Raw genomic sequence first — 230,686 nt, 5'->3', positions numbered from 1 at the left:
CGAATCAAGACGAGACGCGGACGCGGTAAGGATGCGATTATCGATGGAATTCTGTTTGACAATATCCAGATGGACCAGGTGATGACTCCGTTTGTGATCAACTGCTTCTATTACTGTGACCCGGATGGTCATACCGAGTACGTTCGCTGTAAGGACGCACTTCCGGTCGATGAGCGCACACCGGAGATCCGCACCCTTGTCTTCCATCGCATTGAGGCGAAGAACTGCCACGTCGCAGGAGCCTTCTTCTACGGTCTTCCGGAGAAAAAGATCCGCCGTGTGATCATGGAGCACGTTCATGTCACCTATGATGAGAATCCGAAGGCGGGAGTTCCGGCAATGCTCGACGGCATCGATCCGTGCACAAAGATGGGAATTTTTGCGGACAACATCGAGGAGCTGGTTCTGCGCGATGTGAAGATTGAAGGTCAGGATGGAGAGGCATTTACACTGAGAAACATTGACAAACTGAGTGACTAGAAGAGTCTTGGAAGACTGACCAAAACAGATGGGAGAGCGGGTGGGATGCATCTGCAAATGCATTCCGCTCGAATCTGTGGAGGACGGGACGGCGAAGACAGGGGAACCGCTTTGACGGAGGCGGTTTCCTTCAGCCTGCCATAGTGAGACGGAGGGACAGACATGGGGGTAACAATCAAAGATATTGCACAGAGAGCGGGGGTCTCTTATTCTACGGTTTCGAGAGCTTTGAATGGAATCGGAAGTGAAAATGGGGAGCGAAGAAAGAGAATTCTAAAGATTGCCAAGGAGATGGGCTATGTCCCGAATCAGGCGGCGATCCACTTAAAACTTTCCAGATCGTATGTGATCGGGCTGTACTTTTCGACGATCAGCAAGATGACCTCTCCGTTTGTGCTTCACGATGTTCTGACAGGGGTTTACAGCATTGTTGGAAGCAAGTACAACATTGTGGTCAAAGGTATTGATATGCATGAACCGGGAACGCTCAATCCGAGTTATTACGATGGAATCATTGTTTTGAGCCAGAGAACGGAGGACCGTGCCTTTATGGATGAGGTTCTCGAGAAGAAAATTCCGATGGTCGTGATCTGCCGAAAAGTCGATATCGATGCGCCGAATGTGACGACGGATGAGACGAAGGCGATGGAGAAGGCGATGGATTATCTGATTGAGAACGGTCATCGAAATATCTGTGTGATTGAGGGAGCCCCGAATCTGGACTCCACGAGACTGCGTCACATCGGCTGGCAGAACTCTGCAAGGAAACATGGGCTTGATCCGTCCGCGATTCCGACTGTCAGTGGAACTTACCGCTATGCGAGCGGATACCAGGGCGCAAAACTTCTTCTCGAGTATCATCCGACCGCGCTTCTGTGCTTCAACGATGAGATGGCATTTGGCGCGCGGGAGGCGATTGCGGAGGAGGGACTCAAAGTGCCGGAGGATGTCTCTCTGATCGGGTTTGACAACTGGGATATGTCCGGATACAACAGCATGAGGCTGACAACCGTCGAGAGAAGCATGAGCGAGATCGCGAAAGAGGGAACGCGCGTGCTCCTGCGAAGAATCGAAGATGGTGTCGAGGACAACAGCAGAACAGTTCTCGAAAACCGCCTGATTGTCCGCGATACGGTTAGGCGGATGGAATAACACAAAGTTTTTAGAAAAAATTCATTTTTGCGAAATTGCTTTGCGATTCAAAAATGCCTATAATATTATAAAATAAATAGGATAGAAATTAGGCAGAAATCGAAAGGTGTGTTGGCAAATGAGAAATCAAATCAAAAATCAAATTAAAAATAGAAGAGTTGGAAAAAATTTCTGGAAGATGGCGACCGTAGTTGGAATGACGGTGGGAATGCTCGCCGGTTCTGCACTGACTGCATGGGCGGGCGAGTGGAAGGAGATTCCGGATGAGGGTTGGAAGTACGAGGAGAATGGGACGGATGTGACCGGCTGGGTGAAGACGAACGATACCTGGTACTACATCGATCCGGAGACCGCTCTCTGGGTCGAGACGCCGGTTCTGAATGAGGATTCGGTTTGCTACCTTCTCGAGAATGCAGTGAACAAGGCAGGCTGGTACAAGAAAGAAGTGACCGAGATGGTCTACCACATCGACAGTGTGTCGAAGGATACGATCACGGTTTCTCTGCTTTTGGAAGGTCAGCCGTCCTACACGACCGGAACCCTCAACACGTTTGAGGTCAAGTTAAAAGACCGCACGGCAAAGTCCACCTCCACAAAGATTGTTCTGGATCTGTAAGTTTGTAAGTTGTGGGAAAACCGGAGTAGAAAGGATCTACCGTTGCGTTCGTTTTTGTTATAGCCTTCTATTAGGAGAAAAGTAAGATAAAAGAAAGCACAGGCGAGAGTCAGATTGGACGGATTCTCTGTTCTGTGCTTTTTTAGTTTTTATTGTCCTGTTTTTCAGCTAGATGAAAGAGCAAAAGAAGCCCCCCGTAGCAGATTGAAAAGCCGAAGATCTGCAAAGCAGTGGAGAAAAAGAGAGGGATCTTGCTGATCGCCCACGTTTGTCTCGAAAAATGAGACAAAAAGGCGGGCAATCCATAGGAGGTGAAGCGGTGAATCCCCACACAGAGAAACAGGACGAAGACCGGTTTGACGATCATAGAGATCGCATCCCAGTAAAACGGAACAATATGGTGCAGGGCGTGAAGGTGAAGGAGGGCGAGCAAAAGTTCGCAGACTAACATGGCGCAGAGATAGGCGTAGATTCCAAAGCGCGGAATTCCGACGAGCACAAAGATCAGGCGCAGAGTCAGGATCAGACTGCTCTGCAAAAACGTGATGTGCGTTTTTCCGAGACCGTTTAGGATGCTTCCGATCGTCGTCGCGAGGTAGAGAAACGGGCAGAGCCATGCGAGGATCTGGATGCAGGTGCCGGCATCCAGATTGTGAAAGACACTCATCCCGAGCGCGTTTCCGAATAGAACAAAAACCCCGATGCAGAAAATTCCCATGTACAGGCTGTAACGCAGGGACATCGACACGGTTGTGTCGATCAGGTCGTTTCGTCCCTCTGCCTGCGCGCGTGCGACGCTCGGGAGCAGGAGGACAGCCATTGAGTTGGTGATTGCAGACGGGAAGAGGATGAACGGAAGTGCCATACCGGTCAGCACGCCGTAGACTGAGAAGGCTTCCGAGGCAGAGAGTCCAAATTGTTTTAAACTGGCGGGAATCCACACCGCCTCGGCGCTTGCGAGCACGTTGAGGACGAGGCGGTTTCCCATCAACGGAAGTGCGAGGGCGATCAGCGCGAGGGTGCACGAGGAGGTCGAAGTGGTGTCCACTGAAAGATCCGAATGATTAGAAAAATCGGAGCGATCAGCTGGAGCGTTGGCATTTTTGAGATTTTTAGAGCCGGATGGCATTGGGGATGGCGGACAAATCAGGAGGCAGAGCAGGGTAAAGAGTGCCGAGGCGACCTCCCCGGCGACATGGCCGAGGACGGCAAGTTGAACCGTGAGCGCGATTCCCTGAGAAGTCCAGAATGACGCGAGAGCGAAGACAAAAATCATTCGCAGAATCTGCTCGGCGATCTGGGAGAAGGCGGGGACTCTGGCTTTCTGCATCCCGTAATAATAGCCGTTGATGCAGGCATGAGCGGACGCAAACGGCACGGAGAGTCCCATCAGGGGCAGATAGGGAGCACATGAAGGTTCCATCAGCACGGTGCGGGCAATCCAGTCGGCGTGACGGCAGATCAGAAACGCAAAGAAAAGAGAGAGCGAGAGGGAGAGGAGAAGTCCCGTGTGAAAGACGGCTTTTCCTTTTTTTTCATTTGAGGCGATGTACTGGGAGAGCGCAGTCTGGATCGACCCGGCGCAGAGCGCAAAACAGATGCCGTATACCGGGTGAACCATGTTGTAGATGCCAAGCCCCTCCGCTCCGATTGTGCGGGAGAGGAAGATTCGATAAAAAAAGCCGAGAATCCGGCAGGAAAATCCGGCGATCGTCAAAAGCAAAGTTCCGCTCAAAAAGGCGCGTTTGCGCGGGGAGAGGGAGGAAAGAAAGACAGACATAGGAACTCCGGTCAAAGGCGAGGCGATTGGTATAGAATATGGAAAAGAGCGACAAAACATGACTGTGAAAAATCAGGTTGTTCTTTGGGGCGTGTTTTGCTATACTGAAGGGTGTTTGGAAAAAGAAAAAGGGATAACTGCGAGAAGACGAGCAGTGAAAAAAGGATGAGGATTGCCTGCCGATTGGAGGAATGAAAGATGCAAGGCAAGACATACAAAAGACAAAATATCTTCGTTCGTCTGGGTGCAATGCTGATGACATGTGCGCTCTTGGCGATGACGGCGGTGAGACCTGCGTATGCGATGGGACCGGGTGAGGGAGCCGTCAGAAGTGGGGATGAACTTCGAGGCGTGTGGATTTCCTATCTGGACTGGGAGACGCTTCCGTCTGACCAGGCGGGATTTCAGAAGGCTGTCGATGCGATGATGGACCGCTGTGTACAGCTGAAGATGAATGCGGTGTTCGTCCATGTTCGGGCGGACTCGGATGCGATGTATCCGTCTTCTTATTTTCCGTGGTCTCGTTTTGTGACGGGAACGCAGGGACAGAATCCGGGTTATGATCCGCTCGCATATTTTGTGAAATCCGCGCATAATCATGGGCTTCAGTTTCATGCATGGATCAATCCGTTCCGCGTGACAGGATACCACAACACCTGGGATCAGGTTTCTGACCAGAGCATTGTAAAAAAATGGCTGTCCGACGCAGACACGACGAATGACCGCTGGGTATTAAAGCAGAACGGGGCTTACTATCTGAATCCGTCTGTGCCTCAGGTGCGCGAGCTGATTGTGAACGGAGTGCGCGAGGTCGTTCAGAATTACGATGTGGATGGCATTCATTTTGACGATTATTTTTATCCGGAGGTCAATGACAAGGACTCAAAGCGCTGGTTTGATAAGCCGGAGTATGACGCATCGGGAAGTTCGCTTGCGATTGCAGACTGGAGAAGAGAGAACGTCAACCAGCTGATCCGCAGTGTCTATCAGACTGTGAAGTCGGTAAAACCGGCAGTTCAGTTTGGAATCAGTCCGGCGGGCAATCTCGAGCATCTGCGGAGCAACGAACAGCTCTTTACGGACATTGACACCTGGATGAGCCAGAGCGGATATGTGGACTATATCATGCCTCAGCTGTACTGGGGATTCGAGCAGAAGCTCAAGAATGGTTCTCTTGCTCCTTATGCCTACACGGAGAACTTAAACAGCTGGATTGCGCTGAAAAAGAAGGGAATTGTGAGACTCTATCTCGGTCTTGCAATGTACCGCACCGGCACGGATTCGAAGGACAACAATTCCGTCTCCGAGTGGTTGCGCTCCGATGACATCATTGCGCGTCAGGTACAGGCGGGACGAGCAAGCGGTCAGGTATCCGGCTACTGTTTCTATTCGTATGCATCGTTTCAGGAGAGCACTTCCCAGAAGGAAGTCCAGAACCTGTTGAAGATTTTGCAGTGATTTTGCAAACCACATGGGAAGAATTAAGAAAGAGCGAAAAGAAATAAAGAGATAGAAAGAAAAAATAGAAACAGGCAAAAACAAAAAGAAACATAAAAGAGAAAAAGAACCAAAAAACAAAGAAAAAATTATAAAAAGAAATAGAAAATAATAGAAAAGAGAAAAAAGAGAAAAGAGGAACGATAATGGCAAAGAAACTGGAAGAGTATGTAGTGAGTATCCCGGATTTTCCGGAGCCGGGGATTATTTTCCGTGATGTGACCTCGATCCTTCAGGACCCGGAGGGACTTCATCTGGCAATCGACAAGATTCTGTGCATGCTCGATGGTGTGGATTTCGATGTAGTGGTGGGACCGGAGTCCCGCGGATTCATCTTTGGTGTGCCGGTTGCCTATGCAAAGAATAAGGCGTTCGTGCCGATCCGCAAGAAGGGCAAACTGCCGAGAGAGACCGTGAGCGCAAGCTATGACCTCGAGTACGGCTCTGCGACGATCGAGATGCACAAGGATGCGATCAAGCCGGGTCAGAAGGTCGTGATTGTGGATGATCTGATTGCGACTGGTGGCACGACTGAGGCGATGGTCGGCATGATCGAACAGCTCGGCGGAGAGGTAGTCAAGATCTGTTTCGTGATGGAGCTTGCCGGACTCAAGGGAAGAGAGAAGCTCAAAAATTATGAGGTGGAGTCCGCAATCGTCTACGAGGGAAAGTAGGAGAATTTGAGTTATTGTTTCCAGTAGGCACTTTTGGAACCGAAAGTGCCGTAAGATAACGTGGTGGTAGCAGATTTTGCCGATTTGGAATGCGAAGTATCGGCAAAATCCGTTGCTGTTTGCGCAATGCGTGAACAGCAACTCGAAATAAATCGTGGAAATGATTGACAAATCATTTAGAAAGTGCTAAGATTGCACCAACAATTAAATGAAAAAACCGATGAGAAAGAGTAAGTAGTCTGGATATTGGGAGACACAGAGAGTTGCCGGTGGTGGGAAGGCGATGCTTGCAGACCAGATGAATGGACTTTTGAGGGCGCTCCGGAACAAAGAAATAGAGTATGGAGCGACGATAGCCGTAATCGTAACAGGACGGCGCATATGTTTGTATGCGGAGCGAGAGAGCCGTGAGGCTAAGGCGGGTGGTACCGCGGATATTGTGAATGATATTCGTCCCGGATAGAGAGTGATTTCTGTCCGGGGCGTTTTTTATTTCTTCAATTTTTTATCGCTTCGCATGACGGCGTACCTGGTGCAAAACGATTTTGATTTTTTTCATTTGAATAAGCATTTATAAGCAGTTAAGCATTTTGATCAGGCAGAAAGAGGAGGCAGACAGATGAAAGGATACAGCATTTATCTTCCAAGTTATACGATTGGAGAGGGTGTCTATGAGAATATCGGATCAATCTGTACCCCGTATGGAAAGACGGCGGTTGTGATTGGTGGGCATCGTGCAGTGGAATCGGCACGGAAGGCAATCTGCGAGGGCGCAGAGAGCGGAAAGATTGAGATTCTTGATTTTGTCTGGTACGGCGGAGAGTGCAGTTACGAAAATCTTGAAATTCTCAAGGCAAATGAGACCGTTCAGAAAGCGGACATGATTTTTGCAGTCGGTGGCGGAAAGGCGACTGACACCGCAAAGGCACTTGCAGAGCAGACGGAGAAGCCGGTCTTCACATTTCCGACGATTGCTTCGAACTGTTCCGCGTGCACGAGCGTTTCGATCATGTACCACACAGACGGAAGTTTCTTAAAACCGTATTTCTTAAAGAAACCGCCGGTACATGCCTTCATTGATCTTGGAATCATCGCAAAGTCTCCGGAGCGCTACATGTGGGCGGGAATGGGTGACACCTACGCCAAGTATTTTGAGAGCACGGTCTCCTCGAGAGGCGAGCACTTGAACCACTATGTCGGACTTGGCGTGACGATCAGCCAGATGTGCTTGAATCCGATTCTCGAGTACGGCGCGAAGGCGATGGAGGACAACCGCGCGGGACGGGTTTCCGAGGAGCTTGCGCAGACCGTTCTTGCGATTGTTGTGAGCACGGCACTGACCTCGATTCTCGTGACGCAGGACCGGATCATCGATTACAATACGGGTCTTGCCCACGCAATCTTCTACGCTCTGACTTCTTTCCCACAGATCGAGGAGGGACACCTTCACGGTGAGGTGGTTGGATTTGGCGTTCTGATCCTTCTTCTCGTGGATGGTCAGAAGGAGATGTTCGAGAAGATGTACGAGTTTAACAAGAGTGTTGGTCTCCCGACTTCCCTTGCAGATGTGGAGATCACCGAGGAGGCACTTCCTCAGGTCATCGAGAAGACGATGCAGATGAAGGACATCGACCACAACCCATATCCGGTTACCGCTGATCTGCTTGAGAAGGCATTTGCACAGCTGGCAGAGCGAAACAGGGAAGACGGGGAAGCGAAATGATAAATAAGCATCTGCCAAAAAGAGAGAAATAAAAATCCGTAAACATACAAAAAACGGAAATAAAAAAGACGGATAAGATAACAATGTAAGATTCAAATCAATGAAATATTTAAAATATTTCAAGTTTATATGAGGAGGAAACAATTATGAGAAAGGCATTTATGAAACGTTCTTTGGCAATGGCAGTGACCGCAATGATGATGGGAGCACTTGCAGGTTGTGCTTCCGGAAGTTCTTCTCAGACGGAGAGCGCACAGACAACGGCTCAGGCTTCTGAGGCAGAGAGCAAGGCAGAGGGAGAGACAACGGCCGAGGCTGGTCAGGCAGAAGGACAGGCAGAGGGCGCTGTCGCACCGAAGGATGGCAAGGCTTACAAGGTCGGTGTGATCCAGATGGTAGAGAATGGCGCATTCAACGATATGAGAGAGGGCTTCATCGAGGAGCTTCGCGCAAAGGGTTATTCCGAGTCGGATCTTGTGATCGATTACAAGTGTGCGCAGGGCGATGCGACGAACCTTCAGACGATCGCTCAGGGCATGGCTGGCGGAGATTATGATCTCGTTGCAACCGTTGCAACTCCGCCGACTCAGGCGATGGTAAACTTAAAGACCGAGACTCCGGTAATCTTCGTTGCCGTATCTGCTCCGCAGGCAGCGGGCGTGATCACAGAGATGGAGAAGCCGGATAAGAACGCAACCGGTACCTCCAATGCGATTCCGGTCGGTGATATCTTCGCTCTGAGCGAGAAGCTGACTCCGGATGCAAAGACCTTTGGTCTTCTCTATTGCACGAGCGAGGTCAACTCCGTGAACACAGCAGAGTCCGCAAAGAAGTACTGTGAGGAGAATGGTCTTGAGTATAAGGAAGCGGTTGTGACAAACTCTTCTGAGGTTCAGCAGGCAGCTCAGTCTCTCGCAGACAGCGTGGATGCAATCTTCATCCCGAACGACAGTGTGATCCAGTCTGCAATGCCTCTCGTGACTGAGGTTGCAAGAAGCGCGAAGATCCCGGTTTACGGAAGCTCTGCTACGATGGTTGACTCCGGCGCATTTGCAACGATCGCGATCAGCGATAAGGAGATCGGTGCACAGTCCGCAGACATGGCAATCGAGTACTTAAATGGAACTGCAATCGCAGACATCCCGGCAATCGTTGTTCCGGCAAGCGAGACCGTAGTCAACAAGACGACGATGGAGGCTCTCGGAATCGAGGTTGCAGAGGAAGACGGAATTCGTTTTGTGGAGGATAAAAACTAATGACATTACTGATTGGCTCTCTTCAGCTCGGACTGATTTACGGGGTCATGGTACTCGGAATCTACATCAGTTTCCGAATCCTGAACATCCCGGATCTGACCGCAGAGGGAAGTTTTACCTTTGGACTGGCGACGGCAGCGATCTTCACGACTGCCGGCCATCCGTTTCTGGGAATCTTTGCGTCGCTCATAGCAGGCGCACTCGCAGGCTGTGTGACCGGACTGCTTCAGACGAAGTTGAACATTCATCCGGTTCTGACAGGAATCCTGACGATGAGTGGTCTCTACTCGATCAACACGGTCGTGCTTGGTGGAACGCCGAACCTGACGCTGATCGGAAAGGAGACGATCTTTACGCTCGCGCAGAGTGCACTTCCGATGTTTGAGAGAGAGGCAGTTAAGCTGATCATGGCGATTGTGGTGTCTGTTGTCTGTACCGTGGCGCTGTCGGCATTCTTCCGCACCCGCCTTGGTCTGTGCATCCGCGCGACCGGTGACAACACCGACATGGTGAAGGCATCCTCAATCAACGTGGATCGCATGAAATGCATCGCACTTGCACTGAGCAACGGACTGATCGCGCTGTGTGGCGGACTGATCGCCCAGTATCAGAGCTTTGCGGACATCAATTCCGGTGTCGGCATCCTCGTTGTCGGACTCGCATCGGTAATCATCGGAGAGGCATTCTTTGGAAAACGCTCCGTGACGATCGGATTTGTCTCTGCAGTTTTCGGTTCGGTGGTGTATCGCTACATCATAGCAATCGCGACGAAGGCAGACTGGTTTCCGGCATACATGCTCAAGCTTGTGTCGGCAGTCATCGTGACGCTCGCCCTTGCAATCCCGGCAATCAAGTCGATGATGGAAGTACAGAAGATCCGGAAAGGAGGAAAATAAAATCATGACATCCATGACACCAATGCTTGAAATTCAGTCCGCATGCAAGAAGTTCAGCAAGGGAACGCCGAATGAGCACACGGCGCTCAATCAGCTGAACCTGACGCTTGCACAGGGCGATTTTGTCACGGTTCTCGGCTCAAACGGAGCCGGAAAGTCCACGATGTTCAATGCCGTCTGTGGAAATTTCCTCCTCGATTCCGGAAAAATCCTTCTCGATGGAAAGGACATCACGTTTGAGCCGGAGTACCGCAGGGCACTGAGAATCGGAAGATTGTTTCAGGACCCGATGAAGGGTACCGCGCCAAGCCTCACAATCGAGGAAAATTTGGCGCTCGCCTACTCCAAGCAGAAAAAGCGCAGTCTCGCGTTTGCGCTGACGAGAAAAGATCGGGATTATTTCCGGACCGAGCTTGAAAAATTTTCGATGGATTTGGAGAACCGCATGAAGACGAAGGTTGGACTGCTCTCAGGCGGTCAGCGTCAGGTTGTGACGCTTCTGATGAGCACGCTCGTTCCTCCGAAACTTCTGCTTCTCGATGAGCACACCGCAGCGCTTGACCCGGCGACCGCCGAGAAAGTGATGAAGATCACGAACCGGATTGTGAAGGAACACCAGATCACGACGATGATGATCACCCACAACATGAAGCAGGCACTTGAGACCGGAAACCGCACGATCATGCTCGACGCAGGTTCGGTGATGTTTGACATCGACGCAAAGCAGAGGGAAGCGTTGACGGTGGAGCGTCTCGTTGAGATGTACTCAGAAAAGAAGAAAGAGGAGTTTGCGACAGATCGCGTGCTTCTCTCTGTGTAACTCAGAGTGGATGTTCCCCTCCTCTATAGGTGGGAGTATCGCAAACTTTCTCAGGAGGGGAGATAATCCCCTTTTGAGTTCCCTTCTGAGTTCAAGTCTTCAAGTCTTATCTTTGCAGGCATCGACTTGAATTCAAAAAAAGTTAGAGAAAAAATAGTCCGGCAGTTGCTCTTAGAAGGTTTTTTGCGTTCTGGGAGCGATTGCCGGATTTTTCATTTTTTGGAGGAAAATTCGTGCGTACTTAGAAAAATACGAGAATTTTCGGAAACTTTGTCGAATGAGTGATTTACACCGGGCGGAAATTGTGGTACATTATTGAACGGTAGTGGCAAGAGGTGAAGTCTGTCTGCCGATCGAAGAGGGTACAGACAGGGAAGACAACCGCCACATACGAGGATTTATGTGAACAAGCAGGAGGAAGAATCATGAAAAAATCGATTTCCAGAATTCTGGCTGCAGCTATGTGCATGACACTTGGTCTGGCAGTAACCGGATGTGGAAGCAGTGCAAGCAACACGACAACAACCGCAGGAAATGACAGCGCAAACGCTGGCAGTGAAGCATCAGGAAATAAGGAAATCAAGAAACTGACCGTAGCTTTCGTACCGTCCCGTGATCCGCAGGATATCATCACGGCAACCGAGCCGTTAAAGGGTCTGCTTCAGACTGAGCTGGCTAACGAGGGATACGATGTAAAGGATGTAGATATCAGCGTGGGAACCAGCTTCGAGGCAGTTGGCGAGGCTCTTTCCGCAGGAACGACCGATGTTGGATTTATTCCGGGTGGTACTTACGTTCTGTACGATGACGGATGTGAGGCAATCGTAACCGCTACAAGAGATGGTCTGTCTGTTGACTCTGACGATCCGAAGGAGTGGAACGACAACGAGCCGATCGAGGGAACTGACAAGCAGGTAACGTTCTACCGCGCTCTGATCGTGGCAGGTCCGTCCGAGAAGGGTAAGGAGCTGGCGGAGAAGGTAAACGCAGGTGAGGAGCTGACCTGGGAGGATCTCGACAGTGCAAACTGGAGCGTAATGGGTTCTTCTTCTTCCGCAGGATATATTTATCCGTCTCTGTGGATGCTTGAGAACTACGGCAAGAACATCACGGATTTGAGCCATGCTGTTCAGTCTGATTCCTATGCAAGTGCATTCGCACGTCTGGCTTCCGGCCAGGTTGATGTATTGTGCACCTACGCAGATGCACGCCGTGACTATGAGAGCAAGTGGAACGACGAGTACGCAATGAGCAACAGCATCTGGGAAGATACCGATCTGATCGGCGTAACTCCGGCAATCTACAACGATACGATCAGTGTCAGCAAGACCTCTCCGATCATGGATGATGATTTCAAGACAGCTCTGACAAATGCATTCATCAACATCGGAAACACCGAGGAGGGTAAGGAGGTCATCTCCATCTACACGCACCAGGGTTATCAGAAGGCAAATGATTCTGACTATGATTCTGAGCGCGATGCACAGGAAATGATCAAGAAGCTCAACGGAGCGTCATAAGCAAGGCATTACAGGAAAATGAGATGGGCTGTTACATGGACAACAAGGAGCTGTTTATGTGGCAGTCCTTTTCTGCACATGTGCGTATGTATGAACTTATGAGCGTGTCTGCAAAAAATCCGCAACAATCCGCAAAAAAGGGCGGGAAAAATATTCAGAAAGGAACGCTATTATAGAGATCCGGAGGAAACAGAAATGGATGAGGAGCGATTTATAATAGCAGAAAGAAATGATTGAGTTTAAAAATGTGGGAAAGAAGTATCCCAACGGCTTTGAGGGTCTGAAACATGTGAATCTGACGATTGATCAGGGAGAATTTGTTGCAATCATTGGTCTGTCCGGTGCAGGAAAGTCCACGCTGATCCGTACCATCAACCGCATGCATGACATTACAGAGGGAACTCTGACTGTGGATGGAACCGATGTCATGAGTTTGCAGGGAAAGAACCTGCGCGCATTTCGCCGTAAGATCGGTATGATCTTCCAGTCTTTCAACCTTGTGACGAGAACAACGGTAATCAAGAACGTTCTGACTGCATTTGTTCCGGATCTTCCGTGGTGGCGTGCGTTCTTCGGCGTGTTCACGAAGGAGGAGAAGCTCAAGGCACTTGAGGCACTCGACAAGGTAGGAATTCTCGACAAGGCATTTGTCCGCACCGATCAGCTCTCCGGTGGTCAGCAGCAGAGAGTTGCTCTGGCAAGAACCCTTGCACAGAATCCGGAGATCATTCTCGCAGATGAGCCGGTTGCAGCCCTTGACCCGGTAACCGCAAAGCAGGTTATGGATGATTTTGACCGCATCAACAAGGAGATGAAGATCACGGTTCTGATCAATATCCACCATGTCGATCTGGCACTCAAGTATGCTTCCCGTGTAATCGGTGTTCGCGCCGGTGAGGTGGTATACGACGGACCGTCCGAAAATGTGGATCAGGCTGTTCTGGATAAGATTTATCAGGGAAGACAGGAGATGAAGGCATGAGTATCTACGATAAGATTTTTCCGCCGAAGACCTTCACGATCGCAAACGGAAAGAGCGTTTCCCAGAAACGTTCCCGCGCTCCGCTTGCTGTGATCATTCTTCTGGCGATGACGATCCTCTCCGTGAAGATCACTGGATTTAGCATGGTGGTGCTCACGACGAGAATCAAGGAGTTTTTCGTTATTCTCGGACAGATGTTCCCGCCGAAGTGGGACTACATGCCGTCTGTATGGCAACCGCTGTTTGACACAATCAAGATGTCGCTTCTCGGCTCCTTCATCGGTTCGATCCTTGTCGTTCCGTTTGCAATGCTCGCTTCGACAAACGTCATTCCGAGCCGTGCGATTGTCAGCCTGATGCGCCTTTTCCTGAGTATTGTGCGTACCCTGCCGACTCTGGTTACTGCGCTGATCGCGACTTACATTTTCGGACTTGGAACCCTTGCTGGTACGACCGCAATCGCAGTCTTCACGTTTGCATACATCGGAAAGATTCTCTACGAGGAGATCGAGACCGTGGACATGGGTGCCTTTGAGGCGATGGAGGCAATGGGTGCGACGAAGGTGCGCGCATTCATCTCCGCAATCGTTCCGCAGGTTCTGCCGTCCTATCTGTCGAACTGCCTGTTCTGCTTCGAGGGAAATGTGCGTTACGCATCAATCCTTGGATATGTAGGTGCAGGTGGACTTGGACTGATCCTGAACGAGAAGATCGGTTGGAGAGAGTACCCGAGTGTGGGCATGATCCTGATCGCTCTGTTTGTAACGGTATTTATCATTGAAACCATCAGCCGTGCAGCACGCCGGCATCTGGTATAAGGGAGGGCCGAAAAACAATGAATAAGAGAATTGAAACTGCTTATGAGGCACGCCCGAAAAAATGGATGTTTGAGCTTGCTGTCGCAGTCGTTGTCGTGGGACTTCTGATCTGGAGTGCCTCCGGTGTCGAGACGAGCGGAACGACTCAGAATGGCGGAAAGATTGCAATGAATATTTTGTCCGGTATTTTCCATCCGGATACGGCAATGCTGTTTGGTCTGACGACGAAGGGCGTTCCGTACCTTCTGCTTGAGACGGTCTGCATCGCCTTCCTTGGAACGATTGTCGGCGCAATCATCTCGATCCCGCTCGCGTTTCTGTCTTCCGTGAACCTGACCGGAAAAGTGGTTGCATTTATCGGTCGTATCATCATCATGATGATCCGTACTGTGCCGGCTTTCGTCTACGGTCTAATGTTCATCCGTGTGACCGGACCGGGTGCATTTGCAGGTCTTCTGACGATGTCCCTGTGTTCTGTCGGAATGATCACAAAGATGTACACCGAGGCGATTGAGGATCTCGACACGAGAATTCTGGAATCTCTCGATGCATCCGGATGCACGACCTGGCAGAAGATCCGCTACGGAATCCTTCCGCAGTTACTGCCGAACTTTGCTTCCACCGCAATCTACCGTTTCGATATCAACCTGCGTGATGCGACCGTCCTCGGTCTTGTAGGTGCAGGTGGTATCGGTGCACCGCTGATCTTTGCGATGAACAGCTACCGCTGGAACGAGGCTGGTGCAATCCTTGCCGGTCTGATTGTGCTTGTCCTGATCGTGGAGCTGATCTCCACCCAGATTCGTGTGAAACTGACGAGAGGATAGGAGAAAGATTAAGAAAGATGAGAAAGTTAGAAATTATTTTCACATCCGACACCCACGGTCATATTTTCCCGGTCAATTATCCGGCTGGAAGAGCGGATGCGTCCGGACTCTTAAATATGGCGTCTCAGGTGGAGAAGGATGGAAATACGCTGATGATCGACGGAGGAGATTCCCTTCAGGGAACTCCGTTCGTGCAGTATTACCGCGAGCATCAGCAGGAGTGCAAGGCTCTGCTCGCTGACGGCAAAGGCGGATTTTTCCACCCGGTTGCCGAAGCCTTCCGTGCACTCGGATGCGATTATTTTACACTTGGAAACCACGATTTCAATTTCGGATATGACTTCCTCGCAGAGTATGTGAATGCGATGGGGGTTCCGTGTATCTGTGCGAATGTTGAGGATCTCGGCGGAAAACTCCCGATTCAGAAAGAGGTTGTCCGCGTGCTTGAAAATGGTCTTCGCGTCGGCATCACCGGAATCGTCACAGACTGGGTCAACATCTGGGAGAGAAAAGAAAATCTGGAACTTTTGAGAGTCACCGATCCGATCGCATCGGCGAGAGAGTCGCTTGAGCGCCTTAAAAGTCTCTGTGATGTGACGGTCTGCGTCTACCACGGTGGATTTGAGGAGGATCTTGAAAACGGAAAACTCCTCTCCGATAGCGGGGAAAACGTTGCCTGCAAGATTGCACGAGAGTTGAATTTTGACCTGCTTCTGACGGGGCATCAGCATATGCCGGTCGCAGGAAAAATGCTCTACGGAACCTGGGCGGTTCAGCCACCGGCAGGGGCTTCCAAATATGTGCATCTCTATGCGGAGATCTCGGAGGAGGAGAAGATTTTTGCTTCTTCTCTGGAATCTGTGGGAGAAAAGCACAAGGAGGAGACGTATGCAAAGCTCTATCCGCTTGAGCAGGCAGTTCAGACCTGGCTGGATGAGCCGGTCGGCGCTTTGAGCAGTGCGATCGAGCCGGAGGAGAAACTCCCGGCAGGACGGTATGGAAGCCGTCTTGCAGAACTCTTTAACCAGGTTCAGCTTGAGCGCACCGGAGCAGACATCTCCTGTGCGAGCCTTGGCAACGATCTGGCAGGACTCAAGCAGAGTGTGACGATGCGTGACATCTGTGGAGCCTACCTGTTTGACAACACGCTTGTGGAGCTTGAAGTTAACCGCGAGGTTCTCAGACAGATGCTTGAGCGCTGTGCGTCCTACTTTGATCTGGTGGACGGAAAAGTTGTGATCTCGGATCGCTTCTTAAAGCCGAAAATCGAGCATTACAACTATGATTTCTTTACGGGAATCCGCTACACCTTTGATCTGACCCGTCCGGTCGGAGACCGTGTGACCGAGCTTCTGCTCGCAGATGGAAGCGAGCTTGGCGACAGGTCCTACCGTCTTGTGACGAACAATTACCGGGCGACCGGTACCGGCGGTTATCCGTTCCTTGCAGACTGCAAGGTGCTGTGGCGCGGAACGGAGGAGATGCCGGAAATGCTCGCGAGATACATCGAAAAGCACAACCCGGCGGATGTGGAAGGCAGAGCGCTGATCACGGTTTTGCCGGCGGACAAGTAGAACTTGCACAACAAAATTACCACAATATTTATGGGGGAAGAACGATGAAAACGATTCTGATTGGAATTGCCGGAGGAACCGGATCCGGAAAATCTACGTTTACAAATCGCCTGAAAGACCGGTTCGGCGATGACATTGATGTGATTTACCACGACAATTATTACCGCCGTCAGGACGATGTCCCGATGGAAGTGCGCCAGAAGCGCAATTACGATCATCCGGATGCACTTGAGACCGATCTTCTTGTGGAGCATTTAAAACAGCTCAAGGAAGGTCATGCAGTCGACGGTCCGGTGTACGATTACACGATGCACAACCGCTCTGAGAAGACGATGCACATCGAGCCTCGCCGGATCATCATCGTCGAGGGCATTCTGCTTCTTGCAGACCGCCGTCTCCGCGACATGTTCGACATCAAGATCTATGTGGAGGCAGATGCGGATGAGCGTATCCTGCGCCGGATTGTGCGCGACGTTGAGGAGAGAGGTCGCTCTCTCGAGAATATCGTCGAGCAGTATCTGACGACGGTAAAGCCGATGCATTACCTGTATGTAGAGCCGACGCGCGCAAAGGCAGACCTTGTGATCAACAGCGGTCTCAACGACGTCGCTTTCGACATCATGGCGACGAAGATCCAGAAACTTCTCGAGGAAGCCTAAGCCCAGGCTAGGCTGTTGCCGGGAGGGTGGTTCTGGGCGATTTTGAGCAATTCTGAGCAATTCTGGTTTTGGGATGAAAGATAGCGGTTGTTCATCGATTGCACAGAGTAGCGGGGCTGTCATGTGAAAAGTTTTGGGATTAAGAGCACTTAGGATGTCAGGATGCGGTTTTTTGCGCAAGTTCTTCTAATGCGTGAAATGAGTAGCCCATCTCCTCCCATTTCGTGAGAAGTTCGTCGAGAATTTCCGCGTTTGTGCGGGATGTGCTGTGTAAGAGCACGATCGCGCCGGGGTGGATGCGCCCGAGCAATTTCTGAAAGGCTTCCTCGTGCGTGGGCTGGCGGTCTTCGTACCAGTCGACGTAGGCGAGACTCCAGAAAAAGGTGTGATAGCCGAGTTCTTTTGCCATCTGAAGGTTGGACTCGCTGTATTTGCCCTGAGGCGGGCGGTAAAATCTGGTCATTGTCTGACCGGTTGTCTCTTGAAAAAGTTTCTCTAAGGATTCCAATTCCTCGGAGAAACTTTTTTTTGTTGCAATTTTTGACATGTCGGGGTGGTGAAACGTGTGGTTGCCGACGGTGTGTCCCTCTGTAATCATGCGTTTTACGAGATCGGGACTCGTCTGAATGTAATTTCCGACGACAAAAAACGTCGCGGGAGCATGGTGATTTTTCAGCGCGTCGAGAATTGCGGGGGTGTTGCCGTTTTCATATCCGGCGTCAAACGTCAGATAGAGGATTTTTTCGTCGGTATCGTCGGCGTAGTGGGCGTTGAACTGCTTGAGATAATCGGAGGTCGCATTGGCGACGGGAGGCTTTCCCTCCTGTTGAAAGCTCAGTCCCCAGTTTCCTTCTGCGGAGGCAGGGAGGGATGAAACTGGGGAAGAGGTTGCTGATTCGGGGTGTGATTGTGAGGCATGTGGTTGTGAGGAAGGTAATCGTGAGGAATATAGTTGTGAGGATGGTGAGAGTGTGGTTATTTCTGAGTTTGTACTTGAAGGGACCGGGGTGGAGTGAGCGTTGGACGAGGAGTCAAGGTTAGAGCGCGCGCTTAGAAAACCGAGGAAGCGCCCGGAGAAAAATGCGAGGAGGAAGACAACGGCGACGAGGGTGAATCGTGTCAGAACGCGAGAGTGCGGAAAATGAAAAAAACGCAGGTGTTTCATAAAGATGGATAACCTCCCGAAATAAAGTTTGTGGTCTGTATGCAGATTGGGATTTTTAGGGATCTGGAGATCGCTTACATGATTACGATATGAAGGGAAATGAGGAAACATTCAAAGAAGAGGGAGAACAAAGAAATGGGAAAACAAAGAAATGGGGGAACATTCGCATAACGATGTATTGCACAAAACCGTCGAATTTTAAGATCACCTCCAAGAAGTTGTAAGAAAGTTGTTACATTTGCCAAATAGAAAGTGTGGTATACTGATACGAGCAAGAAAAGAGAAACGCAAGAGGAGAGGACAAGACAATATGAAGAAAAACTGGAAGCGATTGCTGGCGATGGGAATCGGATTTTCCCTTACCTTTGGTCAGATTACATATGGAACAATGATTTCTTCTCAGGCGAGTGTGACACAGTCGTCGGGGAGCACACAGAGCGTACTGAAAGAGCCGACGGTTTCCGCACAGGGAGCCGTGCTGATGGATGCGGCGACGGGACAGGTACTGTTCGGAAAAAACCAGGATCAGCAGTTTTATCCGGCAAGCATCACGAAAGTTATGACGGCTCTGCTTGTGCTGGAGCATTGCAATCTGAGCGATGTTGTGACGTTTTCTAAGACTGCGACGACGAATCTGGAGTCGGGAGCAACCTCTCTTGGAATTGCGGAGGGCGATCAGCTGACCGTGGAGCAGTGTCTGTACGGACTTCTCTTAAAGTCTGCGAATGAGATCGGAAATGGACTTGCCGAGCATGTGTCAGGAAGCGTCAGCGCATTTGCAGATCTGATGAATCAGCGCGCGGTACAGCTTGGATGTAAGAACACGCATTTTGCAAATCCGCACGGTTTAAACAATTCTACGCACAAGACAACCGCCTATGATATGGCGCTGATCATGCGTGCAGCGGTGCAGAATGAGACATTCCGAAAGATTGACACGACGACGTCCTACAACTTCCCGGCGACGAAGAATTCCGGAGCGCGGACGATCACGATGGGACATAAGATGATGTACCCGACGGATACCCGCTATTATGCAGGAATTATTGGAGGTAAGACCGGATATACTTCACTGGCGGGCAATACGCTTGTGACGGCGGTTGAGAGAAACGGAGCCCGCCTGATTGCAGTTGTTTTAAAGTCCGCGGGAACACACTACACGGACACGAAGGCGATGCTCGACTATGGTTTTGAGAATTATACGGCGTTGACCGGAAGAACGGGAAGTACGAGTGCAGGAACGAGTGGAACAACAGGGGGACAGACTTCGACCTCAACTCAGCCGGGAACTTCTGGAACCGTTACCTCGGGAGGTCCGGGTGTGGTTTCTGGAACAACGGGTACAACAGGAACGACAGGAACCTCCGGGACAACGACTTCCACAACACCGACGACAGGAAGCACAGGGACTTCTGATACGGTAAATTCTGGAAACAGCAGTAGTCCGTCTGCGGGAAGTTCGACAGGTCCGTCCGGAAATGGAACGCCTGCCTCATCAGCTCCGACGGCTGGAACGACGGGAGCAGGAGTCAGCACAGTGGGACCGGGAGGAACGATTCACACGACAGGAACGAGCACGGGGGCACCGGGAAGCGCCTCCGGCACGCTGAGCCAGCCGGGAACTTCCTCAAGTTCTTCCTCTTCAAGTGCAAGTACATCATCAGGTTCACAGTCTTCGCCGGCAGATGGATCTTCCACTTCTCCTGCGGGCTGGAAACAGGGTTGGAATCAGGATCAGACCGGATGGTATTACATCAAGACGGCGACCGGAGCCCGTGCAGTCGGAGAATGGCTGAATGTTGGCGGACAGCGTTACTGGTTTGATTCTAACGGATATATGGCGACCGGATGGCGCACGCTCTCTGACGGATGGTATTATTTCATGCAGGATACGGGATATATGCTGAAAAATAACTGGATGGAGACGAATGGAATCTGGTATTATCTTGGAAGCAACGGAGCGATGCTGACGAACACGACGACTCCGGATGGCTACTATGTGGATGCAAGCGGAGCGTGGAAAAAATAAGACGGATAATAATAAGTACTAAAAACAGGTATTAGAAATAGGGATTAAGAATAGATATTAAGAATGGCTGTCAAGAACGGATATTAAGAACAGCTATTAAGAACAGATATCAAGAAGAGATATCAAGAAAACAAGAACAGAGATTAAAAACAGATATAAAAACAGATATAAACACAGGGGGAAGTTGGGGAAAGGCGAATGAGAGAAAAACTGTATACGATTGAACTGACCGATGCGGTTAAGTCCGGTGATGAGTGTTGCTTCTGCTGGCTTGAGCGCAAGATGGAGCAGGAGAACCTGGAATTCGTTCTGGGTTCTTCTTATATGGAGAGCGACGTGAGGGATCAGACGAGCCTGCATGGGTTTTGCAGACACCACACAAAAATGATGTATGACTATGGCAATACGCTCGGGAATGCTTGGATTCTCAAGTCGAGAATGGAGAAAGTGAGGGCGGATCTTGCCGAGAAACTTGGTGTGGAGTCGGCAAAGCCTGTTGAAACAAAAAAACGGCAGGATGGAATCTTAAAGTCATTGTTTTCTGGAAAGACCGGGAAAAAGAAGTTGATGAGCGGGGCGTTTTCGGAAAGTAGCAGTCATGAAAGTTGTGGATGTTATATCTGCGAGCGCATGGAGACGATCTATGCGCGGATGCTTGATACGTTTGCATGGATGCTCGAGCATGATCCGGATTTTGGAGAGACGCTGATGAAGTCCAAAGGTTTTTGCCTGCGTCACTTTGAGGAGGCACAGGAGACTTGTGAGCGAACGCTTAAAGGTGAAATCTGGGAGGCTTGGAAACCGAAATTAAACCGGTTAATGCTTGACAATCTCGACCGAGTGCAGGAAGATGTAAATTGGTTGATCGAGAAATACGATTACCGGAATAAGGATGCAGACTGGAAAGAGTCGAGAGATGCTGTGCCGAGAGCGATGCAGAAGTTAGTGGGAAGTCATCCGGCAGATCCGGTGTTTCGCGACAGGCGGTGATGTGTTTTATCGTCTGAGTGTAGAAATTTAGATAAATGAGCATGATGGTTGTCGGTTATAGTTGTTATGTTACGGCTCTGCAAACGAAGTAAGTCCTGCAAACGCGCTCTCGCTCCGGGTTCGACGTAGCGGTGCATAAGGTTGCAAAATACGCAACCTAAGCACCGACGTCTCACACGGGTTTGCAGTGACTTCTTCGCTCACAGAGCCTGTGTGATGTCTGCATAATGAGTATGCTAGGAATGAATGAAAGAGCAGAGAAAGTTTATCTTGTGGATATATAAAAAGTTAGAGAGGAACAGAAAAGATGACATTTGGAGTCAGACAGGTTCTGCCGTGGGCAGTGGCAGGTGTAGCGGGTGCGACAGCGGTTCTTGCGAGATCCCGCTACGAGAGAAATCATTTTGTGACGGAGGAGGTTACGATTGCCTCCCGGAAACTCGCGAGAGAGTGGACGGCAGTATTTCTGTCTGATCTGCACGACAAGCAGTTCGGGGAGGAGAATCGGCAACTTGTCGAGGAGATTCGTCAAATTGAGCCAGATCTGATTCTGATCGGCGGGGATACGATGGTTGCGAAGGAGAAACTCGCAGACCTGACTGTGACGAGAACGTTGATGGAACAGTTGAGCCAGATCAAGAACTGTCGGATTTTTTATGGAAATGGCAACCATGAACAGCGTCTTTGCAGGGAGTGGGAAACTTACGGAACGATGTACCGCGAGTTTCTGCATATTTTGAGGGAGTGCGGGATCTGCTATCTGTCGGATCGCACGCTTCATGTCGGGGAGGATCTTGCAATCAGCGGGCTGAACATTGACCAGCCGTATTACCGCGACTTTTCACCGGCAAAAATGAGCGAGCGCTATGTCAAATATCACCTGGGTGAGGCAGATCCGCGTCGGTTTGAGATTTTGCTCGCACACTCCCCACTCTTTTTTGATGCCTATGCACAATGGGGAGCAGATCTTGCGCTCTGTGGTCATTTCCACGGTGGAACGATTCGCCTGCCGTATCTCGGAGGTGTGATGACCCCACAGTTTCAGTTTTTCCGCAAATGCTGTGCGGGAACGTTTGAGGAGAACGGTCATACGATGGTTGTCAGCAGAGGTCTTGGAACTCATTCGATCAATCTTCGCCTTGGCAATCGCCCGCAGTTGATTGTATTGAAATTAAAACAACAAATAGGGGAATAAAACGAGAAAATTCGTACAAAATACGGAAAAACAAGAAAGTTATTGCGAAAAAATGCGCAGGTATGCCGATAGACAGTAATTTTAATTCATGGTAAATTAGTCGGAAATAAATCGAAGCAGAACACCGAAGGTTATGAAAGTAGTCAGCATCTTGAATCGTCAGAAATTGACCGGTTCAGAGAATGGAAAATGAGTACATAAGGTGAGAAGAGGAGAGATTGATTCCATGACGGATACCAAAAGAGAAGAATTGAAAGATAGAGAAGTTTGTGGCACTAGAGTTTCGCATATGGATTCCAGTCTCTGGCTGGATGATTATAAGGTGTTTGATCAGGCGACACAGCAGTTTTATCGCAGAGAGATCGATGCGAAGGCATACAAGGGAATTTCGGGCGGATTTGGAAGTTATGCGCAGAGAGGAGCGGAGGCAAATATGTTGCGTCTGCGTCTTCCGGGCGGACGAATCGATCAGAAAAAACTCAAGTTTCTTGCAGATTCCGTAAAAAAATATCAGGTAAATAAAGTGCATGTTACAACCTGTCAGACGGTTCAGTTTCACAATCTCTCCGGGGAAGATGTGTGCGTGCTTGCGAGAGAGGCGGTGCAAAACGGGATCATCACGAGAGGTGGTGGCGGAGACTTCCCGAGAAATACGATGGTTTCTCCGCTCTCCGGTGTGGAAAAAGGAGAGTATTTTGATGTTTTGCCGTATGCGCTTGTGGTTTCCGATTTTCTGCTCGGTTATATCCACGGACCGAAGATGCCGAGAAAACTCAAGGTCGGATTTTCTAATTCCCCGACGAATGTGACGCATGCGACGTACCGGGATCTCGGCTTTGTCGCGCGGGAGGACGGGTGCTTTGATGTGTACAGTGCGGGCGGTCTCGGACTGAATGCAAAGATCGGTGTGCGTGTCGCAGAGCAGGTGAAGCCGGATCAGATTCTCTACTATGTAGAAGCGATGCATGAGATGTTCTTGACTTATGGCAATTATCAGAATCGTGCGAAGGCGAGAAGCCGTTATATGCAGGATTCTCTCGGCGGAGCGGAATCGTATCGGGAGGCCTTTTTGGAAAAGCTGAGAGCCGTTTATGAGTCCGGAGAGAACCTGAATTTGGTGCTCAGTGAGAAAGAGATGAAGCTGTTCGGGGAGAAGGCTTCGGATGGCGAGATTCCAGAGTCGAAGAGAGTTGTTGCACAGAAGCAGGACGGACTCTGTGCCGTCTGGTATCACCCGGTCGGTGGATGCCCGAAACCGGAATTTTTTGAGCGCATTTATGAGACAATCCGGGAGATGGATCAGGTGGAACTCAGAATCGCTCCGGATGAGAGCATTTACATCATCAACTGTACCGGAAAAGAGGCAGAGCGTGTGCTTGCGTGCACGGATGACGGTGCCGAGACGGAATTTTCCAGTTCGGTGGCGTGCATTGGAAGTGCAATCTGCCAGCAGGGACTTCGCGATTCCCAGACGATGCTTCGGAAACTTGTGGAGATGGAGCGCAGGGAGGGATTTGCCGACGGCGTTCTCCCGAAAATCCATATCTCGGGCTGTCCTTCGTCATGCGGAACGCACCAGACCGGAATTGTCGGACTGCGCGGTGCGGGAAAGAAAGTCAATGGTGAGATGCAGGTTGCGTTTCAGTTGACGTATGGGGGCTGTGATCTCCAAAATAGAGAGAAGATGGGAGATCTGCTCGGTGTTCTCTCGGAAGATGAGGTGCTCGCATTTTTTGCAGAGCTTGGACATGAGATTACGGATTCCGGGATGAAGTTTGAGGCGTGGTGCGAGAAGAATCCGGATCGCTTTGAGGAAATCGCATTGCGGTACACGAAATAAAAAGCTGAATTTGAAAAGTAAAGGATCGCCTTGAGAAAATAGAGAAAGAGGCAACAAGGAAAAACAAATAACGGTTCAATAAATATCAAAAATCCTCCGTCTGGAAGTAGGAGAGGCATCAATTTGCGATGCCACTTATTTACAGAGTGGGGGTTTTTTGTTATACTTGGAAAGAAAATTTGTAACGGTTCCGCAGGTCTGCGCATTTATTGCTTGACTGTAAAGACAGAAAACTGTTGCGAAACTTTCCTGCCTAAAAATTGGCAGGAAACGTTGATGAAAAAGTGGGGAGAATATGGCGGGAATTTCATATAAACTGGAAAAATTTGAGGGTCCGCTTGACCTTCTGCTTCACCTGATAGAGAAAAATAAGATCGATATCTATGACATTCCGATTGTGGAGATTACGCATCAGTATCTCGCGTATGTCAACCAGATGGAGGAGGAAGATCTAAATATTGTCAGCGACTTCCTTGTGATGGCGGCGACGCTTCTCGATATCAAGTCCCGCATGCTTCTTCCGGCAGATCCCAAGCAGGACGATGAGGAGGATGGGGAAGATCCGAGAGCAGAGCTTGTTCGGCGTTTGATGGAGTACAAGATGTACAAGATGATGGCGCAGGAACTCTCTGATATGGAGGAAGAGGCGGATGGAGTTCTGTTTAAGGAACCGACCATTCCGCGAGAGGTGGCAAAATACGAACAGCCCGTCGATCTCGATGAGCTTCTTGATGGTCTGACACTTGCAAAACTTCAGAGAATTTTTGAGTCCGTGATGAAACGGCAGAGAGACAAGGTCGATCCGATCCGAAGCAAGTTTGGAACGATCAAGAGGGAACCGGTCAGCCTTGAGCAGAAGGTGATGGAGGTCATGACGTATGCGAGAAAGCATCGAACCTTCCGTTTTCGCCAGATGCTTGAGGGGCAGAACAGCCGAATTGAGGTGGTTGTGACATTTTTGGCGATTCTCGAACTCATGAAGATCGGAAAGATTCATCTGACTCAGGAGCACGCATTTGACGATATGGATATTGAGATTCTCGAGGCAGAGGGAGAAGAGACAGAGATTGAGTTGAATGATCTGGAAGATAAATAGTTCCTCACCCTTTTAATAAAGAGGGGGACATCTATCTTGAGTTGTGTGGACGAGACGGATCAATCAGCGATGAATTATAATGGAAAGACAAATAAGACGAAGAAAGAAATGAGAAGGAAACAGTATGGGAAGTCTTTTTGACGATGAGGATGATGACGAGGAATTTGATCTGGCAAAGATTGAGGCGCGTCATGAACGGATGGAAGCGGAAGCCCTTCTCGATGAGGAGGAGAGGCGCCTAGCGGAGCGGATTGAGCGGGAGCAGGCGCAGGAAGCACAGAAAGTACTGGAAATATCGGAAATATCGGAAGTACCGGAAGCCTCGATAGAGGAAGGCGAAGTCGGGGAAGAGGCAAGGATAGAGCGTCTTGTACCGGAGAAAAATGCAGAAGATCTGGATGCACCGGAGGAACATATAGACGGGATTTATCCGGCGTCCGACTGGGAGGCGATCGTGGAGGCAGTGCTGTTTACAATGGGCAATTCGGTTCCGTTGGCACAGCTTGCGATGGCGATTGACCAGAGTGAGGCGATTGCAAAGCGGGTGGTGAGAAATTTACAAAGGCGCTACCAGCAGGAAAACCGGGGAATGCAGATTCTTGAGCTGGAAAATGCCTACCAGATGAGCACGCGGGCAAAGTACTATGAGAATTTGATTCGCGTGGCATCCGCACCGAAGAAACATGTGCTCTCCGATGTTCTGTTGGAGACGCTCTCGATCGTGGCTTACCGCCAGCCGGTGACAAAGATTGAGATCGGGCGAATCCGTGGAGTCTCTTCGGATCACGCGGTCAATCGTCTTGTGGAGTACGGTTTGATTTACGAGGCAGGGCGTCTCGATGCACCGGGGCGACCGGCACTTTTTGCGACGACCGAGGAATTTCTTCGGAGATTTGGAGTCGGGACGATCACGGATCTGCCGACGATGAATCCGGAGCAGAAGGAAGAGATTATTCAGGAAGTCGAGGAAGAACTTCAGCAGAAGGATAATCAGGAAAAGAGTCAGGAAGAACCTGAGAATGAAGTAGAATAACGAAGTAGCAGAAAAGAGTTTTTGAAAAGAAGATACAGAGAGAAAAAAAGAAAAACAGATCCCGGATTGTGATCAGAAATCGAGAGAGAAGGAGAAGCGTGAAAACTATGAAAATCAGAATCAAATATTTTAAGGAAAATATGGAAAAGCTGACCTATGTGGATGGAAAGTCTGACTGGATCGATCTTCGGTCTGCGGAGAATGTGACGATGAAGGCGGGAGAGTTTCGTCTGATTCCGCTCGGAGTGGCGATGGAGCTTCCGAAGGGATATGAGGCCCATGTTGTTCCGCGCAGTAGCACGTTTAAGAATTTTGGGATCATCCAGACAAACCATATGGGCGTCATCGATGAGAGTTACTGCGGAGACGGAGATCAGTGGTTTTTCCCGGCATATGCCCTGCGCGATACCGAGATTCATGAGGGTGACCGGATCTGTCAGTTCCGCATCATGGAGCATCAGCCACAGATCTGTTTTGAGGAGACGGATCAGTTGGGTCATGAGGACCGGGGCGGTCACGGAAGCACCGGAAGAAAGTAAGAGGCGATTGTTGTGGAGAGATATTCAGCAGATGGTGTAAAGCAGAGAAAAGGAAGTATCATTGAACTGGAGAGTGCCAGAAAGATGAGTCGTTCGATAAACGGAGGCGGAAAGTCCCAGAGAGGGCGTTCCGGCGGTTCGAGACGGGGAATCAGTGAGCAGGAACGCCGGGAACAGGCGAAGCGCGCGGAGATGGCAAAACGGATGGACGAATCCAGGCGGGCATCTGCCAGAAGAAAAGGACCGTCGAGACGGCGCAGAAAACAGGGCGGAGGAATCGGCGTGTTGATTGCGCTGATTGCGATTGTCGTGGTCTGTGGTGGATTTGGGTTCGTGCATTATAAAAATCAGAAGGAGGAACACCGGCTTGCCAAGACGGGTGTGGAGTATTTAAACCAGGGCAACTATGAGGCAGCGGTTGAGACCTTGAATCAGGCTGTTCAGAAGGCTGGAAAGCGTATGGGCGCTTATGAGAAGCAGGTGCTCGGTGCGAGAGCAGAGGCAGAGTATCGCGTTGGCGATTACGACACGGCACTTGAGACGTACCAGACGCTGAGAAAGACAGATGCAGAAAATGAGGTCTACAAGAAGGGCGTAGCTCTGTGCCTGATGGAAAAGAAGGAGTACAGTTCGGCGCTTGAGCTTGGAGTATTGCAGGCACAGATTTACAGTCGGATGGCGACTGACCAGATCGAGGCGAAGGATTACAACGGGGCGCTCACGTCTGTTCAGCAGGGGCAGGCGGTAGTCGGAGATGACCAGAGAACCGCGAAAGAGCTTGCCTATGATGAGGCTGTGCTCTGGGAGTATGCCGGAGACTACGGAAAGGCGCTGGAACTTTTCGAGGACTACGAGGAGACGTATGGAACGGACGACGAGGTTAGCCGGGAAATCACGTTTCTGAGAAGTCGTCAGGGAAACAATTAAAGGAAAAGAACTGGGAGTCAATATTTAGCAGTCAATGTTAATTGGAATCCATATGAAAAAGCAACATGGAACATTGAGATCCATATTGGAATTGGGATTGGGATTAACATTAGAGCTGACAGAGATCTGAAAAGAGAATAAGAGAGTAAAAATAGGGAATAAGAGAATAAAAATATGGCAGATTTGATTGAATTGAAAGAAGTGGAGGAGCGGGTCATCCTGATCGCGGTGAATACCAGCGAGGAGGAAGATACGATGGCTTCCCTCGATGAGTTGGAAGAACTCGTCAAGACAGCGGGGGCGTACACCGTCGCAAAGATGATTCAGAACCGGGAGCAGATCCATCCGGGAACCTATCTCGGAAAGGGAAAGATTGATGAGGTCAGAGAACAGATCGCAGTACTTGGCGCGACCGGTGTTGTTTGCGACGATGAGCTGTCCCCTGCACAGATGAGAAATCTTGAGGATGCGCTTGACACAAAGGTGATGGATCGGACGATGGTCATTCTCGACATTTTTGCCTCCCGCGCGACGACGAGTGAGGGAAAGATTCAGGTTGAGCTTGCACAGCTCAAATACCGTTCTGCCCGCCTTGTCGGACTCAGAAGTTCGCTCTCACGTCTCGGAGGCGGAATCGGAACGAGAGGACCGGGCGAGAAGAAGCTCGAGATGGACAGACGACTGATCCACGAGAGAATCGGTCAGTTAAAAGCAGAGCTTGAGGAGGTGAAGCGTCACCGTGAGGTGATTCGCCGTCAGCGTGAGAAGGCACACACCCCGGTCGCTGCGATTGTGGGATACACGAATGCCGGAAAATCGACACTCTTAAACCGACTGACAGACGCGGGAATCCTTGCGGAAGACAAGTTGTTTGCGACGCTTGATCCGACGACGCGCAGTCTCGAACTTGATGGCGGACAGCAGATTTTGCTGACGGATACGGTTGGATTCATCCGCAAACTCCCGCATCATCTGATTGAGGCATTCAAGAGTACGCTTGAGGAGGCAAAGTACGCGGATATCATCCTCCACGTCGTCGACTGTTCAAATCCGGCGATGGATATGCAGATGCACGTCGTCTATGAGACGCTTCGAGAGCTTGAGGTCGGAGATAAGATCATGGTCACGATCTTTAACAAGACGGATCGGATGACCGGCGAGGAGATTCCGAGAGATCTTCGGTCGGACTACCAGATTCGAATCTCAGCGAAGACCGGTGACGGAATTGACCGCTTAAAAGATCTGCTCGTGGAGATTTTAAGAAGCCAGAAAGTGTATATGGAGCGCTTGTTCCCATACAGTCAGGCGGGGAAAATCCAGACAATCCGCAAGTACGGCGAACTGCTTTCCGAGGAGTATGAGGCCGAGGGCATTCGGGTCAAGGCTTATGTGCCGGCGGAATTGTTTGCCGGACTGATGCAGGAGTAAGGCGTAAATACATCAAAAAAATCCGATAGGATTTCGTGGTGGCAATGGATTTCGCGTTACTGTTCAGAGGTAGGCACTTTTGGAACCGAAAGTGCCGTAAGATAACGTGGTGGTAGCGGGAATTTGCCGTATTTAAATGCGAAGCCACGGCAAATTCCGTTACTGGGCACGTGTGCGTGAACAGATTTCGCTGTTTGACGAATTTCGGCAAGAATTGCACTTGATTAATTCTAAAAAAAAGATATAATGGATAACGGTTAGCTGTTTTATATTTATGCATATATTCATTTTGAATGTATATATGCAAAATGAGGAGGAAAAACATTATGAAAAAGAGATTTCTGGCATTAGGCATGGCAGCATGCATGGCAGTTTCTTTGACTGCATGTGGCGGAAGCAGTGAAAAGGAGACTACCGCAGCTGAGACTGCTAAGGAAGAGACCACCACCGCAGAGGGCGAGTCCAAAGCAGAGGAGTCTTCCGCAGAGGAGAGCAAGGCAGATACCGCAGACATCGAGACCGTTACGGATGGCACTCTGACCGTAGCAACCAGCCCGGACTTCGCACCGTATGAGTTCTACGCAATCGGTGAGGACGGAAAGCCTCAGCTGGCAGGTTTTGATATGTCTTTAGCTCAGTACATCGCAGATTACCTTGGTCTGAAACTTGAGATCGTTACCGTTGACTTCGACGGCGTTTTAAGTGAGCTTCAGACAAAGTCCGTAGATCTGGGTATGGCAGGTCTGTCTCCGGACCCGAAGCGTGAGGGCATCATGGACTTCTCCGACATCTACTACACCGGCGGACAGTCTCTCGTAACCGTAAAGGACAATGCAGACAAGTTCAACACCTTTGAGGCAATCAACAAGTCTGACGTTTCTGTAGGTGCTCAGATCGGTTCTATCCAGATGGATCTGGCAAACACGAACAGCCCGGATGCAGACATCGTAGCTCTTCCGAAGGTAACCGACATCATCTCTGAGCTTCTGGCAGGCAAGCTGGATGCTGCTTACATTGAGACCGATGTAGCAAAGAGCTATCAGCAGAACTATCCGGAGCTTGAGCTTGTTATGGATGTTCCTTACGAGAGCGAGGGATCTGCAATCGGCGTATGCAAGGGAAATGAGGCTCTGATGGCAGGTGTCAATGAGGCAATTGCACAGGCAATCGAGGATGGTTCTATGGAGAAGTTCATCGCTGATGCAAACGAGCAGGCTTCCGGAAACACCTACGAGGGTCTTCTGGATTCTGAGGGAAACGTTCAGCAGTAAGCAGGACAACGGAGAGCTTTCGGGCTTTCTAAGATTCTTCAGAAAATCCGGAAATCTGGATAAAATCTGGATGTAAAATCAGAAATTCGCCAACCTTCCTCTCTTTTTGGGGGAGGTTGGCGGTTTTTGTGCAAAATGGTGTTATTTGAGTTATTGAAGAGGGATCGGAGAGATCCTTTGAAATCCCGCCGGGATAGAGCGTGCTTGAAAAATCCATTCAGGCGAAAATATCCCTAATGCATTTTTCAAACATACTCTGACCAGAAAACGCTCAGAGTAAGACAAAATCAGAAAGGAGTACCTTATGTTTATTCAGGCAGAAAATTTTGCAAAAATTGTGCCTTACACACAGCTGTTTTTTCAGGGAATTCTGGTAACGGTTCTGTTATCGGTCTTCACCGTATTGATTGGTTTCTGTATCGCCCTTGTTTTGGCGCTGATGAGAATGTCAAACGTGTGTCCGTTCCGCTCCCTCGGATTGGATAAGGATGGTCATATGAGAGAAGGAGGATTTCTCCTGCTTTTGAGCCGGTTTAATCCGCTGTCCTTCCTTGCAACGGCGTATGTCGAGATTCTTCGCTCGACCCCGGTTCTCGTACAGATCTTTATTATTTACTACGGAGTCTTCGGTATGGTGAAACTTCCGGGCTTTGAGATGTTCGGTTTCATCAAGTTCAGCCGTTTCTTCCCGGGTGTTGTCGCTCTCGGAATGAACTCCGGCGCTTACCTGTGTGAGATCATCCGTGCAGGTATCCAGTCGATCGATGGCGGACAGACGGAGGCAGCGCGCTCCCTGGGTCTGTCTCAGGTTCAGAACCTGCGCTACATCATCCTGCCACAGGCATTGAAGAACATTTTGCCGGCGATTGCGAACGAGTTCGTCGTAATCATCAAGGAGTCTGCAATTACTTACACAATCGGTGTTCAGGATATCATGTCTGCGGTAAACGCAGTCAAGGGTGCGACGTTCGTCATCGTAGAGCCTCTGCTCGTGGCAACGGCGATTTACTTCTGCCTGTGCTTCCCGACTTCCAAGCTGATTGCATATTTTGAAAGGAGAATGAGCCGTGGCGACAAGAGATAGTTTGATTCAGGTAAAAAATCTGAAAAAGCATTATAATCATGGTGCGATCAAGGCGCTTGACGATGTGAGTGTGGACATCAACAAGGGCGATGTGATGGTTGTGATTGGACCGTCCGGATCAGGAAAATCTACGTTTCTGCGCAGTCTGAACCTGCTCGAGGAGCCGACCGGAGGAGCGATCATCTTTGACGGAATCGACATCACGAAGAAGAAATACGAGGATGAGAACGGAAAGACGGTAAAGCTCGACATCGACCATCTTCGCCAGAAAATGGGAATGGTGTTCCAGCATTTCAACCTCTTCCCACATATGACAATCCTTGAAAATATGGTGCTTGCACCGATGAAAGTGCGCGGAATGAGCAAGGAGGAGGCGGAGAAGAAGGCTCTGGCTCTTCTCGACCGCGTTGGACTCAAAGATCGTGCAGGTGCTTACCCGATTCAGCTTTCCGGTGGACAGAAACAGCGAGTTGCGATCGTGCGCGCGCTGGCGATGGAGCCGGAGGTGATGCTGTTCGATGAGCCGACATCTGCTCTTGACCCGGAGATGGTCGGAGAGGTTCTCGATGTTATGAAGGAGCTTGCAAATGAGGGTATGACGATGGTTGTCGTAACTCATGAGATGGGATTTGCCCGTGAGGTCGGAAACCGCGTGCTCTTTATGGCGGACGGAAAACTTCTCGAGCAGGGTACCCCGGAGGAGATCTTTGAGCATCCGAAGCATGCGAGACTTCAGGATTTCTTTGCGAAAGTTCTGTAAGCATTGGGTTAATGGAGTTGGAGTCAGGGTACGCATTTGTGTCTGCGGGGAGAGTGCAAGGTCAAGGTTAAGGTGAGAAGTGTGTGTCATGACAGAGAAAGGAAGCGTTTTAAGAGATGACAGAAGAGAAGAAGACGGCGCTTGCCGTGATTGAGGAGAAACGGGAGGAGATTTGCGGGGTTGCAGATCAGATCTGGGAGTATGCAGAGCTGTCCTTGAAGGAGTTCCGGTCTGCGAATCTTTACTGCGAGACTCTTGAGAAAGAGGGCTTTCATGTGGAGAAGGGAATCAGCGGAATTGAGACGGCATTTTCGGCAAGCTACGGAAGCGGACGTCCTCTGATCGGAATTCTTGCAGAGTATGATGCCCTTTCCGGACTTTCTCAGGTTGCTGGAAGCACGGAGCGGAAAGAGCGCGTTGCAGGTGGAACCGGTCATGGCTGTGGCCACAATCTTCTCGGAGCCGGCGCTTTTGCTGCAACCCTCGCTGTGAAGGCATATCTCGAAAAGACAAAGACTCCGGGAACTGTCGTTCTCTACGGCTGTCCGGGAGAGGAAGGCGGAGCGGCGAAGGCATTTATGGCGCGCGATGGAGGCTGGAAAGACCTCGACGCAGCACTGACCTGGCATCCGGAGGATGTCAATGAGGTCGCAACCGGTTCCTCGAACTCCTGTATTCAGGTACAGTACAAGTTTACCGGAATCGCTTCCCATGCGGCCGGAGCACCGGAGCGCGGACGCAGTGCGCTCGATGCGGTCGAGCTGATGAACATCGGCGTGCAGTTCCTTCGCGAGCATATGAGCGACAAGGCGCGCGTGCACTATGCGATCACGGATGCCGGTGGATGCAGTCCAAACGTTGTACAGCCGAGAGCAAGTGTGCTCTACATGGTTCGCTCGAATCATGTCTCCGAGGCGATTGAGCTTCAGAAGCGTGTGGACCGGATTGCGGAGGGTGCCGCACTGATGACGGACACGACGATTGAGCGCAAGTTCATCGATGGTCTGTCCGATACGGTCAGCAACTTTGCTCTTGAACGTGTGCTCTACAAGAACTTCTCGGAGATCGGCGTTCCGACCTACACTGAGGAGGAGAATGCGTTTGCGGATGCGCTCTCAAAGACCTATGCCGGAAATGATCGTGTTCCGGGTGTCGCAGCAGAAAATGATTCTGCGCTGAGAGAAGAAGTCATGGAAAAACAGGCTAAGGTTGGTCATGCGATGAATGCATTTCTGGCTCCGCTCTATCAGGGCGAGGCATTTAAGGCGGGATCGACTGATGTCGGAGATGTGAGCTGGCTGACGCCGACGGCACAGATCCATGTTGCATCATGGCCGAACGGCTGTCCGGGTCACAGCTGGCAGAATGTCTCCTGCGATCGCACCGAGATCGGTCACAAGGCAGTGATTTGCGCGGGAAAAGTGCTTGCAGGCACGGCGATTGATCTGTTTACCGATCCGGAGCTTTTGAACGAGGCGCGCAAGGAGTTTGAGAAGCGGACGGCGGAGGGCTTTGTCAGCCCGATTCCGGCTGATGCAGTTCCGGTTGTCCCGGATCTTGGCTGAGAAGAAAAAAGATTCATTTGAGCAGTCGCAGAGGGCGCAGAACGCGCGCAAAGTGACAGATTATTAAAGGAAAGTTTATAAATTTTTAAGCGGGGCGAGGGTTTAAAAACCCTCGCTCTTGTTGTATACTAAACAGGAAAACATTTCAGACATCGTTGGCAAAAATGCGTTATGATGCATGGGTTGTACATGAATAAGCATTTTCTGAACGAAAAATTCTGTATGATGCCGTGGTGAAAGCAGACAGGTCTGATTTGTGCTTGTCTGGATGAACGAAAGACAAAGAAATGACAGAAGGAGAAAAATCTATGGGTGTAAAGAATGATGGTCCAGGGCAGACTCCGTCAAAGAAACTGCTTTATTATTATGGAATCGTTCTTCTGATTACACTTTTGCTCAATGCCCTCGTAGTTCCGATGATGGCGGAGCGGAAAGTGACGGAAGTTCCATTTAATCAATTTTTACAGATGGTCAATGATGGGGAGGTCGCAAAAGTTGCGCGAGGAGACGGTCAGATCACGTTTCAGGCAAAACCCTCGAATGGAGAGAAAGAGGGAGCGATCTACAAGACCGGTGACTGGCAGTACGATGATTTGACCCAACAGCTTCTCGACAGTGGGGTTGATTTTGCGGAGGACATTCCGACAAAGGCATCTCCGCTTCAGAGCTTTATTTTTAACTGGGTACTCCCGATCATCATGTTTGTTGTGCTCGGACAACTGTTGAGTCGGATGATGACGAAGCGGATGGGCGACGGCATGGGCGGTGTGATGACATTTGGAAAGTCGAACGCAAAGATCTATGCGGAGGCAGATATTCACACGAATTTTGCAGATGTTGCCGGACAGGAAGAGGCGAAGGATGCCCTGAGGGAGATCGTGGATTTCCTGCACAATCCGAAGAAATATACGGATATCGGAGCAACCTTGCCGAAGGGCGTTCTGCTTGTCGGCCCTCCTGGAACCGGTAAGACCCTTCTTGCGCGTGCTGTCGCAGGTGAGGCGCATGTCCCGTTCTTCTCGATCTCTGGATCGGAGTTTGTCGAGATGTTCGTCGGCATGGGTGCGGCGAAGGTTCGCGATCTGTTTAAGCAGGCGAATGAGAAAGCACCGTGTATCGTCTTCATCGATGAGATCGATACAATCGGAAAAAAGCGTGACGGCGGTGGATTTTCTGGAAATGATGAGAGAGAGCAGACATTGAACCAGTTGCTTGCGGAGATGGATGGATTTGACGGGCGCAAGGGCGTTGTGATTCTCGCGGCGACGAACCGTCCGGATTCCCTCGACAAGGCGCTTTTGAGACCGGGTCGTTTTGACCGCAGAGTTCCGGTAGAACTTCCTGATTTAAAGGGTCGTGTGGCGATTTTGAAAGTTCATGCGAAGAAAGTCAAGATCTCCGATGACGTCGATTTTGAGGCGATCGGACGTGCGACTGTCGGAGCGAGCGGTGCAGATCTCGCAAATATCATCAACGAGGGTGCTCTGCGTGCGGTTCGTCAGGGACGGAGAATTGTGAGTCAGGCGGATCTTGAGGAGAGCGTGGAGGTTGTCATTGCCGGCTATCAGCGCAAGGATGCGAGCGTCTCCGAGAAGGAGAAGCGGATCGTCGCTTACCATGAGGTCGGTCATGCGCTTGTCGCAGCGTGCCAGAGCGAGAGTGCTCCGGTTCACAAGATCACGATTGTTCCGAGAACCTCCGGTGCACTCGGTTATACGATGCAGGTGGAGGATGGAGAGCGTTTCCTCATGAGCAAGGAGGAGGCACTCAACAAGATTGCGACTCTGACCGGCGGACGAGCTGCGGAGGAATTTATGTTCCACTCAATCACAACCGGAGCTTCCAACGATATTGAGCAGGCGACGAGAATGGCGCGTGCGATGGTTACCCGTTACGGAATGAGCAGTCAGTTCGGAATGGTTGCGCTTGAGACGCTTACAAACCAGTATCTCGGCGGAGACACGACGCTTGCATGTTCCCCGGAGACCTCTCGCCTGATCGATGAGGAAGTCATCCGTATTGTGAAAGAGCAGTACGAGAAGGCGATGGGCATTCTCAAAGAGCATGCAGGAAAGCTCAATGAGATTGCGGGCTATCTGCTTGAGCGCGAGAGCATCACCGGTGAGGAGTTTATGGAGATGCTCAATGAGGGACAGTCGAGTGCAGAGGCGGATGAGAAATCCGGCGAGGTAGACAAAACGGCAGAAGAAAATGTGGAAGAAGCGGTTGCGGATTCTGGGGAAGAGTCAGAAACGATCGCAGAGCCGACAGTTGCAACAGAAACGGAAACCGAACATTCTGCGGATACAGAGACCGAATATTCTGCGGATGCCGACGCCGACAGTGATGTGGAGGCTGAGGGTTCTGAAAAGACGCATCCGGTGAGCCTCACAAAACCGGAAGAGCCAGAAACACCAACTGTTATGGAAACTGCAAATGCAGATGTAGATTCTAAAGATGCAGAGCGTGCAGAAAATGAATTTGCAGAGCCGAAGACGGTCGAGGAGAGCGAGAAAACTGGCGACGAAGAATAAAAGGAACGTTGCAGAAGTTTTTGACAGAAGATCAATCGAACAAATGTTTGCAAAACACACAGGGATGTGATATAATTAAGAACACTTAGCAAGGAAATTTCGAGCTTAGTGTTCTTAATTGTATAGGCGCAAAAGAAAAAGCGACCGGGGCGCGATGAGCGTCCGATTTTACAGAAAGAACCGTGGTGACTTGCACAACAGAAAGGTCTTTGAGCGATGGCAAAACAATATATCAAGATACGAGGTGCGAATGAGCACAATTTAAAAAATATCTCTCTCGATATTCCGAGAAATGAGCTTGTGGTTCTCACAGGACTGAGCGGATCGGGGAAGTCGTCTCTGGCATTTGACACGATCTATGCGGAGGGACAGCGGCGCTATATGGAGTCTCTGTCGTCTTATGCGCGCCAGTTCCTTGGACAGATGGAAAAGCCGGATGTCGAGAGCATTGAGGGACTTTCCCCGGCGATCTCGATCGATCAGAAATCGACGAACCGTAACCCGAGATCGACAGTCGGAACGGTCACGGAGATCTACGACTATATGCGTCTTTTGTATGCGCGAATCGGTATCCCGCACTGTCCGAAGTGTGGCAGGGAGATCAGACGTCAGACAATCGATCAGATGGTCGATCAGATCATGGCACTGCCGGAGCGGACGAAGCTCCAGCTTCTCGCCCCGGTTGTCCGCGGACGAAAGGGCGAGCATGTCAAACTGCTCGATCAGGCGAGAAAGAGCGGTTATGTGAGAGTGCGGATTGATGGCAATCTCTATGATTTGTCCGAGGAGATTCACTTGGAGAAGAACATCAAGCACACGATTGAGATTGTCGTCGATCGTCTCGTTGTGAAAGAGGGCATTGAGAAGCGTCTGGCAGACTCGATTGAGACCGTGATGGGGCTTTCTGATGGGCTGATGACCGTCGATGTGATCGGCGGAGACCCAATTCAGTTCAGCACAAGCTTTGCGTGTCCGGACTGCGGAATCAGCATTGAGGAGGTAGAACCGCGCAGTTTCTCGTTCAATAATCCGTTCGGAGCATGTCCGGACTGCTTTGGTCTCGGATATAAGATGGAGTTTGATGAGGATCTGATGATTCCGGATAAGTCTTTGAGTATCTCCCAGGGAGCGATCACGGTCATGGGCTGGCAGTCCTGCTCGGAGAAGGGCAGTTTCACTCATGCGATTCTTGAGGCACTGGCAAGTGAGTATCATTTTGATCTCGACACTCCGTTTGAGGACTATCCGAAGGAGATCCACGATATTTTGATTCACGGAACGAATGGTCATGAGGTCAAGGTTCATTACAAGGGACAGCGCGGAGAGGGTGTCTATCCGATCGCGTTTGAGGGACTGATCAAGAATGTGGAGAGACGGTACCGCGAGACGTTTTCAGAGACCTCAAAGGCGGAGTATGAGACGTTTATGAGAATCACACCATGTAAGCTCTGTAAAGGACAGCGTCTGAAGGCGAGCTCGCTTGCGGTGACCGTCGGTGGTATCAACATCTACGAAGCGACGGAGATGTCGATTGCGAAATACCGGGATTTCCTTGAGACGCTGACATTGACCCCGATGCAGGAGTCGATCGGTGCGCAGATTTTAAAGGAGATCAAGGCGCGTCTGGATTTCCTGTTGAATGTCGGACTGGAGTACCTCTCGCTGTCGCGTGCGACCGGAACTCTGTCGGGAGGAGAGGCGCAGAGAATCCGTCTTGCGACGCAGATCGGCTCGGGTCTTGTCGGCGTGGCGTATATTCTTGATGAGCCGAGCATCGGACTTCACCAGAGAGATAATGACAAACTTCTCGCGACGCTGATCCGTCTGCGTGACCTCGGAAACTCTGTGCTCGTCGTTGAACATGATGAGGATACGATGAGACAGGCAGACTGCATCGTCGACATCGGTCCGGGTGCGGGAGAGCACGGCGGAGAGGTTGTCGCAGTCGGCACGGCGGAGGAGATTATGAAGTGCGAGCGGTCGGTGACCGGTGCTTATCTGAGTGGTCGAATCCGGATTCCGGTTCCGTCAGAGCGCAGAAAGCCGACGGGATTTTTGACTGTGCGCGGGGCAAGTGAGAACAACTTAAAAAATATCGATGTAAGTTTTCCGCTTGGAGTGATGACCTGTGTGACCGGAGTTTCCGGATCTGGAAAGAGCTCTCTTGTCAATGAGATTCTCTATAAGGCACTTGCGCGCAAGCTGAACCGTGCGCGGACGATTCCGGGCAAGTTTAGGAAGATTGAAGGCATCGAGCAGTTGGATAAGGTGATTGACATCGATCAGTCCCCGATCGGAAGAACCCCGCGGTCGAATCCGGCGACGTACACCGGTGTATTTGATATGATCCGAGATCTGTTTGCGTCAACTCCTGATGCAAAGGCGAAGGGATACAACAAGGGTCGCTTCAGCTTTAATGTCAAGGGTGGACGATGCGAGGCATGTAGCGGAGATGGCATTATCAAGATCGAGATGCACTTCCTTCCGGATGTCTATGTTCCATGCGAGGTCTGCGGAGGAAAGCGTTACAACCGCGAGACGCTTGATGTGAAGTACAAGGGAAAGAGCATTTACGATGTGCTGAATATGACGGTTGAGGAAGCGATGAAGTTCTTCGAGAATGTGCCGTCGATTTACCGCAAGATTGCGACGCTCAACGATGTCGGACTTTCCTACATCCGCTTGGGTCAGCCGTCTACCCAGCTCTCCGGCGGAGAGGCACAGCGAATCAAGCTGGCGACGGAACTGAGCCGAAGAGGAACCGGAAAGACGATCTACATTCTGGATGAGCCGACGACAGGACTTCACTTTGCAGATGTCCACAAGCTCGTTGAGATTCTGCGAAGACTCTCGGATGGTGGCAATACGGTTGTCGTCATTGAGCACAATCTGGATGTGATCAAGTGCGCCGATTATCTGATCGATATCGGTCCGGAGGGCGGAGACCGTGGAGGCACGGTGATTGCCCAGGGAACCCCGGAGGAAGTCGCAGAGAATCCGGATTCCTATACCGGACAGTATGTAAAGAAATATTTGGCAAATGATTAAGAAGGATTCAATAAGAAATATTGTGACTGTGAAGGCACGGAACAGTTACGAAATATTTAGATAGATACAGGAGGAGGCTAAGATGCTGAAGGCAGTGATTTTTGATATGGATGGAGTCATCATTGACAGCGAGATCGAGTATCTCAAGAGAGATCTGGAGTTTGCCAAGAAAAAGAACCCGGATGTGAAGATGGAAGATCTTCTCGGCATGGTGGGATCTTCGAGAGAAGATGCGTGGCAGTGTATGGTGAAGGCAATCAAGAGTGACAAGACCTGGGAGGAAGTGCGGGACGAGTGCCGTGCGAGCAGAGATGTCTTTTCGGAGATCGATTACCGCGCGATCTTCCGTCCGGAGATCCCGGGAATTCTGCGATCTCTTCAGCAGATGGGGCTTCGCCTTGCGCTTGCATCGAGCACGCGCAAGGAATTGATTCTGAGAGTTCTTGAGGAAAATGGAATCCGCGACTTCTTTGAAGTTGTTGTCAGCGGTGCTCAGTTTAAACGGAGTAAGCCGGATCCGGAGATCTATCATCACACGGCAGAACAGCTTGGACTTTCTGAGAAAGAATGTCTTGCAGTTGAGGATTCGACATTTGGTGTGACTGCGGCATACCGTGCAGGAATGCCGGTTACGGCTCTGATTGATGAGCGTTTTGGCTTTGACCAGTCGCTTGCAGGATGGAGAATGCATAAATTAGAAGAGGTTTTGGAGATCGCAGAGAGCCTGATGTAAGCTGGTATTTTTCTTTCTGGCAGGTGGTTTTGAATATGGAATATTTGAATATTGGATGCTGGAAAGATGTTTGGCAGAAAATTCAGAATGATAATTTGATTTTTGTTTGTTGAAAAAGTTGAAGGAAAAAATACTTGCAAAATAGGAACAATTCGTGTATGATAAAGGAGATGCGTCTGTAGCTCAGTGGATAGAGCAGTGGCCTCCGGAGCCGCGTGCGTAGGTTCGATTCCTATCAGACGCATTTTCTTTTTGCTGAAGAGCCCTATTGAGAGCCGGTGTGCTGAGAATAGGGCTCTTTTTCTTGCTTTTTGAAAAGCATTTTGCTATGATAAGATGCGGATCGTCTGGATAAAAATCGAGCGTTCAAAAGCAGTTGAAAACAAGACTTAGCAAAGAAAAAAGAGAAGAATGAGAAAGATCCGGATGGGCAGAAACATTCAAATTTCACTGTCCGGGATCTGAGTCAGACTGGAGGGAAAAGCATTTAATATGGGACTTAATGATAAGAAAAAAAGCGGTTTTGAGCTGAGCAAAGATCAGAAAAAGATGTTGCCAGCGGTACTGATTCCGCTTGCAGTGATTGTGCTGATTGTGTTTATCGTGCTTTCAGACAAAAAGCAGGCAGAGCCGACCTCTGCACAGTCAGAGACTGCGGTGGAGAGCGTGGAAGACGGAGCAAGCACGGACGATCAGGCAGATGCTTCTGATGGCGAAGGGGAATTTGTGGCAGAGGATGGAGAGAACGCAGAGGCACAGGAGAGCACTGCCGAGGGAGATGGTACCGAGACCGAGGCGCAGAACTTTGAGACCGACGATCTGAAGAAAGATTCCGTTCCGGAGATTCTCAGTCTGATGAAGACATATTTTCAGGCGCGCGCAAATGCAGATGCTTCTGCGCTGAATCAGGTTTACGGCGGAAGCGAGAAGGAAGAGTGGCAACTTCAGAAAGAGGCATCCAAACTGCGCAGTAATTCCAAGTATGTGCAGGGATTTGAGAACGTGACGACCTATGTGGTGGATGGACCGGAGAGCGACACCTGGCTGGTGTATGCGCTTGCGGATATTCGCTTCAACTCAGTAAACACGACCGCTCCGATGATTATGTGGTGTTGTGTCCAGAAGGATGGAGAGGGCAATTACCACATTCTTCAGGATGATGCAATCTCGGATGAGATGCAGAAGTTTGTAGATACGGAAAATCACTCCGAGGGAGTGCGCCGTCTGGCATCGAGTGTAAACACAAAGCTCAAGGACGCAATCGAGTCGGATGAAGAGCTCAAGACCGTTTACGGTGTCTTGAGAGAGGGTTCGCCGGTTTATGAGGGCAATGACAATCAGCAGAGTGTAGTGGTTGAGTCGAATGATCAGAGTACAGAGTCCTCCGAGAATGGTGCAGATGCCACAGGAGATTCCGCCGGTGACGCAACAACCACAACAGATTCCGCTACGAATTCCGCGGAGACGAGCAGTGCGGACAACGCATCTGGCGAGAGCAGTGCAGAGAGTGGTTCTGCGCAGTAAATTTGCTTGAAAGAGTACAGAAAAGCTGACAAAAAGAGGTCGGTGAGTTTGAGTAGAATCAAGTGCCAAGTCCTTGCAAGCATTTGACTTAAACAGAAAATTATGGACCTAAGAAATAAAAAATGAATGGAAAGTGTGACAAAAGAAATGGAAATGAAACAGGCAATGAATGTAACCGATTATAATTTTGATCTTCCGCAGGAGCTGATTGCTCAGGATCCGCTTGAGGATCGTTCTTCCTCTCGCCTTCTGGTTCTGAACAAGGAGACTGGTGAGATGGAGCATCGCGTTTTCCGCGATATTGTAGAGTATCTTCACCCGGGTGACTGTCTCGTCATCAATGACACGAAGGTAATTCCGGCGCGTCTGCTTGGCGTGAAGGAGGACACGGGTGCTCATGTGGAGGTTCTTCTCTTAAAGAGAAAAGAGAATGATATCTGGGAGACGCTTGTAAAGCCGGGAAAGAAGTGCCGTCCGGGTGCTGTTTTAAGCTTTGGAGATGGTCTGTTAAAGGGAACCGTTCTCGATGTGGTTGACGAGGGAAACCGCCTGATCCAGTTCTCCTACGAGGGAATTTTTGAGCAGATTCTCGATCAGCTCGGTCAGATGCCTCTTCCGCCGTACATCACCCATCAGCTCAAGGACAAGAACCGTTACCAGACCGTCTATGCGGTGCATGAGGGATCGGCAGCAGCTCCGACAGCAGGACTTCATTTCACGAAAGAGCTGTTAAAGCAGATCGAGGATATGGGAGTCAAGATTGCACATGTGACGCTTCATGTCGGTCTTGGAACTTTCCGTCCGGTAAAGGTGGACAACATTCTCGATCACCACATGCATTCTGAGTTCTACATGGTGGAGGAGTCTGAGGCAAAGAAGATCAATGACACGAAGGCAGAGGGCGGACGCGTGATCTGTGTTGGAACGACGAGCTGTCGAACGATCGAGTCTGCGACGGATGAGAATGGTATTTTGAAAGCGGGAAGCGGTTGGACGGAGATCTTCATCTATCCGGGTTACAAGTTTAAGATTCTGGATTGCCTGATCACGAACTTCCATCTTCCGGAGTCCACTCTGGTGATGCTGGTATCTGCTCTGGCAGGCAGAGAGAATATTCTCAACGCTTATCAGGAGGCAATCAAGGAGCGCTATCGTTTCTTCAGCTTTGGCGATGCGATGTTTATCAAATAAGATTTAAGATTGTCTATCAATGTCTATCAAAGTTTATCAAATAGGTGAAATGAGATGCGTTTGAGATAAGCAATCGAATGATGAATGATGGGGAAGAAAACATGGAAGAAATCCGTTTGAATAAGTATCTGAGTGAGCAGGGAATCTGTTCGAGACGAGAGGCGGATCGTCTGATCGAGGCAGGAAAGGTCACGATCGACGGACGAAAGGCGCAGACCGGAGAGAAAGTGACCGGTCACGAGAAGATTTTCTGCGATGGAAAGCCGGTTGGAAGAGCTTCCGGCGGAAAGAAGGCAAAGCCGGTTCTTCTGGTTGTCAACAAGCCGAGAGGGATTGTGTGCACGACCTCGGACAAGGACCGCGCGCCGAATGTGATCGAGCTGGTGCATTATCCGTCCCGTGTGTATCCGGTTGGACGACTGGACAAGGATTCGGAGGGACTTCTGCTTCTGACGAATCAGGGCGAGCTTGCCAATGAGATCATGCATGCGGGCAACCTGCATGAGAAGGAGTATCTGGTGACGGTGGATCAGCCGTTTAATTCCGCATTTTTAAAGAAGATGCGCGAGGGCGTGGAGTTAAAAGAACTTGGAGTCATGACGAGACCGTGCCGGGTGGAGTCTGTTGGACCGAAGACATTTCGGATTGTGCTGACACAGGGACTCAACCGCCAGATTCGCCGGATGTGCGAGGAGTTGGGCTATCATGTCGTGACACTCAAGCGAGTGCGTATCATGAACATTCTTCTGGGCAAATTAAACACGGGAGATTATCGCCGTGCAACGCCGAAGGAGATGGAGGAGCTTGAGCGTGCACTTGAGCAGGCGAGAGAACTTCGAGAAGGGCAGGACGAGGAGACGACCGAGTAAAGCGGATCAGCGAGTGACAGTGAGTGATTGGTACTTTGTAGGTAGAATCCTTGCTTTGTCGTTGGCATCATCCGTGAAGAGCGGAAGCTCAGAATGTGTTGTGAAATCGGTTTGAGATGTTTTGTGTGAAGGGAAAACGGAGAAGAGGGAGAAGACGGGAGCGGATATGGGACAGAATCAGGATGAAAAACTTTTGCGAATGAAGGAGCTGACGGCAAAATTGTCGGAAGCGTCGAAGACTTACTATCAGGAGAGCCGGGAGATCATGAGCAATTTCGAGTATGACAAGCTCTATGATGAGCTTCTCGCACTTGAGAAAGAGACCGGCGTGGTGATGGCGGGAAGCCCGACCCAGAAAGTTGGCTATGAGATTCTCAGCGAGCTTCCGAAGGAGGCGCATGAAGCTCCGATGCTCTCCCTCGACAAGACGAAGGAGGTCAGCGTTCTTCAGGAGTGGCTTGGAGATCAGGAAGCACTTCTGTCCTGGAAGCTCGACGGTCTCACGATTGTGTTGACGTATGAGGGCGGAGAACTTGTGAAGGCGGTCACGCGCGGAAACGGGGAGATCGGAGAGGTTATCACGAACAATGCCCGCGTCTTTGCAAATGTTCCGCTTCGGATTGCGTATCAGGGACAGCTGATTCTCCGCGGAGAGGCGGTGATCCGCTACTCAGATTTTTATCGCATCAATGAGGAGATCGGGGATGTTGACGCAAAGTACAAGAATCCGCGCAACCTGTGCAGTGGCTCAGTGCGTCAGCTGAACAACCAGATCACGGCGCAGAGAAATGTAAACTTTGTGGCATTTATGCTTGTGCGTGCGGATGGAGTGGATTTCCACAACTCCAGACGGGAGCAGTTTGAGTGGTTAAAGACACAGGGATTTGAGGTCGTCGAGTATCGGATGGTAAGGAGAGAGAGCCTGCCGGAGAATGTCCAGTATTTTGCGCAGAAGATTTCTGACTATGACATTCCGTCCGACGGTCTTGTGCTTCTGCTCGACGATATTGCCTACGGGGATTCGCTCGGACGGACTGCGAAGTTCCCGCGCAACTCGATCGCATTCAAGTGGGAGGATGAGATCAGGGAGACCCATCTTCTTGAAATTGAGTGGAGTGCGTCGAGAACGGGACTCATCAATCCGGTTGCAATCTTTGAGCCGGTGGAGCTTGAGGGAACGACGGTCAGCCGTGCGAGTGTCCATAACCTCAGCATCATGGAAGGACTTAAACTTGGAATCGGCGATACGATCACGGTTTACAAGGCAAACATGATCATCCCGCAGATTGCGGAGAATTTGACGCGAAGCGGAAAGATGGAGATCCCGAAGATCTGTCCGGTCTGTGGAGGGGCGACAGAGATCCGCCAGATGAATGACGTCAAATCGCTCTACTGTACCAATCCGGACTGCCAGGCGAAGAAAATCAAGAGTTTCTCTCTCCTCGTCAGCAGAGATGCGCTGAACATCGACGGACTTTCTGAGATGACGCTCGAGAAATTCATCGGCAGTGGACTGATCCACACCTATGCGGATATCTTTCATCTGGATCGTCATCGCGAGACGATTGTGGAGATGGAGGGATTCGGAGAAAAGTCGTATGAGAAGCTGACGACCGCGATCCGGCAGGCGTCCCACACGACGCTTCCGCGCGTGATCTATGGGCTTGGAATTGCCGGCATCGGTCTGGCAAATGCGAAGATGCTCTGCCGTCAGTTTGATTTTGACTTTGAGAAGATGCGCCATGCATCCGAGGAGGAGCTGACTGCGGTCGATGGAATCGGAATGGTTCTTGCAGACGCATGGATCACCTATTTTGAGTCGGAGAAGAACAACCGCCTTGTGGATGATCTGCTTGCGGAGTTAACGATTGAGCAGGAAGCGGGAAACACGGAGACTGTGATCTTTGCGGGAATGACGTTTGTGATTACCGGATCGGTGACTCATTTTGCAAACCGCAAGGAGCTTCAGGCGGTAATCGAGGCGAGAGGTGGAAAGGCGACGGGATCGGTCACGTCAAAGACGACCTATCTGATCAATAACGATGTCGCCTCCAACTCGTCAAAAAATAAGAAGGCAAAAGAACTTGGCATTCCGATCCTCTCCGAGGAGGATTTTTTGAAACTCTTAGAGTGATCTTCTGACAAACGGGATCAGCTCAAATCGAAATTGGAATGAGGATTCATCAAACTGGTATTCCTTTAAGACAGTCGGTCCACAGCTGTTTGATCCGATTCCATTCTGCGCGTAATCAAGACAGAAGACAAGGCTGTCGGATTCCGTCAGTTCATAATTGTGAGCCGTTTTTTCGAGTTCTTCCTGTGTGTAACGGGAGGCATTGAAGGAGAACGGCTCTTCTGAGACAGCGGTGATGCCAAACTGGGAAGCGGATAATTCCACAAAATCACAGTCGAAGTGACTTCCGTTTTCCTGAGGACGGATATAATCCTCATGCAGATCTTTCACATTTGCGTGGTATAAGCCATGGCTTGCCCCCTGATGCTTATCTCGGTAACTTTCCTGCGGTCCGAACCCAAAGAAGGAGACATGTTCCAATTTCTTGTTTAAGAATATCCGCAGTCCAAAGCGGGGAAGAACAGGAAATTCTGTGTCCTTGGTCACCGTGAGGATGGCGCAGATCTTTCCATTGCCGTCAATTTTCCAGAGAATGTTGACATTTAGGATTTTCTGGATCGAGTCGGCGACAATGGCGGTGTGGGCGATGAGGAAGACTCCGTACATATTTTGAAGAATTTCCACCTGATAAGCGCGGGTATATGCCCTGTCAAAGCGCGCTTTCTTCCATTCTGATTTGAGGTACATATCGTTATCGGTAGGTGCTCTCCAGATGTTGAGCTCCATGGGATGATTCAGATACTCTCTTCCAGCAAACAGAAGCTGGGAAAAAAGACCAGTTCGTTTGTCGAGCGTGTAAGTAAAATCTTTGGCTTTCAGGATGACAGCTTGATCCGTTTCCTGAACAACGATCTCATTGGTCTCTGCGGTTCGGTTGATCCAGCTGAGTGCTTTCTGGTTTCGCCCGTCCTCATTATCAAGGAGAATCTCATCAAAACCGAGAGGATATCCGGGATTCATCAGAGGAAGTTCCTTCTTCAGGAGATAGGTGAGCTTGAGATAAATTTTTCCCGTCTCTGGAACCGCAATCTTTAATTCTGTTTTTCCGTGATCGTGCGGTCGGACGGAAAACGGGGCGAGTCGTCCGCTCTGAATGGACAATCCGTCTCTTGTCACTTCAAAAAGAATCTCCACATAGTCTTTTAAATCATCAAAATCCATGTAGTTGTGTAAAATCAGTTCTCCGCTTGCGGGATCGTAGGATACGACTCTTGCAGGGCGGTAGACATTCTTGTACTCCAAAATTCCAGTGTGAGGGGTGCGATCCGGGTAGACGAGTCCATCCATGCAGAAGTTTCCATCATGGAGTTCTTCCCCGTGATCTCCGCCGTAGGCGTATCGCATTTTTCCATTTTTCGCGCTGCCGTGCGCAACGGCATGGTCACACCATTCCCAGACAAAACCGCCACACATCCGGTCATCACTTTGAATCATCTGGAAATAATCTTCAAGATCTCCCGGTCCGTTTCCCATCGCATGACAGTACTCGACGAGAAGAAACGGCTTGCTTCCATCTTTTTTGAGATATTCTTGAATTTCTGTGAGGGCAGGGTACATCCGGCTGTACAAATCCAGATTTTTGTAGTCATAAGTTACATCGTAGTTGCGGTAGCGGGCGCTTTCATACTGGGTGATTCGATCAGAATCAAATTCCTTCGTCCATCTCAGCGCATTCTCGAAATTACATCCGTATGCACTCTCGTTTCCCATTGACCACATGACGATGCAGAAACGGTTCTTGTCGCGCTCCACCATTCGCTGAACGCGGTCAAGGATTGCCTGCTCCCATGCCGGATCATCGGCGATTTTCTCATTCCAGCGTTTGAAACGGTTATAGTCGGTATCTTCTTTGCGGTACAGCATAAATGGTCCATGCGCTTCTAAATCTGCCTCATCGATGACCAGGAAGCCGTAGCGGTCACACATCTGATAAAAATAAGGGGCGTTCGGATAATGACTTGAACGGATCGAATTAAAATTATGTTGTTTCATCAAGGTGAGGTCTTTTTTGATCTGTTCCACACCGACGGTGAATCCGGTAACCGGGTCAGAGTCGTGACGGTTGACTCCGCGAAATTTAATTTTTTCTCCGTTAAAGAAAAGTACACGGTCGCGGATTTCGATTGTGCGGAGTGCAAGTTCGTCGACGATCGTTTCATATTCCGTCTGAAGTACGATCGTGTAGAGGTAGGGGCGCTCTGTGTTCCAGAGGATCGGATTTTCAAGCTCAAACTTTACCTGTCCAGGCTCCGAGACCGTCTCTTCTGCGAGGAGTGTGCCATTCGGATCTTCCATGCGAATGGATGTGAGAACCGGGTGATAGAACTCCATATTGAGGTGGATGGTTGCATGATTTTCATGGATCTTAGTTGTGATGTGATAGTCCCAGATTGCATGCTCAGGGCGTTTTAAGAGATAGACATCGCGGAAAATTCCGCTCATGCGAAACTTGTCCTGATCCTCCAGATAAGAGCCGTCACACCATTTTAGAACGAGAACTGCAAGGGTATTTTCCCCCTCATTTAAAAGATCGGTGACATCGAACTCGGCAGTTGCATGGGAAACCTGACTGTATCCGACATAAATTCCGTTGATCCAAACGTAGAAACAGCTGTCGACACCCTCAAAGTTCAAAAAGGCTTTTTCTGCAAGCGCATCTTTCTGATACGAAAACGTTCGGACATACGCGCCACAGGGGATGTCCTGAGGAACGTAGGGCGGATCAAACGGAAACGGATAGCGAATATTGGTGTACTGGTTTGAGTCGTATCCAGCTGTCTGCCATACGCTAGGAACGATGATCTCATCAAACTCTTTTGTGTCATAGTCGGACTGATAAAAGCGATCATGAAGTTCATAGATGCTCTTGTAATATTGGAATTTCCATGTGCCGTTTAACAGTTGAAAACGATCGGAATTTTCCCGGTGCTCAACCAGAGTATCCATCCGTTTGGATGCCGGTATGTAATAAGCTCTCATCGGCATGGTGTGGTCATGTAAGACGTTTAAATCTTCATAATAGCGTGGAATAATCATTCATAAACCCTCCTGATAGGCAATGCGTTGATATATATTTTTTTGTTGTGTCTGATGCTTGTCCTGTGTTTGAAGTCAAACGAGAAAACGGTCCGACTAACTTGAAAATATTTTGTTTTCTAGGGATATTTTACAGAAATGCGTTCTGCCTGTCTATGAATAGAAATAGACGAAATATGCACAAAATGATATAATATAGAATATGGTTTATAATGCAGTTCAAATGCAGTTCAAATGCAGTTCAGAATGCAGTTTGGAATACTTTTTAGAAGAGCATACGGGATGACAGGGGGGAAGGACAGATGTATATCAATACCGGATATCTGAATCAGTCACACAAGGACTTTAAGGACAAACGTCAGCCACTGATTGTGGGCAGTTGTGGAAATTACCGCCTGTCTTCGTATCCGAAAATGCCGACTTATCGTCCGAGAGGACGGTTGGATTATCAGATCATCTATATTGCGTCGGGAAAGGCATATTTTCATTTTGATAAGCCGGAGAATGAGACGATTGTGCCGGCTGGAAATGTTGTGCTGTTTCGTCCGAAAGAACTTCAAAAATATGAATATTACGGGAAGGATAAGACAGAAGTATTCTGGATTCATTTTACGGGAAGTGATGTGAAAAATATACTCAGAAAATATGGGTTTGCGGACAAGCAGAGAGTGTTTCCGGTTGGAACGTCGCTGGAATATGAGCGCATTTTCAAGAGAATCATCAGCGAACTGCAAAAATGCCAGAGTGATTATGAGGAGATGCTGATGCTTCTTCTGCGTCACCTGCTGATTGTATTTAACCGGGAACTCACACGAGAACACGTTCTGAAAAACGAATATATGGATCGAGAGATGGAGCTGACAGTCTCTTATTTTAGCACGAATTACAATCTGGACATCAATATTGAGGAGTATGCATCCTCGAAGGGGATGAGTGTCAGCTGGTTTATTCACAATTTTAAGAAATATACCGGGGAGACTCCAATGCAATTTCTCACTTCCATTCGCATTACGAATGCCCAGATCTTGTTAGAGACCACGACCTACTCAGTCAATGAGATCTCACGGATTGTCGGGTATAACAATCCTCTGTATTTCAGTCGTATTTTCCATAAAAGAAAAGGATATTCACCTCAGCAGTATCGAAAGAGAATGATGGAGACGGAAGAATGAGCAAGTCCCCTCTTTGTCGGACAAAAGGGCAGGTTCACAGTATGATAGATACCTGTTAAACGGCAAAGAGGGGATTTTTGTGCTCTTTTTTAACAGTATGATTTTGTGCATATTCTGTGTAACTTCATTCATCGACAAATGCTAAAGAAAAACGTATGATAGGGACTGTTGAGGGACGAAATGAATAGAAAAAAATACATATTTTTATTTGGATTTTCATCTCTTGGCGGGGAACTGAAAATGGGGGATTGCGTAAAGGAGAGGGATACCCGGTATGGAAGAAAAGAAATATTTAAAGTGGTACAACAAGGTTGGTTACGGTTCGGGGGATATTGCGGGAAATGTGGTGTATGCATTTCTCACGTCTTTTGTCATGGTCTATCTGACGGATACGGTTGGATTGACCGCGGGAATTGTGGGGACGCTGATTGCTGTCTCAAAGATTTTTGACGGATTTACGGATATCTTTTTTGGCTCGATGATTGATAAGACGCATACCAGACTTGGAAAGGCGCGTCCGTGGATGATTTATGGATATATCGGTTGCGCCGTGACACTGATCGCCGTGTTTGCAGTGCCGATGAATCTTGGCAATTCCGCAAAGTATGCGTGGTTTTTTATCGCCTATACGTTGTTGAACGGTGTTTTCTATACGGCGAATAACATTGCTTATTCGGCGCTGACCTCGCTTGTCACGAAAAACAGCAAGGAACGCGTTCAGATGGGCTCATACCGGTTTATCTTTGCATTTTCTACGAGTCTTCTGATCCAGTCGATTACGGTTGGGTTTGTTGATCGCCTTGGCGGGGATGCAGGTGCATGGAGAACGGTGGCAATTATTTATGCAGTGGTGGGACTGATTGTGAACACGATCTCCGGTCTTTCTGTGAAGGAGCTTCCGGAGGATGAGCTGAATGAAGGCGAGGAGAAGACGGAACAAGAGGAATATGGACTTGTTCAGGCGTTTCATCTGCTCATAAAAAATAAATATTATCTGATGATCTGTGGCACTTACATTTTACAGCAGTTGTACGGTGCGATGATCGGGGCCGGCATTTATTATATGACTTGGGTCTTAAAAAATAAAAATTTGTTTGGTCAGTTTGCGTGGGCGGTAAATATTCCGCTGATCGTTGCACTGATTTTCACTCCAACCCTTGTCGGAAAATGGAAGGGAATGTATAAGCTGAACTTAAGAGGATATATCCTGGCAGTCATCGGAAGAGGGCTTGTTGTGGTAGCAGGATATATGGGAAACATTCCTCTCATGATGGCATTTACTGCGCTTGCGGCGCTTGGTCAGGGACCGTGGCAGGGAGATATGAATGCAGTGATTGCATCCTGCTCAGAGTATACTTATCTGACACAGGGAAAGCGGGTCGATGGAACGATGTATTCCTGCACTTCGCTCGGCGTAAAACTGGGTGGAGGAATTGGAACGGCTGTGGTTGGATGGCTGTTGGAATTCAGTGGTTACGTTGGAACCAATTCCGTACAGCCCCAGTCAGCGCTTGATATGATGCAGTTTATGTACCTGTGGCTTCCTCTGATTTTTGATGTTCTGATTATGTTTGTTCTCTCAAAGATGGATGTGGAGACGGCAAATGAGAAATTAAAGGCAGAAAAGGGAATGATCTCGGATGAGGTCACAGACCATGTGCAATACTGATCAGAAGTTGAATGGTTGGAATGAGGTTATGAACCTTTATTTTTAGTAAAACTTGTTTCTCAAAAAACTTATTTCCGAGATGGCATCTCGACTATTGCCTCTTCTTGTGATATACTACAAAGCGTATATTTGCGAGAAGAGGCATTTTTATTGATAAATAATAGGTAAATATAGGTAATTGAGTAAAAAGTTCATGTAAACATGTAAATAAGAACATGAAGGTTTTTGTTGAGATTTTGCATCGAGATTAATCGATTGGGGGAGAAAATTATGCCAATTAAAGTACAGAATGAACTTCCGGCGCGCGCCGTTCTTGAGTCGGAGAATATCTTTGTGATGGATGAGGACCGTGCATTGAGTCAGGATATTCGTCCGCTTCAGATTTTGATCCTGAATTTGATGCCGTTGAAGGAGGATACGGAGACTCAGCTTCTGCGTGCACTCTCCAACACACCGCTTCAGGTGGATTGTACATTTTTGATGATGTCCTCTCATGTGTCGACACATACGTCTGCCAGCCATTTAAACAAATTCTATGTCACCTTCGATGAGGTCAAAAAGAAAAAGTTCGATGGTCTGATTATTACCGGTGCTCCGGTTGAGAATATGGAGTTTGAGGAAGTCAATTATTGGGAAGAGCTCAAGACGATCATGGAGTGGTCAAAGACTCATGTTCATTCCACCCTGCATATCTGCTGGGGAGCACAGGCTGGTCTGTACTATCATTATGGAATTCCGAAATATATGAGAAAATCCAAGCTCTCCGGAATTTATCGTCACCGAATTCTTGACCGCAAGGTTCCGCTTGTGCGCAGTATGGATGACTATGTGATGGCACCACATTCCCGCTACACGGAGGTGCGCCGTGAGGATATTGAGAAACATCCGGAGCTTCAGATTGTCGCAGAGTCGGATGAGGCAGGCGTTTTTCTGGTGCTCAATCGGGATGGAAGCCAGATCTTCGTTCAGGGTCATCCGGAGTATGACCGCATGACATTGAACAATGAGTATCACCGTGATCTGAAAAAGGGACTGAATCCGGAACTTCCGTGCAATTATTATGAGAACAACGATCCGTTCAGCGTTCCGGTTCTTACATGGAGAAATCTCTCCAACACGCTCTATGCAAACTGGCTGAACTTCTATGTATACCAGACAACCGATTACATTCTGGATGCAGAAGAGTAGGAGAATCCGGGGAAACTTAGAAAGTTAGGAAGAATTCTGAATCGAAACAGAAGTCGGAATTGAAATCTGGGTGGCATCACAGATTTAGATTGAAACACAGATCGGAATCGAAATAGAAACTTGGATCGAAAATGGGCGATACAAGAGACAGACGAGACGAATAACAGGAAACAGGAGAAACGCTGGAAATGAAAAAAGTAATTCTTGCATCTGCATCCCCGAGGCGCAGAGAACTTCTGCATCAGGTTGGAATTGAGCCGGAAATTGAGCCGAGCCATGTCGAGGAAGTGATCACGACGACGGTTCCGGCGGATGCGGTGATGGAGCTGTCGGCACAGAAAGCCGGAGATATTGCGAAGCACCATGAAGGAGAGCAGGTGATTGTCATCGGGGCAGACACGGTTGTGTCGGCGGATGGAAAAATTCTCGGAAAACCTCACGATGAGAGCGAGGCATTTGAGATGCTCAGCATGCTCAGTGGACGGAAACATCAGGTCTACACGGGAGTGACGATAATTTTCTGTGAGACAGGAAAGACTTATACGTTTGCGGAGAAGACGGATGTGGAGGTCTATCCGATGACGGAGGAGCAGATTCGTGCTTACATTGCGACCGGAGAGCCGATGGATAAAGCCGGAGCTTATGGAATTCAGGGACGCTTTGCGATGCATGTAAAGGGAATTTGCGGAGATTACAACAATGTGGTGGGACTTCCAGTAGGAAGACTCTGTCAGGAGCTTTTTCATAAGTGACCAGAAAATAAATAAGATTTTTCGCTTACAAATTAACCAGAAATTGATCAGAGGTTAAAAAATTAGCGGGAGAGTTCGTTTTGAGCTCTCCCGCCTTTCTTATACTTTTGTTTCATAAAATTTTGTAGAAGATTTTATTTTGCCCTCCGGAATAAAAGCATACGAGTAAATGTTTCCAAAAGGGAATAAAGAGAAAAATTTATGCCAGCGGTTTTCCGCTGAATACCGGGAAAATGTTAAAATCACCGTAATCTGCGATATGCTCCATGTGCATCAGAGTCTCCATATCTGCGTCGGAGATCACGAAATCGACGTTGGCATTGTCTGCCATGTGCTCCGGGTTTGCAGTCTTTGGAAGTGCCACGGTGCCGAGCTGGATGACATAGCGGATGCAGAGCTGAGCAGGAGTGACATGGTACTTTTTGGCCATTTCTGCGATTGCCGGGTTTTTGAGTGCCTCGCCGTGAGCGATCGGAGAGTATGCCTCCACTAAAATGTTCTGGGACTTGCAGTAATCAACGAGTGCGAGATCGGTGTTGCTGATGTGAAGGAGAATCTGGTTTACCATCGGCTTTACACGGCAGTCAGCGAGCAGATTTTCCAGATCATCTTTCAGGAAGTTGGAGACACCGATGACGCGGATCTTTCCGGCTTTCTGGGCATCCTCAAGTGCGCGCCATACTTCCTTGTTCTCCTCAAAGTAGCGTTTCTCCACGCGGAACTCCGTCCAAGGCTGTGGGGAGTGAATGATCATCTGATCGAGATAGTCAAGCCCCATTTTCTCCAAAGTTTCATCGATGGATTTTGTGGCAGACTCATAGGTTTTCAGCTCGGCAGCAACCTTGCTGGCAACAAAGAGTTCCTCACGCGCAATGCCACAGGTGCGCACACCCTCGCCGACACCGCGCTCATTGCCGTAAGCCTGTGCGGTATCGATGAGGCGATAACCAAGTTTTACTGCGGATTTGACGGCATCGCTTGCCTTGCCATCCTCGATGAACCAAGTGCCAAGTCCGAGTTTCGGGATTTTTATGCCATTTGCCAGAGTGTAAGTCTCGTCAAAAATCATAGTGATTTCCTCCTTATTATAGAAAAGTTTTTGGTGTCATTTTTGGAAAATGCCCTGCGCGGTCATGCGATTATGTATGCTGTCTTAGTGTTGCATTCATTGTCCTTGCGCTGTGTTTAGACGAAGTGCGGAAGTGTTCCTTCGTTCAGGGTTAGAAACTTGTAGCAACCTTTAGAAACTTGACAGGGAAGGCATTTCACGATATGCTTGCATTAAAGCTTAACTATACTGTACAACTTGAAGTATACTTTAAGTCAAGAGCTTTCTGCGATTATTGATGTGATTTTTTGCGGACTTGAGGGAGAATTTTTCGCAATAAGAGCAATAGGAGTAAGAAGAGCAAGAAAGTAGGAGATACAAGAGTCTAAGAGTAAGCAAATTAGAGAATAAGCAAATCAGAAAATGAGAAAAAATGAGAAAATAGGAACGATTCAGATTGAAAAAATGTTGGAGGGATTGGGATATGATTTACACAGTGGGAGAAACAGCGAAATTGCTGGGAGTGACGGCTTCGACTCTGAGATACTATGACAAAGAGGGACTGTTGCCGTTTGTGGAACGCTCGGCTGGGGGAATTCGGATGTTCAAGGAGTCTGATTTTGAGTGGCTTCAAGTCATTGGCTGTATGAAGAAGGCAGGAATGTCGATCAAGGATATTCGTCAGTATATCGAGATGGCTTTGCAGGGGGATGACACGATTGAAATGCGCCTTGAGATGTTTCGCCACCAGCGGGAGGAGCTTAGAGCACAGATGGAGGAGCTTGAGCACACGATGGAGATGGTGGAGTACAAATGCTGGTATTATGAGACGGCAAAGAAGGCGGGAACGATCGCTGTTCCGCGAGATATGAAAGTAAATGAAGTTCCAGAGCGTTTTCGCAAGATCCTTCGTGAACTTCGAAAAGTTCCGGAAGCATGAATTATCATGTCTGAAGTTTCCATTTCTGATGCTTTCTGATGCTATTCAGGCATGATAACTTGGAGTGGGTGCAAAGTGCCAGTGGCGCTTGTTAGGCACCAACTGCAATGAAACGAAGAAGTGCAATGATTCTGATGGGAGGATGTAAGCAGAGCGGACCGGAATCACGCGCCAAGTCTGCGCGAGCGTCGACTTGAATTAGGTGTGGTGTGGCGTGGCGCGGTGCTCTGCGATTATGATCGAAAAAAACTCCGATGTGAAATATCACACCGGAGTTTTTATTCTGTATGACCTCATCGGGAATCGAACCCGAGTTTACGCCGTGAGAGGGCGTCGTCTTAACCGCTTGACCATGAGGCCATGATCGATATTATGTTGTGTCGCTTGACTTATTTCTGTGAGTGACTCGTCATCAGCGAACTCCTATATTCTATCGTGTTTGTTGCAAAAAAGCAAGTAGAAATTTCACTTTTTTTCAGAAATGGCAAAATAGCTAATAAAAAGGCAAAAAATAGAGATACTCATGTGTTATATACACAAGAAAAAGAAACAAAAATGGGAAAAACAAAATGAAAAACGGGAAATCGGAAAACGTAGGGGGAGTTTCATCCCCCTGTTCGCTTTCCATTTTTGTTTAAATGTGATTGTGTGATTGTAGTTTTCCAATGATGAATTAAGGATCATCGTTGTGACGGCGATGAAGGATGGGTGCATGTTTTATTCATGTACGTTTATTGATACACGCGTTATTGGTGCACACGATTTTCGTTACAACCGGTAGTCACATAGTGCTCGTAGTAGGATTTGAGATTATCCCCGTAGACATTTTTGAGATCTTCGTTATTTTCCTTGTAGACGTTTACGTCAAAGGACTCACATCCCTTTCTGCCTTCTGCCATTCCATTTGTGTAGAAATGCTCAAACAGCTTCAAACTATTGCGACCGATAGCAGACTGAAGATCCGGGTTGGCGTTGTAATAATAGTCTGCGTCAAAGACAGCCTGATACGAGTTCATCAGTTCTGTCGTGATCGTCGTCTTTGCTGTCTGAGACGAAGTACTCTTGGAACTGGAGGAAGAGGAAGACGACGAGGAGGAAGAGGTTGAACTTGAGGAGCTGTACGGACAAACGCCGTTTGGATGGAGATGCGCCGGCATGCCGTGATGGTAGTGATAGCTTCCAAGACCACTCTTGTTCTTATAATCGTGGTGACCACCGCTTGAGTCAGTTCGTCCAGAGTGTGCCTCTGCTACGATTGTGAACGGGTGAAAGACAGGAGTTGTCTGCGCGGAGAGCATAAGTCCGGATAAGAGAATAACGCCTAATTTTTTAATGTGGTTGCATTTTTTCATAATGATGATACATACCTCCCTGTGTAAACTGGGGTTTGTATATCTACCCCTTATATGAGAGAATACGTTTTTTATCGCAAAATACAACGAAAAATATTAAAAAAGAGTGAAAAAGAAAGAATAAGAAGAAATATAAGAAAAAATAGAAATAAAGGAAAATAAGTAAGAGAAGGTGCAAAAAATGAAATCGCAGTGGGTCTCATCATGAATAAACGAATACACAGGAAAAGGTGTTTGAATATAAATAATATTATAAATGGCAATGAGAAAGAACAGGAAAATAGGGGGAAAAGAGCGATGAGAGATATCACTCTGTGTCATCCACGCCTTCAAAAACTGGCGGTACAACTGGTAGATTCTGCAAAAAAACAGGGATTTCCGATTAAGATAGGGGAAACGCTTCGGACTGTGGCGGAGCAGGATGCATTATATGCACAGGGGCGCACAAAGCCGGGGAAGATTGTGACGAATGCACCGGGAAAGAATTACAGTTCCTATCACCAGTGGGGGACGGCGTTTGATGTTTATCGTGATGACGGTCATGGGGCATATAATGAGAGTGGGAAATTTTTTGAGCGTGTCGGAGCGATCGGAGTTTCTTTGGGGTTGGAATGGGGAGGAAACTGGAAGACGATCGTGGATAAACCACATTTCCAGTTGCCGGACTGGGGGAGCAGTACGAGTGGGATCAAGAGCGTGTATCGAAATCCGGAAGAATTTATGAAGACCTGGTATTTGGAACATGTTCCTGTTGGCTGGAAAAAGGAAGAAGGAGGATGGCGTTTTTATTATCGGGATGGAAGAGGGCGATATGTCCGCAATGATTGGTACTGTGACAATGGAATCTGGTACTGGTTTGATGGTGCTGGACATATGGTGACGGACACTTGGTATCGCTACAAGAATCATTGGTATTATTTAGGAGAAGATGGGAGTATGCGGACGGGACAGATCACCGTGGATGGAAAATGGTATTGTCTGGACTTGGAGGGGCGCATGATGACAGAACCGGTTGTCCTCACACCAGATCAGAATGGAGCACTTTGGATGCCCGAGATTGCAAAATGAAAAATGAAAATAGTATGAAAATAAAACCAATAATCAATAAGGTTTAGACTTAGATACGGAAAGATGAATAAAAGAAAAGTCGGGGCAACAAGATTTGAACTTGCGACCTCTCGGCCCCCAGCCGAGCGCGCTACCAAGCTACGCCATACCCCGACGTTTTAACAACATTAGTAGTATATCATGAAAAGAAAAATTTGAAAAGTGTTTTTTGAGAAAAGGTTTGTGGGGACGAGTTGCTCAAAGCCTTTTCTTTTCCTTTTCTTGTTTGCCTTTTCCGAAAATGCCAGTCCATCCGCTTGCGGAATGATTGCTAATTTGCTATGATAAAAGACGTGTGTAAGACAGAAAAAGAATTCTGAGAGTAAGGAATTCTGAGTGGACATTTTACGCGTAGCGAAAAGAATAAAATAACGATGTTTATTGAGTAAGTAAATGAGTAAGTAAAGGATGCGAAAAAACAAATGAAGGAGACTATGAAGGACAAAAAGAAAGGAATTGTCAGTTTTGACATGGATATGACGCTTCTGGATCATGCAGATTACAAGATTCCGGAGAGTGCCAAGAAGGCCGTGGAGCTTTTGCGTGAGCATTATTATATTGTGGTTGCGACTGGACGAGATCTGGACAGTCCTTTCAGCGCAGGCTTGAAAGAGATGGTGGAGCCGGATGCAGTGATTCATCTGAACGGAACGAAGATTACGGTCGGAAACACACTGATTTATGAACATCTGATGGATCATGCTCTGGTGGAGCGGATGTTGCGCTTTGCAGAGGGAAAAGAGTTCTCGATTGGAATGAGCAGTGGAACGGAGGATTATTATATCAATCCGAAGTTTGTGGAGCATCATGATATCAAGAGATGGGGCGTGACGGAGAGAAATTTCCAGGACCCGTGGAAACTTCTTGAGATTCCGGTGAAAACGTTGACTTATATCGGAGGAGAGGCAGGCTGTCATGAGGTGGAAGCAGCATTTCCGGAGGTGAAACTGCCGATGTTCTCAAGCCGTGAGGGTGCGGATATCGTAGAAAAACAGTCGTCAAAGGCGGAGGGACTCAAACGTCTCTGTGCATATTACGACATTCCGATTGAAAATACCGTGGCGTTTGGAGACAGCATGAATGATTATGAGATTATCCAGACAGCAGGAATCGGTGTGGCAATGGGAAATGCGATTGAGGTTCTGAAAGAGACGGCAGACTATGTGACGGATGAGATCGGAAAAGATGGCGTGTGGAATGCCTGTGTGAAACTGAATCTGATTCAGCCGTAAAGCTGTAAAAATATGGTGTAAAAATATGGCGTTTGATTGGTGTTTGACAGAACAGAAGGAAAGAAGGCTAAGAAGAATACAATGGAAATGGTAATAGAGAGAATTCAGAGACTTCGGGAGAAGATGGCGGAACATCAGATGGATGCCTATCTCGTTCCGACATCGGATTTCCATGAATCTGAGTATGTGGGAGAGTATTTTGCGTGCAGAAAATATATCACCGGGTTTACCGGTTCGGCTGGACAGGCAGTCATTACAAAGGACTGGGCCGGACTCTGGACGGATGGAAGATATTTTGTTCAGGCATCCGCAGAGCTTGCAGGATCTGGAGTAGAACTCATGAAGATGGGCGAGCCGGGAGTTCCGACTGTGGAAACGTATCTGCAACAGCATTTGCCAGAGGGCGGAGTGCTCGGATTTGACGGTCGTGTGATCAACAGCATGATGGGAGAGCGACTCAGAGATCTCCTCGGAGCAAATCGGGTGAGCGTTGAGAGTGGTTACGATCTTGTCGGGGAGATCTGGGAGAATCGCCCGGAACTTTCCTCAGAGCCGATCTGGGTGCTTGATGAGAAGTATGCGGGCAAGTCGGCAAAAGAGAAGATTGCTGATCTTCGTGCACAGATGGAGCGGGCAGGAGCAGATACCCACATCCTGACAACTCTGGATGATATTGCGTGGCTTTTAAATATTCGTGGAAATGATATTCCATGCAATCCGGTAGCTCTGTCTTATCTAGCAGTGACAAAGACAGATCTGATTTTGTTTATTGACGCAAAGGCAGTGTCGGATGAAGTCAGAGAATATTTGAAGGCGCAGGGAATTCAGACTCAGCCGTATGATGCAATTTATGAGTATGTTCATCAGATTCATCATGCTCGCGTTCTGCTAGAGAAGGCAAAGGTAAACGATGCGATTTTGAGCGGTCTCGATGAGACGAACAAGGTGATTGACCAGATGAATCCGACTGTGATGGCAAAGGCAGTCAAGAATTCGACTGAGATCGAAAATATGAAGAAGGCACACATTCTTGACGGTGTGGCGATGACAAAGTTCATTTACTGGCTCAAGAAAAATGTGGGAAAGATTCCGATGACGGAGTGCAGTGTGTCGGATTATCTCGAAGTGCTGAGAAAAGAGCAGGGTGCGTTGGATTTGAGCTTTACGACGATTTCTGCATACGGGGCAAATGCGGCAATGTGCCATTACCATGCACTTCCGGAAACCTGTGTCAACCTGCGTCCGGAGGGTTTGTACCTTGTGGATTCGGGCGGTCAGTATTTAGAGGGAACGACCGACATCACAAGAACCATTGCGCTTGGACCGGTAACTGAGGAGGCGAAAAAGCATTATACGCTTGTGCTGATCAGCATGCTTCGCCTTGCTCACACGACGTTTATTCAGGGGGCAAGCGGAATGACGCTCGACTATGTAGCGCGGGAGCCGTTCTGGAAAGAGGGGCTTGATTTCAATCATGGAACGGGACACGGAGTTGGATATCTGCTGAATGTGCATGAGAGACCGGTTGGAATTCGTTCGAGAGTGGCAGCGGGACGCCGTCCGGAAGTCGTTCCGTTTATGCCGGGAATGGTATGTTCCGATGAGCCGGGACTTTATATCGAAGGAAAACATGGAATCCGCACCGAGAATCTGATGTATTGCCTGAAAAAGAACAAGACAGATTTTGGTCAGTTCTTGGGATTTGAGTATCTGACCTGGGTTCCGATTGATCTTGAGCCGGTCGAGGTTTCGATGATGACGGATGAGGATCTTGAATTTTTGAATGAGTATCACCAGACGGTGTATGAGAAGATTTCTCCGTATCTGAGTGGAGACGAGTTGGAGTGGTTGCGCCAGGTGACAAGACCGTTGGAGAAGAATGCATAAAAATGCATAAGGGGAAATTCCTTTATATATAACGATATAACTGGGGATAGATGCCAATTTGCCCCCGTCTGACTAACGAGAAAGAGATCAGGCGGGGGAGATATGGGAAAGCGGTTGTCGTTGTTTTTACTCTTCCCACGGGAGTTCCACAATGATAGGTTCATGGTGGACAGCAGGAAGAAAATGATCTAAAATATCGCGGGTGCTGATTTTCAGGCTTGAGGTGTTGATGCACGGATGACAGCCGATAAATGCATGGTGGTCGATGACATCGCGGTCAATCAAGAGCTGAACGCGGTTTTCCGGGTCGTTCATCAGTCCAAGCACACTCACAGATCCGGGTGTCAGATCGAGAAGACGTTCCATGTCGTCCGGTTTGCCGAAAGAAAGCCGGGCACTGCCAATCTGTTTGGAGAGTTTTGACGTTTTAAATTTCTTTTCGCCGGGCATCATCAGCAGGTAAAAGGCGGTTTTCTGTGCATTACACAGAAAGAGATTCTTACAAATGTCAATATCGAGAAGTTTGTCCACATCATGACAGGCTTCGATCGTCGGCATGGCACTGTGATCCACTCGGATATAGGGAATGTGAAGCTCGTCGAGAAGATTGTAAGTGCGGATCTCCTTTGGAAGACGAGAACTTTCATCTTCAGGGCGACCGTGATAGCAGGTTGGATCAATGAAATAGGATGGCTCAGAGGAAGAAGCGGAGTTTGAGGTAGTAGGTGTATGGGAAATATTGGAATTCTGATTCATAAAAAGCTCCTTTCGTAAAGAAATATAATTTTTTGTAACAAAGTTCATGCTGTGTTTTTACTTACAGAATAATTATACGAGTAATTATACGAGAGAAGCGTCAAAATTCAAGTGTTTTCCGCACAGTTATAGTTTGTGCAAGGTAAGAGATAGAAAGAAGATAGAATTATTCATGAGAGAGACAGAGAAAAATAAGAAAAAGCGCATGGATGCAGGTGCAAAAGCTTCCAAACCGGTGCGTGATGGAAAAACGTTTAGTGATAAAAAAGCGTTGAAGGAATCAAAATCATCAAAGGGGTCAAAACCATTAAAAGCGTCAAAAGAATTAAAAGAATCAAAGGCATCAAGAGAATTAAAGGGATCAAGGGGATTAAAAGAATCAGAACGTTATCAGGGGGATCAGTCGTCTAAGCCTTCAAAAATCTCAAAAGAGATTGGTAGAGATAAAGTGAAGGATAAAGAAAAGGATAGGGAAAAGAATAAAGAGAAGGACACTAAAAAATTAAAGAAAAAGAGTCTCTGTCCGGTTTCTGCGCGCTGTGGCGGTTGTCAGTATCTGGATATGCCGTATGAGGAACAGCTGAAATTAAAGCAGGCACAGATGCAAAAACTTTTAGGAAAATTTTGTGGCGTGCATCCGATTCATGGGATGGAAAATCCGTTCCACTATCGCAACAAAGTTCATGCAGTATTCGGTCACCGCAAAGGCGAGCCGGTATCCGGTGTTTATGAGGAGGGCACGCACAATCTTGTTCCGGTGGAGAGTTGCCTGATTGAGGACCAGAAGGCAGATGAGATTATTGGGACGATTCGCGGAATGCTCAAGTCATTCAAGATCCGCACTTATGACGAGGATACAGGCTATGGACTTCTGCGCCATGTGTTGATCCGCCGTGGATTTACAACAGGAGAAATTCTTGTAGTTCTCGTGACAGCATCCCCGGTTTTCCCGTCAAAGAATAATTTTGTCAAGGCATTGAGACAGAAGCATCCGGAGATCACGACGATCGTCCAGAACATCAATGACCGCGGAACAAGCATGGTGCTTGGAGATCGCGAGCATGTTTTATATGGAAAGGGATATATCGAAGATGAGCTTTGTGGTTTTCGTTTCCGAATCTCGCCAAAGTCCTTTTATCAGGTAAATCCGGTGCAGACGGAATATCTCTACAATAAAGCGATTGAGTTGGCTGGTCTTACCGGAAAAGAGACGGTTCTTGATGCTTACTGTGGAATCGGAACAATCGGAATCACAGCATCCGCTCATGCTGGTCAGGTCATTGGTGTGGAGTTAAATCCGGATGCAGTGCGCGATGCAGTCCAGAACGCAAAATGCAACAACATCAAAAATATTCGTTTTTACTGCAACGATGCCACAAAGTTTATGACACAGATGGCAGAAGCGGGAGATGGCGTTGATGTGGTGCTCATGGACCCGCCGAGATCCGGAAGCACAGAAGAGTTTATCCGTGCAGTTGCATCTGTAAAAGCAAAGCGAGTTGTTTATGTCTCCTGCGGACCGGATACCCTTGCACGTGATCTGGAAGTGTTTAAGAAATATGGATATCAGGCAAAGAGCGCATGGCCAGTCGATCTCTTCCCTCAGACGTATCATACAGAAATGGTCTGCCTTTTATCGAGAAGAGCTTGATAATTGATTGAATAAGAGAAATATGTGAGTAGCTGGATTTATCACGAAGAACGTGTGAGAATTCTAGTTGCTTTGATGTGAGTTAAGATAGTGAGTAACAAAGAAGATTAGGTAAGGGGAAGGTGGATGGTTAATTTAATCAATAAGCAAATAAAACATATAGGTGTATTGGGTGTTGGTACGGTTACAGAGCAGGATAATAGGTATATTACTGTTGAGTTTGCAAGTAAGACCAGTAAATTTGCATATCCTATAGCGTTTGAAAAGTTTCTCATACCAGTAGACCGAGCGGATGCAGATGCGATAAAGAAAGAATTAGAAGAAGCGAAGGCTGCTGAAGCTGCTAAAAGAGTAGACGAAGATCAGACCAAACTTAAAATATTAAAGGATCAAGTAGCAGTTTCAGGTAAGCGAGTAAGTTCAATAAAGGAACATGTGACGGTGAAAAGAGTAGCTGGACAGGCGATGACATATCTTGTTTTCCAGGGAGATACATACAACGAAGAGAAAACGGGTCAATTTATCTGGGCTCCGAAGTTTACCAAGGATGGTCGTACTATGCATCATTGGGATAGACTTTTGGATGTTCGTGAAGGAGATATTATTTTTCATTGTTCAGATGGATATATTCAGGCTATAAGTCGAGTAAAAGCTGCTTGTGAGGATAGCGCAAGACCTGATAATTCTACTGCTGATTGGACAAACTGGGAGAAGGATGGCCGTAGAGTGAATTGCGATTATCATGTTCTCAAATATCCACTTAAGTATGGTACACATAAAGAAAAAATACTGGAATATTGTAAAGAAAAATATGCTCCGTTTAATAAGGATGGAAATGGTAATATGGGATACTTGTATGATCTCAATCAGGGATTAGCATCATATTTTATTCAGGAGATCATAAAGAAGAATCCAGAAATTATTGATTTGGAGTATCTAAAATTTATTCTTGTGAAATAATAATATAAAATATTTTTTCAGTAGAGTTAAGAAAAAGTGTAGGGAGCTTTTATAAAATATAAACTAGTTTATATTCGATCGGGGGATGCAGAAATATAGATAGGAATAATTTTTTTGAATGAATATGAGTGTTTAAGTGTTGCATTACGGGCGATAAATGGATATAATAGTGAGCATGTATGCATTTGGATGTGATGAATAGTAACACAGGGTGTTTTTGAATATAGATTATATAAATTGTATCGTAAGTATTTGAAAAGTAACATGTGATGTGTGAAAGAGATAGTCATAAAGAAATATAGTTTTAGATTATTATAAAATTTTATGATGTGTTTTGATTTAAAAAATATATTCAATAGAATATATAAATATATCAAAAATACACTTGACGTAAAACGATAAGCATGCTATTATACAAACATAAGATAGATGAAAACGAAAAATACAACAGAAAGGGAGAAAATGAATGAAATTACAAGTCTATGAAATTCGCATGAAATTGTATATGTTAAAAGAACTTCCATTAAAAGACACACAATCGGCAATAACGGCGCTACTTGATCAGGGATTTGCTAAAAATGAAGCGTTATTGGAATTACATAAAGCAACGTATCCGAAAGGATATTGTTTCGATTTGCCATTTAAATGTGAATCCAATTATATTTATGAAGCCGGTAAAATTTATACGCTCACGATTCGCACAGTCAGACCGGAATTGGCACGTTATTTTACGGAGATTGCAGTAAATGAACATACTCGGGAAATAAAAGCGTTGACCGCAGAAGTGAGGATACTTCCGAAAAAAGTAATTACTTCTTTATATACATTGACTCCGGTGATTATAAAAAATCCAGGCAAGGGCTATTGGAAGACGTTTATGCCGGAAGAAGAGTATGAGGAGCGCATTCGTGTAAATTTGATAAAGAAATGGAATTACTTTACAGATCAAAAGATAAAAGAAGATTTTTCTTTATATACGTTGTTTCGATTTTTAAATGAGGGACCAATAAAAACGGCGTATAAAAATATTGCGCTTCTTGGAGATAAGATAGAATTGCAAATCTCAGATAATGAGATGGCTCAGAATCTGGCATATTTGGCTCTGGGAACGGGTCTGGGAGAGGGCGGAAGCCGAGGCTTTGGATTTGTAAACTATAAATGCTTCTAAAATAATTCTTTTAGGTAGGGCATAAGGGGAATTGTCTATATCTTAATATAGAAGTCTTTGAATAGACAATATTTGGATATAGGCAATTCCAAGAAGGAAGGTGAATGGATGCTTCAGGGATGTATTGCAGTTTTTCAAAAGATTTTGGAAGAGCAAGGAGGGGGAGAACAAAAAATTTTAGATGAATATGTACCAGCAAATGGTACATATCTAATAGTCTCAAAAGATGGAACTATTCGGGTACAGGAAGAAATTCAACTAGATAAAAAAACAAAAGAAATCAGAAAAGGACTTCACTTTTCAGAATTGTGTTTTATGGATTATCATAGTCGCTTGATTTCTATGAATAAACCAATAGATGCAAAAAAAGTAATTCATTCAGACAATGAATGGTCGTTTTGGATAAAGAAAGACAGTCTTGTATCAGGAAAATTGACCGAAGAAATTATTGATGGATATTATGATACGCTTTTAGATCCCGTCGGCAAAAAGTACGGAAAGTCCAAAGAGGCAGTAAGGATTTATCGGAATTTTGAAGAGAAGAACGGAGCGGTTGATCAGGAGGCGTTAGAGCGTTGCCGAAAATGGATCAAGGATCATATTTTTTCATTAGAAGGAATTGATCTAAGCAAGAAAGATTACTTGAAAATCTTTTTTGAGGCTAGTGAGGAAGAATATATTCGAGAGGATCAGCGCTATATCCTTCCTAATATTTATAACAACAATGATTATAATGTAGAAATAAATGGAGAGATTTTTGGACTACCAGATGATAATCTTGGAATGAATGTGAAAAAACCTTTTCTTTCCATTAAGACGCGCAAGTATCCGGCACCATATCTGCTGAATGAGCATCAGGTTATGCAACAAAAGGAATTTTTTAATTATCTTACGAATCAGGCTGCGATAGGGCGTTTGAACATTTATGTAGATACCGATCAGAATAAGATTTATGCATGCGGTGGTAATGAAGTTTGCGAGGAACATATTAATTCAGGATACTTTTTGCGATTGAAAAAAGGAAAAGAGACAGAAATTCCGTGGCAGGATAATTTATCTGGATATAAGCAGGAAATGGATATTCCGTTTTATTTTAGAAATTTTACCAATACGGAGTATACAAGGCATCCTGAGTATGCAAAGCGGTTTGGAAAAATTGAACGTCGAAATATGCTGAAGGATTGCATCAATGATGTAGTCTTTTGGAACTATCTGAATGGAAATCTCTGGTTGGAAGCATCAGAGGTCAGTACAGTGGATGATAAGATGCGGTGTGATATTCTGAGAGCGAGAGAGGCAATTCGAGAGTGGAGTGTTACTGCATTCGGAGTGGATCAGGATAAACGTTTGGAAAGTGTGTTGGAGCCAACTTCATTAAATGCACTAAAACGTTCTGTTTTGGAAAATCAATCGGAACGCATAGATTGGCAATTGAATTTCAGATGGTCGAGTAAGGCATATTTTTCAAAAGAGGAGGATGATAGTGTGGGTAGATCAGCGTGCGAAGTCATGGAGTATGTAAAACAGAAGATATTATCAGAAGAGACATCCTATATTGAGGAGGATCACGATAACGAATATTATTTTGCAGTCGGACAGTTGGTTGCGTATCTAATTTCTTTGAGTAAAGCAGGGGATAGAAATCAGGCATTGATCAATCCGTTTTTGAATACGACGAGCAATGGAGCCTTGAGACAGAGATTGACGCAACTTTATACAAAGTATAACTATGCGATTTCTGATGGCTCGAGACGGGTGAAGAATCTTTTGGCAATGATCATGGCGTATACTCCGGACAAGCCATTCGATGTAGAGATGTTTATATGGGGATATGCAGCGAACAATATTGTATATACAAAGGAGGAAAAGAAATGAATAAGCGTGTGTATGGAGTGATTGGAATTTCTTCAATCATGGCAAACTGGAATGCAGATTTTACGGGATTTCCAAAGACGATCAGTGATGGAACCGTGTTCGGAAGTGACAAAGCACTCAAATATCCGATGAAAAAAATGTGGGATAATGAAGGTAAGAAAGTCCTGTATATCAAATCGATGCGTTTGTCAGAGTCGGGAAAGAATGGGGAAGTGACATTGATTCCGAGAACGCTGAAGGAGCGCTATGAGCAGATTTTTCAGGTAAAGGATTTGAAAGACTCTAAGGATATCAAGGAGATTTTGACAAATCTGATGTCTGCGGTAGATGTCAAAAATTTTGGTGCGACGTTTGCAGAATCTGGAAGTAACATTTCTATTACAGGTGCTGTTCAGATCGGTCAGGGATTAAATAAATATACGGGAACGAGAGCGGAAGAACAGGAGATTTTATCTCCGTTCCGTGATTCTAAGGATAAAGAGGAAGCGGCAAAGAACTCCACATTGGGAACTAAGATTGTGAGCAATGAGGCACACTACTTTTATCCGTTTGTGATCAATCCACTGGCCTATAAAGAGTTTGTTGAGATGGGGGTTACCGAAGGCTATACCGAGGAGGACTATGAGAATTTCCATAGAACCGTTCTGGTATCAGCTACTTCATTTGCAACGAATTCAAAAGTTGGATGTGAGAATGAATTTGCATTGTTTGTTGAGACGGATAGCGACTTGTATCTGCCAAATCTATCAGAGTATATAACATTTGAGAAGAATGGAGACAAGAATCGAATTCAGATTCAGTGTGAAGATGTTTTGGATAAATTGAAAGATCGGATTCACAAGATTGAAGTATACTACAATCCGTATACAACAGAAATAGGTGGATTGAGTGATAATATGGAAGTGTATGATATTCGGACTCAGGAAAGGGTATAAAGAATGGAAATACTGAGATTTTCGCTGAGTGGTTCTACGGCCTGTTTTCGTAAGCCGGAAGTGAATACTTATGTTTATTTTACTTATGGGAATATTCATAAGATAGCACTTTTGGGAATGTTTGGTGCGATTTTGGGGTATGATGGACATAATCAGATGAAAGGTTATGGAAAAGAACGTCGGCAAGGAAAATTGAGCGAAGGATTTCCAGACTTTTATGAGAGACTCAAGGATTTGCATATTTCGATTCTTCCAGTATATCCGCACGGATTAATTCCGAAGAAGGCACAGAGCTTTAATAATTCTGTTGGATATGCCTCAAGAGAGCAGGGGGGAAATCTGATTGTTAAGGAACAGTGGTTGGAAAATCCTAGCTGGGAGATTGCAGTATTAATTGATTCTCCGGAGGCAGAAACGTTAAAAAGTGCGATTTGTGAGAGTCGCTGTGTGTATTATCCATATCTTGGAAAGAATGATCACATGGCGGATATCAAAGATGTGAGACTGGAAGAAGTGAATGAGGTTGAGTTTTCACAGGGACAGTTGGATTGTCTTGCGCCAGAAGAAGGGATAAGAACGGTAACTGTTGATTTGGATGATTTGGAGGATCTTTTAGAAGAACAGTGGGAAGAACTCCAAGAAACGAATCCAAAACTTTTGGAAGATCTTGATCATGATGAATGGCTCAATGATCATATGAAAAATATCGGTAATTTTAGATATAAAGAAGAATTACCGTATTTGATAGATCCATATACAAATAATTATCATTTGAGAACGTTTCTGTATACCAATTATTATGTCGAGATGATGGATAAACAGCCGGTTTACCAGCTTAGTGACGGAAAAAAGATTGTATTTTATTAAAAAGAGGGAAGCCTGGCGAAACAGCCGGGCTTCTTTTGCGTATTAATGATTAAGTGGATAAAGCAAAACTCAAAGAGGGAGAAATAGAAACCTTAGAATGAAATTCAAAGAATAAAACACAAAGGAGGAATTGTATTGGCAATTATGGAAGCGCAGATTTCTAATATATTGGAACGGGTTACAAAATTAATTGATAAACCGGAGAATTTTGATGCACATATTCGCGAAAAGAATGAAACAGGGGAGATTGAGCGAGAATCTTTGATGGAGCATATTGAACGTACCGTAAAATATTTTGCAAGACTCTGGAATGAGAAGGAACTGGATCATTTTTTTGACCAAATGGTTGAGGTATGGTATGGGGATCGTTGTTGTTCGGAAGAGCAAAAAGAATTTTGGAAAGAATTGATTCTTGGAATCCCTGCATTTCATGATATCGGAAAAATCAATCCTGCATTTCAGCGGGAAAAGATGAAAAATGATAGGGGAGAAAATAAAAATTTAGAGAATTGTTTTGAGGATGTTTCTTCGAATCATTCGATTATTTCTTCGGTGATATATATTGATTATTTTCGGCAAGAGCTACAAGAGAGAATGAAGAAAAGACCGGAAGAGAAGAAAAATAAAACGTTTTTTCAGCTATTAATTATGTTGCATGCATATATTATTGATCGCCATCACAGTAATCTGACAGATTTTTTAACATTTTTACGTTCTATGCGAATGGAGAGAGGGTGTGATATAGTCGATGTCATAAGTAGTAAGAAATGTAGTGCTTATCAGGGTACATGTAAGATTAGTGGAAGTCGTATAAATGAATTGTGTGATATTTGTAAAGGTAAATGGATTGAATGGAAAACTTCCAAAGAAAAGAGTATCGCAGAATATGTGTATGTGCGAATGTTGTATTCTCTTTTGATTGCATCTGATTATTATGCGACAGCGGAGTTTGAGCAAGGTGTTGAGATGAAACAGCTTGGAAACGTAGAAGAGATCAGCAGATGGATGGATGCCTATGAAAGTACGGAGCGCATAAAGGGAATCCGAAAGTACCAGAAAGAGGGATATCCGAAGGAAAAACAGGACTTAGAGAATGTGACAAACATGAATGAGCTTCGCACGGAAATGTTTCTTGATGCGGAGACGGAATTAAAAAAGCATCTTGATGAAAAGATTTTTTATCTGGAAGCACCGACGGGAAGCGGAAAGAGCAATACGGCAATCAATTTGAGTTTTCAGTTGATGAAAGCAGATCCTCATTTAAAGAAACTGTATTATATTTATCCGTTTAATACGCTGGTGGAACAGAATAAAGAGACCTTACAGGAAATTTTTAAGGGGAAAAATGAGATTTTAGATAGTATTGCAGTGGTAAATGCATTGACTCCGATCAAAGTGGATCTTCCCAAGAGAGAGGAAATGTCTGGCGGAGAAGAAAATTTGGGAAGCTATTATCAGAGGGCGCTGTTGGACAGGCAGTTTTTGAATTATCCGATGATTTTGTCTACGCATGTCAGTTTGTTTGACACCATATTTGGAGCGAGAAAAGAATCGGCGATGGCATTTCATCAGTTGGCAAACAGTGTGATCGTCTTAGATGAAATACAGAGTTATCGATATAAAATCTGGGGAGAGATGACTTACTTCTTAAAAGGAATTGCCAATTTATTAAATGTACGGGTTTTGATTATGTCTGCGACTCTGCCAAATTTGGATCTGATAACCGAACAGATGAAAGATGCCGTTCTTTTGAATCGAGATCGGGAAAAATATTATCAGCATCCGTGTTTTAAAAATCGAGCGGTCATTTCTTATGAGTTGCTTGAGAAGAGAAAAATGGGAAGGGAAGAACGGGAGGAACAACGGGAAGCATTTATAGAAAAATTGCTGGATCATGTGGAAGTGTCTGCGCAGAGTAGAAAAAAGGTATTAGTGGAATTTATCAAAAAGAAAACTGCGTTTGAATTTTATAGATCATTGAGGGAGCGTTTGGATGGAAGCTGTGAAGTGGAATATATGTCCGGTGATGATAGCGTATCAGAGCGAGCACGAATTTTGACGTGCGTAAAAGAAAATACGTCAGGGATTGTGCTCGTTGCGACGCAGGTGATAGAAGCAGGCGTTGACCTTGATATGGACATCGGTTATAAAGATATTTCCAAGATGGACAGCGAAGAGCAGTTTGTTGGAAGAATCAATCGGTCTTTTGCCAAACATGGAAAGGTTTACTTTTTTGATTTGGATGATGAGAGAGCAGTCTATGGAAATGAAGATGTGCGGACAGCAACAGAATTGACGATACAGAATTCGGAAATTAGGAAATATTTTGAACACAAACAGTTTGATTGCTACTATAAAGAAGTGCTGGAGTGTTTGAAACGCAATGTTTCTCAAAATGTCGGGCAGGATGGATTAGATGCGTTTTTTAAAGAGTCTGTGATGAAACTTTATTGGCGGAAAATAGAGGAGAGAATGAGACTGATTTCCGAGGATGAGTGGAGCGTATCGGTTTATCTGGCACGCGATTTGGAGAGACCGGATGGAACGGTGATAAGTGGTTCGGAGTTGTGGGGTAAATATGCAGAGTTACTTCAGGATTATTCGATGGATTACGCAGAAAAAAGGACAAAATTGTCAGAGCTGATGAGTCAGATGAATGAATTTATTTATAAGACGAATCAGAATGCCAGCGTTGAAAAATACAACGATAAGATTGGTGAACTCTTTTATATTGAGGATGGTGATGTGTATTTTGAAGATGGAAAACTGAATCGGGAGCGGTTGCAGGGAAAAGATCGGGCGTTTGTTGATTTTATATAGGAGAGGCGTTAAGGAGGAAGGAATGTGATTGGCGAGAATATTTTAAGAAACTTTTCAGCAAAACAATGAAATAATGTTATGAGGAGGGAGCGAAAACGAAGGTAACGGGAACTTTGATGAATTATTATTTTCATTGCAAACGTCAGTGTTATCTGTTTGGAAACCGTATGAACTTAGAGGATAACAGTGAAGAAGTTGAGATTGGAAGAGCATTGCATGAAGAGAGGGATAGTTCGGATAATACAGAGATTGCGATTGAGAATGTTCGATTGGATAAGTTGACAAAAGAATATTTGACGGAGGTAAAAAAAACAGATGCAGATGTGGAGGCTTCCAGATGGCAGTTATTACTTTATCTGAAAATTTTAAAAGAAAAGGGGATTATCCGGAAAGGAAAGTTAGAATTTATTGAGAAGAATAAATCTGCGCATAAAGTGGAGATTGTGGAACTTACACCGGAACTAGAAGAACGATTAAAGGATTATGAAGAGGAAATCGAACAGCTTTTAGCAGGAGACAAGATACCGGAAGTGTTGAACGCTGGAAAGTGCAAAAAGTGTGCGTATTATGAGTACTGCTATATTTAGATTTATGGGAGAAGATGCTTATGGGAAGTACAAAGTACATTACGTCTATGGGAGAGTTGAGCAGGAAAGACAATTCCCTCTGCTTTCGCAGAGATGGAAAGAATGTTTATATTCCGATTGAAAATACAAAGGAAATTTATTGTTTGAATGAGGTGTCAATAAACAGTAAACTTCTGGATTTTCTGGGGCAGAATCACATTGTTGTTCATTTCTTTAATTATTATGGTGGGTATAGTGGCACGTTTTATCCGAAAGATCAGTATATGAGTGGTCGGCTTCTTGTGAGACAGGTGGAGAAATTTCAGGAGCAGAGAATGCAGGTCGCAAAAGCGATTGTGCGGGGGATTGGTATCAATATCTATGAAATTTTATATCACTACTATAAACACAATAAGAAAGAAGTGAAGGAAACGATTGACTGGATAAAAAAGGAATTTTACGGTTCGGTGGATCAGGCCGAAAATGTAAAATCTTTGATGTCGGCGGAAGGTGAGTTGTGGATGCGTTTTTACAGTTGCTTTCCGCACTTTCTTCCGGAAGATTTTGTGATGAACAAAAGAGTGAAGCGCCCACCGGATAATCCGATGAATGCGATGGTTTCATTTGGAAATACGTTGCTATATACGAAAACAATTTCTGCCATTTTCCGGACTCATTTGGATCAGAGAATCAGTTATTTGCATGAACCTTCCGAAGGGCGGTTTTCATTGAGTTTGGATTTGAGTGAAGTGTTCAAACCGGTGATTGTATACCGAACCATTTTTGATTTGGTAAATAACAGAAAAATTCAGGTTGAGAAACATTTCGATAAAAAGGTGAATTACTGTCTTTTAAATGATGAGGGAAGAAAGATTTTTATAGAGGCATTTGAGGGCAGAATGGAGTCCGTTTTTCAACATCTAGTTTTAAAACGCAAGGTGAGTTATCGGACTGCATTAAAATTGGATTGTTATAAGTTGATTAAGTGTATTCTGGAAGATAAAGAATTTAAGCCATTTAGTTTAAAAGAAGGGTATTAGAATGTTGATGGAGCATGAGCTAAACTTGCATGTTTTTATTGCATGAATGTTGGTGAAATCTGTGAATTCTTGCGCTATCCTTGCTCTGTCAGATGGCACTAAATTTACGCGTTTCTATAAGTAAGAGATGTGTGTGTTGTTGCGGTGGCGCATAGTTCCAAACGTCAACTGTTCTACTGTTCTGACAGTTATGTTTCTATAAAGTATGTGTGTAGAAAGTATGCGTTCGTGTCTGTGTTTTTTTTAATGTTTCGTTTCTGGTGTAACATGTCTGTTTGCGTCTAGGATATGATGAAAAGCGTGTTACTTTTGTTGGGTGAGACGTATAGTCTTGGAATTAGAGCAACTAGGATTTTTCTGTCGGAAGTGTACTTTCTATGAGGCAGGGATAATCGGGGATTTAGATCGATGTTTTGATTTTCTGAAAGTATGCTTTCGATGGGACTATATATTTGTAGTATCTATTCCAATGTTTATCTCGGCGTTGAGATGCTTGATCTTTCAATAAGAGTATCTATTTGCAGTAGGTGTGTAAGGGAAAATGTTTTGTTTGAAGGAAACTTTGGCATGTGTTTTCATGTATTATCTGTATATGTGATTGGGAAGGTCTTATTGTATAGGAGAGAAAAACATGACAAAAAGAATAAATTATAATTATGCATTTGTATTTTACGATGTAAATGAGATTCGAGTACAGAAAGTTTTTAAAATATGTAAAAAGTATTTATCTCATTTTCAGAAATCAGTTTTTAGAGGTGAAATGACTCCTGCAAAATTGATTAAACTTCGTAATGAGTTAAATCAGGTGATAGATAAAAAGGAAGATTTTGTGTGTATTATAAAATTAATGAATGAGGAGATCTTGGGTGAAGAAGTATTGGGGAATGAAGGTAGTGTGACAGGTGAAGATCTTATTTTGTGAGTGTTAATTTTACCAGGTGGAAATTCAGAGAATATAAGGAAATTATTGAAAAATAAGCGTTTTTAAAACATATTAGTAATAATTACTGAAATGATTGAGAGCTTGGTAAAAAAATGTAAAAACATTGAAAAATAAAGGAAAATGCGATATACTAAGCCGGAAAAGCAACGGAAAAACGTTGATTGAATAATAACATGAGATGTATTTGAATCGCAGATCATAGAGGACATTGACACATACGAAAAATATTGAATAATAACATGAGATGTATTTGAATTTCTGAACCCAAATCATTTAGATGGGGATCTGATGATTGAATAATAACATGAGATGTATTTGAATTAGTTATACTCGCCCTGCATCCAGATCACAGCTACGCATTGAATAATAACATGAGATGTATTTGAATCGCCGGGTACCGATAACGGTCCACGCACCACTCGAATTGAATAATAACATGAGATGTATTTGAATTTCTGAAAAATGGGTACAAAAATACCACCAGCCTACTATTGAATAATAACATGAGATGTATTTGAATATTCCACAAGTGCATGCCCAACGGCTCAGATCCGATTGAATAATAACATGAGATGTATTTGAATTAACTGGTCAAAGTAGGATAGCCATCCACTACCTATTGAATAATAACACGAGATGTATTTGAATCGAACTGCCCATTCTACTGTTGTCTGCATCCCATACTTGAATAATAATATGAGATGTATTTGAATCGACTTTAGTCGCGAGCCTTAGCTGCGGGAATGAATTGAATAATAACATAAGTTGTATTTGAATTGAAGATATCTTACAAGACATTTTTATTTGCGTGCGGTAAAATAATGTTCCGAAAGGAGCAAAGTGCGTATGAAAAAAGAAATACGGACAGTGGTTTATGATGAAGATCTGAGGATAGAAGCCTATCGCTTTGAGGGGATTGTACAGCCTTTTCCGAATCATTTTCACGAACACTATGTGATTGGATTTGTGGAGGAGGGGGAGCGCCGTCTGTTATGTAAGAATAAAGAGTATAAAGTCAAAAAAGGGAATCTTATTCTGTTTAATCCGGGAGATAATCATGCCTGTGTTCAGAGTGACGGGAGGACATTAGATTACCAGGGGATTAATATTTCTAAAGATGTGATGCTCGATCTGGTGGAAGAAATAACAGGGAGGCGGGAATTTTCTGGTTTTTCAGAAACAATCGTTTGGAATGAAGAGATTACAGTTTGTCTGCGCTCCCTTCATGAGATGGTGATGAGTGGAAGTTCTGATTTTGGAAAAGAAGAAATGCTTCTACTATTGATTTCAGCGTTGATACAAAATTACGGGCAAGCATTTGTCTGCTCTGTGCCGGAAGCGATGCGTCTGTATTATGAGGAGGTTGAAAAAGCCTGTGAATTTATCCGAGAGCATTTCGACGAGCGGATTTATCTGGATCAGATCTGTCATTATTCCGGGTTGAGCAAATCGACCCTGCTTCGCGCATTCACAAAATCAAAAGGGATTACGCCATACCGTTATTTGGAAACAATTCGGATCAATGAGGCGAAAATTCTGTTGGAAAATGGCGCTCCGCCGTTGGAGGTTGCGATGAAAACAGGATTTTCTGATCAGAGTCATTTTACAAATTATTTTAGCAGTTTTATCGGAGTAGCTCCCGGTGTTTATCGAGAAATTTTTAATAAAAATAATTAAAGAAAAGATAGGGAGATCTGAGAGGAAACAAGGTAGGGAGAACTAAGATGAAACGTGAAGAGCATACAAAAGTTAAAGTGGAATGTAAAGAAGCGAAAGTAGAGTCTGGAAAAATGAAAAGAAGCGGAAAGAAAAGAATGTTAATGGGGCATTTTGCGTCACTTCTCACAATTTTGATCTGGGGAACAACCTTTATCTCTACAAAGATTTTGTTGCAGGATTTTCAACCTGTGGAAATTTTGTTTTTTCGGTTTGTGATGGGATTTCTGGCATTACTGGTGGTCTGCCCGAGAAGATTAAAGACAGAGAACTGGAAACAGGAGTTGACATTTGCAACAGCAGGATTATGCGGAATTTGTCTGTATTATCTGCTTGAAAATGTTGCATTGACATTTACGCTGGCTTCCAATGTGGGGTGATTATATCGATTGCTCCGTTTTTTACAGCGATTCTGGCGCATCTGCTGATGAGGTCAGAAGAAAAATTGCAGGCAAGATTCTTTGCGGGATTTCTCGTCGCAATGTTTGGAATTAGTTTGATCAGTTTTAACGGACAGAAGCTGGCAGTCAATCCGCTTGGTGACCTGCTGGCAGTCGGGGCATCCTTGGTGTGGGCATCGTATTCGATCTTGACAAGGAAAATCAGCAGTTTTGGTTATCCGGTTGTCCTTTCAACGCGAAGGACATTTTTTTATGGGATTTTGTCTATGATTCCAATGCTGTTTCTTTTTCATGCTCAGCCGAATCTATCTCCAATATCTCCAATACTTCCATTGTCACGATTTGCAAATCCGGTAAATCTGTTTAATTTGTTGTATCTGGGGCTTGGAGCTTCTGCGCTCTGCTTTGTCACATGGAATTTTGCGGTTGGAGAATTGGGAGCAGTGAAGACGAGTGTGTATATTTATATGGTTCCGGTGATTACCGTTGTGACTTCTGGTTTGATTTTGCATGAACAGCTGACGCTACTCGCGGGAATAGGAACGATTCTGACATTGGCAGGATTGTTTTTGTCAGAACGAAAGACAAGATCCAAGGAGCTTTCTGAATAAGAGACAAAATCTCCAAGTGACAGCTAATACTATTTAAAATATCGAACAGGAAAGTCCTATATCCGGATAGCGAATAAGAAAACAATGCGAGATAAGAGATAGGAGATAAAAAATAAAAGATAAGAAATAAGAGAATTGCACGATATAAGAAAACGATAAAAGATAAGAAAACCACACAAAAATCACAAATCTTTTTGTTAGAATACAGACGCATTTGAAAAAACCGTGTGATCTGTTATCTAAGAAATATGTGATCACGATTATTTTCAGGTGTATTCGAAAAAGGAGATTATGTGAGATGTGTGAGAAAAGTGCGGTAAAAAAGAGGTTTTATATCGCGGGAATGACATGCATAAACTGTCAGAATAAAATTGAGTATAAGCTCAAAAATACTGCTGGAATCCATGAAGCCAAAGTTTGTTATGCAAACAGCTATGCAGATGTGGTTTATGATTCGGATGTGATTCGTCCGAAAGATATTCAGAGAATTATTGAAGAACTTGGTTATGAAATTGAAGCGCAGGCGGAGGGCGACAGAAGGCAGAAGATTGGCACAACACCGGCAAACGCAAAAAGAATGATTGTGCTTCTGTTGGCAGTGATTTCGCTGTATGTTCTGCTTCAGACGAGCGGAATTTTGAATCTCCTTGTGCCGAGTTATTTGGCGGACACAAAGATGGGATATGGCATGATGTTTGTCATTGGATTGCTGACCTCGGTGCACTGTATTGCGATGTGTGGAGGAATTAACCTCTCCCAATGTCTTTCTGTTTCTGGCGATCAAGTCGATGAAACTTGCAAAAAGAAAACGAAGACCAGGATTTCCCAGCCAGTCATTCTGTACAATGCGGGGCGAGTCGTTTCTTATACGGCAATCGGATTTCTTCTGGGTCTTATCGGCATGGGACTGAGTGGAAATGGAAACTCTGGGATGGGGATCTCTGTGGCGCTGCAGGGAATGTTGAAGATCATTGCCGGAATTTTTATGGTAATTATGGGCATCAACATGTTGGGAATTTTTCCTTGGCTCAGGCGTTGGAATCTGCATATGCCAAACGGATTTGCCAGAAAGATCCACGCCCAGAAGCAGAAAAACAGACAGCCATTTGTGATTGGACTTTTAAATGGACTGATGCCGTGTGGACCTCTTCAGTCTATGCAGATTGTGGCACTTGCGTCCGGCAATCCGTTTGCGGGGGCATTTGCGATGTTTCTGTTCAGTCTTGGCACTGTGCCGTTGATGCTTGGACTTGGTTTTCTGGCGTCTGCTTTGAGCAAAAAATTTGCAGAGAAAGCGATGACGGTCGGAGCAGTTCTTGTGGCGGTTCTTGGACTTGCAATGATGGCACAGGGAGGTGCGCTGTCAGGGCTATTCTCAGCGGATCAGCTTCTGGTGATTTTCAGCGCACTTGGAGTCCTTGGTGTGATTTTTGAAATGAGAACGTGTTTGTCTGAAACGGCGGGCAAGCGGGAAAAACGGGAAAACGTTCTCCCGGTTGTGATGGGAATGATCGCGCTGGTAATCGTGATGGTTGGAATGATCGGGATGCAAACGGCTACTGGAAATGCAGGCGAATGGCGCTTGGGAGGAACAAATGGAATCGAAACCGATCAAAGAAGTCAAATCGTCCAAACGGATGGGACGGAGAAAAGAGATACGACAGCCAACATCGATGGGACAGATAAGATAGACAGGACAGGGGAAACAACCGATCCGTCGGAGAAAACATCAAGCCCGACATCGGAACCTCAGGTGATCAGGAGTACGTTGTCGGCAAGGAGATATCCGAATATTACGGTGCAGGCGGGAGTCCCGGTGAAGTGGATCATTGAGGCGCCGAAGGGTTCGATCAATGGTTGTAATTACAAGATGCTGATCCGGGAGTACGGTGTGGAGCACACGTTTTCGGAAGGCGAAAATGTGATTGAATTTGTTCCGACAAAATCAGGAACCGTTTCGTATACCTGTTGGATGGGAATGATCCGGGGAAATATTTTTGTCACCGATCAAAAGAATCAAGAGGTAGAAAATCAATCAGAAAATGCAGGAAAGGACCAGCAGAAAGACCAGAAGAAAGATCCGCAGGAAGACACGCAGATAGAAGGAGAAGGACAGGAAAATGACCAAGCGGAACAAAATGGAAAAACAGGGCAAATAGGGCAGAGCGATGGACAGTCTGCAAATGTACCGGTTTCTTCCGGCTATCAGATCCCGGTGGAACAGCTGGCAGTTGCCAGACGCACAAAGGATGAGACGGGTCAGGACATTCAGGAGGTTGCCATCAATCTGACAAAAAACGGTTTCAGCCCGGCAGTGATTGTGGTAGAATCAGATGTGCCAGTAAAATGGAAGATTACAAATACGTTGTCTGAGAAAGAAACGAAAGAAGAAAAGCAACTGCTTGTACCGAATTATTCAACAAAACTCGATCTGTTTTCTGGGGAAAATCTGTTCTATCTGTATCCGCAGGAGAGTTTTGAGGTTTCGACGGAGGATCATCAGTTTTATGCATATGTGAAAGTCGTGGGTGATCTCAGTCAGATTGATGAGGAGGCAATTCGCCGGGAAGTGCAGGAATTTGATCCGCTGATCTATCCCGAAGCGGTATTTGAGAGTGCGGGGATGAGCTGTTGTGGTGGTGATTAAACAGCAAATAAAGTCATTGATAAAGGAACAGAGGCTATAAGGTGTTCGACTGGAACGGCATTAAACAGCAAATAGAGTCATTGATAAAGGCGAGTAAAAAGGTAAGCAGTAAAGGTAAGCAACAAAGTAAGTGACAAGGTAAGCAACAAGGGTAAGTAACAAAGGTGAGGATTAGACGATGAAGACGATATTGGTGGTTGATGATGAGAGCATGATTCGTGAGTCGGTCAGTTCTTATCTGGAAAAACAGGGGTATCAGGTATTTTCAGCGGAGACAGGGCGGGAGGCATTGCGGATTTTTGAGAGCGAGCAGATCTCACTTCTGGTGTTGGATTTGATGCTTCCGGATTTGTCCGGGGAGGAGATTTGCAAGACTGTTCGCAGTCAGTCCCGCGTTCCGATCATCATGTTGACTGCAAAAACGATGGAAGACGATATGTTAAATGGACTTGATCTCGGTGCGGATGACTATATCACGAAACCGTTTAGTCTGAAAAATCTGTATGCCAGAGTGCGGGCGGTGCTCAGACGCGCTTCGGATGATTTAGAACCGCTTGCCGAAAAGATTTTCTGGAACGATGGGGATCTCGCTGTCGACTATGATCGCAAAGAAGTTTATAAGAAGGGGCGGGCGATAGCGGTGACACCGATTGAGTGGAAGATTTTGATGGCACTCACAAAATATCCGCAGAAAGTATTTACAAGAGAAAACTTGATCGAGCTTGTATTTGATCTGGACTTTTCCGGATATGACCGGGTGATTGACACGCACGTGAAAAATCTGCGAAAGAAAATAGAAGATGATCCCAAAAATCCAGTTTATATCTGTACGGTTCATGGGATGGGATATAAATTTGGAAGCAGGGTGTAATCAGAAAACAGGGAAAGAGAAAGCGCAAGAGTAAGATAAAGCAACAAGGAAGAAAGAGATACAAAGAAATACAAAGAGATACGTGTTAAGAAGTAAGAGGAAGAATCGCGTGAAACAGAGACTCGGCACACAGTTGGCACTTCGATTTGGAATGATTGTGTTTGTCACGATTGCTTTGATCAGTGTGAGTGCAAATGTTTTAATTCGCCATCAGTTTGAAAAAAATATTTCCGAGCGTCAGAGGACATTTTCGGAGGAACTGGCAGGGGCACTCGTGTCCCAGTACAACGATGCGACCGAAGCGTGGAATCTCGATTATATTCATGGATTTGGAATGTATGCGCTCAAAGAGGGATACATTCTCAAGGTCTATGACCGAAACGGGAAGGTTGTCTGGGATGCGGAGAATCATGATATGACAGCCTGCCATCAGGTTATGCAGGAGATCAGCACCAGAATGCAGGAAAAACGCCCGGATCTGGATGGAAATTTTGTGACGCATCGCTACGAGTTAAAACGAAGCACGTTATTAAAGCGGGTGACCAACCAGAAAAATGATCAGGAACATGTTCAGGAAAATAATCAGGAAAGCGGTCAGGAAAACGCTCAGAAGACTGGTCAGGAAAATGCCCAAGAAAACGCTCAGGAACCTGCGACGATTGGCTACCTCGATGTGAGTTATTATAGCCCCTATTATTTCAGTGAGAGCGATTTCGCATTTCTCGATTCGATGAATCGCATTCTTCTGATTGTCGGCATCTCCTCGATGGTGGGAGCGGTGGGAGCGGGCGTGATCCTTGCAAGGCGCCTGTCCGTGCCGATCACAAAGATGACGGAAATCACGGGAAAAATATCAGAGGGAAATTACGCGATCCGGTTTGAGTCCGGGGTGCAAACGCGGGAGTTGGCGGAACTCAGCAGTGCGGTCAACCAGATGGCAGAAAGTCTTGAGCGACAGGAGATTCTGCGCCGACGGCTGACTTCGGATGTGGCACATGAACTGCGCACGCCGATTGCGAATGTCTCCTCTTATCTGGAAGCAATCATCGAGGGCGTGTGGGAGCCGACCGCGGATCGACTGCAAAACTGCTATGAGGAGTTGGGACGAATCTCCGCGCTGATCGGAGATCTGGAGCGATTGCGCCAGATTGAAAATGAAAACATGTGTCTGGAAAAAGAAAAGGTGGATTTGCTGGAGTTAGCGCAAAGCGTGCGCTCTGCGTTTGAGCCGGAGTTTGAGAACAAACATCTCATCTGCACCGTGACGGGAGAGAAGACAATGATGCTTGGAGATCCCAAACGTCTTCATCAGGCGATTTTCAATCTGGTCTCAAATGCGATAAAATACTCAAATGAGTATGGGGAAATTCAGATTGCGGTGCACGAGCAGGAAGAGAGTGCCATTGTGGAGGTCAGCGATCAGGGAATTGGAATCTCACAGGATGACCTGCCGTTGATTTTTGAGCGTTTTTATCGCACCGATCGCTCCCGAAACCGGAAGACGGGCGGAGCCGGAATTGGTCTTACGATCACAAAGGCGATTGTTCAGGCACATGGAGGAAAGATTGTTGCAGAGAGCAGAGAAAATCATGGAAGCAAATTTGTGATGACCCTTCCAAGAGGGAACATCGATACGGATATGGATATCGATGCCGATACAGAAAATAAAATCTAGCGATAAAATCTGGAAATAGTGAAAATAGAAATTTAGCAGTAAAAGGATATCGCCTCGCACAAATGCTGTGGGGCGATATCCTTTTTTGTTTTGCGTTTTTGCCGTTTTCCTATATTTTATTTATTTGTTATTTATCTTACGTATTTTTCTTGACTTTGTTTTATCAAAAAAATTGTTTAAAAAGAACCATGAGCAACCATTAGTAACTATTAGCAACTGTTAGTAAATGTTTGGGAAAGATAGATTTTGCAAATCAGGTGTCAATTTCCACCGCATCCGCCACATCCATTGTTTCCACCACATCCGCCACCCGGTCTTCCCGGACCGCCCGGACCTCCTGGACCTCCGCCCGGGAACGGGAATCGGTCATTGTCATTTCCGGTCTCGAAACCATCTCGAAAACCTTCCTCGTAGCCTTCCCGGAAGCCATTGCGAAATGCCTGACGGTTGCGGTTGTTCCAACCGTTGTTTCCGTTGCAGCCATTTCTGCATCCACCGCATCCACATCCGTTTGAGTTGATTCCACATCCTCCGTTGCAACCATTTCCGCATCCATTGCATCCACACATATTTAAAAGCTCCTTTATTTGTCTTTGTAACATATCTTATGTGGACAGTTAGACATGTGTGAAAGACATGCTTTTTGAAATCTGATGGGGTCGAAAAAGAGGACAATTTCAGAGTGGCGAAATGTACAAAAAAGATGGTTTAGATTTGTCTGAAGTGCCAGTTGCATTTCGGAAACAAGTGTGGTATTGTATACTCACAAGCTAATTGTATACAAGTCAAAACGAGTGTATACAAAAATAAAAGTACGGAAAAGGAGAATAAACGATATGGATTACATCAATAACTATTCCCTGGAAGGTAAAGTAGCTCTGGTTACCGGAGCATCCTACGGAATTGGTTTTGCAATCGCAACCGCTATGGCTGGTGCAGGCGCAACGATCGTCTTCAATGATATCAAGCAGGAACTGGTAGATAAGGGTATCGCAGCTTACGAGGAGAAGGGCATCAAGGCTCACGGTTATGTATGTGACGTAACCAACGAGGATGCAGTCAACGAGATGGTTGCAAAGATCGAGAAGGAAGTTGGCGTGATTGATATTCTGGTAAACAATGCTGGAATTATCAAGAGAATCCCGATGATCGAGATGTCCGCAAAGGATTTCCGTCAGGTAATCGACGTAGATCTGAATGCTCCGTTTATCGTTTCTAAGGCAGTTATCCCGAGCATGATCAAGAAGGGTCACGGAAAGATCATCAACATCTGCTCCATGATGTCTGAGTTCGGACGTGAGACTGTTTCTGCATACGCAGCAGCAAAGGGTGGCTTAAAGATGCTGACCAGAAATATCTGCTCTGAGTACGGTGAGTACAACATTCAGTGCAACGGTATTGGACCTGGTTACATTGCAACTCCGCAGACCGCTCCGCTGAGAGAGAAACAGCCGGATGGCTCCAGACATCCGTTTGATCAGTTCATCGTTTCCAAGACCCCGGCAGGACGTTGGGGCGAGGCTTCCGATCTGGGTGGACCGGCAGTATTCCTTGCATCAGATGCATCTAACTTTGTAAATGGTCAGATTCTGTATGTAGATGGTGGAATTCAGGCATACATCGGAAAACAGCCTTCATAATGAATGATTTCGTGAAAAATCCTGATACATGAAGCAGGTTTTCTTTTGAACGACAAAAGCTCAAAGCTCTTTCTGCCGTCTTCGGATGACAGGAGGAGCTTTGTTTCGTTATTAGGAAATTGAAGGGAACAAAAAAGAAAGATTTGCATTTCCGGCATTATTCTTGTAAAATAGTAGGGATTTTGTAGAAATTTTCATTAAGAAAAATACCGGAGACGGGTTCTGGAAATAAAGATGGAAAACGAATATTGGGAATGGCGGAAGTGAAGGAGTGAGTGACAGCTATGGGTGAGAAGTGTCTGAAGAATCGCGGGGATTATGTGTTTGATACCTTAAAAAAAGAAATTTTGAAACTGGAATTGAAACCGGGACAGGCGATCAGTGAAAATGAGATCTGTGCCCGATTTGATGTTTCGAGAACGCCGGTTCGTGAGGCATTGCGCAGACTTCAGGAGCAGGGATTTGTTCGCACAGTCCCGTATTCGGGAACGTATGTGACGCTTCTGAATCTGGATGATATCCGCCAGATGATCTATATGCGAATCGCAGTGGAGCTGATGGTGATGAAGGATTTCATGCAGGTTGCCACCCCGCTTCTTTTGGAGGAGGTTCGTCACCAGATCCGCTGTCAGGAACTTCTGATTCAGCAGGCAAAATTTGAGCCGGAAGAATTCTATGCGATGGATGATCAGATGCATATGGTATGGTTCTCCGCGACGGGAAGACTCAAACTTTGGACGGTCATTCAGGCGCAACAGCTTCATTATACGCGTTTTCGGATGCTTGATTTTGTAACGGAGACAGATTTTACCCGTATCATCCGGGAGCATGCGGGGCTTTTGGATATGCTGGAAAAACGAGATACACATGATTTGGAAGAGGTATTGAAAAAGCATTTGTCCATTAGCATGACGAGGATGAAACATGCGATTGAGGTGGAGTATCGAAATTATTTTGAGCCGGACAGCATTGATTTTGAGGAAAATCGGTTGTTGTAGGATGAGAACGATATTAAATAAATCAGGTAATATGGAAAATGAAACGTGCAAAATGAAAAGTGAAAAATGATAGAGAAAGCAGGAGGATTTTATCACGCAGAGAGGATGTTCTCCTGTTTTTTATATCAATCGAAATTGGGCGATATGATTAATTGGTATTAAGTGGTATTAAGTGATATGAAGTGGCATCCATCAAATTTTCTTCATAAATTCTTTCGGATTCTCCGGTTGCATATCCAGACTGATTATTATAAGATAAGAGGGTAGTAACACTTCAAAAAATGGAGTGGTTGCGATTCATCTGGGGACAATAAAAAATATTTGGAGATATCATTTTGAAAATCAGATTATCGGGCAGAAAATCACTTTTGCTGATTTTTTTGTTACTGTCGTTTTTACTGCTGATTTTTTTTGGCGTACTCATTTATATGAAAAAGATCAATATCAATCAATTCTGGGTAAAGCAATATTCCATACATGGGATCGATGTCTCCCATCATCAGGGGGAGATTGACTGGAAAAAATTAAAAGAAGAGAAGGTACAGTTCGCTTATATCAAGGCGACTGAGGGAAGTGGTCATGTGGATGACCAGTTTGAGGATAACCGCAAACAGGCGCAGGCGGTTGGAATCCATACGGGAGCATATCATTTTTTCAGTTTTGAGAGTGCTCCGGAGACACAGGCAAAAATTTATATGGAGACGGTGGGAGATCTCGTCGGACAGATGGTTCCGGCTGTGGATGTGGAGTACTATGCACTCGGAAATGCAAAAATGCCGGAGCCGGAGGAGCTTGCTTCCTCCCTGCAAAAATTTCTTGACATTTTGGAAGAACACTATGGAAAGAAGCCTGTGATTTATACCACATACAAGTTTTATTCTCGCTATATTCGTGGAAAGTTTTCAGACTACCCGTTGTGGATTCGCAACACTTATTATCCACCTCTCGACATTGCAGGCTGGTCGTTCTGGCAGTACTGTGATGAAGGACGGTTTGAGGGTGTTGCAGATCAGAAAAGCGATGTGGATCTGGATGTTTTCCGGGGAACGGAGAGCGAGTTTGAACAGTTTTTTGTGGAGTAGAAGAACGAGGACGAGTAGAAACATTGCAGATAAAAACGATGAAAAAATTCGTTTGAATCCGTTTGAGACGATGCGGAAAGACAAAAGAATCTGAAAAATAGAGAGACAAAAGAAATGACAAAGAGAGAACAGAGTGACGATCCGGTCAAGTATCGGGTCTTAGAAATTTATGAGGCGGATTTCGGGTGCGAGGAGCGCCCGGAGGGGCAGGAGACGATGGTGATGGTTCGCCTGCAAAAAATAGATAAAGCTGAAGCAAATGAGGCTGAAGCGAATGGGGCTAAAATGAATAAGGCTGGAGCGGAGCTTGTGATGTCGGTTCGGGATGCCGGATTGACAGAGCAAAACATTGAGGAGGGGGATCTTGTCTGGCTGAGAGAAGGCGATTTGGTTCGCTTAGAGACACCGGAAGAAATACCGGACGACATGCGGAAAATGTCAGAAAAAATGCCAGAGAAAATATCAGAAAAAACATCAGAGAAAACATCAGAGATAGTACTAGATAAAATATTAGGCAATACATCAGAGATGGCATCAATTAAGACTCAGAATAAGATACAGAATAAGACGCAGAAAGAGATGTCTGCGGAGATGATGAGAACGGAGGACGCACAGTAGATGGAGGCATATTATTACAGCAAGATGAGCCGGGAATGTCAGACGGTTTATCGGGCGATGAAACAGGGATTTGAGAGTCTGGCAGAATCTTTTCAAGTCCCGCGTCTTGATGGACGTCTGCTTCACGAGGTGTTTTTCCAGTTGCGTCTGGATCATCCGGAGATTTTCTGGGTCTCCAGTTTTAAGTACAAGTATTATCAGGATTCCCCGAATCTGATTATGATTCCGGAGTATTTGTTTGAGAAGAGCAAGATTCAGGAACACCAGAAGGCGTTAAAGGCGCGTGTGGAGAAACTTGTGCGCCCCGCGCAGAAGATGAGTGAGTGGGAAAAAGAAAAATACATCCATGATTTTATCTGTGAGAATGTCCGCTATGATAAGTTAAAAAAGCCGTATTCCCATGAGATTATCGGGCCGCTCGGACAGGGGGTAGGTGTCTGCGAGGGCATTGCAAAGTCGGTGAAAGTGCTCTGCGATGCGATGGGAATCTGGTGTATGATTGCGCTCTGCGGAAACAATCCGGAGAAGGGAATCAAGTATCGCCATACATGGAATATCGTGAAGATCAATGGAACGTACTATCATCTCGATGTGACGTTTGACAACAGTTTGAGCAGAGAAAAGAAGTATGGCGATGGGACAAGAGAGACGAGTAGAAAAGAAAGTGGAAATCAGAGCGGAAAAGATGCCGGAGCGAAAGCGGGAGAGAAAATCCGCTATGATTATTTCAATCTGGATGACAAGGCAATCTTTCGCGATCACGAACCGCTGATTGCGCCAGCGCCTTCCTGCACGGACGGAGATCATTTTTATTATCGGGAAAAGAAACTTTCGTTCACGAAGGTGGAGGATGTCTATAAGCGGGCACAGCAGACCGCAAAAAAGGGAAAAGAGTTTACGTTTCACTGGAGAGGCGGTTATCTGACGAAGGCGGTGCTCGAGGAATTGCTTGAGTGCATGGCAAAGGCGGGAACGGAGAGACAGAAAAAGGCGAAACTCAGCTTAAACTGGCCTCAGGCGGTGATGCGTCTTTCCTATGTGCCGGATGAGACGAGATCTCCGGAGGAACTTGCGCAGATGGTGACGATGGAAGATGCAAACGAAGGAGAGCAGGAGTGATGGAAGGGATAGAAGCGATAGATCCGTTTAGACGATTGGAACAGCTTCTTGCACAGGATCAGTTTGAGCTTCTGTTGGAAGAAGAGGAAGAACAGAAAGAAAAGCAGGAAAAACAGGAAAAACGCCGTGATCTTCGCCTTGTCTATCTGATGAACGATGCGACGGAAAGTTTTCTTGTCTTTGAACATGCGGTGATTACGGGAACGTACCAGGCGGATTACGAGGGCGAGTTGGAGGCCACGCTGGAGTGCCAGGAAAACTCGGAAAGCCCATATATCCTGATTGTCCGTCAGGGTGACAGCGTGGTGACGATCTTTTTTCGGGATTTGAAATTTGAGTGTCATCTGTATGATTACGGGCAGATCGGGCATTTCTGGGTCAGTGGATATGAGTATTTGCGCCAGTTGGAGTATCGGATTGCGATTTTGAGGGACAAGTGCGAGTATCTCGGGAATGAATTTTGTACGGAGGAGGAGAGAAAATTTGCGTCGCTGGCGCATTTTCCGCCCCTCAATCACACAAACTATCCGGCAGTTCCGGAGCGTTATCTCGTACCGCAGGAAGAACCGTGGATTCCGACTGAGCAGGCGATTGCTGTCATGGAGGAGCTTGCAACAGAGGCGGGAGATCACAGGTTTCTGTGCCTTCTCAAAATTTATCGCAGGCATCCGGGCAAGATGATGGCGCGTTTTCTCGCAATGCTTTTGCACACGAATGCTCATGCAAAAGTGACGGATCTTTTGGAGGCGCATCTCAGACAGATCGCGGGAATCTATCCGAAGCGCTCTTTTGGGGAGTCGGCGGATGCCAGCTTTCAGATTGCAATGTCGAAGGCGAGACGCAGACAGGTGGAGCTTGAAAAGCAGGGTGTGCACTCGATGATCCTCAGAGAAGAGCCATTTGAGATTGCGAGGGATTCGATTGGATTTACGGCATATCTGATGATCTGGAAACCGGGATGGATCAATCGACGGACGGAAATTGAAAAATGGGAGGGACAGTGCTGAGATGGAGGCGATTGCACTTGGTCTGTTTTCGGCAGGTCTTTTAATTTGCGTATTTACCGGAAAATCGATTTTGCTTGCGATGATATTCGGGTATGTGCTTTTCTTTGGATATGGGATTGCGCGTCATCACAGCGCGGGGCAGATGGTTCGCTGTTCGCTCGGAGGAATCCGCACGGTGAAGAATATTTTGATCACGTTTCTTCTGATCGGAATGATCACGGCGATCTGGCGAGGCAGTGGAACGATTGCCCTGCTTGTCTGTGAGGCATCACGTTTTTGCTCCCCGTCCGCGATTCTTCTCGTGACATTTCTGATGTGCTGTCTGATCTCTGTGCTCACGGGAACCTCGTTTGGAAGCACGGCGACGATGGGCGTGATCTGTGTGACGATTGCAAACAGCATGGGCGTTCCCATTTTTTATACCGGCGGAGCGGTGCTTGCAGGTGTCTTTTTCGGGGATCGCTGTTCTCCGATGTCGACGAGTGCCCTTCTCGTGAGTGAACTGACAAAGACGGATATTTTTAAAAATATCGGAAAGATGGTAAAAACTTCGGTTGTCCCGTTTGTGCTGACCTGTCTGATCTACTGGAAACTTGGACAGGCTTACACGTCGGGAGCGGGGAGTGTTGCGATTGAGAAAGTGTTGCGTTCCTATTATGATCTCTCCTGGGTAGTTGTGCTCCCGGCGGTGATTGTAATCCTGTTTTCTGTGTTCCGGCAGAATGTAAAAATCACCCTGCTTGTCAGCAGTCTGAGTGGAATTTTGATTGCCGGCTTTGCTCAGCACCTCTCTCCGGCGCAGATCGTGCATCTTTGCGTGTTTGGATTTTCGGCAAAGAGTGCCGAGGTTGCCACCTTTATGAATGGAGGGGGACTGCTCTCGATGACACGCGTTTTTCTGATTGTGTGCATCTCCTCGTGCTATGCGGGGATTTTCAAGGAGACGCATTTCCTGGATCATCTTCAAGATGGAATCCTTCGATTGGGCGAAAGAATCACGCCGTTTGGTGCAATTTTGTTGACCTCGATTGTGACAAGTGCGATTGCCTGCAACCAGACGCTCGCGATTATGCTGACGCATCAGCTCTGTGGGCCGGTGGTTAAAAATCAGGAGGAGTTGGCGATTGATCTGGAAAATACGGCGGTCGTCGTTGCACCGTTGATCCCGTGGTCGATAGCCGGGGCAGTTCCGCTTGCGACGGTTGGAGCGCCGGAGAGCTGTCTGATCACGGCTGTATATCTGTATCTGATTCCGCTTTGGAATCTCGCGGTGCAGGCGATGCATCATCGGTCGCGACATGATCGATCCCGCCATGCATCGGGGAATGCATAAAGCTACATTTATATCGTTGAGCACGGTCAGTTTATTCTACTTTCATCATTCGATATCCGACACCGATGTGGGTCTGGATATATTGATGGGAGATGGGAGCTTGCTCTAGTTTTTTTCGCAGTGTTGCCATAAAGACGCGCAGAGATCCGACGTCTGTTTCCAGACTGCTTCCCCAGACATTCTGAAGAATGTATTTGTGGGTCAAAACTTTTCCGGTGTTGCGTGCCAATAAGCACAGCAGTTTGTACTCCATTGGAGTGAGGGAGAGTTCCTGATCGGCAAGATAGGCGCAGCCGGATGCATAGTCAATGCGTAGCTGTCCGTTTTCGTAAATGGCTTCCTGGGAGAGATTGTTCTGCATGAGTGCAAGACGCCGTTGAACCACACGCAGACGGGCAAGAAGTTCGTCTACCGAAAAAGGTTTTGTCAGATAGTCGTCAGCACCGGCATCCAAAGCATCGATTTTATCGATATCTTCACTTCTGGCGCTGATGACGATGATGGGAATATTTGACCAGCTTCTGATCCGCCGAATGACCTCAACTCCATCGATATCTGGAAGTCCTAAATCCAGAAGAATGATATCAGGATTGTGAGAGGCAACTTCCATCACGGCGCCCTCACCGATTGCGGAAGTGATAAAACGATAATCATGTGCTTTCAGTGTAGTGGTGATCAGATTTCGGACTGGGGTGTCGTCTTCGACTACTAAAACCTGGAATTTACTCATAAAAAGGAACCTCCTCTAATGGAATGGTAAAGCTGAAAATAGCTCCGTGCGGCAGATTGTCAGATACCGAAAGGACTCCGCCGTGAGCTTCTATAATGGATTTACATAGATACAGTCCAAGTCCCAAACTGCGTCGGTTGTCTGCTATTTTTTGATTTCCACAGTAAAATTTTTCAAAGATTCGTTCTTTATCTGCGAGTGGGATTCCATTTCCCGTATCGGCGATGGAAATCTCTGCCATATTTCCCTTTTTCTTTGAAGTGATTGTGATGGAAGAGTCTGCAGGAGTGTATTTTACTGCATTGTCTATAATGTTAGCGATAACCTGAACGAGAAGTTTCGCATCTGCTTTGACTAAAAGCAGGTCATCCTCGAAGGAAACTGAGAGCGTATGTCTGTCCAGTTTCCGCTTAATGTGCCAGATGGCCTCTTCAACAATTTCGCTGAGCAATTCCGTGGAAGTGCGCAGTGTCATTTTCCCTTCTTCAATCCGGGTGGCATACAAAAGATTTTCTACGAGATCGATAAGCCACATGGAGTCATTGTAAATATCAGAGTAAATCTGTTGCTTTGTCTCTTCATCAAAATAATTTCCATTGCTCATCAGATTGCTTGCATTTCCGGAAATAGAGGTCAGAGGTGTGCGCAAATCATGGGAGATCGTGCGGAGCATATTGGCGCGGAGCTGTTCACTTTTTGCGAGGATTGCCGCGGCCTCTTTTTCACAGAGATTTTTTTCATTTTCAAGAGCAAGTGCCGCTTCGCCGAGAATAGAGAGCAAAATGCTGTGGGCAGGAGCGTCCAAGGGAGTGTTTTTTGCCTCGATTCCGATGACTCCGTAAACCCGTTCATTCATGCGAAGTGCAAAATAGAGATACTGGGTATGGGAATGGGTGTCTGTGGTTGCACCGGCCGTGTGATTGTTCGCTAAAACCCACTGCGCAGCGGTCCGTTCACGCTCAAAATTGTATGGGACGGGAAGGTCTGCGGTCTCCTTTGCCTGTGAAAAATAAGGGTCGGACAGTTTGCCATTTACATTTTCAAAAATCACTACGTTTCGTTCCAGAAGTTTTTGAATCTGTTTTGCTGTGGCTTCAAAAATTTCTTTTTTTCCGTTTGCTTTGGACAGCAGCTGATCCGTGTCAAACAAGATTTTGGTCCGGTATGCGATTTTTGCAGATTGTCCGGCCTGTGCCTTGTACCGGATTGCCATGGTTCCGGTGATATAAGCGGTCAGAAACATGACAATAAAGGTGACGGGATACCCTGTACCATAGGCGGTGAGAGAAAACTTCGGAATGGTAAACAAATAATTGAAAATGCATACACTTGCAACGGAAGAAATCAAACTGTAGACCTGATGGGACGTCACGATAGAGGTCAGCAGGACACCCAGAATGTATACCATAATAATATTTGCACTTGTAAATCCCAGATGATCGAACAAGATGCTCAGCAGAGTGGCACCGAAAAGGATGGCACTGCTTTTGAGTGTGTTTGTGAAAATGCTGTGTTTTTTTAGATAATCGTTCCGCCGCTTCTGACGATAAGGCAGTTCGGTACAACGATCTGGAATAATGTGGATGTCCATTTCCGGATCGTAGGAGAGAAGCTGTTCAGTCAGGGTAGGTTTTCCAAAAAAACGCTTGCGGGTCATCGCACTTCTGCCAAGAACAATCTTGGTGATGCCGGATAATCGGGCATACTCGGCAATCTGATATGGGACGTCATCTCCGTAGATAGTCTCGATATTTGCACCAAGCTGTTCGGCAAGCTTGATATGATTGTGCAGCCGTTCTTTGTTTTCCTGGGTTTCCTCCGCAAAGTCGGGAGTTTCTACAAAGAGAGCAGTAAACTGGCTGTTGAACGCCCGTGCCATTCGGGCCGCTGTTCGAATGATCTTTGCATTTGAGGGGGCTGAGGACAGACAGGCAAGGATATGCTCGTCGGTGTGAAACCGGTTTGTTTTTGAAAGCTGGCTCGACAGGCGTTTGACCCGATCTGCACAGCGCCGGAGAGCGATTTCCCGCAGGGCGGTCAATTGTTCGACGGTAAGTTTGGAGTCGGCAGTGTCCTTTTCTTGTAAGCGTTCAATGAGTTCCTGCGGCTCGATGTCAATTAATTCTACCTGATCGGCATTGTCAAAGATGGAATCAGGGATGCGATTCCATGTGGTGATGCCTGTGATCGATGCCACGGTATCGTGGAGACTTTCAAGGTTGCTCACGTTGACCGTTGTGTATACATCAATTCCATGATTGATCAGTTCCGTCACTTCCTGATAGCGCTTTTTATGGCGGCATTCTGCCTGGTTTGAATGTGCCAGTTCATCGACTAGAATCAGTTCGGGATTCCGGCTCAACGCGAGATCAATATCAAAACTTTGATTTTCACAGTTGAGCCATTCGAGCTGGTTGAGAACATCCGATAATTCCGAGTCTTCTTCCAAGGTGTGCAGGGCAACGTAACCAACGACAACGTCAATTCCCTGTTCTTTGGCAGTCAAAGCTGCCTTTAGCATGGAATGGGTTTTGCCGATGCTTTCTGCATAGCTGAAAAAAATTTTTAAACGCCCTTTTTTTATTTGCTCCATCTGCATGGTCCTCCTGGTCTACGACAAATTTTATCATAAAAAAGGTGTTTTTTCCACCAGGAATGCGTTCTCAAATGCGAGCAGGATTCGGTCGCGGCATCGAGAGGAGACATGTCTGTTCCACACAATCCAGAAACAGCAGTTCTTATCTGGATTTTTGATATGGATGCGCCCAAAATCATGGCTGTCCGGCAGTTCCTGAATGTTCTGCTCAGAGATAAAAGCGAGGTCCACAGCACCATCGGAAATTTTTTGTAAGAGCGGGCGAAAACTCCTGACGCTGAAATGAAATTCTATGCATGGACTTATGTGAAGACAGGAGTCCAATATTTTGATGGAAAGGTTCCGAAGGACAGGGGGCTCAGAGGCAATGGCGATGACGGTGTTCTGGTCAGGCGGAAGTTGCCGGTTGTTCTGCTCCATGAAGTCATCAAAACGTTTTGATAGATAATATCCAAATGAAAAAAGGACGAGCGCAGTAACCATTAAAAGCAGTTTGTCAGTCCACTTCATTTTCTTCACCCCCATATGTTGTTTGTGTCTTGCAAGTTATTTTGTAGAAAGTTTTGTCGCTCAGATACGGAAGCATTTTTGAATTGCTTTCTGTTCTCCCAGAACGAGAATGGATTTCTCGGCACTGAGAATGGTATCCGGCACAATATTCATGTGCAGTTTGCCGTTTTCTCGGATGGCGAGGATGCTGATGCCGTATTTTTTGCGGATGTCAAGCTGGAGAATGGATTTTCCGATCCATTCGGAGGGGACAGAAAGTTCAAATATAGAGTAATTTTCATCCAGCTCAATGTAGTCTAAAATGTTATCGGAGGTGCAGCGGATCGCAGTCCAGGATGCCAGCTGCTTTTCGGGATAGACAACCTCATCTGCTCCATTTCGCAGTAAAAATTTTTCTTGTACCCCGGTGGATGCCCGGGCGATTACTTTTTTTGCTCCCAGTTCTTTTAAGAGAGAGGCCGTCTCAAGAGAGTTTTGAAAATTGTCTCCGATGGCGACAATGCACGCATCAAAGTTTCGTATTCCGAGAGAGGAAAGAAATTCTTCATTTGTGCTGTCGCCGATCTGTGCATTTGTGACAAAGGGAAGAACAGAATTCACGCGTTCTTCATTGCTGTCTACGGCCATAATCTGGTGATTTAATTCGTTGAGTTTCCGGGCAATGTGTTTGCCGAAACGTCCAAGTCCAATTAATAATACTGATTTCATAAAATATGCTCCTTATCCAACGGTTAGTTTTTCTTGAGGAAATCTCGCAGTGTGTCCCTGGTTTCCGGAGAGAGCGGAAAAAATGAGAGTTAAACCGCCTACTCGTCCGATGTACATTAACAGAATTAAAATGAACTGGGATGAGATTCCAAGGTTTGGGGTGATTCCGAGTGTCAGACCTACGGTGCCGATCGCTGAGGCGGTCTCAAACAGGCAGACAAGCAAGGGAAGGCTTTCGATTCGGCTGATGGCAAATCCACCGAACACAAATAAGGTGAGGTACATCATCAGGATGGTCGTGGCATTCCGGATCGTGTCATCGTCGACTCTTCGCCCGAAGAAATGGGTGTGCTCCCTGCGGCGGAAAACGGAGATTGCCGTGGAGAGAAGGACAGCGATCGTTGTTGTTTTCATACCGCCGGCAGTGGATCCGGGAGAACCGCCAACTAACATCAGCATGATGGTGATGGCAATGCCGACTTCGCTGATCTGGGTCAGATCAATGGTGTTGAATCCGGCAGTTCTCGGTGTGACTGCCTGAAAGAGGGAGATGAGGATCCGCTTCCCGAATGGAATGTTTTCAAATTCCAGAAAGAAAAAATAGAGTGCGGGAAGAAGGATCAGCAGCGAGGTTGTCATAAGGATGACCTTACTCTGCATGCGGTATTTTTGAATGTGGTAAGTATGGGTTTTGACATCATCCCAGGTCATAAATCCGATTCCGCCAAGAACAATAAGTGACATGACAGAGAGATTGATGACAGGATTTTCAATGAAGGCTGTCAGAGAGGAATAGGGAAGCTGGATTCCCATCAAATCAAATCCGGCATTGCAAAATGCCGAGATTGAATGAAAAAGGGCATACCACGTTCCCTTTCGTCCTCCAAACATTTTGTAAAAGGTTGGGAACATACTCACTGCGCCGAGAAATTCAAAAAGAATGGTCATTTTGATGATGAATCCGGTTAACCGCACAATACCGCCTACTTTATGTGCAGAAATTGCTTCCTGCATCGTGCTGCGCTGCTTCAAACTGATTCGTTTTCCGGATATGACGGAGATTGCAACGGCTACGGTGATGACGCCCATGCCTCCGATCTGGATGAGAAAGAGGATGATGGTCTGTCCGAATGTACTCCAGTAGGTCGCGGTATCTCTCACGATCAGCCCGGTGACGCAGACTGCGGATGTGGCGGTGAAAAGAGCATCGGTAAAGATCGCTCCTTTTCCATCCTGTGTGGAAATCGGCAGCATTAGCAGCAGACTTCCCAACAGAATGACACCTGCAAAACCGAGAATAATAATCTGCGAGGAAGATAAATGTTTTTTAATTCGTCTCGTGTGTTCTGTATGTTTCATGTTTATATCCTTGCCTTCGTTTGTGCTTTTTTGCCCTGATTTTTACTGCGGGTTGTTTCTATTTTCTGATTTCATTATTTCATATAGAGTATAAAATGTGTATTAGCGTCGATTTGACGGTATTAAATTTGTATTAAGATGGGCATAAAAATATTTTCTCTTGCATCAGCGAAAGAAACGCGCTAGAATAAAAGGCGGAATGCATTCAGTACATTCCGCTTCACCAGTTCTGGGAAGAGTATGGGCTTTCCGCCTGTATCGGAGGTGTCCGGTCTCACACTTGATTATCCCGAGAACACACTCCGGCTGGTGAGAACTTCATAATGAGAAATGAAAAGTTCATAAATATCATAAATAAAAGATACGGTTTGATTTTTTAGCGCATGTGGAGAGAAGTTGTTTGATTCTTTTCTGCATGCGTATTTTTGTGAATGGAAAAATCAAAAATCAGAAACTAAAAAATCAGAGACCCAAAATCGAACATATGATCGAAAATAATTGCTATTTTGGAAAAAATGTGGTAAGATAAAGGAAAATAAAAAAGTGCCCGAGAGGCATGAAACGATGTCGCTGGTTTGTGATATGGGGACGGTGACAAGCTGACAAAGCAGAATGGCTGGAATGTAGTGTAGTGTGATAGATGGAATGCATTCTGTCTTTGAAGGAAGAGAGGAAAGAGGGAGATATGCCGAAACTTTTTGATATGATTCCATCTGGTTTTTTTAACTGTCTGTCAAGCGCGGGCAATAACCAGATTTATTCGGATTGCCTCCAGTTGATTTATGATCAGTATGAGAGGGAGGTATCTTATCGGATCGCGCGAAGCCGGATTCGAGACGCACTGGCATCGTACCTGCTTGAGAATCAGGTCAATGAGCTGGAGCCTGATCTGGATCTGAGCATGAATCTTGAACAGAATCCCGATCAGAATTTTGACCGGAATTTGGATGATCAGGAGCCAGGTCCCGATCCGTCTTTGGCAGCAGATAGAGATAGAAACTTAAGAAAAGAGAATGTGGACAGGGAGGAGACCTCTTCCCCGGCAAGGCGAAACTACAATGAGCTGGCGAACGCGGTGATTCGCCGTTTTTGTTCTAAGGAGATCGGCTGGCTTGAGGAAGACACCGATGATGCCACCTATGAGAAGCACATCGAGATGACGGAGCAGGGAATTTTGCTCGCAGAATTCTTGCAACAACTGCGAAAGCCGGAGCGGGAGGAGTTTTCCAGCTATCTCTATAACATTTACAATATCTTGCATAATGAGGATCAGTGGAAGCATGAGCCGTATGTAAATGGTTTAAAGAATATTTACCGGAATGCAAAGATGCTCTCAAAGTCTTTGAAGCGTCTCTCCACCTTTATCCGAAAGATCATTGAGCGGATGGCTGAGGAGGAGACGCTTGAGAGCCTGACGGAGAATGTGATCGAGTACTGCGAGGGAGACTTCATCCGGGAGTATGCGCGTCTGACGAAACAGCAGAATATTCATCTGTACCGGACGTTTATTCGTCAGAAACTCGACGAGATTCAGAACAATCAGGATCTCTATGAGGAGCTTGCAAGAGAATGTGCGAAGGAGGAAGAGATCACACTCTGGGAGGCGGAGGACGCCGTCCTCGATATGATTCAGGCGACGCGCAATTTCCTGACGGAAGACTATGACAAGATTATGCGGGACATCAAGCACAAGATCAATGTCTACTTGCAGATTGCGATTGGCAGAGCGCGATTTATCCGCAATCAGGATACGGATGTGCGCGGAAGTGTCGAGCAGACGATTCGTTATCTTGCGCGGGAGATGAAGATGGTCGGATGGAAAGATCCGCTCGGGGAAGATTTGCAATCGCTGTTCGCTCTGGAAAAGAATGAGTTTCTTGATCTTGATTCTCTGCGCTATCCGAGAAAGATACAGAGAATCCGCAAGGAGACAATTTCTGAGTTTCAGGAGATGACGAGTGAGGACGTCGAACAGGCTCGTCTCGCACATGAGAGAGAGTCCTACAATCCATACTCGAAAGACCGGATGAAGCAGTATTTGGATCGCGCGATGGAGGAGGCAATCCGAAAGAGCGATTGTGTGAGTGAGACAGAGACGGGGAAAGAGTCTGCGGTTCTCACGAGTGAGGATCTTCCGCTTGCAGACAGCGAGGATCTTCTGTGTGCGTTGTCCGCGGTCGCCTATGCGAATGAAAATGGCTACACCGTAGAGCCGGCGGACGGATATGTGAGGGCAGATCATCTGCTCCTGCGCCGGTTTGAGATTCGCAGGGCAGACAAGCCAGATGAAATAAAATAAATACGATTCCGTATGCATTTTGTATGGAGTTTTATATAGAGATAGAGGGAGAAAAGAAGATGGGCATGGATGCTTACTGGGAGGACTATACCTCATCGGAAAAGAGTATGTTTACAAAAGCCTGCCGAAGACTTTTGAAGGGAACCTTTGTGGTTCGGGACAGGGATGAGGACAGCAAAAAGCTGTATTACTTTATCACGAAGAGACCGGACCCGATTTCCCTATATTTTTCTTATATTGGATTTGAGATTGTGATAGACCGCGAAAACGGGGTCGTGATGCTGAAAAACTGTGCGCAGTCGGGGGAGGACGGAAAGATTCAGGCGAACCGTTATGCCCTGAGAAAAGTGGACAGTATGGTGCTCTGCTGTCTGTGGACGCTCTACATCGATCGGATTCGCTCAGGCAGACTCTCAAGAGCGGTTCAGGTCTCCATGACGGATTTGAGACTGGAGCTGGACAAGTACGGGCTGAAGGATCTTGTCGATAAGAGCACGATGAGTGCGATTCTCACGATCTTTTCGAGCTATAATCTGCTTGATCTCGAGGGAAAAGTCGGAGATCCGGACTGCCAGATCTGGTTGTACCCGTCTCTTCAGTTTGCACTGAATACCGATGAGATCCGCAGATTTGTGGAGAATGCGGACCGGCGGATGAGAGATCTCGAGGACGATAATGATAACGAAAGCGATAACGATAACGAAGAAGACGACAGATTGACGATGAACAGGCTGACGGACGGAGCTGAAAACGACGACAGCGAGGACGCAGACAGTGACAGAGATGCAGTGGAGGGAGACGCCGATGAAGATGGAGATGAATAACAGAAAGACGGCGACGAAACTGCTTCTGGTGCAGTGGTCGCGATTTCAGAATGTGGAGATGTGTCTTGAGGGTTCTACGCTCTTTACGGGAGTCAACACGAGTGGAAAGTCCACGGTTCTCGATGCAATGACGTATCTGCTCACAGGAAACACCCAGTTTAACAAGGCGGCAAAGGATAAGGACCGCACGGTTGTCGCCTATGTGCGCGGAGATACCAAGAGCAATGGACCGGACCGCTATCTCAGAAGCGGGGAAGTGATCAGTTACGTCGCCATGGAGTTCTGGTCACCGGTTGAGGATAGCTCGCTTGTGGTCGGCGTCTGCATCGAGTCGCCGGATGAGACCAGTTACAAGAGCAGTTGGTTTGTCTGCCGGGATACGGCACTCGCCGATATGAATTTTGCGCGTGTGGATGGCGGGCTTCTGCGCGTGACGCCGAGATCGGAACTTCACACCGCAGAGAAGAAACTGAAGTCTGCGGATTTTCTGTCGAGAGACCGTGGTGTGGAGCAGGTTTTGCGGGCACTTGGACTTCGCTGTGATTCGATTCGTTACCGCAACAAACTTTTGAAGATGATGGCATTCAACCCGGAAAATAACATCGATCAGTTCATTCAGGAGTGTGTCTTAGAGCCGAGCAATGTGGATTCGCTGAAGGATCTGAGAGAGCAGAAGGCACAGTTTGAGCGCATCCGCCAGATGTACCAGATGATGCGTGAGAGCAGGGATCAGCTTGAGAAGGTCGAAAAGAGAAGTGTCGACTATGAGAATCGCCTGCGTCGTCTGCGGATTCGCCAGATGATGTTCTGCTATCAGCAACTTCAGGAAAAGGAGACGCACAAGAAAGAGCTTGAGCAGAAACTCGAAGTTTTGCGCCATCAAGAAGAACAGCTTCGACTTCGCCAGAGGGAGATGGATGAGCGGTATGAGCACGCATCCTCGCGCCTGCGAATCGCCGAGAGCAACGATATGTTCCGTGGAATGCAGGACAGCATCCGGGCGATGAAGGGACAGTGCGCGGAGCTTGAGCGCGAGGCAGAGCGCTACGAGAAAGAGGAAAAGAAGATTCAGAACCTTCAGCACCGGTTGGAGACTCTGCTTAGCTGGACTCAGCTTGAAGATGGAGAGGGACTTTCCAAGGAAGAGCAAAATACCCTGCTTCATCTGGCAGAAGAGGGGATCTCATCGGAGCGAAAGACAGAACATTTTCTCGCATTCTCCGCGTATGTACAGAAACTTGACCGAAAGTTTCAGAGTCTTGAAGTTCACAGTGAGGACAAGAAGAATCTTCTCTCAGAGGAGAGGGAGAGCATCGAGCAGGACATCAAGAAACTGCGTGCAAATCGGATGGTATTTCCGCGGGAGGTCGAGAAAGCCAGAACGGTGATTCAGAGAGAACTCGAGGCTCAGGGGATTCACGCTCAGGTCCGAGTCTTTGCCGAGATGGTTCAGGAGGTCAAAGCGCCGGAGTGGCGGGCATGCATCGAGACATTTCTTGGGAAAAAGCGGTTTGATCTGATCGTCGACGGTGCGTACTGCGAGAAGGCGATGGAGATCTTAAAGAGCCGAAAGCTGAAAAATTGCAAGGTTGTCATCACGGACAAACTTCCGGAGACTCCGGTGACGGAGGGATCGGCATCGGAGATTTTGAGTATCCCGAATGGGTTTGCGCGTCGTTATGCGAATTATCTGCTCAACGGAATTCATATTTGCGAATCGCTCGGAGAACTGCACGAGTATCCAAAGGGCGGACTGACGAAGGACGGAATGCTCGCAAAGAGCTATGCAGTGTCCACGATGGATCTTGAGAAGACCTCTCTCTGTCTGGGCGAAGATGCGATTCAGATTCAGCTTGCGCAGGCGGAAGCGGACAGACAGAAGAATCAGGAGGAGTACCAGAAACTTCAGGAGGAGACTGCGAGAACGCAGAGTCACCGCCAGGAGATCGCCTCGGTCGACTGGAATCTCGAGCATTATGATTTTGATGCACAGAAGCGTTTAAAGAAGGTCAAGAGAGAACAGGCAGATCTTGAGCGACAGATCGAGCAGATTCAGAACAGCTCGGAGTTTATGGCAGTCATTCAGGAGCAGGAGTCGGCGAGAAAGGCTTATGAGACCTGTCAGCGGGAGCGCGATGAGGTGATCGGGGATATCCGGACATGCTCGGATGCGCAGAGCCAGAATCAGAGAAACCAGAAGATGATTTCCGGCGATCTCTATAAGCTCAACCGCGAGTATCAGGATCTCTCTTCCAGAAACATGGAGCTTGAGAAGCCGATGATGGAAGAGTATGAGAAGCTCAAGAAACAGAAGGGAAGTTTTCAGGTCATCACGTTCGGAGCGGTTCGCGACGCGGAGAAGAATGTGAACGACAGCATCCGGGAACTTGAGAATGCCCAGATTGAGTACTGCCGTCTGGCGGAGAAGGATTTAAGCCGGAGAGGAACCGCGTACATCTCCTACTACCGTGAGGAATACCGGAATCTTGCGAATGTCAAGATCGAGGAAGCACACCAGAAGCTTGAGGAGCAGGCAGGACGGCTTGAGAGCGCATTTATGAATGACTTTGTCGCAGAGATCAACGAGGCAGTTCGCGAGGCGAAGAGCGAGATTGCGCTGATCAACCGTGAACTCAAACAGCTCCCGTTCGGAAATGATACCTATCGCTTCGTGATGGAGGAGAAGCCGGACCGGGCAGTCTTCTTCCGCATTTGCCGTCGCCTCGAAAACTATATGGATTCGCCGGAGGCATATATGAGTTCCGGGCGTGACGATGAGGAGATGGAGCGGGATATTCAGGAGTTCATGAGTGTGATCCTCGATGAGGAGGATGAGAGCGAGTACACCGATTACCGCAAATATTTCACCTATGACATGAAGATCATCAGCCGTCAGGGAGACAAGGAGATCATCGCGGATCTCTCAAAGAAGCAGGGTTCTGCGAGCAACGGTGAGAAGCAGACTCCGTACTTCATCATTCTTGCGGCGAGCTTGAACCAGTGTTACCCGCAGAATGTCTGCTGTGCCCGTCTCGTCTTCATCGATGAGGCGTTCTCTGCCCTCTCGAGAGAGCGAATCGAGCAGATGGTCAAGTACTTTGAGGAGAATCACTTCCAGGTCTTCTATGCCGCACCGCCGGAGAAGATCAGCAGTATCGGAGCGTTCATCGAGTCGACGGTGAGCCTTGTCATAACAGGACGATACACGAATGCGGTTGAGGGACTCGTCAGAGGTTAAAAGAGCAAAATCAGGAAAAAGAAAAACCAGGAAAAAGAAAATTAAGAAAAAGAGAGTCAAGAAAAAGCACCGCTTTTCCATCGTAACAAAAAGGATAACAGATGGACAGGCGATGCTTCTTTCACATTTGAATCAAACTTTTAAATCAACCCAAATTTATCTTACATTTGAATCAAACTTTTAAATCAACCCAAATTTATCTTACTTTTAAATCAAACTTATCTCACAAGGCAAGGCTTCTTGGAGTCGTACTTCCAGTTCGGAATCAGGTACTGCATAGCCATTGCATCGTCGCGGTCGTGGGACGGCATGCTGTTGTAGAGACGGTTTGCCTCCATCACGCGGTCCATATCGAGGGTGACACCAAGACCCGGACGGTTCGGAACTTCCAGATAGCCGTTCTTGATCTGCGGAGCATCTTTTAAGAGGTTCTGACCATCCTGCCAGATCCAGTGGGTATCAAGAGCAGTCGGATTACCCGGAGCACAGGCAGCAACGTGAGCGAACGTAGCAAGCGTAATGTCGAAGTGGTTGTTGGAGTGACTGCCCCAGGTCAGACCCCAGTCGTTCAGGATCGATGCCATGCGCAGGGAACCCTCAAGACCCCAGAAATGCGGGTCAGCGAGCACGATGTCAACGGACTTGAGTGCTGCTGCATGATAGAACTGACGCCAGTTTGTCGCGATCATGTTCGTTGCAACCGGCATGTTTGTTGCATTCTTGAACTCTGCCATGATCTCACGGCTGGAGAAGCCTGCCTCCGGTCCGCAGGGATCTTCGATGTAGGAGAGCGTGTTGTGCATGCCCTTGCACAGGCTGATTGCCTCTGCGAGGCTCCATGCGCCGTTCGGGTCGATGTTGATGCGTCCGTCCGGGAAATGCTTCTTTAATGCGCGCACGGTATCCATCTCGTACTCACCGGAGAAGACACCGCCCTTGAGCTTGAAGCAACGGAAACCGTATTTCTCCTGAAGGCACTGTGCTTCCTCGACGATCTGCTCATGGGAGAGCATTGCATTTCGGCGCATCTTGAACCACGGATCAGAGCTGGTGGACTCATCGAGGTACGGCAGATCGGTCTTGTTGCGATCAGAAACGTAGAACAGATAGCCGAGAACTTCTACCTGATTGCGCTGTTTGCCCTCTGCGAGCAGTTCACACATCGGAACACCCAGATGCTGACCGAGCAGATCGAGCAGAGCGCACTCGATTGCCCACTCGGTGCGGACAACGAATTTCAGCTTGCTGATGTCGAGCGTCTGAATGCCCTCGCCGTCATCGCCCTCTGCCTTCTTGCCACCTCTGTGGATTGCGCCGAGGATGGAGCGGTATTTGCCGACTTCCTGACCAACGACGAGCGGAATGTAGCTGTTTAAGCACTCCTCGGTGTACTCGCCACCGTGGATCTCGCCGACACCGGTGTGCCCGGAATTATCCTTGATGATGACAAGATTTCTGGTGAAGTACGGGGCATGTGCTCCGCTGAGTGTCATCTCCATGCTGTCGTATCCGGCTACCGGGATGACCTGCATTTCTGTGATGATTGGTGTTCCTGTCATAATAGAATCCTCCTTAAATATATAAAGATTGTGTGTTCTTTTTGAAAAAATAAAGTCATGTAAAGTCAGACAAAAAATCGTTTGAAAGATGAGAAATCTTGTCTGTCTGACTGATTTCATTATAAGGGACGGGCAAAAAAATAGCCAATATGTAATAATGATTGAAAAAATTACTTTTGCTTATGGTCAAAAATGCTGTTTACGAATTCACAAAACCCTGTTAAACTGAACGGGAAGGGGAGAGAACCTATTTGCAAAATAGGTAAATAGGAATCGAAAAAAGAAAAAGTGTATGAAAAGCAGAGAAGACGGAGAAAAAACGTTTGGAGGATGAGAGACATGACGTGGTTTCAATATGTAATTTCTGACCCGGCTGGGATGCATGCGCGCAGTGCAGCTGCAATCAGCAGGATGGTAGAACCTTTTCAGTCACAGGTATGTATCCGACTGAAGACAAAAGAGGCGGATGCGAGTAAAGTGATGGCGCTTATGGGACTCAAGGCGAAATGCGGAGACCGGATTGAGATTCGAGTGGAAGGACCGGATGAGCAGGAAGCCATCCGAATTTTGCAGGCATCGATCCCCACAATTCTGTAAATGGACAAAAAATTGAAGAAATGCCTGTGTTGTGTTTGCAGTCATGTCGATTTTAGGTGTGGACAGACTTGACATATTTGCCTGTCGTGTTATAATGAAGTACGAATCAAAAACAAATGAGATACGAGTAATGCGTTGATGAGAAGAGTAGCCCGCCGGGAGCGCACAGAGAGGAATGTGTTTGGTGGAAGCATTCTGCGAGGAAGACGAGGCGAAGACCATCTCGGAGCGGTCCTTAATCGGACCCGGTGATTCCGTTATCATCAGAATGAAGAGGTTGTGAGAGTGTCGCAAGCCAGAGTGAGATTCCGGATCGGGAAAGATCGACGGGGATTGAGACTGGTAGATGATAGATGGCATGAATTGGATTGCTCACAACAAGCAGGGTGGAACCGCGATCGAATATCGTCCCTTGTCTGGCAGTTTGTTCAGACAAGGGATTTTTTGTTTTATCAGGAAATAGCGATTGAAATTGCGTTTTCACACAGATAGCTTCACACAATTTGAGAAGATTCAAAGAGAGAGTTTTCGGGGCGATCCGTAAAAAGAGTGGTCTGTGAAACGCTCTCGTGAAAAAAGATTTAGAAGAAGGAGTCAGAATCATGAAGGTTACATTGAAAGATGGAAGTGTAAAAGAGTATGCACAGCCGATGTCCGTTCTGGACGTAGCAAAAGATCTGAGCGAGGGTCTTGCAAGAGTAGCATGTGCAGGAGAGGTTGACGGAGAGGTCGTAGACCTGCGCACCGTTCTTGACAAAGATTGCGCTCTGAACATCCTGACTGCAAAGGATGCAGGCGGACTGTCCACCCTGCGTCACACCGCAAGCCATGTGATGGCTCAGGCAATCAAGCGTCTGTACCCGAGCGCAAAGCTCGCAATCGGTCCGTCTATCGCAGATGGTTTCTACTATGACATCGATTTCGAGACCCCGATCACTTCCGATGACCTTGGCAAGATCGAGGCAGAGATGAAGAAGATCGTGAAAGAGGCTCTGCCGTTGGAGCGCTTTGAGCTTCCGAGAGAAGAGGCAATCGCTCTGATGAAAGAGAAAGAGGAGCCGTACAAGGTCGAGCTGATTGAGGATCTGCCGGAGGGCGAGACGATCAGTTTCTATCGCCAGGGAGAGTTCACCGATCTGTGTGCAGGCCCGCATCTGGCAAGCACGAAGGAAGTCGGCAAGGCATTCAAGCTGATGAGCATTGCCGGTGCTTACTGGAGAGGCGATGAGCACAACAAGATGCTGACCAGAATCTATGCAACTGCTTTCGCAAAGAAGGAAGAGCTTGAGGCTTACATCACGATGATGGAGGAAGCAAAGAAGCGCGACCACAGAAAGCTGGGTAAGGAGCTTGGTCTGTTCATGATGCATGAGGCTGGCCCGGGATTCCCGTTCTTCCTGCCGAAGGGCATGGTGCTGAAGAATGTTCTGCTTGACTACTGGAGACAGATCCACAAGAAGGCCGGATATGTTGAGATTTCCACCCCGGTTATCTTAAACCGTAGCCTGTGGGAGACCTCCGGTCACTGGGATCACTACAAGGAGAACATGTACACAACCCTGATCGATGGCGAAGATTACGCAATCAAGCCGATGAACTGCCCGGGTGGCGTTCTCGTTTACGCTTCTGAGCCGCGTTCCTACCGTGATCTGCCTCTGCGTATGGGTGAGCTTGGTCTCGTTCATCGTCATGAGAAATCCGGTCAGCTTCACGGTCTGATGCGTGTTCGTTGCTTCACTCAGGATGATGCACACATCTTCATGACCCCGGAGCAGATCAAGGATGAGATCAAGGGCGTAGCAAACCTGATCGACAGCGTTTACAAGCTGTTCGGCTTCAAATATTATGTAGAGCTGTCCACGAGACCGGAAGACAGCATGGGAAGTGATGAGGACTGGGAGGTAGCAACCGACGGTCTGAGAAATGCACTCGACGAGCTTGGTCTTGACTATGTAGTCAACGAGGGCGACGGCGCATTCTACGGCCCGAAGATCGACTTCCATCTGGTAGATGCAATCGGACGTACCTGGCAGTGTGGTACGATCCAGCTTGACTTCCAGCTTCCGCAGAGATTTGAGCTTGAGTACATCGGTGCAGACGGCGAGAAGCATCGTCCGATCATGATCCACCGCGTAGTATTCGGTTCGATCGAGCGTTTCATCGGTATCCTGATCGAGCACTTTGCAGGTGCATTCCCGACCTGGCTGGCTCCGGTACAGGTAAAGGTACTGCCGATCTCCGACAAGTATCTTGACTATGCACAGAAGGTAAAGGCAGAGCTCGACGAGGCTGGTATCCGTGCAGAGCTTGACACCCGTTCCGAGAAGATCGGTTACAAGATCCGTGAGGCTCAGAAGAACAAGATCCCGTACATGCTGGTTGTTGGACAGAAGGAGGAGGAGAACAACCTCGTAGCTGTTCGTAGCCGTTTCAAGGGCGATGAGGGTCAGAAGAGCCTTGCAGACTTCCTGTCCGACATTCAGGGCGAGATCGAGCGCAAGGAGAACCGCAAGGTAGAGGTTGTCGCTGAGAACAAGTAAGATCGGAATCAGGCTGAGATCAAAATCAGGCTGAGATTAGAATCAGACTAGGTTTACAGTCGGACGATGATCGGTCGCGATTTTTTGAGAAAAAAGTTTTGATAACAGAATAAGTTTTTTAAATAAATGCATACTATTCCTGATGCCAGATCATCACAATTTTTTTGGATCAAGGAGGTATGCATTTATTATGACAAAACTTGAATGTTCAGTCACAAACTGTCTGCACAATTCCGACCACTGTTGTTGCCGTCAGGCGATCGTCGTGGATGGTCAGGACGCAAGCACGAAAGAGGACACCTGCTGTTGCAGTTTTGACGAGAAGAAGGAGGGCAGTTTTACGAATGTCTTCCAGACTCCGGAGGAGAAGCTCGAGATCAGCTGTGAGGCGGTAAAGTGTATGTACAACGAGGGTCATCGCTGTATGGCAGATCACATCGGAATCACCGGCGATTACGCGACGAGTGCAGACCAGACGCTGTGTGCGAGCTTTAAAATGTAACACAGAAAAAAGACAGAAGGAGTTGAGAGACAGGTTTTCCGTGCAGGAGACCTGCCTCTTTTTTGTATAACTCAGAGTGGATGTCCCCCTCCTCTATAGGTGGGAGTATCACAAACTTTCTCAGGAGGGGAGACAATCCCCTTCTGAGTTATACGCTCCGCGTGGGTGCAAAGCGCCAGTGGCGCTTGTTATGCACCGACCGCAGTGGAACGGAGAAGCGCAGTGATTTTGATAAGAAGATGTCAGCAGAGCTGACCAAAATCACGCGCCAAGTCTCCGCAAGCATCGACTTGAATAGGAAGTTGCGTCCTACTCAGGGCTTATGGTTTGGAAATTTTTTTGTCGAAGATTTTTTCTCGATAATTGCAGAAAGTTTTGTTTACTTTTTGGACAAAGTAGACTATAATGTAGCAGGGTGTTTTCGGGACACCCGCTAAAATCCTGTTAAGATAACAGGAAATTCTAAGATAAAGGTAGGTGAACAGAATGGACGGCGACAGTCATGGACGAAGTAGTAGCACAGGATCGGAAACAGACGGCAGTCTATTCTGTTTCTTTGCATATCAAACCGACGCCAGAAGTGCGTCCATCGATTTGCTCTGATTTTTCTGATCCTGTTCGGAACTCGTCCCTGTTTGCAAGCGCAGTGTGAAGTTTTCAGAAATAATTACTGGAAGAAATGAAAGAAAGAAAAGAGAAGAAAACTTCAAGAGTACTGCATCAAAAACTGAATAAGGGGGATCGAACATGGAAAATAAAGTACAGGAAGATTACAAGTCCGAAATCCTGGAAATTATCCGGGGAAATGCATCACCGGGTGTTCTTCGCGGACAGCTTGAAGACTATCATGAGAATGATCTGGCAGATGTCTTTCCAGAATTGACGGTGCTGGAGCGACAGAAAGTCTGTCGTGTCCTCGATACAGACATGCTCTCGGATATTTTCGAGCACATTGATGAGCGCGAGGCAGCCGGATATTTAAACGAGATGGACATCAAGAAGGCGGCATCCATCCTCTCCGGAATGGAGACGGATGCGGTTGTGGACGTCCTGAAGATGGAGCCGAAGGAGAAACGAGCACTTCTGATTGAGCTCATGGACGATGATGCGAGAAAGAGCGTCGCAGTGATCGCTTCGTTCGATGAGGAAGAGATCGGTAGTTGGATGACGACGAACTGCATCGTGATCCGGGAGAATCTGACCGCCGGACAGGCGATGGGAAGCCTCGTTGGACAGGCCCAGAAGAATGACAACATCTCAACGCTGTTCATGGTTACAGACGATCACACGTTTTACGGCGCGATGGATTTGAGAGATCTGCTCACCGCACCGCCGGAGGCACCGCTTGAGGATTTGATTGTCACCTCTTACCCGTATGTCTACGGTCATGAGGCGATTGATGATTGTATCGAAAAACTGAAAGATTATTCGGAGGACTCGATTCCGGTTCTTGACAACAGTAACCGTCTCCTCGGAGTCATCACTTCCCAGAGCATCGTAGAACTTGTCGACGATGAGATGGGAGAGGATTACGCAAAACTCGCAGGTTTGACCGCGGAGGAAGATCTCAAGGAACCACTCAAGGAGAGCATGAAAAAGCGTCTGCCGTGGCTTCTGATTCTTCTCGTTCTCGGCATGCTGGTATCGTCGGTTGTAGGTCTGTTTGAGGGAGTGGTAAGCCAGCTTCCGCTGATCATGTGCTTCCAGTCTCTGATTCTGGACATGGCAGGAAATGTCGGCACCCAGTCTCTGGCTGTCACGATCCGCGTTCTGATGGATGAGTCCCTGACCGTGCGTCAGAAGTTGGAACTGGTGTGGAAAGAGATGAGAATCGCGTTCTCAAACGGTATGATTCTCGGTGTTCTCTCGTTCACAGTGATTGGACTTTACATTGTATTCTTTAAGGGAAAGACCTTCGCGTTTGCCTATGCGGTATCGGGATGCATCGGTTTGGCACTCGTGCTCGCAATGCTGATTTCCGGCGCAGTCGGCACGCTGATTCCGCTCTTCTTCAAGAAGATTCACGTAGACCCGGCAGTCGCTTCCGGTCCGCTGATCACGACGATCAACGACCTTGTTGCGGTTGTTTCCTACTACGGTCTGAGCTGGATTTTCCTGATTGAAGTGATGCATTTAGCAGGCTGATCGGAGAAAGAATCCGGAGAGAGATACCAAAAAAGAGAAATTTTTAAACATCGAAAGCAGATGTTTGAAAGTTTCTCTTTTTTTGTGCGTCAACTACTTGACAAGAGATGAAAATATGGTAATATAAACATATGAACAGGTATTCATATGAAAACAATTTGAGTGAGATGAGAACGACCAGGGGATAACATAGAAGACAGAGAAGATTAGAAAATCTTGGAGAATCAGAATCATGGAGAATCGAAGCGATCATAGGAATACAGATTGAGAAAGAAACGGAGGTTTTGATGACCAGGGAAGAGAAGGCAAGGATTGAAGAAGAAGTGGAAGAGGGAACCTGTGAATTCATGCATGTCCACGAGGCGATTGTGGAAAAAGTGGAGCGCGTGATGCCGGATGAGCAGGAACTTCTTGATCTGTCTGAGTTTTTTAAGATTTTTGGGGATTCGACGAGAATCAAGATTTTGTATGTGCTCAGCCAGTCTGAGATGTGTGTCTGCGATATTGCAACCCTTCTGCAAATGGGACAGTCGGCGATCTCTCATCAGCTCAGAACCTTGAAGCAGATGAGACTGGTGTCCTTCCGCAGGGAGGGAAAGACTGTTTTTTATAGATTGGCGGATTCGCATATTCAGACGATTCTGGCTCAGGGTATGGAACATATCAGTGAGTAGAGAAAGATGTTTTGAATAAGTGACAGCAAGTAACAGATCGTAGCTGGGACGAGATCACGGTTCGGAACAGTTACCGATAGAGAGCAACAAAGAAAAGAAAAAACAAAAAAATCAAAAAAGAAGAAAACAAAGAAAAGGAGATAACATTATGAAGAAGATCATCAAACTTGAGGGACTGTGCTGTGCAAACTGTGCTGCAAAGATTGAGGAGGGTGTCAAGAAGCTCGACGGCGTCAAGGAGGCATCTTTGAGCTTTATGACCCAGCGTCTTGTGATCGAGGCTGAGGACGGAATGGAAGATCAGGTCGTTGAGGGCGCAAGAAAGGTCGCAGACAAGATCGAGCCGGAGGCAGAGTTCAAGGTTCTGCGCTAAAATGTGTTTCTGCACGCAGGGGGATTTTCTCTGGGCGCAGGGCATGATGAGAAAGAGAGTGAGAGACAGATTTCCGGAGAGCGCCGGAAAGAAAGGATGGCTGTGATGACAAAAAAACAGAAAAAGATGGTAACAAGGCTTAGTGCCAGCGCCGTATTTTTCATTCTGGCGCTGATTCTGGAAAACCGGTCTGCGTTTGCGTGGATTCCGTTTCTTGTGGCATATCTCTTTGCGGGATATGACATTCCTCTGCGCGCCTGCCGAAACATCACAAAGGGACAGATTTTCGATGAGAACTTCTTGATGTCGGTGGCGACGATCGGAGCGATCGTTGTCGGTTCCCTCGAGGAAGCCGTGGCAGTTATGCTGTTTTATCAGATTGGAGAACTCTTCAACGACTATGCGGTCAACAAGTCGAGAAAGTCGATCACGGATCTGATGGACATCAATCCGGAGTATGCAAACCTCCTGAGAGATGGACAGGAGGAGCAGGTTGATCCGTATGAGGTTGAGGTCGGTGACACGATTGTGATTCGCCCGGGCGAGAAAGTTCCGCTCGATGGTATTGTCAGAAAGGGAAATTCCACGCTCGACACGAAGGCACTGACCGGTGAGTCGATGCCGGTCGAGGTCGCAGAAGGTCAGGCGGTTGTGAGTGGATCGATCAACTTGAGTGGTGTGCTCGAGGTTGAGACGACGAAGCTCTTTGATGATTCGACGGTATCGAAGATTCTTGAGCTCGTTGAGAATGCAAGCTCGAGAAAGGCGAAGGCGGAGGCCTTTATCACGCGATTTGCAAGAGTCTACACGCCGATCGTTGTCATTCTCGCTGTGATCCTTGCCGTGATCCCGCCGATCATTCTTGGCGGTGGCTGGAGCACCTGGGTATACCGCGCATGCAGTTTCCTTGTTGTATCGTGTCCATGTGCGCTTGTGATTTCTGTTCCGCTTAGTTTCTTTGGCGGTCTCGGCGCTGCCTCTAAAAATGGCATTCTGATGAAGGGAAGCAACTATCTTGAGGCAGTCGGAAGCCTCGACACTGTTGTGTTTGATAAGACCGGAACTCTGACGACCGGACAGTTTGAGGTCAGTGAAATTTCTTCTGTTCGCATGGCGAGGGAGGAGCTTCTTGAGCTTGCAGTTCTCGCTGAGCATCACTCAAATCATCCGATTGCACTCTCGATCAAGAAGGCGTATGGCAAGGAAGTCGATACCGCGCGCATTGGCAGTGTCGAGGAGATTTCCGGTCAGGGCATCCATGCACAGATCGAGAAAGACGGAGTCTGGAGAGCTCTCTACATCGGAAACCAGAAGTTGATGAAGGCGTGTGGCGCTGTCGTGGAACAGCCGACGGCTCTGCTTGGAACGACGCTGTATCTGGCAGAAAAGAACGAGTATCTCGGTGCGATCGTGATCTCTGACTCGATTCGCTCGGATGTGCCGAAGGCGCTTGAGGGTCTGCGCCGTCATGGAGTCAAGAAACTTGTGATGCTGACCGGAGACCGCGAGGAGGTCGGACGAAAAGTCGGAGAGAGCCTTGGACTTGACGAGGTTTACGGAAATCTTCTGCCGGGCGATAAGGTCAAGAAGGTGGAGGAACTTCTTAGCAAAAAAGCACCCGGAAAGACGCTTGCGTTTGTCGGAGACGGAATCAATGATGCGCCGGTACTTGCGCGCGCCGATGTCGGTATCGCGATGGGCGGAATCGGTTCGGATGCCGCAGTTGAGGCAGCGGATGTCGTCATCATGGACGATGAACCGTCAAAGATTGTGGATGCGATTCTGATTGCATCCAAGACCGTCGGAATTGTGCGCCAGAACATCATCTTTGCGATCGGTGTCAAGGTGCTTGTGCTGATTCTCGTTGCTCTCGGATATGCCTCGATGTGGGCGGCGGTGTTTGGAGATGTCGGTGTCTCGGTTCTTGCGATCCTCAATGCGATCCGCGCGCTCTCCTACAAGAGAGAAAGTTAAGATACAGGTATAGGCATATAAATTCTTGAAAAATCGAAATACTAGGAAAAACTAGAGAGAAATAAAAAAGGCGAAAGCGCAGTTTTCAAAAAAGAATCCTGTGCTTTCGCTTTTTTGTTGCGTTTTTTGGTATTTTGCAGATTGTTGATGCTCTGGCGATGCGCCGGAAGCCTTTTGTTTGTCAATTTTTATTGTGCTTTTACGGTCTTCTCCGGCAGAAGAAAAATAAAAATCATCGAGCTGATTAAGAGCATCGACGGATAGAAGAGACAGGGAATGATCTCAAATGCAGAGAGTTCATAGCCGAGCTCGTGCACAGCGGAGATTGCGACAAGCATCTGCGCGCCGTAGGGGATGATGCCCTGAGAGATGCATGAAAACGTGTCGAGCAGGGAGGCTGTCTTTCGAGGACTGATGCCGTAGTCCTCGGACATCTCCTTTGCGATCGGGTTTGCCATGACGATTGCGACGGTGTTGTTTGCAGTCGCGATGTCGAGCAGGGCGACAAGAAGACCGATGCCGAGCTGTCCGCCCTTTCTTCCGCGGAAAATCTTGTGGATTGTCGCAAGAAGAACATCAAAACCGCCGTTTTCACGGATCAGTGCGCACATTGCGGAGACGAGGATTGCGACCATGCAGGTCTCAAACATTCCGGAAGTACCCGATCCCATGTTGGAGAGCATCTCCCACGGTGTTGTCTGTCTGGTTCCGAGCATGATCAGTGCACCGGAGATGATGCCGGTTAAGAGCACGAGAAAGACCTGAATTCCCGCAATTCCGCCGAGAAGCACGAGAAGATAAGGGATCATCTGAATCAGGTTGTAGGAATGGCTGATCGAAGTTCCCGGGTCCTGACGGAAGGAGACGATGAGGATCAGGATCAGCGAGGCGATTGCGGAGGGAAGTGCGATTCCGAAGTTCTCGCGAAACTTGTCCTTCATCGCACATCCCTGACCATTGCAGGCGGCGATCGTCGTGTCGGAGATGAACGAGAGATTGTCCCCGAACATCGCGCCTCCCATCACAGATGCCGTGCACAGCGCGAGCGAGAAGCCCGAAGTCTCAGCGACTGCGGTTGCAATCGGGACGAGGAGCGTGATCGTTCCGACCGAAGTGCCCATAGAGGTCGACACAAAGCAGGCGACGACAAAGAGGACGGCGACGGAGAAGCGCGCCGGAATCAGGGAGAGCATCAGGTAGGCGACACTCTCGGCACTGCTTCGCCCGACGACGCCGACGAAGGTTCCGGCGGTCAGAAAGATCAGGAGCATCGTGATGATGTTCTTGTCCCCGACGCCCTGCGCCATGAGTTCGAGCTTGCGATCAAACGAGACTTCCCGGTTCTGGAGACAGGCAGTCAGGATCGCGAGCAGAAAGGCGACGACGATCGGGATGTTGTAAAAGCCCATCGGAATCTTCAGGATATATTCGGAGAAAATCCCAAGCCCCAGATAGAAGACGAGAAAGACCGCAATCGGGAGCAGGGCAGAAAGTTTCTTATTTTTCATAGATAATAAAACCCCCATAATGTGTTAAAAAAAGATATTAGTTAAGGTATCGGTTAATAAAGTTAATAAATTTCGAAGCAATTCATTTATTGTATCATAAACGAAAAGTTCCGACAAGCCGGGAGAAGAGGATGCTTGCGTCGACTTGAACTCAGGAGGGGACATCCACTCTGGGTTACAGGTTGTGTCGGGAATAAACGATGACAATAAAGTGCGATTGGCTGAAAATTATGACAAATAAGAGAAAGACTTGTTAAGTTTCGCACATTGACAAATTTTTCTTTGCCTGTTATCATTTGAACATGGAACGAGGGTGTTGCATGAAAAGGGGATCGTCTGCCTAGATGATCGATTTCCACCCTCCTTTGCATAGTGGGGGACGGAAAGGCAGTCCGAAACCCGTGCAAAGAAAAGGAGAAAAACGATGAGCAAGTATAATAAGGATGACATCATCCGTCTCGTAGAAGAAGAGGACGTCGAATTCATCCGTTTACAGTTTACTGATATTTTTGGTATGCTGAAAAACGTAGCCATCACCGCAAGTCAGTTGCCAAAAGCACTGGAGAATCGATGCATGTTCGACGGTTCCGCAATTGAAGGTTTTGTCCGGATTGAAGAATCGGATATGTATTTGTATCCGGATTTTGATACATTTGAAATATTTCCGTGGAGACCCCAGCAGGGAAAGGTTGCACGTCTGATGTGCGATGTCTACCGCCCGAACAGAGAGCCGTTTGAGGGAGATCCGAGATATGTGCTGAAGCGGGTGCTCAAGGAGGCTGAGGACATGGGATATGCGTTCCATGTAGGCCCGGAGTGTGAGTTCTTCCTCTTCCACACGGATGACAACGGAAGACCGACGACACAGACGCATGAGATGGCAGGCTACTTCGATGTCGCTCCGATTGACATGGCGGAGAATGTGCGCCGTGATATCGTGCTGAATCTCGAGGAGATGGGCTTTGGCGTTGAGGCCTCCCATCATGAGCTTGCACCGGCCCAGCATGAGATTGATTTGGAGTACATGGACGGTCTGACCGCAGCGGACAACATTATGACGTTCAAGATGGCAGTCAAGTCGATTGCGAAGCGTCACGGTCTGCATGCGACGTTTATGCCGAAGCCGAAAGCTGGTGTCAATGGCTCCGGCATGCACATCAACATGTCTTTGGCAAATCTGTCGGATGGCACGAATGCTTTTGCAGATCCGTCAGACAAACTGGGATTGAGCAAGGTTGCCTACCAGTTCATGGCTGGAATCTTAAAGCACATCAAGGAGATGACTGTGCTGACCAATCCGCTTGTCAACTCCTATAAGCGCCTTGTGCCGGGCTACGATGCTCCGGTCTATGTGGCATGGTCGGCATCTGCAAACCGCAGTACGATGATCCGCATCCCGTCCTCGAGAGGCGAGAGCACCCGCATTGAACTGCGTTGTCCGGATTCGGCAGTGAACCCGTATCTGGCACTGGCAGCGTGTCTGTCCGCCGGTCTTGAGGGAATCCGCAACAATCTGACCCCACCGCCGAGTGTGGACACAAACATCTTTGCAATGTCAGATGAAGAGATGGCAGAGCGCCATATCGATCAGCTTCCGGAGACACTCGGGGAAGCGCTGGAACACTTTGAGGGAAGTGAATTTGTAAAGAATCTTCTCGGAAATCATATTTACACGAAATATCTGGAAGCCAAGGAGGAAGAGTGGAAGAAGTTCCGCGCCGAGGTGACAGACTGGGAAGTAGAGGAATATCTGTATAAGTTTTAATTAAGAGTACGAGATATCCATTCAGAAAAGTTTCTGCCCTGGAGGTGAGAGAGGTTGGCAAATGTGATCGTTGCTTTCTCCAAACCGGAGGATGCCAAGAATATTAAAAATATACTCGTGAGAAACGGATTTCAGGTGAACTCTGCCTGCACATCCGGTGCTCAGGCACTTTCGTTGACGGAGGATCTGAGTAGCGGGATCATTGTGTGTGGCTATCGACTGACGGACATGCTCTTTACCGAGCTTTATGAGTGCATGCCGAAGGAGTTTTCGATGTTGATGATCTCCTCACCGAGCAAGTGGGCGACGAGTATGCCAGAGGATATCGTCTGTCTTCCGATGCCGATGAAAGTACATGATCTGGTGGACACGCTGGAGATGATGGTTCAGGCGCAGACGAGACGGCGAAGAAAGCAGAGACAGCAACCCAAACAGCGCAGTGGGGAAGAACAGCGCGTGATTGATCAGGCAAAGAGTCTTCTCATGGAGCGCAACAACATGACCGAGGAGGAGGCTCATCGTTACATACAGAAGTGTAGCATGGACAGCGGAACGAATCTGATCGAGACTGCACAGATGGTGATCAGTCTAATTAATGTATAGGGCAGGAGAAAAGGTTTATGAAATTTACAAAGATGCAGGGCATCGGAAATGATTATGTGTATGTGAATGCGTTCGAGGAGAAGATTGACGATCCGAATGCAGTATCGAAGTTTGTGAGCGACCGCCATTTCGGAATCGGATCGGATGGTCTGATCATGATTTGTCCGTCTGAGGTCGCAGACTGCCGGATGCGGATGTTCAATGAGGATGGCAGTGAGGGCGCCATGTGCGGAAACGGAATCCGCTGTGTCGGAAAATATGCCTACGATCACGGAATTGTGGACAGCCTTGAGATCGATGTCGAGACGAAGGCAGGAATCAAGCACCTCAGTATGACCGCAGAAAACGGAAAAGTTGTCGCAGTCACGGTCGACATGGGAGTTCCGGAGCTGACGAGTGAGCTTCCGGAGAAGATCCATGTGAATGGACAGGATCTTACCTTTACCGGAATCAGTGTCGGCAATCCGCATGCGATCTACTATGTCGAGGATGTGGATGGTCTGGATCTTGAGAAGATCGGACCGGATTTTGAGAATCATGAGCGCTTTCCGGATCGCGTGAACTCCGAGTTTGTCCGCGTGATTGACCGCGAGCATGTGCAGATGCGTGTCTGGGAGCGCGGAAGCGGGGAGACCTGGGCGTGCGGAACCGGAGCGACGGCGTGCGCAGTTGCAAGCATGATGCACGGTCTTGTCGAGGACGAGGTCGAGGTCCAGCTCAAGGGCGGAAACTTGCAGATTCGCTGGGATCGCGAGAGCGGTCATGTCTTTATGACTGGTCCGGCAGTCGAGGTCTTTAACGGTGAGATTGATCTTGATGCGCTGATGTAAGATTCAAAATTTGGCGAATTGACGAAAGAGAAGGAAAAGAGGCAGACTTTTGTTTGTAAAATTTCTGATTGACAATCGCCTCAGAAACGTTTATGATACCTAATATAAAAAAGTGATCGGAATTTAGAGGAGAGCGAAGGCGTTCAAACCCAATGGTTTGGACGCCTTTTTTTGGCTTTCATGGAAATTCAGATGCTTTTCAGGGTGTTTGAGAGTTATGATTCGTGATAGTTCTGGAAACACATACAGATAATAGGGAGGAAACGAGAAATGGATGACATTGACAGAAAGATTTTAAAACTGCTTCAGGAGAATGCAAGAGTATCGTTGAAAACGATTGCAGAGAGTACATTTCTCTCTTCGCCGGCGGTTTCCGCCCGAATTGAGAAGCTCGAGAAGGATGGCGTGATTGCCGGCTACCATGCGCTTGTAGATCCGATGAAACTGGGTTACCACATCATTGCCTTCATCAACCTGGATGTGATGCCGGAGGACAAGCCGAAGTTCTATGCCTATGCGGAGAACATTCCGAATGTGCTCGAGTGCAACTGTGTGACCGGAGCATATTCGATGTTGCTCAAGGTGGCGTTCCAGAGCACGATGGAGCTCGATATCTTCATCGGTCAGCTCCAGAAATACGGAAAGACGAGCACGCAGATCGTGTTCTCAACGCATGTGGGACCGCGGGGCGTCGATGTCGAGGAGGCATAAATGACAGGAATCACTTTGCTTATATTTGTGGGATTTGGACTTTGCGTTGCAATGCAGTTTTCTAATATTTAAAGTTTTTTGAAGCTTTTGAGGATGGAAAATCGTCGTGTAAAATTTTATGAATTTTATGAGAGATAATTTATGAAAGAAAACCGGTTATCACAGGGAGACAGTTGCGTTACTGTGCTGTGATAACCGGTTTTTCTTGTATCCTTGTCTGCTAGGAGATGGCTTTTTCTTTTACGAGAACCGTTGGGTAGCCGGCGGAGCGGAGTGTCTTCTCCATCCACACGGCATTGTCAAGATTTAAGTAAGCGCCGACGCGCACCTTGTACAGCCCATCCTCGGCGACGAGAAAGGCGGGATAGTCCTCGGCGATCAGTTGTTGGAGCTGTCGCTCGGCATTCGCACGGTTTCGGTAGACGCCGATTTGAATCTGGTAGTACTCCGGTTCTTCGCTTTCCTGTTTCAGGGTGTTCAAGATCCCGTCTGCGATCGCCTGAGCCGTCCGCTCAAAGTTCTGGTCAAAGTACTGATTGTCAGCCTCGTTGTCGAGAAATCCAGCTTCGATTAAGACCGCGGGCATCTTGGTCTTTCGCAGAACAATGAGTCCCGGGCGCTCGGAGATTCCGAGGTTTCGATATCCGACATCCTCGAGCTGTTGGTTGATATTCTGTGCCATCAGTTCCGCCGGCCCGCCGTTTTGGTAGATCAGACTCATGATTCCGGAGGCAGTTCCGGGATCTGGCATCGCGTTTCGGTGGATCGAGATGAAATAATCTGCGCCCCAGCGGTTTGCAATCTCTGCCTTCTCCTGTGGAGTCTGGTAGATGTCGGTCACCCTTGTGTAGCCGACCGGAATTCCGTGATCGCTTAAAATTTGCCCGACAGCGAGAGCGAGGGCGAGATTGTCGTCTTTTTCCTGGCGATTCTCGTAGACGGCACCCGGGTCAGCACCTCCATGTCCGCTGTCGATGATAATTCTGTTTTGTTCTGTCAAAGGAATCTCCTTTCCTGTCCACCCATCTTGTTCGGATGAGAATCTCATCATATTTATCATACTTATCTTACGATATGTACAGGGGGATTGTTCTTGTTCCGGGGAGGAAATTTTTTTCACGATTTTCTTTTTCTTTGTGTCCCCTATCCCTTAACTTTCCATTATCCCTTAACTTATCCCTTAATTTGATGCAAGAATCTACGGAGATGCATCCTGACATTCCATCACATCTCAGAAAATCCCGCAAACGATGGAAATGCCGTCCGCGCGACTTCGAGATAACTCTGCGCGAGCGGGGAGAGCGTGCGTCCCTGACACCACGCAGAGATACAGCTGTATGACTCTGGCGGGTCGAAGGAGAAGAGGCGGTCTGACGAGAAGTGGGAAGCCTCTCTTGGAAGGATCACATTTCCGTAACCGAGACGGATCAGATCAAGCAGGACATTTAAGCGTCCTCGCGTGATGATGCGCGGGGAGGTGATTCCGCTCTCCTGCAAAAGCCGGGTCTGGATTCGGGAGAGAAACGTGTTCTCAAGGCTCATCATCATCGACTCATCTGCGAAGTTGCTCAGGCGAAATCCGTTTTTTAAGCTCTCGGCAAGACCGGGTGAATCCGGGGTTGCATAGAAGACAAGCTCGGAGGTGAAGAGACATTCCTGTGCAAAGTACGGGTTTTCGGAGGGGCTTCCCATAAAGAAGCCGAGATCCACCGTGCCGTCGCTGACGAGGCTTCTTACGCGGTCGCCACTGCAAACATTCAAGTGGAGCGTCGCGTCGGGGAATTGTTTCTGGATCTGCGGGTGGACATGCTCCTCGAGAAAGCGCGCAAAGAGGTTTTGAACGGCGATCGTCAGCGTCGTCTTTCGGTCGAGTTTGCTCGCCTGCAAGCGGTTTAAGACATCCTGCTCAATGTGGAGCATACTGCGGACACCGTTGATAAAGACCTTTCCGGCGTTGGTGAGGATCAGACGGTTGTGCTTTCGATAAAAGATCGGTGTTCCGAGCGTATCCTCGACTCCTTTTAGGTAGCGGGAAAGAGCAGGCTGGGAGAGAAAAAGACTCTCCGCGGCATTGGAAAGTCCGCCCTGATCGACGATCGCGACGATGTAGCGGAGCGTTTTCGTGTCAAAATTGATATCTTCTGGATTTACATTTGCGCTTGTAGTTGTATTTAATGGTTTGTTGTTTGTTTCATTCTCACTTCTATGTTCATTGAGATGTTCATTGAGATTCCCATTGACGTTTCTCTGCTCGGGGTTGATGGGGGTGATGGTTTCTCGTTCTGTACTCATTGCGGATGAACCTCCTTTAAAAAGGATTCGATCTCAGGACCCGGGATCAGTTCCTGGGATGGTGTTTTTAGGCGCTCTTCAATCAGAATGCCGAGAAGACAGCGCTCAACATCGGTCAGAAGCCGTCCGCGCTTGTAGCGCAGGTAGGAGATCTCAAAACAGGGCGGATCCAGGCGGAAGTAGGCAAGTTCTGCGGTCGGCTTCACATAACGGCTTGAGATAAAGCCGACGCCCGCGCCTTTTCGGATCATTGCGTCCACAGTCATACCATTTCCGGACTCGAATGCGATTACCGGCGCAAAGCCGGCAGACTGAAAGAGTTTTTCCGCGACGATTCGGATGTTGTTTTTCTGGCTCGGAAGGATGAACGGGGTGTCGCGAAATGCCTGAATCGGGATCGAGACAAGCTGATCCGGATCTGCTAAATGGGCGAGCGGGTGGAACGAAGGCACTGCAAGGACAAGCTCCTCTCTGCAGACCGGAAGGTTGCAGACATCGGAGTAGTTCGCGTGCAGGTTGACTCCGAATGCAAAGTCGACGTGACTGCGATGGATCTCCTCCTCCTGATGAGAGGAGTAAATCTCACTCAGTGAGAGGTCCACAGTCGGAAACAGCGAGGAGAATCGGCTGAAAACCCGGCTGAAAAGTTCTGCTCCGCGGTAAGGCGTGGAGGCAATCCGGATCGGATCGGAGATTCCGTGAGTCAGACGGTTGATCGTCTGAAGTGTGCTGTTCTTGACGGTGAGGATGTTCTGGGCTGCATCGAGATAGAGTTTTCCCGCCGGAGTCGGATACATGTGTTTTCGATAGCGAACGAAAAGTTTCACACCGAGAATGCGCTCCTGCTCCGCAAGAAATTTACTTAAAGCCGCCTGTGAGATCCCCAGCTTTTCGGATGCGGAGGAAATTCCCTGACAGGAGGCAATTGTAATCAGATAGTTATATTGTTTTGTGTTCATATAGAATCAGAATCCTTTCTAAATGAATAAACCGGAGAGAGAAAGAGATTTGGTGAGAGAAACTTACGGTAACATTACTGTATCTACTGTATCATGAGAGGGAAGAGAATGTCAATACATAACTGTAATGATATGTGTAGGGTGAAAAACTGGATATTGAAGCAGACTTCTTTCTGTGATAATTTAAGGATAAGCAAAAAAACAACGAAAAACTGGGAGAGAGAAAATAAGTTTTTTGTCTGTTTAGCAACAGAAAATGGGAACAAAAAGAAAATGATTTGTGGAAAATCTTGAAGATTTGAGGTGAAAGAAGCGGAAATAAAAAAATAAGGTAGGTTTTGGGGAAATAAACTCAAATTTACGAAAGCGTTATAGGGTAGGTCGCGCCATATTTGATGGATATCACGAAAAAAAGGGGGATATGACAATGGCAAAGAAGAATACAGGAAAGGCAGGAACGACAGGAAACCGGGGATTGCGGACCTGGATCAGAAAGAACATTGGTCTTGCGCTGATTCTGCCGTGGTGGATTGGATTTGCAATTTTTAAACTGTATCCGTTTATCACATCGATGATTTACAGTTTCTACGATTACAATCTCTTCCGTCAGCCGAAGTTTTTGGGACTGGGGAACTACATCTCCATTCTTCACGATAGTTTGACGATGAAGGCATTCTGGGTAACGTTCAAATACGCGCTCTGCACCGTTCCGCTGGAACTTGGATTTGCGCTGTTTATCGCGTACATCCTGAACTATAAGATGAAGGGAATCAACTTTTTCAGAACGGCATACTACATTCCGTCGATTCTCGGAGGTTCCGTTTCCATCGCAGTTCTCTGGAAGTTCCTGTTCAAGACAGAAGGTCTGATCAACATGATCATGGCAAAATTCGGAATGGCTCCGTTTAACTGGCTGGGCGATCCGAGCGGTTCTTTCCTGGTTATCGTTTTATTGAAAGTATGGCAGTTTGGTTCTCCGATGGTCATCTTCCTTGCGGCACTCAAGGGTGTGTCGGAAGATCTCTACGAGGCAGCTTCGATCGATGGTGCGAGAAAGTGGCGTCAGTTTATCAGCATCACCGTTCCATTAATCACTCCGGTTATCTTTTACAACTTTGTCACTCAGCTGTGCAACAAGTTTCAGGAGTTCAATGGCCCGTTCATCATCACACAGGGCGGACCGCTTCGCTCCACGACTCTGGTATCTCTGCTCGTATACAACAATGCGTTCAAGTCTTACAACATGGGAATGGCAAGTGCGATCGCATGGCTGTTGTTCCTGATTATCATGACCTTTACGGCAGTTGCCTTTATCAGCCAGAAGTACTGGGTATATTACAGTGATGAGGACGGGAGGTAGAAAAAATGACGATGACGAGAGAACAGAAACGACAGATTGGAACCGTGCTTCGATACATCCTTCTGATTGCAGTTGGAATTGTGATGGTCTACCCGCTTGTCTGGATGGTTGGAGCTTCGTTCAAGACGAATGCGGAGATCTTCTCCGGAATTGGATTTATCCCGAAAAATCCGGTTCTGACCGGATACATCAAGGGATTTGCCGGATATGAGGGAATGACTCTGCTTCACTTCCTCGGAAATACCTACAAGATTGTTATCCCGAAGGTGGCAGTGACACTGATCTCTGCGACAATCACCGCTTACGGATTTGCGAGATTTCAGTTCTTTGGAAAGAAATTTTCGTTTGCCGTGCTGATGTCCACGCTGTTTCTTCCACAGGTTGTCTTAAACGTACCTCAGTATGTGCTCTTCAACGAGATGGGCTGGCTTGATTCCTACCTTCCGCTTGTTGTTCCGTCGATGCTGGCAGGAGATACCTACTTTGTATATATGCTGATTCAGTTCCAGCGCGGAATTCCGAGAGAGCTTGAGGAGGCAGCAGAGATCGATGGATGTAACATCATGCAGACGCTCTGGTATGTGATTGTGCCGATGCTCAAGCCGGCGATCGTATCCTGCGGACTTTTTCAGTTCATGTGGGCTTCCAACGACTTTATGGGACCGTTGATTTACGTCAATACCGTTTCCAAGTTCCCGGTTTCGATCTTCCTGCGCATGTCGATGGATGCAGAGGTCGGATTTGAGTGGAACCGCGTGCTTGCGATGTCCCTGCTTGCCATCATTCCGTCTCTGATCGTGTTCTTCTCCGCTCAGAATTCCTTCGTAGATGGAATTGCTGCCGGCGGTGTAAAGGGCTAAAGAGGTTAAAGATCGGTCAAAAAAGCAAAGATAAGCGAAAAAAACAAACGCAAATATAAACATAAAATAACACAAAACAGAAACATAATATAGAAACATAACACTAAACATAAAATAACATAAAACAACATAAAACATAAAAACAGCTACTCGATTGCCGGGTAGCTGTTTTTTTGGTAGTTGTTTAATTGGTATTCTAATGTGGTTATATTTGTTTTTGTGTTTTTATATGTTTGTCTATGTTACATTTCCGGCACCGGGGTCGGGCGGGCGGAATCAAAGACATTCTCTGCCTGGAAGAGATCGTCGAGCTTTCTTGTCGCCGGATCCTCGGCGGTGATATCTTTCCACATCCGGTAACCGTCGAGGTTTCGTCTTCCCTGACGGAAGTAATCCTGACCGAACTGAACCCAGGCCTTTGTCGAGTCCACGGTGCAGAAGTAGCGGAAGCCGACGCTGTGCAGGTAGTTGAAGCGCTCATTTTCATTCGTGTACGGATGCCAATCGCCGACATCTGCGCCAAACGGGAAGAGGATGATGTCGGTCGGTCCGATCAGAGATTCGACCTCGTTCTCCCACTTGTCGGTGTCAGTCTTGAAACGTTCATAGTCAACCGTTCCGAGATTCAAATGTCCCCAGCTGTGGGAGGCAAGCTCCCAGCCATGATCGCGCAGACACTGAGCAACCTTGGTGGCTTCCTCGCGGTCCTGCTCGTAAGTCGGTGAGGTCTCCGCATAGGCGGAGGAGGTGCGGTAGCCGAGAATACCCTCATAGCCGGTGAAGGCGAGGACTGCGCGAGCACCCTTGTAGGAGAAGTCCGGATGCTTGTCGATAAAGTCCTCGAGAATCGGAACGAGATCGAACGATCCGGTCGTCGTGGAGCCGTCGTCCATCTTCATCTCACAGGTCGGCTTGCCGTCATCCCCGATAATAATCCGGCTTGCGAATCCATCACCATCCATGTAAGGATAGTAGCACAGGTCGTCCTGGGACATCACGAACGGAATCTTGCCCTCCGGGAGCATGATCGTGCCCGGCTTCATCACCGGATTTCCATTCTCATCCGTTGTCTCGTAGGCGAGATCGTGAAGACGGACAAGGACGTATCCCTCGTCATACATCGTTTGAATGATCTTGTTGAACTCGTCGACCGTCGTCATCACCTGATTATAACCGGCAGTCCGGCTGTCTCCGTCAAAGGCTTTTGCGGTGTCCCAGACTAAGGTGTGGAAGAAGACATGGGTCACGGTGTTGACATCGACCTGCACGAGGGTTGATTTCGTGTTCTCATAACCGGCGATCGCTTCCTGCACAGCCGGTTCGCCTGCGTAAGCACTGTCCGAGAGAAGCGCGATTGCGCCGTCGTAGTCATAGCCGGTCGCAAGCGCACTTGCCTGCTCAAGGAGGGACTCCTGTGTTGTCTCGACAGAGACTGCCTCATCGGTCTCGTTTGTCGCGTCGGAGGACGTTGCCTCATTCGAGTCTGCCCCGATGACGATGGAGTTTCCACCGTTTCCATTTCCGTTGTTTTTCATTTTTCCGGCAAAAAATATAGCACCTGCACAGCAGATGCCGACGAGTAATACACAGCCCCCGATAATTGGACCGCGTCTGTGTCGGTTTTTCCGTCTGCGATTGTCTGCTCGTATGTACTCAAAATGATCCATTCTGATCCCTCATTTCTTCCGAAACGATCCCCAAAGTCGTCCCGGGTATTTGATTTTTGTGCTTTCCAAACGGTTTCTTGATGGAGATTGACACATCTGTTTCTTACAGTTTGGAAGTACCTTTATCATATCATAATCTAGCAAAAAAGGCTATATGGGGAATTCTTACAATCCCATAAATAAATGCGAAAAAAGAGTGATTGTATAACTCAGAGTGGATGTCCCCCTCCTCTATAGGTGGGGGTATCACAAACTTTCTCAGGAGGGGAGACAATCCCCTTCTGAGTTATACGCTCCGCGTGGATGCGCAGTGATTTTGATAAGAAAATGTCAGCAGAGCTGACCAAAATCACGCGCCAAGTCTCCGCGAGCGTCGACTTGAACAAATAAAATTCTTAATTTCACCACTTCTTGTCTTGAAACTAAAAGATTACTGAAATCATAAGATGGTCGCACTTTCCATAGACTGAAAACAAAGAGAGTAAGCGGATTGAGAGAAGGGTTGAATGAGACAGGTTTGGCGGTTCCGTTTTCTGATTGTTTGGAGTCTGGTTCTGATGCTGGCGGGAAATGTGATTCTCTTTCCGGTGTCTGCGGGGCAGGGGGAAGAGAGCATCGCAAACGTCTCAGCTCCAAGTGTGATTTTGATGGAGGCATCGAGCGGTCAGGTCATTTATGAGAAGGATGCGGATCAGAGGAGGAGTCCGGCGAGTGTGACGAAGGTGATGACACTGATTCTGATTTTTGATGCACTTGCGTCTGAGAAAATTCGACTTGAGGACGAGGTTGTGACGAGTGCGCGGGCGAAAGCAATGGGGGGATCTCAGGTGTTTCTCGAGGAGGGCGAGGTTCAGACCGTGGAGACGCTGATCAAATGCATTGTCATTGCGTCGGGAAACGATGCGTCGGTGGCGATGGCGGAGTACATTGCGGGAACGGAGGAGGAGTTTGTCAAGCGGATGAATGAGCGCGCCAAGGGGCTTGGCATGACGAATACGCATTTTGTGGATTGTTGCGGATTGACGGAAGATCCAGAGCATCTGACGACTGCGCGGGATATTGCGTTGATGTCGCGGGAACTGATCACGCACTATCCTCAGATTCAGCAGTATTCGACGATCTGGATGGAGAATATTACCCATGTGACAAAACAGGGAACGAAGGAATTCGGTCTTGCAAATACGAACAAACTCTTGAAGATGGCGGTAAATTTTCGCGTGACCGGATTGAAGACCGGTTCGACATCCAAGGCGAAATACTGTCTGAGTGCGACGGCGGAGAAGGATGGTGTCGAACTCATCGCTGTGATCCTGGCAGCGCCTGACTATAAGGCACGTTTTGCGGATGCGCAGACTCTGTTAAACTATGGCTATGCAAACTGCAAACTCTATCGAGATACACAGATGCCGGAACTTGCGCTCCTTCCTGTGCGGGGCGGAAAGGAAGATGTGATTCCGCTGGTCTATGAGGGCGAATTTTCCTATCTTGGAATGAACGGGGAGGACTTCTCGGCGGTAGAGAAAAAACTTCAGCTTCCGGAAGAGATTGAAGCACCGGTTGAGAAGGGAGAGCGAGTCGGAGTTTTGCGTTATGAGTTGAATGGAAAGGTGCTTGGGGAAATTGGAATTTTGACGGACGCAGGGATGGAGCGCGCCGGATACGCAGATAGTCTCGGGCGTGTGATCCGAAAATTTGTGCAGTTTTGTCGGACGCAACCCGATCAATCGGAACAGACTGAACCAATAGAGCAGACAGAGCAACCAACGCAATCCGAACAAGTGGAATCAGCAGACTCAGCAGACTCAGCAGACTCAGCAGATTCAGCAAAATCAGCAGAACAGTCTGAACAACTTGATCCGTCAGAACAGAACGTTTCTACCTATATACAGTGATATAAATGTAGGAGGAACTCCGGGGCAACAGCAGTCCACGGATATTGACTTTCAGGCAGGGGGATGTTACTATAAAAGGAGAATTTTCGAGAATGAATGCGTCTGTCAGGGCGAAAGGGAGCGGAGCGAGACGCAATAGGATAAGTTGAGAAAAGTTTGGAGAAAAAACGGTGAAGTTTGAAGATGAAATCATGCATGCGAACGTGCAGGAAGTGCAGATCTGCATGGAGTTCGGAAATATGTATTTTGACCGTGTCAGGCTGATCGATACGGAGAACTGCCGTCAGATTCGGATTGACAGAACGGGAAAATTGGTAGATGATGGCCCCTGCCGTTATGGGATGGATGCGGAGTCCTGTGAGCATGTGCAGAATCGTTATGCGAACAGGAAAACCTGTCGGTTTGAGTGGATTCACGACAGGATTTTCCGTGTGATGACGGTCCCGATTGTGATGCAGAGAGAGAATGGAGAAGAGGGAAGATTCTGCCTGGAGCTGTTGGAAGAAAAGACGGATTTCTCTGTATACAAGACACTGACGGATGGAATGAAGTTGGAGCAGATGGAGGCGGAAGCGGATCGGGCATATTTTGATTCTATGACCGGCGTTTATAGTCGCAGAGTGTTCGATGAGCGCGTGTTTGTGCCAGAATTTTTGAATGAGCAGATTACCTTCGTTGTCGCAGATCTGCGGAAATTTAAGCGCATCAACGATGAGTACGGTCATGAGGCGGGAGATCGCATCCTCCAGCGTGTTGCCGAGACAATGAAATCAAGTCTGAGAAAGACCGATTTGATTATTCGGATTGGCGGGGATGAGTTTTTGCTCGTCTTAAAGAATTGTCCGCATTACTGGGCGGAGAAGAAGACGCATGTCATCTCAGCAAAGTTGATGGCAAAGAGCAAGTTGGAAGACTGGCATGGAATTCCGGCAAGGGTTGATTTTGGAATTGCGGAAGATCACTGTTTTGATGGGACGGAGGAGAGCATTCACCGTCTGTTTAACGAAGCTGACCGGAATATGTATGAGATGAAACGCGGGATAAAAAAATAAGCGATGAAATGAGTAATAAATGACGCGATAAAAAGCGATAGAAGGAATGAATCGATAGAAATAAGCGAAATAAGCAAGATAGAAATAAGCAAATAAGTAATAAAAATAAATAAGCAATAAAAATAAGTGACAGATCGGAGAGATAAAAGAGAAGGGAAGCGATGAAGGTGCAGAAGAATAAATCTGATCTGATCGAGGGAGGGATCGTCCAGTCGATGCTGGTGTTTGCGATCCCTCTTCTTATCGGAAATCTGTTTCAGCAGTTATATAACACGGCAGACTCTTATGTAGTGGGAAATTTTGTGGATACGAATGCGCTGGCTGCGGTCGGAGCATCTGCGTCCGTCATCAATATGTTGGTGGGATTTTTTATGGGACTTTCCGCCGGCGCCGGTGTTGTGATTTCACAGTCATTCGGTGCAAAAAAGAAGGAGGAACTGAGTCAGGCGGTCCACAGTGCACTCTGGTTGACCGGTGTGCTCAGTATTCTTTTCACAGTTGTCGGAATTTCGGTGACAAGACCGCTTCTCAAGGCGATCGGAGTTCCGGAGGAGGTTCTTCCTCATTCAACGCTCTATCTGACGATCTATTTTGCGGGAATCACGTTTGCGCTTTTCTATAATATGGGAGCGGGAATCCTTCGTGCAGTCGGTGATTCGAGAAATCCCCTGATTTATCTGGCTGTGGCAAGTATCACAAATATTATTCTTGACTTTGTTCTTGTCTGCGGGGCAAAACTTGGAGTTGCGGGAGTTGCACTTGGCACCCTGATCGCACAGGCATTCAGCTCGTTTCTTGTCATGCGTCAGCTTGTGTGTGCAAAAGAAGATTACCGGGTGGAGTGGAGAAAGATCCGCTTTCACAAGGCAGTGGTAAAGCGAATTGTCGAGATCGGTTTTCCGGCGGCTCTTCAGCAGAGTATCACAGCGTTTTCCAATGTCATTGTGCAGTCCTACATCAACAGTTTTGGAGCTGCGGCGATTGCGGGATATTCCACAACAATCCGAATCGATGGTTTCCTTCAGCTCGTGCTTCAGAGCTTCAATATGACAATCACGACATTTGTTGGTCAGAATATCGGAGCGCGTCGGAGCGACCGCGTGAAGAAGGGCATTTTCTCAGCATGGCTGATGTGTTCGTCGGTGATTCTCGTCGGATGTTTCGTGATGAATTTAAAGGGCGGAGATCTTGTGAGCTTCTTCACAAATGATGAGGCGGTCATTGCAAATGGTGGTGCGATGTTGCATCTGTTCTCCTACGCTTATATCTCTCTGCCGGTCACCCAGATTTTGAGCGGAGCGCTTCGTGGAGTTGGAAAATCGAGCATCCCGATGTATTTCATGCTTGGAAGTTTTGTTGTGCTTCGTCAGATCTATCTGGCGATTGCAGTTCCGAGAACACATAACCTGATGGTCGTGATGGCAGGATGGCCGATCACCTGGGTGATCTGTGCGATCGGAATGGCGATCTATTTCTTTAAGGTAGACTGGTTAAAGAGTGCCGAGGAGAAACTCGCAAAGCAGATTTAAGAAAAGCAATAGGAACTAAGAAAAAATAGAAACGAAGAAAAACAATAAGAATCATAAAGAAAATGAGAAATGAGAAATAAGGAATAAGAAATAATATAAATGTTCCGGCAGTTTTGGCGTGTGAGTGAAAGTGGGATTTTGCTCATATGCCTGCTGTCGGAACATTTTTGGTTGTTGCGATTTCTTTTTCTGTTGTGATTTCTTTTTCTGTTGTGATTTCTTTTTCTGTTACGATTTCTTTTCGGATTCTTTTCTGATAGTTTATTTATTTTTTTGTTATGGCTTTTTTGGCAAATTCGGTTGTCACAAGGTCTTCATAGGGGACGCGCTCTTTGAGTTCCCCGGCCTCCTCAAGAATATTCTCAAGCAGTTCGAAGCTCTCTTTCTCAAAGATGGTGTCTGTCTTCCAGGTGTCCTGATTTTTGTAGCGCTCGGTGATGCGCGTGAGATTTTCAATCGGGGTCTCCTTAAACTGAGGCTGGATGATCTTTGCGATTTCCTCGGCGGAGTGGGTGTTTACATAGTCAAGTCCGCGCTGGATCGCATTGGTGAAGCGCTGAAGCAGTTCCGGGTGATCGGCAAGATAACTCTTCTTTGCACAGTAGGCGGTGTATGGTACATATCCGGAATCTGTGCCGAGAGAGGCAATCACAACTCCCTTTCCCTCAAGTTCGAGGCTTGTGGCGAAGGGCTCGAATTCGACCGTGTAGTCCGCATCGCCGGAGGAGAAGGCAGGGGCGGTGAGTCCAAAGTTGATGCTCTGGTCAATCGTCAGGTCATTTTTCGGATCGATGCCATTTTTCTTTAAGATATACTCAAACACCATTTCCGGCATGCCACCAGCTCGACCGCCGAGGACTTTCGTGCCCTTGAGTTTCGCCCAGGTGAAGGAGTCATCCGGAGTGTGACCGACGAGGAAATTTCCGGCGCGCTGGGTCAGCTGGGCAAAGTTGACGGCATAGTCCTGTGCTCCCTGTGCATAGGTGTAGATGCTTGCCTCCGATCCCATAAAACCGATGTCTGCATCGCCGGAGATCAGGGCAGTCATGACTTTGTCGGCGCCGGCACCGTTTACAAGAGTCAGATCGATGCCTTCGTCCTCAAAATATCCGAGTTCGATTGCGACATACTGGGGAGCGTAGAAGATCGAATGAGCAACTTCGTTTAGAGTAACGGGAACGAGATCCCTATCAGATTCTGTTTTTTGGCATCCGGTCAGCGAGAGTGCAGTGACTGTGGCAAACAGCGCAGTGACCGGAAGCATGGAGAGTGAGAGAAGACCGGATAAGACACGAAAACATGTACGATGGGAATGATGATACATAAAATCCTCCTCATGATGATAGATGATAAATGATGATCGCAGGAAATTAATTCGTTACCGTTTAATTTGTCGTAGCTTGTGCAACTAACTCATGAACCGTAACGATTTATTTGCTAGTATAGTATTTTCAGAGACGAGGAAAGGTGAATGGGAAAGACAAATAAAAGAAAGAATAAAGAATCCGTGAAATGCATGAATGGTAGTGGAATGCATGAACGGTAGTGAAATGCATGGACGCATGAATGGTAACAGATATATGGAGGTAAATGATACGAATGATACGGATGTAAATGACAAAAGAAAAAAATCATGGTATGATAAAAGATGTGAAAAAAAGACAGAAAGATCAATCATAGAGAAACAGGGGAAGAGATATGAAGTATAAAATGATTGTACTGGATTTGGATGGAACACTGACAAACCGGGATAAGGTGATTACACCGAGAACGCTCAGGGCGTTGATGGAGGCACAGAAACGGGGAAAAAAGGTTGTGCTTGCCTCGGGTCGCCCGACTTACGGAGTGATGCCACTTGCGGAACAGTTGGAACTTGAGAAATACGGCGGATTTATCCTCTCTTTTAATGGCGGAATTATTATGGATTGCAGTACGAGGGAGATTGTTTTCCAGAAAAAATTGCCAGTGGAATCGAATCGGAGAATTATTGAGCTTGCGAAAGAAGAAGGTGTAGACATTCTGACGTATCAGGATTCATGGATTATCACGAACAATCCGGATAACCAGTATGCGAAGATTGAGTCGTCGATCAATCACCTGAAACTGCGCAAGATTGAGAATTTTGCGGAATATGTCAATTTCGCTGTGCCGAAGTTTATCATGCTCGATGATGGGGATTATTTAGCAACCGTGGAGGGCAAGATCAAGGCGTCACTGGGAAAGAATTTCAGCGTTTACCGCTCAGAGCCGTTCTTCCTTGAGATTCTGCCGAAGGGAATTGACAAGGCGCAGTCGCTTGACCAGTTGCTCCATGCGCTTGGAATGGATCGGGAAGAGATGATTGCCTGCGGAGACGGCTACAATGATCTTTCGATGATTCAGTTTGCCGGTCTTGGTGTGGCGATGGCGAATGCTGTGCTTCCGGTGCGCAATGCCGCAGACTATGTGACACTCTCGAATAACGATGACGGCGTGGCACAGGTGGTGGAGAAGTTCTTACTTTAGAAAGTTTTTCTCGTATTTTTACAAATGCGGGGGAAGCGCATCAGCCAAACCGGTAGAAAAAGGTTTTATTTATAATTTTTTCATAGAGGTATAGACTTTATAAATTTACTGTGATAAACTGATAAAAGCAGTAGAAACAGCTTGAGGTGTACTTCTTTACAGGCTCAGACACAGAAGTAGATCGATGGAAATGGGCGGATAGAATTTTTGATACAGGCTCAGGCATGATGGATAAAGAAGGGGAACTTTGATGAATAAGAAGATCAGAAATGAAGAAGTAGATGATCTGTTCCGGGCGATTTTGACGTTGGAGACGCCGGAAGAGTGCTATCGCTTCTTTGAGGATGTTTGTACCGTGAATGAACTCTTGTCTCTGTCACAGCGTTATGAAGTGGCAAAGATGCTCAGAGAAAAGAAGACGTATCTGGAGATTGCGGAGAAGACCGGAGCGTCGACTGCGACAATCAGCCGAGTAAATCGCTCACTCAACTATGGCAGTGATGGATACGATATGGTATTTTCAAGAATGGCAGAGCAGAAAGAAAAGGAGAACGAGGAGTAAGTCCCGATTTCTGTAAACTCTGTAAAAGCGTTTTTTGAAGAGTCATAATCATAGTCGTAATCGCAATTGGAAAAGTGATAAAGAATGCGAAAAAGAGGAAAGTCCCATATTCACACAACTACCGTGCAGTGGTCGTGTTGGATATGGGATTTTTTTGAATTATGGTTCTATACTGAATTATTTTTTGCGGTCGCCCGGTTTTGATGGATTTTCAGCGCGAAGCTGATCGATGATCGTCTCAATCATCTGCTTTTTGAGGTAGACATCAAAAGAAAGTTCGCTGATAAAGGCAAAGAGTCTCAGGTAATCCTGATCTTCGCCTGCATCCGGGAAGGTCTCGCATGCCGAGTGGAATTTGGCAGTGACATCCTCTTTTAAGCGTTCCATCTGTGTGTCCTCAAGAGAGAAGACTTCCTCGTAAATCTGACTCAGCAGAGGGGCTTCTTTTTCCTTAAAGTGTTTCTGTGTGATCGGCGCAAAAAGCTGTTCAATATCGCTGATCGACAGCAGATTTTTATAATAATAGATGAAGAGCAACATAATCATATGCTCTTTGGTATATTTCTTTTTGACTGGAGGAGGAAGCAGGTTATTTTTGGCATAGTTGTTGATCATGGTCTTGGTCAGTGCCTTATCCTCCGGATTTCGCTTTGCTTTCTTTAGATGCTCTTCCATAAAACTGGTGACCTGATCCATATACAGGTCAATCTCCGGGATGCGATCCAGTTTGATATAAGAGATGGAATCTAGGCGATTCAAAATGTCTGTTAATCGTTCTTCGTTTGTTTTCATGTTTTCACCTCTCACTCTATTATATAGTATTGAAAACCAGATGACAAGTAGAAAAGGCTCAACTACAAGGAATTTGCCAAGTAGTTAAGCCTTATCAGTACTAAAACGGTACTAAAAATTTAATTTTTCCAGTTGTTCAGCAACTTCGCGGTGTTTATTTGGGTACAAGTGACCATAAATTTTGTTGACCATTTCTACGGTGTCGCCGATACGTTCCGCAATCAGTAAAGCGGGGAATCCCATGTTGATGAGCAAGGATACATGGCTGTGTCGGAGATCATGAACACGAATTCGTTTTATTCCCACTGCCTGAGAGCCGTTTTTGATCGCTGTGTACAGTTTGGAAGCGGTCACAGCTTGAAAAATTCGGTCATCAGGATCGGGGCTGTAAATCGTTTCAATGACGTTCCGGATCTCAGAGACAAGGAACGCCGGGAGCGGGATTGTGCGCTTGCTGTTTTCTGATTTCGGTGTTGTGATTGTATCCACCTTGTCAAATCGGTGAAAAGTGCCTCGTATAGTGATCGTCTTTTCTGTTGCGTCAAAGTCTTTTACAGTCAGGGCGAAAAGTTCCCCGCACCGGATGCCAGAGTAAAAAAGCGTGAGAAAAGCGACGCGTAAAGTATTATCTTGAACAGTGGGAAGAAAAGCGTTGAACTCTTCCAGTGTCCAAAAGTCCAAACTTCGGGATACTTTGCCGATTGTTTTGACCATCTGGCAAGGATTGGCTTGCAGGTTATAATATCTGACTGCAAAGTTGAACATAGTTGACAAATGGCAATTCACAACATACTTGGTATACTCACTTAGAGCCGATTTCTGAATTTCGCCTTGCCAGAGCCGAACATCTGACGGCGTGATCTCGTTGAGCTTCCGGTTTTTCCAAAACGGCAAGATATGATTTCTGATAAGGCTCAAACGGCTACGACAAGTAGATTTTTTTGTGTGAGCTTGCAGATCTTCCGCGTACAGATCATACAGCACTTGGAAAGTCATATCTGGGCGACCCTGTTGATACTCCAAAAAGTTCCGCTCCCATTCCAGCGCCTCACGACGGAGCTTAAACCCGCCTTTCTTTTTTTGGCGCTTGATTCCGGTGTAATCCGTAAAATAACATTTTGCATACCATGTTTTTGCTTGTTTATCTTGATATACTGGCATTTTGCAATATCTTCCTTTCGTTCCGTACCGGGCTGGGGTGTCTGGGACATACAGAGAATATTGAGAAATGTTCAGTTTATAGGGTTTTCATGGGAGCGGGATCAAAGGGGGCACAATATTGTTTCTGGTGATCGATCAAGACCGCCGGTCTATCATTCTTTTTCGCAAATCGCCCCTTTTATTGGTCGGAGTCGTCAGGGTCAACCGGATCGGGTTGATCTGGTGGTGTGTCCGGGGTGATGTATTTTTCTATTTCTGCAAGTTCAGAAATTCGTTTTAATGCTTCTTGTTTTCCGAGGGTGTTTAAATTGTCATAATAATCAATGAGTTTTGCGCGATCAGTCAAATCAATATATTCTGTTTCTGTCGGTTCAAGTTCACCCGTAAAAGGATTATAAACCATACCAGCGCCAAATTTTATTTCATAGGTATCATTGTCAAGTAAAGCAGAAAGATGAACGTCAAGAGCGTCAGCTATTTTTTGTAGAGTCTGGATTTTAGGATTTCGGGCACCTTTTTCATATTGTGCAATCATTTGTTGAGATGTTCCGATCATTTCGCCGAGTTTTTTTTGAGAAATTCTCTTTGCAAGTCGAGTGGATTTAATTTTTTTTCCTGCATTCATTAGTCAACTCCTTTTTTAGATAAACAATATCATAAAATAGATTTAATTACAAGCGTTTGAGTGTAAAAACAACATTGACACATTCAAAAGTATGTAGTATATTAGAAAGGTAACAAGCATTTGAATGTATTAAGGAGGTGAGAACATGAAAGCAGACAGAGGAAAACTTGAATTGGCGATGGCGCGGGCTTGTATGAATACCGCGGAATTAACCAGAGCGTCAGAGATGCCACGTCCTACGGTCAATAATGCAATCGTCGGGCGCGATGTCAGACCGGCAACGATTGGTAAGATCGCCCGCGCGCTGGGTGTTGATGTAACTGAGATCATCGACACAGAAGAATAACCAGATAAACCGGGCTGGGGTGTCTGGGATGCACAGAGAAGCATCAGAAAGGATTAAGAGCATGAAAGTAAACAGAAAGAAAGCGTTGCAGATTATGGAGGATCAGGGAATTGACGCTCAGATCATCAGCACAAGAACGGGGCTGTATCCGCGTTCAGTCAAGTGGATTCTTGACAATGGCGACGCGTCAGAGGAAGCGGTTGAGCGGATCGCCGACTGTCTGGGCGTACCGGCTGGGGAGATTCTGGCACCGGAACCGCTGGGAGTCAATGAGAATGTGATTGAGTTCTTGAAAGATCAGGAGCGTGCAACCGTGACATTCAGTCAAGGACGTTACAAGACTGTGATTGAGAGATTGGCTGAAAGATTCCCGGATGAGTGTCAGGTTGTGGCGAGAAACAAAGACGGGAGTTTACTGACTCATGTACCGACTGAGTGGGTTAAGATTCGCCCGAACAAAGCAATCAGCGATGAACTGAAAGCAAACTTAGTTGAGCGGTTGCGTGGAAATAATAAAAATACCGCTGAGTGTGCAGACGAAAACGACTAAATCCCGTTCCAAACCCTCCAAGGGTACTCTTTATAGGGTACGGGGTAAAAAACGGAAAATTGCCAGTAGAAACACAGAAAGGAGAAACGACATGAAACAGTATTTGACAGCGCCGGAGGTGGCGGAGATTGCTGGGGTGTCCATCGGTAAAGCCTATTCTCTCATCCGGGAGATGAATACAGAGCTTAAAGCAGAGGGGTACATCACAATCGCCGGTAAGGTTCCGGAAAAGTATTTTCAGTGTAAGTACTATGGATACCAGAAAGACAAAGAGGTGAAAGCGGATGCTTAAAGATGAGCCGATCACATTGGAGCGGTACGAGGCAGTAAGCGAGATCTCAGAGATCGCCGGAGTGCTTGACGATGCGTATGAGCGAGCTTGTAGCGGGGAGTTTGTCTGTATCCCGGAAAAGACGCTTGCAAAGCTGGCAGTATATGCCAGACGGTTACAGGTGCATATTGTGAACACAGAAAGAGAATTTGACAAACTTGAGGAAGAATAACAAGGCATGAAAGAACAAGGAGGCTACGGGATCGTGTTTCAGAAGATCATGAGAAACAAGAATCTCTCACCAGAGGCGAAAGCGATATACGCATATCTTTGTAGTTTCGCTGGGAGCGGTGAGACGTGTCATCCGTCAGTTGACACAATGAGTCAAGAGCTGGGGATGAGCAAGGGGCGACTTTCAAAGTACATGAAAGAGTTGATCGCCTGTGGAGTTGTTGAGAGGACAAGGAGCATAAACAAGAACTTGTTGAGCGGGAACGTTTACCGGATAACTCACAATGTTGAGGTTGATTTTGCAGAAAATGCAAATTGTGATTTTTCGAGCGTCGGAAATGTTGATTTTGATGATTTTGGAGGTATCAAAAACAAAGGGGTCGAAAAAAGACGGGTCAGTATTGGTTCGGTCGAGAACCTTGCCCCTAATATTAACAGTATAAATAATAACAATATAAACAATAACAGTATTAATAATAATATATCAGCGCCAAGCCCTAAAGACGATCAGGAAACAGAAACCCATTCACCGGAGGCGAACGAGTCCGCTCCGGCGTGTACCGGTATCAAGATCATCTTGAATGATAAATCTTTTTATGATGTTCCAGTTGGCAAGCTGGCGATCTGGCGGGAAGCGTACCCGGCTGTTGATGTTGAGAGCGAACTCAAAAAGATGACAGCGTGGTGTGATTCAAACCCGACAAAGCGAAAGACCCGGCGAGGTGTTGAGGCATTTATCAATAATTGGCTGAGCAGGGCACAGGATCGCGGAGGATCAAACCGGAGCGGGCAGGGATACCAGCGCCAGACGAACGCCGGTCAACCAGATATGACAGTAAACGACTATTTGCTGGGGGTGATTAATGGTCAGATTAAAACAGAGGGGGATGATTTCTTTTGACGAAAGAGGAAGTGACAAAGTTGATTTATGTGATCCGTGCATCGTATCCGCAAGCATTTGCAAGGCAGAGTGTTCAAGATATGGCGCTTATGGTGTCAGCGTGGCAATCAGTACTTGAAGATTATACATACTCTCAGGGTTCCGCTGGACTGAGGATCTATCTTTCCACTGAAACAACGGGTTTTCCGCCGTCGCCGGGGCAAGTGATCGCCTGTATTCATAAAGCGATGCCACAGGATCAGGAAGTAAGCCCGCTGGAAGCGTGGGCGTTGGTTCGTAAGAGGATGCGAAACGCTGGATATAATGCCAAGGAGGAATTTGAGAAGTTGCCTGAGCCAGTACAGCGGGCGCTTGGTTCTTTTGAGAATTTGAAAGAGATGAGCCAGCTTGATATAGGGCGAGTGGAGACCGTTGAGCAGAGCCATTTCATCAGGCAGTACACGGCGATTTTGGAACAGATGCGAGAAGAAAAAAAGATCCCGCAACGTGTACGGGATCAAAAAAAGGTGTGTGAATCTCAGAATCCGAGGCTTGCCAGCGAGTAAGACCGGATCGAGACGGCGCACAATAAAACTCCCCTGACAAGTTGGCGCTTGCCGGGGGAGATGATAGAAACGTGATACGCTCCCACCTAAACCGAGGCGAGCATATCACGATTTCAGAAGAAAATAAAGGGGTTTTGCTCAAAAAAGAGCGAAAGTCCCACAAAATACTGAAAAAGTGAGGGTAAACCGATGGATTTTGAAGTTTTAAGCGAGAAGTATCGCATTGTTTCTGTAAGTATCCCGGGCGAGGATGCGGGGATAAGCGTTTATTATTCCGGTCGTCAGGATCTGATTCTGATAAAGGCAGGTATCAAAGACGCGGAAACAACTGCCGATTTGATTATTGGCTACTTGGATTTATCAAACAAAGAACGCTCAGAGGCGCGAGAGCTTGCAGAGGTTGGCGATGAGATTGACAAGTGGGTTACGGATATATTTCGCTTGCTTGATAATGTGACACGCATCCGTAAGCATTTGAGCAAGGCAAGACAGAGCAAATAGCACCGCTACAATCGGGAGCGGGACGAGATAGAGAGATACAGGGGGAATCATCCATGAAGAGAGATAGAGCAGAATTACAGGAAGAGCTTCAGAACACGGAGGAGCTGTTGACAGCGTCCTTGATTGTGAATTTCCTTATGACGATCGCCTTTCTGGTGATTCGATAAGCCACCAGAGAGCAAAGAAAAAGCCCCGGACCTGTGAAAAGGTAACCGGGGTTTTCTCATACACACAGCTTACAGAGTTTCAGGAAGTTCGCCACTCACAGGAAAGTATACCAGACGGGGCGAAAATTGGCAAGCGTGGCACTTTCCAACCGATCAGAGAAATCCCTATTGATAAACGTTTTTGAGTATGTTATAATGGGTTTAGGATAGTGAAAGGGGAGATAAAAATGCCGGAAATCAGTAGATTTTATGGAATTGTAATCAAAATGTTTTTCAAACCAAAGGAGCACGAACCAAGTCATCTACATGCTTTATACGGTGAACATGTTGGAATATTTGATCTAAGAACGATGGAAATGACTGAGGGGGATCTTCCAAAGAGAGCCTGTGACATGGTTCAAGAGTGGATGGCTCAGAATCAAAAAGAGCTTCTTGAAATGTGGGACAATCAGAACTTGAGAAAACTGCCACCGTTATAAGTGGCAGTGATCCGTAAAAGGAGGTGTTTGTATGATTCCAAGAATTAAAAGTGTGAAGCCTATGAACAATTTTGTATTACAGGTTGTTTTCGATGATGGGAAAGGCGTACTTTACAACGTTGAGAATGATATTGATACCATTCCAAGCTATCAAGATCTGAAAACCATCCCGGGATTATTCAATCAAGTTCAGCTTGACCCGAGTCGTACTTGTGTATTCTGGAATGATATGATAGATCTTGCAAGTGATACGATATACGAATATGGAGAGGCTGAAAATGGCAGTAACTGAGAAAATTAGAGCTTTGTTGTCTGTTAGAGGGAAAAAGAACGTTGAACTGGCGGAGTATTTGGGAATTTCCCCGCAATCTCTCCAAAATAAATTAAATCGTGGGAGTTTTTCAGCGGAGGATCTTATCAAGATCGCTGACTTTGCCGGTGTCGCCTTAGCTTTTGAGGTAAATGGCACTCAAAAGATCATGCTTGAAAGTAGTGATATAAGATAGGGGGCACAAGTCGGCAACCAGAGAGAAAGGAAAACAGGCAAGTGTTGCATTCTCCCGCGCTGGATCCGCGCCGGTGCTTGCCTTTCCTCAGCCGGTTTGATATAATGGGGGACGTGGTGAAGAGTTTCGGTCATAAGGCAGGCAGTGCCCCCATGTGGGGGCTATGCAATGCAATCCCCCTAAAGTATGCGACACGACATCGCAAAGCATCGTAGCATCCTTTTTTGAGCGTTCCAGCAATGGGCGCTCTTTTTTTGTGCCGTTTTATGGGTATACAGTCCCGCTCCCGTGCGATGCCGTACCGGATCGCCAGAGATGCCACCAAAACACTGAGCACAGCTTTGCAATTTGGCTCAAATTCGGGGGGTTATGTGTGGGGTGGGGAATTGTTAGGCTGACACTCCAACGGCTAAAGCTCGTTGGGTTCTCATATACATGAACTTCCAAATATACTCGAAAGTATATAAGACTGATTCGTTTCTATGAGACTTTCATTATCAATCATTCTAATGAATGAATTAACGATAACATACGGCTCGTGTCAAAACCGTTTTAATTTCACCTAAAGGCGTGGGCTTTTCGCGCATTCAGTGTAAATACCGGATCAGTATAACAGAGCCGGAGACGAAAGGCAAGGGCACAGCATGGGGCAGGTGTTGACGTTCTAGTGTTCATGCCATCCGAAAAGGATGATTTGAAATCTGGCAGATGTTAACTTTTGTTAACGTTCGGATGTGACTAATAGTCACATCTGGGAGACAGCGGGCAATTCATGGCACAAAAAAGCACCCGATCACGAGCCTACGAGATCCGGGTGCTTTTCTGGTTTCTTTTGCGATTATAACATGTTGATTAATATTTCTCCCTGAGTATACCATGATCGGGAGACGCTGGCAAGTATAACAACTCAGTCTTCATAGTGCCATTTGCAAGAATAAATGACAAGGTTCTGATTGCTGTCAAAATTATAAACAAGCCGGTGTTCGTCCGTTATGCGTCTGCTACACGCTTTTCTATGCTTCAGTGGTTCCGGTTTGCCAAGACCATCGAGAAGCCCGTCACGGTCAATACTTTTGATTAGCTCATTGATTCGTTTGATGATCTTTTTATCTTCTTTCTGGAAGTCCGTATATTGCTCCCATGCGGTAGGTGTAAACACAATATTCATTTCTCATATGCTCTCAATTCGTCCATAGTTTTTGTAATAAATCCGCCAGATTCAGCCTCAGCCATAGATTTATCAAGCATAGCGAGATATTCAGCGTTCCTCTTTGCCTTCATGAGGTCGTTATATTCTTTTTCAGAGATCATCACAATGTTCTCGTTCTTTGGTCTGGATACGATCAGGGTTTCACCGCCGAAAATTTTATCACACAATGTTTTGAAGTTGTCCCGCACATCCATGCTTTTTACTGCCAACATAATAGCACCCCCATTTCTGATATAAAACCGTATTAAAAAACGTACGTTTTTCACTTTTATTATACGATATGATTGAAATATTGTCAATTTGCAGGAACTGGCAGAATGAGCCAATATGCTAACAAATGCTAACCTTGTACAGAGAATACGGGGTGAATCCATTTTTGGCTTTTCAGAAGTCAACATTTTTGACATCTCGGAAATCGGTATTGCCGACATCTGAGCCTTTCACTCATTTTTTGAGTAAAACCGTCGTGAAAAGCGACGGATTTAAACAAGCGTGAAGAGTTCCTCACTTGCAAGGTGTCGTGAAACACGACAGCTTGAAACCAGCGTACTTCTGAGTACGGAGGCAACCAGCGGGCAGACTTCCAAAACGAAACGAATGGAGCGTTCTGAACAGAACGTTCCAAAACAAACACGAATGGAACGCTCCAAACAGTCCCGCTCCCGTTGCAACGTTCCAAAACAAACGAATAGCGAGCGTTCGGATGAAATAGCGAGCGTTCGGAATGGCTGGATGCTTGGAAATGACAAGGTTTTTGCAAGGTTTATCGGAACGTTGCAGTACGGAAAAGTACGGAGAAAGACTGCAACGTGATAATAACATTTGATAACATTGCACACTAAGAAACACTAAGATTTATGCTAGGTTTTGCTAGGGTCTATTGCAACGTTGCAACTTCAGAAAACTTCAGATTCTTCAGCGATTCAACAAGGTTTTACAAGGTTCTTGAATGGTAACGTTACTATTGAGATTTGGTAACGTTACTAAACCCTGATACTCGGAAATACTCGGATTTTATCGCAACGTTGCGAGCGCTGATTGTTGCAAAATGTTGGGGAATGTTGGAGGGTTTAAGATATTCAAGGAGCGATGAAACTTGCTACCCAAATTTGGGTAGCGGTTGCGGAAAAAGAGCTGTGAAGCCGTGAGGAAGCCGAGACGCGAATAACGGAAAATGAAGCCGTGAAGCATGAGGGAAGCATGAGAGAAGCCCGAGGGAGCGGTTATTGGTGTCTCTTTTTTGAGTAACCAATATACCTCAGGTATCGGAAAGGGATCTGAGCCGGTAAAACACCGGGGCAGGCGGTCGCTGGTGTCGCCTGTGACAGACTCAGCGCCGTTTTGTCGGTGCATCTTTGCCGGAGCTGAGAGAACGTTTTGTTCTGTCAGGTGCGCCGGGAGCGGGATCTATCACGAGTTTTTTGAGTCCCTAAAAAGAGCTATCGACAGATTTGGCAGTCCCTAAAAAGGATTCCCGACATTTCCGACCCCCCAAAAAAGAGAATCTGACATTTCGGACACCCTAAAAAGGGCGCATGGTGACATTTCTCACACCCTAAAAAGGGGTTCCGCGGTATGGATACCCTTGCCGATCAGGCGAACACATACCTCAAATCATGGGGAGCGGGTGCACATTGTGACTCCCTAAAACAGGGAGGCATTTGATGGAGTCGAGAAGATCGACCCCACTCAATACCGTTTTGGTACTGAGTCGAATTCTAAAAGTTTAGAAAACGATCAGCGTACAGGCTTCCAGCGACTGCCGGAGGGCGATTTCTTGACACGATACCGCGGGGGATTGCTTGACCATACCTAAAAGAACTGGAGTTCGGGAAAGTATGTTCGATCAAATAATGGTTGAGGGGATGGAGTCGCGAATCGCTACCCCATCGGGTACCTTAAAGAACTGGTGTTCTTGTTGGGATGGAAAGGGAGTCGCAAATTTCTACCCCCTTTGTGATCGTTCCAGCAGGTGAATTGTCTCATAATTTGAGACAGCATGGAGCGGATCAGCACCGGCAAGCGTGAAAGTGTCTGAAAAATCCCCGGATATTGTTTATTTAAGCGTGCCAAGGTATAATTTTCTTACAATAACCGGCGGGCAGATCAGAGAAAGGGTGTAGCAAAACGCGACACCCTTGGGGATGTAACAAAACGTTACTCCCTTGCAAACTCCCGCTCCCGCTGGAAGCAGAAAGGAGGGGCGCGGATGTTGTACGGGACGATCTTGACGGCGGTCGGCAGTTCGATTTTGTGCCACCAGCGAATCAACCGGCGCGGGGCAGAGCTGACACAGGCGAGAGCAAAGTTGATTTTATTTGGTGTCTGCCTTGTCTTCAGCGGTGTTTTGACATGTATGTTTGAGTAGTGATGGGATGAGGTGAGGAAATGACGAACGAGGAGCTTGTAGAGCGGATCAGAGCCGGGGAGAATGTACCGGAGAACATGACAGCCCTTTACGATCAGGTGCGGGGCTTTATTCATTCCCTTGTCTGGAAGTACCGGGAGAGCGGAATCATGGAGGATCTGGAACAGGAGGGCTTTTTGGCGCTGTATCCGGCGATTGAAAACTACGACCCTACGGCGGGCGTGAAGTTCCTCACCTATGCCGGTTTCTGGATCAGACAGAGGATCGGGCGATACATGGCAGAAAACAGTTCCTTGCATCTTCCGGCGCACAGGTTGGAGCAGATACAGCAATATGAGCGTTTTTGCAATGCGTACCGGCTGGAATATGGCAGAAAGCCCCCGATTGACCTTGTAGCCTATTATCTGAACGTGAGCCGGGAAAGTGTCCACGAGATCGAAAAGAACGTCTATATAAGGGGCGTGATGAGCCTCAATGCACCGATGGCGGGAGCAGATGACGGGGACGATCTGGAATATATGGACACGCTGGGAGCGGGAGACGTTCTTGAGGATGAGGTTGCCGATAAAGTGGACGGGGAAGCCCTCAGCGCCCTTTTATGGGGATATGTGGACAAGTTACCGGATAATCAGCCGGAGATCATTAAACGGCGATACAGGAACGATCAGACGTTTACACAGATCGCCAAGGAGCAGGGAACAGAGGGGTATGTGATCCGCCGGGAATATGATAAAGCAATCCGACACTTGCGGAGCATTGCCAGCAAGAGCCTGAGACCGTTTCTTCCGGAGGCGGAGGAATACAGCCGGATTTATGCGCGTGCACTCACTGGCAACGGTGTGGGACGATTTAATCATACATGGACGAGTAGCACGGAGCGAGTCGCGCTTGAATTATAGGGGCGCTTGTGTGAGAATTGTATTGATCTTGGAGTTATCCCGGGGAACAGTACGAGCAGTACTAAAACAGTACTAAAAAATGAAACAAACAGAAAAAACAGGGATAAAATGGTAAAAAGAAGAATGATAAATACAGGAAAAATGACAAGAAAAAAGCCCATATTTCCCCATAGATTATAGTATTGAAAACCAGATGACAAGTAGAAAAGGCTCAACTATGGGGAAAACTCCACCTAGTTAGGTCTTTTTGATACTAAAATGATACTGTAATGTTAATTTTCTTTTAGTATTTTAGATCTGATATTGTGACTTGAAATCGAAAAAAGCCTGTGATAAACTTATAATATAAGTGATCCGCAGTACCCATAATCCTTAGGGATTGTACAGATGAATCATTTACCGGAAAGGCGATACCTGACCCCCACATTTTGGGTTGGGCCATCGCCTTTTTGCGTGCATAAATTTTACAACGATTCCATATATTTATAAAAGATAGCATTAGCTTCCCGGAAGTCCAAAGAAAAATAAGAAGGTGGACACGCCGGGAAAAGCGGAGAAAATGAATAAGAATTCCAAGGAGGGAATCGATATGGCAAGACGGGCGCGCAGGACCCCGCTGGAAAAATATGAGGATGAACTTGTACAGACTTATGAATCGATTGAGCAGTATGAGAGCTGTCTCGAGACGTTGAAGGAGCGGGCTTCAAAACTTCAGGATCAGATTTTGATGGAAAAATTTCGTCAGGTAAACGAACTTCTGGAGGATCAGAATCTCACTCTCGATGATTTGAGAGACATGCTCTGCCACGGGGCGAAGGGGCAGGAGAATGAGAGAAAGAAGGCAGAAAATGTGGAAAACACGGGAGAGTGTGAGGACTCCGGTATCCCTCAGATTGCCTCGTGAGATCTTCCGCCTTATAAGACTCATAAGCCTCATCGGATTCATAAGAGTATAAGACTCATCAGAGTTATAAGAATTGCGCCTGTTCGGAAATTATGCTATAATGAGCGGTAACAAGTGGGAAGGACAGGACGAAAAAACGATGGCAATTTATGATACCTTAAATTCGATGCAGAAAGAAGCGGTCTTTTGTACAGAAGGACCGCTTCTTGTGTTGGCAGGAGCTGGATCAGGAAAGACCAGGGTGCTGACACACCGCATTGCGTATTTGATAGAAGAGAAAGAAGTAAACCCGTGGAACATTCTGGCAATCACGTTTACGAATAAGGCTGCCGGTGAGATGCGGGAGCGTGTGGATAAGCTGGTGGAATTCTGCCCGGAGAGTATCTGGGTGAGCACGTTCCACTCTTCCTGCGTGCGGATTTTGCGCCGTTTTATCGATCGCATCGGCTATGAGAGCAATTTCAGCATCTATGATACCGACGATCAGAAGACGGTGATGAAGCGGATTTTAAAGCGCATGGAGCTTGATCCGAAGCAGTTTCGGGAGAGAGCAGTGATGGCGGCGATTTCCTCGGCGAAGAATGAACTCATCGATCCGAAGCAGTTCCTTGAGAATGCCGGCGGAGACTGGAGAGAGAAGAAGATTGCGGAAGTCTACCAGCTCTATCAGGAGGAACTCAAGAAGAACAATGCGCTCGACTTCGATGATCTGATTTTTAAGACCGTTGATCTGTTCCGGACAGATGCGGAGGTTCTCGACTACTATCAGGAGCGTTTCCGCTATATCATGGTAGATGAGTACCAGGACACGAACACGGCACAGTTTGTGCTGATTCATCTGCTTGCAAATAAGTATAAGAATCTCTGCGTGGTGGGTGATGACGATCAGTCGATCTATCGCTTCCGCGGTGCGAACATCCAGAATATTCTCAGTTTTGAGGAGGCATTTCCGGGCGCAAGAGTCATCAAACTTGAGCAGAATTACCGCTCCACGACGCATATCCTCGATGCGGCAAACGCAGTGATCCGAAACAATAAGGGACGAAAAGACAAGACGCTTTGGACGGCAAACGGAGAGGGCGTTCCTGTTGTGTTCCGCCATTACGATCAGGCGTATGAGGAGGCAGAGGGAATTGTCAATGATATCTTGAAGGACGGCAGACCGTTTCAGGATTATGCCGTGCTCTATCGCACGAATGCACAGTCCCGTCTGATCGAGGAAAAATGCATTTCCCACAATGTGCCTTACCGTTTAGTCGGAGGAATCAACTTCTACCAGAGAAAAGAGATCAAGGACATTCTCTCATATTTGAAGACGATCGCGAATGGAAGGGATGACCTTGCGGTGCAGAGAATCATCAATGTGCCAAAGCGGGGAATCGGAGCGGCCTCGATTGCGAAGGTGACGGCATGGGCATCTGAGCAGGGATTGGGATTCTATGAGGCGTGTGTGCGAGCTCTGGCAGTTCCGGGACTTGCGAAATCAGCAGGAAAGTTTCAGGTCTTTGTCTCACAGATTGAGGAGTTTCGCCAGATGCTTCAGGGCGGATCGGATCTCAAAGAGCTGATTGAGGCGATTCTGGAAAAGACGGGATATCGGGAAGAACTCAAGGCGGAGGGCGAGATCGAGTGCCAGACCCGTTTGGAGAATATCGATGAACTTGTCAGCAAGGCGGTGGATTACTGGGACAATCAGGAACATCCGACGCTCGATGAATTTTTGGAGCAGGTGGCACTCGTCGCAGACATTGACCAGATGGATGATTCGGAGAACCGCGTGACGCTGATGACGCTTCACAGCGCAAAGGGACTTGAGTTCCCGGTTGTCTACTTGAGCGGAATGGAGGATGGACTCTTCCCGAGCTCGATGGCAATCTTCTCCGATGATCGCGCAGATCTTGAGGAGGAGAGACGACTTGCCTATGTGGGAATCACCCGTGCAAAAGAGCGTCTCGTGCTGACCGGAGCACGTCGCCGTATGGTGAATGGAGAGACTCGTTTTGCAAAAGTCAGCCGTTTCGTGGATGAGATTCCGCCGGAGCTGATCGAGAAAGAGCAGAAGAACACCTATGAGCGCAGAAATGAGCATGCAAAGCCGACAGAGCCGTCATGGAAACAGCGTCAGGGTCAGCTCGGCGTCAGCAAATTTGGCATGAAATCCACGCCGGCAGTTCCGGCATTTGGAAAGACCTTTACGGTTGAGAAGGCAGGGGCGCTCGACTACGGTCCGGGTGACCGGGTGCGCCACATCAAGTTTGGCGAGGGAACGGTCTTAAGTGTTCAGGATGGCGGAAGAGACTTTGAGGTCAAGGTGAATTTCGACAAGGTCGGAGAGAAAAAGATGTTTGCCTCTTTTGCGAAATTGAAAAAAGTGTAACGAAAATTTTTGGAATGGGATAGTAAAAAGACGCAAAAGATGATATACTTATTATCAATGGGGCAGATATTTATTTCTTGCCACAATGACAGAAAGGACGTGAACCTATGAACAGATTCGATACGATGAGCAAAGATGCCATGAGTCGTGTAGAGGAGATCATGAATTCTACGAAACTGAACGAATTTCTGCACAGAAAGGAAGAAGAGGAGAAGAAGAAAACCTTTATCCTCTGGGCATTGGCAATTATCGGAGCAGTGGCAGCGGTAGCAGCGATTGCATATGGCGTTTACCGTTTCTTTACTCCGGATTATCTGGAAGACTTTGAGGACGATTTCGATGATGATTTCGACGATGACTTCTTCGAGGATGAGGATGAGAAGGACGAGAAGACGAAATAATCGAGAATAGATCAAGTATCTATTGAGAGTTAATCGAGAACTCGTCAACTTATAAGAAGAATGCCGGGCGTGCCTTGCTGGTTTGAGGCACGCCCCTTTTTGTACGATTGTGCCAAGAACCATTCTTTTTGTTGTCGGGTAGATTGCATTAGCGAGTAGATGGCATTAGGATAGATAAAAAAGATAAATTGAGATAAGATAGATTAAGACAAGATAAATTAAGATAAATTGAAATGAAAGATGAAAAAGGAGAGCAGTGTGAAAAAAGGAGAGTTTTTTGAGGCGGTTATTGAACGGGTAGATTTTCCGAACAAGGGAGTCGGTTTTGTGGATGGGGAGCGTGTGACGGTAAAGAATACGATCCCGGGACAGAAGGTGCGCGGAGTTATCAACAAGAAAAAAGGGGGACGCTGTGAGGGGCGTCTTTTAGAGATTGTGGAGCCGTCGCCGTTGGAGAAGAAAGAGAATGTCTGCCCGCATTTTGGCGTGTGTGGCGGTTGTCTCTACCAGAGTCTTCCGTATGAGGAACAGCTCGCAATCAAGGCGGAGCAGGTAAAGAAACTGCTTGATCCTGTCTGCGGAGAGAATCAGTATGGATTTGAGGGGATTAAGGGAAGCCCGATTCAGGATGGTTATCGTAACAAGATGGAGTTCTCGTTCGGTGACGAGTACAAGGACGGACCGCTCGCGCTTGGCATGCACAAGAGAGGCAGTTTCTATGACATTGTAACGACGACGGACTGTCGGATCGTCCACTCGGATTTCAATCAGATTCTTGGGGCAACGCTGCGCTATTTTTCAGAGAAACAGGTCGGATTTTACAAGAAACTTCAGCACACAGGTTATCTGCGCCACCTTCTTGTGCGCCGTGCGGTGAAGACCGGTGAGATCCTTGTTGCTCTCGTGACCTCCGGTCAGACGGAGACGCTTTCCGAGACGCAGGAGACGCTTTTAGCTGGCTGGAAGGAGACGTTATTGTCTCTGAATCTGGAAGGTTCGTTTGCGGGAATCTTACATATTCTCAATGATAGCCTTGCGGATGTGGTTCAGAGCGATGAGACGACGGTTCTGTATGGACAGGATTATTTCTATGAGGAGATTCTGGGACTGAAATTTCGGATCACTCCGTTCTCGTTCTTCCAGACGAATTCTCTCGGTGCAGAAGTGCTCTACGATACGGCACGTTCCTATGTCGGAGAGACGAAGGACAAAGTCATTTTTGATCTTTACAGCGGAACGGGAACGATCGCACAGGTGATTGCGCCGGTTGCTGATCATGTGATCGGTGTGGAGATCGTCGCAGAGGCTGTCGGAGCGGCGAAGGAAAATGCAAGTCTGAACGGACTTTCCAACTGCGATTTCATTGCCGGAGATGTGCTGAAGGTTATCGATGAGATCACCGATAAGCCGGATCTGATCGTGCTTGATCCTCCGCGTGATGGTATCCATCCGAAGGCGATTGGCAAGATCATTGACTACAATGTAGATCGAATTGTCTACATCTCCTGCAAGCCGACGAGTCTTGCGAGAGATTTGGAGAGCTTTTTAAATGCGGGATACCGTGTGGAGAGAAGCTGTTGCGTCGACATGTTTCCGGCGACCGCGGGGATAGAAACCGTCTGCCTTTTATCCCGCGTAAAGTAAGGGTTCACAAGAAAGGTTTGTTAAAAGCATCTTTATAGCTAAGAGCGAAAACGCTGTCACACGATCAATGTGTGACAGCGTTTTTTATAACTCAGAATGGATGTCCCCCTCCTCTATAGGTGGGGGGGATCGCAAACTTTCTCAGGAGGGGAGACAATCCCCTTCTGAGTTATACGCTCCGCGTGGATGCGCAGTGATTCTGATTGGAAGATGTCAGCAGAGCTGACCAGAATCACGCGCCAAGTCTCCGCGAGCGTCGACTTGAATGGAGTAAGCAAAGAAAGTAGCAATTCAAGACAGGCAGGAAAACTAGACTGGCAATCTGATGAAGAGATGTCGGGAAGAATGATTCAAATTAGTGTATTTGAAATATTGACAGAAATCCTGCGATTAAGTAAAATAATGTCGATTTAGATTGATTTTAGAACAACTTCATATTGGGTAAACCTGTCGAAAGGCAGGGACACAAAGCCAAATGGGTCTAAGATTTACTATTTTTGTATTTAGTTAGTAGGTTATGACAGCCGGTTGCATCAATAGAGACATAAATAAATGGACGATTGTTTCGTTTATTTATCGATTCATTTGTTTGTTTTATTGATTATTTTTAATGGGGATTTTGCACCCATTTTATGCCGTCTGTGTAAGTTTATCTTGACAGACGGTTTTTTTATGCGCACTCGGCACAGGGGAAGATAGTTGCCGAAGCAACCGCGCCTCGGCGCGAGAATGTGTCAAGGCCCATTCTTTCTTGTGTGCGCACTCGGCACAGGGGGAGATAAGTGCCAAATTCTTTCTGGTTGTGGGAGGAGAGAACGATAGATGAAAGAGATTATGAAAAAAGATTTACAACGGGATAAGGGCAATGAGGTCGATACGATCAATAAAAGTTATAAGATCTCTGTGAGTGGTCTTTCTTTATTTTTCCTTATATTATGGATGATCGTGTGGACGACAAAAACTGCCTATGCGCAGGAAATCTCGGACAAGTCAGGAAAAGTAGTCCGGGTTGCTACATTTGGTGGATCGTATATTTTCACAAATGAAGAAGGGGAACATAGTGGATACGGATATGAATTTCATCAGGCGGTATCTGCGTATACGGGTTGGAATTACGATTATGTAACCTGCACCTGGCTGGACTGTTTTGAGAAGATTGAGGCAGGTGAGATCGACATCATGGGAGGTGTTTCTTATACCGAAGATCGCGCTAAAACCATGCTGTTTTCGGATTTGCCGATGGGGGAAGAACGCTATTATCTGTATACGGATCTTGTGAAGACCGATATTTCTGCCGTTGATTTGAAGACCTTGAATGGAAAACGTGTCGGAGTACTAGAACAGAGCACTCCGGAACGGTTGCTGTATGATTGGGAGAAAAAGCACAATCTGGACATGCAACATGTCAACATCATCAGCACAGAAGATGCCCTGGAAAAGATTCAAAATCAGGAGATCGACTGCTTTATTTCAACGGAAGCACCCAAATGGGGAAACTATGGATTTTCTGCGGTTACATCTATTGGAAGTTCTGACATCTATTTTGTGATCAATCAAAACCGGAGAGATTTAAAAGACGAACTTGATAGTTCGATGCGTAGAATTGAACATGACAGACCTTTTTTCAAGGAGGATCTTTATAAGCGATTTCTTTCTACCAATTCCTATGAAATCCTTACGGATGAGGAAAAGAGATGGCTGAATCAACATGGAACGATCCGGATCGGATATTTAAAGAGCGATAAGGGGATCAGTCTGATCGATGAAGAGACCGGAAATCCGGTTGGTATTATCAACGACTATATCGATTATGCGTCAGACTGTCTTGGAAATGGAAGTTTAACTTTTGAGTTGACGGGGTTCGATACCCAGGAAGGACAACTGAGAGCGCTCAAAGAGAATCAGATTGATGTAATTTTTCATGTAAATCAGAATTCAAACAAGGCGGAACAGAATGGGATCATTTTGTCCAATACGGTTTTTGAGATCAATACGGCGGTGATTACAAAGAAGGATTATTTTGATGAGGAAGCAGAGAATATAGTTGCTGTCAGCAGGGATAATCTGTTATCTAAGTGGTATCTTGCAGAAAGTTACCCTCAGTGGAAGATCTATGAGTGCAATTCCTCAGGCGATGTGACGGAAGCAGTGAGAAATGGGACTGCGGACTGCTTTGTTGTGAAGGCAGGTCAGTCGGCAAGCAGCCAACAGGACAAGGAAATTCACAGTATTTTCTTGACGAAAGCCAGTGCGTCCTCATTTGCCGTCACCAAACAGAATACGATTCTGTTGTCGATTTTAAATAAAACGCTGAACACGATTCCGACTTCCAAGTTGTCCGGTGCCTATGCGATGTATGAAAATACCAGAGGAAAAGTATCGTTGGAGGAGTTTATAGAAGACAATCTTCGAATGGTGATTGTTGTGATTGTGGGATTTTTCATCGTGATCTCTCTGATTTTTCTTTATCTGTTGATAAAGGCGAGAAAAGCTCAGCAGGAGGCAGAGTGTGCAAACGTGGCGAAGACAAATTTCCTCTTCAACATGTCTCACGATATCCGGACACCGATGAATGCACTTTTGGGCTATAACATGCTGATGAAGAAGGAACTCACCGATCCAAAACTTCTCGATTATCAGGAAAAAATTGAACAGTCAGGAAAACTACTTTTATCGATTATAAACAATATCCTTGATATGGCGCGAATTGAGAGCGGAAAAGTAGAACTGGATGAGAGCTATGCAGAGGCTTCTGACATTTTAAAAGAGATCCATGGTGTGTTTGAAGTGGAGGCGAAGAAGAAAAATATTCGCTACATTCATAAAGCCTATGTGGAGCACACTCATATTATGTGTGACGTTACAAAGATTCAGGAAATTCTTGTAAATCTTGTCAGCAATGCGATTAAATATACACCGAATGGTGGAAGGGTCGTTGTCATATCGAGGGAGATTCCGGGGGCAAAATCCGGATATGTGCGGATCAAAACGGAAGTCATTGACAATGGAATTGGAATGAGCAAAGACTTTCTTCCAAATTTATATGAGCCGTTTGCGAGGGAGAGAAATACCACGACAGGGAAGATCGCGGGAACGGGTCTTGGAATGCCGATTATCAAGAAATATGTTGAGGTGATGGGAGGAAGCATTGAGGTAGAGAGTGAACTTGGGAAGGGAAGCAAATTTACGGTAATCCTTGAGCATTGGATTGCGGACAGGGCCTATTATGAAAAGAATGTGGAGAAGACAGCCGATTCTGATGGGAAAAAGAAAACGTCGATCAGTGGAAAACGTATTTTGATGGCGGAAGACAATGATTTGAATGCGGAGATTGCAATCACGATTCTCGAAGATCTTGGAGTAAAGGTGGAACGCGTGTCAGATGGAATCCAATGTGTTGCAAAGATGGAACAAATGCCGGCGGGAAGTTATGATCTGATTTTCATGGATGTGCAGATGCCAAACATGGACGGATATAAGGCGACACAGGAAATCCGGTCTATGGCAGATGAGAAGAAGGCAAAGATTCCGATCATTGCGATGACTGCAAATGCCTTCGAGGAGGACAAGAAGGTGGCACTTTCCAAAGGAATGAACGGTCATATCGCAAAACCGATTGATGGTGTAAAGATTGAAGAGGTAATGCGAAACATTTTAGGGAGCGAGCAGTGATGAGAAAAGACAGAAGGATGGGGAACGTTCAAATTGCAAAGATTGAAAAAATTGCGAAGATTCAAATTGCAAGTGTGATCTTGAGCTTGGGAATGAGTCTTGTTTTGGCGGGATGTTCTGCAAAAAGTGAGCAGACGCATGAGGCGCACAGAGAGACAATCGTGATTGGAAGTGACCGTTTTGAGCCTTATGTCTATCAGAATGATGAGGGAATCTTTACCGGTGTGGATGTAGATCTCGCAGTTGAGGCCCTGCACCGGATGGGATATGAACCGGAATTTAAGCAGATTGTGTGGGAGGATAAGAAGGATTATCTTGAAAGTCATGCCGTGGATTGTCTGTGGGGATGCTTTAGCATGAATGGCAGAGAGGAGGAGTATCAGTGGGCAGGTCCATACCTTTACAGCAGTCAGGTCGTTGCAGTTCGCGCAAACAGTGAGATTTACCAGATTCAGGATCTTTGCGGGAAAACGGTGGCGGTTCAGGAAACGGGAAAAGCTGAAGAGTATTTGCTACATCCAACGAAGGAACGGGTCCCGGATGTGGAGAAGGTGTATGCATTTTCCAATATGGATGAGGTGTATGGAGCTCTCCGAAAAAATTATGTGGAGGCGATCTGTGGTCACGAGAGTGCCTTGAACACCTTTGTGAGTACTGCGCCGGAGGAATACCGAATCTTGGAGGAGAGCCTGTTTTCCTCAAAATTGGGAGTCGCTTTTTCGAGAGATTACGATTCGGCGTTTGTGGAAGAACTGGATAACACGTTGAAACAGATGCTTGAGGATGGGACGACCGCACAGATTGTTGAGACATATCATCTGGATCTTGAAAAATCTTTGGCAGAGGGGAATGAATCATGAGCACGATTTTCGGTATATCCAGTATATCCAGGATTTCCAGAATTTTCAGAAGAAAAAAAGAAATGATCATTCTGGTACTTCTGTTTTTTGCAATTTTGATTGGCGGTCATAAGACGATGGTCGGGATGGGACTGAATTATGCAGAGACGCTTGGCGATCAGAGCATCCAGTATGCAAAAGAAAAACTCGAGACCTATGACAATTATCGGGCAAACGACCGGACAAAGAGCCTTGTGCGACTGCTTGATAAAACGGTGGAATTTGCGAACAATTTAGAGCAGAATGAGCAGAGTGATCCGGCAAAGAGTGATTCGGTAAAAAATGATTCGATAGAACGTGATTCGGCAAAATCGGAGCGCCTGAATCAGTATGCGAGAGAACAGAGACTAAAGGGGATTCTCGTGCTCGATGAGAATTTGAACACGGTTTTACAGACGACGACGGACGGAGATACTTTTTTCAAATGGAAAGATCTTTTGCAGAGTGACAGCGTAAAAGAAATCATCGAATGTCCCAAGAAAGTGTATATGACGCGTGTAGACAGGGGAGAAGAGACCTATGATGTTGCCGTAGTTGCCCGCAAGGATGAGGCGGGCGTGATTTTGGCTTATGTGTTGCAGGATACGGTCAAAGATGGGGTAAATGATATCACGCTCGAAAATATTTTTGAGGGGACAATGATTGATCAGGATGCTTTCCTCATCATCAGCAAAGGAGACCGGATTCTTGCGACAAATAAAAATGAGGAGCAGGAAGAGGCGGTTAAAAAACTGGAAAAAATCTCGGAAAAGGGGATTTTGGTCAGAGAAAATTTGAGACGAATCAAGTATAACGGCAAACAGTGGTATGTTCGCGAGGCAAATTATCAGGATTACACGATTCATCTGATGCTTTCTGTCAATGAGATCTATCGCCCATACTATATGATTCAGCTTGCGATCATTATACTTTATTTTGTCCTCTGTGTGGTCATTGCCAGAATCTCGTGGTATCTGCAAAAAAAGAATTTTGATGAGTTAAAGAAATCCTATGACATCATTGAGGCGGAGAACAAGGTGTATTTAGCGACGCTTCTGGTGAATCTGAAAAACGGAGAATCGGAGTGGATCAAAATTCCGGAGAAGATCAGAGTGAAGTTTGCACCGTATTCGTCGAGGGCTGACAAAATTTTTGAAAGAATTTCAAAATCCTATGTGCGGGATACATACAGGGAGGAGTATCTGAAATTTACAGAGATTCATACGGTGGAGGAACGCCTGAGAGGGAAAAATTTCATCTCGTTTACTTATGAGAATCAGTCCGGGAACTGGATTTCGGTCAAAATTGTTTCTCAGCACACGGATCAGTCCGGAAAGATGAATTCAGTTCTGTATTTGATTTCCGATGTGACCGAGGAGATGAAAAAAGAAAAGGAATACCAGAGACAGCTCAAGATTACCGGTGATGCAAAGACGAATTTCCTCAGACGGATGAGTCACGATATCCGGACGCCGATCAATGGAATTCGCGGAATCATAGAGATTGCAGAGCATAATCCGGACGATCAGAAGTTGCAGAGGGAGTGCTTTTCAAAAGTAAAGACGGCAAGCGGATATCTGATGGAGCTTGTCAATGATATTCTGGATATGAGCAAACTGGAATCCGGAGAAGTGAAACTGGATCATCGATCGTTCTGTCTGCCGGAGCTTTTAGAAAAACTCAATGAGATTATTCAAATGCAGTGCAGAGAATGTGGAATCACCTACCATGTAGATAAACATCAGATCGTACATAGGAGATTGATTGGAAGCCCCCTTCATTTGCAGAGGCTGTTGATGAACTTTGCGAGCAATGCGGTGAAGTATAATCGGGAAAATGGACAGATCTTTGTCAGTACCCGGGAAGTGTCGAGCACAGAAGACCGTGCAGAGTTTGAGTTTATCTGTCGGGATACTGGAATTGGAATGAGTGAGGAGTTTCAGAAGCATATTTTTGAGCCGTTTACACAGGAAAAAGTATCGTCAAGAACAACTTATACAGGTACCGGTCTTGGAATGTCGATTGCGAAAGAACTGGTGGAACTCCAGAATGGCACGATTGAGATGGAGAGCAAGCTGGGGGAGGGAACCACATTTACTGTTCATCTTTCGTTTGAGATCGATCGCTCAGAACAGGGAGAGGAGAAGAAAAACGAGGACACTTCCTTCCTTTATGAGATTGGCGGTCGCCACATTCTTCTGGTGGAGGATAATGAACTCAATATGCAGGTGGCGGAGTATCTTTTGGAGGAGAAGGGTGCTCTGGTTACAAAAGCCTGGAATGGAAAGGAGGCACTTGAACTCTTTTTGGGATCAGAGGAGGGATATTTTGATGTGATTCTGATGGATATCATGATGCCGGTTATGGGAGGCTGGGAGACGACAAGACAGATTCGAAGTCTGGATCGGGAGGATGCAAAGAGGATTCCGATCATAGCGATGTCTGCCAACGCATTTCAGGAGGATATTGAGCACAGTGTTAAGTCAGGGATGAACGCTCATATCACAAAACCGTTAAATATGGATGAAGTCATCAAGACGATTGTAAAGTCAGAGACTGTGCGGTGATTTTGGTCAGAATTTTGAGGGGAAAAATAGGAAAGGGGATGTCACCTGCCTATGAAGGTGGGAGATATCCCCTTCTAAGTTATGTTTTTATAGTTATTTTAAGAAATGACTATATATAACTAAAATGATATGAGAACTATAAAAAATTGGGTTTTGTAAAATCTCCGTAATTGTAATATAATCTCATTGTAAGGACACAGAGAGACAAGAAAACCTGAAAAATCAATAAAAAATCAGGATAAAAGCTTGATGGATAAGAAAATGTGTCAAAAATGTTTCATTAAACAAAGTGAATTTTGGGGTAAGACAAAAGCAAGATAAGGAGAGAGAATGTTATGAAGAAAAAATGGAGTCATATCTTAATGGCAGGTGTTATGGCAGTTGCAATGGTAGCAACAACTGCTTGTAGCAAGTCTGACAAGGCAGATGCACCGGCTACGGATACCACGACCGCAGGCGCAAGCGCAGAGGGAAGTGCAGTTGCAGACGCAGGCGACATCGGTTTCCCGAAGAATGAGACAATCACTCTTGTTGTTCCGGGTAAAGCAGGTGGTGGTTCTGACTTAGGAATCCGTTATTACAGCGAGGGACTTAACCGTCTGTACGGTTTAAAGACAACCGTAACCAACTACGACAGCAACACCGTTGGTCATCAGACCGTAGCTTCCGCAAAGCCGGATGGAACGACTCTGACCGTAGCAACCTCCGCACTGAACATCCAGTACATCACCGGAAACTCTGAGGCAAACCCGATCAAGGACTTCACCCTGATTGCCTGCCTTCAGGATAACGGTTTCTCCACCCTGGCAGTACCGGCAAATGCTCCGTATGATGATTTCGCAGGTTTCGTTGAGTACGCAAAGGCTCATCCGGGTGAGTTAAACGCAGGTATGCCGGCAGCAGGAGCAAACACCTTCCTCTTCGGTATGCTGACTGAGAAGACTGGAATTGAGTTAAACTCCGTAGAGTGTGCATCTGAGTCCGATCGTCTGACCAACTTAGCAGGTGGTTTCATCGATATCGGTGTTGTCAATGTCGGTAACGCACAGGAGTATGAGAAAGCTGGAAAGCTCAAAGTTATCGGTACCGTAGCTTCTGACGGTGTGACGATCTCTGAGTATCCGGAAGAACTGCCGGACAACTACAAGACTCTTCAGGAGCAGGGTTTTGAGGATTGCACGCTGTCTGTTTACCACTATCTGTTAGGACCGGCTGGCATGGACGAGACGATGGTTAAGAACATGAACGAGGCAATGAAGGCAGTTGTAGAAGATCAGACTGTAAACGATGGCATCGCAGGAATCGGTAACATCCCGGGATGGCATGATCTTGAGGAGTCTAAGAAGATTCGTGACGACGAGTACGCTCAGTTCGTTGAGATCGCAAAAGATCTGGATATGTTTGTTCAGGAGTAAAGATCTATCTGGAAGTTTTAAAATTTTAAGAAGGGTAACTGTACAGAACAGTTACGACATAAGGATGTACGACGAATGTCCTGGGAAGCCCAAAACCTCCCGGGACATTTTAAAAGAGAGGAGATTATCGGATTATGAAGATGCGGAGAGATACCGTGACCGGAATTGTGGGACTGATCGGCTGTGCATTTTTCTTCTTTATGACACAGTCTGTAAAACAGCCGGCAAAACTGCTTGAACCGGGACCGAGACTGTTGCCGTATGTGGCACTTGTTCTGATTGCGATGAGTTCCATTGCGCTGATTATCAAGGGTGTGAAGGAGAGCGCGATTGAGGAAAAACCGTATTTCCCAAAGGGTGGCGTGTTAAAGATCAGCAGAAGTTTTGCTTACCTTGTAATCTACGCGATTGCGATGACCTGGTTAGGATTTCTGATCACAACCCCGTTTGCAACGGTTGTATTTATCTATGATCTGAAGGGCAACAGTGAAGTAAAACTGCTTCCGTCCATTCTCATTGCCATTCTGGTGACCGCCGGTCTGTATGCAATGTTTGTGTTCGGATTCCAGGTAAAACTCCCGGCAGGAATTCTTTTCTCCTAAGAGTTTGCTTTTGACTCGTTTGCTTTATTTGATTTGTTTTATTTGTTTTACTTTTTCATTTGATTGATTTACTTTATTTAGATTGATTTATTTTATTTATCTGATATCTGAGAAATTTATTGAGGAGGAACAATCATGGCAGAATACATAAATGCGTTGATGATCTGTCTTCAGCCACTTCATCTGGTGCTGATCATCGCGATGGTTGCACTTGGAATCGTCTTCGGTGCGATTCCGGGACTGTCCGCAACCCTCGGTATTGCGTTACTGCTTCCGGTGACATTCGGACTTTCCACGGAAACTTCATTTGTACTGCTTCTTGCAATCTGGATCGGAGGTGTTTCCGGAACCTTCATCTCTGCGGTTCTGATCGGTATTCCGGGATCATCTTCCGCAATTGCAACCTGTTTTGACGGCTTCCCGATGACGAAGAATGGTCAGGCAGGAAAGGCACTTGGAATCGGTATGACCGCTTCCTTTATCGGAACCGTTGGTTCTGTTGCACTCGCTACGGTACTTTCCCCGGTGATCGCAGAGTTCGCGCTTCATCTTGGACCGTGGGAGTACTTCTCCCTGTGCTTCTGTGCAATCACTCTGGTTGCATCTCTGTCAAAGGGAAATATCTTTAAGGGAATCATGGCTGCCGGAATCGGACTGCTGATGGGATGCATCGGTATGGACCCGATCAACGGAGCTACCCGTTTTACATTTGGAAACACCTACCTCTCCGGTGGAATCAGCACGGTTGCACAGATGCTTGGTATGTTTGCAATGTGCCAGATTATCCGTGACTCTGCCCGCGGTGAGGCAAAGATGCCGGACGCAAATGTCGGAAACATGAAGGGTCTCGGTGTTAGCTTTAAGGATATCATTGAGAACATCAAGACGATCGCCTTTGCTTTCGCTTCCGGACTCTGGATCGGTTTCCTTCCGGGAATGGGATCTGGTATCTCCAACATGGTTGCTTACGGATATGCAAAGAGCATCAGCAAAGATCCGGACAGCTTCGGAAAAGGGAATCCGGCAGGTGTGTGGGCTTCTGAGACAGCAAACAATGCTTCCCTCGGTGGTGCACTGATCCCGATGATGGCACTCGGAATTCCGGGAGATGGAATCACCGCAATGCTGATTGCAGGTCTGACGATTCACGGTCTTCAGGCAGGTCCTCTGTTCATGACCGAACAGCCGGATCTGGCAATGCTGATCTTCGCCTGCGTTATGGTAGCTGCAATCATCACCTACCTGATTCAGATCCTGACAAAGCGTTGGTTCCCGTACATCCTGAAAGTTCCGTATCACTACCTTTACACGGTAATTCTTGTAATCTGCTACATCGGCGGTTACGGAATCTCCAATACGATGTTCAACATCTATGTGATGCTGGCACTCTGCTTCCTTGCAATCTTCATGAGCGTATCCGGTCTTCCGACCTCCCCACTTGTACTTGCGTTCATCCTTTCAAGCAAGCTGGAGCGTTACTTCCGTCAGGGAATCAGCTATGCACATGGAAGCTATGCACCATTCTTCACCAGACCGATTTCCGCAGTTTTGCTGATTGTTTCTGTATTCTGCGTAGTTTGGCCGTTCCTGTCTGATCATCTGAAGAATAAGAAAAAGATGGCAGTGGCAGGTGCTCAGAACGAGGTAAACGATGACTGAAAACATTGATCGGAAGGATTTTCCTCTGATTGATGCCTGTTATGCGACTCTTCCGTCCATGCTCAGAAAGTTTGACCGTTATGCCAGAAAAGCCTATTTTCAGGGAAGTGGCAGAGAGGAATTTGAGACATGGAAGATTCAGACCAGAGAGCTTCTTTATAAGCTCTTCGGTCTGGATAAGATGGAGAAATCTTCCTTAGATCCGGTTATGGAAGAACAAAAAACATTGCCGGATGGAATACGGAGAGAACATGTACGGATTCAGGTTGAGCCGGATGTGTGGATGTCCATGTATCTGCTGATTCCTGCAGATGCGGACGCCAGCACCCGGCTCTTTTTATGCCCTCCTGGTCATAATGGGGGCGGAAAATACAGCGTTTCGGGTGTCTCAGAGTACAATTTGGTGAATCAAAAGATTGAACAGTATCACTACGATTACGGGATGCAGTTGGCAAAACTCGGATTTGTCGCAGTCTGTCCGGACTGCCGGGGATTTGGTGAGCGAAGAGAGGAGCTGGCAGATACGAGAAATCCGGAGCTTGCCCTGCGCGGAGATTGTTACTGGCTTGCGCATATGGGAGAACCGCTCGGAATTCCGGTTGCCGGAATGTTGACCTGGGATCTGATGCGGGCGATCGATTATTTGAGCGCGCGCGGAGACTGGGATACGGATCACATTGGTTGTCTTGGATTTTCCGGCGGTGGGATGCAGACGCTCTGGCTTTCGGCTCTCGATGATCGGATCGATCTTGCTGTGATCAGCGGATATCTCTATGGATACCGGGATTCGCTTCTGTCCCTGAATCGCAACTGTTCGTGCAACTATGTTCCACATCTCTGGGAGTATTTCGATATGGGGGATATCGCATCTCTGATTGCGCCTCGTCCGCTCTGGATTCAGTCTTGCAGAGATGATCGCCTGAATGGACCGCGCGGACTTGAAAACGTGCGGGAACAGGTGGAGATTGTGCGAAGCGCTTATCGGTGGTATGGGGCAGAGGAGCGTTTGATTCATGAAATCTGTGAGGGTGGACACCAGTGGCATGGGGAAAATCTGGAGTCTTATCTTAACAGGATGATTCAAATGATTTGAATGACGTTCATAACCAGAAATAAATAAGAAAGAGAAGGAGACATTCCATGGAAAAATTACAGCTGAGAGAGGAAATTCTGAGCCGTATGGAATTGCCGGTCATTGCGGACAGAAGTTATTCGGTGCAGGAGTTCGGCGTAGTTCCGAACTCAGAAAAAATTCAGACTGTATTTCTGCAAAAAGCCATTGATACAGTCAGTGAGTGTGGCGGTGGACGGATTGTAATTCCGTCGGGGTCTTACCGGACAGGGGCTTTGCATTTGAAAAGTGGAGTGGAACTTCATTTAGAGAGTGCAGACACTGTACTGAAATTTGTGAATGAGGAGGTTTCTCTTCACTATCCGCTGGTGTTTTCGCATTGGGAGGCAACACCATGCTACAATTTTAGTTCCTTGATCTATGCATGTGACGCTCACGATATTGCCGTTACGGGATGCGGAATTCTCGACGGAGGGGCAGATCGGGAGCACTGGTGGAACTGGCATCACCAGGTCGAGGATGCATGGTCGAGCAATCGCAGAGATATGCAGTTGGAGGATCGAAAGGCTCTGCGTGTGATGAACGAGAACGGCACTCCGATTGAGGAGCGAGTATTTGGCGACGGTCATTTCCTGCGCCCGAACTTTGTACAGCCGATCCGCTGTAAGCGCGTTCTGCTTCAGGGATTTACGTTAAAGAACAGCCCGATGTGGCAACTCAATCCGGTCATGTGTGAGAGTTTGACTGTTGATGGAGTCACAATGTCGAGCCACGGGGCAAACAACGATGGCTGTGATCCGGAGAGTTGCAGTGGCGTACATATCAAGAACTGTCGGTTTGACACCGGAGACGATTGCATCAGCTTAAAATCCGGTAGAGATCGGGACGGACGAATTGCGAATAAGGCGTGCGAGTACGTTCTGATCGAGAACAATGAGTTTGCGGATGGTCACGGCGGAGTTGCTCTCGGAAGTGAGATGAGTGGAGGAATCCGCCATGTGCTTGCGATGAACAATCGTTTCAGCAGTCCGAATCTGACGTATGCGCTTCGTCTTAAAACGAATGCGAAACGCGGGGGAATGGTTGAGGAGATCATTCTTGCGGACAGTGTGATGGATCATGTGCACGGGGCAGCGGTTCACGGAACGATGCTCTATGAGGATGGAAGAAATGGCGAGTATCTGCCGGTCTTTCGGAATATCCGAATCGAGAATATCACGGCGCACGGTGGAGATTACGGAATTTTCCTCGAGGCCTTTGATGAGGTGCCGATCACTGGGCTTGTGCTCAAGAACATTGTGATTGACGGGGCGAAGAAGAAGATTCGCTGTATGAACTGGAGCGATCCGGTTGTTGAGAATGTTGTGATCAACGGAAGTCATTTTCCGCGTCCGATCAGTGTCAGAATCACGGATGTTCCGCGGGCAGGCGAGCTGTGTCATGCGGAGGCGGAACTCTGCGATGGAGTTGGCGAGTGCAAGTTCACATGGAAGTATTGTGGAGCAGATGGAATCTGGAAGGCACTTGAGGGCAGTCAGGAGGCAGAGATTCCGGCGGATGCCTGTGAGGTTCAGGTGTCGGTGGCGGACAGCCAGAATAATATAGAAGAAAGTATTGTCTACCGAGTGCTTCCGGGGGCCGGTGAGGCGAGAGATTTCGCGGATACAGGTGCAAGTTTAGAAATGGGTGCAGATGTAGAGGCAGAAGAGGGGGCGTCTGATCATGCAAGTGCGAAATCAGATGCTGATGTGAGCAGACGGCTGTGGTGCAGAGGCATGCTTGAGAAGATTCAGCCACTCTCTGCGCGACCGGTCACAAGAGAAAAGCTTGCAAAGATGATGATTCCGTTAATGGAAGCGGAGGATGAGAAGGAGCTGGAGCTTGCAGAGCACTCATCGGAATCATCGAAATCGACAGAATCAACGGAATCAACGAAATCATCGGAATCATCGAAATCAACGGAATCAACGGAAGAAGTTGCGAAAGCTGAGGCTTCCTCCTGCCTTGAGACGGCACTTCGCCAGGGATTTTTAAAGATGGAGAAAGACGGAAGTCTCAAGCCGAATGGTACGGTCAGCCGACAGGAGATGGCGACTGTCGCGATGCAGGCATGTGGAGTCAATTACCGGAATGCATCAAGCACGATGCCGGTTTGCGAGGATGTCGCAAGCGTTGACAATAATTACGGAACAAACGTTGCGAGAGCTCTGTATTTTGGATTTATGGAGCTTGACAAAGCTGGATGTTTCCGCCCGCTTGAGCCGGTCACGGAGCGGGAGACCGCAGTGATTTTGAATCGTGTGGCTGATTTTGCCGGAATATAAATGCCGAGTACCGAGTAAATTCAGAGGTGCGGAGTGCAGGTAATAAGTGTAAGTGAGTAAGAGTGAGTGTGTAAGTGCGTAAGTGGAAGTAGAAGTGAGTAAGTGTGTGAGTGCGTAAATGGAAGTAGAAGTGCAGAAGGGAGAAGGCAACGACATGGAGGAAATGTGGCTGGAGTATTTCAGGCAGTATCTGGGGCGGGAATTTCCGAAATTTTTGAGCGAGAAAGTGTGGAATTACAAGGATGATCTGTGTGTGATTGGAGCACATGATCTTGCAGAGGCGACGGGAAATCCGGAGTGGGATGCATTTCTTGTAAATCAGGCACACTGGCTGATGGCGGAAGATGGAACGGTTGCCAACTGGAAAGAAGGCGAGAACAACATCGACAAGATCAGTTTTGGAAAATCGCTCAGAATTTTGCGGGATCTCACAGGCGATCCGGACTCGAAGTATGCGGTTGCAGTGGAGCGCGCCTATGAGTTTCTGAAGCATTATCCGAGAACAGAGACGGGCAATTTCTGGCATAAGGACATTTATCCAAATCAGGTCTGGCTCGATGGACTCTACATGGCGATGCCGTTTTATGCAAAGACGATTGCGGAGAACGGGGATGATCGCTGGGATGACATCATTGACCAGTTTGAGAGTGCGCACCGTCTGCTCTGGGATGAAGAGAAGAAGCTCTATGTACACGGCTGTGATGTGAGCAAAAAGGCGGACTGGGCAGATCCGGAAACTGGAAGAAGCCCGGGAGTCTGGCTTCGCGCGGAGGGATGGTATCTGATGGCACTCTGCGATGTCTATGAGCTTGCGAAGGGGCGTACTGGGCGCGCAGAAGAGCTGAGAGAACTTCTTGAGCGTGCAGTTGAGGGAATTCTTCTCTATCAGGATCAGAAGACAGGAATGTTCTATCAGAGTGTTGACCACGCGGAACTTGAGGGAAACTATTTGGAGACTTCTGGAAGTGCGATGGTTGCCTATGCGCTGATGAAAGGAGCAAGACTTGGAATTCTCCGTGCAGATCTTGGGGCGGAAGGAGAGCGGATTCTGGAAGGGATTCGGACTTCCTATTTAAAGAGAGAGGATGATGGTCTGCATCTTTATGGAATCTGTGCGAGTGCCGGACTTGGAGCGGGACCTGATCCGCATAATCGCAAAGACCGGACTGGAAAGCCGGAGTACTATGTGAGTGAAGTGCAGATGCGGGATAACCAGCATGGAAGTGCGGTGTGTATGATGGCGGTCAGTGAGCTTCTGCGGCGGAAACGGTTATAGTCCAGGTTTTTATAGAAGTTTGTTTAAAGGGATTTTGTACAGTAGTAATATTATGATATAGTTTTATAATTTTAGACAAAATAGCTCTGGCTTTTGATGCTTGGTACGGCTCCGACAGCTGGATAAGTCATGCAAACGCGCTCTCGCTCCGGGTTCGACGTAGCGGTGCATAAGGTCGCAAAAGACGCGACCTAAACACCGACGTCTCACACGGGTTTGCATCGACTTTCCCACTGCCGGAGCCTTTGCTACATTATCTTCAAGCATTACACATCCATTTTGCTTTATATGTGTAATTTATTTTTAGTCTCTATCATTTTTCCAACTATTAAAAATCGATCTGGGAGATAACCATATTATGCTTCGTAGAAAAAAATATGAATTCATGCTATAATGGATGCGGAAAATGTTACTGTTCACGGGTAGGCATTTTCTGAACTGAAAATGCCAAAATACAGTAGTGGTAGCAGATTTTGCCGATTTGGAATGCGAAGCATCGGCAAAATCGGTTAGTGTTTGCGCAAAGCGTGAACAATAACTGAAAATACGAATCGAACAGGTATTGAATGCGTTCGGAAGGAATGAGAAAAATGGAAAAGAAAAAGAAAGTACTCACATTTGGAGAGATTATGCTCCGTTTAAAGACTCCGGAACATCTGCGGATTGTGCAGGCGGATGGGTTTGAGGCGAGCTACGGCGGTGCGGAGGCGAATGTGTCGGCGTCGCTTGCGATGTTTGAAGATCCGGTACATTTTGTGACGAAACTGCCGGACAATCCGGTGGGAATGGCGGCTCTCGGGGAACTGCGCCGTTTTGGAGTCGATACCTCCCGTGTTGTGAGGGGCGGAAAACGACTTGGTATCTATTATTTTGAGAAGGGCAGTGATATTCGTCCGACAAATGTGGTCTATGATCGAGAGTACAGTGCGTTTTCTATGGCAGAGGCGAGAGAATTTGACTGGGAGAACCTGCTTGCGGATGTGGATGTATTCTATTTCTCGGGTGTGACTCCGGCAGTCAGTGAGTCTGTGCACCAGGCGGTTAAGAATGCTCTGAAAGTCTGCACCGAGCGAGGAATTGAGGTTGTCTGTGACTTGAATTACCGCTCAAAGATGTGGAGCAGTGAGCGAGCTCAGCAGGTGATGGGAGAGCTGATGAAAGATGTGACGATCTGTATCGCCAATGATGAGGATTTTGAGTCCTCACTTGGAATCCATGCCTTTGACGGTGATATGGCGCATGGAATCGACCAGATTGACACTTATAAGCGTGGAATGAAGGAGATCATGGAGCGTTATCCGAACTGTCATGCAGTTGCAAGTGTTCTGCGAAATATGCATACCGTGGAGGATGGAGACTGGATGGGAATCTATCTGACCGGCGATACCTTCTATGAGACACCGGTTCACACGGTGCACAGTCTTGAGGCGGTCGGAGCCGGGGATGCGTTTGCCGGAGCTCTGCTTCATGGTCTTGTGAGAGGATTTGCGCCTCAGAAGATGATTGACTTTGCGATTGCAGGAAGCGTCATGAAGTTGATGATTCAGCACGACTTCAATGTCGTGAATGAGGCAGAGATTCTGCGGATTATGAAGTCTAATGACACAAACTTGCAGAGATAAAACTACTATTTTCAGAATATTCTAATCTAAGTGAAAATTACGACAGGAGAAGGGGTAAAAATCCGCTTTGGTTAATTTTCCTAAAATTTCATTAAAAAAAGGAATCGATTCCGGTCGATTTCTTTTTTTTTTGTAAAGAAAGCATAAATTTTGGAGAGAGAGGAGAAAAAAAGGTTCCAAAAAAGGGGAAAAATAATGAAATATATTTCAGCCATTTTTAAGTTAATAACACGAATGTTATGAATTCATAACAATTCCATATTTGAAATTATAAAATTGAATGATTATAATAAGCAGAGCCGATGGAAATTAAGAGCTCGGAAGAAAAGAAGAGACACCAGAGGAATGACAGAATTTCTTCCGAACGAGACTTGATGACAGTCGGCTCTCAGATTTGATAAATGTTTGAAATACATAAGGAGGAAAGGGGGAAGCGGATATGGATGGACTTGTTGATTCCCTGATGGAAGAACTGAACTGTCAGGTAGCATTTACCATTCCGATTTTTGGCGGAATCGATGTCCTTGAGTCGGTGGCAGTGACGTGGATCATTATGGGAATCATGATGGTTGCAACGCTGATTCTCGTTCACGGATTGAAGGTCAGAAAGATCGGAACGAAGCAGGCGGTGCTTGAAAGTGGATTCACTTTCATCTGGAATTTTTTCGAGGAGCTTCTTGGAGAAGAGGGAACGGATTATATTCCGTATTTGATCACCGTGGTTCTCTACATAGGAATTGCCAATATGATCGGACTTCTGGGATTCAAATCCCCGACAAAAGATTTGAATGTGACGATCTCGCTTGCCGTGATGAGTATCATTCTTGTGGAGGTCGCAGGAATCCGGAAAAAGGGAGTGAAGGGATGGATTAAGAGTTTTGCAGAGCCGATCCCGATCATCGCTCCGATCAATGTACTTGAGCTGTTTATCCGGCCGTTGTCGCTTTGCATGCGACTGTTTGGAAATGTGCTCGGTGCCGTGGTAGTCATGGCGCTGATCAAATACCTGGTACCACTTGTGGCACCACTGCCGTTCAGCTTTTATTTTGATATATTTGATGGAGTGATTCAGGCTTATGTCTTTGTATTCCTCACATCATTATATATAAAAGAGGCCATCGAGTAAGCGAAAGCGTTAATTACGATGACGTCAAAAAAGAAACACAACATAAGAATATGTACTCGTTTGAGAGCACATAAGAACAAAGGAGAGTAGAATCATGACAGGATTAATCGCAATCGGTGCAGCAGTTGCAGTTATCACAGGAATTGGAGCAGGACTTGGAATTGGAATGGCAACTTCCAAGGCAGTAGATGCCATTGCAAGACAGCCTGAGGCAGATGGAAAGATCACAAAGGCACTTCTTCTTGGATGTGCTCTGGCAGAGGCAACCGCTATTTACGGCTTCGTAATCGGTCTTCTGATCATTCTGTTCTTAAAGTAATAAAAGAGTAATAAAAGCGAGAAAACGATTTTTAGAGCAAGAAATTAGAACAAGAAAGGCGAACGCAATGTTAAACATTAATTTCTGGAACATTGCCTTTACAGTCATCAACCTGTTAGTCCTTTACTTCTTCATGAGACATTTCCTTGTAAAGCCGATGCGGGCGATCCTGGAAGAGCGAAAGCAGATGGTTGAGAGAGATCTCGATGATGCTACAAGATCAAAGCAGGAAGCTGAGCAGATGAAGCGTGAGTACGAGGCTTCGATTCAGAATGCCGACGCGGAAGCAGACAAGATTGTGGAAACGGCAAAGGCGAGAGGAACCGAGGAGTACAACCGGATTCTTGCGCAGGCGAAGACCGATGCCACAAAGAAGATGGAAGAGGCGGACAGAACGATTGCGCTGGAGCGGGAAAAAGCCTTATCCGATCTGCGGGCTTCCGTTGCGGATCTGGCAATGGTAGCGACGGCAAAATTACTTGCAGAGCAGAGTGGTCCGCAGAACGATCGAAACTGTTACGATGCATTTTTGAGTCAATCAGGTGAGAATCATGACTGAAGAGGCAAGATTATACGGAACCGTGCTCTATGAGCTTGAAGTTCCGCAGGAAATGGTAAAAAAGACCGGCGAGATTTTGGAGAAAAATCCGGAGCTTGTGCGGGTGCTTCAAAGTCCGGTTTATCGGAGAGAAAAGAAACATGCCATTATAGAGGAGATTTGGAGAACGCCGGAATTTTCCAGTGTGATGATCAAATTTCTGAAAAAAGCCTGTGATGCCAGTGCAATCGGGGAGTTCCCGGATATTGTGAAAGTCTGTGAGGAGTGTGCAAGAGTTGCAGACGGGGTGATCACAGCAGAACTTTGGTATGTGACCGCACCGGATGAGGCACAGATCGAGGGAATCCGGAAGTTTTTGAAAGATACTTATGGAAAACGGGAAGTCAAACTGAGTCTGACTTCTCACCCGGAGCTGATGGGCGGATTCGTCCTGAAGACCGGAGATGTCGAATACGATTACAGTCTTCTCGGCAAGTTAAAGAAACTGAGTCAGGCTGTGGCAGGATAGGAGTTTTGGTGATATGAGTACAATCAGTTCTCAGGAAATCATCTCCATCATCAAAGGTGAGATTGAAGATTACGACGAGCATGCAGGGCTGGTTTCGGAGACCGGCTCCGTCATCTGGGTCGGAGACGGCATTGCGATCGTCTACGGCATTGATCACGCCATGTATGGAGAGATTGTCATATTTGAAAACGGAGTCCGCGGAATGGTTCAGGATATCCGCAAAAATGAGATCGGCTGTATCCTCTTTGGAAAAGATACGGAGATCGTTGAAGGAACAAAGGTAACGCGGACAAAGAAACGTGCCGGTGTCCCGATCGGAAAAGAATTTCTCGGTCGTGTTGTGAATGCGCTCGGCGAGCCGATTGACGGTATGGGACCGGCAAAGGAGGAAGCTTATCTTCCGGTTGAGGAGGAAGCCCCGGGAATCGTGGACAGAAAGTCTGTCGGAGTTCCGATGGAGACAGGAATCCTCGCGATCGATTCGATGTTCCCGATCGGACGCGGACAGCGTGAGTTGATCATCGGAGATCGTCAGACAGGAAAAACCTCGATTGCGATGGACACGATTCTGAACCAGAAGGGAAAAGATGTGATCTGTATCTATGTCGCAATCGGACAGAAGGCTTCGACGGTTGCAAAACTCGTCAATACGCTGAAGAAAAATGACGCGATGGATTACACGATTGTCATGGCTTCGACGGCGAGCGATCCGGCACCGATGCAGTACATTGCCCCGTATGCAGGAACTGCGATGGCGGAGTTCTTCATGCGTCAGGGCAAGGATGTCCTGATCGTCTACGATGATCTGTCCAAGCATGCAGTTGCTTACCGTGCACTGTCTCTGCTTCTTGAGCGTTCTCCGGGACGTGAGGCATATCCGGGCGATGTCTTTTACCTGCATTCCCGTCTGCTCGAGCGTTCAAGCCGTTTGAACGATGCGCTCGGCGGAGGATCCATCACCGCACTGCCAATCATTGAGACGCAGGCAGGCGATGTTTCCGCATACATCCCGACAAACGTGATCTCGATCACAGATGGTCAGATCTTCCTTGAGAGCTCTCTGTTCTTCTCCGGTCAGCGTCCGGCAGTCAATGTTGGACTTTCGGTTTCCCGTGTCGGCGGAGCGGCTCAGACGAAGGCAATGAAGAAGGCGAGCGGAAGCATCCGTATCGATCTGGCACAGTACCGCGAGATGGAAGTATTTACCCAGTTCAGTTCCGATCTGGATGATGCGACGAAGGAACAGCTTGCATATGGAAAGCGACTGATGGAACTGCTCAAACAGCCTCTTGGAAGACCGCTTGCGATGCATGAACAGGTCATCACGCTCTGCACGGCGACGCATCGGGTGATGCTGAGTGTGGATGTCGCAGATATTAAAGAATTCCAGATGCAGATGCTTACCTGGTTTGACGAGAAACACCCGGAGATCGGAAAAGAGCTCGAGGAGACGAAGGTTCTCAGCGATGAGCTTTCCGGACGGATTGTGGAACTTGCAAAGCAGTTTAAGGAGGCAGTATGGCAAACGCGAGAGAAATCCAAGAACGAATAAAGAGTGTTCAGGATACGAGGAAAATCACAAATGCCATGTATCTGATTTCTTCCACAAAGCTGACCAAGAGCAAGAAACTGCTTGCGGACACGGAGCCGTATTTCTACACGCTCCAGAGTCTGATTCACAGAATTCTGCGCCACCTTCCGGAACTTCACCATCCGTACTTTGATCCGCGTTCGGAAAAGACGAATGGGGATCGAATCTGCGGACTGATTGTGATCACCGGAGATAAGGGAATGGCGGGCGCTTACAACCACAATGTTTTAAAGATGGCAGAACAGTGGATGAACGAACATCCGAATCACCGCCTCTATGTGGTTGGAGAACTCGGACGGCAGTATTTTGCCTCCCGCCAGATTCCGGTGGAAGAACAGTTTCACTACACCGTGCAGAACCCGACGATGAACCGTGCGAGACTCATTTCCTCCGCGATCATCGAGGATTATATGGAACATCGCCTTGATGAGGTTGAGATTCTCTACACGCAGATGATCAACAGCATGAAGATGGAAGCACAGATGGAACAGCTTCTTCCGCTGACGCGCGAGGAGTTCGATTCTGCGACAATCCCGGCGGACACCTACCACGAGGAGATTCAGATGATTCCGAGTCCCTCGGCAGTTTTGGATCATGTCGTTCCGAACTATGTGACAGGATTCATTTTCGGTGCACTTGTGGAGTCGTTTTGCAGTGAGCAGAATGCGCGAATGATGGCGATGCAGTCCGCAAGCGACAATGCGAACAAATTGCTCGCAGATTTGTCGATTGCCTACAATCGTGTGCGTCAGGCGGCGATCACGCAGGAGATCACGGAGGTTGTCGGCGGTGCGAAGGCACAGCGGAAGAAGAGACGTTAAGTTACTGTACACGGGTAGGCATTTTCTGAACTGAAAATGCCGTATGATACAGTGATGGTAGCAGATTTTGCCGATTTAGGATGCGAAGCATCGGCAAAATCCGTTGCTGTTTGCGCAATGCGTGAACAGTAACGACGCTAAGGCAAAAGAAGAGTTTCTGTTTGCACAATGTGTATGTAAGGTGTGAATGGCAACAAAGGAGACAGATATGAACAAGGGAAAGATCATTCAGGTCATGGGACCTGTTGTGGATGTGGAGTTTGAGGACGGCAAACTTCCACACATTCAGGATGCCCTGGTTGTGAATAATAATGGCAGACGATGCGTGATGGAAGTCGCTCAGCTGATCGGCGGAGATGTTGCCCGCTGTATCATGCTGGCATCCAGCGAGGGTCTGTGCAAGGATATGGAAGTTGAGGCGACCGGATCTGGCATTTCTGTTCCGGTCGGTGAGAAGACGCTTGGTCGTCTTTTCAATGTGCTCGGTGAGCCGATCGACGGAGGCGAGAGCCTTGAGGATGAGACGAAATGGGTCATTCACCGTGATCCGCCGAGCTTTGAGGATCAGAGCCCGGTTGTCGAGATGCTTGAGACCGGAATCAAAGTCATTGACCTGCTTGCTCCGTATGCAAAGGGCGGAAAAATCGGACTGTTCGGCGGTGCCGGAGTTGGAAAGACCGTTCTGATTCAGGAGCTAATCACGAACATTGCGACTCAGCACGGCGGATATTCGATTTTCACCGGAGTTGGAGAGCGTTCGAGAGAGGGAAATGACCTCTGGACCGAGATGGGTCAGTCCGGTGTTCTTGAGAAGACCGCCCTGGTATTCGGTCAGATGAACGAACCGCCGGGCGCTCGTATGCGTGTCGCTGAGACGGGACTGACGATGGCGGAGTACTTCCGTGATGTTCAGCATCAGAATGTGCTTCTCTTTATCGATAACATCTTCCGTTTCGTGCAGGCAGGTTCGGAGGTTTCCTCCCTGCTTGGAAGAATGCCGTCGGCAGTTGGTTATCAGCCGACTCTGGCAACCGATGTCGGTCAGCTTCAGGAGAGAATCGCTTCGACAAAGAACGGTTCTGTCACCTCGGTTCAGGCAGTCTATGTGCCGGCAGATGATCTGACAGACCCGGCACCGGCGACGACGTTTGCTCATCTGGATGCAACAACGGTTCTTTCAAGAAAGATCGTGGAGCAGGGTATTTATCCGGCAGTCGATCCGCTTGAGTCCACCTCGAGAATCCTTGAGGAGGATGTCGTCGGAAAAGAGCATTACGAGGTCGCAAATAAGGTACAGCAGATGCTTCAGAAGTATAAGGAGTTGCAGGATATCATCGCAATCCTTGGTATGGAGGAGCTCTCTGAGGAAGATAAGCTGACAGTCAGTCGTGCAAGAAAGATTCAGAGATTCCTCTCCCAGCCGTTCCATGTCGCAGAGAACTTCACCGGCGTTCCGGGAAAATATGTTCCGGTCAAGGAAACTGTTCGTGGTTTCAAGGCAATCATCGATGGTGAGATGGATGCTTATCCGGAAGGCGCGTTCTTCAATGTCGGAACGATTGATGAGGTTGTCGAGAAGGCAAAGGCGATGGAGCAGAATAAGGATTGAGTGGGGTAAAGGAGCAGAAAAATGGCAACATTTTGGTTGAAAATCATTGCCAGCGACCATGTGTTTTACAATGGAAGTTGTGAGACATTGGTTGTTCCGGCTCACGACGGAGAACTCGGAATTCTGCCTCACCGGGAGGCGATGATTCTTGCGACGCAGGAAGGCGAGATGCGTTTTCGCGTTCCGGGCGAGGAGACGGATCGCAGAGTCATTGTCGGAATCGGAATTGTTCAGGTCGCAAACAACCGAGTGATGGCAGTTGTGGACTCGGCAGAGCGTCCTGAGGATATCGATGAGGCGAGAGCAAAACTGGCACTCGAGCGAGCAAAAGAACAGCTTCGCCAGAAACAGAGCATCCGAGAGTATTACATGACGCAGGCGGCGATGGCGCGTGCACTCTCAAGACTTCACGGCTCCGCCTATCACGAAAAGGGATTATAGAGAATGTAAAAGAGCTTCTTATCTGTCTGGTAAAATCAGAGATCAGGAGCTCTTTTTGTAAAGTACTTTATAGTAAGTAAGAAGATGATAAATGCGTTTTTTGTATGACAGACAGTTTGTACCGGGGCTCCGGGCGAGAAAGATCGTCGCAAACCCGTTTTAGACGTCGGTGTTTAGGTCGCGTATTTTGCGACCTTATGCACCGCTACGTCTAAACTCGGAGCGCGAGCGTGTTTGCGCGACTTTACTCGCCGTCGGAGCCCCATAGTTAAACAGTTAAATAGCTAAATAGCCCCATAGCCAAATAACCTAATACTTTAAATTTAGATTAGTACCTGCGGAGGAGAGTCTGCTCACATCCACTCCAAATTATTGACGAGGAAATCACAGAATTCCTGCACGACCGGTTTGCTCTTTCCCTGCTCGGAGCGCATCAGCACGATCTGTCTGCGACATTTTAAGTCGGAGATTGGCAGAAGGCGCACCGGGGAATCTTCCGTTTGCGACTCCCACTGTGTAGGGAGCGGACCCCATGAATACTGTGGCCAGAATCCGATTCCCATACCTGCGGCAATCAGGTTGCGGACAGTCTCGGTCGTATCGCTCTCGAAGATGATGTGCGGGGAAAAGCCGAGTTCCAGAAAATAGCTGTTTGTGATCTGGCGGATCGGGCGGGAGCCTGCCAGACAGATATACCCCGCATGGCGCGTGTCGGCAAGGCGGATTGACTGTTCTTTGCCATAGGGGGAATCAGACGGAACTGCGAGATAGAGATCTTCCTCGAGCATGACGGTTGCGTGGTTGCGATCGGCGGAGGCAAAGTCTGACCGTCTTGCAGTCACACACAGATCATAGTCCGACTCTGCGTGCGGGTCGGTCGTCTGATAGGATTGATAGAGCTGAAAATTGACATCCGGGCGAAGCGCGCGGAATGCAATGATCCGGTTGGTGATCAGTGCAGAGGCGGAGAGCAGGCGCAGACGGATCGTGTGCGTCGCCTGTTCTTTTCCGCACTGAAGCTCTTCGATGGTGCGGTCGAGATCATTGATCAGAGGAAGCAGACGCTGTTGAAAGAATCTTCCAGAGTCGTTGAGCTCAATACTGCGGTTCTTTCGCTCAAAGAGTGGAACTCCGAGCTCACTCTCAAGACGGTGAATCGCCTGAGAGAGGGCAGGCTGTGCGATCTGAAGATGTTCGGCAGCTTTTGTGATGTGCTGATATTCCGCTGCTGCGAGAAAGTATTTTAATTGTAGTAATTCCATGCGTTCTCCCTCCAAATCTTCCATGAAAAAAGTTTGCAAATCATTCTGAAAATCCAAAAATCTAAATTCAAAAAATGATAATTATTCCCAATAATACAGACAACAAGAATTTGAAAATAAAAATCTTTATAGGAAACCTCATTATATCACGCAGGAAGAAAAGTCGCAACTGTCCGAATCTTGTCGGGAAATGTGGAGTAAAATTCCGGTTGTATTTTCCAGAAAACTTTTCCAGAAAACTTGCTTTTAAAAGATAGAGATGGTACACTGTAACCGATTTCCGCTGTGTGTTTTAGAAAAAGAGAGGACAGGCGGATACAGATTTGAAAAGCAGATGAAGGTGGGACATGATGCATGAAAAAGCCGGAAAGAGAAGACGAAGAGAAATTTAATCTTTGGAAGTCAGCGGTGAATACGGCAGAGACGTTAATCTTTCTCTTAATTTTTTTAGCAACTCTTTTGGGACTCTATCTTCTGAATGACTATACCAATTATCACAAAAAAGAAACGATTATAAGTCGAAAATACGAAGAAAATCAGATCGATCATGGAAAACAGGATCGGGTTCGTAAGGCGATTGGAGGAGAAGATCAGGTAGAAGAACAGAATGCAGAAGCGACAGAAAAGAAGACGATGACAACGCAGGCGGTGCCCGGAGAAAACCAGGAGATCGAGATGGATGGCGTGGATGACAAGAGAAAATCCGCAGTGCTTGCTCAGATTGTTGATGCAGAGACAGGAAAAACGATTCCGGTAGAGGGCGCAGTGTTTGAATTGTACAAGGACGATGGGACTCGCCAAATTTTGAATGCCTATTATCCGGATAAGGTTTCCTATCGTGAATTTGTGACAACAGACAAAGGAAATTTTTACCTTCCGGAAAAAATTTTTCAGGGGGATTATAAATTTCACGAAAAGACAACGCCGGAGGGATATGAGCGTTCAGAGGATAAGAAATTTCGTGTCGGGACTCCTTCTGATTGGACAGAGCCGTATCTTGTAGATATTCCCCTTTCACCGTCAAAGGACCGTATCTGTGTGCAGATTTGTGATCGTGAGAGCGGAAAGTCTGTGAGTGGAGGTCATTTTGTAGTTCTTGCGGAGGAAGACATTCAGACGCTTGACGGGACAATTCGTTACCGGAAGGGTGAGCGTGTCGGGGAGATCATCTGCGATGCAACCGGATACGGAGAGAGTGAAGAGCTTTATTTGGGAACGTACAGTCTTCACGAGAAAGAGATTCCGAGATACTATGCCGGAATCGAGAAGAAGCCAGAGATTGTAACGGAAAAGAAAGATGAGCAGAAGCCGGAAGTTCACGAGATTGAGATGGAGAAGACAAAAATCAACCTGAAACTTGTGGATGAGCGTTATCCTCAGATGACGATTGAAGGCGCAAAATTTCAGATTGTAATCGATTCAAATGGCTCGACATCGGATTCCAATTCTGTAAATTCTGCAAAAATGGTGAAGGTAGTAAAGACAGATGAAACCGGAAGTGCAGTGCTCACAGATCTTGAAAAGAATACGACATACCGCATTCGGCAGATGAAGGCTCCTGGCGATTACTATCTAGATCCGATGGAGTATGAGCTGACGGTTGATGAGTGGGGCAGAATTGACGGCGATGCGCAGGTGACTCTTTCCCTGACAAACCGGATGCTTCGTGTGACAGTGCGAGCGGTAGATGCCATACTTAAAAGAGGAAGTTCTGGCGTTCGTTTTTCACTCTATGATGCAGATAAGCATTTGATTGATGCCTGGAGTGAGGATGGAAATGGGCGAATGTTCACGGAACTTTCGGCTGGAACGTATTATCTTGAGAGAGAAGGGCGATTTTCAAAACAGTATGAGTTGACTGTGAGAGACGAGGTTGGAGTTCAGGAGTGGAAAATATCCACAATTACCTGGAAAGGTGTGCTCGCTCTTGTTGGAGCTGTGCTGGCAGTCACGGGACTTGTGCTTGTTGGAAAATTTGGCAGAAAAAATCGACATTTTCGTTCCTGATTGAGAAGATAAAAGATTTTTCTGATTTGGAATGCGAAGCATCGACAAAATCTGTTGCTGTTTGCGCAATGCGTGAATAGTAACGAATTTGCTTCTTGACAAATTTGCGTGAAAATACTATCATAAGTACCATATGAAAAGGCAGTGAAGAAGAGGAGTAGGGCGTATGCATCCGCCAGAGAGGATGATCCATCGGCTGAAAGATGATCCAGGAGAGCGCGCAGGAAGGTAGCTTCGGAGCCGGAAATCTGAGAGAGATTTTTCAAGATTTCTCAAAGTCATTGAGACGATCGATGATGGATCGCCAAGAGGACGATGAGAAAAGAAAAGCATCTGTAAGATTTCCCGTCTAGTCCGCGTTAAGGAGAGAAGAGTGACAAATCAAGGTGGTACCGCGGAATTTCGAAAGAGATGGATTTCGCCCTTTGTGCAGAGAGAATTTCTTTTTGCATGAGGGGCGTTTTTTATTTTATGAAATATTATTTTTTATAAAATTTTTGTTTGGAAGATCCGCCCTTGAACCGGATACAAGAAAGATCACATAAGAGTTTTCGTGATTCGATGATTCACAGAAAAACTCACAGAGAAAGGAAAAATCATGAAAGAACTGGAAAAGACTTACAATCCTTCTGCGATTGAAGAGAAACTGTACCAGAAATGGCTGGACAACAAGTACTTCCACGCAGATGCAGAGCGCGGAAAGAGAGAGGGCAAGAAGCCGTTTACGATCGTTATGCCTCCGCCAAACATCACCGGACAGCTCCACATGGGCCATGCACTTGACAACACGATGCAGGATATCCTGATCCGTTACAAGAGAATGCAGGGCTATGAGGCTCTGTGGCAGCCGGGAACCGACCACGCAGCAATCGCAACCGAGGTTAAGGTTATCGACAAGTTAAAGAGCGAGGGCGTTGACAAGCACGATCTCGGACGTGACAAGTTCCTCGAGGCATGCTGGGACTGGAAGAAGGTATACGGCACCCGCATCATCAACCAGCTCCACAAGCTCGGCTCTTCCGCTGACTGGGATCGCGAGCGTTTCACAATGGATGAGGGCTGTTCCAAGGCTGTTCAGGAAGTTTTCATCAAACTTCACGAAAAAGGATATATTTACAAAGGTTCGAGAATCATCAACTGGTGTCCGGTATGCCAGACTTCAATCTCTGACGCAGAGGTTGAGCATGAGGAGCAGAACGGCTTCTTCTGGCACATCAACTACCCGATCGTTGGCGAGGAAGGCAGATTTGTTGAGATCGCAACGACCCGTCCGGAGACTCTGCTTGGCGATACCGCAGTTGCAGTAAACCCGGATGATGACCGTTACAAGGATCTTGTCGGCAAGATGCTCAAACTTCCGCTGACTGACCGTGAGATTCCGGTTGTCGCTGATGCCTATGTAGACAAGGAGTTTGGTACCGGATGCGTAAAGATTACCCCGGCACATGACCCGAACGACTTCGAGGTTGGTCGTCGCCACAACCTGCCGGAGATCTGCATCATGCACGACGATGCAACGATCAACTGCCCGGGAAGCAAGTACGACGGCATGGATCGCTATGAGGCGAGAAAGGCAATGGTTGAGGATTTGAAGGAGCTTGGTCTTCTTGTGAAGGTTGTTCCGCATTCTCACAACGTTGGTATCCATGATCGTTGTAAGACGACCGTAGAGCCGATGGTAAAACAGCAGTGGTTTGTTCGCATGGAGGAGATGGCAAAGCCGGCAATCGAGGCATTAAAGAGCGGAGAGCTCAAGTTCGTTCCGGAGAGCTTCGGAAAGACCTACATGCATTGGCTTGAGGGAATCCGCGACTGGTGTATCTCCAGACAGCTGTGGTGGGGTCACCGGATTCCGGCTTACTACTGCGATGACTGCGGTGAGATCGTTGTCGCAAAAGAGATGCCAGAGAAGTGTCCGAAGTGCGGATGCACGCATTTCAAGCAGGATGAGGATACGCTTGATACCTGGTTCTCCTCTGCACTGTGGCCGTTCTCCACGCTCGGCTGGCCGGACAAGACGAAGGAGCTTGACTACTTCTATCCGACCGATGTGCTCGTAACCGGTTACGACATCATCTTCTTCTGGGTAATCCGTATGGTATTCTCCGGAATTGAGCAGACCGGCAAGTGCCCGTTCAACACCGTTCTGATCCACGGTCTTGTCCGCGATTCTCAGGGACGCAAGATGAGTAAGTCCCTCGGAAACGGAATTGATCCGCTTGAGGTTATCGACAAGTACGGCGCAGATGCTCTGCGTATGACGCTGATCACCGGAAATGCACCGGGCAACGACATGCGTTTCTACTGGGAGCGTGTAGAGAACAGCCGTAACTTTGCAAACAAGGTATGGAATGCATCCCGTTTCATCATGATGAACATCGAGAAGGCAAGTGCAGAGCGCATGGCAGAGTATGACCGCGCATACGCAAAGGATGCAGACGCATCTCTGGCAGAGAATGCACCGCTGACTTTGGCTGACAAGTGGATTCTCTCCCGCGTCAACACGCTGGCGAAGGATGTGACTGAGAATCTTGATAAGTTCGAGCTTGGAATCGCACTTCAGAAGGTTTACGATTTCATCTGGGAGGAGTTCTGCGACTGGTACATCGAGATGGTAAAACCGCGTCTGTGGAACGATGAGGACACGACGAAGGCATCTGCACTGTGGACGCTTAAGAAGGTTCTGATTCAGTCCTTGAAACTTCTGCATCCGTACATGCCGTTCATCACCGAGGAGATCTTCTGCAACCTTCAGGAGGAAGAGTCCTCAATCATGATCTCCGCTTGGCCGGAGTACAGCGAGAAGCTCAACTTCGCATCTGAGGAGCAGGCAGTTGAGACGATCAAGGAGGCAGTTCGTGCAATCCGTAATGTGCGCACGTCCATGAACGTGCCGCCGAGCAAGAAGGCAAAGGTATTCGTTGTATCTGATCGTCAGGATGTTCTTGACATCTTTGAGCACAGCAAATCTTTCTTTGCAACTCTGGCATACGCAAGTGAGGTTGCACTTCAGGCAGACAAGACCGGAATCGGTGAGGACGCAGTATCCGCAGTGATCTCCTCCGCTTCGATCTACATGCCGTTTGCAGAGCTTGTCGATGTAGAGAAAGAGATTGAGCGTCTTGAGAAGGAGAAGACCCGTCTTGAGGGCGAGCTCAAGCGTGTAAATGGAATGCTCAGCAATGAGAAGTTCATCAGCAAGGCTCCGGAAGCAAAGATCGCTGAGGAGAAGGCAAAGTTAGAGAAGTACACCCAGATGATGAAACAGGTTGAGGAGCATCTGGCGCAGTTAAAGAAGTAAAAATAAGATAGACAAAAAAGATAGGCAAGAGAGAAAGCGTTACGGTTTGCGCAATGCGTGAACAATAACGAGAAAGCATCAGGCAGAAAACAGCAGGCATGTCCGGGGGCACAGGAAGAAAGTGTGCATAACCCCGGACATGATTGCATACATTGTAACAGTTCAGAGCCTGGAAAGGAAAGAATAAGAAAGAGATGGAAGAGCAGGCAAGAGCTTATCTGGATCAGATTCCGTTCTGGACCAGAAAGAAAAACACGCTGAATCAGGTCAGAGATTTTCTCACGGAACTTGGAAATCCGGACGATTCGCTCCGCATCATTCACGTTGCGGGGACAAATGGAAAAGGTTCGGTCTGTGCGGATCTGACGGCAGTTCTTCTGCGCGCCGGATACCATGTCGGAACATTTATCTCCCCGCATCTGACCGATGTGAAGGAACGGTTTCTTCTCGACGGAAGTCCGGCACCGGAGGAGACGTTTGAGAAGAGTTTTGAGAACGTGCGCGCCGTCACAGAGAAGATGTGCGCGAAAGGATATGCTCATCCGACCTTCTTTGAATTTGTCTTTCTGATGGCGATGGATCTGTATGGGCGGGAGAAGCCGGATTGGGTGGTGTTGGAAACCGGACTGGGTGGACTTCTCGACACGACGAATGTCATTCGGAGTCCGAAAGCCTGCGTCATCACCTCGATCAGTCTCGATCACACCGCCTATCTTGGTACAAGCATTCCTGAGATTGCGATGCAGAAGGCGGGGATCATCAAGCCGGGCGTTCCGGTGATTTTTGATGACACTCAGCCGGAGGCATCCGCAGTGATTGCAGGACAGGCAGAGCGAATGGGTTCTGCATTCTATCCGGTGAATCCGATCAAGCCGATTCATGTGCAGGATAAGGATATTCAGGAAAAGGATGTTCAGGAAAATGATGCGGTCGATCGGAATCTTGTCTCAGAGGTGAAGTTTTCAGCCCCGTATCAGGCACAGAATGCGAGGATTGCGCTCAAGGTGATTGGAGTGCTGACAGAGCGAGGTGAGCTTAGGACCGTAACAGAGCAGAGGAAGCGGGAAGCGCTTAGCCATGTGTGCTGGCCGGGAAGAATGCAGAAAGTCCGCGAGGATGTGTGGCTTGACGGCGCACACAATCCCGGAGGAATCTCGGCGTTTATCGAGGCAGTCAAGGCACAGGAGAGCGACAAGGCGGTTCACCTGCTGTTTGCAGCGGTCTCGGACAAGGACTACCGGGAAATGATCAAGATGCTCTGTGACAGTCTCCATCCGGCTGTCGTGACAGTTGTCCATATTGACAGTGCGCGCGCGACGGATGAAAATCTGCTTGCCGGTCTCTTTGAGCAGGCGGGATGCAAGATGGTGAAACAGTACGGTTCCGCCCGTGAGGCGCTTGAGGCGGCACTCGCAAAGAAGAAAGAGACGGATCGATTGTATGTCGTCGGCTCCCTGTATCTGATCGGGGAGATTCAGCGCATCTTAAAGACGATGCCGGAAGCTGTCTGCGAGAAAACTGTCTGAGAGAAAGCTATCGGAGAGAAGACTGTCTAAGAAAAAGCTGTCTGAAAGCTGTCGGAGAGAAAATGCTCTGAAAAACGGTGACTTTGGACTGGAAGAAAGGATTGGTGAAGAACAATCATGCTGGATTTTGAACAGGAAATTGCCCGCTTTAAGCCGAGCCTTGAGGTGAGTGAGGTGGAAGCGTCGATTGTGCGGGAAGATTTGACAGATATGAATGACCTGATGATGGAATTTTTAAAAGAGAAAAAACAGTAAGGCGGATATAGAATGGATACACAAAAAAGAAACCGCCGGATCGCCGATGCCTACTATAATCTGGGACTGGAGAAAGCAGGGCAGAGGGATCTGACCGGAGCAGCGATGGCGCTCAAGAAGAGCCTGCGCTTTGATAAGTACCAGACGGATGCACGAAATCTTTTGGGTTTGATTTACAACGAGACCGGAGAGGTGGGATCGGCGCTCACACAGTGGGTCATCAGTCTGAATCTTCAGGAGAAAAACAATCTTGCGGAGGAGTATTTGCGCCGTGTCCATGAGGATAAAGGCTATTTGGAGCTGGCAGATCAGTCGGCAAAGAAGTTTAATCAGGCGCTTGGACATGCCGTAAACAACAACGAGGACCTTGCGGTGCTGATGCTTTCCCGCATGCTTGAGGATTTTCCACAGTATGTGAAGGCACAGGAACTGCTTGCTCTGCTCTATATTCAGCGTGAGGATTATACGAAGGCGGGGCGCTGTCTGTATCAGGCACTCAAGATCGACCGCTACAATCCGCAGGCACAGCGCTATATGGATGTGGCGAAGAAGCACACCGGAAAGGCGGAGGTGGAGAAGAGAAAGCTCAAAAATGCATTCTCCCATCGCCAGATGCAGGATGACGACATCATCATTCCGCCAAGTTACAAGGAGACGACGGGACTTCAGTCGGTCTTGAACATTCTGGTGGGACTTGTCCTCGGCGCGATGGTGATCTTCTTCCTCGTCATGCCGGCAAAGACTGAGGCACTCAATGCGAGCCACAACCAGGAGGCGCAGAAGATCCTCGAACAGCTGAACCAGAAAAATCTGGAGGTCGATGATTTGAACAGCCAGCTCGATACGGCAAATGCGGAGAAGCAGAAGGCGGAGGATTCCCTTCAGACGATTGTCAGCAGTAATGACGGCATTTTGAGCCAGTATCAGAGATTGGTGCAGATTCTTCAGGCATATCGGGACAACGATATGAAGACGGCTGCTCAGCTCTATTCGGATACCGATTTTTCCGTGATGAATGACGATGCATCCGTAAGAAATACGATCTCGTGGATTCAGACCGATATGGGAGAAAAGGCGTGGAAGATCCTTGAAGAGTTGGGTGATGAAGCGGTCTCTCAGGACCCGGCATCCCAGCAGGCGCTTGTGTATTACCAGAAGAGCCTGATGATCAAGGGCGATAATCCGTCTGCTCTGTACAAGCTCGGAAGTGTCTACCAGGCGCAGGGCGATATGAACTCGGCAAATACTTATTACGGGGATGTGATTCTGAATTTCCCGAATTCCGAGTATGCGAGAGAGGCGCAGAGACAGAGAGGATACTAAGACAACAATATATTTAAACAATAGGAATTGAAAAGCACGACAGAGAAATTGCGTAGGCGATGGATCTGGAGTGCTTTTTTTGTTTTGGTAAAATTGGATGGCGAGATAGAGAAGTACAGGTGGATGGGCGCTGAGATGGGGGCGCTGAGATGGGAAAGTGCAGGCAAACCCGTGTGAGACGTCGGTGCTTAGACTGCGTATTTTGCAGTCTTATGCACCGCTACGTCGAACCGGAGCGAGAGCGCGTTTGCATGACTTTACCCATCGTCGGCGCCAGTTAAGAATACTGAGTGCTTGATTTGAATTAACGAAATAGATAAGTTTCGATTAAAAGTTTTCTTCATTTATTGTTATAGAAGTTACTTAAATATAAAAAATATAGGGATAAAAAGGAGGACATAACTATGACAGAAACTTTCACCTATGAAGCGCGGGATCAGATTCTGGTGATTCATCTTCCGAAGGAACTGGATCATCACAACTGCCGGAATTTGAGATATGAGACGGATCTTCTGTTCTCGGAAAATTATATCCGCAAAGTGGTGTTTGACTTTTCCAGAACAGAATTCATGGACTCTTCCGGAATCGGGGTTCTCTTAAATCGCTATAAGCAGATGGCGAGAAGCGGGGGAAGTGTGACGCTCTACGGGGTCAGGGAGCAGATCGGTCGTGTGCTTGCGATCGGAGGGGTTACCCGGCTGATTGCACATTTTGACACGAAGGAAGCGGCAATCGCGGGGTGAGATGGAGGAGATGTGCATGCGCATGCAACGGTTTCATATGGAAATGGAGAGTTTATCGGAGAATGAGGAATTTGCCCGGGTGGTGACGGCGGTCTTTATGAGCCGTCTCGACCCGACACTCGAGGAGATCGAGGATGTGAAAACTGCGGTCTCGGAGGCGGTGACGAACGCGGAGATTCACGGATATGCGGGGAAGCAGGGAATCATTGAGATGGACTTGGAGATTGAGGGGCAGGAGCTGACAATTCAGGTGAAGGATTGTGGGCGGGGCATCGAAAACGTGGAGAAGGCGATGGAACCTCTGTTTACGACCGATCGCTCGGGCGAACGCTCCGGCATGGGATTTTCTTTTATGGAAGCCTTTATGGATGAGTTGGAGGTGAAGTCGGAGGTCGGAAAAGGAACGTTAGTGATCATGAAAAAGAGGATCGGACGGTGAGGGCATGGAAGATGTGCGGGAACTTTTACGGCGTGCCAGAGCGGGAGAGGCAGAGTGTCGGGAAGCCGTTGTGCTTGCAAATACCGGTCTTGTCTGGAGCATGGTCAGACGCTTTACGGGCAGAGGATATGAGGCGGAGGATCTGTTTCAGATCGGGTGCATAGGGCTTTTAAAAGCGGTTGACCGGTTTGATCTGTCCTTTGATGTCTGCTTTTCGACGTATGCGGTTCCGATGATTGCGGGGGAGATCAGGCGGTTTCTCAGAGATGACGGAATGCTCAAAGTTAGTCGGTCGATGAAGGAGCTTGCGATGCGTGTTCGATCTGCGAGGGAGGCATTGACTGGGGAGCTTGGGCGGGAGCCCGGGATGGATGAGATTGCCGGCCGTGTCGGGGTGTCGCGAGAGGAGGCAGTGGCATCGCTTGAGGCAGTGACACAGGTGGATTCGATTTATCGAAACATCGGAAATAACGAGGGACAGGAACTTGTTCTGATGGATCGACTCACGGATGAAAATCAGGAAGAAGAAAAATTGATGAACCGAATGGTTCTGGAGCGTCTTCTTGAAAAACTTGACGGGATGGAAAGAGAAATCATTGTGCGCCGATATTTTGAGGATCAGACGCAGACGCAAATCGCGCAGGAATTATCACTTACGCAGGTGCAGGTATCCCGCATGGAGAAGCGAATCTTACAGCGCATGCGGGAGTGGATGAGGGAATCTTCTTAGAAATCAATCTTCCTAGCCAATCCCCAAAAACGTTCCGATCAGGGAAATCAGACCGAGAATCCAGCTTGCGAGGACTCCGTAGAGGATCACAGGGCCGGCGATCGTGAAGATCTTGACGCCGATGCCGAATACATGACCTTCTGCCCGATATTCGATTGCGGGCGCGGAGACAGAGTTTGCAAATCCAGTGATCGGGACGAGAGCGCCTGCACCGCCCCATTTGACAATCTTGGGGTAGATTCCAAGACCCGTAGAGAGGGCACTCAAGAAGATTAAGGTCAGCTGTGTGAGTGTCTGTGCCTTTTCTTTTTCGAGACCGGCACGGCTGACGAGAAAAAGGATCAGGATCTGTGCACCAGCGCAGATGAGACCTCCTGTCACAAATGCCTTTCCCATGTCTGCGAGAAGTCCATTGACCGGGGTTACTTGTTTGACGTAATCGCCGTATGCTTTCTTGTTCAGTTCCATAGAGAATCAGTCCTCCATTTCGTATATCATTTATATAGTTCGTATATTATTTATATAGCTATCTTAGAAAATTCTTATCCATCCATTCCATAAAAAAAGTAGAGCAGAGATCCGGTCAGTTTTCCGAGAGCAATCGACAGAATCAGGTATTGGAGTCCGACAGAGAGACGGATGCGTCTGCTGATAACCGGAAGTGTCTTGAGCGTTTCTGCGAGTGACATGGCGAGACAGCCGACGAAGATGCCGACCGAAGCTCCAAAGATCGCGAGGAGAAGTGGGGCGATCGGGGCGAAAATCGAGGTGAGCGGGAATTCATAGAGATCCCAGAGATTTCCGAAGATTCCACCGGAGACAATCACGGTCTCGTAGAGCATGATATGAGATCGTGTTTTGGTTTTTCCGATCAAACGGGGAAACACGCCGATGATGGCGAGAAATGCGAAGACACCACCTGCAATGATGCTTCCGGCACTCAGCCCAATTAAAGATAAGAGAAGCGTATGCAAAAGTGGATTATTGAATATCAATGTCCTGCTCCTTTCGAGAGTCGTTTTGAATCAGTGTCTTGCAGATATTTTCCTCATAGAGTCGCATTTCCACCTCAAGCGGTGTCGGGTCTGTGTTCAGCTTGAAACGGAGCACATGGTTAAAAAAGGCGAGGATTCCGACAGCAAGTCCGATCGAGTAGGAGGCTTCCAAAACGGTAAATCCGGCTTTCTCCTGACCGGTCACAAGACGGTAGACCTCGGAGAAAACGTCGGTCACGTTGACGTCATTGTTGAACGTCATGATTGCAAATGCAGACCCGCAGAATGCGATCAGGCAGACGGCGAGTGTTTTCGCCCATGCAAAAATCAGTTTTGGCGGGTGCGGAGGCTGGTAGTCGATGATAAATTCGACTTTTCCGACGTTTGTGACTTGAATCGAGGAATCCGCAGATTCTAAAAGCGAGATCACATCCAGAGCTTGACAGACATAGCGCCGGGGCTTTTGGCTGTGAAGAGTGCGGATTTTCATTGATTTGCACCGGTTCTGGATATGTGGATTTTTGCAGTAGACATCAGCCACATCCCGCAAAAAAACGTCTTTTTCATGCACTTCCGTGATCTCTCTGAGGTTTAAATAGACCACAGAGGTTGCAGAATTCCCAGAACTCATAAAGTTACCCCCAGGGTGATGGAGGCATTTGCTGTGAACGTTAGTCCCTGTTCCGGCATTTCCATGGAAGTTTGTTGGACGAGGGTACTTCCCTCATAGGTCGGGCGCCTGGTGTCTGTCCAGAGAATGAACAGCAGGACGCTGATCGTGAACAGGCAAATCAGTGTCATAAGTGTGCGCGCGTGGTTTCTTAAAAAACTGAGAATCGTCATCGTATATCACATCCTTTTCAGAAATCAGTATATGCAGGGATTCGTTTCAATATGTGCAGACGAGGTGTCAAATCTTGGGAAAATTGAGCGCAAAAACAGACGGGAGACGACAAAAGAGGTGATAACAGGGTGAGAGATTAGAAGCATGGAAAAATGTCACTGAAATCAGCCATATAAAAAGCAAAACAGATAGAAATCAAGTCATAATAAAGAACAGGAAGACAGAAAAATAGAATAGAAGTTACATGGGGCGGGAATTCTAATGGAAAAAAGAACTTTAAGAAAGGACTTTGAAGAACTTTATTGAGGAGAAAGGAGCTTAAAATAAGATGCAAAAAGGAAGAGCGAGCATGGTTCCGGGGCGACCGGTTTATCTGATCTCATCGGCCTCAGTTGTCGGAAAAAAGGAGGGAGAAGGACCACTTGGAAAAAAGTTTGACGTTGTGGAACAGGATGCGATGTTTGGCGCGCCGAACTGGGAGCAGGCGGAGAGCGCGATGCAAAAACAGGCAGCGGATCTTGCACTTGAGAAGCGGGATATTCACAGAAAAGATGTCCGTTATTTGTTTGCGGGAGATCTGCTCGGACAGCTGATTGCGACTTCATTTGGAACTGTGGATCTCGATATTCCGCTGTTTGGACTTTACGGGGCGTGCTCGACGATCGGGGAGGCGATTGGTCTTGGAAGCATGTGTGTCGGGGCAGGGGATGCCGACTGTGTGCTTGCACTCGCTTCCAGTCATTATGCGACCGCAGAGAAACAGTTTCGATTTCCGCTCGGATATGGAAGCCAGAGACCACAGAGTGCCTCGTGGACTGTGACCGGATGTGGAGCGGTTGTGCTCTCATCGAAGCGCCCGCCGTCCGGACCGGCAGTCAAGATTGCGGGAATCACGACGGGAAAACTTGTGGATATGGGAATCCACGATTCGATGAATATGGGAGCTGCGATGGCGCCCGCCACATGGAATACAATCATGACAAATTTTCAGGATTTCGGGGTCGATGAATCCCACTATGACAGGATTATCACAGGGGATCTCGGACGAATCGGTCAGAAGATTCTGCTTGATTTTATGAGAGAAGAGGGGCACGAGCTTTCGGGAATTCACATGGACTGCGGAATTGAGATTTACGATTATGAATCTCAGGATATCCATGCGGGAGGAAGTGGGTGTGGGTGTTCGGCGGTGACGCTGTGTGCGCATATCCTGCCTAAACTTTTGAGTGGGGAGTGGAAGCGAGTTCTCTTTCTCCCGACGGGGGCACTGCTCTCGACGGTTAGTTATAATGAGGGACAGAACATTCCTGGGATTGCGCACGGAGTGATTCTTGAGAGAGCTTGAGAGAGTTTGAGTCAGATGAAGTCAGATGAAAAAGCGTTCGAAAAAACAAGCAGAAAAGAATCAGGAGAAAAACGTAGATGGACAAAAGAATGAAACGAATTGTAAATAGATCGATCGTGTGAGTCAATGATTTAGAAAAAATGAGAGAGAACGAGAATAAGAGAAATACAAAGAAATATGAAAGGAATAAAAGAAAAGGAGACTGTGAAAAAACATGGCAGGGATCAATATGATAAACATGACAGGGATGGAAGTTGCAGTTGAGATCGCAAAATCGTTTCTCGTCGGAGGGGCTATCTGTGCACTCGTTCAGATCCTGCTTGACCGGACGAAGATGATGCCGGGAAGGGTGATGGTTCTGCTTGTGGTTTCGGGAGCAATTCTCGGATTTTTCGGGTTGTATCAGCCATTTTCCGAGTGGGCGGGAGCAGGTGCAGGAGTACCGCTTCTCGGTTTTGGAAATACGCTCTGGAAGGGAGTAAAGGAAGGAATTGCAGAGGATGGGATGATTGGGATCTTTAGCGGAGGCTTGGAGGCCAGTGCAGCGGGAATCTCCGCCGCACTGATCTTTGGTTACCTCTCCGCCCTGATCTTTAAACCTAAGATGAAAGAGTAATGCGATAAACGAATAAACGAATCGCAAATTTTTGTGTTTTGTAAAAGATAAGTTTTCGGTGTTATTCGAACTTAGTCACGTCCGGGACCGTTTGAGACTCCGGCTCTTGGCAGTGCCGAAGCTCCGCCTCCCGGACCGTAGCCCGGACCGAGGTTGCTGATTCCGGCAGGCGGAAGCGTCTCCGGAGTCTGACTCGAAGGTCCACCGCTCTCGGCACCCTCGGTTGCCGGTGCAATCGTGGAAGCAGTGTGTCCGCCACATTTTCTCGTCGGCATTGCATAAGCAGAATCATCGGTTGAGCTGTCTGCATCTGCGGGGAGGGCAAGGCGGATTTTTGTTGATTTCGGACATCCGGAGTTTGGAAGCAATCCGGTGATGCTACATACCGTTGCGCGCACATGGACGTCGCACAGATCCGTCGGGACACTGCCCTTTGCAAAGTACTCGGTGTAAGTTGCATCTCCGCGCGGGTCCTCATCGCAGACTCCGGGGATTGCGAGTTTTCCGGATTTCCGGCAGATCACAGCGGTCTCCACGCTGTCCGGAACACTGAATCCCGGATCTTCTTTTCCCTCGTGAACACGGGTCATGATCTTTCGCCAGATATCCTTGTGGAAGGAGGTTCCGCCGTTTCGTGAAGTCAGTTTCTGGTTGTCGTCACAGCCCGCCCAGATACCGGCAGTGTAGTACGGGGTGTAACCGACGAACCAGATATCGTTGTTCTTGGAGGTCGTTCCACTCTTTCCGGCACTCGACATGTTTGCGATCTTTGCGCGGGTGCTCGTTGAGCTGATCGAGCTTCCGAATTTTCGGTTTGCCTCCATCGAGTCGGACATCGCGTCCGTCAGAAGGAAGGCAGTGGAATCCTTGAGCACGCGGTGTGTCTCCGGCTCGTTGTTGATCAGGATCTTGCCGTCGTGGTCAAGAATCTTCGTGAAGAAGATCGGTTTTGTGTAGACACCGCCATTTGCGATCGAGGCGTAGGCGGCAGTCAGCTCAAGGTTGCTGACACCCTTTGTCAGTCCGCCGAGAGCAGTTGCGGCGTTGTAATCGGTCGCAGTCAGCGAGGTGATTCCAAAGTTGTTGGCGTACTCGACACCGATCTGCGGGGTCACCGTCTCCATCAGACAGCGCACGGCAACGATGTTCATCGAGTAGATGATACCGTCACGGATGCTTGAGTAACCGGTGTATCCCTGGCTGTACCAGTTGGAGAACGTCTTGTTTCCGACGGTGTACGGGGCGTCGTAGTAGACGGTTCCGAGCGTTGCCCCGCGCGCATCGATCGCGGGTGCAAAGGCAGAGATGACCTTGAATGTCGATCCCGGCTGGCGAAGCGTGTTCGTCGCACGGTTCAGCGTCAGGCTTGCAGTCTTGGAACCGCGACCACCGCTGATTGCCTTGACCTGTCCGGTCTTCTGATCCATGAGCACAAATGAAACCTGAGGCTCTAAGATCTTTGTCAGGCGCTCGCCGATGATCGTGTCACCCTCCTTGAGCAGATAAGCCTTGTAAGCCTCGATATCTGCGTCAACCGCCTCCTCTGTGTCGTAGAGACCATCAAAGTTGTCGTCGCGGACATCGGTGTGCCAACTGCGGATCGATTTCTCCGAGAAATGCTCGGTCGTGCCATCCGCGTGTGTCACGGAAAGACGGTACTCGATCGAGTAGCGCTTGACGGCGTAGTTGTCCGGATTGTTAACCTCCTCATCGACGATTGTCTGGAGATCCGGGTCCTGAGTCGTATAAATTTGAAGACCACCGCTGTAAATCAGGTTGTGCGCCTGCGTGTCGGTATAGCTGAGTTTTTCCATCAGCGTCTCCTTGACCTGCTGGATCAGCTCATCGGTGAAATAGCTGTACGGGTTGGAATTCTCGCGGTTGGCGGTATCAATGTTCTGAATCCTGTCATAGACATCGTCGGCGAGAGCTTCCTCCTGTCGCTCCTTCGAGATATAACCCTGTTCGAACATATATTGAAGGATGACCTTGCGTTTCTCCGCATTTGCCTCCTGCCCGGTGATCGGGTTTAAGCGAGACGGATTCTGCGTGATGCCTGCGATAACGGCGCACTCGGAGAGCGTCAGATCGGAGACATCTTTATTAAAATACCGTCTTGCGGCAACCTTGACTCCGAGCGTGTTGTTTCCGAGGTTGATTGTGTTTAAATAGTTGGTCAGGATCAGTTTGCGGTCCATCGAGCGTGTGAGCTGAAGCGCGAGATACTGCTCCTGAATCTTTCGCTCGAGGCGGGCGCCAAAGCTCGTCTCCATTCCGCCGTTGAAGACGTTGTTCTTGATCAACTGCTGGGTCAGTGTGCTTCCTCCGCCGAGGTTCTGACCGGTCAGGACACCGACTGCCGCACGGGAAATCGAGCGAAGATCAATGCCGTTGTGTTGCCAGAATCGAGAGTCCTCAATTGCGACAAACGCATCGATCAGGTCCTGTGGGAGTTCGTCATAGCTGGCTTCCTCACGGTTGGAACCGGTCTGCACGAGGGTATCGGTCAGGTTTCCGGCACTGTCATAGACCGTCGTGGCATAGCCGACCGGGACGATGCTGTCCACATTGAGCTCCGGGGCACTGTCAATGATTCCCATGAAAATGCCGATGCCGATGCTGGAAGTGACCAGAACAGCAAAAAGGCAGAGAATCAGAAAGGTCTTAAAGAAGGTGAGAAAGACACGGGTGGTGTATTTCTTTTTCTTGGAATAGATCAGATCGATCTTCTTTTCTGTTGCTTCTTTTCCATAATTCATGTATTTGCCAAAAAATCCTCCTGCAAAATAAAAATGTGTATCAGCTTCTCACATTATAACAAAAACTGACCGACAAGTAAACCGTGGAGCATTTTTTCAAAAATATGCCCGGATCAGTCGTTTTCGTTTATGCGTTGTGTAAAGGAAAACGGATTTTGCCGATGCTTTGCATATTTTCTTTTCTTATGATATGATTCTTATGATGGGATGGAAAACGGGACGATGGTATGTCAACTTGAAAACAGAAATCACTAAAAATCAGGAATTGCTTAAAAATTATTTAAAATAAAGAAAAAATCGAAAAGAGCAGACAGAAACATAAAATAGGAAAAAGAAAACGGGACGAGAAAAAGGGTTATAGAAAAACAGACAGAAAACCAGAAAATTCAGAAAGAAAAAGAAAAGGAAACCGAATCAATGATGGAACAGACGAAAAACATGCCACAGCAGTATAAAATCCTCTACCGCGGGGGAGAGGGAGAGATTGTTGAGAAGAAATCCCGCTTTATCGCGACGACGAGACCGGTAAAGAGCGAGGAGGAGGCGATCGCCTTCATCGAGGAGATGAAGAAAAAGTACTGGGATGCGAGACACAACTGCTCCGCCTATGTGATCGGGGAGCGCGGTCAGGTACAGAGATGCAGTGATGACGGGGAGCCGAGCCAGACCGCGGGTCGTCCGATGCTCGATGTTCTTCTCGGAGAGGAAGTCCGCAACATCTGCGTTGTGGTCACGCGGTATTTCGGCGGAACCCTGCTTGGAACGGGCGGTCTTGTGCGCGCGTACTCGAGTGCGGTTCAGGAGGGACTGAAGAACAGCGCGATTGTGGAAAAATGCCTCGGAGACCGGATTCTGATCCACACGGACTACAACGGAGTCGGCAAACTTCAATATGTCGCAGGGCAGATGGGGCTGACAATCCTCGACACCCAGTACACCGATCAGGTCGATATGACGTTCATGGTACCGGTCGATCAGACGGGTTCGTTTCTCAGCCAGGTGACCGAGAAGACTGCGGGCAGAGCACAGATTGAGCGCGAGGGAACCCTCTATTATGGAATGCTTGACGGAGAGATGATTCTGTTTGAGGATTAGAGAGGGGAGTTGTATTTTTTTGCGTGCAAGGTTTTCTCACCTTATAAAATATGAAAATCGCGAAAAAAAGCCTTGCAATCTGTGAAATGCAATGCTATATTAGAGTACTGTAATGGAAACCGAGAACAGGAGCTAAGGGCAGAACAATTCGTCCTTAGCTCTTTTAAAGATTAAAGAAGGAAGAGCACAGAGATGAAGATTAAGAGAGAAGACGTAAGAAACATCGCGATTATCGCCCATGTTGACCACGGTAAAACCACCCTGGTTGATGAGCTGTTAAAGCAGAGCGGTGTATTCCGCGCAAATCAGGAAGTCGAGGAGCGTGTCATGGACTCCAACGATATCGAGCGTGAGCGTGGTATCACCATTCTGTCCAAGAACACCGCAGTTTTCTACAAGGATAAGAAGATCAACATCATCGACACTCCTGGACATGCAGACTTCGGTGGTGAGGTTGAGCGTGTACTGAAGATGGTAGACGGCGTTGTTCTGGTTGTAGATGCGTATGAGGGCCCGATGCCACAGACGAAGTTCGTTTTGCAGAAAGCGCTGGATCTCGATCTCTCTGTCATCGTCTGCATCAATAAGATCGACCGTCCGGAGGCAAGACCGAACGACGTTATCGATGAGGTTCTGGAGCTGTTCATGGATCTGGACGCTTCTGACGAACAGCTTGACTGTCCGTTTGTATATGCTTCCGCAAAGGCAGGATTTGCAAAGAAGGAGCTTGACGATCCGGATGTGGACATGAGCCCGCTGTTTGAGACAATCATCAACTACATTCCGGCTCCGCAGGGAGATCCGGATGCACCGACTCAGATGCTGATCTCCACGATCGACTACAACGAGTATGTAGGACGTATCGGTATCGGTAAGATCGACAACGGTGTTGTAAAGGTGAACCAGGAGGTTGCGATCGTAAACCACCACGATCCGGACAAGATGCGCCGTGTCAAGATCGGTAAGCTGTACCAGTTTGACGGCTTAAAGAGAGTTGAGGTTCAGGAAGCTACGATCGGAGACATCGTTGCTGTTTCCGGTATCACAGATCTTCATATCGGAGATACCCTGTGTTCCGTAGAGAACCCGGAGGCTATTCCGTTCCAGAAGATTTCCGAGCCGACGATCGCAATGAACTTCATGGTAAACGATAGCCCGTTGGCAGGACAGGAGGGTAAGTTCATCACTTCCCGTCACATCCGTGAGCGTCTGTTCCGCGAGCTGAACACCGATGTCAGCCTGCGCGTTGAGGAGACCGATTCCCCGGATTGCTTCAAGGTATCCGGACGTGGTGAGCTTCACCTGTCCGTTCTGATCGAGAACATGCGCCGTGAGGGATTTGAGTTCGCTGTCAGCAAGGCAGAGGTTCTCTACAAGTACAACGAGAGAAACCAGAAGCAGGAGCCGATGGAGCTTGCTTACATCGACGTTCCGGAGGAGTTCACCGGTGCGGTTATCCAGAAGCTGACTTCCAGAAAGGGTGAGCTTCAGGGAATGAGCCCGACAAACGGCGGATACACCCGTCTCGAGTTCTCAATCCCGGCAAGAGGTCTGATCGGATACCGCGGTGAGTTCATGACTGATACAAAGGGAAATGGTATCATCAACACGATGTTCGACGGATATGGTCCGTACAAGGGTGATTTGAGCTACCGTAGAACCGGTTCTCTGATCGCATACGAGAGTGGTGAGGCAATCACCTACGGTCTGTTCAATGCACAGGAGCGTGGAACCCTGTTCATCGGACCTGGTGAGAAGGTATATTCCGGTATGGTTATCGGACAGAGCCCGAAGACTGAGGATATCGAGGTTAATGTCTGCAAGACGAAGAAGCTGACTAACACCCGTTCTTCAAGCTCCGATGAAGCTCTGCGTCTGGTTCCGAAGAAGATCATGAGCCTTGAGCAGTGCCTCGAGTTCATCGATACCGACGAGCTTCTTGAGGTTACCCCGGAGAACCTGCGTATCCGCAAGCGTATCCTTGATCCGCTTCTGCGTAAGCGCGCTTCCTTCAAGAAGGGTTGATGGAACAATTAGAAGATAAAATAAATAGGATCAGACAGTGAAAATCCGATCCTATCGTATAGAATGATATAAGAACGATATAATAAAAATGGGAATTGCATCCGAAAAGGTGCAGTTCCCATTTTTTTATGTATAAAATTTGTGCATAAAATTTGTGAACAAAAGTTTTCAGGAATCGGCTTTATTGATCCGAATTTGCGGTGCTCAAAATCTGTTCTGCGGTCGCGCGGTCGGTGATCAGCTCGTTGATGTAGCGGTTTTTCATGCAGGCAATGATTATGTCGACCTTGTGGCGACCGGTTGCGATCGCGAGCTTGTGTGGAGTCGTGAGGATGTCCTGAAGCGAAGTTGCGACGATCTTGCGGTTTAGGCTGATGTTTGCGATGCGCCCGTCCCTGTCAAGCACATATCCGTAAATGCTTCCGATGCAGTTTGGCTCCTCGTTCCAGTCCTCCTCTGCGATGTAAGATTTCAGAACCGGGTTGTTAAATGGCAGGCTTGAGCGACTGCCGATTCCGGTCAGGACGGCATCCATCTTTCTCGATACATTCAGCGTGTGTTCAATCAATGGTTCTCGGAGCATCGCATTTCTCGCCTGCTCGTCGTTGATATAAATCGGAATATTCATATAAAAATACTCCCCGTTGAACTTCATCGCAAGTGTGTGTGTGATGTTTCTCGAGCCGTCGGAGGAATTGATATGGCGGAAACAACCGCAGAGCTGGACGACGTTGATCGGATTCTGCGTCTTTGGATCGAGGGCAGTCGCGACGCTTCGGATTGTCTTTCCCCAGGTCACGCCGATCGTTGCACTTGGAGAAAGGATCTGTTCGAGGTACATCGCTCCGGTCTTTCCGATCTCGGAGAGTGCCTCCGCGCGCGAGAGATCGCGGGTGTCGAGGACGATCGCCTTGGAAAGCTGAAATGTCTCCGTCAGTGCCTGCTCAAGTGCTGAGTGGCGCTTGTTTGGCTTGTGGATCGTGATTTCCACAATTCCTTCGTCTCTCGCATTCTGGATCATCTTGGCGATCTTAAAACGGTTGCAGTCGTACTGGCGCGCGATCTCCTGTTGTGTCATTCCCTGATTGTAATAGAGGTCCGCGATCTCTGACATCAGAGCCGCGGAAGTTTCGTCAAAAGTGATTTTTGTATTCATATGAGCAATCTCCCCCAAAAAAGAATGATGGTATTTTCTACAATTTCAAGTGAAAATCTGAAACTCAAGTAAAAAGCAAAACTTCTGATTCTTATTATATCAAATGAGCGCGAAAAAAGAAATGAATTTAGGAAGAAAAAATAATGGGTAATCACAAATGTTATAAATATAAACATATGTTACAAAAATAAATGGGAATAATTGTGGAAAAATGATATAGAAAATCATTAACAAGTGTTGTATGATAATGGCATGAAAAACAAATGCGATTCAAAACAACAAATGTTAAAAACAGATCACGGTTTGCGAGAGCCCGGGGATTTCCGAGGGCGAACAAAAAACAGCAAAAAATAAAATGATATTAATCATATTCATTTAAGAAAAAACAATCAGGAGGAAGAATCATGAAAAAGTTCAAAACCGTATTTATGAGAGGTGGTACTTCAAAGGGATGTCTGTTCAAGAAAGAAGATCTTCCGGAGAATCGCGCAGAGTGGGATGACATTTTCATGCAGGTCATGGGATGCCCGGACCCGAAGCAGATCGACGGTATGGGCGGAACCGTTTCCTCCAACAACAAGATCGTTGTGATCTGGAAGTCCGAGGAGCCGGATGTTGACATCGAGTATCTCGTTGGTCAGGTCATCGTCGGAAAGCGTCAGGTTGACTACAAGTCCAACTGCGGAAACATGACCGCAGCGGTTCCGGCGTTTGCAGTGGAAGAGGGAATGGTTACGATCACCGAGCCGGTGACAACCGTGAGAATGCTCAACAAGAACACCGACAAGTACATCAACGTCGATGTTCCGATCGATCCGGAGACTCACACCTTTGCAGACGACGGAGACTGCGAGATCGCAGGCGTAGATGGAACTTGTGCAGAGCTGAAGGTTGATTTCTTAAATCCGGCAGGCGCAAAGACCGGAAAGCTTCTTCCGACCGGAAATGTGAAGGACGTTCTGGACATTCCGGGATTTGGAAAACTCGATGCAACGATCATCGATGTGTCGAACCCGATCGTTCTCGTTCGCGCAGAGGACATCGGCATGAAGGGAACCGAGCTTCCGGAAGAGGTCAATGCAAACAAGGAAGTCTGCGATCTTCTTGAGAAGATCCGTGGAACTGCCTGCGTGATGATGGGATTTGCAAAGGATCTCAAAGAGGCAACCGATCACCAGCCTGGTGTTCCGAAAGTCGGATTTGTCACAAAGCCGGTTACCTACACCGATCTGGAGGGCAAAACCGTGGAGGCAGAGAAGATGGATGTCTGTGCGAGAGTCATTTCCGTATTCAAGTGTCATAAGGCCTGCCCGCTGACCGCTGCAAGCTCAATCGCCGTAGCCGGAAAGCTCGAGGGAAGCCTTGTCGCAGAGGTGGTAAGAGATTCAAAGGCTCAGAACATCCGAATCGGTCATCCGAGCGGAGTTATGACAATGGTGCCGACTGTGGAGCTTCAGGGCGAGAATCCGGCAGATGCAAAGGTTCCGGGCGTCGCAGTACAGAGAACGGCAAGACGAATCATGGATGGTTATGTATACATTCGATAAGGAATGCTTCGGCGCTTCGATGATTCGATAAACGTGGGACATAAGATAAGAAGTATGAAAATTTCCGCACGCGACTGGGAGTAACTGAAAAAAGAAAGATACAGGATACAAACCGTTGTGTGCGGGACAAGAAACAGACAGGAGGAGAGTGCATGGAAGAAAACAGACTGAAGGGAATCATTGACCTTCACATTCACACGGCACCGGATGTGCGCCAGCGAAAGATGAATGATCTTGAGATCATGGAAGCTGCTGTTGCGCGAGGCGTTCGGGCTGTTGTGATCAAGTCACATGTGGCGCCGACCGTCGGAAGAGCGGAGATTGTCAACCGGGTCAAGGAAGAAAAGTATGGGGACACTTCGGACTTTCAGATGTTTGGTGGCGTCGCACTGAACCGCTTTGTCGGTGGAATCAATCCGTGGGCAGTCGAGACCGCTTTAAAGCTTGGGGGAAAGTTGGTCTGGCTTCCGACGAACACCGCGGAGAACCATTGCAAGAAGCAGGACAAGACGAACTGGGTATCGGTTGTCAGAGACGGAAAAATCGTGCCGGAGCTCAAGGATGTCTTTGAGCTGATCAAGGATTACGATGCAGTCCTTGAGACGGGTCACATCTCACCGGAAGAGTGCAGAATCGTGGCAGAGGCCGCAAGAAACGCAGGGGTTAAAAAGATTGTCATCACACATCCGGAGTTCTGGGTGGTCGGAATGAGCGTGGAGGAGCAGGCAAGGATCGTAAAGGATTACGATGTCCTTCTCGAGCATGTCTATGCACAGCCGATCGGCGGGGGCGTTTACAAGAAAAACCTGGAAACGAATGTGGAGGCAATGAAGGCGATAGGATGCGAGCATTTCATTGTGGCAACCGACAGTGGTCAGACGCAGAATCCGTACTGGTATGAGTCGATCAAGGAGTACATCGATTATCTGTACGATGTGGGTGGATTCACGAAGGCGGAAGTTGACCGGATGACGAAAGAAAATCCGGCAAAGATGCTTGGAATCTAAAAAGTCTGCGGGGAGAAGGAGAAAACGGGCTTATGAAAAACTTTAAGATTTATGGGATGGAGTGGTACATATTTGTATTTTTCGCAGTGGTTGTGCTTGCTGCAATCGGTTTTGGGATTGTGCCAAACCAGCTGATCGGCGCGATTGCAGTTATGTTCACACTCGGAATCATCCTCGGTGAGATCGGAGAGAGACTTCCGATCTGGAACAAGTACTTCGGTGGCGGAGCGATTCTGACGTTCTTAGTCTGTGGTCTTGTGACTTACTTCGGCAAGATGCCGGAGGGCGTTGTGGCAATCTCAAAGGGCTGGATGAGTGATTACAGCTTCTTGAATGTCTTTATCTCAATTCTTGTTGTCGGTTCCCTTTTGGGACTTGACCGAAAACTGCTCATCAAGTCAGCAACCCTGTATCTGCCGGATATTCTGGCATCCCTCGCAGGTGCGTGCCTGTTGGGAATTCTCGGAGGAATGATCTTTGGAAAAGGTCCGGTTGAGATTGTGATCTCCTACGTGCTTCCGATCATGGGAGGCGGTGCCGGAGCAGGTGCAATCCCGCTTGCTTCTGTCTATGAGGATGTAACCGGACAGGATGCGGCAAGCTACCTTTCGTTTGCACTTGCAATCCTTGCAGTCGGAAACATCGTATCCGTTCTGTTTGCAATCATTCTTGACAACGTTGGACGTCTGTTCCCAGCTCTGACCGGTCACGGAGAGCTGATCCGTACAAAAGGCAAGAGTGCGATCAAGGATAAGGAAGCACAGAAGGTGACGCTGACGATGGATGACATCGCGGCAGCACTCTTCCTGACTGGTGGTTTCTTTGTTCTTGCTCAGCTGACCGCAAAGAAGATTTTGCCGTCCATCTTTGGAGTGGCAATCCCGAACTTTGCATACCTGATCATCTTTGCAGCGCTGGCAAATATCTTTAACCTGATTCCGGAAAACTTAAAGGCAGCCTGCCACAGATGTCAGCAGTTCTGTGGTTCCAAGCTGATCTGGGTTCAGATGGTCGGTGTCGGCATCACGCTGATCGACTTTAATGAGATCATTTCGGCACTCAGCCCGGCAAACTTAACGATCGCCGTTCTGATCGTTCTCGGCTGTGTTCTCGGTTCCGCAATCTTTGGATGGATGATCGGTTTCTTCCCGATCGAGTCTGCAATCACCGCTGGTCTTTGCATGGCAAACATGGGAGGTGCGGGAGATCTTGCAGTTCTCGGCGCAGCAAAGCGCATGGATCTGATGAGCTACGCTCAGATCTCATCCCGAATTGGTGGTGCAATGGTACTGCTAATCGGAAGTTTTGTATTCCAGTTTTTAAAATAACTCAGAGTGGATGTCTCCCTCCTCTATAGGTGGGGGATTGGGTATCGCAAACTTTCTCAGGAGGGAAGACAATCCCCTTCTGAGTTATACGCTCCGCGAAGATGCGCAGTGATTCTGATTGGAAGATGTCAGCAGAGCTGACCAGAATCACGCGCCAAGTCTCCGCGAGCGTCGACTTGAATTTTTGAAACATAAAAAAACAATGTATTGAGTATTCACATTTCATTGAAGGAGGATATTATGGTAAAGTTACATGAAGGCGGAGTTTATCTCGTAAATGGAGAGACCTTGGTCCCGGAGGCAGAGTCTGCAAGAGTCGAACAGCTCACCGGAAAGGCAGTTGCAAAGGAAGAGGCAAAGAAGGGTACAATCGCCTACGGCATCATGAAGGCGCACAACCAGAACGACAACATGGACAAGCTCCAGATCAAGTTTGATGCGATGGTTTCCCACGACATCACCTTCGTCGGCATTATCCAGACGGCTCGTGCTTCAGGCATGGAGAAGTTCCCGCTTCCGTATGTACTGACCTGCTGTCACAACTCTCTGTGTGCAGTTGGTGGTACGATCAACGACGATGACCATTACTTCGGTCTGTCCGCTGCAAAGAAGTACGGCGGTCTCTTCGTTCCTCAGCACATCGCAGTCTGCCACCAGTTCATGCGTGAGCGTTTCGCAGGCGGTGGAAAGATGATCCTCGGTTCTGACTCCCACACCCGTTACGGTGCACTCGGTACGATGGCAATCGGTGAGGGCGGTGGCGAGCTGTCCAAACAGCTGTTAAAGCAGACCTACGATGTCGCTTACCCGGGCGTGATCGCAATCTACTTGACTGGAAAGCCACAGCCGTTCGTAGGACCGCACGATATTGCACTTGCAATCTGCGGAGCTGTATACAAGAACGGATATGTAAAGAACAAGGTAATGGAGTTTGTAGGACCGGGCGTTTCCTCGATGACAACCGATTACAGAAACGGCATTGACGTTATGACCACTGAGACCACCTGCCTGTCCTCAATCTGGAGAACCGATGAGGATACAAAGGCATTCCTGACCAAGCATGGCCGTGGCGAGGAGTTCAAGGAGCTGAATCCGGATACCGTTGCATACTACGATGGTTGCGTGGAGATCGATTTGAGCACGATCAAGCCGATGATCGCACTTCCGTTCCATCCGTCAAACGCATACGAGATCGATTACCTGTATGAGAACCTTGAGGACATCCTGCGCGAGACCGAGAAGGCAGCAGATCAGGTTGCAGAGGGAAGAGCACACTTCACCCTGCTCGACAAGATCACGAAGGATGGCAAGCTCCAGGTACAGCAGGGAATCATCGCAGGTTGTGCTGGTGGTAACTACACGAACGTTGTTGAGGCAGCTCACGCACTGAAGGGCAAGAACATCGGAGACGGCGAGTTCTACCTGTCCGTATATCCTTCCTCTCAGCCGGTTTACACCGACCTCGACCGCAAGGGTCTGCTTGCAGATCTGATGGATGCCGGTGCCGTGATCCGTTCCGCATTCTGTGGACCGTGCTTCGGCGCAGGCGATACCCCGGCAAACAATGCACTTTCGATCCGTCACACGACGAGAAACTTCCCGAACCGTGAAGGTTCTAAACCGGGCAACGGTCAGATGTCCGCAGTTGCTCTGATGGATGCCCGTTCGATCGCAGCAACCGCAGCAAACGGTGGTAAGCTGACCTCCGCAGAGACGATGGATTGCTGGGGCGATATCCCGGAGTACAACTACGACGACCGTGCTTACAAGGCAAGAGTTTACAACGGTTACAACAAGGCAGATCTCGACTCCGAGCTTTGCTTCGGTCCGAACATCAAGGACTGGCCGGAGATGGAAGCACTCTCCGAGAACATTCTGCTGAAAGTTTCCTCCAAGATTCTTGACGAGGTAACAACGACCGATGAGCTGATCCCGTCCGGTGAGACCTCTTCCTTCCGTTCCAACCCGCTTGGACTGGCTGAGTTTACCCTTTCCAGACGTGATCCGGAGTATGTAGGCCGTGCAAAGGCTGTACAGGCAATGGAGCAGGAGAGACTGGCTGGAACTGTAAATGCAGAGATCGCAGAGGTTATGAAGGTAGTCAACACGATTCCGGGTCAGGAAGGTGTCAAGGCAGAGGATGTGGAGATCGGTTCCACGATCTACTCCAACAAGCCGGGCGATGGTTCTGCAAGAGAGCAGGCTGCTTCCTGTCAGAGAGTACTGGGCGCACTTGCAAACATCACGCAGGAGTACGCAACGAAGCGTTATCGTTCTAACTGCATGAACTGGGGCATGATCCCGTTCCACTTAAAGGGTGAGCCGACAATGTTCGAGGTAGACGACTACATCTACGTTCCGAACGCACGCACTGCAATGGATGGCGATCTGAGCGATATTCCGGCTTATGTCATCAAGAATGGCAAGGCAGAAGAGATCCATCTGTATGTACAGCCGATGACCGAGAATGAGCGCAAGATTGTGAAGGCAGGAAGCCTGATCAACTTCAACAGAAACGGTCAGAAGTAAAAATTTTATAAAAAGTTGTAACACCAAACAACAACCAGATAAGCAAGTATAAAGCAAACAACAACCATACAACAACCATAAAGACCCCAAATCAACTATGTAGAAAGGCGGAGGCATCTTAGATGTCTCCGTCTTTCTGTTGCCGGAGAATTCTGGCGAAGTGCGAGAGAAAATGTGATAAAATGGAGGAAAACGAGAAGAAGTGCCGGAGTTTGTCGGGATAAGGCGAACGCTTCTTTTCATAAGCAGGAATTTCTGGTCATATAGATATTACCAGCGAAAAGCAAAAAATGTTTATGAAAAAAGGAGAGAGAAGTACCATGGCAGACAAAATGATTGAGAACAACAAAGTGAGTGTGATCGGAGAGATCGTATCTGGATTTACCTTCAGCCACGAGGTGTTTGGCGAGGGCTTCTATGTGATTGAGGTTGCAGTGAGCCGTTTGAGCGAGCAGGCAGACATCATCCCGTTAATGATTTCGGAGCGCCTGATCAATGTGAAAGAGGATTATCAGGGATGTACGGTGGAGGCGATCGGACAGTTCCGCTCGTACAACCGTCATGAGGGCGTGAAGAACCGTCTGGTGCTCTCTGTCTTTGTCCGTGAGATTCATTTCATGGAGAAATTCACGGATTATACAAAAACGAATCAGATCTTCCTTGACGGGTACATATGCAAGAATCCGATTTACCGCAAGACGCCTCTCGGAAGAGAGATCGCGGATCTTCTGCTGGCGGTGAATCGTCCGTATGGAAAGTCGGATTATATTCCGTGTATTGCGTGGGGACGGAATGCGAGATTTGCTTCCACGTTTGAGGTGGGAACGAGAGTTCGGGTCTGGGGACGTGTGCAGAGCCGTGAGTACACGAAGAAACTCAGCGAGACCCAGTGTGAGAAGCGGGTTGCCTACGAGGTATCGATCAGCAAGCTCGAGTGTGCACAGGAGTGAGTTCTCATGCATGGGTACCGTACAAGAGTGGGGATTTTTTGAACCGGAAATTCTGTATGATACCGTTGATTCGTAGGAAAACGATAATTTTATAACTTGCAAAACAAATCAGAATGTGATACGATAACCGCGCGATAAAACCATTGAGGTGCATGAAGATGAGTACAGGAAAAGTAGAGATGATCTGTGGCGGTACTTGCTCCGGCAAGACAGCGCTGGCACTCGGAAGAGCGCTTCAGGCTGCCGCAAGAAAAAAGAATGTGATTATCATTGAGTTTTTAAAAGGCAGTCAGAAGTTTGACAACACCGAGGTTCTGGAGCGTCTGGAGCCGGAGATTAAGATTTTCCGCTTTGAGAAATCGGACTGCTATTTTGAACATCTGAGTGAGGAGGAGAAGCGGGAGGAACGCGTCAACATCCGAAACGGTCTGAACTATGCGAAGAAAGTTCTGACGACGGGGGAATGTGACCTTCTTGTTCTCGATGAGGTGCTTGGAACGCTCGATCAGGGAATTATTGAGCGGGAAGAGCTCAAGGCGATTTTGGATTGCCGGGATGAGGCCGGTGTGATTCTGACCGGACAGGTGCTTCCGGAGCATCCGGAGGAGCTTGCCGATCGGGTCGAGCATGTGGATGTGAGCGTGTTCAGCGATGGAGTGAGCGAGTGATATTGGTGGAATCTTTATTGGTTTAGATTCATCGCTTTGAAGATCCGGGATTGACAATTGATTCATATAATGGTAGTATAACAACATACAAGAAAACAAAAAAGTAGAGGTTGCGCGAAGCATGAGTACAGTACCAGATGCGTCAGGCCGCAGGGGAAGGCGCTGGAAAGGGTGGGCGCCGAAGGCAGGGGACGAGCCGAACGTCGTTTGTCTGGTCATCTGGTGAAGAATCTTATGACTGTCATCCGAGGGGATGGAGCGCTACTTAAAGAGAAGAGCAGAGGCTGGGAACTTTAAGGGCGATGATCCGTCGCCACAGAGTTCACAGCCTTTATTGTTTTGCATATCTATATTCATCATACATCATATTTTATATTTATTTTACTATTTTTATTTGATGTAAAATTCAGGAGGAGAAGTTATGGCTATTTTTGAAGGAGCAGGAGTTGCACTCGTTACCCCGTTTACAGAGTCTGGAGAGGTAAATTACCCGAAGTTAAAAGAGATCGTTGAGGAGCAGATCGCAGGTGGAACTGACGCGATCATCGCATGTGGAACGACCGGTGAGTCCGCAACGATGAGCCATGAGGAGCATCTTGATGTCATCCGCTATGTGTGCGAGGTTGTCAACCATCGTATCCCGGTTATTGCAGGAACCGGTTCGAACTCCACGAAGGAGGCAATCCATCTGTCTCAGGGCGCAGAGAAGGCAGGAGCAGACGGTCTTCTTCTTGTAACTCCGTACTACAACAAGGCAACCCAGAATGGTCTGATTGCTCACTACACCGCAATCGCAAATTCTGTAAGCCTGCCGATCCTGCTGTACCATGTTCCGAGCCGTACCGGCGTGACGATGAAGCCGGAGACGATCGTGAAGCTGTGCAAGGACGTTCCGAACATCGTGGGCGTGAAGGAGGCAAGTGCAAACTTCTCCGCAATCGCAGAGATCATGCAGTTGGCAGACGGCTGTGTAGACCTGTATTCCGGAAATGACGACCAGATCGTTCCGCTTCTGTCTCTCGGCGGTAAGGGCGTAATCTCCGTTCTCTCCAACGTTGCTCCGCGTCAGACTCACGACATCTGCGCATCCTTCTTTGAGGGCGATGTGAAGAAGAGCTGTGAGATGCAGTTAAAGGCAATCCCGGTAATCAATGCGCTGTTCTGCGAGGTAAACCCGATTCCGGTTAAGGCAGCGATGAACATGATGGGCAAGGAAGTTGGACCGCTTCGTCTTCCGCTGACCGAGATGGAACCGCAGAACAAGGAGCGCTTAAAGAAGGCAATGGAAGAGTACGGAATTCTGTAATTCGATCAGAAACAGGTTCCCGTTTGTGCGGTGCATAGGCGGGAACAAAACGTTCGCAGGCATGGAAGAATGACAGATAACTTTCGTATAACGATATTGCAGATAAAGAGGAATTGACAGATATGGTAAGAATGATTATGCACGGATGTGGTGGTGCAATGGGGCGCACCATCGCTGGACTTGTAGAAAAGACAGAGGGCATTGAGCTTGTCGCAGGAATCGATCTTCACGCTTCCGGTCAGGAGACGTTCCCGGTATTTGCATCCTTGAGTGAGTGCGATGTTCCGGCAGATGTTGTTGTGGATTTCAGCTCCGCAAAGGCAGTTGACACACTGATGGATGTCTGTGCCGAGAAGAAACTTCCGCTGGTGCTCTGCACAACGGGACTTTCTGAGGAGCAGATTGCGCATGTGAGTGAGACCGCGAAGCAGACCGCAGTTCTTCGCTCTGCAAACATGTCTCTCGGAATCAATACGCTGATGAAGCTGTTAAAGGACGCCGCAAAGGTGCTTGCAGGAGCGGGATTTGATGTGGAGATCGTCGAGAAGCATCATAATCAGAAGCTGGACGCTCCGAGCGGAACAGCTCTTGCGCTTGCAGATTCGATCAATGACGCGATGAACGATGTTTATCATTACAAGTATGATCGCTCGAAAGAGCGCGCAAAGCGTGATCCGAAGGAGATCGGAATCTCTGCCGTTCGCGGTGGATCGATCGTCGGAGAGCACGATGTGATCTTTGCAGGAACGGATGAGGTTGTGACCTTCTCCCATACCGCATACTCCAAGGCAATTTTTGCAAAGGGAGCAATCGAGGCAGCAATCTTCCTTGCTACCCAGAAGCCGGGACTGTACACGATGGCAGATGTGATCGAGGCATCCTCTAATTAATTAAGTCTAACGAAGTGTTTAAATGGCTCAGAGTGGAGATTTCAAGATTTCCTTCTGAGCCATTTGTTTTGTGAAGATTTTTGCGGAAATTTTAAGCTGGTTTTTTGATTTGCATTGGAGTTGATAGGAAAATTCTGGAAAAAAAGGCAGTCGAATCCTGAGAAAATCTGAGATAATCCGAAGCATTCTTTCACATACTAAGAAAGCATGAAAAAAGTATAAGTTACTCCGTTGCTGTTTGCGCAACGCGTGAATGGTAACTGGTGAAAGGAGAAAGGAGAACGGATTATGAAAAAATTCAGGATTTTTGGTTGTCTTTTTGTCGTTGTTCTGGCGGTGGGAATGCTCTCAGGCTGTACGAGAAACAGAAACAACACGCAGAATACGCAGATGAGCACGCAGGCGCAGACCGGTGCGTCTAATGGAAATGGAATGACGGGGGAGAGTGGAAATGCGCAGTCCTCCACGGCGGGAGTCGGTGAAATGGAGTCTGACACCTCGGCGGAGCGCGATTCCTCCGCAGTCCCGGGAATGGAATCCGGCAGTGAGTCGGGTGCTGTGGAGGAGAGCACAATGCTTCCGTCTGATTCCGGAATGAGCGAAAACACAGGCGAGGAGAGCACCGGCGTCATCGGTGGACTTGCGGATGATTTGGAGCGCGCCGTGACAAATTCTGCCGATGAGGTGACCGGACGATAGACGATCCTTGCGGATGCAAAGCGCCGGTGGCACTTTATTTGTTATGCATCGACCGAGGCGATATAGAGAAGCGCAGTGATTTTGGTCGAGAGTGACCAGAGAAGATCAGGGCTACCAGAAGTGTAGCCCTTTCTCGTGCAGTAACGATTGACAGTTTTCGTCAAACCGATTATGATAAAAATGAATCAGACAACCGATACAAGACGCAATAACCGCTCATTACAGTTCGTTGCACAAACTGTAATGGATTTTGCCGATGCTTCGCATTACAAATCGGCAAAATCTGTACCTGCTACTGTACTATACGGAATTTTCAGTTCAGAAAATTCCTACCCGTGTACAAGACGCAATAACCGCTCATTAATTAATCTAATAAAAGATGCTCTTGCAATTCCTTATACGCTGTATTATAATTTCTACTGAACTAACAGCTATTTATTTGTTTTGCTTATAAGTCAACAGAGAAACTGATACCATGGAGAGAGAGGAACGAGAAAAGCCGATGAAGGACGAGAGACAGATGCTGCATTCCGATGAAGTACATGAGGAGTGTGGTGTTTTTGGAATGTATGATTTTGACGGCAATGATGTGGCATCCGAAATTTACTATGGATTATTTGCACTGCAACACCGCGGACAGGAGAGCTGTGGAATCGCAGTCAGTGATACGGAAGGACCGAAGGGAAAGGTAAATGCCTACAAGGGAATGGGTCTTTGCAATGAGGTGTTTACGCATGAGGTATTAGAGGGACTTCACGGAAACATTGGTGTGGGTCATGTGCGTTATTCCACTGCGGGCAGTAGCACGCGGGAGAATGCTCAGCCACTTGTTCTGAACTATGTAAAGGGTACCCTGGCACTTGCACACAACGGAAATCTGGTCAATGCCCCGCAGTTGCGCCGGGAACTGGAGTACACGGGAGCAATCTTCCAGACGACGATCGACTCTGAGGTCATTGCATACCATATCGCACGCGAGCGTGTGAAGACCCCGACCGTAGAGGCAGCGGTTGCAAATGCGATGAAGAAGATCGTTGGTGCGTATTCTCTGGTTATCATGAGCCCGAGAAAGCTGATCGGAGCGCGTGATCCGTATGGATTCAAACCGCTGTGCATCGGCAAGAAGGAAAATGCCTACATACTGGTATCAGAAAGCTGTGCCCTCTCCACGATCGATGCAGAGTTTGTGCGCGATGTGGAGCCGGGAGAGATCGTGACGATCACAAAAGACGGAATTGTTTCCGACAAGAGCATGTGTCTGCCAAAGGAAAAGCAGGCGAGATGTGTGTTTGAGTATATTTACTTTGCAAGACCGGACAGCGTCTTCGACGGAGTGAGTGTTTACGGTTCCCGTATCTATGCAGGTCGCTGTCTGGCGAAGGATTCTCCGGTGGATGCAGACCTTGTAGTTGGTGTTCCGGAGTCCGGAAATGCCGCTGCCCTCGGATACTCAATGGAGTCTGGAATCCCATACGGAACGGCATTCGTGAAGAACTCCTATGTCGGACGTACCTTCATCAAGCCGAAGCAGAGCAGTCGTGTGTCTGCCGTAAAGGTCAAGCTGAACGTCTTAAAGGAAGCCGTTGAGGGAAAGAGAGTCATCATGATCGACGACTCGATCGTCCGCGGAACGACGAGCCATCTGATTGTAAAGATGCTTCGCGATGCCGGCGCAAAGGAAGTTCATGTGAAGGTCAGCGCACCGCCGTTCCTCTATCCGTGCTACTTCGGAACCGATATCCCGTCCTCCGATCAGCTGATTGCGAGCGGACGAACGATTGAAGAGATTCGCCAGATCATCGGAGCAGATTCGTTAGCTTACTTAAACATTGAGCGCCTTAAGGAGCTTTCCGAGGGACTTCCGATCTGTACGGCTTGCTTCAGTGGCAAGTATCCGGTAGATCCGCCGACTGAGGATATCCGCGGAGAGTACACCAAGTAAGAATGCCAGGCAAGAGTACGAAGTAAACATACGATCAATAAAAGTACGATCAATAAAAGTGCTATCAACAAAAGTACTAAGATGCAAAGTAAGAGCAGATAAAGTTGTCTGAGACGAGTGTAAAAATCGCAGAAGAAAGAGCAGATAAGAGCGCTAAGACATTCAAGAGATTTTAGACACGAATTATTATGAAAATACAGGAGGTTCTTTTGATGAACGACCGATATCAGAGCCCGTTATCAGAGCGCTATGCAAGCAGAGAGATGCAGTACATCTTCTCTCCGGACAAGAAATTTAAGACATGGAGAAAGCTGTGGATTGCGCTGGCAGAGACCGAGAAAGAGCTTGGTCTTCCGATTACCCAGGAGCAGATCGATGAGCTGAAAGAGCATGCAGAGGAGATCAACTACGAGGTGGCAAAGGAGCGCGAGAAACTCGTGCGCCACGATGTAATGTCCCATGTATATGCCTATGGACAGCAGTGCCCGAAGGCAAAGGGAATCATCCATCTGGGTGCAACTTCCTGCTACGTAGGCGACAACACCGACCTGATCATCATGACCGAGGGACTTCGCCTTGTCCGCAAAAAACTGATCAACGTGATGGCAGAGCTTGCAAAGTTTGCAGATCATTACAAGAACCAGCCGACGCTTGCATTTACCCACTTCCAGCCGGCACAGCCGACGACAGTCGGAAAGCGTGCAACCCTGTGGCTCCATGATCTGTATCTCGATCTCGAGGATCTCGAGTATGTCCTCGGTTCGATGAAACTGCTCGGTTCAAAGGGAACGACAGGAACGCAGGCGAGCTTCTTAGAGCTGTTTGAGGGCGACCATGAGAAGTGCCGGAAGGCAGATCAGATGATCGCAGAGAAGATGGGATTTGCAGGATGCTACCCGGTATCCGGTCAGACCTACTCCAGAAAGATCGACACCCGCGTGCTGAATATTTTGGCAGGAATCGCTCAGAGTGCACACAAGTTCTCAAACGATATTCGTCTGCTTCAGCACCTCAAGGAGGTTGAGGAGCCGTTTGAGAAGAATCAGATCGGTTCTTCCGCAATGGCATATAAGCGCAATCCGATGAGAAGTGAGAGAATCGCTTCCCTGTCCAACTATGTGATGAGCGATGTGATGAACCCGATGCTCGTTTCCTCTACCCAGTGGTTTGAGCGTACCCTCGATGACTCTGCAAACAAGCGTCTGAGCATCCCGGAGGGCTTCCTCGCAATCGACGGAATCCTTGATCTGTACTTAAATGTTGTGGACGGACTTGTCGTATATCCGAAGGTTATCGAGAAGCACATGATGGCAGAGCTTCCGTTCATGGCAACTGAGAACATCATGATGGATGCCGTAAAGGCAGGTGGAGACCGTCAGGAGCTTCACGAGCGCATCCGTCAGCTGTCTATGGAGGCTGGAAAGAACGTGAAGGAGAAGGGACTTGACAACAACCTGCTTGAGCTGATCGCTCAGGACCCGACATTTGGAATGAGCCTTGAGTCTCTGAAGGCATGCATGGAGCCGTCCCGCTATGTAGGTCGTGCACCACAGCAGGTAGATGAGTTCCTTGCTGAGGTCATTCAGCCGATCCTCGATGAGAACAAGGAAGTACTCGGCATGACCGCAGAGATCAACGTTTAAATCCGAGTTTGAACTCAAGTTTAAATTTAAGTTTAACTAAGTTTTTAAATGGGAATTCAGATCTGAGTTTGGATCGAAACAGTGATTTGAGTTTAAGTCTACGAAGTCGAATTGGAGATGTGACGGGAGAAGTCTATCCAAAATTAATTAATAGCTATAAGATATACTAATAACTAAAGGCAGGCAGATTAGAAAATCTGCCCGCCTTTTTGTGCTTTTTATATTGATTTTGCTCTGATTATCCGATATACTGTTAATGCTTGAAAAAATCAGGGCAAAACTAAAACTTTGTTTTATGGATAAAGACGAAGGAGATTGATTATGTCAAAGGTAGATGTCGTTATAGGTTGTTTTTATGGTGATGAGGGCAAGGGCAAGGTAATCGATTATCTTGCAGAGCATGCAGATATTGCAGTTCGTGCCACCGGCGGAGACAACGCTGGTCACACGATTGAGGCAGGCGGAGTGAAGTATGCAATGCGTCTGACCCCGTCCGGAATTCTTTCCGGTCACACGATTGCTGTGCTTGGAAACGGAATGGTTCTGAATCCGCAGGTTCTGCTCGAGGAGATCGCAAACCTGAAAGCTCATGGCTTCGATGTGGATCATCATCTGAAAATCAGCGAGAAAGTACAGATCATTTTCCCGTATCACAGAATGCTGGATCGTGCACTTGAGAAGGCAAGAGGCGGTAGCAAGATCGGAACAACCGGAAAGGGAATCGGACCGGCTTACTGCGATAAGTACGAGCGCAGTGGAATCCGTATGGAGGATCTTTACGAGGCAAACTTCAAGGAGAAACTTCAGCATGCCGTAGAGGCTAAGAAGGCACTCTTAAAGTTCTATGATCCGGAAGATACCACGATCGACGAGGCACTTGACTTTGAGAAGATCTATGCAGAATATAGCAATTATGCAGAGCAGTTAAAGCCGTATATGTGTGATACGGTAACCTATCTGCACAAGGCACTTGAGGAGGACAAGAACGTGATCGTGGAGGGTGCTCAGGCAACTCTTCTTGACATCGACTTTGGTTCCTACCCATATGTAACTTCCTCCAACCCGACTGTTGGCGGTATGGTAACCGGAAGCGGACTGAGCGCAGGCGATATCGGCAATGTATACGGTGTTATCAAGGCTTACTCCAGCCGTGTCGGCGAGGGCCCGTATGTCACCGAGCTTCTCGATGAGACCGGAGACAAGATCCGTGAGCTGGGTCATGAGTACGGTACCGTTACCCATCGTCCGAGACGTTGCGGATGGCTGGATCTCGTAACCTTAAAGTATGCAAAGCGTCTGAATGGTCTGACCGCTCTTTGCGTAAACCATCTTGATACAATCGGAAAGTTTGACAAGATCAAGGTTTGCGTTGCTTACGACTGCAATGGAACCGTTACCGAGGACTTTACCACGAACCTGACTGTGCTTAACAGCGCAAAGCCGGTTTACAAGGAGTTCGATGGCAACTTCGGAGATATTTCCGGATGCAAGTCCTATGACGAACTGCCGGAGAACGCAAAGGCATACATCCGCTTTATTGAGGAGTACATCGGTATTCCGGTAAAATTCATCGGAACCGGTGCAGGTAGAGATGCAATGATCGTTCGCGAATAAGACGGACGAGATAAGACGAGATAAGTCTTCTCGGGTGTCGACGGAAACTTAAAAGATTGTCGATGAAAACGAGAGCGAATGAGCGAGCCGATAAAGCGCAGATGCATATCATGAAGCGCGAATAAAAAGCAAATAGAAACAAAAAAGGCAGGTCGGAAACCATTTGTTCCGAAACATTTCTTTGAGTGGAGATGTTCGGAGATGGTGTTCCGACCTGTCTGTCGTTTGAGTTTGTCTCTCATCGAATCCCAAGGTGGTGCAGGATCTGGTTTAAATAGGACGAGAATGCATGGGGATCGGAGAGCTGAACGTCCGAGAGAGTCGCATAGGAGAGTTTATCCTTTGGCTCTTTTTTAAATGCCGGTTCCCAGAGAACTTCAAACTGAGGCACGAAGCAGTCTTTCTGACAGGTGTAACAGGTGCGTGCCGTTGCCTTTGCGCGGGCGGAGGAGCCTGCGAGCGAGAGAAGGTTCTTGTGAATCGCCGTGTCCTGCTCTGGAAGGTAGTAATAGTCCCGGTAATTGGCGTAGAAATGCTTCAGCGTTCCCTCGTAGAGATCGATCGTCAGGATCAGTTCGTTGCCTTCAAGGTCGCAGGCGACGGGCTCGATGCTGTACTCGACAGGCACAGGGATGGCGCAGTCTCCCTTGCACACAAGGCGGAGCAGATGACGGCGAGTCCCGTAAAAATCGGTCTCTGCGAGAATCTGCTGGGATGAGAGCGTCAGAGTCTGGGCGAAGAAATCCGGATAATTCAGGATTGGAAGGATCGCCGGCATTCCCTTCAAGTCATCCTCATTGTGAAGGATCAGATCATCATAGAGGCTCTGTTCATGCGTCATCAGATACTCCTCGTAGACGGTGATGAGTTCCCCGCCGGAATACCGGTCTTTTCGCGATACGCCGAGGAATTCTTCAATGGATTTCTGCTTCATGCTCTCAAGACCGAGAAGTTTGCGGTAGGGCTTGATTTTCCGGTAAATGTCTACGCTTGTGACGGCTGAAAAATCATAGGGAAGATCAAAGTGATGACAGCGCTTTAACAGATACGGAATGTCAAATCCGTCCCCGTTAAAATGAACGAGAATCCGATAGTTCTTCAGAAACGCAAAGAAACTGTGGAGAAGCTCTACTTCTGCCTCCTGCGTATCAGCAAACCACTGGATCAAATTCCAGGTTCCGTCCTGATAGTAGGTGCATCCGATCAGGTAGAGGTGGGAGCGGTCTCCGGAAAATCCGGTAGTCTCAATGTCAAAGAAGAGCAGATCCTCAAGTGCTCCGATGCGCTCAAGGGGATAGGTATCTGGAAGGTCTAAGCGTTTCTCGATGGTGATCATGGAAAGTCCTCTTTCTAGTAAATGTAAACGGTAATAAAATACAAACGGTAAAAAAGTTGTGGTGAAAAGTTAATGCAAGAATGGGTTTGAACAAACGTTTAAGTCAACGCTTGTGAAAACCTGGCATGTGATTTCAAGTCGACGCTCGCGGAGACTTGGCGCGTGATTTTGGTCAGCTCTGCTGACATCTTCCCATCAAAATCACTGCGCATCCACGCGGAGCGTATAACTCAGAAGGGGATTGTCTCCCCTCCTGAGAAAGTTTGTGATACCCCCACCTATAGAGGAGGGGGACATCCACTCTGAGTTATAAAAATATTATAAAAAGGAAGTTTTTGAAAGTCAACGAGGAAAGAAGAAGGAAAGAAAATCCGTTACCGTGTAACCGTTTGTGCGACGCATATTATTGTGGCATGGGAACTTATGTTTGCATTTGGGTGGGGGATATGATATACTGCCATTCAGGAACGAGATCAGAAATTTAGCATTTATAATTCAAAATTCAGAAATTGGAAATTGGAGGAGTCGAAGAGTGTTTTCATATATCAGAGGACCATTTGTTGAGATCTGGGAGGCTCAGGCTGTTGTGGAAGCCGGTGGAATCGGTTGGAATATTCATGTGCCGGTCTCGGTTTTGGATCAGCTTCCGGGCATCGGGGAGGAGGTACGGCTCTACACATCTTTTCAGGTCAGAGAGGACGCAATGACGTTGTATGGATTCCTCACGAGACAGGATTTGAAGATGTTTGAACAGCTTCTCGGTGTCAATGGAATTGGACCGAAGGCGGGGCTTGGGATTTTGTCTACGCTTGCGCCGGATGATCTTCGGATGGCGATCATCTCAGAGGATGTCAAGGCGATTGCGAAAGCACCGGGAATTGGTCCGAAGACCGCAAAGCGCGTGATTCTCGATCTCAAGGACAAGATCTCGATGGAGGAGATCCTTTCCGGCGGTGCGGATGCGACATTATCCGAGAATTCCGATGGAAAATCAAGTGCGGGCGCAAATGCTGGCGCAGGGATGAGAAGTGTGACGAAGGATGCGGTTGAGGCGTTGACTGCGCTTGGATACTCGCTGACGGAGGCTTCGCGGGCGGTGCGCAAAGTCGAGATCACAGATGGAATGAGTGTGGAGGCTGTCTTGAAGGCATCCTTGAAATATCTGGCAGGATAAATCTGGCAGAATAAGGAAAAGGGATAAGAAAGATCAATGGAAAGACGAATTATCACAACGGAAGTGACAGCGGAGGATAAGAAGATAGAGCCGAATCTGAGACCGCAGACGCTGGCGGAGTACATCGGTCAGGAGAAGATCCGTCACAATCTCAAAATTTACATTGATGCGGCAAAGGCGAGAGGAGAATCTCTCGACCATGTGCTGTTTTACGGTCCTCCGGGACTTGGAAAGACGACGCTTTCCGGAATCATTGCGAATGAGATGGGAGTCAACATGAAGGTGACCTCCGGTCCGGCAATCGAGAAGCCGGGGGAGATGGCTGCAATTCTCAACAACCTTCAGGAGGGGGATGTCCTCTTTGTCGATGAGATTCATCGCCTGAATCGTCAGGTTGAGGAGGTGCTCTATCCGGCGATGGAGGATTTTGCGATCGATATTATGCTTGGAAAAGAGGCATCGGCGAGATCGATCCGTCTCGATCTTCCGCATTTTACGCTTGTCGGGGCGACGACGCGGGCAGGACTTTTGACGGCTCCGTTAAGGGACCGTTTTGGTGTTGTGCAGAAGTTGGAGTTTTATACACCGGAAGAACTCAGCGTGATTGTAGAACGGTCTGCGCGTGTTCTCGGTGTGGAGATTGACCCGAAGGGGGCACAGGAGATTGCACGACGGTCTCGCGGAACGCCACGTCTCGCAAACCGTCTGCTCAAGCGCGTGCGCGATTTTGCCCAGGTGAAGTACGACGGCGTGATTACGAAGGAGGTTGCAGACTTTGCACTCGACATCCTCGATGTGGACAAGATGGGACTCGACAACAATGACCGAAACATTCTGCTGTTGATGATTGAGAAGTTTGGTGGTGGTCCGGTCGGACTTGAGACGCTGGCAGCGGCAATGGGGGAGGATGCCGGAACGTTAGAAGATGTCTATGAACCGTATCTTCTGATGAATGGATTTATCAACCGGACCCCGCGCGGACGCGTGGCGACAGAGCTGGCATATCGCCATTTAGATATTCCAATTGAGAGCGGAAAGTAAGTTACAGTACATGTGTAGGCATTTTCTGAACCGAAAATTCCGTATGAGATAGAAATGGAATAGCTCTTGTTCCCTGCTTCCAGATATGGTAAACTAGGGTGTGAGAAAGAGAAAAACTGTCTGTGAAACCGGAAGAACCCATTTTTTTGAATCCATTCTTTTATTGAAGGAAAGATTTGAAAAGATTAAAAAAATTGGAGAGAACGATGAGATAAAAAGATCCGATTATAGAGAAGAAAGATCAAAGAATCAAAGATCAAGGAATCAAAAATTAAAGATCTGACGGAACAGGAGATCTGCCGGAACAGAGGGAAATCATAAGAGAAGAAAATCAGGAGCGATCACGATGGAGCGAAAAGTACAGAAAGAAAATAAAAATTACGCAGAAGTTTTGATAGATGGTGTTGTCTACACGCTTGGCGGAGTGGAGAACGAGGAGTATTTGAGAAAGGTTGCCTCATATTTGAATGAGAAGATCGGCAAGGTTAAGCAGTTTGATGGCTTTCTCAGAATGAGCGAAGAGTATCAGATGCTGATGATCGAGTTAAACATCGCAGATGATTATTTTAAGGAGCAGGAGCGAGCAAATGAGCTTGCTGAGCAGAAGAATGATCTCGAGAAGGACACATACAGCCTTAAGCATGAGCTGATCACGACGCAGATGAAGCTCGAGAATGTGCGCCGAGAGCTTGAGGACGAGCGAAGAAACTTGCAGGAACTCAAGAAGAAACTTGCAGACGATGGGAAAGAAACGCTGACTGTGGATGCAGATGGGGCGGAGGAAGCTCTGACCGAGGCAACGAAGGAGACGGCGACGACTGCTGTGGAAAAGACAGAGGCGACAGCAAAGAAAGATCAGGACAAGAAGCATTAAGAGAAACAGGGAAACGGAAAATTGGATGGGAAGGGGGTGTCTCAGCGGTGGGACATCCTTTCTTTTACTTAGCTTTTATTTTGGATCAGTCAGCCAATATTTAAGATTTTGGAATTGACGAGTGAGTGCTTTTAGTTTGAAGTGAGCAAGTTTAGCTTGAGATGGAGGAAATTTGAAAGTGATAAAACGACCACAAGTAGAAGTTCTGGCACCTGCCGGCTCGATGGAGAGTATGAAGGCGGGAATCAGCGCCGGAGCAGATGCGATCTATATGGGCGGAAGCCGGTATGGAGCGCGCGCCTATGCGGATAACCCGGAGGAAGATCGTTTCCTTGAGGCGATCGACTATGTGCATCTGCATGGAAAAAAGATTTACATGACTGTCAACACCTTGATGAAGGAAGAGGAACTTGAGGATCTGACAGATTATCTGAGACCTTACTATGAGAGAGGACTCGATGCCGTTATCGTGCAGGATATCGGTGCAATCCGAAAGATTCGGGAGGTATTTCCGGATCTTCCGGTGCATGCGAGCACGCAGATGACGATCACGGGTTATCGCAGTGCGGAGATCTTACAGGAGATGGGTGCGGAGCGCGTTGTACCGGCGCGCGAGCTCTCGTTGAAGGAGATTGCAGAGATTCATGAGAAATTGAATCTTGAGATTGAGTGTTTTGTGCACGGAGCGCTGTGTTATTGCTATTCCGGTCAGTGCCTGCTCAGCAGTCTGATTGGCGGGCGAAGCGGAAACCGCGGTCGCTGTGCCCAGCCGTGCCGTCTGCCGTATGAGGTCGATGGAGTCGGTGGGAACAGTAGCGTGGGAGCGGGAAATGGCGCTTTCTCAGGTTCTTCTGCGTTTGGGCGAAGAGGCAGTGCGAGAAGCGTAAGAGAGATGAGTGCGTCCTCCGATCGCAGAAACCGGGAGTTTAAACTGCCTTCCGGAAATTCCGGAAGTTCCGGAAAATCTGAGAATGGAAAATTCGGCAAGAAAGGCGGTTCTTCGTTTGCATTTGGAAAGTCAGGAAACGGAAAAAATGGTGCAAATGGAAAGAGCAGTGCGAGAGGAAATACAAAAGAAAACGGAAAAGGAAGTATAGGCGGAAGCGTAAAGAACAAGAATGAGTTTAAAAACGCGCAGAGAAAGTCCGGCACCAACGAGAAGAGACAGGCGGATGAGTCCTATGTACTCAGCTTAAAGGATCTGTGCACGCTCGATATTCTGCCGGATATTCTCGAAGCCGGTGTCTACTCGCTCAAGATCGAGGGACGAATGAAGAGTCCGAGATACACCGCCGGTGTTGTCCGGATTTATCGCAAGTATGTCGATCTCTACTTAAGCAAGGGAAGAGCAGGATATCGCGTTGATCCGGAGGATCGCAAACAGCTTCTCGATCTGTTTGACCGTGGAGGTCAGACCGATGGCTATTATCGCCATCACAACGGTCGTGAGATGGTTGTTCTCAAGGAAAAACCGGCATTTCGTGAGGCGAATCAGGCACTCTTTGACGAGATCGACCGCGAGTATGTGAATAAGGTGCTTCAGAGACCGATTCGCGGAGTCGTGACAGTTCATGAGGGAGAACCATTGCGTTTGATGCTTGAGACGGAGGATGGAAGTGCGCGCGTGCGCGTCGAGGGCGCGTCGGTTCAGAGTGCTCAGAATCAGCCGTTGACGGAGGAGAAACTCTTAAAGCAGATGAACAAGACGGGCGGTGCGCCGTTCTTTTTTGAGGAGCTTGAGGCTCATCTTGAGGGAGACTGTTTTGTGCCGGTTCAGGCGCTCAATGAACTGCGCCGTCAGGGCATGGAAGAGCTGAAAGAGGAGATTTTAAAACCGTGGTATCGGGTTTGGAAGCCGGTGACGACGTTATCAGAGCAGAGTATAATGGATGACGGTGAAGTAATCAGCGAGAATACACAGGAAGAAGTCGTAAATGTAAAGCAGGAAGACGCAGAACGGGAAGACGCGCAACCGGAGGCAAGAGAGAGAGACGCTGTACAGCAAGAAGCTATAAAGCAGGACGCTCTGCAAGTGACAACCGGATGGAGACGAGAAAAAATAGAGCGCTCTGTTCGAGAAATCCAGCTTGCAAAGCACAGGGAGGATGGCAGTCCGCGAATCCATATCTCTCTCGAAGATCCATCTGCATTTCACGATGTGCTTCAGGAGCCGGATGTCGATGCGATTTATTTGGATGCAGTCGGATTTGAGCCGGAGACCTGGCTTGACTGTGTCATCAGCTGTCACATGATGGGAAAATCCTGTTATCTGCTTCTTCCGCACATTTTCCGGACGGAGGCTGAGGCATATTTTCGGGCGCACGGGGAAGAACTGAGAGAGGCGAGATTTGATGGAATCGTTCTGCGCTCCCTCGATGAGATCAAAATGCTTGAAGAGCTTCATGTGACCGATGTTGTGCGAGTGGCTGATCCGAATCTGTATGCGATGAACTCGGTCGCCGGGCGTGAGATGAAGCATCTCGGAATGGATCGTCAGACATTCCCGCTTGAGCTCAACTCGCGCGAGCTTGAATCCCTGTCAAAAAAGACAAAGGCGGATGGAATCGAGTGGGAACTTCAGGTCTACGGTTATCTTCCGGCGATGGTTTCCGCACAGTGCGTGGTCAGAACAACAAAGGGATGCACGCATAAGCCGGAGATCCTTTATATGACGGATCGAACCGGAAAGCGGATTCCGATGAAGAATCACTGTCGATTCTGCTACAATACGATTTACAATCCAAGTCCGCTGTCTCTGCTTGGCATGGAAAAGATCGTAGAGCGAATTCATCCGGAGGTGATTCGCCTTGCGTTTACGATTGAGAAACCGGCAAAGATTTGTGAGATCATTCGAGCATTTGCCGATCATTTCCGCTATGGTCAGGAGGGCGAAGCACCGTTTGATGAGTTCACCCGTGGTCATATGAAGCGCGGTGTGGAGTAGCGTGGAGGGAAGAATTAGGTTGCTGTTTATCCGTTGCTGTTTGCAGAGCGCATGAACAGCAACGAAATTAGAGGACTAGAATGATATGACAAATGTGATAATTGAAGTGTCAAAATACGTGCTGATTTTTCTGATGGCAGTTTATACTTACCTGAATTTCAGCTATTTCCGTTTTCATGATGTCTGGGAGCAGAACCGGACATGTGCGCGTCAGAATGTGATGATGTTTTTCATCCACCTGATTGCGTATGCGATTCTCTTTCTCAAATCGGAAGATGAGAGAGTCGTCCTGTTCTATTTGGCACAGCTCGTCTTCTTTACCGCTTATATCGGGCTGTACCGGCTGTTTTACCGCAATATGTCCAGGATTCTTGTCAACAACATGTGCATGTTACTCTGTGTCGGCTTTATCATGCTGACGCGCCTCTCGTTTGACAAGGCGATTCGCCAGTTTCTGATTGTCGCGGTCTCGGCTCTGATCACCTGGATCATTCCGTTTATCATGGATCGCGTGTGGCAGTTGGCAAAAATTCCGTGGATTTACGGTTTTATCGGACTTGGACTCCTCGTGGGCGTCTGGATCATTGGAAATAACAGCTTCGGTGCCCAGCTCTCCGTCACGATCGGCGGAATCGCGTTTCAGCCGTCGGAGTTTGTCAAGATCAGCTTTGTGTTCTTTGTCGCGACGATGTTCTATCAGGATACGGACAGGCGAACAATAATCCTGACAACTGCGATGGCGGGGGCGCATGTGCTCGTCCTTGTGCTCTCCAAGGATTTGGGAAGTGCGCTGATTTTCTTTATCACCTATCTGGCAATGCTTTTTGTCGCAACGACGGATGTGCTCTACCTGCTTGGCGGACTTTTGGGGGGCTGTGGAGCTTCTGTGCTTGCCTATCATCTGTTTGCCCATGTGAGGACACGAGTGGAGGCATGGCGCAATCCGTGGGCGGATATCGACAATCGAGGCTATCAGATCACCCAGTCGCTGTTTGCGATCGGAACAGGTGGATGGTTCGGCATGGGACTTTATCAGGGAATGCCGTACAAGATTCCGGTTGTCGAGAAGGACTTTATCTTTTCGGCGATCTCGGAGGAGCTTGGCGGAATCTTTGCGATGTGTGTGATTCTGATCTGCGTCGGCTGTTTTCTCCAGTTTGTGATGATCTCGGCAAAGATGCAGGCGCTCTTTTATAAGCTCATTGCGTTCGGTCTTGCCGTTGTCTATGCGGTTCAGGTATTCTTGACGATCGGCGGAGTGACGAAATTTATCCCGTCGACGGGTGTGACGCTTCCGTTTGTCAGCTATGGAGGAAGCTCGGTGCTCAGCACGTTTATTCTGTTTGGAGTCATTCAGGGACTCTACATCCTGAAAAAAAATGATGAGGAGGATGAGGAAGAGTGAGAAGAAAACAGACACAGCGTTTGGATTCCAACAAGAGCATTCTGGGAATTGCCTATGTGTTTGTAGGACTTTTCCTCTGTCTGCTCGTATATTTCGGATATTTTCTTCAGGTTCGCAGTCAGACGGTGATCAATAACTCGTACAATGCGCGTCTCGACAGCTTCGCAGACCGGATTGTGCGCGGAGAGATTTTGAGCAGTGATGGACAGGTTCTCGCGCAGACGACAGTCGCGGACGATGGGAGCGAGAGACGCTCGTATCCGTTTGACTCTCTGTTTGCGCACGTTGTCGGATACTCGGATCATGGAAAGACGGGATTGGAATCGCTGGCAAATTTCTACCTTTTGAGTTCTCACGTCAATCTCGTGGAGCGCACCGCAAATGAGATTGCAGGCGATAAGAACATCGGAGATAATGTCGTGACAACCCTCGATGTCGGACTGCAAAAGGTCGCATCGGACGCGCTCGGCGATCACCGTGGCGCAGTCGTTGTCATGGAGCCGTCAACCGGAAAAATTCTTGCGATGGTGTCAAAGCCGGGATTTAACCCGAATACGCTCGCGCAGGATTGGGACAGTCTGATCTCGGGCGACAATACGAAGGCTCAGCTCTTAAACCGCGCGACTCAGGGACTCTACCCGCCGGGATCGACGTTTAAGATTGTGACAATGCTCGCCTATATTCGCCAGCATCCAAACACCTGGCAGGATTTTACGTTTGACTGCAACGGCTCGTATCAGGTCGGGGATTACAAGATTTCCTGCTATCACGGCGAATCCCACGGTCATCAGGACATCCGTCAGGCGTTTGCAAACTCGTGCAATGGTGCATTTGCGAGCATGGGGCTCGATTTTGAGCTTGGCGGAGTGAGGACGATGGCGAACAGCCTGCTCTTTAACTCAGAGCTTCCGCTCTCAATCGCGTATAGCAAGAGTTCGTTTGTGCTCGCGGAGGACGCAGGCGACTGGGAACGCCTTCAGACTGCGATCGGTCAGGGTGAGACGCAGATGACTCCGATTCACAATGCGATGCTGACTTCAGCGATTGCAAACGGAGGAATTTTGATGAAACCGTATCTGATTGACCATGTGGAGAGTGCAGTCGGGGAGACAGTGCAGAAATTTCTTCCGGCGTCCTATGGGACATTGATGAATTCGGCGGAAGCGGAGACGCTCTCGGCGCTGATGCGCGGGGTCGTTACGGCGGGAACGGGATCGGCGGTGCGAACCGATGCCTATGCCGTGGCGGGAAAGACGGGCTCTGCGGAGTTTGAGACCGGAAAAGAGACGCATTCGTGGTTTACGGGATTTGCACCAGTTGACAATCCGCAGATCGTGGTTACTGTGTTGGTTGAGGAGAGCGGATCGGGCGGAAAAGTTGCCGCTCCGATTGCGAGAAAGATTTTTGATGAGTGGTTCTCAAGATAAAGTTTGTAAGTAGGAATTTTCTGAACTGAAAATTTCATAAAACACCGTGCATGATACAGTGGTGGAAAGCTGAACGAGAACTTCAACTTGCAACTTCTGCAAATACGAGTTATACTAAAACCAATCGCAATCATTTTGTATTATCATTTTGCATTTTTTGAGTGATTGCAGGCGGTCTAAATGGACACACCAAAGCAACGCAGAACGCGTGGCTGGGCAGGAGGAATTGCAATGATAGAAGCAACGAGCTGTGGAGGTGTGGTGATATTTCGCGGTAAGATTCTGGTTCTCTACAAGAATTACAAGAATAAGTATGAGGGCTGGGTTCTGCCTAAGGGCACTGTGGAAGCGGGAGAAGAGTATAAGGAGACGGCACTTCGGGAAGTAAAGGAAGAAACGGGTGTCAGCGCTTCCATCATCAAGTACATCGGAAAGAGTTCTTACTCGTTCAACACTCCTCAGGATATGGTGGAGAAGGATGTGCACTGGTATCTGATGATGGCAGACAGTTATTACAGCAAGCCACAACGCGAAGAGCATTTTGTGGATTCTGGGTATTACAAGTTTTATGAGGCGTACCATCTGCTCAAGTTTTCTAATGAGAAGCAGATTTTGGAGAAAGCCTACAATGAATATCTGGATCTGAAAAAAGCCAACCTCTGGGGAAGTAAGAAATACTTCTGATACGACTGTGCAAGAGCAGGAACGGCACTCCGGATATCCGGGGTGCTGTTTTTTTGGTGTTTTGCGTAGCTTTAGCATTTTGTGTGCTGAGGGTGGAGTGTTTTTCTTTATTGAGAAAGTTTGCATAAATTAAAAATGGAGATGCGCTGGAGGAGCTCCGACAACGAGTAAAGTCCTGCAAACGCGCTCTCGCTCCGGGTTCGACGTAGCGGTGCGTAAGACTGCAAAATACGCAGTCTAAACACCGACGTCTCACACGGGTTTGCAGTGACTTTCTCGTCTTACGTCGCTTGCAGAAAATAGAAGAATTTAGTATTCAAATAATATTGAAAAATTGGATTCAATATGGTTTAAAAAATTAGTATTATAGGAGAATAGATTATGCAGGAATCATCAAGAAGATTGCCGGATCGATCATCAAATCGGGTATCAGGTAAGGAGATGAATCGATCATGGAATAAGAGTGCGGGGAAATCATCGAATGAACTGCGCACGATGTTGCGGGCGATGGATCACAGGAGCTATCCGGCGTATAAGTCGCTTGCGGGTGCGTATTCGTTTGGAACGTATGAGCTTGTCGTTGACCATGTGCAGGGTGATCCGTTTGCGTCCCCGTCGAGTGTTCATGTGGAGATTGCACTTGAGAAAGCGGGATTTCCGGAGGAGTATCTTGCAAAGCCGTTTATGAGGATTGCACTCGAGGATTTTCTGGTTCGCCAGTTTGCGAGTCAGATTGAGTCTTACAATTTTAAAACGAGGGGATCGGGAAAGAGCGGACTGATTTCGATCAGCCGGTGCGGGCAGGAGGTGCTCGAGCGAAGTGCCTGTGAGATTGGGGAGAGAAAGCTGACGGCTCGTTTTCATGTCGGTTTTCCGGCATTTGGGCGGACGATCGATGCAGGTGGTCTTGAGAAAATTCTGTTTGATTTTCTGCCAAAGTGCGTGGAGCGCAGTTTTTTCTATCGAAATCTGAATAAAAAACAGGTGGAGGAGACAGTCTTTCTAGCAGAGGATCAGCACCAGATGCGAGAGATTTTGAGGAGGGAACATTTGACTGCATTTGTCGCAAATGGTTCGATTCTCCCGAGAAAGAGTGGAATCTCCGATCTTCCGATGAAGGATAGTGTGCCGTTTGAGTCGCCGGAGACGATGCGCCGGACCTTTACTCTGCCTCACCGTGGGGAGATTTCCGGAATGGCAGTGCCGGAGGGAATCACGCTGATTGTCGGAGGTGGTTATCACGGAAAATCGACACTGCTGTCGGCGCTTCAGATGGGTGTTTACAATCATATTGCGGGAGATGGGCGTGAGTTTGTGATCACTGAGGATACGGCAGTCAAACTGCGCGCGGAAGAGGGGAGATTTATCCGAAACCTTGACATCTCGATGTTTATCAATGATCTTCCGAATGGCAAAGACACGAAGACGTTTTCGACTCAGGATGCAAGCGGAAGCACCTCACAGGCGGGGGCTGTGATAGAGGGACTTGAGGCAGGGAGTCGCCTTTTCCTGATTGACGAGGATACCTCGGCGACAAACTTTATGGTGCGCGATGAGTTTATGCAGGAGGTGATCAGTCGGGAGAAAGAGCCGATCACGCCATTTCTCGAGCGTGCCCGTGATCTCTATGAGAAGGTGGGAGTCTCAACGATCCTTGTCGCAGGAAGTTCCGGCGCATTTTTCTATATTGCAGATCAGGTGATCCAGATGGATGCGTATCGCCCTGTGGATATCACGGAGCGAGTAAAGGAACTCTGCAAGGCGCATAGAGCGCCGAGAACGCAGGCACCGGGATTCGTAATTCCGGCATTTGATCAGGCATTCAAGGCAGGGAAAACGTCAGGTGCGACAAAGCCGGCTTCAACGGGGCGTGCGTATGCCGAAAAGTATGGAAGAGGCAGAGGCGGACGGAATGCAGATCGTGCAGAGAGCAGGGAAGAATACGGGGAGCAGAGTGCAGATCAGAGCGCGGAGGATAGCAGATTTGGAGCGAGAGGAGCAAAAGATCGGGGAGGCGAACAGAGATCTGGGCGCGGAAGCAAGATTCGTTCCTCAGGCACGGATTCGTTCTCGATTGATCGCGAGAGCGTGGAGATGCGTTTTGTTGAACAGCTTGCTGATCCAGAGCAGAATACGGCACTCGCAAGCTTGTTAAGATATGCGCTTGAGCAGGTGATTGACGGACGGCGCAGTCTGCGACAGGTTGTGGAGATCCTCTCAGAGACGCTTGAGAAAAAGGGATGGAGTGCATTTTCAGGCTCCTATGTGCCGTGCGGACTGGCAAAGCCGAGAAAACAGGAGATCTTTTCAGCGATGAGTCGTTTCCGTGGATAGTCGTCAGCAGAGTAAAATCTGGGATTTTTAGTTTGCGGAACAAAGGTTTTATGATGAAAAGAGATTGAGAGAACAATTTATGGAGAGCGGAGAAAATTCGCTGGAAGATAGAATAAAAAAGAGAAAACAGAACGGTGGTGTAAAATCATTATGAGAAAAGAACTGGAAAAGAGATTGGAGCGCGCGATGGCTTACCAGACGGCGCTGACACTTTTTGAGTGGGACAATGAAACGTTGGCTCCGGAGGAAGCGGGACCGTACACGGCTCGCGTACAGGGAATTTTGTCGGAAGCCTATCAGGAGGTTATGACAGATCCCCAGATGAGGGAACTTCTTGAGGAGGCAGAGCAGGAAAATGTTCCGGGTGAGGAGAATACGGAGGTCGATCGCGCCGTGATTCGCGAGGCAAAGGAAGAACTTGACCGCCTTGCGTGCATTCCGCCGAGAGAGTACCGCGCTTATCAGGAACTCGTCGCAGATTCCGCACGGATCTGGGCGAAGGCGCGAAAGGAGAATGACTTCGAGAGTTTTGCGCCGACACTCGAGAAGATTGTGTTCTGGCAGAAGAAATTTGCCGGATATCAGGCGAAAGAGGGACAGAAGCTCTATGATGTGATGCTTGACACCTACGAGAAGGGCTTTGATATGGCACATCTCGATCCGTTCTTTGAACTTCTGAGGGAGGAGATTGTTCCGCTTCTTCATCAGGTGATGAGTGCGGATTCCATCTCGATCGATGACTCGTTTTTGAGCGGGGAGTACGACGAGGACAAACAGAGAGAGCTCGGAGAGTTTCTCGCAAAATATGTGGGCTTTGATTTCAAGAAAGGCGTGCTTGCGACGAGTGCGCATCCGTTCACGACAAATCTGCACAACCACGATGTGAGAATCACGACACACTACAAGGATCGCGTTGACAGCTCGCTGTTTTCTGTGATTCATGAGTCCGGTCATGCGGTTTATGAGATGGGAATTGCGGATGAATTGACACAGACGCTTGTCGGGCAGGGCGCTTCGATGGGTATGCATGAGTCCCAGTCGCGTTTCTTTGAAAATCTGATCGGGCGAAGTGAAGCATTCTGGGTTCCGCTCTACGGCAAACTCAAAGAACTCTTCCCGGAGGAACTGCGCGGTGTTGGGCGTGAGATGTTTGTTCGGGCGATCAACAAGGTACAGCCGGGACTGATTCGCACGGAGGCAGATGAACTGACATACAGCCTTCATGTGCTTGTGCGCTATGAACTTGAGAAAAAGCTGATCGAGGAAGATCTCGATGTGCGGGAACTGCCGAAACTCTGGGGTGATCTCTATGAGAAGTATCTTGGAATTCGTCCGGAAAATGATGCCGAGGGTGTGCTCCAGGATATCCACTGGGCGCAGGGCTCGTTTGGATACTTCCCGTCGTATGCGCTTGGAAGTGCGTTTGGCGCGCAGATGTATGCCTACATGCGCACGCAGATGGATGTAGACGGACTGCTTGAGACTGGCAAACTCGAGGTGATTCGCGAGTATTTAAGAGAGCATGTTCATCGTTTCGGCAAGATGAAAACGAGTGCCGAGATCATCCGTGATATGACGGGCGAGGAATTTGATCCGCATTATTATGTGAATTATTTGAAGGATAAGTACCAGAAATTGTACCGGCTGAATTAAGCCTCAATTTGGTGAGAATGCGCAGACAGAGCCCCTTCATTTTTATGAAAAATCGCTTTTGAAGGAAAGAAAAAGAAGGATTATAATAAAGGTGTTAGAATGGAGGGGTTATATGCGTGAATATCAGACAGGAGAATTTGTTGTCAAACCGATCACCGGAGTGTGCAGAGTCGAGGAGATTTTGCATCTGGAAATGAGCGGGGCGGACAGTAGAAAATTATATTATCGGTTGGTTCCACTGGATAATCTTCAGGAGAAGATTTATGTCCCGGTTTCAGCTTCGGAGACAAGCCTGCGTCCGTGCATGACGGCAGAGGAGGCATGGAAGTTTATTGAGCGGATTCCGGGGATTGAGGCGATGTGGATCGACAATGAGAAGACCAGGGAACAGAAGTATAAAGAGGCAGTCAAGCAGAATGATCCGGAAGCCTTGATTTCGATCATTAAGATGATCTACTGGCGCAAAAAACTCAGAATGGAGCAGGGAAAAAAAGCAACGCAGACCGACGAGAAATATTTCCAGATGGCAGAAAAACTGTTGTATCTGGAGCTTGGAACAGCTCTCGGGAAATCAAGAGAGGAAGTCTATGAACTGATTGTGGAGTTCATGGAGAAAAATCGCGACAATTCGGGTAATCTGGAGCAATAGCTGTAACGATATAGGGACAACAGGGACAGGAAGAAAGAACCGACGGAAAAATAAATAAAATAAAAGATCAAATAAGATTTTGCGGAGCAGGGAACGAACTTCAAACGGTTGTGTTGGGTCTGAAGTTTGTTCCCTGTTTTTCTTAAGTTGTAAATTTGTGGGGAAAAGCCCGCGGACTTGCCTATGGGATGCAAGTCACATTTTTTATTTATGTATGGTATCGTTTGAGCAGGTCTTTATCGTTGTTTTCAACAGACGGCGGGAGCTCGTAAAGCTGTAAGCAAAGGCGCAGATTTCTGCGACCCAGAACGCGTACCAGGCGTGCGAGAGCCCAACGGTTCTGATCAGGAAGGAGAGACAGGGAATCAGAAGGACAAACTGGCGGATTCCCGCACTGACCATGTTGACGATTCCGTTTCCGAGTCCGGAAGCAAAATATCCGCAGAGAATTGTGATTGAGGCAAAGACGAAGGAGACGGAAATGATTCTGAGCGCAGGGATGCCGAGTGCCAACATCTGTGCATTTGCGGAAAAGAGGGTCAGCAATTGACCCGGGAAGAGCCAGAAAAGTACGGTTCCACACAGGGCAATTCCGGCGCCGGTTGGGAGTAAAACCCGCCACGTCTCGCGGATGCGGGAGATATTTTTTGCACCGTAGTTGTAGCCGACGATCGGGATTCCGGCCTGTCCGAGACCGTTGATTGGCATCATCAGGAAATTCTGGAGCTTGTAGTAAATTCCGAAGAAAGCGACTGCGGTGGTCGAAATCTCAAGAAGGAGATGGTTGATGGTGAATGTCATCAGACTTCCGATCGCCTGCATGACAATCGTGGGGAGTCCGACGCGGTAGATGTCGCGGACATCCTGCCAGTTAAATTGATAACCGCGGAAGCGAACGTGAATCAGCGGATTTTTAAATCGGTTAAAGAGGAGGGCTGAGATCGCTCCTGCGATCTGTCCGATGACAGTTGCAATGGCTGCGCCCCGGATTCCCATTGCAGGACAGCCAAATAATCCAAAGATCATGATCGGATCAAGAATGATGTTCAGGATTGCACCGATGATCAGAGAGAGCATCGAAAGCACGGTATCTCCGACTGCCTGGAGCAGACGCTGACCATAAGTTTGAAGAAAAATGCCCTCACAGTAGACAAGGTTGATCGAGAGGTACTGTCGGCAAAGTTCTCGAAGTTCGGGATCAGTTGTCATATTTTTGGCGATGGAATCCGAGAAGAAGACGCCGACAAGTGAGAAGAAGAGAGAGGTTGCAAGCATCAGAAGAAGACCGGTTGTCGCAGTCTGACAGGCCTCGTCAATCTTGCGTTGCCCAATTTTTTTGGAGAGCAGGGCATTCAAGCCGACTGCGGTTCCGACACCGATTGCAATCATCAGAAACTGAATCGCATAGACGAGGGAGGTCGCAGTCAGCGCAGTCTCAGAGAGTCTTGCGATAAAGATGCTGTCGACAATGTTGTAGAGAGACTGGACGAGAAGCGAGAGCATCAGAGGGACTGCCATTGTGTATAGCAGGGGGCGGATTGGCATGTCTGCCAGTTTGTTTTTGGTGTTGTTCATGACAAAAACTCCTTTCGTTTGTAGCAAGAATGAAGCCGAATATGCGACCTTGCGGAGCATTTTTGTTTCATAGGACGCGAGTACTTATGAAATAAAAAAGCGTGAAATCGGTGAGGATAAGCAAATCCTTCTGATTTCACGCTCTGTAAAAGCCGGCTTTTCTTGATGATTCTGTTTGAATTTCATTTTTCGTAAGCCTATTATAAACGAGGAGAAGAGAAAAAAGCAAGCAAATTTTTTGTTGACTTTTTGAAAAACAGGAAATATAATGAGCGGGTAAACGAGTAGCAGAAACTGCGTAAATCCAGTTTTTGACTGCTCATTTTTGTTTTTAGGCTCTATGTCAATAGTTGGGGTGGGATTCTTTGAAATCCCGCCCGATTGTTGACGTTGGAGCCATTTTTATATACAGCTCTGATACATCCTGTTTTTGGGCATGCCAAATAAGCCTCCCTCATTTACCGACCAATTTA

Annotated in this window: 186 protein-coding genes, 3 tRNA genes, 2 pseudogenes, 1 CRISPR repeat array, 2 riboswitches and 2 other annotated features (1 of these 196 cut by a window edge); of the genes and pseudogenes, 156 read left to right on the top strand and 35 right to left on the bottom strand. The window is 47.6% G+C overall.

Annotated features, from left to right (window positions below; genetic code table 11):
- From ACR0QT_RS02200 to ACR0QT_RS02190, 3 genes are all read left to right on the top strand, one after another.
- Nucleotides 1-480, top strand: partial view of a glycoside hydrolase family 28 protein gene (locus ACR0QT_RS02200; protein WP_432629259.1) — the end only. It extends 1,083 nt beyond the left edge of the window; only the last 480 of its 1,563 coding nucleotides appear in the window; its start codon lies beyond the left edge, outside the window; the stop codon is at nucleotides 478-480.
- Between the two features lie 162 nt (nucleotides 481-642).
- Nucleotides 643-1,632 (top strand): LacI family DNA-binding transcriptional regulator, encoded by a 990-nt coding sequence (locus tag ACR0QT_RS02195; protein WP_432629258.1) that lies wholly within the window; start codon nucleotides 643-645, stop codon nucleotides 1,630-1,632.
- A gap of 118 nt (nucleotides 1,633-1,750) precedes the next feature.
- A complete protein-coding gene (locus ACR0QT_RS02190; protein ID WP_432629257.1) occupies nucleotides 1,751-2,248 on the top strand; it encodes a hypothetical protein in 498 nt (165 codons plus the stop codon).
- Nucleotides 2,249-2,390: 142 nt separating this feature from the next.
- On the opposite strand, the gene ACR0QT_RS02185 is transcribed toward ACR0QT_RS02190, so the two are convergent.
- Nucleotides 2,391-4,028: an oligosaccharide flippase family protein gene (locus tag ACR0QT_RS02185; protein ID WP_432629256.1), complete on the bottom strand. Its 1,638-nt coding sequence runs from the start codon at nucleotides 4,026-4,028 to the stop codon at nucleotides 2,391-2,393.
- A 198-nt stretch (nucleotides 4,029-4,226) separates the two neighbouring features.
- Between ACR0QT_RS02185 and ACR0QT_RS02180 the strand changes: the two genes are divergently transcribed.
- The 12 genes from ACR0QT_RS02180 to udk all read left to right on the top strand — a co-directional run bounded on the left by ACR0QT_RS02180 (nucleotide 4,227) and on the right by udk (nucleotide 17,274).
- Nucleotides 4,227-5,486, top strand: coding sequence for a glycoside hydrolase family 10 protein (locus ACR0QT_RS02180; RefSeq protein ID WP_432629255.1), 1,260 nt, complete (start codon nucleotides 4,227-4,229; stop codon nucleotides 5,484-5,486).
- 185 nt (nucleotides 5,487-5,671) lie between these two features.
- Nucleotides 5,672-6,199: an adenine phosphoribosyltransferase gene (locus tag ACR0QT_RS02175; RefSeq protein WP_432629254.1), complete on the top strand. Its 528-nt coding sequence runs from the start codon at nucleotides 5,672-5,674 to the stop codon at nucleotides 6,197-6,199.
- A 211-nt stretch (nucleotides 6,200-6,410) separates the two neighbouring features.
- Nucleotides 6,411-6,660: a binding site (T-box leader), on the top strand.
- Nucleotides 6,661-6,818: 158 nt separating this feature from the next.
- Nucleotides 6,819-7,922, top strand: coding sequence for an iron-containing alcohol dehydrogenase family protein (locus ACR0QT_RS02170; protein ID WP_432629253.1), 1,104 nt, complete (start codon nucleotides 6,819-6,821; stop codon nucleotides 7,920-7,922).
- 146 nt (nucleotides 7,923-8,068) lie between these two features.
- Nucleotides 8,069-9,178 (top strand): ABC transporter substrate-binding protein, encoded by a 1,110-nt coding sequence (locus tag ACR0QT_RS02165; RefSeq protein WP_432629252.1) that lies wholly within the window; start codon nucleotides 8,069-8,071, stop codon nucleotides 9,176-9,178.
- A complete protein-coding gene (locus ACR0QT_RS02160; protein ID WP_432629251.1) occupies nucleotides 9,178-10,074 on the top strand; it encodes an ABC transporter permease in 897 nt (298 codons plus the stop codon). The genes ACR0QT_RS02165 and ACR0QT_RS02160 overlap by 1 nt, the downstream gene beginning before the upstream one ends.
- A gap of 22 nt (nucleotides 10,075-10,096) precedes the next feature.
- Complete coding sequence (locus tag ACR0QT_RS02155) at nucleotides 10,097-10,894, top strand: ABC transporter ATP-binding protein (RefSeq protein WP_432629297.1); 798 nt, start codon at nucleotides 10,097-10,099, stop codon at nucleotides 10,892-10,894.
- Nucleotides 10,895-11,319: 425 nt separating this feature from the next.
- Complete coding sequence (locus ACR0QT_RS02150; RefSeq protein WP_432629250.1) at nucleotides 11,320-12,414, top strand: phosphate/phosphite/phosphonate ABC transporter substrate-binding protein; 1,095 nt, start codon at nucleotides 11,320-11,322, stop codon at nucleotides 12,412-12,414.
- A 229-nt stretch (nucleotides 12,415-12,643) separates the two neighbouring features.
- Nucleotides 12,644-13,396 carry a phosphonate ABC transporter ATP-binding protein gene (gene phnC, locus ACR0QT_RS02145; protein WP_432627571.1) on the top strand — a complete coding sequence of 251 codons (753 nt, stop codon included), beginning with the start codon at nucleotides 12,644-12,646 and terminating at the stop codon, nucleotides 13,394-13,396.
- On the top strand, nucleotides 13,393-14,214 hold the full coding sequence (phnE, locus tag ACR0QT_RS02140; RefSeq protein WP_432629249.1) for a phosphonate ABC transporter, permease protein PhnE: 822 nt from the start codon (nucleotides 13,393-13,395) through the stop codon (nucleotides 14,212-14,214). Before phnC ends, phnE (ACR0QT_RS02140) begins: the two co-directional genes overlap by 4 nt.
- 17 nt (nucleotides 14,215-14,231) lie before the next feature.
- Entirely contained in the window at nucleotides 14,232-15,041 is an 810-nt protein-coding gene (phnE, locus tag ACR0QT_RS02135) for a phosphonate ABC transporter, permease protein PhnE (RefSeq protein ID WP_432629248.1), read from the top strand.
- Between the two features lie 17 nt (nucleotides 15,042-15,058).
- Complete coding sequence (locus tag ACR0QT_RS02130) at nucleotides 15,059-16,615, top strand: bifunctional metallophosphatase/5'-nucleotidase (RefSeq protein WP_432629247.1); 1,557 nt, start codon at nucleotides 15,059-15,061, stop codon at nucleotides 16,613-16,615.
- Between the two features lie 44 nt (nucleotides 16,616-16,659).
- Complete coding sequence (gene udk / locus ACR0QT_RS02125) at nucleotides 16,660-17,274, top strand: uridine kinase (RefSeq protein WP_432629246.1); 615 nt, start codon at nucleotides 16,660-16,662, stop codon at nucleotides 17,272-17,274.
- Between the two features lie 157 nt (nucleotides 17,275-17,431).
- Here udk and ACR0QT_RS02120 read toward each other — a convergent pair whose 3' ends face one another.
- On the bottom strand, nucleotides 17,432-18,439 hold the full coding sequence (locus ACR0QT_RS02120) for a polysaccharide deacetylase family protein (RefSeq protein ID WP_432629245.1): 1,008 nt from the start codon (nucleotides 18,437-18,439) through the stop codon (nucleotides 17,432-17,434).
- Between the two features lie 388 nt (nucleotides 18,440-18,827).
- Here ACR0QT_RS02120 and ACR0QT_RS02115 point away from each other — a divergent pair, with 388 nt between their 5' ends.
- The 10 genes from ACR0QT_RS02115 (at nucleotide 18,828) to ACR0QT_RS02070 (ending at nucleotide 30,787) form a co-directional block, all read left to right on the top strand.
- The gene (locus ACR0QT_RS02115) at nucleotides 18,828-20,468 is read left to right on the top strand and encodes a serine hydrolase (protein WP_432629296.1); all 1,641 of its coding nucleotides are present in this window, start codon (nucleotides 18,828-18,830) and stop codon (nucleotides 20,466-20,468) included.
- 198 nt (nucleotides 20,469-20,666) lie between these two features.
- The gene (locus tag ACR0QT_RS02110; RefSeq protein ID WP_432629244.1) at nucleotides 20,667-21,458 is read left to right on the top strand and encodes a DUF6062 family protein; all 792 of its coding nucleotides are present in this window, start codon (nucleotides 20,667-20,669) and stop codon (nucleotides 21,456-21,458) included.
- A gap of 307 nt (nucleotides 21,459-21,765) precedes the next feature.
- Nucleotides 21,766-22,653 carry a metallophosphoesterase gene (locus tag ACR0QT_RS02105; RefSeq protein WP_432629243.1) on the top strand — a complete coding sequence of 296 codons (888 nt, stop codon included), beginning with the start codon at nucleotides 21,766-21,768 and terminating at the stop codon, nucleotides 22,651-22,653.
- 289 nt (nucleotides 22,654-22,942) lie between these two features.
- On the top strand, nucleotides 22,943-24,493 hold the full coding sequence (locus tag ACR0QT_RS02100) for a nitrite/sulfite reductase (RefSeq protein WP_432629295.1): 1,551 nt from the start codon (nucleotides 22,943-22,945) through the stop codon (nucleotides 24,491-24,493).
- A 295-nt stretch (nucleotides 24,494-24,788) separates the two neighbouring features.
- Nucleotides 24,789-25,589: a segregation and condensation protein A gene (locus tag ACR0QT_RS02095; RefSeq protein ID WP_432629242.1), complete on the top strand. Its 801-nt coding sequence runs from the start codon at nucleotides 24,789-24,791 to the stop codon at nucleotides 25,587-25,589.
- A gap of 124 nt (nucleotides 25,590-25,713) precedes the next feature.
- Nucleotides 25,714-26,622, top strand: a complete 909-nt coding sequence (gene scpB, locus ACR0QT_RS02090; protein WP_432629241.1) for an SMC-Scp complex subunit ScpB — start codon at nucleotides 25,714-25,716, stop codon at nucleotides 26,620-26,622.
- Nucleotides 26,623-26,729: 107 nt separating this feature from the next.
- A complete protein-coding gene (locus ACR0QT_RS02085; protein WP_177977161.1) occupies nucleotides 26,730-27,161 on the top strand; it encodes a dUTP diphosphatase in 432 nt (143 codons plus the stop codon).
- A gap of 12 nt (nucleotides 27,162-27,173) precedes the next feature.
- Nucleotides 27,174-28,088: a tetratricopeptide repeat protein gene (locus ACR0QT_RS02080; protein ID WP_432629240.1), complete on the top strand. Its 915-nt coding sequence runs from the start codon at nucleotides 27,174-27,176 to the stop codon at nucleotides 28,086-28,088.
- Between the two features lie 174 nt (nucleotides 28,089-28,262).
- The gene (gene hflX, locus ACR0QT_RS02075; protein WP_432629239.1) at nucleotides 28,263-29,516 is read left to right on the top strand and encodes a GTPase HflX; all 1,254 of its coding nucleotides are present in this window, start codon (nucleotides 28,263-28,265) and stop codon (nucleotides 29,514-29,516) included.
- 326 nt (nucleotides 29,517-29,842) lie between these two features.
- The gene (locus tag ACR0QT_RS02070) at nucleotides 29,843-30,787 is read left to right on the top strand and encodes a transporter substrate-binding domain-containing protein (RefSeq protein WP_432629238.1); all 945 of its coding nucleotides are present in this window, start codon (nucleotides 29,843-29,845) and stop codon (nucleotides 30,785-30,787) included.
- A 28-nt stretch (nucleotides 30,788-30,815) separates the two neighbouring features.
- On the opposite strand, the gene ACR0QT_RS02065 is transcribed toward ACR0QT_RS02070, so the two are convergent.
- Complete coding sequence (locus ACR0QT_RS02065; RefSeq protein WP_432629237.1) at nucleotides 30,816-31,004, bottom strand: hypothetical protein; 189 nt, start codon at nucleotides 31,002-31,004, stop codon at nucleotides 30,816-30,818.
- Between the two features lie 87 nt (nucleotides 31,005-31,091).
- Here ACR0QT_RS02065 and ACR0QT_RS02060 point away from each other — a divergent pair, with 87 nt between their 5' ends.
- The 11 genes and pseudogenes from ACR0QT_RS02060 (at nucleotide 31,092) to ligA (ending at nucleotide 46,229) form a co-directional block, all read left to right on the top strand.
- Nucleotides 31,092-31,871 (top strand): amino acid ABC transporter permease, encoded by a 780-nt coding sequence (locus ACR0QT_RS02060; RefSeq protein ID WP_432629236.1) that lies wholly within the window; start codon nucleotides 31,092-31,094, stop codon nucleotides 31,869-31,871.
- Complete coding sequence (locus ACR0QT_RS02055; RefSeq protein WP_432629235.1) at nucleotides 31,855-32,631, top strand: amino acid ABC transporter ATP-binding protein; 777 nt, start codon at nucleotides 31,855-31,857, stop codon at nucleotides 32,629-32,631. The genes ACR0QT_RS02060 and ACR0QT_RS02055 overlap by 17 nt, the downstream gene beginning before the upstream one ends.
- Before the next feature lie 116 nt (nucleotides 32,632-32,747).
- The gene (locus tag ACR0QT_RS02050; protein WP_432629234.1) at nucleotides 32,748-34,196 is read left to right on the top strand and encodes a M20 family metallopeptidase; all 1,449 of its coding nucleotides are present in this window, start codon (nucleotides 32,748-32,750) and stop codon (nucleotides 34,194-34,196) included.
- A gap of 308 nt (nucleotides 34,197-34,504) precedes the next feature.
- Nucleotides 34,505-36,385: pseudogene (gene ftsH / locus ACR0QT_RS02045) on the top strand (ATP-dependent zinc metalloprotease FtsH); the annotation flags it as partial.
- 561 nt (nucleotides 36,386-36,946) lie between these two features.
- A complete protein-coding gene (uvrA, locus tag ACR0QT_RS02040) occupies nucleotides 36,947-39,778 on the top strand; it encodes an excinuclease ABC subunit UvrA (protein WP_432629233.1) in 2,832 nt (943 codons plus the stop codon).
- Between the two features lie 82 nt (nucleotides 39,779-39,860).
- Nucleotides 39,861-40,511, top strand: coding sequence for an HAD family hydrolase (locus ACR0QT_RS02035; protein WP_432629232.1), 651 nt, complete (start codon nucleotides 39,861-39,863; stop codon nucleotides 40,509-40,511).
- A 172-nt stretch (nucleotides 40,512-40,683) separates the two neighbouring features.
- Nucleotides 40,684-40,755 (top strand) — tRNA-Arg (locus tag ACR0QT_RS02030).
- Nucleotides 40,756-41,003: 248 nt separating this feature from the next.
- Nucleotides 41,004-42,035, top strand: a complete 1,032-nt coding sequence (locus ACR0QT_RS02025) for a hypothetical protein (RefSeq protein WP_432629231.1) — start codon at nucleotides 41,004-41,006, stop codon at nucleotides 42,033-42,035.
- Nucleotides 42,036-42,200: 165 nt separating this feature from the next.
- On the top strand, nucleotides 42,201-43,226 hold the full coding sequence (gene queA, locus ACR0QT_RS02020; protein ID WP_432629294.1) for a tRNA preQ1(34) S-adenosylmethionine ribosyltransferase-isomerase QueA: 1,026 nt from the start codon (nucleotides 42,201-42,203) through the stop codon (nucleotides 43,224-43,226).
- Between the two features lie 101 nt (nucleotides 43,227-43,327).
- A complete protein-coding gene (locus ACR0QT_RS02015) occupies nucleotides 43,328-44,095 on the top strand; it encodes a pseudouridine synthase (protein ID WP_432629230.1) in 768 nt (255 codons plus the stop codon).
- A 166-nt stretch (nucleotides 44,096-44,261) separates the two neighbouring features.
- On the top strand, nucleotides 44,262-46,229 hold the full coding sequence (ligA, locus tag ACR0QT_RS02010) for an NAD-dependent DNA ligase LigA (protein ID WP_432629229.1): 1,968 nt from the start codon (nucleotides 44,262-44,264) through the stop codon (nucleotides 46,227-46,229).
- On the opposite strand, the gene ACR0QT_RS02005 is transcribed toward ligA, so the two are convergent.
- Nucleotides 46,221-49,265 carry a glycoside hydrolase family 2 TIM barrel-domain containing protein gene (locus ACR0QT_RS02005; protein WP_432629228.1) on the bottom strand — a complete coding sequence of 1,015 codons (3,045 nt, stop codon included), beginning with the start codon at nucleotides 49,263-49,265 and terminating at the stop codon, nucleotides 46,221-46,223. The two genes, ligA and ACR0QT_RS02005, sit on opposite strands and share 9 nt — an antisense overlap.
- Before the next feature lie 302 nt (nucleotides 49,266-49,567).
- Here ACR0QT_RS02005 and ACR0QT_RS02000 point away from each other — a divergent pair, with 302 nt between their 5' ends.
- The 4 genes from ACR0QT_RS02000 to ACR0QT_RS01985 all read left to right on the top strand — a co-directional run bounded on the left by ACR0QT_RS02000 (nucleotide 49,568) and on the right by ACR0QT_RS01985 (nucleotide 54,046).
- Nucleotides 49,568-50,437 (top strand): AraC family transcriptional regulator, encoded by an 870-nt coding sequence (locus tag ACR0QT_RS02000; RefSeq protein WP_432629227.1) that lies wholly within the window; start codon nucleotides 49,568-49,570, stop codon nucleotides 50,435-50,437.
- A gap of 274 nt (nucleotides 50,438-50,711) precedes the next feature.
- Nucleotides 50,712-52,106 (top strand): MFS transporter, encoded by a 1,395-nt coding sequence (locus ACR0QT_RS01995; RefSeq protein WP_432629226.1) that lies wholly within the window; start codon nucleotides 50,712-50,714, stop codon nucleotides 52,104-52,106.
- A gap of 270 nt (nucleotides 52,107-52,376) precedes the next feature.
- Nucleotides 52,377-53,294 carry a homoserine O-acetyltransferase MetA gene (metA, locus tag ACR0QT_RS01990; protein ID WP_432629225.1) on the top strand — a complete coding sequence of 306 codons (918 nt, stop codon included), beginning with the start codon at nucleotides 52,377-52,379 and terminating at the stop codon, nucleotides 53,292-53,294.
- 188 nt (nucleotides 53,295-53,482) lie between these two features.
- The gene (locus ACR0QT_RS01985; RefSeq protein ID WP_432629224.1) at nucleotides 53,483-54,046 is read left to right on the top strand and encodes a Maf family protein; all 564 of its coding nucleotides are present in this window, start codon (nucleotides 53,483-53,485) and stop codon (nucleotides 54,044-54,046) included.
- Between the two features lie 199 nt (nucleotides 54,047-54,245).
- On the opposite strand, the gene ACR0QT_RS01980 is transcribed toward ACR0QT_RS01985, so the two are convergent.
- Nucleotides 54,246-55,115, bottom strand: coding sequence for an aldo/keto reductase (locus ACR0QT_RS01980; RefSeq protein ID WP_432629223.1), 870 nt, complete (start codon nucleotides 55,113-55,115; stop codon nucleotides 54,246-54,248).
- Nucleotides 55,116-55,578: 463 nt separating this feature from the next.
- Here ACR0QT_RS01980 and ACR0QT_RS01975 point away from each other — a divergent pair, with 463 nt between their 5' ends.
- The gene (locus tag ACR0QT_RS01975; RefSeq protein WP_432629222.1) at nucleotides 55,579-56,034 is read left to right on the top strand and encodes a MerR family transcriptional regulator; all 456 of its coding nucleotides are present in this window, start codon (nucleotides 55,579-55,581) and stop codon (nucleotides 56,032-56,034) included.
- Between the two features lie 288 nt (nucleotides 56,035-56,322).
- On the opposite strand, the gene ACR0QT_RS01970 is transcribed toward ACR0QT_RS01975, so the two are convergent.
- A tRNA-Glu gene (locus tag ACR0QT_RS01970) sits at nucleotides 56,323-56,394 on the bottom strand.
- 386 nt (nucleotides 56,395-56,780) lie between these two features.
- Complete coding sequence (locus tag ACR0QT_RS01965) at nucleotides 56,781-57,386, bottom strand: YHYH domain-containing protein (protein ID WP_432629221.1); 606 nt, start codon at nucleotides 57,384-57,386, stop codon at nucleotides 56,781-56,783.
- 297 nt (nucleotides 57,387-57,683) lie between these two features.
- Here ACR0QT_RS01965 and ACR0QT_RS01960 point away from each other — a divergent pair, with 297 nt between their 5' ends.
- Nucleotides 57,684-58,454, top strand: coding sequence for a M15 family metallopeptidase (locus tag ACR0QT_RS01960; protein ID WP_432629220.1), 771 nt, complete (start codon nucleotides 57,684-57,686; stop codon nucleotides 58,452-58,454).
- 79 nt (nucleotides 58,455-58,533) lie between these two features.
- Here the strand turns inward: ACR0QT_RS01960 and ACR0QT_RS01955 are convergent.
- Nucleotides 58,534-58,607, bottom strand: a tRNA-Pro gene (locus tag ACR0QT_RS01955).
- A 308-nt stretch (nucleotides 58,608-58,915) separates the two neighbouring features.
- On the opposite strand from ACR0QT_RS01955, the gene ACR0QT_RS01950 reads away from it, so the two are divergent.
- Both ACR0QT_RS01950 and ACR0QT_RS01945 read left to right on the top strand, forming a co-directional pair.
- Entirely contained in the window at nucleotides 58,916-59,725 is an 810-nt protein-coding gene (locus ACR0QT_RS01950; RefSeq protein ID WP_432629219.1) for a Cof-type HAD-IIB family hydrolase, read from the top strand.
- Between the two features lie 81 nt (nucleotides 59,726-59,806).
- The gene (locus ACR0QT_RS01945; protein ID WP_432629218.1) at nucleotides 59,807-61,612 is read left to right on the top strand and encodes an aminopeptidase P family protein; all 1,806 of its coding nucleotides are present in this window, start codon (nucleotides 59,807-59,809) and stop codon (nucleotides 61,610-61,612) included.
- A gap of 126 nt (nucleotides 61,613-61,738) precedes the next feature.
- On the opposite strand, the gene ACR0QT_RS01940 is transcribed toward ACR0QT_RS01945, so the two are convergent.
- On the bottom strand, nucleotides 61,739-62,368 hold the full coding sequence (locus ACR0QT_RS01940) for a prolyl-tRNA synthetase associated domain-containing protein (RefSeq protein ID WP_432629217.1): 630 nt from the start codon (nucleotides 62,366-62,368) through the stop codon (nucleotides 61,739-61,741).
- Between the two features lie 172 nt (nucleotides 62,369-62,540).
- On the opposite strand from ACR0QT_RS01940, the gene rlmD (ACR0QT_RS01935) reads away from it, so the two are divergent.
- The 15 genes and pseudogenes from rlmD (ACR0QT_RS01935) to ACR0QT_RS01865 all read left to right on the top strand — a co-directional run bounded on the left by rlmD (ACR0QT_RS01935) (nucleotide 62,541) and on the right by ACR0QT_RS01865 (nucleotide 83,114).
- Nucleotides 62,541-64,019 (top strand): 23S rRNA (uracil(1939)-C(5))-methyltransferase RlmD, encoded by a 1,479-nt coding sequence (rlmD, locus tag ACR0QT_RS01935; RefSeq protein ID WP_432629216.1) that lies wholly within the window; start codon nucleotides 62,541-62,543, stop codon nucleotides 64,017-64,019.
- Between the two features lie 126 nt (nucleotides 64,020-64,145).
- Complete coding sequence (locus tag ACR0QT_RS01930) at nucleotides 64,146-64,979, top strand: hypothetical protein (RefSeq protein WP_432629215.1); 834 nt, start codon at nucleotides 64,146-64,148, stop codon at nucleotides 64,977-64,979.
- A gap of 466 nt (nucleotides 64,980-65,445) precedes the next feature.
- Nucleotides 65,446-66,147 (top strand): CRISPR-associated endoribonuclease Cas6, encoded by a 702-nt coding sequence (gene cas6, locus ACR0QT_RS01925; protein WP_432629214.1) that lies wholly within the window; start codon nucleotides 65,446-65,448, stop codon nucleotides 66,145-66,147.
- Between the two features lie 108 nt (nucleotides 66,148-66,255).
- Nucleotides 66,256-68,022, top strand: a complete 1,767-nt coding sequence (locus ACR0QT_RS01920; protein WP_432629213.1) for a hypothetical protein — start codon at nucleotides 66,256-66,258, stop codon at nucleotides 68,020-68,022.
- On the top strand, nucleotides 68,019-68,957 hold the full coding sequence (locus ACR0QT_RS01915; protein WP_432629212.1) for a type I CRISPR-associated protein Cas7: 939 nt from the start codon (nucleotides 68,019-68,021) through the stop codon (nucleotides 68,955-68,957). The genes ACR0QT_RS01920 and ACR0QT_RS01915 overlap by 4 nt, the downstream gene beginning before the upstream one ends.
- A 3-nt stretch (nucleotides 68,958-68,960) precedes the next feature.
- Complete coding sequence (gene cas5b, locus ACR0QT_RS01910; RefSeq protein WP_432629211.1) at nucleotides 68,961-69,824, top strand: type I-B CRISPR-associated protein Cas5b; 864 nt, start codon at nucleotides 68,961-68,963, stop codon at nucleotides 69,822-69,824.
- A gap of 144 nt (nucleotides 69,825-69,968) precedes the next feature.
- The gene (gene cas3 / locus ACR0QT_RS01905; protein WP_432629293.1) at nucleotides 69,969-72,644 is read left to right on the top strand and encodes a CRISPR-associated helicase Cas3'; all 2,676 of its coding nucleotides are present in this window, start codon (nucleotides 69,969-69,971) and stop codon (nucleotides 72,642-72,644) included.
- A gap of 116 nt (nucleotides 72,645-72,760) precedes the next feature.
- On the top strand, nucleotides 72,761-73,231 hold the full coding sequence (locus ACR0QT_RS01900) for a CRISPR-associated protein Cas4 (RefSeq protein WP_432629292.1): 471 nt from the start codon (nucleotides 72,761-72,763) through the stop codon (nucleotides 73,229-73,231).
- Nucleotides 73,232-73,251: 20 nt separating this feature from the next.
- Complete coding sequence (gene cas1b, locus ACR0QT_RS01895) at nucleotides 73,252-74,250, top strand: type I-B CRISPR-associated endonuclease Cas1b (RefSeq protein ID WP_432629210.1); 999 nt, start codon at nucleotides 73,252-73,254, stop codon at nucleotides 74,248-74,250.
- 631 nt (nucleotides 74,251-74,881) lie between these two features.
- A complete protein-coding gene (gene cas2, locus ACR0QT_RS01890) occupies nucleotides 74,882-75,172 on the top strand; it encodes a CRISPR-associated endonuclease Cas2 (protein ID WP_432629209.1) in 291 nt (96 codons plus the stop codon).
- Between the two features lie 181 nt (nucleotides 75,173-75,353).
- A CRISPR array of direct repeats spans nucleotides 75,354-75,970; the repeat unit is 30 nt; unit sequence ATTGAATAATAACATGAGATGTATTTGAAT.
- Between the two features lie 69 nt (nucleotides 75,971-76,039).
- On the top strand, nucleotides 76,040-76,870 hold the full coding sequence (locus tag ACR0QT_RS01885) for a helix-turn-helix domain-containing protein (protein WP_432629208.1): 831 nt from the start codon (nucleotides 76,040-76,042) through the stop codon (nucleotides 76,868-76,870).
- A 113-nt stretch (nucleotides 76,871-76,983) separates the two neighbouring features.
- Nucleotides 76,984-77,921 (top strand): annotated as a pseudogene (locus tag ACR0QT_RS01880) (DMT family transporter).
- Between the two features lie 298 nt (nucleotides 77,922-78,219).
- Entirely contained in the window at nucleotides 78,220-80,568 is a 2,349-nt protein-coding gene (locus ACR0QT_RS01875; RefSeq protein WP_432629207.1) for an urease accessory protein UreH domain-containing protein, read from the top strand.
- Nucleotides 80,569-80,746: 178 nt separating this feature from the next.
- Nucleotides 80,747-81,439 carry a response regulator transcription factor gene (locus ACR0QT_RS01870; RefSeq protein WP_432629206.1) on the top strand — a complete coding sequence of 231 codons (693 nt, stop codon included), beginning with the start codon at nucleotides 80,747-80,749 and terminating at the stop codon, nucleotides 81,437-81,439.
- Nucleotides 81,440-81,548: 109 nt separating this feature from the next.
- Nucleotides 81,549-83,114 (top strand): sensor histidine kinase, encoded by a 1,566-nt coding sequence (locus ACR0QT_RS01865; RefSeq protein ID WP_432629205.1) that lies wholly within the window; start codon nucleotides 81,549-81,551, stop codon nucleotides 83,112-83,114.
- Between the two features lie 260 nt (nucleotides 83,115-83,374).
- Here ACR0QT_RS01865 and ACR0QT_RS01860 read toward each other — a convergent pair whose 3' ends face one another.
- Entirely contained in the window at nucleotides 83,375-83,683 is a 309-nt protein-coding gene (locus ACR0QT_RS01860) for a hypothetical protein (protein WP_432629204.1), read from the bottom strand.
- A 267-nt stretch (nucleotides 83,684-83,950) separates the two neighbouring features.
- Here ACR0QT_RS01860 and ACR0QT_RS01855 point away from each other — a divergent pair, with 267 nt between their 5' ends.
- From ACR0QT_RS01855 to ACR0QT_RS01825, 7 genes are all read left to right on the top strand, one after another.
- Nucleotides 83,951-84,754, top strand: a complete 804-nt coding sequence (locus tag ACR0QT_RS01855) for a gluconate 5-dehydrogenase (protein WP_432629203.1) — start codon at nucleotides 83,951-83,953, stop codon at nucleotides 84,752-84,754.
- A gap of 284 nt (nucleotides 84,755-85,038) precedes the next feature.
- Entirely contained in the window at nucleotides 85,039-85,752 is a 714-nt protein-coding gene (locus tag ACR0QT_RS01850) for a GntR family transcriptional regulator (RefSeq protein WP_432629202.1), read from the top strand.
- 428 nt (nucleotides 85,753-86,180) lie between these two features.
- A complete protein-coding gene (locus ACR0QT_RS01845) occupies nucleotides 86,181-86,834 on the top strand; it encodes a glycoside hydrolase family 25 protein (RefSeq protein ID WP_432629201.1) in 654 nt (217 codons plus the stop codon).
- 114 nt (nucleotides 86,835-86,948) lie between these two features.
- Entirely contained in the window at nucleotides 86,949-87,452 is a 504-nt protein-coding gene (locus tag ACR0QT_RS01840) for a hypothetical protein (protein WP_432629200.1), read from the top strand.
- Entirely contained in the window at nucleotides 87,453-88,571 is a 1,119-nt protein-coding gene (locus ACR0QT_RS01835) for a transglutaminase domain-containing protein (protein ID WP_432629199.1), read from the top strand.
- Nucleotides 88,571-89,578 carry a DUF3878 family protein gene (locus tag ACR0QT_RS01830; RefSeq protein WP_432629198.1) on the top strand — a complete coding sequence of 336 codons (1,008 nt, stop codon included), beginning with the start codon at nucleotides 88,571-88,573 and terminating at the stop codon, nucleotides 89,576-89,578. Before ACR0QT_RS01835 ends, ACR0QT_RS01830 begins: the two co-directional genes overlap by 1 nt.
- A gap of 1 nt (nucleotide 89,579) precedes the next feature.
- Entirely contained in the window at nucleotides 89,580-90,911 is a 1,332-nt protein-coding gene (locus ACR0QT_RS01825; RefSeq protein WP_432629197.1) for a Na+/H+ antiporter NhaC family protein, read from the top strand.
- 31 nt (nucleotides 90,912-90,942) lie between these two features.
- Here ACR0QT_RS01825 and ACR0QT_RS01820 read toward each other — a convergent pair whose 3' ends face one another.
- Genes ACR0QT_RS01820 through ACR0QT_RS01800 form a run of 5 tightly spaced genes read right to left on the bottom strand, consistent with a single transcriptional unit; the run spans nucleotide 90,943 to nucleotide 96,814 of the window.
- On the bottom strand, nucleotides 90,943-91,641 hold the full coding sequence (locus ACR0QT_RS01820; protein WP_432629196.1) for a response regulator: 699 nt from the start codon (nucleotides 91,639-91,641) through the stop codon (nucleotides 90,943-90,945).
- Nucleotides 91,634-94,234 carry a DUF4118 domain-containing protein gene (locus ACR0QT_RS01815; protein WP_432629195.1) on the bottom strand — a complete coding sequence of 867 codons (2,601 nt, stop codon included), beginning with the start codon at nucleotides 94,232-94,234 and terminating at the stop codon, nucleotides 91,634-91,636. The genes ACR0QT_RS01820 and ACR0QT_RS01815 overlap by 8 nt, the downstream gene beginning before the upstream one ends.
- 33 nt (nucleotides 94,235-94,267) lie before the next feature.
- Nucleotides 94,268-94,747, bottom strand: a complete 480-nt coding sequence (locus ACR0QT_RS01810; protein ID WP_432629194.1) for a hypothetical protein — start codon at nucleotides 94,745-94,747, stop codon at nucleotides 94,268-94,270.
- A gap of 60 nt (nucleotides 94,748-94,807) precedes the next feature.
- Nucleotides 94,808-95,455: a potassium channel family protein gene (locus tag ACR0QT_RS01805; RefSeq protein ID WP_432629193.1), complete on the bottom strand. Its 648-nt coding sequence runs from the start codon at nucleotides 95,453-95,455 to the stop codon at nucleotides 94,808-94,810.
- 12 nt (nucleotides 95,456-95,467) lie between these two features.
- The gene (locus tag ACR0QT_RS01800; protein WP_432629192.1) at nucleotides 95,468-96,814 is read right to left on the bottom strand and encodes a TrkH family potassium uptake protein; all 1,347 of its coding nucleotides are present in this window, start codon (nucleotides 96,812-96,814) and stop codon (nucleotides 95,468-95,470) included.
- Nucleotides 96,815-97,499: 685 nt separating this feature from the next.
- Here ACR0QT_RS01800 and ACR0QT_RS01795 point away from each other — a divergent pair.
- From ACR0QT_RS01795 to ACR0QT_RS01785, 3 genes are read left to right on the top strand one after another with little or no spacing between them, the layout of a single operon-like run.
- Complete coding sequence (locus tag ACR0QT_RS01795) at nucleotides 97,500-99,113, top strand: Wadjet anti-phage system protein JetA family protein (RefSeq protein WP_432629191.1); 1,614 nt, start codon at nucleotides 97,500-97,502, stop codon at nucleotides 99,111-99,113.
- A 59-nt stretch (nucleotides 99,114-99,172) separates the two neighbouring features.
- The gene (locus ACR0QT_RS01790) at nucleotides 99,173-99,937 is read left to right on the top strand and encodes a DUF4194 domain-containing protein (RefSeq protein ID WP_432629190.1); all 765 of its coding nucleotides are present in this window, start codon (nucleotides 99,173-99,175) and stop codon (nucleotides 99,935-99,937) included.
- A complete protein-coding gene (locus ACR0QT_RS01785) occupies nucleotides 99,897-103,175 on the top strand; it encodes an ATP-binding protein (protein ID WP_432629291.1) in 3,279 nt (1,092 codons plus the stop codon). Before ACR0QT_RS01790 ends, ACR0QT_RS01785 begins: the two co-directional genes overlap by 41 nt.
- A 218-nt stretch (nucleotides 103,176-103,393) precedes the next feature.
- Here ACR0QT_RS01785 and ACR0QT_RS01780 read toward each other — a convergent pair whose 3' ends face one another.
- Complete coding sequence (locus ACR0QT_RS01780) at nucleotides 103,394-104,734, bottom strand: enolase C-terminal domain-like protein (RefSeq protein ID WP_432629189.1); 1,341 nt, start codon at nucleotides 104,732-104,734, stop codon at nucleotides 103,394-103,396.
- 339 nt (nucleotides 104,735-105,073) lie between these two features.
- Between ACR0QT_RS01780 and ACR0QT_RS01775 the strand changes: the two genes are divergently transcribed.
- The 7 genes from ACR0QT_RS01775 (at nucleotide 105,074) to ACR0QT_RS01745 (ending at nucleotide 113,539) form a co-directional block, all read left to right on the top strand.
- Complete coding sequence (locus ACR0QT_RS01775; protein ID WP_432629188.1) at nucleotides 105,074-105,331, top strand: HPr family phosphocarrier protein; 258 nt, start codon at nucleotides 105,074-105,076, stop codon at nucleotides 105,329-105,331.
- A 126-nt stretch (nucleotides 105,332-105,457) separates the two neighbouring features.
- Nucleotides 105,458-105,747: a binding site (T-box leader), on the top strand.
- A gap of 186 nt (nucleotides 105,748-105,933) precedes the next feature.
- The gene (gene thrS / locus ACR0QT_RS01770; RefSeq protein WP_432629187.1) at nucleotides 105,934-107,871 is read left to right on the top strand and encodes a threonine--tRNA ligase; all 1,938 of its coding nucleotides are present in this window, start codon (nucleotides 105,934-105,936) and stop codon (nucleotides 107,869-107,871) included.
- 190 nt (nucleotides 107,872-108,061) lie between these two features.
- Nucleotides 108,062-108,373 carry a DUF1540 domain-containing protein gene (locus ACR0QT_RS01765; protein ID WP_432629186.1) on the top strand — a complete coding sequence of 104 codons (312 nt, stop codon included), beginning with the start codon at nucleotides 108,062-108,064 and terminating at the stop codon, nucleotides 108,371-108,373.
- Between the two features lie 747 nt (nucleotides 108,374-109,120).
- On the top strand, nucleotides 109,121-110,518 hold the full coding sequence (gene mgtE / locus ACR0QT_RS01760) for a magnesium transporter (RefSeq protein ID WP_432629185.1): 1,398 nt from the start codon (nucleotides 109,121-109,123) through the stop codon (nucleotides 110,516-110,518).
- A 287-nt stretch (nucleotides 110,519-110,805) separates the two neighbouring features.
- A complete protein-coding gene (locus ACR0QT_RS01755) occupies nucleotides 110,806-111,192 on the top strand; it encodes an ArsR/SmtB family transcription factor (RefSeq protein WP_432629184.1) in 387 nt (128 codons plus the stop codon).
- Nucleotides 111,193-111,340: 148 nt separating this feature from the next.
- The gene (locus ACR0QT_RS01750) at nucleotides 111,341-111,565 is read left to right on the top strand and encodes a cation transporter (protein ID WP_432627193.1); all 225 of its coding nucleotides are present in this window, start codon (nucleotides 111,341-111,343) and stop codon (nucleotides 111,563-111,565) included.
- Between the two features lie 105 nt (nucleotides 111,566-111,670).
- A complete protein-coding gene (locus ACR0QT_RS01745) occupies nucleotides 111,671-113,539 on the top strand; it encodes a heavy metal translocating P-type ATPase (protein WP_432629183.1) in 1,869 nt (622 codons plus the stop codon).
- Between the two features lie 188 nt (nucleotides 113,540-113,727).
- Here ACR0QT_RS01745 and ACR0QT_RS01740 read toward each other — a convergent pair whose 3' ends face one another.
- On the bottom strand, nucleotides 113,728-115,047 hold the full coding sequence (locus ACR0QT_RS01740) for a Na+/H+ antiporter NhaC family protein (RefSeq protein WP_432629182.1): 1,320 nt from the start codon (nucleotides 115,045-115,047) through the stop codon (nucleotides 113,728-113,730).
- Nucleotides 115,048-115,471: 424 nt separating this feature from the next.
- Between ACR0QT_RS01740 and glnA the strand changes: the two genes are divergently transcribed.
- The 4 genes from glnA to ACR0QT_RS01720 all read left to right on the top strand — a co-directional run bounded on the left by glnA (nucleotide 115,472) and on the right by ACR0QT_RS01720 (nucleotide 118,956).
- Nucleotides 115,472-116,812 (top strand): type I glutamate--ammonia ligase, encoded by a 1,341-nt coding sequence (gene glnA / locus ACR0QT_RS01735; RefSeq protein ID WP_432629181.1) that lies wholly within the window; start codon nucleotides 115,472-115,474, stop codon nucleotides 116,810-116,812.
- A 54-nt stretch (nucleotides 116,813-116,866) separates the two neighbouring features.
- Nucleotides 116,867-117,415 (top strand): ANTAR domain-containing response regulator, encoded by a 549-nt coding sequence (locus ACR0QT_RS01730; RefSeq protein WP_432629180.1) that lies wholly within the window; start codon nucleotides 116,867-116,869, stop codon nucleotides 117,413-117,415.
- A 17-nt stretch (nucleotides 117,416-117,432) separates the two neighbouring features.
- The gene (gene dapF, locus ACR0QT_RS01725; RefSeq protein WP_432629179.1) at nucleotides 117,433-118,245 is read left to right on the top strand and encodes a diaminopimelate epimerase; all 813 of its coding nucleotides are present in this window, start codon (nucleotides 117,433-117,435) and stop codon (nucleotides 118,243-118,245) included.
- A gap of 270 nt (nucleotides 118,246-118,515) precedes the next feature.
- Complete coding sequence (locus ACR0QT_RS01720; RefSeq protein WP_177976600.1) at nucleotides 118,516-118,956, top strand: winged helix-turn-helix transcriptional regulator; 441 nt, start codon at nucleotides 118,516-118,518, stop codon at nucleotides 118,954-118,956.
- Between the two features lie 220 nt (nucleotides 118,957-119,176).
- Here the strand turns inward: ACR0QT_RS01720 and ACR0QT_RS01715 are convergent, their stop codons facing one another.
- From ACR0QT_RS01715 to ACR0QT_RS01705, 3 genes are all read right to left on the bottom strand, one after another.
- On the bottom strand, nucleotides 119,177-119,956 hold the full coding sequence (locus tag ACR0QT_RS01715) for an N-acetylmuramoyl-L-alanine amidase (RefSeq protein WP_432629178.1): 780 nt from the start codon (nucleotides 119,954-119,956) through the stop codon (nucleotides 119,177-119,179).
- 224 nt (nucleotides 119,957-120,180) lie between these two features.
- Nucleotides 120,181-121,248 (bottom strand): LysR family transcriptional regulator, encoded by a 1,068-nt coding sequence (locus tag ACR0QT_RS01710; RefSeq protein ID WP_432629177.1) that lies wholly within the window; start codon nucleotides 121,246-121,248, stop codon nucleotides 120,181-120,183.
- Nucleotides 121,245-122,207 (bottom strand): LysR family transcriptional regulator, encoded by a 963-nt coding sequence (locus ACR0QT_RS01705; protein WP_432629176.1) that lies wholly within the window; start codon nucleotides 122,205-122,207, stop codon nucleotides 121,245-121,247. The genes ACR0QT_RS01710 and ACR0QT_RS01705 overlap by 4 nt, the downstream gene beginning before the upstream one ends.
- A 427-nt stretch (nucleotides 122,208-122,634) precedes the next feature.
- Between ACR0QT_RS01705 and ACR0QT_RS01700 the strand changes: the two genes are divergently transcribed.
- Together ACR0QT_RS01700 and ACR0QT_RS01695 are read left to right on the top strand one after the other, a co-directional pair.
- Nucleotides 122,635-123,567, top strand: coding sequence for a carbohydrate ABC transporter permease (locus ACR0QT_RS01700; protein ID WP_432629175.1), 933 nt, complete (start codon nucleotides 122,635-122,637; stop codon nucleotides 123,565-123,567).
- Between the two features lie 11 nt (nucleotides 123,568-123,578).
- On the top strand, nucleotides 123,579-124,427 hold the full coding sequence (locus ACR0QT_RS01695) for a carbohydrate ABC transporter permease (protein WP_432629290.1): 849 nt from the start codon (nucleotides 123,579-123,581) through the stop codon (nucleotides 124,425-124,427).
- Nucleotides 124,428-124,669: 242 nt separating this feature from the next.
- Here ACR0QT_RS01695 and ACR0QT_RS01690 read toward each other — a convergent pair whose 3' ends face one another.
- Entirely contained in the window at nucleotides 124,670-126,094 is a 1,425-nt protein-coding gene (locus ACR0QT_RS01690) for a polysaccharide deacetylase family protein (RefSeq protein WP_432629174.1), read from the bottom strand.
- A 506-nt stretch (nucleotides 126,095-126,600) separates the two neighbouring features.
- Here ACR0QT_RS01690 and ACR0QT_RS01685 point away from each other — a divergent pair.
- The 3 genes from ACR0QT_RS01685 to ACR0QT_RS01675 all read left to right on the top strand — a co-directional run bounded on the left by ACR0QT_RS01685 (nucleotide 126,601) and on the right by ACR0QT_RS01675 (nucleotide 130,567).
- On the top strand, nucleotides 126,601-127,986 hold the full coding sequence (locus tag ACR0QT_RS01685) for a D-alanyl-D-alanine carboxypeptidase family protein (protein WP_432629173.1): 1,386 nt from the start codon (nucleotides 126,601-126,603) through the stop codon (nucleotides 127,984-127,986).
- Nucleotides 127,987-128,156: 170 nt separating this feature from the next.
- A complete protein-coding gene (locus tag ACR0QT_RS01680) occupies nucleotides 128,157-129,038 on the top strand; it encodes a GGDEF domain-containing protein (protein ID WP_432629172.1) in 882 nt (293 codons plus the stop codon).
- A gap of 167 nt (nucleotides 129,039-129,205) precedes the next feature.
- Nucleotides 129,206-130,567 carry an MATE family efflux transporter gene (locus ACR0QT_RS01675; RefSeq protein ID WP_432629171.1) on the top strand — a complete coding sequence of 454 codons (1,362 nt, stop codon included), beginning with the start codon at nucleotides 129,206-129,208 and terminating at the stop codon, nucleotides 130,565-130,567.
- A gap of 265 nt (nucleotides 130,568-130,832) precedes the next feature.
- Here the strand turns inward: ACR0QT_RS01675 and ACR0QT_RS01670 are convergent, their stop codons facing one another.
- Nucleotides 130,833-131,831, bottom strand: a complete 999-nt coding sequence (locus ACR0QT_RS01670) for an ABC transporter substrate-binding protein (protein ID WP_432629289.1) — start codon at nucleotides 131,829-131,831, stop codon at nucleotides 130,833-130,835.
- Nucleotides 131,832-132,265: 434 nt separating this feature from the next.
- On the opposite strand from ACR0QT_RS01670, the gene ACR0QT_RS01665 reads away from it, so the two are divergent.
- Together ACR0QT_RS01665 and ACR0QT_RS01660 are read left to right on the top strand one after the other, a co-directional pair.
- Nucleotides 132,266-133,072 (top strand): Cof-type HAD-IIB family hydrolase, encoded by an 807-nt coding sequence (locus ACR0QT_RS01665; protein ID WP_432629170.1) that lies wholly within the window; start codon nucleotides 132,266-132,268, stop codon nucleotides 133,070-133,072.
- 250 nt (nucleotides 133,073-133,322) lie between these two features.
- Entirely contained in the window at nucleotides 133,323-133,634 is a 312-nt protein-coding gene (locus ACR0QT_RS01660) for a YerC/YecD family TrpR-related protein (RefSeq protein WP_432629169.1), read from the top strand.
- A gap of 177 nt (nucleotides 133,635-133,811) precedes the next feature.
- On the opposite strand, the gene ACR0QT_RS01655 is transcribed toward ACR0QT_RS01660, so the two are convergent.
- The 3 genes from ACR0QT_RS01655 to ACR0QT_RS01645 all read right to left on the bottom strand — a co-directional run bounded on the left by ACR0QT_RS01655 (nucleotide 133,812) and on the right by ACR0QT_RS01645 (nucleotide 136,212).
- The gene (locus tag ACR0QT_RS01655) at nucleotides 133,812-134,426 is read right to left on the bottom strand and encodes a DUF1836 domain-containing protein (RefSeq protein ID WP_432629168.1); all 615 of its coding nucleotides are present in this window, start codon (nucleotides 134,424-134,426) and stop codon (nucleotides 133,812-133,814) included.
- A gap of 111 nt (nucleotides 134,427-134,537) precedes the next feature.
- Nucleotides 134,538-135,587 carry a tyrosine-type recombinase/integrase gene (locus tag ACR0QT_RS01650; protein ID WP_432629167.1) on the bottom strand — a complete coding sequence of 350 codons (1,050 nt, stop codon included), beginning with the start codon at nucleotides 135,585-135,587 and terminating at the stop codon, nucleotides 134,538-134,540.
- Nucleotides 135,588-135,765: 178 nt separating this feature from the next.
- On the bottom strand, nucleotides 135,766-136,212 hold the full coding sequence (locus ACR0QT_RS01645) for a helix-turn-helix domain-containing protein (protein ID WP_432629166.1): 447 nt from the start codon (nucleotides 136,210-136,212) through the stop codon (nucleotides 135,766-135,768).
- 145 nt (nucleotides 136,213-136,357) lie between these two features.
- Here ACR0QT_RS01645 and ACR0QT_RS01640 point away from each other — a divergent pair, with 145 nt between their 5' ends.
- The 10 genes from ACR0QT_RS01640 (at nucleotide 136,358) to ACR0QT_RS01595 (ending at nucleotide 140,709) form a co-directional block, all read left to right on the top strand.
- On the top strand, nucleotides 136,358-136,558 hold the full coding sequence (locus ACR0QT_RS01640; protein WP_432629165.1) for a helix-turn-helix domain-containing protein: 201 nt from the start codon (nucleotides 136,358-136,360) through the stop codon (nucleotides 136,556-136,558).
- A gap of 61 nt (nucleotides 136,559-136,619) precedes the next feature.
- Nucleotides 136,620-137,108: a hypothetical protein gene (locus ACR0QT_RS01635; protein WP_432629164.1), complete on the top strand. Its 489-nt coding sequence runs from the start codon at nucleotides 136,620-136,622 to the stop codon at nucleotides 137,106-137,108.
- A gap of 91 nt (nucleotides 137,109-137,199) precedes the next feature.
- Nucleotides 137,200-137,400, top strand: coding sequence for an ICEBs1 excisionase (locus ACR0QT_RS01630; protein ID WP_432629163.1), 201 nt, complete (start codon nucleotides 137,200-137,202; stop codon nucleotides 137,398-137,400).
- A complete protein-coding gene (locus tag ACR0QT_RS01625; RefSeq protein WP_432629162.1) occupies nucleotides 137,393-137,611 on the top strand; it encodes a hypothetical protein in 219 nt (72 codons plus the stop codon). The genes ACR0QT_RS01630 and ACR0QT_RS01625 overlap by 8 nt, the downstream gene beginning before the upstream one ends.
- A gap of 6 nt (nucleotides 137,612-137,617) precedes the next feature.
- On the top strand, nucleotides 137,618-138,511 hold the full coding sequence (locus tag ACR0QT_RS01620; RefSeq protein ID WP_432629161.1) for a helix-turn-helix domain-containing protein: 894 nt from the start codon (nucleotides 137,618-137,620) through the stop codon (nucleotides 138,509-138,511).
- Nucleotides 138,508-139,056, top strand: coding sequence for a replicative helicase loader/inhibitor (locus tag ACR0QT_RS01615; RefSeq protein WP_432629160.1), 549 nt, complete (start codon nucleotides 138,508-138,510; stop codon nucleotides 139,054-139,056). The genes ACR0QT_RS01620 and ACR0QT_RS01615 overlap by 4 nt, the downstream gene beginning before the upstream one ends.
- Before the next feature lie 189 nt (nucleotides 139,057-139,245).
- On the top strand, nucleotides 139,246-139,557 hold the full coding sequence (locus tag ACR0QT_RS01610) for a hypothetical protein (protein ID WP_432629159.1): 312 nt from the start codon (nucleotides 139,246-139,248) through the stop codon (nucleotides 139,555-139,557).
- Nucleotides 139,558-139,951: 394 nt separating this feature from the next.
- Nucleotides 139,952-140,203: a DUF4160 domain-containing protein gene (locus ACR0QT_RS01605; protein WP_432629158.1), complete on the top strand. Its 252-nt coding sequence runs from the start codon at nucleotides 139,952-139,954 to the stop codon at nucleotides 140,201-140,203.
- A 31-nt stretch (nucleotides 140,204-140,234) separates the two neighbouring features.
- Complete coding sequence (locus ACR0QT_RS01600) at nucleotides 140,235-140,495, top strand: DUF2442 domain-containing protein (RefSeq protein ID WP_432629157.1); 261 nt, start codon at nucleotides 140,235-140,237, stop codon at nucleotides 140,493-140,495.
- Nucleotides 140,482-140,709 carry a helix-turn-helix domain-containing protein gene (locus ACR0QT_RS01595; protein WP_432629156.1) on the top strand — a complete coding sequence of 76 codons (228 nt, stop codon included), beginning with the start codon at nucleotides 140,482-140,484 and terminating at the stop codon, nucleotides 140,707-140,709. Before ACR0QT_RS01600 ends, ACR0QT_RS01595 begins: the two co-directional genes overlap by 14 nt.
- Before the next feature lie 907 nt (nucleotides 140,710-141,616).
- Here ACR0QT_RS01595 and ACR0QT_RS01590 read toward each other — a convergent pair.
- Together ACR0QT_RS01590 and ACR0QT_RS01585 are read right to left on the bottom strand one after the other, a co-directional pair.
- Nucleotides 141,617-141,877: a Txe/YoeB family addiction module toxin gene (locus ACR0QT_RS01590; RefSeq protein WP_432629155.1), complete on the bottom strand. Its 261-nt coding sequence runs from the start codon at nucleotides 141,875-141,877 to the stop codon at nucleotides 141,617-141,619.
- Nucleotides 141,874-142,131 (bottom strand): type II toxin-antitoxin system Phd/YefM family antitoxin, encoded by a 258-nt coding sequence (locus ACR0QT_RS01585; protein ID WP_432629154.1) that lies wholly within the window; start codon nucleotides 142,129-142,131, stop codon nucleotides 141,874-141,876. The genes ACR0QT_RS01590 and ACR0QT_RS01585 overlap by 4 nt, the downstream gene beginning before the upstream one ends.
- Nucleotides 142,132-144,128: 1,997 nt before the next feature.
- On the opposite strand from ACR0QT_RS01585, the gene ACR0QT_RS01580 reads away from it, so the two are divergent.
- The 24 genes from ACR0QT_RS01580 (at nucleotide 144,129) to atpC (ending at nucleotide 174,573) form a co-directional block, all read left to right on the top strand.
- Nucleotides 144,129-144,287, top strand: coding sequence for a hypothetical protein (locus ACR0QT_RS01580; protein WP_432629153.1), 159 nt, complete (start codon nucleotides 144,129-144,131; stop codon nucleotides 144,285-144,287).
- Nucleotides 144,288-144,307: 20 nt separating this feature from the next.
- A complete protein-coding gene (locus tag ACR0QT_RS01575; RefSeq protein ID WP_432629152.1) occupies nucleotides 144,308-145,186 on the top strand; it encodes a sigma-70 family RNA polymerase sigma factor in 879 nt (292 codons plus the stop codon).
- A gap of 589 nt (nucleotides 145,187-145,775) precedes the next feature.
- Nucleotides 145,776-146,090, top strand: coding sequence for a hypothetical protein (locus ACR0QT_RS01570; RefSeq protein ID WP_432629151.1), 315 nt, complete (start codon nucleotides 145,776-145,778; stop codon nucleotides 146,088-146,090).
- Between the two features lie 139 nt (nucleotides 146,091-146,229).
- Nucleotides 146,230-148,467 (top strand): DNA helicase PcrA, encoded by a 2,238-nt coding sequence (pcrA, locus tag ACR0QT_RS01565; RefSeq protein ID WP_432629150.1) that lies wholly within the window; start codon nucleotides 146,230-146,232, stop codon nucleotides 148,465-148,467.
- A gap of 107 nt (nucleotides 148,468-148,574) precedes the next feature.
- Nucleotides 148,575-148,868 carry a DUF4366 domain-containing protein gene (locus ACR0QT_RS01560; RefSeq protein ID WP_177977776.1) on the top strand — a complete coding sequence of 98 codons (294 nt, stop codon included), beginning with the start codon at nucleotides 148,575-148,577 and terminating at the stop codon, nucleotides 148,866-148,868.
- Between the two features lie 258 nt (nucleotides 148,869-149,126).
- Nucleotides 149,127-150,512 (top strand): 23S rRNA (uracil(1939)-C(5))-methyltransferase RlmD, encoded by a 1,386-nt coding sequence (gene rlmD / locus ACR0QT_RS01555; protein ID WP_432629149.1) that lies wholly within the window; start codon nucleotides 149,127-149,129, stop codon nucleotides 150,510-150,512.
- Nucleotides 150,513-150,942: 430 nt separating this feature from the next.
- Nucleotides 150,943-151,048, top strand: a riboswitch (cyclic di-GMP riboswitch).
- Between the two features lie 286 nt (nucleotides 151,049-151,334).
- Nucleotides 151,335-154,184 carry an ATP-binding protein gene (locus ACR0QT_RS01550; protein WP_432629148.1) on the top strand — a complete coding sequence of 950 codons (2,850 nt, stop codon included), beginning with the start codon at nucleotides 151,335-151,337 and terminating at the stop codon, nucleotides 154,182-154,184.
- Nucleotides 154,184-155,044 carry a substrate-binding periplasmic protein gene (locus ACR0QT_RS01545; protein WP_432629147.1) on the top strand — a complete coding sequence of 287 codons (861 nt, stop codon included), beginning with the start codon at nucleotides 154,184-154,186 and terminating at the stop codon, nucleotides 155,042-155,044. The genes ACR0QT_RS01550 and ACR0QT_RS01545 overlap by 1 nt, the downstream gene beginning before the upstream one ends.
- 62 nt (nucleotides 155,045-155,106) lie before the next feature.
- Nucleotides 155,107-157,629: a hybrid sensor histidine kinase/response regulator gene (locus ACR0QT_RS01540; RefSeq protein WP_432629146.1), complete on the top strand. Its 2,523-nt coding sequence runs from the start codon at nucleotides 155,107-155,109 to the stop codon at nucleotides 157,627-157,629.
- Between the two features lie 335 nt (nucleotides 157,630-157,964).
- Entirely contained in the window at nucleotides 157,965-159,044 is a 1,080-nt protein-coding gene (locus ACR0QT_RS01535) for a tripartite tricarboxylate transporter substrate binding protein (protein WP_432629145.1), read from the top strand.
- Between the two features lie 134 nt (nucleotides 159,045-159,178).
- Nucleotides 159,179-159,646, top strand: coding sequence for a tripartite tricarboxylate transporter TctB family protein (locus ACR0QT_RS01530; RefSeq protein WP_432629144.1), 468 nt, complete (start codon nucleotides 159,179-159,181; stop codon nucleotides 159,644-159,646).
- 135 nt (nucleotides 159,647-159,781) lie between these two features.
- Nucleotides 159,782-161,305, top strand: a complete 1,524-nt coding sequence (locus ACR0QT_RS01525; protein WP_432629143.1) for a tripartite tricarboxylate transporter permease — start codon at nucleotides 159,782-159,784, stop codon at nucleotides 161,303-161,305.
- Complete coding sequence (locus ACR0QT_RS01520) at nucleotides 161,298-162,398, top strand: dienelactone hydrolase family protein (protein WP_432629142.1); 1,101 nt, start codon at nucleotides 161,298-161,300, stop codon at nucleotides 162,396-162,398. The genes ACR0QT_RS01525 and ACR0QT_RS01520 overlap by 8 nt, the downstream gene beginning before the upstream one ends.
- A gap of 47 nt (nucleotides 162,399-162,445) precedes the next feature.
- A complete protein-coding gene (locus ACR0QT_RS01515; protein ID WP_432629141.1) occupies nucleotides 162,446-164,701 on the top strand; it encodes a glycoside hydrolase family 28 protein in 2,256 nt (751 codons plus the stop codon).
- 118 nt (nucleotides 164,702-164,819) lie between these two features.
- Nucleotides 164,820-165,977: a glycoside hydrolase family 88/105 protein gene (locus tag ACR0QT_RS01510; RefSeq protein ID WP_432629140.1), complete on the top strand. Its 1,158-nt coding sequence runs from the start codon at nucleotides 164,820-164,822 to the stop codon at nucleotides 165,975-165,977.
- Nucleotides 165,978-166,567: 590 nt separating this feature from the next.
- Nucleotides 166,568-167,599, top strand: a complete 1,032-nt coding sequence (locus ACR0QT_RS01505; protein ID WP_432629139.1) for a PfkB family carbohydrate kinase — start codon at nucleotides 166,568-166,570, stop codon at nucleotides 167,597-167,599.
- Nucleotides 167,600-168,038: 439 nt separating this feature from the next.
- The gene (locus tag ACR0QT_RS01500) at nucleotides 168,039-168,725 is read left to right on the top strand and encodes a F0F1 ATP synthase subunit A (RefSeq protein ID WP_432629138.1); all 687 of its coding nucleotides are present in this window, start codon (nucleotides 168,039-168,041) and stop codon (nucleotides 168,723-168,725) included.
- A gap of 94 nt (nucleotides 168,726-168,819) precedes the next feature.
- Complete coding sequence (gene atpE / locus ACR0QT_RS01495) at nucleotides 168,820-169,044, top strand: ATP synthase F0 subunit C (RefSeq protein WP_177977767.1); 225 nt, start codon at nucleotides 168,820-168,822, stop codon at nucleotides 169,042-169,044.
- Between the two features lie 67 nt (nucleotides 169,045-169,111).
- On the top strand, nucleotides 169,112-169,603 hold the full coding sequence (gene atpF / locus ACR0QT_RS01490) for a F0F1 ATP synthase subunit B (RefSeq protein ID WP_432629137.1): 492 nt from the start codon (nucleotides 169,112-169,114) through the stop codon (nucleotides 169,601-169,603).
- The gene (atpH, locus tag ACR0QT_RS01485) at nucleotides 169,596-170,111 is read left to right on the top strand and encodes an ATP synthase F1 subunit delta (protein WP_432629136.1); all 516 of its coding nucleotides are present in this window, start codon (nucleotides 169,596-169,598) and stop codon (nucleotides 170,109-170,111) included. Before atpF ends, atpH begins: the two co-directional genes overlap by 8 nt.
- Before the next feature lie 13 nt (nucleotides 170,112-170,124).
- Nucleotides 170,125-171,663, top strand: coding sequence for a F0F1 ATP synthase subunit alpha (atpA, locus tag ACR0QT_RS01480; protein ID WP_432629135.1), 1,539 nt, complete (start codon nucleotides 170,125-170,127; stop codon nucleotides 171,661-171,663).
- Nucleotides 171,630-172,523, top strand: a complete 894-nt coding sequence (atpG, locus tag ACR0QT_RS01475; protein ID WP_432629134.1) for an ATP synthase F1 subunit gamma — start codon at nucleotides 171,630-171,632, stop codon at nucleotides 172,521-172,523. The genes atpA and atpG overlap by 34 nt, the downstream gene beginning before the upstream one ends.
- Nucleotides 172,524-172,731: 208 nt before the next feature.
- Nucleotides 172,732-174,132, top strand: a complete 1,401-nt coding sequence (gene atpD, locus ACR0QT_RS01470) for a F0F1 ATP synthase subunit beta (protein WP_432629133.1) — start codon at nucleotides 172,732-172,734, stop codon at nucleotides 174,130-174,132.
- A gap of 21 nt (nucleotides 174,133-174,153) precedes the next feature.
- The gene (gene atpC, locus ACR0QT_RS01465; RefSeq protein WP_177977761.1) at nucleotides 174,154-174,573 is read left to right on the top strand and encodes an ATP synthase F1 subunit epsilon; all 420 of its coding nucleotides are present in this window, start codon (nucleotides 174,154-174,156) and stop codon (nucleotides 174,571-174,573) included.
- 353 nt (nucleotides 174,574-174,926) lie between these two features.
- On the opposite strand, the gene ACR0QT_RS01460 is transcribed toward atpC, so the two are convergent.
- Entirely contained in the window at nucleotides 174,927-175,835 is a 909-nt protein-coding gene (locus ACR0QT_RS01460) for a LysR family transcriptional regulator (protein WP_432629132.1), read from the bottom strand.
- A 354-nt stretch (nucleotides 175,836-176,189) separates the two neighbouring features.
- On the opposite strand from ACR0QT_RS01460, the gene ACR0QT_RS01455 reads away from it, so the two are divergent.
- The 8 genes from ACR0QT_RS01455 (at nucleotide 176,190) to ACR0QT_RS01420 (ending at nucleotide 186,159) form a co-directional block, all read left to right on the top strand.
- Nucleotides 176,190-177,842, top strand: coding sequence for an MSCRAMM family protein (locus tag ACR0QT_RS01455; protein ID WP_432629131.1), 1,653 nt, complete (start codon nucleotides 176,190-176,192; stop codon nucleotides 177,840-177,842).
- 598 nt (nucleotides 177,843-178,440) lie between these two features.
- Nucleotides 178,441-181,143, top strand: coding sequence for a valine--tRNA ligase (locus tag ACR0QT_RS01450; RefSeq protein ID WP_432629130.1), 2,703 nt, complete (start codon nucleotides 178,441-178,443; stop codon nucleotides 181,141-181,143).
- Between the two features lie 194 nt (nucleotides 181,144-181,337).
- Complete coding sequence (locus tag ACR0QT_RS01445) at nucleotides 181,338-182,669, top strand: bifunctional folylpolyglutamate synthase/dihydrofolate synthase (RefSeq protein WP_432629129.1); 1,332 nt, start codon at nucleotides 181,338-181,340, stop codon at nucleotides 182,667-182,669.
- Between the two features lie 117 nt (nucleotides 182,670-182,786).
- Nucleotides 182,787-182,924: a hypothetical protein gene (locus ACR0QT_RS01440; RefSeq protein ID WP_177977757.1), complete on the top strand. Its 138-nt coding sequence runs from the start codon at nucleotides 182,787-182,789 to the stop codon at nucleotides 182,922-182,924.
- A 12-nt stretch (nucleotides 182,925-182,936) separates the two neighbouring features.
- A complete protein-coding gene (locus tag ACR0QT_RS01435) occupies nucleotides 182,937-184,247 on the top strand; it encodes a tetratricopeptide repeat protein (protein WP_432629128.1) in 1,311 nt (436 codons plus the stop codon).
- A 404-nt stretch (nucleotides 184,248-184,651) separates the two neighbouring features.
- Nucleotides 184,652-184,990 carry an anti-sigma factor antagonist gene (locus ACR0QT_RS01430; RefSeq protein WP_177977755.1) on the top strand — a complete coding sequence of 113 codons (339 nt, stop codon included), beginning with the start codon at nucleotides 184,652-184,654 and terminating at the stop codon, nucleotides 184,988-184,990.
- 16 nt (nucleotides 184,991-185,006) lie between these two features.
- Entirely contained in the window at nucleotides 185,007-185,429 is a 423-nt protein-coding gene (gene spoIIAB / locus ACR0QT_RS01425) for an anti-sigma F factor (protein WP_432629127.1), read from the top strand.
- A gap of 4 nt (nucleotides 185,430-185,433) precedes the next feature.
- On the top strand, nucleotides 185,434-186,159 hold the full coding sequence (locus ACR0QT_RS01420) for a SigB/SigF/SigG family RNA polymerase sigma factor (protein WP_432629126.1): 726 nt from the start codon (nucleotides 185,434-185,436) through the stop codon (nucleotides 186,157-186,159).
- Between the two features lie 12 nt (nucleotides 186,160-186,171).
- On the opposite strand, the gene ACR0QT_RS01415 is transcribed toward ACR0QT_RS01420, so the two are convergent.
- The 3 genes from ACR0QT_RS01415 to ACR0QT_RS01405 all read right to left on the bottom strand — a co-directional run bounded on the left by ACR0QT_RS01415 (nucleotide 186,172) and on the right by ACR0QT_RS01405 (nucleotide 187,785).
- On the bottom strand, nucleotides 186,172-186,627 hold the full coding sequence (locus tag ACR0QT_RS01415) for a SpoVA/SpoVAEb family sporulation membrane protein (protein ID WP_432629125.1): 456 nt from the start codon (nucleotides 186,625-186,627) through the stop codon (nucleotides 186,172-186,174).
- 74 nt (nucleotides 186,628-186,701) lie between these two features.
- A complete protein-coding gene (locus tag ACR0QT_RS01410) occupies nucleotides 186,702-187,154 on the bottom strand; it encodes a stage V sporulation protein AB (protein WP_432629124.1) in 453 nt (150 codons plus the stop codon).
- Entirely contained in the window at nucleotides 187,141-187,785 is a 645-nt protein-coding gene (locus ACR0QT_RS01405) for a stage V sporulation protein AA (RefSeq protein ID WP_432629123.1), read from the bottom strand. Before ACR0QT_RS01405 ends, ACR0QT_RS01410 begins: the two co-directional genes overlap by 14 nt.
- A gap of 541 nt (nucleotides 187,786-188,326) precedes the next feature.
- Here ACR0QT_RS01405 and ACR0QT_RS01400 point away from each other — a divergent pair.
- The gene (locus tag ACR0QT_RS01400; protein WP_432629122.1) at nucleotides 188,327-189,343 is read left to right on the top strand and encodes a stage V sporulation protein AD; all 1,017 of its coding nucleotides are present in this window, start codon (nucleotides 188,327-188,329) and stop codon (nucleotides 189,341-189,343) included.
- A gap of 247 nt (nucleotides 189,344-189,590) precedes the next feature.
- Complete coding sequence (locus ACR0QT_RS01395) at nucleotides 189,591-189,959, top strand: SpoVA/SpoVAEb family sporulation membrane protein (RefSeq protein WP_432629288.1); 369 nt, start codon at nucleotides 189,591-189,593, stop codon at nucleotides 189,957-189,959.
- Between the two features lie 71 nt (nucleotides 189,960-190,030).
- On the opposite strand, the gene ACR0QT_RS01390 is transcribed toward ACR0QT_RS01395, so the two are convergent.
- The gene (locus ACR0QT_RS01390; protein ID WP_432629121.1) at nucleotides 190,031-192,718 is read right to left on the bottom strand and encodes a transglycosylase domain-containing protein; all 2,688 of its coding nucleotides are present in this window, start codon (nucleotides 192,716-192,718) and stop codon (nucleotides 190,031-190,033) included.
- Nucleotides 192,719-193,156: 438 nt separating this feature from the next.
- Between ACR0QT_RS01390 and ACR0QT_RS01385 the strand changes: the two genes are divergently transcribed.
- Nucleotides 193,157-193,813 carry a YigZ family protein gene (locus ACR0QT_RS01385; RefSeq protein ID WP_432629287.1) on the top strand — a complete coding sequence of 219 codons (657 nt, stop codon included), beginning with the start codon at nucleotides 193,157-193,159 and terminating at the stop codon, nucleotides 193,811-193,813.
- 192 nt (nucleotides 193,814-194,005) lie between these two features.
- Complete coding sequence (typA, locus tag ACR0QT_RS01380; RefSeq protein WP_308452093.1) at nucleotides 194,006-195,838, top strand: translational GTPase TypA; 1,833 nt, start codon at nucleotides 194,006-194,008, stop codon at nucleotides 195,836-195,838.
- A gap of 181 nt (nucleotides 195,839-196,019) precedes the next feature.
- Here the strand turns inward: typA and ACR0QT_RS01375 are convergent, their stop codons facing one another.
- A complete protein-coding gene (locus tag ACR0QT_RS01375) occupies nucleotides 196,020-196,994 on the bottom strand; it encodes a sugar-binding transcriptional regulator (protein WP_432629120.1) in 975 nt (324 codons plus the stop codon).
- A 404-nt stretch (nucleotides 196,995-197,398) separates the two neighbouring features.
- On the opposite strand from ACR0QT_RS01375, the gene ACR0QT_RS01370 reads away from it, so the two are divergent.
- The 12 genes from ACR0QT_RS01370 to ACR0QT_RS01315 all read left to right on the top strand — a co-directional run bounded on the left by ACR0QT_RS01370 (nucleotide 197,399) and on the right by ACR0QT_RS01315 (nucleotide 213,117).
- Entirely contained in the window at nucleotides 197,399-198,541 is a 1,143-nt protein-coding gene (locus ACR0QT_RS01370) for a 2-methylaconitate cis-trans isomerase PrpF family protein (RefSeq protein ID WP_432629119.1), read from the top strand.
- 152 nt (nucleotides 198,542-198,693) lie between these two features.
- Entirely contained in the window at nucleotides 198,694-199,548 is an 855-nt protein-coding gene (locus ACR0QT_RS01365) for a DUF6282 family protein (protein WP_432629118.1), read from the top strand.
- Nucleotides 199,549-199,580: 32 nt separating this feature from the next.
- Nucleotides 199,581-200,876: a 2-hydroxycarboxylate transporter family protein gene (locus tag ACR0QT_RS01360; protein ID WP_432629117.1), complete on the top strand. Its 1,296-nt coding sequence runs from the start codon at nucleotides 199,581-199,583 to the stop codon at nucleotides 200,874-200,876.
- 240 nt (nucleotides 200,877-201,116) lie between these two features.
- Complete coding sequence (locus ACR0QT_RS01355) at nucleotides 201,117-203,405, top strand: hydratase (protein ID WP_432629116.1); 2,289 nt, start codon at nucleotides 201,117-201,119, stop codon at nucleotides 203,403-203,405.
- 320 nt (nucleotides 203,406-203,725) lie between these two features.
- A complete protein-coding gene (locus tag ACR0QT_RS01350; RefSeq protein WP_432629115.1) occupies nucleotides 203,726-204,355 on the top strand; it encodes a single-stranded DNA-binding protein in 630 nt (209 codons plus the stop codon).
- Between the two features lie 158 nt (nucleotides 204,356-204,513).
- Entirely contained in the window at nucleotides 204,514-205,023 is a 510-nt protein-coding gene (locus tag ACR0QT_RS01345) for a cob(I)yrinic acid a,c-diamide adenosyltransferase (RefSeq protein ID WP_432629114.1), read from the top strand.
- Nucleotides 205,024-205,119: 96 nt separating this feature from the next.
- Nucleotides 205,120-205,295, top strand: a riboswitch (Lysine riboswitch).
- A 149-nt stretch (nucleotides 205,296-205,444) separates the two neighbouring features.
- A complete protein-coding gene (dapA, locus tag ACR0QT_RS01340; RefSeq protein WP_308451716.1) occupies nucleotides 205,445-206,329 on the top strand; it encodes a 4-hydroxy-tetrahydrodipicolinate synthase in 885 nt (294 codons plus the stop codon).
- A 122-nt stretch (nucleotides 206,330-206,451) separates the two neighbouring features.
- A complete protein-coding gene (dapB, locus tag ACR0QT_RS01335; protein WP_177978435.1) occupies nucleotides 206,452-207,219 on the top strand; it encodes a 4-hydroxy-tetrahydrodipicolinate reductase in 768 nt (255 codons plus the stop codon).
- 288 nt (nucleotides 207,220-207,507) lie between these two features.
- Complete coding sequence (locus tag ACR0QT_RS01330; RefSeq protein WP_432629113.1) at nucleotides 207,508-207,918, top strand: hypothetical protein; 411 nt, start codon at nucleotides 207,508-207,510, stop codon at nucleotides 207,916-207,918.
- A gap of 502 nt (nucleotides 207,919-208,420) precedes the next feature.
- Nucleotides 208,421-209,860, top strand: coding sequence for an amidophosphoribosyltransferase (purF, locus tag ACR0QT_RS01325; RefSeq protein ID WP_432629286.1), 1,440 nt, complete (start codon nucleotides 208,421-208,423; stop codon nucleotides 209,858-209,860).
- Between the two features lie 212 nt (nucleotides 209,861-210,072).
- On the top strand, nucleotides 210,073-211,503 hold the full coding sequence (purB, locus tag ACR0QT_RS01320) for an adenylosuccinate lyase (protein WP_177978437.1): 1,431 nt from the start codon (nucleotides 210,073-210,075) through the stop codon (nucleotides 211,501-211,503).
- Nucleotides 211,504-211,824: 321 nt separating this feature from the next.
- A complete protein-coding gene (locus ACR0QT_RS01315; protein WP_432629112.1) occupies nucleotides 211,825-213,117 on the top strand; it encodes an adenylosuccinate synthase in 1,293 nt (430 codons plus the stop codon).
- Nucleotides 213,118-213,355: 238 nt separating this feature from the next.
- Here the strand turns inward: ACR0QT_RS01315 and ACR0QT_RS01310 are convergent, their stop codons facing one another.
- Nucleotides 213,356-214,453: a ribonuclease H-like domain-containing protein gene (locus tag ACR0QT_RS01310; protein WP_432629111.1), complete on the bottom strand. Its 1,098-nt coding sequence runs from the start codon at nucleotides 214,451-214,453 to the stop codon at nucleotides 213,356-213,358.
- Nucleotides 214,454-214,985: 532 nt separating this feature from the next.
- Between ACR0QT_RS01310 and ruvA the strand changes: the two genes are divergently transcribed.
- The 11 genes from ruvA (at nucleotide 214,986) to ACR0QT_RS01255 (ending at nucleotide 228,638) form a co-directional block, all read left to right on the top strand.
- On the top strand, nucleotides 214,986-215,627 hold the full coding sequence (gene ruvA / locus ACR0QT_RS01305; protein ID WP_432629110.1) for a Holliday junction branch migration protein RuvA: 642 nt from the start codon (nucleotides 214,986-214,988) through the stop codon (nucleotides 215,625-215,627).
- A 36-nt stretch (nucleotides 215,628-215,663) separates the two neighbouring features.
- Nucleotides 215,664-216,668, top strand: coding sequence for a Holliday junction branch migration DNA helicase RuvB (gene ruvB / locus ACR0QT_RS01300; RefSeq protein ID WP_432629109.1), 1,005 nt, complete (start codon nucleotides 215,664-215,666; stop codon nucleotides 216,666-216,668).
- Between the two features lie 100 nt (nucleotides 216,669-216,768).
- Nucleotides 216,769-216,951: a hypothetical protein gene (locus tag ACR0QT_RS01295; RefSeq protein WP_432629108.1), complete on the top strand. Its 183-nt coding sequence runs from the start codon at nucleotides 216,769-216,771 to the stop codon at nucleotides 216,949-216,951.
- Nucleotides 216,952-217,014: 63 nt separating this feature from the next.
- Nucleotides 217,015-217,542 carry a cell division protein ZapA gene (locus ACR0QT_RS01290; protein ID WP_432629107.1) on the top strand — a complete coding sequence of 176 codons (528 nt, stop codon included), beginning with the start codon at nucleotides 217,015-217,017 and terminating at the stop codon, nucleotides 217,540-217,542.
- 181 nt (nucleotides 217,543-217,723) lie between these two features.
- Nucleotides 217,724-220,486, top strand: a complete 2,763-nt coding sequence (locus ACR0QT_RS01285; RefSeq protein WP_432629285.1) for a DUF3656 domain-containing U32 family peptidase — start codon at nucleotides 217,724-217,726, stop codon at nucleotides 220,484-220,486.
- Between the two features lie 85 nt (nucleotides 220,487-220,571).
- Nucleotides 220,572-221,891, top strand: coding sequence for an FtsW/RodA/SpoVE family cell cycle protein (locus tag ACR0QT_RS01280; protein WP_308451708.1), 1,320 nt, complete (start codon nucleotides 220,572-220,574; stop codon nucleotides 221,889-221,891).
- Entirely contained in the window at nucleotides 221,888-223,318 is a 1,431-nt protein-coding gene (locus ACR0QT_RS01275; RefSeq protein WP_432629106.1) for a peptidoglycan D,D-transpeptidase FtsI family protein, read from the top strand. Before ACR0QT_RS01280 ends, ACR0QT_RS01275 begins: the two co-directional genes overlap by 4 nt.
- Nucleotides 223,319-223,549: 231 nt before the next feature.
- Nucleotides 223,550-224,002, top strand: a complete 453-nt coding sequence (locus ACR0QT_RS01270; protein ID WP_177978619.1) for an NUDIX hydrolase — start codon at nucleotides 223,550-223,552, stop codon at nucleotides 224,000-224,002.
- Between the two features lie 441 nt (nucleotides 224,003-224,443).
- Nucleotides 224,444-226,336 (top strand): ABC-ATPase domain-containing protein, encoded by a 1,893-nt coding sequence (locus tag ACR0QT_RS01265; protein WP_432629284.1) that lies wholly within the window; start codon nucleotides 224,444-224,446, stop codon nucleotides 226,334-226,336.
- Nucleotides 226,337-226,486: 150 nt separating this feature from the next.
- Complete coding sequence (locus ACR0QT_RS01260; RefSeq protein ID WP_432629105.1) at nucleotides 226,487-227,989, top strand: carboxypeptidase M32; 1,503 nt, start codon at nucleotides 226,487-226,489, stop codon at nucleotides 227,987-227,989.
- Nucleotides 227,990-228,101: 112 nt separating this feature from the next.
- Complete coding sequence (locus ACR0QT_RS01255; RefSeq protein ID WP_432629104.1) at nucleotides 228,102-228,638, top strand: CarD family transcriptional regulator; 537 nt, start codon at nucleotides 228,102-228,104, stop codon at nucleotides 228,636-228,638.
- 204 nt (nucleotides 228,639-228,842) lie between these two features.
- Here ACR0QT_RS01255 and ACR0QT_RS01250 read toward each other — a convergent pair whose 3' ends face one another.
- Nucleotides 228,843-230,213, bottom strand: coding sequence for an MATE family efflux transporter (locus tag ACR0QT_RS01250; RefSeq protein WP_432629103.1), 1,371 nt, complete (start codon nucleotides 230,211-230,213; stop codon nucleotides 228,843-228,845).
- Nucleotides 230,214-230,686: the final 473 nt, after the last annotated feature.

Origin of the sequence: Brotaphodocola sp., assembly GCF_050873365.1 — a bacterium.
GTDB lineage: Bacteria > Bacillota > Clostridia > Lachnospirales > Lachnospiraceae > Brotaphodocola.
This window is presented reverse-complemented; position numbering and strand designations above follow the sequence as displayed.

Excerpts from the sequence above, each read along its gene's own strand:
- ACR0QT_RS02195 (WP_432629258.1), top strand. The coding sequence starts at position 643 with ATGGGGGTAACAATCAAAGATATTGCACAGAGAGCGGGGGTCTCTTAT.
- ACR0QT_RS02190 (WP_432629257.1), top strand. The coding sequence starts at position 1,751 with ATGAGAAATCAAATCAAAAATCAAATTAAAAATAGAAGAGTTGGAAAA.
- ACR0QT_RS02185 (WP_432629256.1), bottom strand. The coding sequence starts at position 4,028 with ATGTCTGTCTTTCTTTCCTCCCTCTCCCCGCGCAAACGCGCCTTTTTG.
- ACR0QT_RS02180 (WP_432629255.1), top strand. The coding sequence starts at position 4,227 with ATGCAAGGCAAGACATACAAAAGACAAAATATCTTCGTTCGTCTGGGT.
- ACR0QT_RS02175 (WP_432629254.1), top strand. The coding sequence starts at position 5,672 with ATGGCAAAGAAACTGGAAGAGTATGTAGTGAGTATCCCGGATTTTCCG.
- ACR0QT_RS02170 (WP_432629253.1), top strand. The coding sequence starts at position 6,819 with ATGAAAGGATACAGCATTTATCTTCCAAGTTATACGATTGGAGAGGGT.
- ACR0QT_RS02165 (WP_432629252.1), top strand. The coding sequence starts at position 8,069 with ATGAGAAAGGCATTTATGAAACGTTCTTTGGCAATGGCAGTGACCGCA.
- ACR0QT_RS02160 (WP_432629251.1), top strand. The coding sequence starts at position 9,178 with ATGACATTACTGATTGGCTCTCTTCAGCTCGGACTGATTTACGGGGTC.
- ACR0QT_RS02155 (WP_432629297.1), top strand. The coding sequence starts at position 10,097 with ATGCTTGAAATTCAGTCCGCATGCAAGAAGTTCAGCAAGGGAACGCCG.
- ACR0QT_RS02150 (WP_432629250.1), top strand. The coding sequence starts at position 11,320 with ATGAAAAAATCGATTTCCAGAATTCTGGCTGCAGCTATGTGCATGACA.
- phnC (WP_432627571.1), top strand. The coding sequence starts at position 12,644 with ATGATTGAGTTTAAAAATGTGGGAAAGAAGTATCCCAACGGCTTTGAG.
- phnE (WP_432629249.1), top strand. The coding sequence starts at position 13,393 with ATGAGTATCTACGATAAGATTTTTCCGCCGAAGACCTTCACGATCGCA.
- phnE (WP_432629248.1), top strand. The coding sequence starts at position 14,232 with ATGAATAAGAGAATTGAAACTGCTTATGAGGCACGCCCGAAAAAATGG.
- ACR0QT_RS02130 (WP_432629247.1), top strand. The coding sequence starts at position 15,059 with ATGAGAAAGTTAGAAATTATTTTCACATCCGACACCCACGGTCATATT.
- udk (WP_432629246.1), top strand. The coding sequence starts at position 16,660 with ATGAAAACGATTCTGATTGGAATTGCCGGAGGAACCGGATCCGGAAAA.
- ACR0QT_RS02120 (WP_432629245.1), bottom strand. The coding sequence starts at position 18,439 with ATGAAACACCTGCGTTTTTTTCATTTTCCGCACTCTCGCGTTCTGACA.
- ACR0QT_RS02115 (WP_432629296.1), top strand. The coding sequence starts at position 18,828 with ATGATTTCTTCTCAGGCGAGTGTGACACAGTCGTCGGGGAGCACACAG.
- ACR0QT_RS02110 (WP_432629244.1), top strand. The coding sequence starts at position 20,667 with ATGAGAGAAAAACTGTATACGATTGAACTGACCGATGCGGTTAAGTCC.
- ACR0QT_RS02105 (WP_432629243.1), top strand. The coding sequence starts at position 21,766 with ATGACATTTGGAGTCAGACAGGTTCTGCCGTGGGCAGTGGCAGGTGTA.
- ACR0QT_RS02100 (WP_432629295.1), top strand. The coding sequence starts at position 22,943 with ATGGATTCCAGTCTCTGGCTGGATGATTATAAGGTGTTTGATCAGGCG.
- ACR0QT_RS02095 (WP_432629242.1), top strand. The coding sequence starts at position 24,789 with ATGGCGGGAATTTCATATAAACTGGAAAAATTTGAGGGTCCGCTTGAC.
- scpB (WP_432629241.1), top strand. The coding sequence starts at position 25,714 with ATGGGAAGTCTTTTTGACGATGAGGATGATGACGAGGAATTTGATCTG.
- ACR0QT_RS02085 (WP_177977161.1), top strand. The coding sequence starts at position 26,730 with ATGAAAATCAGAATCAAATATTTTAAGGAAAATATGGAAAAGCTGACC.
- hflX (WP_432629239.1), top strand. The coding sequence starts at position 28,263 with ATGGCAGATTTGATTGAATTGAAAGAAGTGGAGGAGCGGGTCATCCTG.
- ACR0QT_RS02070 (WP_432629238.1), top strand. The coding sequence starts at position 29,843 with ATGAAAAAGAGATTTCTGGCATTAGGCATGGCAGCATGCATGGCAGTT.
- ACR0QT_RS02065 (WP_432629237.1), bottom strand. The coding sequence starts at position 31,004 with ATGGATTTTTCAAGCACGCTCTATCCCGGCGGGATTTCAAAGGATCTC.
- ACR0QT_RS02060 (WP_432629236.1), top strand. The coding sequence starts at position 31,092 with ATGTTTATTCAGGCAGAAAATTTTGCAAAAATTGTGCCTTACACACAG.
- ACR0QT_RS02050 (WP_432629234.1), top strand. The coding sequence starts at position 32,748 with ATGACAGAAGAGAAGAAGACGGCGCTTGCCGTGATTGAGGAGAAACGG.
- uvrA (WP_432629233.1), top strand. The coding sequence starts at position 36,947 with ATGGCAAAACAATATATCAAGATACGAGGTGCGAATGAGCACAATTTA.
- ACR0QT_RS02035 (WP_432629232.1), top strand. The coding sequence starts at position 39,861 with ATGCTGAAGGCAGTGATTTTTGATATGGATGGAGTCATCATTGACAGC.
- ACR0QT_RS02025 (WP_432629231.1), top strand. The coding sequence starts at position 41,004 with ATGGGACTTAATGATAAGAAAAAAAGCGGTTTTGAGCTGAGCAAAGAT.
- queA (WP_432629294.1), top strand. The coding sequence starts at position 42,201 with ATGAATGTAACCGATTATAATTTTGATCTTCCGCAGGAGCTGATTGCT.
- ACR0QT_RS02015 (WP_432629230.1), top strand. The coding sequence starts at position 43,328 with ATGGAAGAAATCCGTTTGAATAAGTATCTGAGTGAGCAGGGAATCTGT.
- ligA (WP_432629229.1), top strand. The coding sequence starts at position 44,262 with ATGGGACAGAATCAGGATGAAAAACTTTTGCGAATGAAGGAGCTGACG.
- ACR0QT_RS02005 (WP_432629228.1), bottom strand. The coding sequence starts at position 49,265 with ATGATTATTCCACGCTATTATGAAGATTTAAACGTCTTACATGACCAC.
- ACR0QT_RS02000 (WP_432629227.1), top strand. The coding sequence starts at position 49,568 with ATGTATATCAATACCGGATATCTGAATCAGTCACACAAGGACTTTAAG.
- ACR0QT_RS01995 (WP_432629226.1), top strand. The coding sequence starts at position 50,712 with ATGGAAGAAAAGAAATATTTAAAGTGGTACAACAAGGTTGGTTACGGT.
- metA (WP_432629225.1), top strand. The coding sequence starts at position 52,377 with ATGCCAATTAAAGTACAGAATGAACTTCCGGCGCGCGCCGTTCTTGAG.
- ACR0QT_RS01985 (WP_432629224.1), top strand. The coding sequence starts at position 53,483 with ATGAAAAAAGTAATTCTTGCATCTGCATCCCCGAGGCGCAGAGAACTT.
- ACR0QT_RS01980 (WP_432629223.1), bottom strand. The coding sequence starts at position 55,115 with ATGATTTTTGACGAGACTTACACTCTGGCAAATGGCATAAAAATCCCG.
- ACR0QT_RS01975 (WP_432629222.1), top strand. The coding sequence starts at position 55,579 with ATGATTTACACAGTGGGAGAAACAGCGAAATTGCTGGGAGTGACGGCT.
- ACR0QT_RS01965 (WP_432629221.1), bottom strand. The coding sequence starts at position 57,386 with ATGAAAAAATGCAACCACATTAAAAAATTAGGCGTTATTCTCTTATCC.
- ACR0QT_RS01960 (WP_432629220.1), top strand. The coding sequence starts at position 57,684 with ATGAGAGATATCACTCTGTGTCATCCACGCCTTCAAAAACTGGCGGTA.
- ACR0QT_RS01950 (WP_432629219.1), top strand. The coding sequence starts at position 58,916 with ATGAAGGAGACTATGAAGGACAAAAAGAAAGGAATTGTCAGTTTTGAC.
- ACR0QT_RS01945 (WP_432629218.1), top strand. The coding sequence starts at position 59,807 with ATGGAAATGGTAATAGAGAGAATTCAGAGACTTCGGGAGAAGATGGCG.
- ACR0QT_RS01940 (WP_432629217.1), bottom strand. The coding sequence starts at position 62,368 with ATGAATCAGAATTCCAATATTTCCCATACACCTACTACCTCAAACTCC.
- rlmD (WP_432629216.1), top strand. The coding sequence starts at position 62,541 with ATGAGAGAGACAGAGAAAAATAAGAAAAAGCGCATGGATGCAGGTGCA.
- ACR0QT_RS01930 (WP_432629215.1), top strand. The coding sequence starts at position 64,146 with ATGGTTAATTTAATCAATAAGCAAATAAAACATATAGGTGTATTGGGT.
- cas6 (WP_432629214.1), top strand. The coding sequence starts at position 65,446 with ATGAAATTACAAGTCTATGAAATTCGCATGAAATTGTATATGTTAAAA.
- ACR0QT_RS01920 (WP_432629213.1), top strand. The coding sequence starts at position 66,256 with ATGCTTCAGGGATGTATTGCAGTTTTTCAAAAGATTTTGGAAGAGCAA.
- ACR0QT_RS01915 (WP_432629212.1), top strand. The coding sequence starts at position 68,019 with ATGAATAAGCGTGTGTATGGAGTGATTGGAATTTCTTCAATCATGGCA.
- cas5b (WP_432629211.1), top strand. The coding sequence starts at position 68,961 with ATGGAAATACTGAGATTTTCGCTGAGTGGTTCTACGGCCTGTTTTCGT.
- cas3 (WP_432629293.1), top strand. The coding sequence starts at position 69,969 with ATGGAAGCGCAGATTTCTAATATATTGGAACGGGTTACAAAATTAATT.
- ACR0QT_RS01900 (WP_432629292.1), top strand. The coding sequence starts at position 72,761 with ATGAATTATTATTTTCATTGCAAACGTCAGTGTTATCTGTTTGGAAAC.
- cas1b (WP_432629210.1), top strand. The coding sequence starts at position 73,252 with ATGGGAAGTACAAAGTACATTACGTCTATGGGAGAGTTGAGCAGGAAA.
- cas2 (WP_432629209.1), top strand. The coding sequence starts at position 74,882 with ATGACAAAAAGAATAAATTATAATTATGCATTTGTATTTTACGATGTA.
- ACR0QT_RS01885 (WP_432629208.1), top strand. The coding sequence starts at position 76,040 with ATGAAAAAAGAAATACGGACAGTGGTTTATGATGAAGATCTGAGGATA.
- ACR0QT_RS01875 (WP_432629207.1), top strand. The coding sequence starts at position 78,220 with ATGTGTGAGAAAAGTGCGGTAAAAAAGAGGTTTTATATCGCGGGAATG.
- ACR0QT_RS01870 (WP_432629206.1), top strand. The coding sequence starts at position 80,747 with ATGAAGACGATATTGGTGGTTGATGATGAGAGCATGATTCGTGAGTCG.
- ACR0QT_RS01860 (WP_432629204.1), bottom strand. The coding sequence starts at position 83,683 with ATGTGTGGATGCAATGGATGCGGAAATGGTTGCAACGGAGGATGTGGA.
- ACR0QT_RS01855 (WP_432629203.1), top strand. The coding sequence starts at position 83,951 with ATGGATTACATCAATAACTATTCCCTGGAAGGTAAAGTAGCTCTGGTT.
- ACR0QT_RS01850 (WP_432629202.1), top strand. The coding sequence starts at position 85,039 with ATGGGTGAGAAGTGTCTGAAGAATCGCGGGGATTATGTGTTTGATACC.
- ACR0QT_RS01845 (WP_432629201.1), top strand. The coding sequence starts at position 86,181 with ATGAAAAAGATCAATATCAATCAATTCTGGGTAAAGCAATATTCCATA.
- ACR0QT_RS01840 (WP_432629200.1), top strand. The coding sequence starts at position 86,949 with ATGACAAAGAGAGAACAGAGTGACGATCCGGTCAAGTATCGGGTCTTA.
- ACR0QT_RS01835 (WP_432629199.1), top strand. The coding sequence starts at position 87,453 with ATGGAGGCATATTATTACAGCAAGATGAGCCGGGAATGTCAGACGGTT.
- ACR0QT_RS01830 (WP_432629198.1), top strand. The coding sequence starts at position 88,571 with ATGGAAGGGATAGAAGCGATAGATCCGTTTAGACGATTGGAACAGCTT.
- ACR0QT_RS01825 (WP_432629197.1), top strand. The coding sequence starts at position 89,580 with ATGGAGGCGATTGCACTTGGTCTGTTTTCGGCAGGTCTTTTAATTTGC.
- ACR0QT_RS01820 (WP_432629196.1), bottom strand. The coding sequence starts at position 91,641 with ATGAGTAAATTCCAGGTTTTAGTAGTCGAAGACGACACCCCAGTCCGA.
- ACR0QT_RS01815 (WP_432629195.1), bottom strand. The coding sequence starts at position 94,234 with ATGGAGCAAATAAAAAAAGGGCGTTTAAAAATTTTTTTCAGCTATGCA.
- ACR0QT_RS01810 (WP_432629194.1), bottom strand. The coding sequence starts at position 94,747 with ATGAAGTGGACTGACAAACTGCTTTTAATGGTTACTGCGCTCGTCCTT.
- ACR0QT_RS01805 (WP_432629193.1), bottom strand. The coding sequence starts at position 95,455 with ATGAAATCAGTATTATTAATTGGACTTGGACGTTTCGGCAAACACATT.
- ACR0QT_RS01800 (WP_432629192.1), bottom strand. The coding sequence starts at position 96,814 with ATGAAACATACAGAACACACGAGACGAATTAAAAAACATTTATCTTCC.
- ACR0QT_RS01795 (WP_432629191.1), top strand. The coding sequence starts at position 97,500 with ATGCCGAAACTTTTTGATATGATTCCATCTGGTTTTTTTAACTGTCTG.
- ACR0QT_RS01790 (WP_432629190.1), top strand. The coding sequence starts at position 99,173 with ATGGGCATGGATGCTTACTGGGAGGACTATACCTCATCGGAAAAGAGT.
- ACR0QT_RS01785 (WP_432629291.1), top strand. The coding sequence starts at position 99,897 with ATGCAGTGGAGGGAGACGCCGATGAAGATGGAGATGAATAACAGAAAG.
- ACR0QT_RS01780 (WP_432629189.1), bottom strand. The coding sequence starts at position 104,734 with ATGACAGGAACACCAATCATCACAGAAATGCAGGTCATCCCGGTAGCC.
- ACR0QT_RS01775 (WP_432629188.1), top strand. The coding sequence starts at position 105,074 with ATGACGTGGTTTCAATATGTAATTTCTGACCCGGCTGGGATGCATGCG.
- thrS (WP_432629187.1), top strand. The coding sequence starts at position 105,934 with ATGAAGGTTACATTGAAAGATGGAAGTGTAAAAGAGTATGCACAGCCG.
- ACR0QT_RS01765 (WP_432629186.1), top strand. The coding sequence starts at position 108,062 with ATGACAAAACTTGAATGTTCAGTCACAAACTGTCTGCACAATTCCGAC.
- mgtE (WP_432629185.1), top strand. The coding sequence starts at position 109,121 with ATGGAAAATAAAGTACAGGAAGATTACAAGTCCGAAATCCTGGAAATT.
- ACR0QT_RS01755 (WP_432629184.1), top strand. The coding sequence starts at position 110,806 with ATGACCAGGGAAGAGAAGGCAAGGATTGAAGAAGAAGTGGAAGAGGGA.
- ACR0QT_RS01750 (WP_432627193.1), top strand. The coding sequence starts at position 111,341 with ATGAAGAAGATCATCAAACTTGAGGGACTGTGCTGTGCAAACTGTGCT.
- ACR0QT_RS01745 (WP_432629183.1), top strand. The coding sequence starts at position 111,671 with ATGACAAAAAAACAGAAAAAGATGGTAACAAGGCTTAGTGCCAGCGCC.
- ACR0QT_RS01740 (WP_432629182.1), bottom strand. The coding sequence starts at position 115,047 with ATGAAAAATAAGAAACTTTCTGCCCTGCTCCCGATTGCGGTCTTTCTC.
- glnA (WP_432629181.1), top strand. The coding sequence starts at position 115,472 with ATGAGCAAGTATAATAAGGATGACATCATCCGTCTCGTAGAAGAAGAG.
- dapF (WP_432629179.1), top strand. The coding sequence starts at position 117,433 with ATGAAATTTACAAAGATGCAGGGCATCGGAAATGATTATGTGTATGTG.
- ACR0QT_RS01720 (WP_177976600.1), top strand. The coding sequence starts at position 118,516 with ATGGATGACATTGACAGAAAGATTTTAAAACTGCTTCAGGAGAATGCA.
- ACR0QT_RS01710 (WP_432629177.1), bottom strand. The coding sequence starts at position 121,248 with ATGAGTACAGAACGAGAAACCATCACCCCCATCAACCCCGAGCAGAGA.
- ACR0QT_RS01705 (WP_432629176.1), bottom strand. The coding sequence starts at position 122,207 with ATGAACACAAAACAATATAACTATCTGATTACAATTGCCTCCTGTCAG.
- ACR0QT_RS01700 (WP_432629175.1), top strand. The coding sequence starts at position 122,635 with ATGGCAAAGAAGAATACAGGAAAGGCAGGAACGACAGGAAACCGGGGA.
- ACR0QT_RS01695 (WP_432629290.1), top strand. The coding sequence starts at position 123,579 with ATGACGAGAGAACAGAAACGACAGATTGGAACCGTGCTTCGATACATC.
- ACR0QT_RS01690 (WP_432629174.1), bottom strand. The coding sequence starts at position 126,094 with ATGGATCATTTTGAGTACATACGAGCAGACAATCGCAGACGGAAAAAC.
- ACR0QT_RS01685 (WP_432629173.1), top strand. The coding sequence starts at position 126,601 with ATGAGACAGGTTTGGCGGTTCCGTTTTCTGATTGTTTGGAGTCTGGTT.
- ACR0QT_RS01670 (WP_432629289.1), bottom strand. The coding sequence starts at position 131,831 with ATGCTTCCGGTCACTGCGCTGTTTGCCACAGTCACTGCACTCTCGCTG.
- ACR0QT_RS01665 (WP_432629170.1), top strand. The coding sequence starts at position 132,266 with ATGAAGTATAAAATGATTGTACTGGATTTGGATGGAACACTGACAAAC.
- ACR0QT_RS01660 (WP_432629169.1), top strand. The coding sequence starts at position 133,323 with ATGAATAAGAAGATCAGAAATGAAGAAGTAGATGATCTGTTCCGGGCG.
- ACR0QT_RS01655 (WP_432629168.1), bottom strand. The coding sequence starts at position 134,426 with ATGAAAACAAACGAAGAACGATTAACAGACATTTTGAATCGCCTAGAT.
- ACR0QT_RS01650 (WP_432629167.1), bottom strand. The coding sequence starts at position 135,587 with ATGCCAGTATATCAAGATAAACAAGCAAAAACATGGTATGCAAAATGT.
- ACR0QT_RS01645 (WP_432629166.1), bottom strand. The coding sequence starts at position 136,212 with ATGAATGCAGGAAAAAAAATTAAATCCACTCGACTTGCAAAGAGAATT.
- ACR0QT_RS01640 (WP_432629165.1), top strand. The coding sequence starts at position 136,358 with ATGAAAGCAGACAGAGGAAAACTTGAATTGGCGATGGCGCGGGCTTGT.
- ACR0QT_RS01635 (WP_432629164.1), top strand. The coding sequence starts at position 136,620 with ATGAAAGTAAACAGAAAGAAAGCGTTGCAGATTATGGAGGATCAGGGA.
- ACR0QT_RS01630 (WP_432629163.1), top strand. The coding sequence starts at position 137,200 with ATGAAACAGTATTTGACAGCGCCGGAGGTGGCGGAGATTGCTGGGGTG.
- ACR0QT_RS01625 (WP_432629162.1), top strand. The coding sequence starts at position 137,393 with ATGCTTAAAGATGAGCCGATCACATTGGAGCGGTACGAGGCAGTAAGC.
- ACR0QT_RS01620 (WP_432629161.1), top strand. The coding sequence starts at position 137,618 with ATGAAAGAACAAGGAGGCTACGGGATCGTGTTTCAGAAGATCATGAGA.
- ACR0QT_RS01610 (WP_432629159.1), top strand. The coding sequence starts at position 139,246 with ATGGATTTTGAAGTTTTAAGCGAGAAGTATCGCATTGTTTCTGTAAGT.
- ACR0QT_RS01605 (WP_432629158.1), top strand. The coding sequence starts at position 139,952 with ATGCCGGAAATCAGTAGATTTTATGGAATTGTAATCAAAATGTTTTTC.
- ACR0QT_RS01600 (WP_432629157.1), top strand. The coding sequence starts at position 140,235 with ATGATTCCAAGAATTAAAAGTGTGAAGCCTATGAACAATTTTGTATTA.
- ACR0QT_RS01595 (WP_432629156.1), top strand. The coding sequence starts at position 140,482 with ATGGCAGTAACTGAGAAAATTAGAGCTTTGTTGTCTGTTAGAGGGAAA.
- ACR0QT_RS01590 (WP_432629155.1), bottom strand. The coding sequence starts at position 141,877 with ATGAATATTGTGTTTACACCTACCGCATGGGAGCAATATACGGACTTC.
- ACR0QT_RS01585 (WP_432629154.1), bottom strand. The coding sequence starts at position 142,131 with ATGTTGGCAGTAAAAAGCATGGATGTGCGGGACAACTTCAAAACATTG.
- ACR0QT_RS01580 (WP_432629153.1), top strand. The coding sequence starts at position 144,129 with ATGTTGTACGGGACGATCTTGACGGCGGTCGGCAGTTCGATTTTGTGC.
- ACR0QT_RS01575 (WP_432629152.1), top strand. The coding sequence starts at position 144,308 with ATGACGAACGAGGAGCTTGTAGAGCGGATCAGAGCCGGGGAGAATGTA.
- ACR0QT_RS01570 (WP_432629151.1), top strand. The coding sequence starts at position 145,776 with ATGGCAAGACGGGCGCGCAGGACCCCGCTGGAAAAATATGAGGATGAA.
- pcrA (WP_432629150.1), top strand. The coding sequence starts at position 146,230 with ATGGCAATTTATGATACCTTAAATTCGATGCAGAAAGAAGCGGTCTTT.
- ACR0QT_RS01560 (WP_177977776.1), top strand. The coding sequence starts at position 148,575 with ATGAACAGATTCGATACGATGAGCAAAGATGCCATGAGTCGTGTAGAG.
- ACR0QT_RS01550 (WP_432629148.1), top strand. The coding sequence starts at position 151,335 with ATGAAAGAGATTATGAAAAAAGATTTACAACGGGATAAGGGCAATGAG.
- ACR0QT_RS01545 (WP_432629147.1), top strand. The coding sequence starts at position 154,184 with ATGAGAAAAGACAGAAGGATGGGGAACGTTCAAATTGCAAAGATTGAA.
- ACR0QT_RS01540 (WP_432629146.1), top strand. The coding sequence starts at position 155,107 with ATGATCATTCTGGTACTTCTGTTTTTTGCAATTTTGATTGGCGGTCAT.
- ACR0QT_RS01535 (WP_432629145.1), top strand. The coding sequence starts at position 157,965 with ATGAAGAAAAAATGGAGTCATATCTTAATGGCAGGTGTTATGGCAGTT.
- ACR0QT_RS01530 (WP_432629144.1), top strand. The coding sequence starts at position 159,179 with ATGAAGATGCGGAGAGATACCGTGACCGGAATTGTGGGACTGATCGGC.
- ACR0QT_RS01525 (WP_432629143.1), top strand. The coding sequence starts at position 159,782 with ATGGCAGAATACATAAATGCGTTGATGATCTGTCTTCAGCCACTTCAT.
- ACR0QT_RS01520 (WP_432629142.1), top strand. The coding sequence starts at position 161,298 with ATGACTGAAAACATTGATCGGAAGGATTTTCCTCTGATTGATGCCTGT.
- ACR0QT_RS01515 (WP_432629141.1), top strand. The coding sequence starts at position 162,446 with ATGGAAAAATTACAGCTGAGAGAGGAAATTCTGAGCCGTATGGAATTG.
- ACR0QT_RS01510 (WP_432629140.1), top strand. The coding sequence starts at position 164,820 with ATGGAAGTAGAAGTGCAGAAGGGAGAAGGCAACGACATGGAGGAAATG.
- ACR0QT_RS01505 (WP_432629139.1), top strand. The coding sequence starts at position 166,568 with ATGGAAAAGAAAAAGAAAGTACTCACATTTGGAGAGATTATGCTCCGT.
- ACR0QT_RS01500 (WP_432629138.1), top strand. The coding sequence starts at position 168,039 with ATGGATGGACTTGTTGATTCCCTGATGGAAGAACTGAACTGTCAGGTA.
- atpE (WP_177977767.1), top strand. The coding sequence starts at position 168,820 with ATGACAGGATTAATCGCAATCGGTGCAGCAGTTGCAGTTATCACAGGA.
- atpF (WP_432629137.1), top strand. The coding sequence starts at position 169,112 with ATGTTAAACATTAATTTCTGGAACATTGCCTTTACAGTCATCAACCTG.
- atpH (WP_432629136.1), top strand. The coding sequence starts at position 169,596 with ATGACTGAAGAGGCAAGATTATACGGAACCGTGCTCTATGAGCTTGAA.
- atpA (WP_432629135.1), top strand. The coding sequence starts at position 170,125 with ATGAGTACAATCAGTTCTCAGGAAATCATCTCCATCATCAAAGGTGAG.
- atpG (WP_432629134.1), top strand. The coding sequence starts at position 171,630 with ATGGCAAACGCGAGAGAAATCCAAGAACGAATAAAGAGTGTTCAGGAT.
- atpD (WP_432629133.1), top strand. The coding sequence starts at position 172,732 with ATGAACAAGGGAAAGATCATTCAGGTCATGGGACCTGTTGTGGATGTG.
- atpC (WP_177977761.1), top strand. The coding sequence starts at position 174,154 with ATGGCAACATTTTGGTTGAAAATCATTGCCAGCGACCATGTGTTTTAC.
- ACR0QT_RS01460 (WP_432629132.1), bottom strand. The coding sequence starts at position 175,835 with ATGGAATTACTACAATTAAAATACTTTCTCGCAGCAGCGGAATATCAG.
- ACR0QT_RS01455 (WP_432629131.1), top strand. The coding sequence starts at position 176,190 with ATGAAAAAGCCGGAAAGAGAAGACGAAGAGAAATTTAATCTTTGGAAG.
- ACR0QT_RS01450 (WP_432629130.1), top strand. The coding sequence starts at position 178,441 with ATGAAAGAACTGGAAAAGACTTACAATCCTTCTGCGATTGAAGAGAAA.
- ACR0QT_RS01445 (WP_432629129.1), top strand. The coding sequence starts at position 181,338 with ATGGAAGAGCAGGCAAGAGCTTATCTGGATCAGATTCCGTTCTGGACC.
- ACR0QT_RS01440 (WP_177977757.1), top strand. The coding sequence starts at position 182,787 with ATGCTGGATTTTGAACAGGAAATTGCCCGCTTTAAGCCGAGCCTTGAG.
- ACR0QT_RS01435 (WP_432629128.1), top strand. The coding sequence starts at position 182,937 with ATGGATACACAAAAAAGAAACCGCCGGATCGCCGATGCCTACTATAAT.
- ACR0QT_RS01430 (WP_177977755.1), top strand. The coding sequence starts at position 184,652 with ATGACAGAAACTTTCACCTATGAAGCGCGGGATCAGATTCTGGTGATT.
- spoIIAB (WP_432629127.1), top strand. The coding sequence starts at position 185,007 with ATGCGCATGCAACGGTTTCATATGGAAATGGAGAGTTTATCGGAGAAT.
- ACR0QT_RS01420 (WP_432629126.1), top strand. The coding sequence starts at position 185,434 with ATGGAAGATGTGCGGGAACTTTTACGGCGTGCCAGAGCGGGAGAGGCA.
- ACR0QT_RS01415 (WP_432629125.1), bottom strand. The coding sequence starts at position 186,627 with ATGGAACTGAACAAGAAAGCATACGGCGATTACGTCAAACAAGTAACC.
- ACR0QT_RS01405 (WP_432629123.1), bottom strand. The coding sequence starts at position 187,785 with ATGAGTTCTGGGAATTCTGCAACCTCTGTGGTCTATTTAAACCTCAGA.
- ACR0QT_RS01400 (WP_432629122.1), top strand. The coding sequence starts at position 188,327 with ATGCAAAAAGGAAGAGCGAGCATGGTTCCGGGGCGACCGGTTTATCTG.
- ACR0QT_RS01395 (WP_432629288.1), top strand. The coding sequence starts at position 189,591 with ATGGAAGTTGCAGTTGAGATCGCAAAATCGTTTCTCGTCGGAGGGGCT.
- ACR0QT_RS01390 (WP_432629121.1), bottom strand. The coding sequence starts at position 192,718 with ATGAATTATGGAAAAGAAGCAACAGAAAAGAAGATCGATCTGATCTAT.
- ACR0QT_RS01385 (WP_432629287.1), top strand. The coding sequence starts at position 193,157 with ATGCCACAGCAGTATAAAATCCTCTACCGCGGGGGAGAGGGAGAGATT.
- typA (WP_308452093.1), top strand. The coding sequence starts at position 194,006 with ATGAAGATTAAGAGAGAAGACGTAAGAAACATCGCGATTATCGCCCAT.
- ACR0QT_RS01375 (WP_432629120.1), bottom strand. The coding sequence starts at position 196,994 with ATGAATACAAAAATCACTTTTGACGAAACTTCCGCGGCTCTGATGTCA.
- ACR0QT_RS01370 (WP_432629119.1), top strand. The coding sequence starts at position 197,399 with ATGAAAAAGTTCAAAACCGTATTTATGAGAGGTGGTACTTCAAAGGGA.
- ACR0QT_RS01365 (WP_432629118.1), top strand. The coding sequence starts at position 198,694 with ATGGAAGAAAACAGACTGAAGGGAATCATTGACCTTCACATTCACACG.
- ACR0QT_RS01360 (WP_432629117.1), top strand. The coding sequence starts at position 199,581 with ATGAAAAACTTTAAGATTTATGGGATGGAGTGGTACATATTTGTATTT.
- ACR0QT_RS01355 (WP_432629116.1), top strand. The coding sequence starts at position 201,117 with ATGGTAAAGTTACATGAAGGCGGAGTTTATCTCGTAAATGGAGAGACC.
- ACR0QT_RS01350 (WP_432629115.1), top strand. The coding sequence starts at position 203,726 with ATGGCAGACAAAATGATTGAGAACAACAAAGTGAGTGTGATCGGAGAG.
- ACR0QT_RS01345 (WP_432629114.1), top strand. The coding sequence starts at position 204,514 with ATGAGTACAGGAAAAGTAGAGATGATCTGTGGCGGTACTTGCTCCGGC.
- dapA (WP_308451716.1), top strand. The coding sequence starts at position 205,445 with ATGGCTATTTTTGAAGGAGCAGGAGTTGCACTCGTTACCCCGTTTACA.
- dapB (WP_177978435.1), top strand. The coding sequence starts at position 206,452 with ATGGTAAGAATGATTATGCACGGATGTGGTGGTGCAATGGGGCGCACC.
- ACR0QT_RS01330 (WP_432629113.1), top strand. The coding sequence starts at position 207,508 with ATGAAAAAATTCAGGATTTTTGGTTGTCTTTTTGTCGTTGTTCTGGCG.
- purF (WP_432629286.1), top strand. The coding sequence starts at position 208,421 with ATGAAGGACGAGAGACAGATGCTGCATTCCGATGAAGTACATGAGGAG.
- purB (WP_177978437.1), top strand. The coding sequence starts at position 210,073 with ATGAACGACCGATATCAGAGCCCGTTATCAGAGCGCTATGCAAGCAGA.
- ACR0QT_RS01315 (WP_432629112.1), top strand. The coding sequence starts at position 211,825 with ATGTCAAAGGTAGATGTCGTTATAGGTTGTTTTTATGGTGATGAGGGC.
- ACR0QT_RS01310 (WP_432629111.1), bottom strand. The coding sequence starts at position 214,453 with ATGATCACCATCGAGAAACGCTTAGACCTTCCAGATACCTATCCCCTT.
- ruvB (WP_432629109.1), top strand. The coding sequence starts at position 215,664 with ATGGAAAGACGAATTATCACAACGGAAGTGACAGCGGAGGATAAGAAG.
- ACR0QT_RS01290 (WP_432629107.1), top strand. The coding sequence starts at position 217,015 with ATGGAGCGAAAAGTACAGAAAGAAAATAAAAATTACGCAGAAGTTTTG.
- ACR0QT_RS01280 (WP_308451708.1), top strand. The coding sequence starts at position 220,572 with ATGACAAATGTGATAATTGAAGTGTCAAAATACGTGCTGATTTTTCTG.
- ACR0QT_RS01270 (WP_177978619.1), top strand. The coding sequence starts at position 223,550 with ATGATAGAAGCAACGAGCTGTGGAGGTGTGGTGATATTTCGCGGTAAG.
- ACR0QT_RS01265 (WP_432629284.1), top strand. The coding sequence starts at position 224,444 with ATGAATCGATCATGGAATAAGAGTGCGGGGAAATCATCGAATGAACTG.
- ACR0QT_RS01260 (WP_432629105.1), top strand. The coding sequence starts at position 226,487 with ATGAGAAAAGAACTGGAAAAGAGATTGGAGCGCGCGATGGCTTACCAG.
- ACR0QT_RS01255 (WP_432629104.1), top strand. The coding sequence starts at position 228,102 with ATGCGTGAATATCAGACAGGAGAATTTGTTGTCAAACCGATCACCGGA.
- ACR0QT_RS01250 (WP_432629103.1), bottom strand. The coding sequence starts at position 230,213 with ATGAACAACACCAAAAACAAACTGGCAGACATGCCAATCCGCCCCCTG.